Here is a 230,686-nt window from a genome sequence, read left to right as displayed (position 1 = left end):
CTTATTCCTAACTTGCGTAAACGTAGTTCAGCCAATTTATAGAGATTTGCCTGCCATTGCTTGTTTTCTAAAGGCTGAAAAGCTATTTCGGCCGTCGGATCTTTGTCTACAAAAGATTGAAAAACTTCTTCTCCGACTATAAAAGCTTGAGGGCCGATAGCAGGACCTAGCCAAACTAAAATATCGCTGGCCGGTAAGGCTAATGCATTAATAGTAGTTTCTATAATACCATTGCTTAAACCTTTCCAACCGGCATGGATGGCGGCGACATAATAACTACTGGAGCTGCAAACTAATAATGGCAAGCAATCTGCAGTTTGTACGGCACAGATCGTTTGTTCTGTTCTTGAATAAATAGCATCAGCTGCAAAACTATCGAGGGGGTGATCAGCTGAAATAGCAGTGTTTCCATGTATTTGTTCTAACCAGACAATAGGTTTTTTTAGATGTAATTTTTTCTTTAGTAATTGACGGTTTTTCGATACATCGTCTAAATTATCACCTACATGCGCGGCGATATTTAAACTATTGTAGGGAGCACGACTAAATCCACCTATTCGAGTTGTTGCGTAAGCTTTGATCCAGTGTGGAGCTGGCCAATCAGGAATGATTAAATCAAGCATTCAGTTTATCTTCTCGTAAACAGTTAATTAATTGATGCATATCTTCAGGTAAAGGGCTGTGCCATTCCATAGGTTGTAAGGTAACAGGATGGATAATGCCTAAACATTGTGCATGCAAGGCTTGGCGAGGAAACTGATGCAAGCAATTAATTAGTAACTCACTGGCCTTTTTGGGTAAATGAAAGCGGCCAGTATAGGTTTTATCGCCGACCAAAGGGTGATGGATATGAGCCATATGCACGCGAATTTGATGAGTGCGTCCGGTTTCTAGTTTTACTTTAATAAGTGTGTGATGATTAAAACGTTCAATGACTCGATAATGCGATATCGCTGGTTTTCCACTCAACAACTCAGTGACAGCCATTTTTTTTCTTAATCTCGGATGACGACCTATAGGTGCATTGATAGTTCCCCCAGCGATTAATAGGCCTTGAATAACAGCTATATATTCACGTTTCATAGTTCGTGCTTGTAGTTGTTTGACCAATTTATTATAGGCGTTTAAAATTTTAGGAATTATTAAGAGACCTGATGTGTCTTTGTCTAAACGATGTATGATTCCAGCCCGAGGAAGTTTTTTGAGTTCAGGTAAATAATGTAAAAGAGCATTTACGAGTGTTTTATGCGTATTTCCTACGGCGGGATGGACGACTAATCCTGCAGGCTTATTAACTACAAGTAAAGCTTCATCTTCATAAATAATATCAAGAGGAAGTTCTTCTGCCTCCCAACTAACTTCTTCACTTAAGCTAGCTAAAATAATAATTTTGGCCCCCGCTTTTATTTTATCCCGGGGTCGTTTGAGTTCATCATCAACCCAAACTTGTTGACAACGAATCCATTGTTGCAAACGCGTACGGGAATAAGCAGGAAATAACTGACTCAAAATTTGGTCGAGACGCTTTTCTGCTAAATGTTCTGGGACAATTGCTTGGCAATTTATTACTTGAGCTGTGTTTTTCATAGAATATCGCTATAATGCTGACGGGAGCGATGCCTTTTTATTACGACTTAATAGAGGATACTATCTATGTTCAATGTAGCAAGCAATCTTGAATCCAATGAACGTCTTTCACGTTTGGTGATTGGTATTGTATTATTGATTGGTGTGTTATTGGGTCTGGGCAAATTATTTGCTTTTTTAGTGGGTGTTATTCTCATTATCGAGGCCATCATAGGCTGGTGTGGAATTCCTATTTTGGCAGAGAAATTTAAGCTCAATGAGATTTTCCGTAAAAAAGATTAAATGGATTTGCTAGTCAAATTAATAATAATAAAATTTGACTTTTTGGATGCTGAATAAAAAAGTAGACAGTAATTTCGCTTATTCCTTCCTTCACTTTAAAAAAGGGAATAAAGCATAGCTTTATTGAAAAGTATTGTGAAAATATTTAAATTTGTATTTTTGGTGAATTTTGTATTGGCTATGCTGTCTGCGTGTGCTAGTCATTCCAATGATCCATTTATTGCTTTTAAAGGACAAACAGTTAACCAAATCTATCAAAATGCAAAAGAATATTTAGTTGATCGGAATTTTAGTCAAGCTATTAAAGCCTATGAGGCATTAGATGTACTCTATCCTTTTAATCGTTATGCAGAGAAAGCCCAATTAGAATTGATATATGCGTACTATAAGGATGGTGATGCGCCATCGGCGAAATCCGCAGCCGAGCGTTTTATTCATTTATATCCCCATAGTGAACATATTGATTATGCATACTATATGCAAGCAATGGCGGATATGGATCAAGATAGAGGTTGGTATTTACGTTATGTACCGATTGATTTGTCTTTGCGTGATCCAGGGACTATGCAATTAGGATATCAAGAATTCGCAGAATTGATTCGTCGTTATCCTGATAGCCAATACGTTCCCGATGCTCGCCAGCGCATGATTTATTTGCGTAATTTATTTGCAAGTTATGAATTACATATTGCTGATTATTATTTCCATAAAAAAGCCTATGTGGCTGCAGCAAATCGGGCTAATGAAATTATACAACGTTACCAAGGAGCGCCTGAAATCCAAAAAGCTTTGATTATTATGATTAAGTCTTATCGTATTTTGGGTTTAGAAGAGTTGGCGAATCAGAGTTTGGCTGTGTTTAGATTAAATTATCCTGATGCAGATTATGTAAATATTTGACTATACTCTTCGTACCTGGATGCTTGAATGTGTTGCCAACGCGCAATCTTTATGTATAAAAATACACCGCGGTTGCTTCGTTCTCCTGGCGCCTTGTCCAAAATCTATACTGTGAGTATTACAAGCGCATGTTATTAAAAACCAGAAGTAATCGGGTAACGGCGTTCTCGACCAAAAGCCCGCGGTGTGATCTTGGGGCCAGGAGCCAATTGGCGACGTTTATATTCATTCTTATTAACTAAATTAATAATTCTTTGCACCATTTCTTTAGCAAATCCCGCTTCAACAATATCATCTATACTTTTATCTTGTTCTACATACAGTTCTAAAATGCTATCAAGTTGAGCATAAGGCGGTAGGGTGTCTTCATCTTTTTGGTTTTCGGAAAGTTCAGCACTAGGTGGGCGTGACAATAACGCATCTGGAAAAATGCCATTATTATTGCGATAAGTTGCTAGTTGATAAACACGAGTTTTAGATATATCTTTAAGTATCGAAAATCCACCAGTCATATCTCCGTATAAAGTACCATAACCCACAGCTAACTCACTTTTATTAGTGCAATTTAATAAAAGATTTCCAGATTGATTAGATAAAGCCATCAATAATACTGCACGACAACGTGCTTGAATATTTTCAGTAGTAAGCCCTATAGGAGGATGTTTAATATCAAAATTTAATGTAGTTAAAAATGCTGAAAAGCTAGGCTCAATGGAGAGCGTTTTATTATGCACACCTAATTTGTTTACAAGAATTCTCACAATATCATGACTAAGTTTTGAGGTGTAACGTGAAGGTAAAAAGACAGCCTGAACACGATCCTTTCCTAAGGCGTCCACTGCAATAGCTAAAACTAATGCAGAATCGATGCCACCGGAAATACCGATTAAAACACCTGGAAAATGATTTTTATTCACATAATCACGCACAGCAAGCACCAGAGCTTTATAGATGGTTTCATTAATTAAAGGTTTAGATAAAAGAGTTTGCGCTATAAATTGAACCGATGAATTAATTTTGAGATCAACTAACCACAAGGTTTCTTTGAAAAAACCTGCTTCGGCGACGAGATGACCTTTAGCATCAAATGCTTGGGAACCACCATCAAATACTAAATCGTCTTGTCCGCCCACACCATGTACATAAAGTACGGGTAAGTCTGTTTCTTTTATGCGGTCGGTGGTTACCTTAAAACGTTGTTTGGCTTTTGTATAATCAAAAGGAGAAGCATTGATACATACTAATAATTGTGCACCTTTCTCTTTAAGTGCAGATGCAGGCTGACTGCACCAAAGATCTTCACAAATTAAAATACCTATATTGAGACCTTTTATTTTAAATAAACCATCTGAATTTCCAGGATTAAAATAACGTCGTTCATCAAAGACACCAAAATTGGGTAAATATTGTTTATGATAGGTACAAACAATTTTTTTATTTTCTATTAGGCTTGCGGCATTAAAAATCTCTTTAGAACTATAATCTGGATGACCTAATAAAATAGCGATATCATTAGATTTTTCTTGAATAATTTTTAAGGCATAATAGATTTTTTTTTTAAAATCTTCACGTAAAAGTAGATCTTCGGGAGGATAACCACTTAAAGCGAGTTCGGGAAAAATCAATAGATCGACTGAAGCTTGTTTGGCTCTTTGTATACTGTCTAAAATTATTTGTGTATTCCCTTCAATATCACCCACTAAAAAATTTAATTGAGCTATGGCGATGCGGAATGTTGTTGGCATAGTAACCTCGAGTTATCGAGCCCAACGCATTAATATAATAGCGATGAACATAAAAATGAGTATAGGAAGTAGTGCAGCTAAAAAGGGCGGCCATTGATAGACAATGGCAAATGGACCAAAAAAATCATTTAAAAGGTAAAAACCAAACCCTACTGCAACTCCTGCAATAGTCCTCAAACTAGTAGCTAACGTTCTTAAATGTTTAAAAGTAAAAGGAATAGCCAAACAAAGCATAACCCATATAGCAGCCGGTTGTAATATACGTTGCCAAAAAGCTAAAGAATAACGGCTGACGTTTAGAAGGTTTTTTCGACGATAACGAATATAATCATTAAGCTGTCTTAAAGACATTTCTTCTGGCTTAATAATAGAAATATTCAAAAGCTTAGGACTAAAAGAAAGGGGCCAAATTTCATGTGCTATATGTTTGGCTTGAGTTTTTTTTAAGGAAATTATACTGCTTGCAATATCGTAGGCATTCCAAGTATTTTCTTCATAATTAACCCGTTTGGCAAAGCTTGCTTCCAATAGATTATTATTATCATCAAATTGGTAACGACTTACTTTATTTAAATGAGCTGGATCCAAAATTGACTGAATATAAATATAATTATGCCCATCTCGAATCCAAACAGCTCCTTGTTGGGTCATTAACGTTTGGCCATTTGTGGTAAGAAAAGACTTATGATTTTCTGCTAGACGAGCAGCGCGCGGTGCTAATCCTTCCCCAATCAAAACAGCTAGAAAAACAACCAGCAAAGTAGCTTTAATTAAACTCCAAGCCATTTGATAAAGAGAGACACCATTGGAATGTAATATCATTAGTTCACTGTGTTTTGCTAAAACACTTAAACCAAGAATGCTACCTAACAAGATAGCTACTGGAAAAAAACTATAAAATTGGGATGGGAGGGTCAGCAATACGTAATAAAAAGCACTTGCTAAGGTATAATGACCATTTCCTACATCACGGGTTTCTGCAATTAGTTTAATTACGGAAAAAAGAATTAATAATATTCCAAGGACAGAAAGGGTAGTGCTGATAATGGTTCTGCCTAAGTAACGATCGATGATTTTCATGGTCTTAGCTTAACTAAATGCAGTAAGTTATATTTGACCCTATTCCATCCTAAAGCATAACACCAGGCAAATATTATGGTAAGAATGAGTAGGCCATGTATCCACCATAGACCCCAGCGGTAAGAGATATCTCCATTTTCTATCCAATTACGTCCTACCAATAATAAATTAAGATACATAATATAAATGATTATGGCAGGTAATATATGCAGATATTTTCCTTGTCTTGGATTAACTCTACTGAGTGGTATAGCTAGCAAAGCCAGAAGTAAAATTGAAATTGGTGCGGAAAGGCGCCATTGTAGTTCAGAAAAATAGCTAGGTTTATTAGCTTGGCTTGCATTCCATAAAGTAATACTCGACAAAGCATCTTGTTGTTTATTAGCTGTGCTAGTATCTAAATCAATACGGATTCCGTATTTTAGAAATTGTGTAATATAGTATTCTGTTTGGCCGGGAATTCCTTGGTAACGTTTTCCTTCCACTGCAACAAAAAAAGGCTCTTTGGTGATTGGATCAATCATTTGGTAACCACTATTAGCACTAAGTATAGTCCAGGGCGTTATCTCGGATGGTAATTTTTGTGGGTTTGTTTGTGCCATGAAAATGTTTTTTACTGTTTTATGATCAGCTGAGACACTTTCAACGTAAACAATACGATGACCTCCATTAGTTTGTTGAAAACTTCCAGGCTGTACGGTTTGTAATTCCACGGCTGTTCCAGTCTGGTTCAGCAGTTTATTCTGATAACTTAATAAAAAAGGGTTTAACCAAAGGTTTAAGCTAGCTACTATAACAGTTAGCAGGAAAATAAAGGGTAGACTCATGCGGGTTAATTGACCTAAACTGAATCCGCAGGCGTTAAGCACTGTCATCTCATAATCGGCATAAAGGCGACCGTAGGTGAATAATATGGCAAGGAATAAGCTAAAAGGGAGAAGTATGGCTAAAAAACGAGGAGATTCTAAAACTATCAATTCCCATAAGATACTCGCGGCAAATTTCCCGCCTGCTACTTGATTAAGATAATGAACAAATTCATTGCTCATTAAAATCAGGAATAAAAGACTAGTTATGAGAGAAAGACTAGTAAGTACCTCTCGAGTTAGATAACGAAAAAGAATCATTTTGTAGGTTAAAAATAGAATAATTCAAATTATTTCATAAAGAGAGTATTGAATCTAGCAAATAAGTATAAATTAGGTAAACTGGTTTATACTCATTGCACATTGGCGCTTGTTTGCACTTAGAAATGCTTTCATCTCGCCATGAAGATTTGAAAAGCTGCGATTCTCCCCTTGAATGGGCTGAGTCCAAACTTGGCTTGGGTCATTCTATGAGCGGATATCTCGCTCCTTATAAGTTAAGGATGTATGTCGTAAAGTGCAAGGGTTATTAATAAAATAATTTGAGGTGACTATGCAATATTCTATCAATTCTATTGATCTTATTAAACAGACGAGTGATTGCTTAATCGTCAGTATTTTTCAGGGTAAACGACTTTCTCAATCTGCTCAACTATTAAATAAACATAGTCAGGGATATATCCAAAAAATTTTAGATAAAGGTGATTTAATAGAAGAATGTGGTAAAAGCATTATGTTTTATAATGTTCCAGGAATATCTGCATCACGCGTTCTTTTAGTTTATTGCGGGGAAGAATCCACTTTATCCATAGCAGATTTTCGTAAAATTATTAGTTGTATGGCATGTGCCTTAAAAACTTTACAAGTTGATGAAGTAACAAGTTTTTTAACTGATATTTCAATGAAAGCGTGTGATCTTGATAAGCAGATACGCCAGAGTATTGAGCTTATTGAAGATTGTTTTTATTGCTTTGATGAATTAAAAACAGATAAAAAAAATAAAATATCTCCACCGAAAAGATTTATTTTTAATCTTCCCAATTCTAAAGAATCGGCGAAAGCCGCAGAGACAATAAAACAGGCTACAGCCATTACTCATGGAATAAAATTAACTAAAGATCTCGCTAATCTGCCCGCTAATTTATGTACACCTAGCATCATGGCGGAACAAGCCAAAAAATTAGCGAATGATACCGGCCTTAGGATTAACATATTAGATGAAGCTGCAATAAAAAAAGAAGGCATGGGTGGGTTATTAGCAGTAGCGCAGGGTTCTGAAGAACCAGTCAAGTTCATTACTTTAGAATATCAGGGAGCACTAGAACAACAACCTATTGTACTAGTCGGAAAGGGAGTAACTTTTGACTCAGGTGGAATTTGTTTAAAACCTGCCGCTGGAATGGAAGAAATGAAATATGATATGTCAGGTGCTGCTAGTGTGATGGGAATTTTAAAAGTTATTGCTGAACTTAAATTGCCTATTCATGTGGTAGGCATAATGCCATTAACTGAAAATTTACCAAGTGGTACCGCTGTTAAGCCCGGTGATGTGATAAAAACTCTATCGGGGCTGAATGTAGAGGTCATTAATACCGATGCAGAAGGGCGTTTAATTTTAGCAGATGCCTTAACCTATAGTGAACGTTTTAACCCGGATGTGGTTATTGATATGGCTACTTTGACGGGCGCTATTATTGTTGCATTAGGCGCAGTAGCTACGGGTATGATGAGTAATAGTATGGAACTTGCTCTGGAAATCGAGAAAGCGGGTCAACAAAGTCAAGATAGAGTATGGCCGTTACCTTTATGGGATGAATACCAGCAACAAATCGACAGCAATGTAGCCGATATTTCTAATGTGGGTGCGGGTGGCGGTAAGAGTATTACAGCTGCTTGTTTTTTATCTCGATTTACTAAAAAATTAAATTGGGCACATTTAGATATTGCTGGGACTGCTTGGAAAAGTGGACCAGAGAAAACGGCGACAGGCCGACCAGTATCTTTAATAGTGCAATTTTTACTGAATCGTTGTAAGAACAATTTGAAGTAGATTACTCTGTTATCATTATTCTACATTCTCAACCCTATCCAAAAATTACTATGGATAGGGTGAGATGCAGAATCAAATGCAAACGCTAAACGTTATATAACACATTGCTAAAGCCTATAAAAAGCAGGGCAATTTAAAATACTGCTATGCCTAAACCCACTTTTTACCTTATAAATTCTTTAGGAATATTATTGGAAGTTTTAGTTTTATTGTCCTTTGGTTTTTGTTTTGTGTCATTGCAACATTGAGGATGTGGAATAATAGGACTTGGAGTTTTGCCTGCGCAGGCAGACAATAAAGCAACACTAATCAGCATACCAATTATTTTTTTATTCATAGTTTTATTTCGCCTTTTAGGAAAGAATATTCGTCGCAGGAGTTTACTATTAAAGAAAAATAAAAGGAAGCCCTTTTGAATGTTTTATTGCATAACTATTAAATTATTAATATAATAATTTAATAGAAAATGAATAACTTAAATAAAAGTGAAAAATTAGTGCTATTAAGTCATCAACAGGGATTTAGCTTAATTGAAGTTATGGTTGCTACGGCAATATTAAGTTTTAGTCTATTGGGTTTTGCGCAGGCTCAATTGAGGGCTTTGCATGTCAGTGAACATGCTTACTTAATCAATTTAGCCGGTTTAAAGAATGTGGAACTTGCTGAGAATTTTACAATTTGTGAATCTCAGCCGGGTTGTTTGCAACAAGCATTAATCCTATGGAAAAAAGAGATACAAGAAAGTTTTCCGAAAGGAATGGGGCAGATCTCGCAACTTAATTTATCTAATTATCAAAGCAAAATTCAGTGGTTCTCTCCTTTTTCTAAATTTCAATCGTCTCTCACTTTATTATTTACTGCATGAAAAGCAGAGAGCAAGGATACAGCTTGATTGAACTAATGATAGCAATAAGTTTGTCTTTATTTCTTAGTGTAGGAATTATAAACATTTTTATTTATAGCAAAAATATTTATCAATTAACTCAGACTTTAAATATTATCCCCACCAAAGCACGCCTTGCCTTTCACTTGCTTAGTCATGATATTCGCATGGCAGGTTTTATAGGTTGTGTGCGTTTAGCCGATGTTATGACATTAAATAACCATTTATCAGCCAATACTAGCTTAGTTGTTTGGCATAAAGGATATACGACAGCAAAGTTAAGCTTATCTAAGCTTGCTAAGTATCAAAAGGACAGTGATGCAATTTTAATCCAATTTCTTGATCCCAATACTTTTTCGGTCAATGAAGCAAAGTCTAATCATATTGTTTTAACAAATAAAATGGTACTTCGGCCTAAAGATACTTTACTCATCAGTGATTGCCAACATGCTGAGATTATTTATTGGAATAATATCCATCTGACTTACAGCTATCAAAAAGGTAGTGAAATTGGCTTATTTAATAAAATTATTTATTACATTGGCGATACAGGACGTTTGAATGAAATGGGGCAGCCTATTTATGCTTTATATCGGCGTAATTTAAATCAATCTTTTTACAAGCCTACAGAATTAATTGAAGGGATAAAAAGAATGTCGATAAAATTGGGTATAAAAAATGATGATGGTACTTTGCATTACAAGAATGCTAATGAAGTAAAACATTGGGCAAATGTGCGTAGTGTAGAAATTAGACTATTATTGACAGACAACAATCAATTGCAACAAGAATGGAAGCAAGTAATAGGATTACGTGAGCGAATATAAAGAAAGTAATCAACAAGGATTTATATTAGTGACGGTATTATTTTTTCTTTTTATTATGTCTTTAATGACATTATCGATTTTGAATAGTTCTTATTTAGAATTACGTATGAGTCAAAATATGGTCATTACAGCACAGCAATTTCAGGCTGCGGAAGCTGGATTAAAATTAACGGAATATCGACTTACAAGTTTTTCGACATTTATTTCTGAGTTGCATGAGCATTTTAATTATGCTGATTTTCAAATTAGCTCCAAAATTATAAGGCATATAACACCGTATTGTATTAACCAAAGCTTAGCTTATATTTATGACGTTATTGTGCAAGCAAAACAAATGACCGTAGGAGTGCTTACGCTAAAAACTACTTATGTAGTTAAAGCAAAAGTAGCTTGTCAACATGGAGAGCTTACTTTAAAAAAAACTGGACGTAGTTCTTGGCGAGAATTAAGCAGTACATCTTGAAGTAATAAATTGAGTTTGCTACTTAGATTATGGGAGTAACTAATGTGGGTAATGATTAGTTTATGTTTTTTTATCTTGATTTTGATAATGTTGTTGTGCGTAACGCCATTGCGAAGAATTTTTCTAGTTAAACCATTTTTAGCATATTTAAGCAGAATACTCCCGCCTATTAGCGAAACAGAAAAAATTGTTCTAGAAGCAGGTGATTTGTGGTGGGAAAAAGATTTATTTCGCGGCCTGCCGGATTGGAAAGCTTTACATAGTATTTCTTTATCAAACCTAACTCATGAAGAGGAAGCTTTTATCAATGACCAAGTAGAAGTGCTTTGTAGCATGCTAGATGATTTTAACATTTTAACAGTAGAGCATGATTTACCAGCTACAGTTTGGGAGTTTTTAAAAAAACAAAAGTTTTTTGGTATGGTCATTCCAAAAAAATATGAAGGATTAGGTTTTTCTGCTTTAGCCCATTCTTCTATTGTATTGAAAATTGCGACACGTTCGGTTAGCGCAGCTGTCAATGCTTTAGTCCCGAATTCTCTCGGACCGGCAGAATTATTACTTCATTATGGAACAGAAGATCAAAAAAATTATTATTTGCCTCGACTTGCTAGAGGAGAAGAAATCCCTTGTTTTGCATTAACCTCTGTGGATGCAGGTAGTGATGCAGCGGCACTTGAAGATCATGGGATAGTGTGTAAAGAAATTTATCAAGATAAAGAAATGCTGGGAATACGACTCCATTTTAATAAACGTTATATTACTTTAGCACCTATCGCTACGGTTATAGGCGTTGCGTTTAAATTAGTGGATCCTGATAAGCTACTGGGAGAAAAAAAACAAATAGGCATTACACTTGCTTTGGTGCCTTCTTCATTGGATGGCATTGAAATAGGTAAAAGACATTCGCCTATGGGTTTAGCTTTTATGAATGGCCCAATAGTAGGTAAAAACGTTTTTATTCCTATCAGTTTTGTTATTGGTGGCGAGAAAATGTTAGGTCAAGGTTGGCGTATGTTGATGGAATGCTTATCGATAGGTAGAGGTATTTCATTACCGGCTGTCAGTGCTGCACAGGCCCAATTAGCTTATCGTATGACAGGGGCTTATAGCGTATTAAGAGAGCAGTTTCATTTATCAATTGCTCAGTTTGAAGGTGTTGCAGCGGCTTTAGCAAGAATCGCAGGATTAACTTATTTAATAGAAGCGACACGCCAGTTTACAGTGACTGCAGTGGATGCTTCGCTGAAACCTGCGTTAGCTTCTTCAATAGCAAAATACCATATGACAGAATTTGCTCGCACTATTATTAATGATGCGATGGACATTCACGGAGGACGTGGTATCCAAATGGGTCCACGTAATTATTTGGCACAAGGCTACATTGCCATACCGATATCAATAACAGTGGAAGGGGCAAATATTTTAACTCGTAATCTTATTTTATTTGGTCAAGGAGCAGTACGTTGTCATCCCTATTTAAGAGATGAAATGCAAGCTATTGAGAAAAAAGATATTTCTACTTTAGATAAACTATTAGTTCAACATTTTTTTTATTGTATAAAGAATTTATTAAAAACATTTCTATTTGCTTTCGGTTTAGGTCATTTTTTTGTAGAAACGCCCATAAGGCAATTCGGTTATTATTATCGACAAATTTCGCGCTTATCCGCAGCTTTAGCGCTAGTTACTGATTTTACTTTGTTAATTTTGGGGGGGAATTTAAAACGTAAAGAACGATTATCGGCACGCTTAGGTGATGTTTTAAGTTATCTTTATATAGCATCTAGCGTTATTCGGTATATCCAAGAATTTCCTTTGTCAAAGGAAGACGATACTTATGCGCGTTGGGGATTAGATTATTGCCTCTATCATATCCAATATGCATTTGAAAGGTTTTTTATTAATTTTCCTAAACCTTTTTTAGCTAAGTTACTAAAATTTATTGTTTTTCCTTTAGGCCGGCCTTATCAATTACCAACTGACAAACAAGATTGGCAGTTAGTATCGATAATGACAAAAACTAGTAAATTCCGAGATCGTATAACTCAGAATTGTTATTTAGGAAAAAAAATAAAAGATCCAACCGGGCGTATGGAAATTGCTTTTAAGGAATTTATGAGAATACAACCCATTCTTGAGAAATTAAAAAAACAAGGTTTAAAGCTAAACTTTGATAATGAACGACAGCTAGAGATAGCGTTAACAGACAAAATTCTTACCCAAGAAGAAATGGAACAATTTCTGTTGGTTAAAAAATATCAGCAAGATGCGATGCAAGTTGATGCTTTTTAATGGTCATTTTTTTGTTTAGTTGTAAAGGGTGCTAACTTGCACATTCACTGACAGAAGGTATATTAAAATGGCGTTAACTCTTGACTAGTCTCATGCAAGAAAATACTTACGGGAAAAATGTTTATGCAAGCTAGAGATCGATCAGATTTTGCACGATCAGTTTACATTGTGGATGGCATGCGCACTCCCTGGTTAAAAGTACGTGGAGGCCCAGGAAATTTTTCAGCTTCTGATTTAGCTGTACAAGCAGGACGTTATTTATTAGCACGTCAAGCATTTACTCCCGATCAACTGGATGAAGTGGTTACGGGTTGTGTTATGCCAAGTCCTGATGAGGCTAATATCAGTCGTGTCATTGCATTGCGGTTAGGTTGTGGTAAAGCAGTGCCAGCTTATACAGTACAGCGGAATTGTGCTTCAGGTATGCAAGCTTTAGATAGTGCGGCTTTAGATATTGCTTGTGGAAGATATAACTTAGTATTAGCAGGTGGGACAGAGGCGATGAGCCAAGCGCCCCTGCTACTGAGCAAAGAAATGACCGTTTGGTTTGCTGAATGGAGTTTAGCTAAGAATTTCTTTGCTCGTTTAAAGCTACTTACACAATTTAAACTGAAATATTTAAAACCGATTATTGCTCTACTACATGGTTTAACAGATCCGATTGTAGGCTTAGGAATGGGTCAAACTGCAGAAATAATTGCCCATCGTTTTGGAATTACACGTGAAGAAATGGATGAGTTTTCTTTACAAAGCCACCAGCGTTTAGCAATGGCACAAGATGCAGGAATTTTTAAGGAAGAAATAAATCCGATTTATGACAAACAAAATATTTATTATTCTTTTGATAATGGGTTGCGTCGTGATACGAGTTTAGAAAAACTAACTAGATTGCATCCTTTTTTTGATAAACCTTTTGGTTTGGTAACTGCAGGTAATAGTTCTCAAATTACGGATGGAGCTGCTTTTTTAATTTTAGCAAGTGAAGAAGCAGTACAAAAATATCAATTGCCGATTTTAACGCGCATAGTCGATGTGGCATGGGCAGGGGTTGATCCGAGTGAAATGGGTTTAGGTCCAGTACATGCGGTAGCAGCGCTTTTGAAAAAACAAGCACTCACTTTTGAAAATATCGATTTTTGGGAAATTAACGAAGCGTTTGCAGGTCAGGTTTTAGCTTGTTTAGCAGCTTGGCAAGATGTTGATTATTGTAAAAATCAACTGGGTTTAACTCAAGTTTTAGGAAAAATAGATCAAGCCAAACTCAATATAGATGGGGGAGCGGTTGCTATGGGTCATCCTGTCGGTGCGAGTGGTGCGCGTATAGTTTTGCATCTAGCCCATATTTTAAAAAGGAAACAAGCACGTTATGGTATAGCAACACTCTGCATTGGTGGTGGACAAGGTGGTGCGCTGTTACTCGAAAATATGGCTAGAACTAATACGGGAGTAGTCTGATGAAAAGCTATTTAAATTGGCGATTGCAACAAAAAGAACACGTTCTTTGGTTGTATTTTGATAAAGAAAATAGCTCTAGCAATAATCTAGATGAAAATGTATTAACTGAATTAAGCGCAATCATCCAGGAAATTTCTAATGATAAATCAGTACAAGGCCTAATAATTACTTCTAATAAAGTAAATGGTTTTATTGTAGGTGCTAATATTCAAGCCATCAGTAAATTAAAAACCAAGGAAGAGATCCTAACGTTTATTCAACTTGGACAAAAAGTATTTGATGAATTAGCAGCACTCAATATTTCCACAGTTGCTTTGATCAATGGCTTGTGTTTGGGGGGGGGCTTAGAACTTGCTTTAGCTTGTGATTATCGTATTGCTGTTGCTGACGATAAAACTCGTTTAGGTTTGCCAGAGGTACTGCTTGGAATTCATCCTGGTTGGGGAGGAACTATACGTTTGCCACGTTTATTGGGAGGACCTTCTGCGCTCGAATTAATTTTAACAGGAAAAACAATTTCACCTTATAAGGCACTTAAGTTAGGTTTAATTGATCAGCTTGTTCCGTTGCGACAAGCTGAACGAGCGGCTTTATTTTATGCTTCAGCAAAAATCAAAAAAAAGAATTCTTTTTTTGCAATAAATTGGAAAAAAATAACTAATTATCATTGGATGAGAAATATTATTAGCAAAATTGTGCAACGTCGTCTAAGTGTTAAAGTTAATCCTAAACATTATCCTGCGCCTTATGCTGCGCTTCATCTATGGAAACAATATGGTGTCAATAATCAAGCATTTTTACATGAAGCAATTTCTTTAAGTGAATTGGCTCTGACTCCTACAGCAAAGAATTTAATGAGAGTCTTTTTTTTAAAAGAACGTTTAAAGAAATTTGGAAAAAAAAATAACATATGTTTTAAACATGTTCATGTCATAGGAGCAGGAACTATGGGAGGGGATATTGCTGCTTGGTGTGCTTTACAGGGATTGTATGTCACTCTACAGGATCGTGAGGCGAAATATATTGCTCCGGCTATGACGAGAGCTTATGCATTATTCCAAAAACGATTAAAGACACCTCGGGCTATTCAAGCCGCTATGGATAGACTAGTACCTGATTTAGCAGGCTATGGTATACATAGGGCGGATATTATTATTGAAGCGATATTTGAAGATTTAATCGTCAAACAAGATTTATTTCGGCAGTTAGAGAATCAAATTAAATCTGAAACATTATTGGCTAGCAATACATCGAGTATTGTTTTAGAAGATATACAACAAGGATTACGACATCCAGAGCGTTTAATTAGTTTACATTTTTTTAATCCGGTAGCTAAAATGCCATTGGTAGAAGTGGTGCAATCGGCAATCACTGCGCCTGACGTCATAGAAAAGGGTTTAGCATTTGTTCGTCAAATTAATCGTTTGCCTTTACCTGTAAAAAGCTCACCCGGATTTTTAGTTAATCGTTTATTAATGCCCTATTTAATGCAATCAGTATTATTATTGCAGACTGGAATTCCAGCGCCAGTTATAGATAAAGCGGCTGTAGATTTCGGTATGCCGATGGGGCCTTTAGAGTTAGCCGATACGGTAGGTCTAGATATTTGCTTAGCAGTAGCTAAAATTCTCAGTGAATCTTTAGGTAGCATTATACCTGAAGGTTTAGAGAAAATGGTCGCTAACAAGGATCTAGGACGAAAAACGGAGAAAGGATTTTATCGTTATAAAAAAGGGAAGCCTATAAAAGAAAAAATTCCTGAAGATTATAAAGCGCCAACTAATTTAACAGATAGTTTAATTCAGCCGATGATAGATGAAGCTAAAAAATGTTTGGAAGAAAAAGTTGTTGCAGATAGTGATTTAATTGATGCTGGAATTATATTTGGGGCAGGATTTGCTCCTTTCCGCGGTGGTTTGATGCAATATGCAAAGGAGCAAGGTGACTTGTAAATTATTTTTATAAGCTAATTATTATTCTCCTTTTTGCAAACGTTCAATGCGTAATTCCAAGGGTGGGTGGCTTGAAAATAAAGCACGAAATCCACCACTTTTATGCGATATTTTTAACGCCGACAAAGAAGGAGCGCGCGTATCTTCAGGCTCCATTGCTTTTTGTAAGGCTTGTAACGCTTCAATCATTTTGTCCCGACCTGCTAACAGAGCACCGCCTTTATCTGCGCGGTATTCGCGATGTCTAGAAAAAGCAGCCACTAAAATACTGCCTAAAAATGTAAATAGAATATCAAATACCATCGATAGCATAAAAAACATCGGTCCAGGGCCACTTATCGATCCTTCATCATTATTACGCCCAGCCGCGCCTACAGAAATTACGTATGCTACGATGCGTGATAAAAAAAGAGCAAACGCATTAATTACGCCTAATATAAGCGTCATGGTAACCATATCTCCATTAGTGATATGAGTGATTTCATGTCCTAGTACCCCTTCAATTTCAGCGGAGTTCATTTTTTGCAGTAAACCACTAGAAACAGCTACTAAAGAATTATTTTTAGTGGGGCCTGTCGCAAAAGCATTCAGTTCAGGTGAATTGTAAATTCCTACTTCAGGTAAAACCTTCAAGCCAGCTTTTCGTGCTAAATTGTGGATAACATCAAGGATATTTTTTTCTTCGCCTATGGCAGCACTAGCATCAATGATTTTTAAACCGGTGCTTTTTTTGGCAATGTATTTTGACGTTAAAAGTGAAATAAAAGCCCCTGCTGTGCCCCACAACGCACAAAAAATAGCTAACGATAGATAATTAATCCCGTGAGAGCTGAGATAACTATGTAGGCCTAATAAATTGGTAACAATAGAAATAGTAGCAATAACTAAAATGTTAGTGCCTAAAAATAATAAAATACGACTAAACATAAAAATAATTCCTCATCTAGGATATCATTTTGCTCTTTTCATAAGTGTAGCTTTAATTCATTGAAAAAGAAAAACCCCGCAATAGCGGGGTTTTTTTATGATATAAAACTAAAGGGTTACATCATGCCACCCATTCCGCCCATACCACCCATTCCGCCCATGCCACCCATATCACTAGGAGCGCCAGCGCCTTCATCCTTCTTAGGGATTTCTGCAATCATGCATTCTGTAGTAATCATGAGACCAGCGATGGAAGCTGCATTTTGTAATGCAGTTTGGGTTACTTTAGTAGGATCTAAAATACCCATTTTGATCATGTCACCGTATTCACCTGTTGCTGCATTGTAGCCGTAGTTAACTTCTGTACTATGCAGTACTTTATCAATAACAACATCAGGGCGTCCGCCAGCATTAGTAACAATTTGACGTAAAGGTGAGCACATTGCATCGGCAACAATATGAATACCATGTGCTTGATCAGGGTTAATGCCTTTAAGTTTTTTTAAGGCGCTTAAAGCTCGGATTAGAGCGACACCGCCGCCGGGGACAATGCCTGCTTCAACTGCAGCACGAGTTGCATGCAATGCATCCTCTACACGTGCTTTCTTTTCTTTCATTTCCATTTCAGTAGCAGCACCAACTTTAATGACAGCAACACCACCAGATAGTTTAGCGGAGCGTTCCTGTAGTTTTTCTTTATCGTAGTCAGAAGTACTGATTTTAATTTGAGCATCAATCTCACCTATTCGAGATTGAATCTTGCTTTTTTCACCTTCGCCGCCGATGATGGTCGTGTTGTCTTTAGTGACAACCACACGTTTAGCCGAACCTAAGTCGTCTAGAGTAGCCTTTTCAAGGGTTAAGCCAATTTCTTCAGCGATAACATTAGCTTTGGTTAAAATAGCAATATCTTTCAGCATTTCTTTACGGCGGTCACCAAAACCAGGTGCTTTCACCGCACAAACTTTGACAATACCGCGAATGGTGTTTACGACTAAGGTTGCTAATGCTTCGCCTTCTACATCTTCTGCGATAATGAATAAAGAACGACCTGCTTTAGCCACACCTTCAAGTACAGGTAGCATTTCGCGAATATTAGAGATTTTCTTATCCACTAATAGAATATAAGGATTATCCAATTCGCAAGCCATGCTTTGTTGGTTGTTGATGAAATAAGGTGAGAGATAACCACGGTCAAATTGCATACCTTCTACTGTATCGAGTTCATTTTTCAAGCCGGAACCATCTTCTACGGTAATCACTCCTTTTTTACCCACCTTGCTCATTGCTTTAGCGATAATTTCACCAATAGCGTTATCATCATTCGCTGAAACAGTACCCACTTGCGTAATCCAATGATCCTCATCACAAGGTTTAGAAATAGCTTGTAGTGCTTCTATTGCAGTTGTTACTGCAGTATCAATACCTCGCTTGAGATCCATTGGGTTCATGCCAGCAGCAACGGCTTTCATTCCTTCACGTAAAATAGCCTGAGCCAACACGGTAGCAGTGGTCGTACCATCGCCTGCTTCGTCTGAAGTTTGAGAAGCCACTTCTTTGACCATTTGTGCGCCCATATTCTCAAATTTATCTTTGAGTTCAATTTCTTTCGCAACAGAAACACCATCTTTGGTGATGGTAGGGGCGCCGAAACTTTTGTCTAAAATAACATTCCGACCTTTGGGTCCTAAAGTTACTTTGACGGCCTCTGCTAGTATATCAACACCTCGTAGGATAGAAGTACGTGCATCTACACCAAATTGTAAAACTTTTGCAGCCATTGTATTAATTCCTCTGAATAAAAATAAGGGTTAAAATTGTGATTAATCTTTGATTATCGCCAGAACATCATCTTCACGCATGATGAGATATTCTCTACCATCAAGTTTGATTTCAGTTCCACTATATTTTCCGAAATATATTTTATCGGCTACTTTAATACTTAACGTTTGAATTTGACCTGATTTCAAGCGTTTACCATGCCCTACAGCGACTACCGTACCCCTAACAGGTTTCTCTTTTGCGGTATCTGGAATAACAATACCACCTACGGATCTTTCTTCTTCTTCATCTCGTTTGACGAGAATGCGATCGTTCATAGGAACTAAATTTTCAACTAAAGGTTTTTCTAATGCAACACTCATGCAGATTTCTCCTTAAGAATTACTGTCAATATGAGGATATTAATCAAATTAACCCCTCAGCAGGGGCTAATCATAATGATGTTTGATAAAGAGTACAATAAGTTAACTTTATCACACCAACACCACTCTATATGGGGAGCATACTAAGAAAATTCAAGTCGAATACGTTAAAAATTTACTAGGTTTTAACTTATTTTTTAGGCTTTACCTAATGGCATACAAAATAAGCGTCAGGCTGACCGATGTGTAGTCACTAGGGTGTTTGCTAGATGTACTATTGGAGCGGTAAATTTACCTATGAAGTTAAAGTGGAACTAAACGATTATCGTCCTTGATAATTGATCATTTCAAGCAGTTTTTTCCAGGACAGTATCAGAGTGGTTGTTATTAAAGTTGTTTCGTAAATACCATAATAAGCCTAGGCCAGGTAGAGAAGCTGCAAGCGATAATACAAAAAATACGGGCCAACTATAATAGGTAGCAATTAGACCTGCTAGTGGGCCTACAAAAACACGCCCAACACTAGAGAATGCTGTAAATAGAGCAAATTGGGTGGCTGTATAGCGATGATTGCATAAGCTCATGAATAAGGCGACGAAAGCGACACTCCCCATGGCATTACAAAAACTATCGATAGAAACCGCAAAAATCAGCCAATGGTAATTATGTCCGACAATAGCCAGATGCAGAAAAGTTAAAATGGCCACAGCTTGTAAAATACCAAAATATAACAAAGCGCGAAATAAACTAATACGTGCCATTAAAACCCCACCTGCAAGAAGTCCTAGCATGGTAGCGACGAAACCGATTCCTTTATTAACAAAAGCTACGGTGCTTAAAGAAAAGCCTAAGCCACGAATTAGAAAAGGAGTAGTTAACGAAACACTCAGTGCATCACCGAACTTATAGAGTAAAATAAATAATAAAATTAACCAAGCAGACTTTCGGCTTAAGAAATCTCTAAAAGGCTCAATGACTGCAGCGCGTAAAGTAGTGGGAGGGTGTTTTTCTTCATCATCATGAGGTTCTTCACCAAACCAGGCGCCAAAAAGACCAATAACTATTAAACATGCCATCAACAAATACGTACTACGCCAGCCAATATATTCAGCTAAAGCAAGTGCTGCTGCACCAGAAACTAGCATAGCAGCCCTATATCCCCAACTATACAATGTGGTTCCTAATCCTCGTTCGTTAGGTTTAAGAATATCTGTTCGATACGCATCGATAGCAATGTCCTGTGAAGCTGAAAGAAAAGCAACTAGAAAAGCAACGGATATTAATAATGAAGCACTGGTTTGAGGATTAGCCAAAGCCATGAGAGAAATCGCTACTATTAAAGCAAATTGGATAAGGATGATCCAACCGCGTCGCCGTCCTAATAGAGGAGGGATCCAACGATCAAGTAAAGGCGCCCAAAGAAATTTATAGATATAAGGTTGACCGATTAACCCTAAACTACCTATAGCCAGCAAACTGGCACCCGTTACTGTAAACCAAGCTTGTAGTGTGCTAGAGGTTAATGCGAGCGGTAAACCGGATGAAAATCCTAATAATAAAGTCGAAAATAGATTTCGTTTACTGAGTTTAGTCGTAGACATTTTTTTTCCTGAAGAGATGGAGGAAATATAACTTTCAATTATCTAAGGAGTTAAGAGTTAAACAATTAACGTGCCTAGTAATCGGGATCAGCAATGATGCGCGGACGACCACCAACACCATATTGTACTAATACATGCTGGCCGCGATTAAAAGTTGGCGTCGGTGCTTGTACAACAGAAATTAACGAGTTATTTCTGAGTTTAACTACATATTCAACGCCGGTTTGTGTTGAAAGACCTTTTTGAATTTGATTGCCTGCAAAACCGCCTAATAGAGCGCCACCAATTCCGCTGGCTAAACTACCTCTCCCTCCACCTATTTCGGAGCCAGCAATAGCACCTAAAGCACCTCCGGCTATACCTCCAACACCAAGCTCGCTATTTCCGGTTACTTTCACAACTCGGCTACTGGTTACCACACCTTTAACAACACGCTGAACTTGTCCAGCTCCACTTGTAGTATAAACGTCCGGCGATAAAGAAGACGCACAACCTGCTAAAAGTGATAGACCTAGGATAGAGAGTAAGCAATGGATGTGAAACTTCATAATGAACCCCGTAAATTTTAGTGTATTATTCTAAAGTATATTAAGTAGTAAGTTGAAGTAAGTATTGAATTAAGGGCGCATATGCTTATTGGAAGATAATATTAATAATATTATTAGATGTCAACTCGTACGTTATGTATTTAACGCTTTAAATTTAGCATATTTCTGTCAGTTGCTATGAGTATGTATTTGCGAATTACGATTACCAGTACTATGACAGCATTAATAATTCACGACTACGGATAGTTTTGCCTTCGAGTAGATAGTTTAGAGCAAGACGAAATAAACGCTTTGCATCTAATAAATGTATAGGTGTATCCCATGCTTCATGGTGCATCGCCAAAAGTGATGCGCCAGAAAAAACTGATTGTTTTGGTAGTGATTTATTTAAGCAAACAACTAAGCCTTGACTTGGTATAAATTGGTAAGATTGAGAAGGTAAAAGAGCTTGGTTGGTTTGACTATCTTTATCCAGATATAAAGCATAACCTAATTCAGCGAGTAGTTTTTTTTCAAACAAACGTAAAGCAATAGCTGGATTGTCAGGTAAGTTGCACAGCGCCGTTTGATAATCTTGGAACAAATGCGGATAAGGATCGTAACGATAAAGTAAACGGATTAATAGTTCATTGAGATAAAGACCACAAACTAAAAGTTTACCTGTTAAATGAGGAAGAGAAATAGGATGGGGTTCTGCATTGAGTAAATTCATGAGATCAGTTTTGCCGCGCCAAGAAAGTAGCAAGGGTACAAAAGCTTGTAGTGATCCTTTGAAGCGTGATTTTTTTCCACGTACTCCACGCGCGCCTTTGGCAATAAGATTTATTCTACCTTGCGAAGCTGTAAATGCGTCTATTAATAAACTAGTGTCTCGATAAGGACGGGTGTGCAAAATATACGCAGCTTGTAGTTGTTCGGTGCTTAGCATAGAACTAAAAGATAAAAATGAGAATAATATGCAATATTAACTTGTCTTGTATTTTTCTTATGCAAAAAATAAACTTTAATCTTTTGCGTAAGAAAACTTCCACTTTTTAAGGAAATCCAGTAATATTAGCCTATATAGGTGTTTTAACGGTGCGTTCATCAATATATAGGGTGAGCACTTACTAAGCAATGCCATAACGAATCTAAAAAATAATCTTAGCTGAAAATGATCGCTACAACATTCTTTAAATTGATAATAGGAGCAACCCTTGGCTGAAATTATTGTTATTACATCTGGAAAGGGTGGTGTCGGAAAAACGACAAGTAGTGCTGCGATGGCAGCAGGTCTTGCTTTTCGGGGGTTTAAAACAGTCGTTATTGATTTTGATATTGGTTTACGTAATCTCGATTTAATTATGGGTTGCGAAAGACGAGTTGTTTTTGATTTTGTGAATGTGATTCGCGGCGAAGCGAATATTAAACAAGCTTTAATTAAAGATAAAAGGCTAGAGAATCTTTATATTCTACCTGCTTCACAAACTCGAGATAAAGATGCTTTGACTAAGGAAGGCGTGGAAAAAATTTTAGACGAACTCAAAAAAGATTTTGATTATATTCTTTGTGATTCACCTGCCGGTATAGAACGCGGTGCAACCTTAGCCATGTATTTTGCTGATACAGCGATTGTTGTCAGCAACCCGGAAGTTTCTTCTGTTAGAGATTCCGATAGAATGTTAGGAATCCTAGATAGTAAATCGAGACGTGCTGAATTAGGTCTTGAACCAGTGAAGCAACATTTACTCCTGACACGTTATTCTTTAACACGAGTAGAAAAGGGCGATATGCTTAGCGTGGATGATGTGTTGGATATATTATCCATCCCCTTATTGAGCGTTATTCCAGAATCACAAGCGGTATTACGCGCATCCAATGCGGGTGTACCCGTTACGTTAAACGGAGAAAGCGATGCGCACCAGGCTTATGCGGATGCTGTTTCTCGCTTATTAGGCGAAGAAATACCTTTTAAATTTATTAAACTAGAAAAGAAAGGTTTGTTACGTCGTCTCTTTGGCCGTGAGGAGGTAGCAACATGAGCTTGTTAGATTATATTTTTAGAAATAAACCTAAAAACACTGCGACGCTTGCTAAAGAGCGTTTACAAATTATTGTATCTCATGAACGCAGAACCGAGAATAATTCCGACTTTTTACCGAGATTACAGCAGGAATTGATTGAAGTCATTGCTAAATATGTCGATATCGATCAAGACCAAGTGAAAGTTGAGCTCGAACGAACTGGGAATTGCTCGATATTAGAATTAAATATAACGCTACCTAATGCAGAAATAACTGTAGGTAATGGTGTTTAACCTTGGTTTATTCTTCGTTGGGGATTAAACGTTTTTCTCCAGGTTTTGATACTGCTACATAAATTAGACTGGCTTCCGAAACTTTAATTTGAGTAGATTCATTCACTCCTTCTTGGTAACGTTTTGCATAGACTTCTACCTGTATTGTTACTGAAGTTTTTCCTATTGCGATAATCTTGGTATAAAAGCTTGCAATATCATAAATAAACAAAGGTTTTAAGAACCTTAATTCTTTGACAGCAACGGTAACGACAGGGCCCTTAGCGCGTTGCGCAGCAGCAATAGCTCCAGCAATGTCGATTTGTGACATCAGCCAACCACCAAAAATATCGCCGGCTTTATTGGCATCGTTAGGCCTGGTTTTTACCCGTAAAGTAGGTTCTAACAAATTAGTCATCTTTGATACTCGATAGAATAAGGAGTTTAAGTATAGCAAAAAATCCTTATTTTAAGCTTTTACTGTATTATTTTCACGATATTTAAAATAGACTTTAGACTCTTTTAAAATTTTAATGTTAGGATAATATGTTTATTTCCATATTATTATAATTTTTAAAACCTATGGTTAACAATACAACTATCTATGAAGAAATAAGTAGTTCCGATGAAGAACCAATTTTAAATGAGCAATTTAGTGTATTATTGCTTCAATTAGAAAAAGATTTAGAAAAATTAAAAAATGATAGTGACGAAGATTTGAGTGATCATTTTAAGGAATTAGAAGGGTTAAAAAAAAATGCGACTTCACGTGTTATTAATATTAAGGACATAACAAGATTTTTGGAAACAGATATTTTTGCATTAATGGTTGAATTACCTGGGGCATTTAGCTTCAAGCCAATAACTATTTATGAATGCATGTTAAAAAGTGTTGAGTCATTTCCTAAAAGTGTTTATCAAGAACATTTGCAAGTATTACTAGATTTAAAAAATGATGAGATCAAAGATTTAATCCTATTGAGAGAGAAAAATAAATTAAAGGATGAAAGTAAACAATCAATTTCTATTGTTAGACCTTTTTTTTCTATATTGAGCGCAGCCAAAACTAAAAAGAGGATTTCTTCAGAAAGCAATAATGTTTCGGCTAAACGCTTTAAGCTATTGAGAGAGATACCGCCCTTAACATTACCAAGTAAAAGCGCATCTAATCAAGTTGACGGTGAGTGTCGTGATGATTTATTGCAGTCCGGAATGAAATTGCCTTAAGTATTCAACAATATCGTGCGCAGAAGAAATTTTTGCAGAAGCATTCCAGTTATTAATATCTTCATTATCGCCAATATATCCATACCGGGCGATAAGACTATACATACCGGCGGCATTAGCCGCATCTATATCGCATTTAGCATCACCAACATAAATACAATTTTCAGGAAGGCAGTTTATGCAGGTACACGCATATAATAAAGGTAGGGGATGAGGTTTACTATATTTAAGTGTATCGCCGGCGATAATACATTTAGCTTTATTGAGTAATGGAAATTTTTTTATTAACGGCTTAGTTAAACTAGTCGATTTATTAGTGACAATACCCCAAGGCCATTTTTTTTCTTGTAAGTAATTAATTAAAATTTCTACACCGGGGAATAAATGAGTAAATACACAAATATGTTGAGTGTAATAATCAAGAAATTGTTTGCGTAATTGAGGGAAAATAGGATCGTTTACCTCGATCTGGAGTCCAAGTTTCAATAAACCAGCTACGCCGGTAGATATCGCAGGTCGAATATTATCAATAGGCAAAGGTTTTTTTTGTTGTAAGGTTAAAACGTGATTGAGAGCGGCTGCTAAATCTCTAGCAGTATCTAATAGGGTTCCGTCGAGGTCAAAAAGTATTCCATTTATACTTTTCGCACTTGAATTTTTGTCTGTGTTGCCGTTCAACTGGCAATCCTCATGTATAACATAGGAACGAAGGTTGTTTCATTCTAGCGGCGCTTTCCCAAAAATCCAATTGCTGTGAGTATATTTTTGCAAGTTTTGAAATTGCAAATGGCATAACTAGGCACGCTTTTTAAAAGCAGCAAGATAATTGACTCGGATATCTTTTCCTAAGGCATAATGTTGGGTAAGAGGATTATAGTGGATGCCTTGAAACTTTTGCAGTATCAAATTAGCTTGTCGAGCTGCGCTAGCCAACTCTGAAGGGCGAATAAACTTTTTATAATCATGCGTTCCGCGCGGCAGAAGCTTTAAGAAATATTCCGCGCCGAGTATGGCTAGTAAGTAAGCATAGGGGTTACGGTTAATAGTAGAAAAAAAAATGCTAGCGCCTGGTTTAGCTAAGTCACTACAAGCTTGTATAAGCGAGCTGGGGTCAGGGACATGTTCCAATAACTCCATGCAGCACACCACATCAAAGGACTGACTATGATTTTTAGCGAATGATTCTGCATCGGTAAGGTGATATTTGATTGAAAATTGATTTTCTTCTGCATGCTTTTTTGCAACTTCTAGAAGGGAGTTACTTTTATCAATACCGGTAACTTGAGCAGCTTTTTTAGCCAATGTTTCGGTTAATATTCCCCCACCACAACCAATATCGATTACTTTTTGACCTGGAAGCGCTTGTTGTGCTGTTATAAAATCTAAGCGCAGAGGATTGATGATGTGTAAGGGTTTGCATAGACCCTCAGTATCCCACCATTGCTCAGCCATCTGCGTAAACTTGCTGATTTCTGCTGAATCGCTATTAGAAGCTGACATAAAATTAGATGGTTTTCATTGGTTTTTTGTTGGGAGCGTATTACAATGTGCTAGTTTACTTGACCCCTTATAAAGTGTCTATTGGTTATAAACTGGAGTAATGGATTTGAGGATTTTACCAACGGGTATGGGGAATTATTTTTACTCAATCTTTTAGTTCAACATGAACAACCTTACTAACCGTGTTTATAAATCGATCATAGATAACATTTTAAACTTTGCATTATCTTCGAAAAAAGTGCCCGAAGATCAAACTAAGTTGTTTACTGCATTTGCCCAGCAGTATTATGCTCACACCGATTTAGAAACATTAAAAACCCGCTCTGCTGAAAATCTTGGTGCAGCACTTGCTTCTCATTGGAATCTTATTTATCGGCGTTTACCTGGTCAAGCAAATATTCATGTATATAATCCTAGTCTTGAAAAAGATGGTTGGGAAAGCAAATATAGTATTGTTCAAATCGTTGCAGAAGATAAACCTTTCTTAGTAGATTCCACTCGCATGGAGATTATTCGGCAAGGGTTTAATATCGCTTTCAATATCCATTTTGGTAATATAAAATTACGTCGTGATAAGCAGGGGAAAGTAATCGAGGTTTTACCCTATGATGCTATTGCAGACAAACAAACTGAAGCTTTAATTTATTTGGAAATTGATAAAAATTCCAATATTGAAATTCTTAGTAAGTTGGCTAAAAAACTTGAAAAGGTATTAGAGCAGGTTATTCTAGTTGTAAACGACTGGCCAGAAATGCGGTCGAGAATGCAAAGTTGCTTGAAAGAACTGGAACAAAATTCTCCGCCTTATGATCCAGAAGATGTTGCAGAATCTAAGGATTTTTTGGCTTGGTTACTGAATGATCACTTTACGTTTTTAGGTTGCCGTGATTACGACTTGAGTAAAGATCATAAAACACTGCGCATGGTCAAAAAGTCAGGTTTAGGTGTGTTAAGAGATGAAACCAAAAGCAAAGAAGAAAAACCTTTAACAGAACTACCTCCGGAAGCACGTCGTTTAGCTTTCTCTCCACAAGTACTAGTTATTTCTAAGACTAATAGTAAATCTAGAGTACATCGATCCGTTTATGCTGATTATATTGGGGTTAAACGTTTTAATGAACAGGGGAAATTAATTGGAGAAAGGCGTTTTATTGGTCTTTATACTTCAACAGTGTACCATAGTGACCCGCGCAGTATTCCTTTGATACGGCGCAAGATACAATTAATTTTACAAAATTCAAATCTACCTTTAAAAGGTCATGCTGGAAAAGCTTTATTAGATATTCTCTCAAGTTTACCCCGCGACGACTTATTTCAAGCTTCAGTAAAGGAACTAACGCAACTTGCGTTAGGTATTTTACATATCCAAGAGCAAAGGACAGTCCGTCTATTCGTAAGGCAAGATAATTATCGGCGCTTTATTTCTTGTTTAGTTTATTTGCCCAAAGAACAATTAAATACCGATCTACAACGCCAGATGGAAAAGATCTTGGTACGAGAATTCTCAGGCATTGAAATTGGGTTTTCAACCTTGCTTGGAGATTCTAATCTTGCACGCATCCATTTTTTAATTAGGACCGATCCTAAAAAAGATTTAACCTACGATGTCAAAAAAATTGAGGCACAACTGGTTGAAGTAGCCCGTTCTTGGAAAGAAGAATTGCGTCAGGCTTTAATTGAATATTATGGCGAACAAGATGGCACGCGGCTGTTACAAAAATATATGTATGCTTTTCCTAGCGGATATCGAGATACATTTTCCGCAAACATAGCCGTACATGATATAGCACAATTAGAAAGAATTTCTTTAGAACATCCTTTAGAAATGAACCTTTATCCTTCGGCGAGTGAAAAGGGTGTCCCATTAAGGTTTAAATTATTTCAGGTGGGTAAACCCATCATTTTGTCTGATGCCTTGCCAGTTCTTGAAAATATGGGTTTACGCGTCATGGATGAGTGGCCGCAAGAAATTACCTTACCCGATGGCCATCGCATTTGGATTAATGATTTTGGCGTGATACCCGTGAATATTGATGACATAGATGTTTCTCAGGTTAAAGAAATTTTCCAAGAAGCTTTTAGTAAGATATGGTCTGGAGAAGTCGAAAATGATGGGTTTAATCGTTTAATATTAGCTGGGCAATTAACTTGGCGTGAAGTTTCTATATTAAGAGCTTATACCAAATATCTTCGTCAAATCGGAGTGCCATTTAGTCAAGCCTATGTAGAAACAGTGGTGGCGCGAAATGCAGAAATCGCTAAAATTTTAGTTAAATTATTTAAATATTATTTTGATCCTAGTCGGCAAGATGAATCCGGTAGTGTGACGGCTAGTCTGGAAAAAAGTTTACATACTGCCTTGGATGCAGTCGTGAGTCTAGACGAAGATCGCATTTTGCGAAATTTATTTGAAGTCATTCAGGCCACGTTGCGAACTAATTATTATCAAACCTGTCAACAGAACAAACCAAAACCGTGGTTGGCTCTTAAGTTGAACCCTAGTCAAATTACAGATTTACCATTGCCTAGACCAATGTATGAAATTTTTGTGTATTCTCCACGTGTTGAGGCGGTTCATTTAAGGGCTGCGAAGGTTGCTCGTGGTGGTATCCGTTGGTCAGATCGTAGAGAAGATTTTCGCACAGAAGTATTAGGTTTAATGAAAGCTCAGCAGGTGAAAAATGCGGTGATAGTTCCTGCCGGGGCTAAAGGTGGTTTCGTTTGCAAGCAATTACCTGAAAATGCTGATCGTGAAGCAGTGATGAATGAAGTGATCATCTGCTATCAAACTTTTATGCGCGGCTTATTGGATTTAACTGATAATTTGCAAAATAATGTGGTTATACATCCCAAAGATGTCGTGCGGTACGATGAAGAAGATCCTTATTTAGTTGTTGCCGCCGATAAAGGTACAGCAAGTTTTTCAGATATTGCGAATGCCATCGCGGCTGAATATAACTTTTGGCTAGGGGATGCGTTTGCTTCAGGTGGCAGTGTTGGTTATGACCATAAAAAAATGGGGATTACCGCTCGTGGAGCTTGGGAATCTGTTAGAAGGCATAGTAGAGCATTAGGGTTCAATCCGGATAAAAATGATTTTACCGTTGTTGGTATTGGTGACATGTCAGGCGATGTTTTTGGTAATGGGATGCTTCTGTCTCATCATATTAAGCTCGTTGCTGCATTTAATCATATGCATGTATTTATTGATCCTAATCCAGATCCAGAAAAAAGCTTTCAAGAAAGAAAACGTTTATTTAATTTACCACGCTCTACTTGGCAGGATTACAATGCCAATTTAATTTCAAAAGGCGGTGGTATTTTTTTACGGTCGCAAAAATCTATCGTATTATCTAGCGAGATTAAAAAGTTATTAGATATTAGTCAAGATTCCATTGCCCCCGATGGATTAATTCGAGCAGTATTAAAAGCCAATGTAGACTTATTATGGAATGGCGGTATTGGTACTTACGTTAAAGCATCGAATGAAAGAAATGCAGATGTCGGTGATAGAACTAACGATAATTTACGTATTGATGCTAAAGAATTACGTTGTCGCATTGTAGCTGAGGGAGGAAATCTTGGTTTAACTCAATTGGGTCGTGTTGAGTATGCTTTAAATGGCGGATTAATTTATACCGACTTCATTGATAACTCTGCCGGTGTTGATTGTTCGGATCATGAAGTTAATTGTAAGATTTTATTGAATGCAGTGGTCGCTTCGGGTGAGATGACTTTTGATCAACGAAATGCATTATTAGCAGAAATGACCGATGAAATTGCTAAACTTGTTCTTTATGATAATTATTGTCAAACACGTACTATTAGTTTAGCGGCTATGCATGCTCAGCAGGAATTAGAATTTCATCGCCGTTACATTCAAGAATTAGAACGGCACGGTAAATTAGACCGAGCATTAGAATTTCTCCCGGATGAAAAGGCCTTATTAGAAAGGAAAGCGTTGGGTAAAGGATTAACTAGTCCTGAGATTGCTGTATTACTTGCGTATACCAAAATGTGGGTAAAAGCTGAGTTACTGGAGAAGCATTCTTTGGAAGAAGACTATTTAAAACGCGTTTTGGAATCTGCTTTTCCAAAACCTTTGCGCGGGCGATTCTCCAAATTTATGCAGCAACATAGTTTGCGTCGTGAAATTATTGCAACCAAGATTAGTAATGCCATGGTTAATGATATGGGCATTACGTTTGTCTTCCGTTTAAAGACTGAAATTGGTGCAGATATTGCTTCAATTGCACGAGCTTATGCAATTGCGCACCATGTGTTTGGTTTTTCTGAGCTACTCGGAATTGCAGAAAACTTAAATGATGATGTAGCCCCAGTGACGCGTTACGCTATTATGCGCCAATTTAATCGGTTGATAAGGCGTGCAACCCGATGGTTTATCTATAACTATAAAGATCAATTAACCGATATTTTAGGAATGGTCGATCGCTTTAAACAATCAATAGTTACACTGAATAAAAACCTACCTAATTTACTTATTGGTGAGGAACGAGAACATTGGGAAAAAAATATTCAAGGACTTATCGAAGCAGGTATATCAGAAGAAATTGCGAAACGTATTGCAAATGTGGATCATGAATACGCTTTATTGGATATTATAGATGCAGCACAGAGAAATAATTTGGCTTTGCAAAATGTAGCTGAACTGTATTTCATGGTGGGTGAAAGATTTGGATTTACATGGTTGCGATCTCAGATTATGAAGATAGCGATTGAAACTTTATGGGACAATTTAGCTAGAGTGATTTTATTGGATGATCTAGATACTCAACAACGTCATTTGACCGTTATTATTTTACAATGTGTTATAGATAAACAAGGTAATAATGAAATCTGCTTGGAACAATGGGAAACAGACAATCAAGATTTTATTCAACGCTGGGAACAATTTTTAGCTGATTTACGTAGCACTGGCGAATTGAAGTTAATGATGTTTTCAGTTGTAATCCGAGAATTAGTCAGTATGGTTAATACCACTAACCTTTCTAAAGTAACAAGCTAGATAAAATCTAGTTTGTTACGCAAAGTATTTCTTCCTAATTTTAATTAAATTAAAAATAAATTTTTATAATTTCAATTGTTCTCTATTTTTAATTTTATTTAAAATACTTTTAATATGTTTAAAATGGTAATATAATTTACCTTGCGCGAATTCTTAAAACAAAAATGGAATAAAAAAATGTTAATTCTTTCTACATTTAATTCGGATTATCTTCAATCTCCTCTAGAAAGCTTTCTTAAAAAATTTAATTCGGAACGGGTAAATATACAATATACAGATACTAATTTGCCTATATGGTTAGATAAATTAATTTCAAGTGAGGAAAAAAATCAATCGGTTATTATTTTATTTAGATTAATTGACTTAAGTGATGACACAAAAAAAATAGATATAAAAAATATAAAAGAAAATACAAGTGAACTTATCAAACAAATTTTTGAATTAAAAAAAGTAAAAAAACACGCCTTCATAATTACCTTATGTCCAAGTCCTGTTTACTATGATAAGTATGGAAGTATAAAAGAAATTGAAAATCTCTTTTTAAAAGAGATGGATAAGAATAAAATTCATAGTTTATCTCAATCAGATATTAATCATCAATATGCACTGACTGATTTTGAAAATAAAATAGAATATAAAACACGTATTCCTTATAATTTTGATTTTTATATGTCATTAGCTTGTTTAATTGCAAGAAAACTACATTGTATCGATCAAATCGCTTATAAAGTTATAATTGTAGATTGTGATAATACGTTGTGGACAGGAATAGCAGGCGATATAGGTCCGGAAAATGTTAAATTTGAAAAGCATAATTTAGCGTTACAAGAATTTTTAGTTAAGCAAAGAAAAAAAGGGGTATTTATTTGTTTATCAAGTAAAAACGAAGAGGTAACTGTCAGTAATGTCTTTTCTATAAGAGAAAAAGACATGATATTAAAAAATTCTGATATAAAGATTAAAATAATTAATCGAGATGCTAAATCTAATAGTATAAAAAAAATTTTGGGCGAATTAAAATTTATAAATGCTAAAAATGCCATGTTTGTTGATGATTCTGAAAATGAGATTGATGAGGTCAGTCAAAATTTTCCAGAAATTTTCTGTGTTCAAATGCCGCAAAAAATGGAGGAATTTAAAAAAATATGGGCGTTCGATGAAAATGAATATGCATCCATTACACAGACAGACAAAGATAGATTAATCTTAATGGCACAAGAAGAAGGGTTGCAATCTTATTTATCGGAGTTTAATAACCCTATTGATAGGCTTAAGGCACGACGTAAACTGCACCCTGTAGCAATTAGTAAAATAGAAGCAGAGGATACAGAAGATAAGGATAAAATTGCTAGAATTGAACAAATCCCAAAAAGAACAAATCAATTTAATTTATTTCCTTTTTCTGAATATCCTGAAAAAGAATGGAATTTGGAAAATTTAATTCAAAAAGGTGAAATAGACTGCTTTATTGCTACGATAAAAAATCTATCCAGCTCTGGAACTAAAGAAAGCCATGATGCTGACACTGTTTCTGAGGATCTAACAGCATTAGCTGTTTGTAAAGTAAACGAAACCGACAAGCATTTATTAGTAAATGGTTTTTTTGTCAGTTGTAGAAATACGGGATTAGAAGTCGAATATGAACTTCTGAAGCAAATCGCTATATTCGCAGAATCGAAAAATTTAGATAAGATAAAAATTAAATTTAAAAGAACAGAATCAAATAAATTGGCAGAAACTTTTGTAGATATTTTATGTCAAGAAACCAATCAAAGTTCCCTTGTTAGACTCTTATTAAGAAATACTAAAAAGGTATTATTTTTACAATCATTTCTATTTACCTTATTTAAAAAATTTGGGACTTTACCCATTGATTTAGATAAAAAATTAAATCATGAAATTATTCTTAATTTTTCTACTCGTTCATTAACTCAATTAGATCCTTATTTACTGATGTGTAAAACGATCGAAAAAAACTCAGTAGCCAATAATTACTTTAACAAAAGAGTAATCAATAAAAAAGATTTAGAAAATGCTAAATTATATTTACCTGATTTGCAAAAAGAAACCTCTGATATTAAAGAATTAACAAAAAGGTTTATTACTGGTCGTCAAGAAACAAATGATTTAACTGAAATGGTGGTTGAGCAATTAAAATTTCAAATAATCGGTCAAAATAAAAGTAATGCAAAATTAGAAATCAAGTTAGATGATCCGTTGGTGTTCTTAGGACTAAGTTCGCTAAAATTAACTTATTTAAGTGGATTTTTATATAATGAGCTAGGTGTTAAAATAGATATTGATAGATTACTTAGTCCAAAAATGACGTTGTCTGCTTTGCTAGCATATATTAACCAACAAAAAGATGAGAAAATTGCTTGTGGAAAGAATTTTGAATTAACCCAATTTAAGCAACCTTGCCAGGAGTTGTCTTTGCAGGAAAAAAGAATTTTTGCTGCAGAACGAAGTGAAGGTGTAACTAATAGTTCTAAGTTTCATATGATAGCATGTTTTTTGGCTAATCATTTAGATATAAAATGTTTCGAAATCGCTTGTCAACAATTGAGTAAGCATTACGATGTTTTTAATTTCTCTTACAAGATTGTTGAAGGCCAAGTAATTAAATCTATTTTATCTACAGAAAATAAGCGAATTAATTTTTATTATGAAGAAATAAAAAGTAAATTTAAATTAATGGACATAATTCGTGAGAAAACAAGTAAACCTTTATCAATGCTTAACTCTAACGAGCTTTGCACAGTTCTTGTTTTTGAAGCCGAAAAAAAATTCTACATTACTTTTGTTATACATCATTGCATTTCTGATGCATTTTCATTAAACCTATATTTAAAAACTGTATCTAAATCTTATAATGCTGCGTTAAATTCAGATTATTTAGCCTTACCGAAACGTTTAACTTATCAGAATTTTGTAGCTTACCAACAAAAAACTAAAATTAATAATGAAAAATTTCAAAATGAGGCTAAAAAATTTTGGACTGAACATCTTTCAATATGTGAAAGGTCGGTAGGAATTCCTCCTGATAGGACCGTTAATTTAAATTTCAAATCAATCACTGAACTAAAGTCTGAGCGGTATCTATTTGAAATTTCTCGAGAAAATTCCCAAACATTAAAGTCGATAGCGAGCCAAAGTGGAGTGACACCTTATAGTGTGATAATAAGTTTGTTTAGTATTTTGGTGGCCCATTATGCACATAGTGAATACATACCAATTGTAACAGTAACTTCAGGAAGGGAAGCACTTTTTGTTGATACACCAGGTTTTTTTGTAAATTTACTTATCCATGCTTTTGATTTAAGTAAAAACAAAAGTTTCGATGAATTTTTCACTGAAAATCATAAAAATCTTATTAATGGAATGAAATATCAAGATTTTTCTTTCTCAGAAATTCAGAAACTTATGCCTTATAATGCCTCTAAAACAGTTGCAATTGTATTTCAGAGTGATGAAGAGCCTAAGCTTTTATTAGGAAATGAAACTGCAGAGTTGATCGAGCCAAGGCCTAGTATTTTAGATTTACGAGAAGAATGTCGATTTAGCCCGCTGACGGCTTATGTTCAGGAACTACAAAAAAAATATGTTATCACTTTAGAGGTTGCAAAAGAAAAATATTCGCTTGGTTTTCGTAAAAGTATTTCTGAAAATTTTAAATATTTAATCGAAAATTTTTGTAAAAACCCTAATCAAAAAATTCGAGACATATCGGTAGTTTGTGATGATGAACGGGAACAACTAATAAGAATGGGGCAAGGTCCTAAACTTGATTTTTCTAAAAAAATTAGTCTAGTGAGCAAGTTTCAACAAATGGTGGATCAATATCCTGAAAATATCGCTCTTAACTATGATCAGAAACGATTAAGTTATAAAGAAGTAGATCAGCAATCAACAATTCTCGCTCATGTTTTGATTGAGGCTGGCGTAACCCAAGGAAATTATGTTGGAATTTTTTTAGATGCCACTTATTTATTTTTTGTAGCTGAATTAGCGATATTAAAAATTGGTGGGGTGTTTATTCCGCTTTCTAAAGAAAATCCGAATGAGCGACTTAAATTGATTATTAATGACGCTAAAATTAAATTTTTTATTGTTGATGACAATTCCAAAGGGCTTTTTGATACAAATCTTGAAGATGTGCAGTTAATTTCAATTAATTCGCTTAAAAATCCCATTTTCAACTTAGATAAAAAGTTACCTACGTTAGAGAAAAATACGGATGAATTCTGTATTCTTTATACTTCAGGATCCACAGGTACTCCTAAAGGGGTGATTTTGCGGGAAAAAGGAATTTTTCGTGTAGTAGAGTCACCAAATTTTATAGAGGTTTTGCCTAATGAAAGGGTAGCTCAAACTGCAAATCAGGCGTTTGATGCTGCGCAACTAGAATGTTGGTTAGCATGGCATCATGGTGCGAGCTTAGTTCTTTTTGATAAAGAAACTATTTTAAATATAAATTCTTTTCGAAATAAATTAATTACTGAAAATATTACACATATGTGGCTTACGGCTGGTTTGTTTGACTCATATGCTAATAATCAATCTGGAATCTTTAAAAACTTAAGATATTTAATGGTGGGCGGTGATGTTGTACATAAAGATACAGTATTAAAAATTTTAAATCATCCAAAAGCACCTATAATTATAAATGGATATGGACCCACCGAAGCGAGCATATTTGCATTGACCCATACCTTTAACAAACTAAATATCAATAATTATAATACAACTCTCATTGGTTCACCTATTAATGAAACAACTGTGGAAGTATTAACACCATTTGGAACCCAAGCTCCTTTGGGAGGTATTGGCGAGTTATTTGTAAAAGGAGAGGGTGTAGCGAAGGGGTATTTAAATTCAGCGTTAGATAAAAATAGATTTACTGGAGAGTTAGGCAATAGATGCTATCGAACTGGCGATTTAGTCAAGTACACTACAAAAGATCTACAAATAATGTTTATGGGACGGGCAGATGATTTGCAAGTTAAGATAAGCGGTAATTTAGTGGCTCTCGAAGAGGTTAGAAATTGCTTGTCGCTACACTCAGCTGTTAAACAAGTTGAAGTATTGTTTACCAATATAGGAGGAGCTAATCAACTAGTTGCTTTTTATACTTTAAAATCTGTGAATAAAAAATTTATAAAATCAGCTAATGAAGAATTTCATGAGCACCTAATTAATCGCTTACCTGCGTATATGTTTCCATCATTTTATGTGCAATTGGATGAATTTTTAGTCAATGCCCATGGGAAACTAGACAAAACTCAGTTTCTAAAATTTGAAGCGGAATTTAACAAAAAGCAACTCGAGGAAATTCCTCCTCAAACACCTAATGGAAAAACTTTGTTAAAAATAATTAAAAAAAGGCTACCTTCTTTTCCAAATAATATAAAAGCAAATTTTATGAATTTTGGTTGCGATTCTATTTCAGCGATGGAAATAATTAATACAATTAATAATGAATTTAAACTAGATCCAAAAAAACTTTTGCACGCCAATGATTTATATCAAAATCCAAGTATTGAAGGATTGGAGGACGAATTATATAAGATACTAAATATTAGGAATAAAAAAGGGTTACTTCGCATTTTGAAAAATGGAGATAGTAATTTCCCTGCTATTATATTTATACATCCTGCTGGAGGAGGACTTAGTTGTTTTTATAAATTAGTAGAACAGTTAAAATTTGCCAACATTTGCTATGGCATTGAAGATCCGTTATTGGATAGAAATCAATTAAAGCTATTAACTATGAAAGAAATGGCGCGAAACTATCTTTCAATCATACTTAATGAAATTCAAGGCCCTTTTATTTTGGTAGGTTATTCATTCGGCGGTATGTTAGCTTTAGAAATGGCTGCTCAAAATGAGTCTACATCAGAAAATCCTCAAAATTTAAAATTTTGTGGTTTAATCGATACATGGGTAGTTTCTTGTATATCCGAGTTTGAACAAAATGATTTAAAAAAAGAAGTTTTAATTTATTGTAAAAAGCAAAGGCAGAAAGCTAATTTTTCTGAAAACTCGTTTAAGATAATGGATCAACTTGAAACATTATGTCAACATCATCAAGAAATTGGATTTAGATATAAACCAACTCAACTTACTTCCACACCGGTTTTTTTATTCAAAGCTACAGAATTGACTGATGAATTTAAAGAAATGCATAATCCAGATAAAAATAATTTTCTACTTAATTTTATAGATGCGAATCTATTTGAAAGTACAGAAATTAAAGCTACGCATTTCAATATTCTAGGAAACCGAGAAAACTCTTTAGGTGAAAAACTTTCAAGTAAAATTAATGCATATAGTCGTGAAAAATGCTTGCGTAACTCTACTAAAAAGTTAGGTGACTTAGTTGGCCAATCTTTTTTTTACACTCCTTTGAATGCAATTAATAATGATTCTACTTTCTTTCTAGCATTGAATCAAAATTAAAATAATGATAAAGGTAATTTTTAAGGAGTGTGTATGACGAATTTCAGAATTATCTTAAATGCATTACCTTTTCCGGTTTATTGGTTAGATAGTAAAAAAAAATCATTTAAAGGAGGTAATCAACACTTTTTTTCTTCATTAAATATTAATTCTTTAGCTGAGTTAATTGATAAACCGATATCCAATATTTTTGTGAGTGATTATTTAAGGATAGTTAATGATCTCTTTAATAAAAGCATTAAAAATAAAGATAAGAGTTTTTCTGCTATTTTTCATAAGGTGTCTAATGATCAGGAAGAGCCTATCTTAATTCAATGTATTTCAATCATGTTCAAAAAAGAAGAGATAACTGTCTTTAGTGAAATTAATCCATCGCTCAAGGACTTCAATCAATATTTATGGGAAGAAAATGAAAAATTAAATATATATTTAAGTAATATTGTTGAAAATGTTCCTGCAAGTATTTATTGGAAAGATACTAATAGTGTTATCTTAGGTGGGAGTAAATTACATACCGAATTAACAGGATTTTCTGATTCTAAAGCAGTTATCGGCAAAACGGATTTTGATTTTTCTTGGAAAGACCAAGCCGAAAGGATACAGGAAAATGATCGCTTTGTGATGCAAAATAATCAAATGGTTAGTTTTGAAGAAAGAGCAAAGTTATCGGACGATACTATGCATATTTTCTTGACCCAGAAATCGCCTTTAAGAGGAAAATCTGAAAAAATAATTGGTATCTTAGGAGTATCTATTGATATTACAGAACTTAAAAATACCCAAAGGAAATTAAAAAAATCGAAAATATTAGCGGATGCGGCTAATCAAGCTAAAACCGAGTTTCTTGCGAATATGAGTCATGATATTCGGACGCCTTTAACAGGCATCATCGGTTTATCTCAATTACTCGAACAACGTTTAAAAATATTGGAAAATAAAGATGATTTACGTTTGATGTATAACGCCAGTAATCAATTATTAAGTTTGCTTAACAACGTGCTTGATGTGGCTTCATTAGAAAAAGCTAACGAAGCACTGCTTAAAGTGAATAGTTTTTCTTTACAAGATTTAGCAGAGTCACTGCAAAATTTGTTATTACCTTCAGTAAAGACTAAAGGAATTACCTTGCAGATTAATTTAGACGTTTCTTCTGCTGAGAATATAGTCAGTGATCAAAATAAACTGGAACGTATTTTACTAAATTTAGCGACAAATGCGATTAAATTTACTGAACAAGGAACAGTTGTTGTAACTATTAAAGAATTAGTATTATTACCCCATCAATCAGATGGTGTATATATTGAATTTACGATTAGCGATACAGGGATAGGGATTCCTGCGGATAAATTGAAATCAGTATTTGATCCTTTTTTTCGAATAACACCTAGTTTTGAAAAAAATAATCAAACGCAAGGTTATGGTGTTGGTCTTTACATAGTGAAAAAATTTGTTAATTTATTAGGTGGCGAGATACAAGTAAAAAGCGAGATGGGCGTAGGTACTAGCTTTTCTTTTACTTTGTTTATGAATTTTGCAAAAAAAAATAAACTCTTAAAATTTAAAAATAAAAATTCTGAACCTTTTGTCTTTTTAGAACCTAATGAGTCTCCTGAAGTAAAAAAGCTGTTGTTGCAACAAACAACACAATTCCCAAAAAAGCTAATTAAAAAAAATATTTTATTGATTGAAGATGATCTTTTAACGATTAAATTTTCTCAAGAGTTACTCACTCAAGCTGGGTATAATCTGACAGTGGTATCAACTATGCAAGAAGCACTACTGTTTGCCAAAAATCATAGTTTTGATTTAATTATTACTGATTTAGGTTTGCCTGGCCTTAGTGGGAGTGAAATTGCCGTTTTGTACCGTTATTGGGAACGTATTAACCAAAAACCGGCGACTCCAATTATTACTTTAACAGCTCATGGAGAAAATAAATTTAAAGAAGAATGTTTAGCAGCTGGCATCAATGAAGTATGGTTAAAACCTTTAACGAAAGAAAAAATAAAAAAACTAGATAAATATTTTCAAGATAAAAAAATCAATGTGATTGAATTTAATCCTTTGCTAAAACAATCTAAATTTATTAAAAATGAATACATAGAGGAAAATAACTTAACCATAGAGAAAGCTAATTTGCGCGATATTATAAATTCATATCCTATTTATAATAAAAGTATTAGCCTTAAAAATTTGAGCGGAAACATGGATTTGTTTAATGAAATTATAGAAATGTTTAAAGAATCTATCCCTGGTCATATACAAGAGCTTGAAAAGACCTATCAGTTAAAAGACTGGGAAACTATTGAAAACATCGTGCATAAAATAAAAGGTGGAGCCTGTTATGCTGGAGCAATTAGATTAAATTACGTATGTAAAAATTTTTTACGTTGTTATTTAACTGGTCAATCCCTGCAATTGGATATACTTTATACCTTTTTAATATTTAGCTTAAAAGAAACCTATAAAGCACTAGAACCTTAGGATTCAAACGCACTTGAAAAAGAAAATTTAGTATTTTTCTTGCAAAACGCTAGAAGTTTATTGAAGCTATCTTTTCAAATTGATTCTGGCAAAACACAAGGTTTCTGTTGCGCGTTAATCGGGGGTATACTCACAGCATGTTTTTTTGGTAAGGTGCTGCAACGAGCAAGTCGAGTGAACCAAGAGAATTGCGCATTGAGGATCAACACAGACAAAAATTCAAGTGCGAAGAATATATGCCATCCTTTATCCATCTGCACCTACATACAGAATACTCTTTGAGCGATGGCCTGATTCACATTGATAAGCTTGTCTCAAGAGCGGATGAGCTTTCTATGCCAGCTATTGCCGTAACGGATCTATCAAATTTATTTGCAACAATTAAGTTCTATCAGGCAGCAATAAAAAAAGGGATCAAACCTATAATTGGAGCAGAATGTTGGGTAAAAAATGATCGATTATCCGATCCAGCATTTCAATTAATTTTACTTTGCCAAAATCAACTAGGTTATCAAAACTTAATTCAATTAATTTCGCGTTCCTATTTAGAGAATCAACAAAAAGGCAAACCAATTCTCCAAAAGAGTTGGTTTGCAAATTATTCTGAGGGCTTGATCGTATTATCAGGAGCAAGAGAAGGAGAAATTGCATCTTGTTTCATGAAGAATAATAAACCCTTAGCAGCTGAAATTTTGGACTCTTGGCTAACGCTATTCCCAAATCGTTTTTATTTGCAGTTACAACGATTAGGCCGACCCTTAGAGGAAGAATATATCGGGTCAGTCCTTGAACTAGCAAAAAAATATAGTGCTCCAGTCGTAGCAACCAATGAAGTTTGCTTTATTTCACCTGAAGATTTTGAAGCACATGAAGCTAGAGTTTGCATTAATAGCGGATATACCTTAAATGATCCTAAACGCCCTAAGATTCATACCGAGCAACAATATCTTCGTTCTATAGAAGAAATGCTTGTTTTATTTGCTGATATTCCATCTGCATTGACTAATTCGGTGGAAATTGCTAAGCGTTGTAACTTAGAAATTGAATTACAAGCATCTTTTTTGCCTAATTTTCCTATTCCAGCAGGAATGAGTGCAGAAAATTTCTTAATACAAGAAGCAAAACAAGGCTTAGTACAATGTTTAGAGAAGCGCTCTAAAGTTTTAGGTTTATCTCAGGTTAAGAATACAGAAACCAAGTTAGTTGGGATGGTTGAAAAGGAAGAGGTACAGAAGCCGTGCATTAACGCCAAGGAATTTGAAAAAATTTATTTTGAACGACTGCATTCAGAGCTCAAAGTGATCAATTCGATGGGTTTTGCAAGTTACTTTCTTATTGTTGCTGACTTTATTCGTTGGGCAAAGAAAAATCAAATTCCGGTGGGTCCTGGTAGAGGTTCAGGAGCGGGATCTTTAGTAGCTTATGCCTTGCAAATTACGGGTTTGGATCCTTTGCAATATGACTTGCTTTTTGAACGCTTTTTAAATCCAGAACGTATTTCTATGCCGGATTTCGATATTGATTTCTGCATGGAAGGACGTGATAGGGTTATTGATTATGTAACAGAACGTTATGGGCGTGATGCGGTTTCGCAAATTATAACGTATGGAAGTATGGCCGCTCGTGCAGTAGTTAGAGATGTAGGGCGTGTGCTAGGATACCCATATGGTATGGTGGATAAAATTGCCAAGCTAATTCCTTTTGAGTTAGGTATTACACTGGAAAAAGCGCTTGATCAAGAAGATGAACTAAAATATCGCTACGCAAATGAAGATGAAGTAAAAGTATTAATTGATTTAGCAAAAAAATTAGAAGGATTAATTCGTAATGTCGGTAAACATGCGGGTGGAGTAGTTATTGCACCTTCCAGACTGACAGATTTTACACCACTTTATTGTGAGCCAGGCGGAATACACTGCATTACCCAATTTGACAAAGATGATATAGAAAAAGTTGGCTTAGTTAAATTTGATTTTCTAGGCCTTCGAACCTTGACCATAATTGATTGGGCGGTTCAAGCAATTAATGCAAAAAAGTCACCAGAAGAATCCTTATTAGATATCACTGCCATTTCTATTGATGATGTAAGCACTTTCGCTTTATTAAAAACCTGTAATACGACTGCTGTATTTCAATTAGAGTCTCGAGGGATGCGGGATCTCGTTAAACGATTACGACCCGATAGTTTTGATGAAATCATTGCTTTAGTGGCTTTATTTCGTCCCGGGCCATTACAGTCAGGCATGGTCGATGATTTTATTAATCGTAAACATGGACGTGCACAAGTGCAGTATGATCATCCTTTTTTAGAGCCAATATTGAGTCCTACCTATGGAATTATTTTATATCAAGAACAAGTAATGCAAATTGCACAAGTACTTGCAGGTTATACTTTAGGGGCTGCTGACTTATTGCGTCGTGCTATGGGGAAAAAGAAAGCAGAGGAGATGGCGCAGCAAAGAACAGTTTTTATAAAAGGTGCAGAACAGAAAAACATTGAGTCTCGTTTAGCAAATCAAATCTTTGATTTAATGGAAAAATTTGCAGACTATGGATTCAATAAATCGCATTCAGCGGCCTATGCTTTAGTTTCTTATCAAACTGCATGGTTAAAAACGCACTATCCCGCAGAATTTATGGCCGCAGTATTATCATCCGATATGGATCATACCGAAAAAGTTGTGACCTTTCTTGCAGAATGTCGTTCAATGAAATTGAATATATTGCCACCCGATATCAATCATAGCAACTATAAATTTACGGTTGAAGATACGAGGGGTTCGATTCGGTACGGCTTAGGTGCTATTAAAGGTTTGGGAGCTGGGGCTATAGAAATGCTGATAGAACAGCGTCAACAACAAAAATTTAGTGATTTATTTGATTTATGCCATCGTGTGGATTTGCAAAAACTAAATCGTAGAAGTTTAGAAGCCTTAATTTTTTCGGGTAGCTTAGATAGTTTTGGTATAAATCGTGCCAGTCTTTTAGGTAATATGGAAGCTGCTTTACAAGCGGCGGATCAAAGATCACTGGCAAAAATTTCAGGTCAAAAAGATTTTTTTGGCCTAGATATGGTTTCTTATTCAAGCCAAATGGTGAACCAGGAAGATTGGCCAAAATTGCAACGTTTACAGGCTGAAAAAGAAGTCTTAGGTTTTTATTTAAGTGGTCATCCTTTAGAAAATTATACGAGCGAATTAGCTCACTTCATTTCGACGTCCCTAAGTGAATTAACTTGCCAAGCGGGTCAATCTATTACTATCGCTGGTTGGGTACTGACTATTCGTTCATTATGGACCAAACGCGGGGATCGTATGGCTGTACTTAATTTGGAGGATGCAAGCGGACGTTTAGAAGTAACCTTATTTAGTGATACCTATATCAAATATCGTGAAAAGCTGAATAAAGATAAATTATTAATCATAGAAGGAGAGATCCAACGAGACGAATTTACGGGGAATACGCGAGTATTAGCGAAAAAAATTTTAGATATCAGCGAAGCACGTGAAAGTCATGCCAAAAACTTATTGATTAAACTTTCTAAGTCTGTCATTGGGCCGGAACTACTTGATGACTTGCAAAAATTAATGAGCAATTTTTGTCCAGGTCTTTGTCTTACGCGTATTGCTTACACTCACCCTGAATTAAAAACACAAGTGTATTTAAATTTAGGTGATAAGTGGAGAGTGAAGCCTGAAGACGATTTATTGAAGGCTCTGCGTGAAAGATTTGGCGAAGAATCTATCAGTATTCAGTATTAATTTATATCGTTCGAACTTGCAGAGATATATTCTTCAAATTCATAGGAAACGGAATACTCTTAATATTATGAAGTAAGCTAGATCAGTAAAACTGGCAGAAACACACTATATAGATTATTATCCCCTTTGATTTCTTGTATTTCTGATGGCTAAGCGATGGTTAAAAATGGGAAAGTAGTTGAAAACCAACGATTCCAAAGGCAACGCGATAAACCTAGATTGGCCCGTTTAAGTTCCCAATTGCCTTCAAAAGGATGGTTTTTTAAGTTTTCATTGAGTTTATTACTCATATTAAGTTTAATTTTATTATGGCAAAAATTAGCCAATCCTAGTTGCTTTCCTGTTAAAAACATTAAAATCAGTGGTGATTTAACTTATGTTAAGCAAAGTCATTTGCAGCAAATTATTTTGCCATTTATTGCAAAAGGTTTTTTTCGTTTAGATAGCCAGGGGTTAAAAGAAAAAATTTTACATGTACCATGGATAGCTAATGTAAACATAAAACGATTTTGGCCGGATACATTGGCGGTAAGTTTTATTACTAAGAAACCTATCGCTTTTATTGGAAAGCATGGTTTATTAGATGAACAAGGTAATATTTTCATTCCAGATGGAGATTCTAGGGCATTAGATCTCCCCATTTTTGAAGGGCCTATAGGCCAACAAAAATATTTATTACAAACCTATATCACATTGAATCCAATGTTTGCACAATTAAACTTAAAAATTAAATTATTAAGACTAGTGGATCAACAATATTGGTATCTAAAGTTAGATAATGGGTTAACAGTTTATTTAAATCGAAGTCAACCTTCTATACAAGTAGAACGTTTGCTAGATGTTTATTCTGATGTTATTGCAAGTAAAGTATCTATGGTAGATTATGTGGATCTCCGATATGCCCATGGTATGGCAGTAAAATTTAAGAAACGGATTTCTTAGAAATTATTAATGATGTAAAGCAATAGATTTTTCCAAATGCAATGAGTTTTGAGTTTATGGGGAAAATTCGGTTCACAAAAAATAAAGTAATGAGCTATATCCTAACAATGAAGTTAAATGATGAAGTTTGAAAAGATCTAGAGAATTTAATTGAAGGTGAAATAATATGGCAAAGAAACCGATTAAGAATTTAATTGTAGGTTTAGATATTGGCACATCCAAGGTCAATGCCTTAGTGGGTGAAGTTAAGCCCAATGGTATCGAAATTATTGGTATGGGAATTTATCCTTCATTAGGATTAAAGCGAGGTGTTGTAGTTAATATTGATGCAACCGTTGATTCAATTCAGCAAGCTGTGGGTGAAGCAGAAGCCATGGCAGGCAGCCCAGTTCGAAGTGTATATACTGGTATTGCTGGAAATCATATTCGAAGTTTGAATTCTCATGGAATTGTTGCGATTCAAAATCAAGAAGTTACCCATGCAGATGTGGAACGGGTGATTGATGCTGCGAAAGCAGTTGCTATTCCAGCGGATCAAAAAATAATACATATTTTACCTCAAGAATTTATCATTGATAGCCAAGAAGGTATTCGTGAGCCAATAGGGATGTCTGGCGTGCGATTAGAAGCTAAAGTACATATGGTAACGGGCGCAGTTAGCGCGGCTCAAAACATCATTAAATGTATCCAACGCTGTGGTTTAGAAGTGACGGAAATAATTTTAGAACAACTTGCATCGAGTCAATCGGTATTAACAGAAGATGAGAAAGAGTTGGGTGTGTGTTTAATAGACATTGGTGGAGGAACCACCGATATCGCTATATTTACTGAAGGTGCTATACGTTTTACATCGGTTATTCCAATTGCAGGGGATCAAGTCACGAATGATATTGCCGTTGCGTTAAGAACACCCACACAAAGTGCAGAACAGATAAAAAGAAGACATGCTTGTGCTTTACCAGAACTAGCAAATCCAGATGAACTTGTCGAAGTTTCCGGAGTGGGAGATCGTCCCGGACGCACGCTGACTAAACGTGCTTTAGCAGAAGTGGTAGGACCACGCTATGAAGAGCTTTTCCATTTAGTGAAAGCCGAATTATATCGTAGTGGTTTTGAAGAATTTCTTGCAGCAGGGGTGGTGTTGACGGGTGGTGCTTCTAATGTCAGTGGGAGTGTCGAATTAGCAGAGAAAATTTTTAAGTTACCCGTAAGGCTGGGTCATCCTCAATATATTACTGGGAATAGCGAAGTAACCACGAATGGAATGTATGCAACCAGTACAGGCTTATTATTATATGGCTATCAACAACAATGCGAACAGAGAAAACCTAATGTTTTATTTGGTAGAAAAATAGCACGTATAAAAAATTGGTTATGCGAAAATTTTTAAATAATACTGAAATTCTTAGGAGTTAATTATGAGTGCCAAATTTGATTCGCACAATCCCCCTCTACAAAATGCTGTCATAAAAGTTGTTGGCGTTGGAGGAGGTGGTGGAAATACTCTTGAACATATGTTGGCACAAGATATTCCGGGAGTAGAATTTATCTGCGCTAATACCGATGCCCAAGCGCTAAAAAACTCTTCTGCTAATTGTTTATTACAATTAGGTCAACAAATTACTAAAGGTTTAGGTGCTGGAGCAAATCCTGAAATAGGTCGTCTTGCTGCCGAAGCAGATAGAGAAAGAGTTAGAGCGGCTTTAGAGGGAGCCGATATGGTGTTTATCACGGCAGGGATGGGAGGCGGTACAGGAACGGGTGCGGCACCCGTTATTGCAGAGATTGCTAAGCAGATGAAAATTTTGACCGTAGCAGTCGTAACTAAGCCTTTTGAGATTGAAGGGAAGAAGCGTTTGCGCTTAGCTGAGGAAGGAATTAAGCAACTTAGTCAGCATGTCGATTCGCTGATTACTATCCCTAATGAAAAGTTAATGAATGTTTTAGGCGATGAAGTTAGTTTTTTAGATGCATTCAAAGCGGTAGATGATGTATTATTTGGCGCTGTTAAAGGAATTGCTGCTTTGATAACACGTGCCGGTCTAATTAATGTGGATTTTGCGGATGTTAAAACCGTAATGTCAGAGATGGGTACGACCATGATGGGTACAGGAGTAGGATTGGGTTCAGATAGAGCGCTATCGGCTGCAAATGCCGCTATCGGCAGTCCTCTATTAAAAGATATCAATCTAAAAGGTGCACGTGGTGTATTAGTTAATATAACTGCGGGACCGGATTTATCAATGAAAGAATTTGGAATAGTCGGTGGAGTGATTAAAGAAATTGCTTCAGAAGACGCTAATGTTGTCATTGGTACAGTGATAGATTCAGGAATGAATGACGAGTTACGTGTAACAATAGTGATAACAGGTCTAGGACATCATCTTCCTACAGGCACGGTAATGCATGAGGGAGAGGATTCAAGCCTCATTAGAGCAGCTGACGGTAGTTTAGATTATCATCAGTTGGAGCGTCCTACGGTTTTACGCAAACAAGGCGTTGTTACACCAAGTAAGTCCACAGCAGATAATGCTGTTACCGATATTGAATATTTTGATATTCCGGCTTTTTTACGAAGACAAGAAGAGGTTTCTTAAGGGTGTCCAGAAAAAACAACTTAATTCAAACATCACGTGCGCTGAAACAACGTACTTTAAAAAACGTTATTAAAGCCGCTGGTATTACATTACATAGTGGTGAAACAGCAATATTAACCTTGCGACCGGCACCTATTAACACTGGAATTATTTTTCGTCGGATAGATTTTAATCCTATTGTTGAAGTTCAAGCTCGTGCTGAACATGTCGGTGAAACTACCTTACAAACTACTTTACTGAAAAATGGTGTCAGAGTTGCGACCATAGAGCATTTAATGTCGGCTATGGCAGGTTTGGGTATTGATAACGCGTATGTTGATATTACCGCTTCAGAAATTCCCATTATGGATGGAAGCGCAGGACCCTTTATTTTTTTGATTCAGTCGGCAGGTATTGAGGAACAGAGCGCTTCAAAACGCTTTATCCGAATCAAACAAGCTATTAAAGTGACTGAAGGAGATAAATGGGCTTCTTTTGAACCATTCGATGGATTTAAGGTTTCATTTGAAATTGACTTTAATCACCCACTTTTTCAAAATCGTAGTCAAAAAGCAAGTATTGATTTCTCCACAACTTCTTATATTAAAGAGGTTAGTCGCGCACGTACATTTGGCTTTATGGCAGACTATGAGAAATTACGTGAGGTACGGCTCGCTTTGGGTGGAAGCCTTGATAATGCAGTGGTTGTAGATGAGTATAGGGTACTGAATGAAGATGGTTTACGTTATGAGGATGAGTTTGTGCGTCATAAAATTCTTGATGCAGTGGGAGATCTCTATCTATTAGGCCATAGCCTCATCGGTGCATTTAGTGGTTATAAATCTGGTCATGCATTGAATAATCTTTTATTACGCCGTTTGTTGAGCAATGCAGATGCTTGGGAATATGTTGAATTTGAAGATGAAATAAAGGCACCACTCGTTTATCGACGTGCTTTACTAGATGCTTATTATATTAAGGACTAAAGGTTCTCTAAAGCCATAATTTATGGTATTCCCTATTAAGAGATAAATTTTAACTCACAACAATTGGATTTTTGGCAAGGCGCTGGGAAACGAGCCGGAGTGTATTAAACATACATGAGGATTGCGAGGAGTTGAGCAGTAACACAGCCAAGGGTTCAATTGCCAAGAGTATTATTTTAGCAGCTCGTCTAAGGCAGCATTAGCTAAACTGTCTACACGGTCATTTTCTGGATGGCCGCTATGTCCTTTTACCCATTCCCAGCGGATTTGATGACGTTCAGCTTGTATAGCTAATTCTTTCCATAAATCAGAATTTTTAACAGGTTTTTTATTGGCAGTAAGCCAAGCTCGTCGCTTCCATTGAGGCAGCCATTCAGTAATGCCTTTTTGAACATATTGCGAATCAGTGCTGAGTGATATTTGACAGGGTTTTTTTACTGCCATTAAAGCCTGAATGGCCGCCATTAACTCCATGCGATTATTAGTAGTAGTGTTTTCGGTACCGGAAATGGTTTTTTCTTTCCCCTGGTATCGCAGGAGAGCCGCCCAGGCTCCAGGCCCAGGGTTTCCCCGGCAAGCACCATCGGTAAAAATCTCTATTTTTGGGATTTTATGCATGGTGGGGCCCTCGAGCATTGGTAGCCAAGACCTTATTATTGAGTACTGGCGGAAATTGCCAAACTAAGCCTAGCCCATTGAGTCTTTTTATTCGTTTTTCAGCAATAATCAAATAAATTCCTCCCATATAGGGAATAAGCCAAGGTGATATTCGTTCTAACCAAGCTAATTTCTTAAATAACCACCTACCGAGGGGGGTGGATAAAGGGGGTCTAAATAGAAAGCTCTCAGTATGCTGAATTTCACCCCCTAAAAAGTGTATCCATTGACAAAGGGTTTGGATTGTGTGAAAACGACCATCCCAAGCAGGTTTCTTTTTAATTGAGCATAACCGATATAGGCCCCATAAACTGACAGGATTGATACCTAATATAATTAAATGGCCATTGGGGGCTAATACTCGCCAGGCTTCTGTAAGTATGGCTTGTGCGGTATTTTTGCTTACTTCTAGCGTATGGGGCATGAGGATTAGGTTAATACTATCATTGGCAAATGGTAAATGAGTGTATAAGCTTTCCAGATCATAGCCAACTTTTTGGCAGGTATTTAACTTACATTTATAGCACGAAGAAACCGTAACTTTATGGATAATAGGACTGGTAGATAAGCTTGAAAAAGAATAAGGGCTCAATTGTAATAAGTGGTGGCCAGCATAATGAGGGATTAGACTAGCTAAACGATGATCTTCAATGTCTAGGTAATGCTGTTTCAAAAGGGTTATCCAGCTAAAAACAGTTAGAAGTGATAGTCGATGAATCTTAACACCTTTTTTATTATCGCATAGGTAGGGTGTGACTAAAAAGAGCTTAAAATACATGGTTTTTATTTTCTTATATACATAAAATCAATGTAAAAATGTAGGTATTTGAGTAAGAAATACTTGCTTAAAATGTAGGTTAAAAGCTTACAAAAAAGACGTTTAATTTAGCTCTTGTAAGCCCTTTATCTTGACCTACCTAAGCGGTCCCCGTAAGATCTTTAATATGACTTATAAAATGCTTAAAATTTATACATTATTACTTACCGCACTACTCATACTAGCAGTGGGTGTCACCGCATGTGTGCAATTTCCTGCTTCTGAAGAAGGGGGTATGGGTCTCAGCGGTGCGGGTAACGATACGGATAGTAAAAACTATCAAAACCTTATTATGAAATCGACCGGTAGTAGTTTAGCTCCGCAAAATGCTAAAGCGCTGTATAGCGCTGTAGAGAAGGGTACACTTTGGGAGCCTATTCGAGCCCATTTACAATTATCAGCTCGTGAGGAAAACCAACCTCAGGTCCAAGAGCAGATCCGTTGGTTTGCTAAAAACCCGCTCTATTTAAAAGACGCGGTGAATCGAGCTGCGCCTTATATTTACTATGTCTATGCGCAGGTGAGAAAGCGTGATTTGCCTACAGAATTGGTTTTATTGCCTATTATTGAGAGTGGTTATAATCCGTCAGCAACTAACTCGTCTTCCGGCGCGGCTGGTTTATGGCAGTTAATGACCAGTACCGCTAAAGGGTATGGTGTTCATCAAGATAGAGGTTTTGATGGTCGTCGAGATATTAGTAGCTCGACCAATGCGGCCTTAAATTACCTTACCTATTTAAAAAGCTTCTTCGGGGGCGACTGGTTATTGGCCATAGCGGCTTATGACACGGGTGAAGGTAACGTGCAGAATGCGATTCGCCATAATACGCAGCAGGATAAGAACACCCATTTCTGGGCATTGCCATTGGCATCTGAGACACGTTCTTATATTCCGCGTTTATTGGCGTTAGCTGCGATTGTTAAAAATCCAGATAAGTATGGCGTGAGTTTGCCTCCTGTGAGTGCTAAGCCTTATTTAGAGTTAGTTGACGCAAATAGCATGAGTTTAACTCATGTCGCTAAATTAGCAGGTATGAGAGTTGCGGATTTAAAGGAATTGAATCCTGGGGTGAAAAGTACTTCGGCTGCGATTAAACGTGGTCAGCTTGCTTTACCTATTGATAGGGTAGCGTTGTATAAACAACAATTAGTTACTGCATCAAGCTCGAACTATAAGATAGGCAAGGCGCAACCTAATGATAATAAGCTTGCTTTAAAACAAGCTGGATCAAAAGGCAAGCATGGTCCTGTGCAGTTAGTGAGTCATCAAACTAAGACAAGTTCGCAGCAAATCTATTTGGTAAAAAGTGGAGATACGCTAACAGGTATTGCTAAGCACTACCATGTATTGGTTAAGAAGATACAAGCTTGGAATAAGCTTGATGGCGATTTTCTCAAGCCAGGTGAAAAATTAAAAATTATGCTTTCATAAGCATAAACTTTAAAACGAAGAGGTATCAATCCTTCTTCGTTTTTTTTTGGGCAAAGGATTAATCAAGTTTATTATTCAAAGTTTTTAAATAATGAGTAAATAAGTTTTTAGTATCTGGGTGTTTTATAGCATGGGCGATCGTTGCTTTTAAATAACCAAACTTACTTCCACAATCATAGCGTATACCTTCAAATTCCCAAGCATACATTACTTCGTCTTTAAGCTGTCGAGCGATTGCATCAGTTAGTTGAATTTCTCCATTTTTTCCAATAGGTGTCTGCGAAAGATAAGGGAAGATAGTCGAAGTAAGAATATAGCGACCAACCACAGCCAAATTGGAAGGGGCTTGTTTGTGACTAGGTTTTTCTACAATAGTGTTAATCTGGCTCAGTCTACCTTCTTTAGTTTTATAACCGATTATCCCGTACTGTTCACTTTCTTCAGGAGTAATAGCTTGAACAGCAATGATAGTATTCTGTTTTTCTTGATAGATATCTAACATTTGTTTCAAACAAGGGATAGTGGAATCAATCAAATCATCGGCGAGTAAAACAGCAAATGCCTCTCCATTAATAAGAGGTCGCGCACACAAAACAGCATGTCCCAAGCCTAATGTGTCTGGTTGGCGTAGATAAACACAACTAACCCCTTTCGGTAAGATATTTTTCACAATAGCTAACAGGTCTTTTTTTCCTGTTTCGGCTAGCTTGGCTTCTAATTCATAATTCGAATCAAAATGATCTTCAATAGCCCGTTTGCTACTACTTGTTATAAAAATAAGTTCAGTAATTCCTGCAGCAATCGCTTCTTCTACTGCATATTGAATTAAAGGTTTATCCACAATAGGCAACATTTCCTTAGGGCTTGCTTTTGTTGCGGGTAAAAAACGTGTACCAAGACCCGCAACCGGGAAAATTGCTTTGGTAATTTTTTTCATGTTATAAATGCTCCCCGCGACCAATGGCATAGTATTTAATTCCCAATTGCTTTAAACATTCTGGATCATAAAGATTTCTTCCGTCAAAAATAGCGGGTTCTTTTAAATGTTGTTTGATGAGCTGAAAATCAGGATTAAAGAAGATATTCCATTCAGTGACTATTACTAAAACATCTGCATTAATTAAGGCCTTTTCTGGGCTATCACAACAACTAAAATTAGTTTCACTCTTATACAAACGTGCGGCTTCGGACATCGCGACGGGATCAAATGCTTGAATTTTCATTCCTGCAGCTAAAGCCGACGCAATCAACACTTTGCTAGGTGCTTCGCGCATATCGTCTGTGTTTGGTTTGAAAGACAAACCCCAGAGGGCGATTATCTTTCCATGTAAATCTTTTTTAAAGTATTGAGAAATTTTGCTAAATAAAAGTTTTTTTTGTGCATCATTAACTTGATGTACAGCATTTAATAATCGAGGTTGATAATCAACCGTTTTTGCGGTGGCCTCTAAAGCTACTACATCCTTAGGAAAACAAGAACCACCATAACCACATCCTGGATTAATAAAATGATAACCGATACGAGGATCAGAGCCGATGCCAATGCGAACTTGCTCTATATCCGCATTTAAACGTTCTGCTAACTGGCTCATTTCATTTATAAAACTAATCTTGGTGGCTAAAAATGCATTGGCCGCATATTTGGTCAGTTCGGCAGAGCGAATATCCATAGCGATTAAACGATCGTTATTACGGTTAAAGGGCCTATAGAGGTGTCGTAAATGGGTTTCTGCCGAATTATTATCGGTACCAATAATAATTCGATCAGAACGCATAAAATCAGTCACTGCCGCGCCTTCACGTAAAAACTCAGGATTTGAAGCGACATCGAATGCAATGTTGACGTTACGATGATCTAATTGCTTTTGAATAATGGCCTTCACTTTATTAGCAGTGCCAACAGGCACGGTCGACTTATTGATAATCAGTCTGGGCTCCTGCAGAGTTTTACCGATATATTCTGCAACCTCTAAAACATAAGTTAAATCCGCTGAGCCATCTTCATCTTGAGGCGTGCCTACGGTAATAAATTGATAAAAACCATGCTCAATGCCTTGTTGAGGGTCTGTACTAAAATTTAGTCGTCCAGCGCTTAAATTTTTTTGTAATAAAGCAGGCAAATCGGGCTCATGAATAGGACATTCGCCTGATTGTAAGCGCTTTATTTTTTCTTGATCAATATCAATGCAAAGCACTTTATTTCCGTGCTCGGCTAAACATGCCGCTGTGACCAAACCTACATAACCTGCACCAAAGAGATTTATTCGCATAATTTTAATAAGGGATAGAAAATACTAGGGTATAGAGCTTACCTTAAAGAGACGAAATCACGTCTTTAACATCGAGTGGTATATACTCACTGCATTTGGATTTTTGCCAGGTGCCGTCCATGCAACAATCAGATATATACACTAAGCATAAGGATTGTGAGTTGAGCGGCAACACAGACAAAAATTCAAGTGTGGTGAGTATAGTATCGCAGAATAGTGATTGCTTCAATTTTGGCTTAGTATACGCTAGACTTTGATGTTTAGAGAGTAATTTTGATGCGCGCCTATTTAGATTTTTTACAGCATATTCTTAATAAGGGACAAGCTAAAACCGATAGGACAGGCACAGGCACACTCAGTACTTTTGCCTATCAAATGCGTTTTGATTTGAGTGCCGGTTTTCCTCTAGTTACGACAAAAAAAGTCCATTTAAAAAGTATTATTTATGAATTGCTATGGTTTTTACGTGGCGATACCAATATTTGTTACTTAAATGAACATCAAGTGACTATTTGGGATGAATGGGCTGATGCAGCGGGTAACTTAGGGCCTATTTACGGTAAACAATGGCGTTCTTGGCCGACAGTCGATCATCAAACGATTGATCAGATGAGCCAGCTTATTCAAGAAATAAAAACTAACCCGGATTCACGTCGCTTAATTGTTAGTGCTTGGAATGTGGGAGAATTGGCAAAAATGGCCTTGCCGCCTTGTCATTTATTATTTCAATTTTATGTAGCGAATTCACGGCTTTCTTGTCAACTTTATCAACGCAGTGCCGATGCATTTTTAGGCGTACCCTTTAATATAGCTTCTTATGCTTTATTAACCTATATGATTGCGCAACAATGTGATTTGCAAGTAGGTGAATTTATTTGGACCGGCGGCGATTGTCATATCTACAGCAATCATCTCGAACAAGTGCATTGTCAATTATCACGACAACCCCATGCGGCACCACAATTAAATATTTTGCGTAAACCGAAATCATTATTTGATTATTGCTTTGATGATTTCTCATTAAAAGATTATAGATATCATCCGGCGATTAAAGCTGCAGTAGCGGTTTAATTAATCGATGGTGTAATATATTTTTTATATCAAAAAAATAAATAGTTGATGATTTATTCTTATTCCTTAAGAAAACCTTAAGCATATATCGTTAGCCTGTAATTCCATTAAATAATTTTTAGGCTTAATTTTTTATGCAACTTGATGGTTACTGTTTGAAATGGAATAACATAGTGATTGTTTTTAGAAAAATTGACAAAAATATTCCTGGTAAGGAAAACCCTTTTCCTCAGTATTCTTCTTGGGAGGGGCTAAAGTTTTTTATGGATTTTCATCGTAATGTAATGCCGAATCAAATTATTGAATTTTTTGAGGATTATGATTCGAATGATAAAATTCCTTTTTACTTTTTTGCTAAACCTAAAAGATCTTTCGACATTTCTGGGGGAGATAAAATTCCTCTTAAGAACTTAAAAAAATTAGAAAAATTAACAGAACTTGAAATAAAACTTATAAACAATGAAATAATAAGTACAGAGGACATAATTTCTCTAGGCGTGTTATCTACCAAAGATTTAGGTCAAAATAACTGTTTTTCGAACTCAGATAGTGGCCAATTTTCGCAAGATTCTAGTACTTCTAATTCTTTAGGATCTATTTCATCAGCTCAATTTGCTGTATCCACTATTGACTCGAGTAATGCGAAAAGCAGATCAAAATTATTTACTAACGAATCAAACAATCATTTAGAAAGAAGAATTAAAAAAATTTATACAAATACATCTAAACATACAAAAGATGCTGTATTGTCAGAAAATGATCTGTTTTTAGATGATATTGCAAAAAATAGAATAAAACCAGCGATCAGTTTTCCAAAATGTGTTCGAGTTGCAAATATAACAGAAGCAGAAATGTTGGTTTTAAAAAGCAGTGGTCAAAAAAGTCCAATGATTTTAGGGAATAAAGTTAAGTAAAGAATAATTTAATCTAGAATATATTTAATTTAAAAACTTAAATATATTCTACTTTATCAATTTCTAAATTAACCAAACCTGCGGGAGTTTGTACATCCACAGCGTCGCCTTCCTCTTTGCCGATGAGTGCACGGGCAATGGGGGAGGCGACTGATATTTTCGAATGTTTGATATCAGCTTCATCTTCACCGACTATTTGATAGGTAACCTCTTCATCATTCTTGGTATTAAGTAAATGTATGGTAGAGCCAAAAATGACTTTGCCATGATTATGTATTTTGGTGACGTCAATCACTTGTGCACTGGCTAATTTATTTTCGATTTCAGTGATACGACCTTCGATAAAGCCTTGCATTTCTTTCGCGGCATGGTATTCGGCGTTTTCTTTGAGATCTCCATGCGCACGCGCTTCAGCAATAGCGGCAATGACTTGCGGCCGTTTCAAGGTTTTTAATTGTTGGAGTTCTTCCTTTAAATGTTCAGCACCGCTGATAGTCATAGGAACTTTTTTCATGATTTCTCTCTAGCTTGCTTATTAGATCTTTCTTCAGTATCCATACTGAATCATTGATATACTTTTCGCACTTGTATTTTTGACTGCGTTACCGTTCAATTCGCAATCCTCTGTATCTATAAATACACTCCGGTTCATCATTATCATGACGCTTTGTCAAAAATTTAACTGCTGTGAGCATGTGACCGATCATACCTTTTTTTATCCAATTTTTCGAGTTTCAGTTTTGCTTACTGAAAAATTTCCTGACACTTTCAAACCATAAACGGGCTTTAGGGTAGTGATTACCGTTTTGTAATTCTTTTTCAAGTGCAATGACTAATTCTTTTTGTGCTTTGTTCAGATTAACCGGGGTTTCTACAAAAACACGACAAAGAAGATCGCCTGTTGCGCCAGGGCGTCCAGGAACTCCCTTGCCCCGTAAACGTAATATTTTTCCGCTTTGGGTTTCAGGTGGTATATGTAAGTTTACCACACCGGTTAAAGTGGGAATTTGTATATCGCCACCTAATATCGCAAGCGTTAAGTTAATAGGAACATCGCAATACAAGTGATTACCTTCACGTTTAAATAAAGGATGTGGTTTTAGATGAATTTGTACATAGAGATCACCAGCAGCTGCGCCACGACTACCGGCTTCACCTTCACCGGCTAAACGAATGCGATTGCCTTCATCTATACCAGCTGGAATTTTCACGGATAAAGTCTTAGTTTCTTGAATTTGACCTTGACCACGACACTCTGGACAAGGATCACTAATAATACGACCTTCACCGTGACATTCAGGACAGGTTTGTTGAATGGTGAAAAAACCTTGCTGAATGCGAACTTGTCCTTGACCTTCACAGGTTTTGCAAATAATGGGTTTGGTACCTTTACGTGCACCCGTTCCTTGGCAGCTTTTACAGCTTACAAGACGTGGAATACGAATTTGAACGGTCGTACCGTGAATCGCGGATTCTAGATCCAATTCTAAGGTATAACGTAAGTCGGCGCCGCGTTGGGCACGCTGACTTTGTTGTGAACCGCCACGGTTACCAAAAATATTACCGAAGACATCACCGATGTCACCAAAAACATCATTAAAGTTAAATCCATGTGCTCCTTGTGCGCCACCCATGCCGGCAGCATCTACTCCAGCATGACCAAATTGATTATAAGCGGCACGCTTATTAGGGTCTGATAAAACTTCGTAGGCTTCACTGATTTCTTTGAATTTTTCTTCAGCATCTTTTGCTGATTTACCTTCAGCAGAATGATGTTTATCGGGATGATATTTCATCGCTAACTTACGATAGGCTTTTTTTAGCTCGTTCTCATCTGCGTTGCGTGACACACCCAGTGTTTCGTAATAATCAGTTTTTTTTGCCATAAATAGAGAACCAAAGATAGAAAATCCCCTGCGAGTAAATTACATAACAAGGGATTTTGAGTTTTTAATTGTTAATGGATATAGATGTTACGATCTAGTTACTAGCTGCAGTCTCCAGCCAGTAACTAGAAGGCAAATGCTTATTCTTTGTCCTTATCGTTATCTTTTTTGTCCTTGTCTTTATCTTTCACTTCTTCGAATACCGCATCAACAACGTCGTCTTTGTTGTCTTTAGCACTTTCCTGAGCAGTTTCCGTTTGACTTCCGGCATCGGTCGCTCCAGTCTCTGCTTGTGCATAAAGACGATCAGACATTTTGCCAGAGATCTCGGTAAGCTCTTTAAGCTTAGATTCGATGTTTTCTTTATCAGTGCCTTTCAGCGCTTCTTTTAATGTATTTATAGAGTTTTCTAATTGAGCTTTTTCGTCTGCACTGATTTTATCGCCGGCATCAGATAATGCTTTGCTCGTGGTATGGATTAGGCTGTCTGCGTCATTTCGAACTTTGATAAGTTCGTGGAATTTGCGGTCTTCATCCGCATGTACTTCCGCGTCTTTAATTTTTTGCTGAATTTCTTCTTCAGATAAACCACCTGCGGATTGGATAACAATCTTTTGTTCTTTGCCAGTCTTTTTATCCTGAGCAGACACATTAATAATACCATTCGCATCAATATCAAAGGTAACTTCGATCTGAGGCGTACCACGTGGAGCAGGTGGAATATCAGCGAGATCAAAACGACCTAACGTTTTATTCGCCGAAGCTATTTCCCGCTCTCCTTGCAGTACATGAATGGTGACTGCGGGTTGATTACTTTCTGCAGTTGAAAATATTTGACTTTTCTTCGTTGGAATAGTGGTGTTTCTTTCAATGAGCTTAGTCATTACTCCACCTAGAGTTTCTATTCCTAGTGAAAGTGGGGTTACATCTAATAATAAGACATCTTTGACATCGCCGGCTAATACACCACCTTGAATAGCAGCACCGATAGCGACTGCTTCATCCGGGTTAACGTCGTGACGAGCATCTTTTCCAAAATAAGCTTTAACGACTTCTTGTACTTTCGGCATACGCGTTTGTCCGCCGACCAAGATAACTTGTGATATTTTGTCGAGAGAAATCTTGGCATCTTTAACGGCTTTTTTGCAAGGTTCAATGGTGCGTGTAATCAAATCTTCTACCAGTGACTCAAGTTTGGCACGAGTTAATTTGATCTGTAGATGTTTAGGACCATTGCTGTCAGCCGTAATATAAGGGAGATTGATGTCGGTTTCTTGGGCTGAAGAAAGTTCAATTTTCGCTTTTTCAGCGGCTTCTTTTAAACGCTGTAACGCGAGCGGATCGTTATGCAAATCAATACCTTGATCCTTTTTAAATTCATCGGCTAAATAATTGATGATACGTAAGTCGAAATCTTCACCACCGAGAAAGGTATCACCATTGGTAGCCAACACTTCGAATTGATGTTCACCATCGATTTCAGCGATTTCAATAATAGAAATATCGAAAGTACCACCACCTAAGTCATAGACAGCTACTGTGGAATCGCCACGTTTTTTGTCGAGTCCATAAGCAAGCGCTGCAGCAGTGGGTTCGTTGATAATCCGTTTAACTTCAAGTCCTGCAATGCGTCCTGCATCTTTAGTTGCTTGACGTTGTGAATCGTTAAAATAGGCGGGTACAGTAATAACTGCTTCTTTTATTTCATATCCTAAATAAGCTTCAGCGTCTCTTTTTAATTTCATTAAAATTTGCGCAGAAACTTCCTGAGGCGATAATTTTTTACCGCTGACTTCTACCCAAGCATCTCCATTTTTAGCAGGAATGATTTTATAGGGTACCATCTTGATATCTTTTTGTACCGCATCATCTTCGTATTTTCGACCTATTAAACGTTTTACTGCATAAATGGTTTCTGCAGGCTTAGTGACAGACTGACGTTTTGCCACTTCACCTACTTTAATCTCATTATGATCAAAACTAACAATAGAGGGAGTCGTTCGCCGTCCTTCCTTGTTGTCGATTACTTTTGGTTTGCCGCCTTCCATGATGGCCATACACGAGTTTGTAGTACCCAAATCAATGCCGATTATAGTGTTTCTTGGTTGCGCACTTGCCATAAATTTCTCCGCGTTAAGTAGCTCATTCTTTACTGGTATCAATAGAGTTGAAAATGATTGGTTGATTGAAAATTAACAACTCCTACTAAAATTGGGTTAGGAAGTTTAATTTTCAAGATACAGGATCATGAAGTTTTCTCTTTAGCTTTCGCGACGACGACCAAAGCAGGCCGCATCAGTCTTTCATGAAGTAAATAACCTTTTTGAAGTACCCTGATAATTGTATTCGGAGCTAACTCATCACTTTCTTCAGCGAGCATTGCTTCATGAAAATGCGAATCGAAAGCTTGACCTGCAGGCTCTATTGATTTTACGCCGTTTTTTTCTAATAGGCTTTGTAGTTGTTTAAGCGTGAGTTGGATCCCTGATAAAGCAGCATCCTGTTCTTCAGCTTTAGCGTGTGCGAGAGCCGTTTCTAAACTATCTTTTACTGGCAGTAATTCTTTGATAAATTTTTCTAATGAAAATTTGTAGGCATTTTCAATGTCGCGTTTAGTGCGGCGTTGAATATTGTCCATTTCTGCCAGTTGGTAAATTTTTTGCTCCTCAAGCTTAATTAACTGGCTTTTAGAGTCATTAAGTTGATTTTCCGTCGCCATTAACTGAGCTTTTAGGGCTTCGTAAGAAGGGTGGGTTAATTGATTCTCCTGATTGGGTTTTTCTTTTTCTGCGGAAGTTGCTTTTTCCTCATTCGGAGACTTAGAAGTATCTTGCTTTGCTGCAATATTGAGCTTTTCCCAAGTGGATTTTTTAGATGTATCTTTTTCAGTCATTTCTGACAGGCTCCCATTTTTTTAAAGAAAGAGATAACTACTCTATATTAGAATAGAGGCACATGCATAAATAATGGAGACTCGAATGCTTGGATTCAAGAGTTTGGGCTCTTGTGGGATAAAAATTTTAATCCGGTCTAATATACTAGTATTCCAGTTGACTACCTGAGTAGTTTCGACCAGGATATCGCCAATCATTAAAAATGTATGAACAAAGTTATGAGCAAAATTTTTACAACCATCGGTTTGATCGGCAGACAAGGAATGAAGGATGTCAGTGATACACTCTTCGCTGTATTAGATTATTTGCAATCCCATCAATATAAAGTTTTGGTGGAAGAAGAAACTGCACGTAGTTTTAAAAATCGCCAATTTATTTCATGTAAACGTGATGAATTAGCACAAAAAGTTGATTTGCTGATTGTAGTAGGAGGAGATGGGAGTCTTATCAATGCAGCACATAGTGCCGTAAAACATAATACACCGGTGTTGGGCGTCAATCGCGGTCGTCTCGGCTTTCTTACCGATATTCATCCCCAAGATTTAGAAAAAAAGATAGGTGAAGTATTAAACGGCAATTACCAAGAGGAAAATCGTTTTTTATTAAATGCCACGATAGCCAAGCAATTAGATAAACAACAAGCGGGTATTGCTTTAAACGAAGTCGTGCTAATGCCTGGTAATGTGGCGCGGATGATCGAGTTTTCTATTATGATTGATGAGCAATTTGTTTGTGCTCAGCAAGCGGATGGTTTAATAGTGGCAACACCGACCGGATCAACAGCTTATGCCTTATCTGGTGGCGGACCGATTTTATACCCACAACTTGACGCTATTGTCCTTGTCCCCATGTTTCCACATACGCTAAGCGCAAGGCCGATTGTTGTCTCGTCAAATAGTCGTATTGTAATTCATGTTGATACGCACAGTACCGCTGCACCTTGGTTAAGTTGCGATGGTCAAGAGAGAATTTCAGTACCGATCGGTGCTAACATTAGCATTCAAAAGAATGCTAATGCACTAAAATTAATTCATCCTTTAGATTATAATTATTTTGAAACATTACGCACCAAGTTACATTGGCATAAACATAATCATACTAAATAAATAAAAATTTTTTAATAAATATCGATTAATCTAAATCAATCAGTGAAAATAAAGAAGGAATATCGACAGAAGTTTTTTGCATCGAAATTATTGGTAACTCACTTAAATAAGTTAATTTGAAATATTTTTTTGCCGCTAATGAAGTTAAGTGTACATTGTCAGGATAGCGAAGTAATAACGGAAACAAGACAGATTTATCTATAATAGCCCGCCTTACTGGAGGTTCAGGTTTTAACGCCCAAATATTTTGATAAGTCATGGGCACTAAAGTGTGTGTTGGTTTGTAATTATAATTTCCCACATATAGGAATACATGGCCGCCTATGTAAACGATAGTTAGGAATGGCCGCCCTTGTTTTTTTAGATAGGCTACTCTTTGTTCAACACTATTCGCAGACAAATCAATCGTTTTCCCCGCGGCTGCTTGATCTGATGAATGACTTGGCAACCAAACTCCAAAGGGGGTAAAAAGATTTTTTAACTCTATTGCACAGTTATTATAGAAATAAAGTCCACCCCAACCGTAGGGACGATCGATGAGTGTGCGCATAATAGACGCAAAATGATGTTGAGTAGCTTGGAAAGGCATAATAACCGCATCATGATTAGAGACGATCACTTTTTTTATAATGGCATGGCCATTACTATCCGTCATAGGAAATAATAATCTTAGCGCGTTCGGTAAAATAGCAGACGTTGGCAATACAGTACCTACATAAGCGGTTAATAAAAATCGGTTATTGGTTGCATCATTAAGCTAGTTTCTGTATGCGTTATTGCAGCAAATTTTTTTTTGGCTGCTGTTACCCAGGTATTAGTAAATGTATCATCGACTTTAGCAATCCCATTACTTTTAACCCAGCCGATTACGCCGGGACTGAGAATCAAATACCAAGCCTGATCTCGCGTACTGGCGATGATATATACAGGTGTCCCTGCCCAAAGAGAAGTTATTTGTAAATTATCGAATGGATAACCTTATACCAAATTATTTGGATAAATACAGTAATTAATTTATTCTCAATGCTTGAGTGCTTTCTCCATAAGTTCTGATTAAATAAAGTTATGTCGCTAAACCAATTTTTGGTATTCTATTGCAATTAAAAAATAATAATAGGATTAAATTTATGCCTTTAGCTCCACCTGAATATGACAGTCAAGTCAATGAGCTTACTGTTTTTCCTGATCTAAAAACAGCACAGAATTGGTTGATAAACCACCAACTTGATACCAGTGGGACATCCATTTTAGTCCCTTTTAAAGATGGAAATGATAAAGTACATTTTTTAAAACCAAGCAACCCTAATACCTTCTCAGACCCAAAAAAAACTTCTCATGATGAGGAAAACAAAAATATTCGGATTATGGGGGCGGCGAATAATAAACATATACATGGTTTTTTCAGAAATATTCAAGCAGCACTTACTGCTAAACGTGTTCCGCATCTGAATGAGTTAGAAGGCGATATTATTAATCTCGATGATCATGGTTTTATTATTATTTACGAAAAAGGAGAAAAAAAAGCCGGACATGATTTCTTTAATCTTTTTGAGGAGGAGAAGAAAGATTTAATTGAAGAGATTAGAAAAGCACAAACCAATGAGGCGCCACGCATTAATCAAGCGAAATTCTTAGAAAAGCTTTCTATATTGGCCATAGATTTGGAAATAAAAGGAGGGATGTGTTATTTCTTTTGTACAGATAAACGTGGTAATCAACATGTTTATCGAGATTGTTTTAAACAAGATGCAAATAGTATAAAACTTGAGAATTATTTAAAAGAAGAAACAAAATGGCATGAGTCTAGATGGGTTAAAGTAAAAGAACGCAAATGGCAGAACCATCATATTAAGCGATTTTTTATAGATTGTTTTAAATCATGGGATTTTGCTTTGTTCTCTGCTTTTGGAGCAGGGATGGTATTTTGGATTTTTCTCATTCCACTGCTAGGGTTGAATATTGCTGCAGCCATAGCAGGCGGAGTAGCACTTGTAACATTTTTAACGATTAATACTATCGACTTTTTTAAAGCAGACAAAAACAATGCCACTACCATAGAATGGAGTGATCCAGAATTTGAAGAAAACTCTGAAGCTACTTTTTTTTCGCGAATAAAACAAAAGGTTAATAGTCTTTTTAATAGAAAATCAAACGAAACAGAAGCTTTGTCTATTGAGAATAGCGAGAGGGAAGGATCTATGACTCCAATTGGAATATTTACTACTATAGTTTCTTCAACTAGTTTTATTCCTGCGCGCAATTCTGCTTCTATGAGCTCCTCTACAAGTGCACTGGTAAATTCGAGTTTAAGTTTATTTACATTCCGGAAAGAGAATGAGCTTATTAAAGATAATTGCTTGGAAAGCAGTTCGCCATCTTTAATAAACTAATGTTATTAATTAGTGTTATCTGATTTCTCGATGTAATAGTGCTAAAAACATTTTGTTAAGTTAGTATATCCCAAGAAAATAACAAGGAAGTTTATGTTGCTGAGTCGATTAGACAATCAAAAAGGCACGCGGAAAATATTAGTTGATTTGCTTTTTAAAAAAGGCTATTGCCTATGTATTCCAGATCCAAAATTGATTAAGTCACATTTCAAACAGGTTCACTCTAGCTGGATACAAAAATTTTTGTTAAGTAAAAATGCGCTTGAACTTTCCATAATCCCGATGTTCATGTTTATTTTTATAAAAAATAAAAGTTTAACTGCCGATCAAAGTAAACGTTTACTTGAATTAATACAGGTATTATTGTCACAAGCTGAATTCGATACCATCGAAGCGATATTCTTTGATAATAACTTCAAGCAAATGGGTTGGGTTTATTATATGTTAGGGGAGCTAATTAAATTTACATTAGATGATTTTGCCATCTCTGATAAAAATGGCAAAAGAATTATGGCAATGGCAGCAAGCATACAGCTGTTTTTGGATAAGGCCAGTATTCTTACCTTAAGCAAATTAACTTTAAATACCGAAAATACTGGATTTAATATTCTTCACAAATTGTTATATCTGATTGCTTACGAAAGCTTGCATTCCAACCAAATTATTTATTTGAGTACTATTTGTAAAAAAATACTTGATAAAACCACCAATTTTGGTTTAGAAACATTAATTTTCCAGACACAACGGAATGGATATAGTTTTATCTGGTGTGCCATTGGTACATGGTTACAGATAGTGTTTGAGCGTGAAAATTCAAATCAATTTAAAATCAAACATTATACCCATTTACTCAATACTATAGTAGAAAAAATAAATGATGAAAAATTATCCCCCATACTGTTTGAAAAAGAGAGAAAAGGGTACATTATAGTTTTACGTTTTATTTTTTTTAAAAGCTTTAGATTTAGTCTATTGCATCGAGATTTAAGAAAATCTTTCCGTTTTTTTAAGCAATGGTGTAATAAAATATTTTCTACACTTTCTTTTCATCAAATAGAATTAATATTAGAAACTTTACCATTAGTATTAAACAATGACTTGACTCTTTCTATTTCAGATAAGCGTCGATTACAACAACATTTTTTTAATTATTTGTTTGAGTTTTGCAAATTACAGGCTCAGGACATTGCTAGATTAAAAGATTTACAAGAACAACTTGAAGATCGATTTTTTCCTAGTAACAAAATAATAAAATTCTTTAAGCAGGTTAGAGTGCGGTGTCGTTTTTTTAATCATACTAATTTACGTGGTTCAATAAATAGTGCGGACGAAATTTCCCTTGAGGAAAGCAGTGAACTGCTGAGACCTGAATATGCTAGACTTAATGCCAACTATTCGACAATGAATAGGTAAGAGGAATCTAATTATGCGTAAGCAATATATCATTGGCAATTGGAAGATGCATGGAAGTAAAACTTCTGTTGCTGAATTATTAAATAAAATTGTGGATTATGAACAAAAAGAACAATCAAATGTAAATATAGTTGTATGCCCGTCTTACGTTTTTCTTAATCAAACCCAGATGTTATTAAACAAAACTAAGTTACAATGGGGCGGTCAAAATATGGCTGCTGAACCCGAAGGTCCCTACACAGGAGAGATATCGGCATCGATGTTATCTGAATTTGGTTGTCAATATGTATTGTTAGGTCATTCAGAACGGCGCCAATTATATGGGGAGACAGATACACAAATCGCAAAGAAATTTAGCTTAGCCATAAGAACGGGTCTTACTCCAATCGTTTGTGTAGGTGAGACCTTAGTTGAGCGTCAAGCAAATCAAACCTATGCTGTATTGCAAACGCAATTAGAAAAAATTGTGGATTACGGGAGTGATGTTTTAAAACAAGCTATTATCGCTTACGAGCCCGTTTGGGCGATTGGCACAGGGTTGTCTGCTCAACCTCAGCAAGCCCAGGAGGTACATCAATTTTTACGTGAACAACTTAATTTTTTGGGTTCGGATCTTGCGCAAGAATTACCTATCCTGTATGGTGGCAGCGTTAAAGCTAGCAATGCTGAAGCTTTGTTTAAAATGCCAGATATTGACGGTGGATTGATCGGCGGCGCTTCGTTAGATGCTATTGAGTTTTTGCGCATTTATGAAATACTTGCTTCAACAACAGGCCATAAAGTTTAATTTTTTGTATTTTTATATAATATGCTACAACAGTTTTTAGTTTTAATGCACGTTATTATTTCGATAGCATTGATTGCTTTGGTTCTAATACAACAAGGTAAAGGTGCCGAATTAGGTGCGACTTTTGGAAGCGCTGCTTCACAGACAGTCTTTGGCAGTCAAGGATCAGGTTCTTTTTTACTTAAATTAACCGGTTTACTCGCATTATTATTTTTTGTTACTAGCCTTAGTTTAGGATATTTAGCGGGACATACCACTAGACAGGATCCCATTCAAAATTTAGCCAACATGGCCCTGCAATCATCATCCATAGTTAATAAAACTAATAATACAGAGAAAAATTTATCTTTAAACAAAAATACGGGAAAAGCAAATATCGATCATCAACAATCCTATCCTTTACCGTCTGAATTTTCTTAATATGTTCGTATTATTGCCGAAATGGTGGAATTGGTAGACACGCCGTCTTGAGGGGGCGGTGGCGCAAGCTGTGCCGGTTCGAGTCCGGCTTTCGGCACCAACTGTTTTAAAAATTAAATACACTAATACCCATCGTAACTTTTTTCTGCTGTTTTATTTTTATTTAGAAACGTTTATTCTTTTTTTTCAGGCAATACAGATGAATGATGGGATGAAATCAGCCATTTGTGTCCATCCCATCGATACGTAAATGTATAACGGGCGTGAACTTTTTTTCCATCTTTCAATGTAAATGTGTATAAGCCTGTATCAATAGCTTTATTACATCCGATTTTTATTGTGCGTGAATCAATTTTACCGACTGGGTGTTTTGTTAAAAAATTTTTAAAATAGTCAATCCGTTCTGCACTATTCACTCTGGGTTTGTTGGATATGGTTGCCAATAATATGGCATTATCCGAATAATTAGCATTAACTTTAACTGGGTTTCTGGTTTTAAGAGAGTTGTTCCAGCGATCGAATAGTGCGGCAATCTCTTGGGGGTTAGTTTTAACACAAGCTATATGTCGGCTTGAGCTCAGAGCCATGATGGCAGAAGCTGCTAATAAGCTGCTTAATAAAACGACTGTAATAATACATTTCTTTTGCATTAGGAAAATCCTTAAGAAAAAAAGTTAAACTTAGTATTAATAGTAGGCTAGTTATTTGATCTCTGCAATTATACTCTTCTCATTTGAATTTTTGTCTGTGTTGGTGCTCTATCCCTCATTTATATTTTAATTCACTGCGCTTGCTCAATTTTCGCAGCTTACCAAAAACCCTATTGCTTTGAGTATACTTTAACTATCTCTAAGTAATTCATTAATTGCCACTTTAGCCCGGGTGCGATCATCAATTTGTTTGATAATAATGGCGCAATTAAGATGACAATGCCCCGTTTTAGAAGGCAGACTTCCAGCGAGCACAACTGAACCTTTAGGAACCCGACCGTAAATAATTTCTTCCGTTTTACGATTATAAATTGGCGTGTTACTTCCTATGAACACACCCATACCAATGACACTATTTTCTTCAATCACGACACCTTCTACGATTTCAGAACGCGCACCAATAAAACAATGATCTTCAATAATAGTTGGTTTGGCTTGTAATGGTTCTAATACTCCACCAATGCCTACGCCGCCTGATAAATGCACATGTTTACCAATCTGTGCACAGGAACCTACAGTTGCCCAAGTATCTATCATGCTACCTTCATCAATGTAAGCACCTATGTTAACGAATGAAGGCATGAGAATAGTATTTTTACCAATATAGGACCCATGACGGACACAGGCATTAGGTACGACGCGAAGACCTTGTTGTTGAAATTGCTGTTTATCAAAATGAGAGAATTTAAGCGGAATTTTATCGAAGTAATGTGTATAACCCGCATTAAATAATTCATTCTGATTGATACGAAAAGATAGTAAAATAGCTTCTTTTACCCAGGTATGGACTAACCATTGATCATGTTGTTTTTCAGCGACTCGTAGGTTACCTTTATCGAGTCGCTGAATAACTTCTAGAATTGCTGATTTACTTGCATCGTCAATCGTTTCAGCATTAATTTTATTTATATTTTGATATGCTTTTTCGATAATCGTTTTTAATGGCGTCATAGATGAGAGACCCTTTGAATTTAAATAAAATAATTATTCGCTTGCAGTAACTGTTTCGGTTTTATCTTCTGTTTCATTAATTTTATCAGCACTTGATTTGGAATAATAAATCAAAGTATAGACTACCGGCAAAATAAATAAGGTAAAAAGTGTACCGATAGACATTCCCCCTAAGATAACCCAACCCAATTGATTGCGTGCATGGGCGCCTGGACCATTCACCATTACCAATGGAACGGCCGCCAATAACATAGTTGTTGTGGTCATGAAAATAGGACGTAAACGTAATGCAGAGGCTTCGATGACAGCTTGTTGCACAGAAACATGTCGATGTTTTTGTAATTGTCTGGCAAATTCTACAATTAAAATGCCATGCTTAGTAATGAGTCCAATTAGAGTAATTAATCCGATTTGCGTATAAATATTTAAACTTCCACCTGCACAATGCAGTGCAAATAAAGCTCCAGTTAACGATAAGGGTACGGCAATTAGTATAATAAAAGGTGCACGAAAGCTTTCAAATTGAGCAGCCAGGATTAGAAAAATAAATAACAATGCAAACAAAAAAGCTTGCTGCATACTATTTCCCGCTTGAAAAAATTGACGTGTTTCTCCTGAAAAATCAATTTGGACATTTTGAGGAAGAATTTTATCCGCCATTTGTGTTAAATACGCGACAGCCTGACCGATGGTATAACCTGGAGCAAGATTAGCACTAAAAGTAACGGAACGTAATTGTTGAAAATGATTAAGGCTTAAGGCGGTAAATGAATTTTTTATATTGACGAAATTAGCTAAAGGAATCAGTTGGTTATTTTGTCCACGTACATTAATGAGTTTTAGTTGTTGATCGGTACTCATATAATTTCTATATAATTGTGGGATTACCTGATAACTACGACCATCCCAGTTTACAAGGCTTGCTTGTGGTGTACCAATAAGTATATTTAAACTATTTGCTATGTCACTCATAGCGATACCTAATGAATTGGCTTTGTCTCTATCAATATTGAGTTGGATTTGATCAGCATCCATTTTGAGATCGGATTGTAGACCCAAAATACGCGGATTATTCTTTGTAATGGCTAACTGTAATTTATTGCTTAATTGATTCAAGGTGTCATAGCTATCGGTACTCTTAAGAACAAACATCAAAGGAGCATGGCCGGTTGCGCCAGGCAAGGAGTGGGGACTAAATGAAAATGCTTCTAGACCCGTGATTCCCCAAAGACGCTTAAATAAAGTGTGAATAATATCGGCGCTAGATTTATTTCGCTCTTGCCAAGGTTTTAAGATTAAAAAAGTGAGCGCGTTATTAGCGATAGGATTTCCTATTAAGGTAATAAAAGTATCTATCTCGGGCATGGATTTATAGATAGATTGAATTTTAGCCATATACTTTTCCATATAAGCTAGATTAGTAGACGTAGGTCCAGTTGCAGCGGTTATGATGAACCCTTGATCTTCTTGCGGAGCTAACTCGCTAGGTAAGGTTTTAAATAATCCGAAACAAACAAAATAAATTATTACACCCATACCTAACATTATTTTTCGATGCGTTATTGCCAAAAGTAAATATTTTTTATAAGCAGCTATCATGACATTAAAAAAATGATCGACTTTTAGACTAAAACGAGAGGCTTGCAGCTCATGTTTCAAAAGTTTAGCGCACATCATCGGTGAAAGTATTAAAGCAATGAAGCCTGAGATAATCACTGCTGAGGCTAAAGTGAACGCAAATTCACGAAATAATAAACCGCTCATGTCGTTGATAAAGCCGATAGGTGCATAAACAGCGGCTAAGGTTAATGTCATAGCAACGATAGCAAACCCAATTTCCTTAGTGCCGATAATGGCTGCATTTTCCGGTGTTTTTCCTAAACTGATATGACGATGAATATTTTCTAATACAACGATTGCATCATCTACGACTAAGCCAATACCCAAAACCCAGGCTAAGAAAGTTAACACATTGAGTGAGTAACCTAGAATTAACATAACGGTGCAGACGCCCATTAATGATAAAGGAATAGTGACTAAAGGAATTAAACCCGCACGAAAATTAGCAAGAAATAAAAAAATGATGGCAAATACAAATAAACATGCTTCAAAAATAGTTTGTTTGACATCATGTAAAGATGCAGCAATAAATTTTGAAGAATTCCATACCAAATGAATTTTTATATCGGTTGGAGCTGCTTTTTCTAAATCAGGTAATAGTGCTAAGACTGCTTTGGAAACATCTAAAGGATTAGCTGTACTAAGGGGTATGATACCCATAATGACTGATTGTTTATTTCCATTAATAGTAGCGCTAGTTTCATCGGACTCAACACCAAGAACAGCTTGTCCCACATCGGACAAACGCACTAAATAATTATTTTGTTTCCGAATAACTAAATTATTTAATTCTGCTACGGTATGTATATCCGTGTTGGTATTGATATTAATGATTTGATTCGGTGTAATCAGTGATCCAGAGGCTGATTGAATATTATTTTGTTGCAGGGCCGTCATAATGTCGCTAGCAGTGATTTGATGAGCAGCCATTTTTATTGGATCAAGCCAGATTCGCAGCGCATAGTTATTATCACCAAATATTTGTGCTTGGCTAACTCCAGGAATAGTTTGTAATCGCGGTTGGATCACTCGAACCAGGTAGTCAGTAATTGCAGGAAGACTTAATGTATTACTAGTAAATGAAATGAAAAGTGTTGGATCGGCATCTGGATCTTTGGTATTAATAACCGGGTCTAATACTGCTTTAGGTAATTGCTTGCGTACTGAAGCAATCGCATTACTGACATTTGTCATAGCTTTAGTCAGATCATAACCAAGCTTAAATTGTAAGGTGATTTGACTAGTACTTTGTTTGCTAGAAGAATGCATAATATCTATCCCTTCGATACCGCCTAAAGCATTTTCTAAAGGGGTAGTAACAAAGCTTTCCATTAATTGTGCAGGTGCACCAGGATAAGTGGTTTGTATGTTTATGACAGAAGGGGATATGGAAGGATATAAACGTACGGGTAACGATAAAAAAGCTTTAACACCGACCAGCAAAATGAACAAACTTAAAACGATACTTAATATGGGTTTGCGGATGAACAGTTCAGTGAATTGCATGAGTTTATCTCTTAACCATTACGAGTGAATTGGCTGGTACTTTAAAACCACCGACACTAATAATTTGGTTTCCTGCATGAATACCTGAACTTAAACCTATTTCTCCATTTTGATGAAAGCGAATAATGACTGGAGTTTTAATCGCTCTTTGTTTAATGATGCGATAAACGTAATTGCCATTTTGATCATTATTGACTGCGGTTTCTGGAACGATAATTAAGGTTTCTGGAGGACCTAAATTGATGTTGATATCGACAAATGCACCAGGTAATAATTCCTTTTTTGGGTTGTTAAGGCTCGCTCGCACACTTATACTGCGCGTATCGTTATCGATGTGTGAATCTAAGGCGTAAATAGCCCCAACAAAGGTTTTATCTGGATAAGCATTCGAGTGAATAAATACCTTACTACCTAGAGTGATTTTATTGGCTGCGGTTCCAGGAATGTTAAAATCAACTCGTAATGGGTTGATAGCTTCTAAATTAACGATAGGTTTATTCGCATCGATGATATCCCCTAAGTCGACCATGCGTAGTCCTAGTTGGCCACTAAAAGGTGCACGTATGAGCGTTTGGTCGAGTGTGGCTGCAATTTGTGCTTGCTTGGCAAGATTAGCATGATAACTCGCTGCAACTTTATCTAGATCAGCTTTTGCATACACCTTTTTTTTAAAAAGAGTTAAACCACGTGCATAATCGGCTTTACTGAGTTGAGTTTCGGCCTGTGCTGCATCTAACTGAGCTTTTAAAATAGCGGGATTAAGCTGTACTAACGGATCTCCCATTTTGACGTTATTACCCGATCGGAAATAAATAGCAGTAATACGGCCAGTGGTTTCAGCTTTAATAACCACACCCTGGCTTGCCGATAAACTTCCAATAGCTTGAAATGTGTTTTGCCAGGATTGTGAGCGAGCTTCAGTCGCTTCAACTAAAGTGGGAGGGGTTAGAGTAGTGTTTTTTTTACTATCTAATACTAGACAAATTGTACTAGCAGCAATTAAGCCAAATAGAAATACATAAGCAATTAAGCGTTTTAACATATATTATTATCTTTTTTTTGACGCTTTTATTACGAAATACGTAGAATTAAAGACTATAGAGGCTTAACAACTTGAAATCAACTAAGCATTCAAGTTATGCAAAATGAAGAGACACATGGAGTTGGTATTTTTCCTAAAAACTAGATCAAATCCTGCTCTTCACTACGCTTAGTAAATACTTCATAGCCAGTTTCTGTGACAAGTAACGTATGCTCCCATTGTGCTGACAAGCTATGATCTTTGGTCACCACCGTCCATTGATCCGGCATGAGTTTAGTAAAACGTTTACCTGAATTGATCATAGGTTCAATAGTGAAAGTCATACCAGGGACTAATTGGACGCCTGTGCCGGCTTGACCATAGTGTAGTACTTGCAGATCTTCATGAAAGAGCCGACCAATACCATGACCACAATATTCACGTACTACGGAAAATCCTTCTGCTTCGGCAAACTGTTGTATACACGCACCAATATCACCCAGATAAGTACCCGGTTTGACTAGGCGTATCGCTTTGTATAAACATTCTTGCGTTATTTTGGATAAACGCTGCGCTAATATCGAAGGTTTACCCACATGAAACATTTTACTGGTATCACCGTGATAAGCGTCTTTAATAACTGTGATATCAATATTAATCAAATCACCGTCTTTTAATACTCGCTCGCTAGGAATGCCATGACAGACCTGATGATTGATAGACGTGCAAATTGATTTCGGAAAACCGCGATAATTTAAGGGCGCAGGAATCGCCTGTTGTTCATTGACGATATAATCGTGACAAATTTTATCGAGCTGATTGGTAGTGACACCCACTTTCACATGCGGCGTAATCATTTCTAAAACTTCTGCTGCGAGCCGACCAGCAATGCGCATTTTTTCAATTTCTGCAGGTGTTTTTATAATAATAGGGGACATAATTATTTAATTAAGATTTTCAAAAATTAATTTATTTGACCATGGCAATGTTTATATTTTTTTCCTGAACCACAAGGACAAGGATCATTGCGGCCAGTTTTATTCGAATTTCGTTGTGTACTAAGACGCGCAGCGGTGGTTTCGCTGGTTAATGATTCTTCCTCAGCACCCAGTAAATCTTGATGTTGAAAATCAAGTAATTGTGGCATTTGTTGACGTCGTTGTTCTTCTAAACGTTCCGCATCTTCAGGCGCTCTTATTTGCAGACAACTTAGTAAACTAATGACTTGATATTTTAACTGTTCTAAAAGTTCAGCAAATAACATAAAGGATTCACGCTTGTATTCTTGCTTGGGATTTTTTTGCGCATAACCACGCAAATGTATTCCTTGGCGTAAATGATCCATTGCAGCTAAATGATCTTTCCATAAAATATCGAGTGTTTGTAACATCAAAGTTTTTTCAACTTGTCGTAATGTCGCTGAACCAAATAATTTTTCTTTCTCAGCATAAGAGTTTTCAGCAGCGAATAATATTTTTTCGCGAAGATTTTCTTCCAGACAATTAGGATCTTCTAACCAAGTATCTAAGGGTAAATCTAGACAAAAATCTTGTTTCAATTGATTTTTTAGGCCAGGTATATCCCATTGCTCTTCTAAACTTTGTGGAGGGATATAATGCTCAATAGCACTATAGATAACATCAGCCCAGAGATTATTAATGACAGGAGAAATATCTTCTGTAGCTAATAATTCGTTACGTTGTTCATAAATTACTTTACGTTGTTCGTTTGCGACGTTATCAAATTCTAATAATTGCTTGCGTACATCAAAATTACGACCCTCAACTTTACGTTGCGCATTTTCAATAGCACGTGTTATCCAGCGATGTTCAATGGCTTCACCGGGCTGCATGCCAATCTTTTGCATAATCATGGCCACTCGATCTGAGGCAAAAATGCGCATTAAATTATCTTGTAATGATAAATAAAAACGTGAAGAACCAGGATCACCTTGTCGTCCTGAACGACCACGTAATTGATTATCGATACGGCGTGATTCATGACGTTCGCTACCGAGGATATGAAGACCACCTGCGGCGATCACTTCATCATGCTTTTTTTGCCAATTAAGTTTATGTTGCGCAATTTCTTCCGCGGAGCTCTCAATCGGCAGAGCGGTAAGCTCGGCTTTTAAATTACCGCCTAAGACAATGTCTGTTCCTCGTCCAGCCATGTTTGTGGCAATCGTTACTGTTCCAGGCCGGCCGGCTTCAGCAATAATTTGTGCTTCTTTTTCGTGAAATTTAGCATTCAGTACTTGATGGGGAATATTTTCTTTTTCTAATAGTTGCGACAAATATTCTGATGTTTCAATCGATGCGGTACCGACTAATACCGGTTGCTTACGTGCTTGACAGGCTTTAATATCGTCGATGATCGCATTAAACTTTTCATCTTTAGTCAGATAAATTTGATCGGCTAAATCTGAACGAGAAACGGGTAAGTGTGTGGGAATCACAACAACTTCTAAATTATAAATTTGTTGAAATTCATATGCTTCGGTATCGGCGGTGCCCGTCATTCCGGCCAGTTTATGATACAAACGGAAATAATTTTGAAACGTAATTGAAGCTAAGGTTTGATTTTCGTTTTGGATATTGGCTTTTTCTTTTGCTTCAACGGCTTGGTGTAAACCATCCGACCAGCGCCGACCTGACATTAAACGGCCAGTATGTTCATCAACAATAATAACTTGATTATTTTGCACAATATAATCAATGTCGCGTTGAAATAAATAATGGGCGCGTAAAGCTGCATAAACATGATGCATCAAACCAATATTAGTTAGATGGTATAAATTTTCGCCTGGATTTAATAAGCCTTGTTTAACTAATAACTCTTCTAATTTTTGATGTCCTTCTTCGGTTAAGTAGGCTTGTTTGGCTTTTTCATCGAGGTAAAAATCACCAGGACCATCCTCTTCTTTTCTTAAAGCGAGTTTAGGTATAATTTGATTGATCTTGATATAAAGTTCCGAGCTTTCTTCACTGGCACCGGAAATGATTAACGGAGTACGTGCTTCATCAATCAAGATGGAATCCACTTCATCGACAATAGCAAAATTTAAAATACGTTGGGATTTTTCTGCCAATGAAAAAGCCATATTATCGCGTAGATAATCAAAGCCAAATTCATTATTAGTACCATAGGTAATATCCGCAGCATACGCCGCTTGACGTTCAGCTAATGGAAGATCAGAAACAATCACGCCCGTAGTTAATCCTAAAAAGTCATAAACAGGTTTCATCCATTCTGCATCGCGTTTGGCAAGATAATCGTTGACAGTAACAATGTGTACACCTAGACCACTTAACGCATTTAGGTAAGCAGGTAAGGTAGCGACTAAGGTTTTACCTTCTCCGGTACGCATTTCAGCAATTTTACCATTATGTAAAACCATGCCACCAATTAATTGTACGTCGAAATGACGCAAACCTAACACACGAGTACTCGCTTCGCGCACTACTGCAAATGCTTCGATTAACAATTCATCTAAAGAGCAGCCATCTTGGAGGCGAGCTTTAAATTCTGATGTTTTTGCTTGTAATTGCGAATCAGATAAACTTTGCATGCTGGGTTCTAGCGTATTAATGTCAACAACGGTTTTTTCAAATTGTTTTAGCAGTCGTTGATTACGGCTAGGAATAAACTTACTTAACAGCTTAGAAATCATAAATATAAAAAAGTCTCAGTGTGCTTTACTCAACAAAAGCCCAGAAATGTGCTCACTGTACTAAAAAGTCAGTGATAGTGCTAGTCGTTGTTCAATAACGGATAAGATAGTGGCTGCATCTAAATCAACTCCTGCAAGCAATGTATTTGGGTCACCATGTTCAATAAATCGATCTGGAAGTCCTAAGATCAATACATCACAAGCAATCCCTTGTTGGTGTAAAAATTCACTCACCGCTGATCCTGCACCACCTACCTTAACATTTTCTTCTAAACTGACCAATAAGCCATGAGTTTTTGCTAGGTTTCGCAACAGTTTTTCATCTAAAGGTTTGACGAAACGCATATTGACCACAGTGGCATCCAATGACTCACCGACGCTGAGTGCGGGTTGTAGCATTGAGCCAAAAGCCAGTAATGCAATTGAGTGTCCTTTGCGACGGATTTCCGCTTTACCGATAGGTATACATGACATTTCTTTTTCAACTGAAACACCTACTCCTACGCCGCGTGGATAGCGTACCGCACAGGATGTTGTGAGTTGAAAACCTGTATAAAGCATTTGTCTTAATTCGTTTTCATTACTCGGTGTCATGATAGTCAGATTTGGAATACAACGCAGATAGGATAGATCAAAGCAACCATGGTGCGTAGCGCCATCCCCACCGACGATTCCGGACCTATCTAAAGCAAACAATACCGGGAGATTTTGTAATGCAACATCATGTATCAGTTGATCATAAGCACGTTGTAAAAAGGTAGAATAGATGGCGACGACCGGTTTTTGACCTGCGCAGGCTAGACCTGCGGCGAAAGTAACTGCATGTTGTTCCGCGATGCCGACGTCAAAGTAACGATCCGGATAACGTTCGGAAAATTCTATCAGGTCAGATCCTTCGCGCATCGCCGGTGTAATCGCGATTACACGTTCATCGATAGCGGCCATATCACAAATCCATTGCCCAAAAATATTTGCGTAGGTTTTAGGTTTGGGTTTGGCCACACTACAGGGTAAAACAGGTGCTAAAAAATGTGGATTGACGGCATGATAAGCAACCGGGTTTTGTTCAGCAGCGGCATAACCTTTGCCTTTGGTTGTAATAACATGAACAAGTTGTGGTCCCGTTAACTGACTTAAATTACTTAAAGTATTCATTAATAGAGGTAAGTCATGACCATCAATAGGACCAATATAATTAAAACCTAATTCTTCAAATAAAGTACCTGGAACTAACATCCCTTTAACATGCTCTTCAGTACGTTTAGCAAGTTTACGTACACTAGGAATAGATTCTAAAATTCTTTTACTGCCTTCTCTGACACTAGAATAAAGTTTACTGGATAATATGCGGGCAAAATAATTAGATAAAGCGCCGACATTATTGGAAATCGACATATCGTTATCATTGAGTACGACTAAAAGATCGGCATGAATATCGCCTGCGTGATTTAAAGCTTCAAAAGCCATACCCGCGGTCATCGCACCGTCGCCTATAACTGCAATCGTTTTTTGACCAGTGTTATTTTTTTTTGCTGCGACACTAAATCCTAATGCGGCACTAATGGAAGTACTCGAGTGACCAACGCCAAAGCAATCAAATGAGCTTTCTTCGCGGGAAGGAAAGGGCGCTAAACCGTGAGTTTTTCGAATGCTACCTAGTTGTTTACGCCGACCGGTAATGATTTTATGCGCATAAGCTTGATGGCCGACATCCCAAATAATATGATCATGCGGCGTATTAAATACATAATGCAAAGCAATGGTTAATTCTACGGTTCCTAAGTTAGCCGCAAAGTGACCTCCACATTGATCCAGCGTTTGAATAAGAAATGCTCTGAGCTCAGTTGCTAATTGCGGCAGTTGCGTAGGTGTGAGTTCACGCAACTGCATGGGAGAATTAATTCGTTCTAATAAAGAGCATGTGATATTTTTAAATTCCATGTAGTTTATAAGAGAAAATTATCCTGATGCTTGCTGAGGGTTATTAATACTTTGTATTTGAGTTTGCAATTGGGTGCGAATTTGTCCATTAAACTCTAAAACTAAAACGGACATAGTAGCGAGTAAACGCTCTAATGTCATCCGGATTTGATAACTTTCAGATAAATTTTCTGCTAATAACTCCACTTGTTGGCGTTGTAAAGTAGCGGGATTTTCATTAATCAAATCATTTTTATACCAATTTTTATCCAGAATTCGGCGTGTTGTCATAATATTTTCTAATTTTAGTAAACTGATGGGACCCGATGTTTGACCACTTAATGTTGCTAGTGAAGAACGCACAGCAGGATCTGCTTTGCTAGGATCGATGGGTTGCCTTTCTGCATAAAGTTGATAAAGATTACTGAGTGCCATCGTTTGCGTGGCTAAATAACTACGCAAAGATGCAAGATAGGTTTGAGTTTGTTTTTTTTGCAGTTCATATTTCAGGTTATTTTCTTTGTCTCCCGATAAATTTGCAATCAATTGATTGAAATTTATAGTGTTAATAGGCATTAAAGAACCACTTAAAGCGTTAATCACATTTTTAGCGGCTGCTGCTTCAGTATCATTATAGCTAATAGGCTGGAGTAAACTATTGATATCAATAGAGCTTAAAGGATTTTTTTCTAGATTAGGGTTGATTTTTGTATTGGGATCCCAAAGAAAAGCTAATATGTTATTGTTTTTATCGTTTAAATTAGCCGATTGGATAAGCTGCTGTTGCGTTAAGCTTACTAAAGGAGAGCTGCCAGATAATAAATAAGCCGCTTGGGCATTGTTAATAGCGATAGTTAAATCATCACCCACAGGTGCAGTGTTCATTAGATTTTTTGAAATGGCTGTACTACCATACCCCGCTACTAAGTTTTTTATACTGATTGTTGTAAAATCGGGTGTGGGGACTGGACCTATATTGGCATAACTGCTTAGAGCATACAAACTGCTTGTGACTAAAGAAATACTTAAAAAGACATTTTTTAAAGTTTTTATTTTTGATAAATGAGACATAGTAACATCCTCACGAAGTTTTAAAGTAAATTTTTTTATGAATGAGCATTAGATTGTAAATTGCTTGTGTTAGAGGTTGGCGGTGATGGTGCAAAAATATTGGGTGGGCTAGGAATAGCTTCATTGGTTGGTGATGTTGGTCCAGGAATAGGTGCATTCGAATAAGGATTTATTTTGGCGTTTTTTTCCCAAATATTAGGCGGTTGTTTTGCCCAAGGATTAGGTTGCAGCCAAGGATTTTTATTGGGTGGATTGCTTGTGTTTGCAGATTTATCTAAGGGGGTAAAGGCTTTATCGTGATTTGAACGAGGTCTCGACGTCGTTGCGGATGTTCCAGGTGCTGGTTGGTTTTGTTGAGAAGAGTTGTCAGGGGTAGTGGCTTGTAAGGCATCTAGAACTGCTTGCGAGGCATTGGTTTCAGATTGTTTAATTTCATCACGATAGGTTTGCAAGGAGTCACTTTTTGGTGGTTCAGAATAAGCATTCGCTAAACCTATGAAGGAACAGCTGACAAAAATTAAAACGCATCGAGATTGCCATGACCTTAACATAATTATTCACCTTCAAATGCTTTTAAAACTAAATCCAGGCGATCTTGGGAAAACACTCTAGCGAGCAGACGTAAACGTTCAAAGCTAATATTTCTACGCAAAAATAAGCCTGCTTCATCTTCAGGACCATTACTGACCTCTTCGGCATGCATGAGTAATTTAGCGGCAGAACCTGGATGTGAAGTGTCTATTGCTTGAAGTAGACGCAAGGTACGAGACATACCTAAATGATTACCTAAACGAATAAACAACGCTTGTTGAGCAAGTTTATCCAGATCAACTTTATCGATATCATCGAGCTCTTTACCCAGCTCTAAGAGGCTTGCTTCAAGCGTGGCATCACCATCTTTAGTCCAAGATTCAACGCTTTCCATGAAGCAAAGAACCCTATAGATCAAGGGGTCTTGGTATTGTTTCCAGTAGAGGTGTGAACCTTTGTGAGTTAAGTCAGGCATAAGTATGTATTGTTTTATTTGTAATACCCAATTTAATTGAGTATAAACTGCGGCAAAGGAACCTTGATTATCCAACTTAATGCAAGCTAAATCAAATCCGATCTCGATCGATAGGAACTTCGTTTAGAATTGTGCAAGAATTTAAGCGCTTAAATAGGATTTTTCGCTCGTCTTTGCGAGCGCTTAGCGCGCGACAATCTAAAGAACATATTCCAAGCGGGATCTTTTAACGAGAAATTTGCAAGTTGGATGCAGTCGGGATAACATAGAATATTAAACCGCGGGGTGATACGTGAGTTTTTTTGGTGCTATAAAAAAAATAATTAAGCCAGCTGTTGATGTTCCAAAGTGGATAGACTATCAACAATTGGTAAAAAACAATCGTTCTGTTTTCGGATTCATTAAAAAATTCTTTATTCCTGATCAGGCCAAGACACAGGAATCCTTTGAAGAAGCACTGATACGTCTTAAATTAACTTCAGCCGATTTAATGCAACGCAGCAAAGAATTTACGCGTTTGTTGTGGATATGGATTTTTCTTTTCTTCGTTAGCGTTAGCTATAGTGTTTATCTCCTCTTCTATACTCACTCCTTGCGAGGATTTTTTCCTTGCCTAGGCATTTGTATTATTATTTTGACGCAAATCTTTCGTTATCATTTTTGGTTATTTCAAATTAAACAGCGTCGTTTAGGTTGTAATTTTCGTGATTGGTTCAGTTATCAATTTTTTAATAGGAAGAAAAATAATGCGTAAGTTTCTATTAACCAGCTTCCTTTACTTATTTCCATCGTTGTTGTTAGCAGACACTTTAAGCTTAACACCTCCTAGCACTGATTTATCGATGTCGTATTTAGCGACTATTTTTGGTGTGGTGGATGGCGTGTTACATGGCACAGGAAGTCAAATTTTAGGAACGATGTTTGGGACGTTTAATTCCATCATATTAGTTATGGCTTCTACAGTATTAAGTTATGTTTTATTTACTTCCATTTTAAATACCTCGCATGAGGGTGAGTTTCTCGGTAAGAAATGGTCGTCGATTTGGATCCCACTCCGAACAGTCGGCGGTATAGGTTTGTTGCTACCGAAGGCTACTGGTTACTCTTTTATACAAATTCTTGTTATGTGGGTAGTGGTGCAAGGTGTTGGTGCTGCGGACGAGGTTTGGAATGTCACTTTAAATTATATTAATCGTAACGGAACGATAATTGAGCCTATTCAATCATTGGATCCAAAAAAAGGGGCTAATAATACTTTTCTAATTAACAAAGCAGGTAGTATTTTAAAATCAGAAGCATGTATGTTGGCAGTACATAATGCATTAGCTAATCAATATTACAACATTGATCCAAATGAAAAGGTAGTAGTGCCTGATTTTTTAAGCTCGCTAGCTATAACTGGTAAAGGGCCGGATGGAAAAAATACCGGTCGGCCCATCGATTATACAAAAGATATCGGCGGATATTATACTTTTCCAGGAAAGTTATCCGGTGCTTTTGGCAATTTACAAGGTATGTGTGGTATGGTTTCATGGAATTTTATTGGCAATAAGGCGGATAATGGACAGATCGATAACCCGGCCAATTTAAATGCTAATGATAGTGCAAGTGTTGCGATGAGACAAATGACCTTGGATTTAACTGCTCAAGCAAAGAGTATTGCTAATACAATATCCCCTCTTTCTACAACGCATACACCTGCTAACAGAATTCAATTAGATTCGACTAGTTTTGACCCCTTTAAAAATAATTTGGTTGATGCAGGAGAGGATTACTTTGGGATTGTAAAGCCTGCTTTACGCTCTTTAGCGGATGATGGAAGTAAAAAATATAAAGACTTTATTAATAATGCAAAAAAATCAGGTTGGATACTTGCCGGTAGCTATTACTATAATATGGCTCGTTTGAATCAAAGTATTAGAAAAAACACAGGAGAGCTTGCAATTTCCGATAGAATTTATCCTGAGTTTAATCCCGATTATGATTCAAATACCTTTTCTCAGATCAAAGACGATAATGTCATATATAATCTAAAAAATAACCTGCCGAGTGTAGACGGTGTTATTGATAGTTATATGGCAACAGAAATAACACGAGCTGCCAGCAATAATAATCCTGGTGATGAGGCGGATCCTTCTCTGCCAGAGCATCCCGCGAATGTAAATGCAATTGGTAAGGTAGTAAGTGCTATTTTGGATACGATATTTCCGCGAGTGCAGGATTTTGAAAAAAAATTAGCCGATGGAATTAATAATAAAGATATGGATCCCATTGTTGCTTTAGCGTCAGTGGGGAATGGCTTAGTATCTATGGTAGAGCAGGTCTGGATATCTCTGTTAGCCACAATGACTGGATTAGGTATTGTAGGTATTGCAGCGGGATTTGCTTCGGGTTTTTGGACAGTGGGGGGTGCAGTGAACGCCATGTTAGCGATTACTAATCTGTTGATGTTGGTAGTTCCCATGCTCACTGTTTGGATGGGGATTAATTTTGTTTTGGGTTCTATTCTTTCCTATTATGTGCCATTAATTCCGTTCTTCCTGTTCGCATTTGGTAGTATTACCTGGTTTGCAGTGGTGTTAGAGGCAATTTTAGCGGCACCATTGGTGGCATTGGGAATTACGCATCCAGAAGGGCATGACTTTTTGGGTAAAGCGGAACAATCGATCATGTTGCTTGCCAGTGTTTTCTTAAGACCTATGTTAATGGTATTTGGTTTTATTTTTGGGATTATTTTATCGTACGTTGCCCTTTCAGTATTTAATCACGGGTTTAGTATCGCAGTGCAATTTTTAAATGATTATAATGGCGATATTTTTGCTATTGTTTACCAAACCGCTATGATGGCTATCTATGCCGCGGCGGTGCTAGCCATTGTTAATCGTTGTTTTTCAATGATTTATGAAGTTCCGAATAAAGTACTGCGTTGGATAGGTGGTCCACAGGAAAGTGGTCACGAAGAATCAATGCTGCAAGGTATACGTGGCCAGCACGATCGAGATGTTGGACAGATTACCCAACAAATGCCTACAAGCCAGGGCTTAAGTGAAAGTTCAGCGGGTGGCATGCAACTAGGTCGTCGTTTAAGAGAAATGAAACAAACCAAAGCTGATGTATCTAATTCAGGTCCAGCTGCGGGTGGAGGAGGTGCTGCAGCGCCTTAATCTGTAAAGGTGAACTCAATGACTAACAATAATGAAATTGATAAAATTAATTTAAACATAGATGAGTTATTGAGTCAGGTTGCTGGACTTATCGATAACCCCATAAATTCTGAACAAGCTCATTTGTTTTTGTTATTGCTATGGGGCTATTTTGAAGTTTCCATAGTAGAAACTCATGAGGATAGCGATGGAGGAGAAAGCGGGACGTTGCTGACACTGCCCGACATTATTCAAGTTGAGAAAGGTTATCCAATTTTTGATTATGGAACCCTATTAAAAACTTCTCCCGGTAAACTCTATGGAAGTTATACAACCGGTCGACTCTTAACGACGGTAGGTGCTATGATCGATCTACTAGTTCAGCGCGGCGCTAAGCGGGTTAAAATAGATGGGCTTGCTGCTGCGAAACGTTTTGGCTGGATTGAATGCGAAAATAAAGCAATTAAAGTAATTAATTTTAAACCCGATCCCAAAGAAAAAGTCTTGCGATTTCGATTGTAGAGCATAATACACTATTTAATGGCTCCTTTGAGGACCATCAACCATTTTTTTCTGAAAAACCCCTAATTTTCCCTTTTTTTAGCTTCTCGAACCGTTCCAGCTATTTTTTTTATGTAAAAAATTTTTCTGTATTTAATAAAAGTTTAATATTTATTTTGTAAAATAAATGTGGGAAAATTTAACCAATAAAAATAAAAAGACTTTCCATTTAAGGAAGCGCTATTATGCCAGGTTCTATAAAAGCTACAACAAATGAATCAGAAGTTAAACCTAAAATAATTGAATCAGAGATTGGAATTATTCAAGAATTTCTTAAAAATAATAAAAAGTTTCTTACTGAGAATAATAAGTCTGAAGTTAATGATTTCTGGAAGAAAAACCCTCCCATTAAGGGTGTGTTTGAAGCTAGTTTTTTGGAAGATGCATCAAAGTCCATGGAAGATTTGAAAGATTTTACACAAACTGCAAAGTCTTCCATATCGAACTCGCAGGCAATAAGACTTACAAGTGACCAGCATGACAGTTTTACTAAGCAAGTGGGAGGATGCAATGAAATATTAGATCTTAATTCGGATACTAATAACATTGCTATAAAAAGAAATAAACAAACAGCTTTGAATACGCTCAAGAAAGATTTTAAAAATATTTGTATTAAAGCTCTTAAGAAGGAATCAAAAGAATCTCTCCCCTCTGATAGACTTCAGTTTTTAATTAATAATTATTACAGAACAATGCTTCATATTACTTCTGTATTAAGATTTTTAGTTATAAAAGAAATTGTAGATAAAGAATTTGCAGAATATTTTATAAATGAAGATCTTAAGGAGAAAATAAAAAATCTTTTAAGTAAAGAAATTAAAAAAAATCTAAATATAAAAGATAGACCCCCTACTTTAACTGATTTTGAAAAAATTGATGACTTCAATAGTTTTAAAACTAAGGTTGAAACTGCATTAAATCAACTAATAGGAGCAAATAAAACAGAATTAAATAAAGAAAAGGAACGAAAAGATCAAGAAATTAAGCAACTAAAAGCAAGATTTCTTGAATGTCAGAACCAGCTCTCAGAGATACATAAAAATTTTGAAGAAGCTAGAGCTAATACTAATTCAACTGGAAAGCAGGGACTCCTGCAGAGCCTGCAAAAGAAAATACAAAAAAATTTACAATCTATAGAAGAAATTTTTATTAAACTTGCAGAGCAAAATACTCAGTTAGGAATAGAAAAAGAACTTGAAGACTTAAAGCAGCAATATACTGATTTAAAGACCAAGATTGAAGCTGAACTCAGTGGAGTACTAACATTATCGGTATCCTCTGTTAAAGAGTTAATTGATGGATTGACACCAAATACCCTCCCAACCGTGGTTCTTGATCTAAAGAATGACTTTTCTATAAATGATGACGGATATGAGTTACTGCGTGAACTTCATACAAATGATCCTTTTATTCAAAAAATTACCATCAAGACAGAAAAATGTCAAAATGATAAAAATTTACAAGAATATTGTATTTGCGCAGAAAATTGTACTGTTAGAAACCGATTTCTAGATGCCAATTTGCCAGAGTCGAGTCAACAAAAATACGCTTCATCTGCAGCCCGCGCAGGACTTTGGGATGACACCGCTCTATATCTCTATCCATTGCTAAACAACAAATCCATAACTGTAAGGGATTATATTCAGGAAAAAGCAAGTTGGGCTGCTAGTAATTGGGATCCTAAATTTAACGAAACAAATAATATTTCACCTGAATTATGGCATTTGATGCAATTAGCACAAATGGGCGAAGCAGGTTTAACGGCTTTATTTAAACTATTACGCGAAAAAGCAGGTTCTGAATCCTTAGCTCTTGACGTCAGTTTTGATCTGGACGCTAGTCAGAATCGAGCTGATTTAACTGCGATTCTGTATAACGAATTAAAGCAATTCTGTAAGCAATCTGTAAAATTACCTTTGTTCCATTGTTTTGGAATTATTTTACCCGAGAAAAACTTAGATAATGAAAATATAAGCAATATTCTTAGTTTATTAAATGCGATAGATAATAACTCGCAATTAGATAAACAATTCACGTTGCACCATTTTAATGCAAAAATTCAACATCACGTAGACTTACTTAATAAGCTTAAAATTGATGTTACAGCGGATAATTCGATCACAACACAGATTAGTATTCCAGAGCTGGAAAAACCTTCTCAGGAAAAGACCAAAATTATAGCTATCTATAAGGAATTACAAAATGCAGTATTAGCTAATCGACATAGTGCTCGTTTGTCTGTTTTGCAAAAAAATACTGAGAATATAGAAAACTTAAAACTGACTCGTTTAGAAAAAAATCATTCGGGATTACCCGGAAATAGAAGCTGGCCGTTAACGGCTAATGTGGGTTTGCAGCAGCAGCAACAACAACAACAGCAACAGCAGCAGCAACAACAACAGCAGCAACAGCAACAGCAACAGCAACAGCAACCGTTACCGAAGCCACAATCTAAGCTTTTCACAGGCGATGAAACTCAGCTGATTACCCGCAAAGATATTCAGATTAGATGTCAAAGCAACGAATGGCAGCTTAGTTTAAATAAATTAAAAGAATCTTTAGAAAGAAGTGGAGAAAAAAATATTCCTGATTTGGAGACATTATTTAATCAATGGGTAGGTAGTTCGCTGGATGCTAAACAGATCATTGGGAAACTGACAGAAGCAGCTCTTAGAAAGATCATGGAGAATGCTAGGCATTTTAGCTTTTCATTTACTTTAAATAACCCACCCGCTGGTTTTACTGTTTTGCTGGGACAGGACAATAGTCTCATTTTAGATTTTTCTGCTGAAAAAGAACAAAAAGATTTAACTTACACTGCTTCCCAGGATCTAAAATCGCTTAATCCCTTTACACTGAAAATAACAGACCCTATGCCGGCGGTAGAGAATTGCGAAGGGGATTATCGACTATTTGACCAGATAAACAATAAGAAACTTCAGGAAGTCTGCTGGAAAAATTTAGAAGAAGAATCTAATGCTGATTTACGCGCCTCCCTAAATACTTGGCTGCGCACTTCTAATCTGAAAGAAAGTAATCAGATTTTATCTAATGAATTTATTGACTCATTTACCTCTATTTTAACCAATAAGAATTTCAAAGCTTTAGGTCAGTTATTCTATCATTATGGCTGTCCAAAACAACTTACACGCGATGCATCAGCCTTTTTTAAACTGGCACAAGCCATCTATGAGAAAGACCACCTATTTTTTACTCATTGGAAAGAATACTTTGTTAATCCAGCGGTTAATTTATCGGAATTGTTAGAAGAAGCCGAAGTCAATGCTATTGTTGATTGTGTAAATAATCTAAAAAACCCTGAACATAGTATTTTGTGGCGGAATCTTGTTGAAAAACATTTTATTTCAGTCGGTTATTCACGCTTTTCCTCACTCTGGAATGCATTTAGATCTTTTACAGACTACCTAGAGATAAATAAAAAAAGTGGTTTGGTTTTTAATTCAGATTCATTAAAACGTTTATTAGCAAAGCAAGATTCTTTGCATATACCTGTTTTGTTGGAGCGTGTGCTACTAGTTTTACAATCCTGTGAAAATATGGCTGAATCCTTGAAAAATCAGCAATGCGTATTAAATAACCTCGACCAATTGGATTGGACTCAATCAGGTGTTTATTATGCCGTGATTCATGAAGGCATTAATATTATCGGACAACCCGATGCCTCTATAAATGCCCATCTCAGTAAATTCCAATACTCTACGACTGGCGGCACTTATATTCCGGAGATGAAGGTATTAATATCAGAACAAGAAGCCTGGCAGACGCGAGCAATACGCTTTGTTCAACGTCTACCCAATGTGACGCAGCAACAACTCGATCTGTATATCAAATTTTTTGAAAACATCAATACAAGAGAAATTTCTATCAAGGCTAAAGATAATTTAGTCCGTTGTTTATTAGCCTGCACGACACAGGGTGTTAATAAAATAGAGGATAATACATTATTAACTTATTTTAATAGCTTAGCCAATCAACAATTAAATGATAATGATTTTTCTGCATTTTTAAGTCGATTAAATTCATTGATCGATTGGGATAACAAAGAATCAAGATCGCTTCATTTTGACTTCAAGCAATTGCTAACGCTCTATCAAGCTTTGCAAAAAAAGAATCTATCAGACAGCTTTACGCTTGATTTATTGAACAGCTCAAGTCATGTGCTAGATTTTTCTAAAAGTCAATTTGCTGCTAATAAAAACCAATTAACACTCGAAGACTATTATGAATTTCTTATAAAAAATGAGATTCCTTTAGATTCAGTGCTGTTAACAACACTAGGTTGGGTTGCTCATTCCTATGATAATAATTATCTAATCAAGGACTTGAATGATTCAGTTAAACAAGCAAACAATAAATCTGAAGTTAAATTATTATTTATACAACTGGATTCTATTGATTTCTCAGAATTTAAAAAGGGCTATAAACTGCCTGATATAAACCAAATTAATGGTATTATTCAAGACATTTCTAAAGCGCGTACAGAGGAGCAAGCCATCAGTTTGCGTCGTAAGTTCATCAAAAAAACCAGTGCGCATTGTTTTATTCGTTTACAAGATGCCGATTTAAGAAAGCTAACTTCAAATGAAATTAACGATTTCATACGAGTAATCAAAGGAAATTTATCAAACGCGCATCGCGACCAACATGTGTCCATTCTTCGTAAACTTTTGAACTGTTTAGCTGTACCCAATGAAGGAATGGATCTGACATTATTTAAGAAAAAAATCTTACAACTCACGGAAAAGGATTATTTTGACGAATTAACCCCTGTTGTTAATGTGTTGCTTAATACTCATTTTGAAAAAACCGCCATTAGCTTACCGCAATTACAAGCTGTTTTAGAGACATTATTACCAGCAAACAGTAATAATATTTTAGAGCAGTTTTTCCCTATTAATACACTGGAAAAACTTTTTGATAAAGAACGCCAAAATGATAAATCGACATTAGCTAATAACAATTTAGCCTTATTAAAAAGTGAAGAGAATAAGGAAGTTTTATCGGCTATTGGTAAATTGCACAATAGTTCCTTAAGTCCGAAGCAAAAATCATCGTGTGTAGATTTCGCGTTAAATGATGTTAAATATTTTAGCGATTGCATAGAATTTTTAATTCAACAAAAAGACTCAAAAAACTGGTTGAATTATTTAGCGCTTATTCAATCAGCTGTCGCTGAAAACAAAGATGAAAAAAATAAAAATAAACTTATTTCGGATCTTAAAAAATTAGCTCAGGATAAAACTGAATTATGGCAACAAAGTTTGACAATTTTATTGCAGTTAAGCTTAAAAAAATTTGGATCAACAGATTTTTTCAATAAATTTAATGGAAAATATAAAGATTCATCAATTGAGCAGCGGGTTATTTTGCTGCAAGCGATTGATCAAGCAGAAAATAGTGAAAAGTGGTTTGAGCAAGCTCAACAATTAACTTCTTTGTTGGAGAATCTTGAAGCTAAAGAATTGAAAACATTAGCTGATTATTATCAACAAACACCGAAACCAACGCTTCAGTTTTTACTTGATTATGCTAAAAGCCACAAAAATGCTTTAGGAAATATAGATAACTTATTACATTATTTTGAAACTATTTATGCAAAGGAAGACAAACGTAGCTACGGTGAAAGTGATGATGATAAAGACAACATTAAAAGAGTCATAGCGAGTTTTAAATTAAAAGGAGAGAGAGCACTCACTACTGAAGAAAAACAACATCTCAGCACGCTTTTTTGTTTTGCAAATACGCACAGTAAAGAACACAATCTGGCTGCAAAGAAAACCGATGAATTGGTAATCAAGTTACATAAATTCGGTAAGGAACTAATAACTGATTCAAAAAATGATTGGCTAAAGGCAAGAAAGTTAGTAGTCATTCGTGAGCTGCTATTACGTCAGACAGGAAAATGGCTGAATGATACACAGATGCTGGTATTGTTGTATGCACTGATCCATGATGATGAAAATTTAATTCTGCAAGTCCCCACCGGTCAAGGTAAAAGTCTTATTTCCTTAAGTTGGAATATTTATCTCGCTTTAAAAAAGATAACCATAGATAACTTAAGTTCTAAATCCGCTCTTTCTGAACGGGATCATCAGGAAGCTAAAGCAGCTTATCTTAAAGCATTAATAGATAGTAGTTATATCCATCAGTCTTCATCACAAACGGATTACAAGGAAATTCAAAGAGAAAAAGGTGGTGTCAATTATTCAACACTCGGTAATTTGACAGTTAATCGTCAACGTTGGTTAGTGAATGATGGCATTATTCATAACAAAAAAAATCGCTATGCAGTTTTGGATGAGGCAGACTATCATTTTTTTGATGAAAAAACCGTGTTTCGTTATGCAGATGCAGGGAAAGATCGATTTAATTATGATGTCTGGGTTTATGAAATAATTGCGACGTATTATTTAGAGAAAATCGTTCCTTTAAAACTTGATAAAATTAATACAAAAGATCACCTGGATCCTTTATTGCAAGCCATACTGGCAGAAAGCCATAAAGCACCCAAAGCATCGACCTTTGTTAATGACTATCATTTGCAACAACCCGACGAAAAAACTGTAGATAAGCTTGCGGAATTACTGTTGGATATGCATGCCGCAGCCAGTTTAAAAGAAAACGAGCATTATTGTATTGTTCCTTGTGAAATAGATATAAACGGACAGATTTATCACAAAAAATTTGCCATGGTTATTGATAAAAACCAATTGCAACCCGGTTCAACTTATGATGTCCAGTATGCTCTACATACACTTCTCAATGAAGAAAGTAAAAAAAGAAGTGAAGCGCCTGATTTTTTTGTTGAACCTATCGCTCCGTTAGTATTATCAGAAAATGCTGAACAATCTTTGCTGAACTATGAAAAATTAATAGGAATGACCGCCACTGCTGGAAATAAGCGTGAGCGTGAACAAATTAATAGCCAGTTTGGTATTAACAAGATTTTTAAAACCACCAGTCATCAGCCATCGAAATTAACACTATTACCCAACGTTTATGCTGAGGACGACAATGCGCTTATAACGGCCATTACTAAACAGATTTCAAATTCGTATAAAAATCAGCCGATATTAATTCTTTTGGATAATGATCAGGTGGTATCAGAAGTCTATCGAAAATTGCAAGCAAAAGAGTTAGGGAGACAATCAGGTTTAACATTAGTGGAGGATACCAATGCAAAACAAAAATCTGAGCAAGAGATAGTTAATGAAGCTGGACAGTCAGGTAAAGTGACACTTAGTTCACGACTGCAACGAGGTACGGATATTAGAACCGAGGTAGCTGATGGCTTAAAAGTTATCTTAGTTTATACCGACGCTGATCAATTATCGAATCGACGTGATGAAAAACAAGCGATTGGTCGCGCAGCACGGAATGGCCAAGCGGGTAGTGCGGTGAGTATTTATAACTATGGATCAGTGTCAGAAAAATATGACGAACTTAAAAAAGCTGAATCAGAATTGATTACTAATTGGGAGAGCTATGCTCGACAAAAGATTACGAATAGAGAACAGTCTTTGCAATGGAAAAATCAAGAGATTCCTTGGTTAAATGCTAAAGATAAAGCCATTATCGTCGAAGTAGTAACACAAGCTAGTAACATCCTAAAAAACAGGGAAAATCAATTTACTAGCGCCAAAGAAGCACTTCTGTCAAGATTATCTAATGAACTAAAACAGATTATTAAAATTAAAAGCAATACAACTGTTCAGCAACCCAGATCGTATTTATTTAAACAATTAGATGAAAAATGGCGTAATCGATTAGCAGATGATAATAACAACGCAGTAAAAAAAGATAATATTGATAGCTATAATCAGTATGTCAATTTAGCTAAAGATCTTTGGTTTGAATTTTGTAGAAAAGTTAATTATTCGAGTGGATTTGATTTTTCAAAGGAATATCTCACGCTTGCTCAATTAAATGAGATGCCGCCGGAAGTGAGTGATAAACGTGCAGCTCATCATCAGAATGAAGCCAATAGTGAACTAGTAAATGAATTTTTTTCGAAATTAACTGATTGGTCCCAATGGGTTTCTAATAAAATTATTAACAATTCTGCTTTACAAGATGTATTTATGGCTGATATGCCAAATGAGAAAGAACTGGAGCAATTTTATGCACTGATTGATGCCATCAGCCAATCAGAAGCAGATAATTTACAGCGCCACAAACAGGATATTATTAAATTGCTTTGTTCTGAAAAGGGTCGATTGTTTCCTCTCGCTAGTAGCTGTGTATTTTTGGAAACTTTGCTTGATAAAAATACTAGTGATCAATTTGAAATTAAATTTAATTTATTAAAACAATTACTGGAACATGTTGTATTAACTGATAAAGGGCTTTCTGAAGAAACATTAAAAAAGCGACAGATTGTTGCGGATATAACATTGAATTTGATGTCTTATACCAATGCGGGTCAATACAGTGAATTATTTACTATTTTACTAAATCAGATAGAAAAAAAATCACTAAATCTTGACCAATTGGAAGCGGTGAAACTTCTTTTTGCAAAACAAGATTTTTGTAAATTACTTAAATTCGATTGTAGTAATAAGATTGATGGCATGTTACAGAGGATCACGCAGGACTTACCGTTCTTAACAAGAAGAGTACTGACCTTTATTGATTTAGTTATTCAAAATGCAAACGATATTGGTAATACTCAATTATTTGAGCTATTCATGGTGGTATTTTTGCAAGCGCTGCAACCCAAAGAATTAGATCAGAAGGGAATAGTCGATGTGAACGTGTCTGCTCTTGGAGCACTACTTTTGCAACTATCTAAAGAAGGTTTGTCCTCATGCAAACAATTAATTGAGTTAGTTAATCAGTGTGATAATAGTTTGCTTACCATCAAACAAAGTTTAGATTTATTAGCTAAAACTCTAGAAAAATTTAAAGAATTTTCAAATGTAGCGACGAAGACTATACCAACCGTTGAGGAAAGTCTTAAAAACGCAAATTTAGATGATTTATTAGGAAAAGTCGTTACAGTTGCTGATGAATACGAAAACCTAATAATAGAGCAAGCTAATCGATCTACTCAAGGAATTGAATTTATTGAAGAACTATCACAGGAAGCAGAAGGTGAATTGCTGCAAAGTAAAAACAATTTAGATGGAAAAATAAAAGGGTTTAATAACAAATTAAAAGTATTTTTAGAAAAAGAAACTGAATTAAAGGTTGAATTGGCTGAATCTGCAACCGAGGTATCAGCATTAAAAACTGAAATAGAACAGCATGGAGAAAAAATTAAAACGCAAACAAAGCAATTGACTGCAAAAGAGAGAGAGATAAAGGAATTAAAGACGGAATTAGAGAGATTAACCACCGATGATCAGCTTATAGAACATGCTCAGAAAATAGTGTCATTGGAAAATGAGCTAAGGGATTTACAAAATAGTGTAGGAAGCTTAAAAAATAAAAAGGACAGCTTAGCAGGACAACTCAGCACTCAAGAGCAAAAATTTGAAGGGTTTAATTCAGAAAATCAAAAGTTAGCAGGTGAGAGAGTAAACTTAGAGAAAGATAAAACAGAATTAGTAGAAAAAACAAAAGAATTTATTGCAGCGGTTGATGAAAAAGCTGAACAGGAAGTAAAGCTTGGCCAGTTAGAAGGAAATCTTGTAAAGGCAATTAGAGGAAAACTTAATCAGGCTAACATGGGTATCCTAATAGAAAAAGTTGATCAACTTGTCAATGAATACGAAAGCCTGAAAGCAGAACAGTCCAAACGATCTGCGCAAAAGTTTTTACGCATAGAAGAACTTTCTCAGGAAGCAGAAGGTGAATTGCTGCAAAGTAAAAACGATTTAGATGAAAAAATAAAAGGGTTTAATAACAAATTAAAAGGATTTTTAGAAAAAGAAACTGAATTAAAACATAATTTGGCTGAATCTGAAGCTGAGGTAGCAGCATTAAAAACTGAAATAGAACAGCATGGAGAAAAACTCAAAACGCAAACAAAGCAATTGACTGTAAAAGAAGAACAGTTAAAAGAATCAAAGGCAAAGTTAAGTCAAGTAATCAGTGATGATGAGCTCAAACAACATGCTCAGGAAATAATTCAGTTGGAAAATGAGCTAATGAATTTACAGAAGATTGTAAATAATTTAAATACTGCAAAGGACAGCTTAGCAGGACAACTCAGCACTCAAGAGCAAAAACTTCTAGAGTTAAATTCAGAAAATCAAAAGTTAGCAGGTGAGAAAACAAACTTAGAAAAAGATAAAACGCAATTAGAAGGAAAAGTAAAAGAATTTTCTACAGCGGTGGATAACAAATCTAAACAGGAAGTAAAGATTAGCCAGTTAGAAGAAAATATTTTAAAGGCGATTACAGGAAAACTTAATCAAGCTAACATGGATATCTTAATAGGAAAAGTTGATCAACTTGTAAATGGATACGAAAGCTTAAAAGCAAAGCAGTCCAGACGATCTGCACAAAAGTTTTTACGCATAGAAGAACTTTTGCAGGAAGCAGAAGGTGAATTGCTGCAAAGTAAAAACAATTTAGATGGAAAAATAAAAGGGTTTAATAACAAATTAAAAGTATTTTTAGAAAAAGAAACTGAATTAAAGGTTGAATTGGCTGAATCTGCAACCGAGGTATCAGCATTAAAAACTGAAATAGAACAGCATGGAGAAAAAATTAAAACGCAAACAAAGCAATTGACTGCAAAAGAGAGAGAGATAAAGGAATTAAAGACGGAATTAGAGAGATTAACCACCGATGATCAGCTTATAGAACATGCTCAGAAAATAATGTCATTGGAAAATGCGCTAAAAAGTTTACAGGAAAGTGTAGATGATTTAAATACTGCAAAAGACAGCTTAGCAAGACAACTCAGCGAACAAGAACAAAAATTTGAAGGGTTTAATTCAGAAAATCAAAAGTTAGCAGATGAGAGAGTAAACTTAGAGAAAGATAAAACAGAGTTAGTAGAAAAAACAAAAGAATTTTCTGCAGCGGTGGATAACAAATCTAAACAGGAAGTAAAGATTGGCCAGGTAGAAAGAAATCTTGTGAAAGCAGTAAAAGGAAATATTGCTCAAGCAAACAAGGATTTGGATGATTTAATAGTAAGAGTTCAACAACTTGTTAGTGGATACGAAAGCCTAACAACAGAACAAGCTAGTCGATCTACTCAAAAAATTGATGCTATAAAAGAACTTTCTCAGAAATCAGAAGATGCGTTGTTAGAAAACGAAAATGCTTTAAATGAGGAAATAAGAAAGTTCAATACGAAATTAACAGAATATCAAAGAGCTGAGGCTAGTTTAGCAGCTAATTTGAATAAATCAGAAGCTGAGGTAAAGGAATTAAAAACACAAATAGAGACGAAGCAAGAACAGCTTGAAAAACATAAAACGAATTTATCTGCAAAAGAGGATGAGCTCGAGAAATTAAAGACAGAGTTAGAAACGTTAACGACAGAGGAAGCAATCAAAGGACTTACTGATATGATAGAATCATTACAAACTGAGTTGAACAAATTACATGGAAATGTAGACACTTTGAATACAGAAAAGAATAGCTTAGAAGAACAATTCAGTGCGCAAAAGCAAAAGCTAAAAGGATTTAATTTAGAAAATAACAATTTAATAGAAAAGAGAAAATACTTAAAGCAAGAGAGAGAAACATTAGCAGGAAAAGTAACTGAATTCACTGCAGCGGTGGATCAAAAATCTGAACAGAAAGCAAAGATTGAGGAATTAGAAACGCAGCATATAAAGACGCTTAACGAAAAGCTAACTCATGCGAACACTGATATAGATGATTTAGCAGTAAGAGTTGACCAACTTATCAAGGATTACAGTCGTCTAGGAACAGAACAATCCAATCGATCTGCTGAAAAAATTGAAGTTATACAAAAACTTTCTCAGGGAGCAAAAGGTAAACTGCTGGAAGAAAGAAACAAGCTAAATGAGGAAATCAAAGAATTCAATACGCAAATAGCAGAATTTTCAAAAAAAGAAACCGAATTAAAAGATAATTTGGCTGAATCTGCAAGCAAGGCTGAGATATTAAAAGCTGAAATAGAAAAGCAAGGAAAGAAACTGGAAACACAAGAAGCAGCGTTGACCGCAAAAGAACTGGAAATAAACGAATTAAAGACGGATTTAGAAAAGTTAACGACAGAGAAAGATCTTAATAAACATGCTCATACGATAGGATTATTGAAAACTGAGCTAAAAGGTTTACAGGAAAGTGTAGATGATTTGAACACTGAAAAAAATAATTTAGCAGGACAACTCAGCAGTCAAGAGCAAAAAATTCAAGATTTGAAATTACAAAATGGAAATTTAGAAAAAGAAAAGGCAGAATTAGAAGAAAAAACCAGAGAACTTTTGAATGCTACTTCTAACTTTAAAGATCAATTACAAAAATCGGAGAATGGATCTATGAGTGAACTAGAAAGAAAATTAATGGATAGCGATTTTAATTTTTCAAGTGAGGAATTACAAAAATTAATTTTATTACAATACACCGATACACAAGAAGAATTTTGTGTCGTATTGAAACAACTCAATTTCAGCCAAGCATATATAAAATATCAAGAAAATGATGCAGAAAATAACATTTATGAGATAAGTAAGATAATACGTTGTCAAACTGTTGGCATTGAAAATAGAGACTCCACTGATGACGAAAGTCTTGAAAGTAGTACCTCTTCAACCAGTTCAGTCCTTCAAAACGATAATTCAAACGAGAAAGCAACTAAATACTCCTTAATGGACTCTCAGGAATGGATAGAAGAAAGATTGCAGTTAAAAACAAAACACGATGTATCACTCGAATTAAATAATAAAGAAAAGGGTTTTATTGCGAATTGGTTTAAGGAAAAGAATATTCAATTATTTCCCAAACTTGATCATTATGTAATTAGTAGTTTATCTGAAGAAAAATTAAATGATGAAATAATCCAACGCCAAGCCTTAAAAGAACAGTTAATTTCGGTAGCATTAAATTGCTATAAGGAAATAGATAGTTGCTTGGAAACAGATTATCCAAATTTACTGGTTAGGCCAACATCTGAAGAAAATGACGATGATAGTGGTATTCACAATGGTAGTACTAGTAGCGAGGAGGAACAAAGTATCGCCCTTAATGATGATTCATTAGTGGATTATTATTTCAATACAATTAATGACAAACTAACTCGTAATAAATTAGATGATGAAAAAAAGGAAACGTTGCACCATATTATTACCGCCATTAATGCGGCAGCCATAGAGGCGATAAAAAGTCGTTGGATATTCTCTTATAATGATTATTTTACGCCACTAAAACAACTGATTGATGACGTTAATCAAAAAGCGATCCCAGTTGCTCGATTATCAAAGGATCAATTAAAGCAATTTATCCTATTAATTAAAAATAATTCTGAGAAAAATTTTATAAAAAATGTACAAGCCAGAAGTAAATATGAAAATAAGCTGCGGGTTTTCTATGGATTGATTGCAAAAATAAGCGTGTATCGCGAAGCGTTAACCCAGCAACAAAAACTATTTGAAACTATGCTAAAGTTGCAGCGAGAGGAGCCTCTAAGCAAGCTCGAATCAAGGTATGAACCTGGTGAAAGTTATTTACCTTTACAATGTCGCGAAATTTTTTCACCTAACGCTAGTTTTCAGAATTCCCCGGGTTTAGCGGCGACTGCTCAGGGTGGCGCTTTTTACAAACAGAATGAAATTGCCGATAATGGTAGAGTCTGTTATGAGCAGGATTTAGGAAACGAGAAAAAAATCTGGTCGATAGCGCGAGAAAAAAATACACTCGAATATCAAAATGAAAAAGTAAGCTGGTTTTCTGCGGTTTCCTTAGATGTTGCCAGAGCACAAATTTTAGATGTCATGAATCGATTTACTGACTCAGTTGTGACGGTCAGTATAAATAATTGTAATAAAAAAAGTGAGTATAATTACCGATTAGTGATTGAGGCTTATAATTTAACGCATCCGGATCGGCAAATTTTGTGTTCTTCAAATGAAAAGGTTAAACTAAAAGATAAGAAAATAGCTGAACAATCAGCCCTATTCAAGCTTGATCGTGAGGGTTGTAGTACGACAGTCAATAACATTAAAGAACTTACTAAACAAAAAGTTAGTTCTTTAGCTAGTCCTTTACTTAAATCTAGATAAATAGAGGCGAGGTGCTTATTATGAATGAAATAGAAAAAAATCAAATCCAAATAACCCATCAAGCTGCAGTTAAAGATATAAAAGAGGCTTTGCTTGGTAAAGCTAAGCAGCAATTGGATTTTAGCAATGATGCCTATATAAATGAAAATATTCAATTGCAAGCGAAAGAGGATGTATTAAAAGCTTATCGTGAGGTTCTTACAGGGATGGCTAACAAGCATTTAAGTAGGCCTCAAACAGGAGAGAACGTCGTCGATGCTCAGCAAAAATTACAAAATAAATTGACATTAATTAAAAGTAAACTAATTGAAGGCTTAAGAGACAATATTCAACCAGACCAAAAAGAAGAATTTGCTCAATCTTTTGATGTAAAAACTAAGCCATTGTGTGATTCATTAGCTGGTTTTTCTCCGAATGCCATTAATACTTATAAAGCGAAGCTTTCTTTGCAGCATGAACAATTAAAAAATAAAAAAACAGATGCGCATCTTACCGCTAAAGTTTTTGATCCTGAGTCATTTTCTCCTGATCCAATGAATCCTATAGATTATGATTATAAAATTAATATTGATAACTTACGCTTACAGATTAAACACAATCTAGCTAATTTAAAGCCAGGCGAGAAACTTCATATAGTCGTAGAAATTCCACCGGATCGCGCGGATATTTTAAAAAAAGTAGCTGAAACTGGTTTTCAGTACAGAATTTCTTTAGTTGCTTTATTACTTTTATTTTTTATCCAAATTAAAATGATTAACAAGGACGATGAAACTCGAACGATTTCCGCAATCCAGAAATTAATAGAAAAAGATCATATACCGCTTCAGTCAGAAGATATTACATTTTCAATTAAATCTCGAGGTAACGATGGGAAGTTGCAGACTGTGCTGGGGCCACGTCCTTTAGATTCTTCTGTTATGGCATGGAAGTTAAATAAACCTTGGCAAGCTTTAAATAACATTTTATATCCTACTATGGGAGGGAAAAAACAAACAGATGAATTGCAAAAAGAAAACAAATTTCAACGTAATTGCCGAGCAGAGCTTAGTTTAAATAATAATGCACAATCCCCTGGCATGGTCCGTTAAGAAAGATTATTTCTCTTTCATGATACATCCTAGTGTATATAGAGAGTAAAAAATAGAGCAAGGTATCTGTAATGCCCATGAAATTAACTCATATTTTATTTCATGGGTAACTTATAAAATTCGGCGATGATTTTCCAGGCTTGCTCTGCGGTTTCAACAAAACGGAAAAATTTCAAGTCTTTAGCATCGATCATGCCTTCACTCACTAGAAAATTGAAATCGATTAATTTCGACCAATATTTTTTTCCAAATAGTAATAAAGGAATGGGTTTGATTTTTTTGGTTTGTAACAGCGTTAAGGCTTCAAAGAGTTCATCTAGGGTTCCGTAACCGCCAGGGAAGCAGACTAATGCCCGAGCTCGGATCAAGAAATGCATTTTGCGGATTGCAAAATAATGGAATTGAAAACAGAGCTCCGGTGAAATATATGGATTTGGACTTTGTTCGTGCGGTAGCACAATATTTAAACCGATACTTTTTGCTTTGACATCCTGAGCGCCGCGGTTGGCGGCTTCCATGATGCCAGGCCCACCGCCAGTGACGATGACGAAATGTCGACGTCGATTTTTTTGACACTTTTCAGAGACTATTTGACTAAAACGTTGCGATTCTTCGTAATATTTGCCTTTTTCGAGTTGATTTTTTAGCAGTTTTTCCTCTTTTTTGGCAGAAGTGCTTTGTGGATTCTGTTTTAATTTTTGTTGCACTTGCTTAAGTTGTTGCTTGGTCACTTCCGGATCGATCACGCGAGCGCTGCCAAATACAACAATAGTGGATTCGATTTTTAGCTTTTGTTGCGAGAGCTCTGGTTTTAACAATTCTAATTGTAAACGTACTGAACGTAATGATTTATGCAGTAAAAAATCATGATCCAAAAAAGCCAGTTCGTAGGCTGGCCAGGCCACTTTTTGTCGGTTACGTTTTTTAACTTCGACTTTTGCGGATGAAAAAGGCTTGGAATCTGCAATATCCATTCGTTAACCTTGGTGGTTTAAATGTTAAGTATATCAGCGCTCAACGAGTGTGCCTAATATAAATAGATGCTTTTAATTTATGGTGAAATAGAGCAAATTGTTATAGATATTTTACGGGCTATTAATCTGTTTATAGAGTTGAATCAGCGCCTGCGTTGAAGAATCTAAACTTGCCTGCATCTGCTGACTAGGATTATTTAAATTTTGGAATATCTTTTTATTTAATTGTTTTCCATATTCCACGCCCCATTGATCAAACGGATTAATTTGCCAGATGACACTTTGCACAAAGACTTTATGTTCATAAAGTGCAATCAACTGTCCTAAACTAAAAGGAGTCAATTCATTCAGTGCCAGCACATTATTGGCATGATTTCCGCGTAAATTTTTATAGCTAATATCACTGTGGCAGCCTTCCATAAAGACCTTACTTTGACTTAAAGCACTAGCGATAACATGTTGATGATGCTGAATATTGAGTTTAGGATCACGCAACGTACAAATAAAATCAGCTGAAAAATTGACCGTACCTTGATGAAACAATTGATTAAACGCATGTTGAGCATTTAAACCAATGTCACCAAAAATAATCGGACAGGTGGGATAATCCACGGGTTCACTATCGATGCGTGTCGATTTACCATTACTTTCCATCTCTAATTGCTGTAAATAAGCTGGAAAATACTTTAAACCCGAATCGTAAGGTAAAACTGCATGGGCTGAAGATTGAAAAAAATTGACTTGCCAGATACCCAATAGACCTAACAACACCGGCATATTAGATAACCAAGCTTGTTGAAAAAAATGTTGATCCATAGCATGTGCGCCGCTTAGCAATTCACGGAAATTTAACATACCGATAGCTAAAACAATGGGTAGACCAACCGCAGACCATAATGAATAACGACCACCGACCCAATCCCAGAGCGGAAATATACACTCAGGATCGATACCGAATGCGATAGCTTTTTCAACTTCACTAGTGACGGCTAAAAAATGTGGTTTGCTCGATGCTGGGCTAAATTTTTCTTGAAATCGTTTTAGCAATGTAGAAGCATTCAACAGTGTTTCACAAGTGTTAAAGGATTTGCTGGTAATAATAAATAAACTGGTTTCTAAGTTAATTTTTTCTAACAAGCTTTGTAATGTTCGGTTGTCGATTTGTGAGATAAAATGAAAATGTAATGAGTTTTGTTGGAAAGACTTTAATGCATGGACAGCCATTAAAGGACCTAAATCTGATCCACCTATACCTAAATTGATAACGTCGGTTATTTTTTTACCGCTAAAGCTTAGCCATTGGTGTTGATGTATTTGTTCTGCAAAATGTTGCATTTTATCTAAACAAGCGTGAATTTTGACTAAGATATCTTCGCCATTCACGATTAATCCAGATTTTCTAGGGTCGCGTAATGCCGTGTGTAAGGCAGGGAGTTGTTGCGTGATATTTACACAGGCGCCTGAAAATAAATCATTGATCTGTTTTTTCAGATGAGTATGGTTTGCCAATTGTGTTAACAAAGTCAGTGTTTTTTCGTCTATCGGATTTTTTGAATAATCAAAATGTAAGTTTTTTTCGGTTAATGTAAATTTTTTAGCGCGCAGCGGATCACTTAGAAATAATTCTGCGAGTGGTGTTTTTTTAATCAGCAAAAAATGTTGGTTTAAATTTTTCCAGCTAGCCGACTGAGTAAGTCCGGGTTCAATTCCATTCATATTGTTCTTCCTCGTTTTTTGGGGCGTTTGGTTCCTCGAGGTGTTTGCGTGATGGTTTGAATTAATTGTTTCTTGGTTTCATCGTCCGCTTCTAAAAAGTGAGTCCACCAGCTCGCGATACTTGGATCTATTTCCTTGATTTCGGCACGTAATAATAAAAAATCATAAGCGGCGCGAAAGCGAGGATGATTTATTAAACGATACAGCATATAAGGACGTCGTTGTAATAATCGGTATTGTAAATCCCATATTTCACGAATCGCAGTACTATAACGGCGCGGGATGGTAATTAATTTCTGTTGTTTGCTCAATGCATCACTTACTGCATGTTGATAGGCAATAAATGTGGGGGTGTGTTGGGTAATGAGTTGTTCGGCTTTGCTTTGTACGCTAGGCCATAAAAACACGGCAAACAAAAATGCTGGGGAAACGGTTTTTCCTTGATGAATACGTTTATCAGTATTTTCACAGGCTAGTTCTAGAATTTTGTCGTTCGTGTCGTCTAGAGAGTCTTGTTTAGCTTGCGGAAATAATTCGTTGAGTAATTGATATTGCTGGAGTAGTTGATAGGTTTTTAAAGCTTGGCCATGATGAAAAAGTTTAAGTACTTCTTCAAATAAGCGAGCGGGTGGTACATGACGCAGTAGGGGTGCAAGTTCTTGTATGGGCTCTGCGGTAGCCGGATCCAATTCAAAATCTAATTTGCTAGCAAAGCGTATCGCCCGTAATATTCGAACGGGATCTTCTTGATAACGCAATCGGGGCTCGCCAATAATTCGTACTATTTTATTTTGTATATCGGCAAGTCCACCACAATAATCGACTAAAGAAAAATCAGCGATATTGTAGTAGAGCGCATTCATAGTAAAATCTCGTCGCCAAACATCTTCTTCGATTGTTCCGTAAACATTATCGCGTAATAGCATACCGTGTGTGGCAATCTTACGATGTTTAAAGGATTTTTTTTTGCTTTGTGCCCGAAAGGTGCTGACTTCAATGATTTCTCGGCCAAAGCGTATATGCGCAAGACGAAAGCGTCTGCCAATCAATAAACAATTACGGAAAAGTTTTTTGATATTTTCAGGACTGGCATTGGTGGCAATATCAAAGTCTTTTGGTTTTTGCTTGAGTAAAATATCACGTAAACACCCACCTACTAAATAAGCACTGTATTTGTGCTGATTCAGCCGATATAAAACCTTGAGCGCATTAGGATTAATATCTTTGCGTGAAATAGTATGTTCAGCCCTAGGGATAATTTGGGCTTGTGGGTGAGCTATTTTTTTGGGGAATAGTCGATGAAAAAACTGCTTAATAATGATGATCTGCCTCTTTATGTGTAATTCATTAAGTGTAGGTAAGCAAAGGGTTCTAATAGTCGATATTTACTCAAATCAGTAATATGGCAAAAACCGTAGCTGCTCTTAGCCTGTATGCTATCAAAATTCTTGCATAATAGTATAAAAAAATCATCGTCATGGCGAGCGAATGAAATGGCCGTGGCCATTCAATTATAGAATTTCTTAGATTGTCGTGCACTATGCGTTCGCAATGACAAAGAGGTGATGCTAAGTCGAGGCTTTATAAACTAACAAAATCAAGAGATCTTCTTTGCGCAGAAGGGTGTCTTTACTGGGATTAATTTTTCTGACACCTTTGCGTTCCATGCCTAATACTATGCCGTCAATATGATTTTTCTGCATAGCTTCTTCAATGCTAAGTCCTACAAAAGGATGGCTTTTATCAAGTAAAAAAGTTTTTAATTCAAGATGATTGTATAATTCTAGTTCTTCTTGGTAGGTGGTGACCTGCAATAATTGGCTAAAGCTATCAATTTGTTCATCGCTACCTAAAATAAACAACTTATCGTAAAGCCTAATTTTTTCATGATGTTGCGGAGTCAAAATAATTTTAGGGCCACGATAAAGTGCAACCACATGAATGCCAAATTGTTCCGCAAGGTTTAATTCTTGTAAGGTTTTATTGATAAAATAATAATTATTCTGGATATCAGTTCCTTTTAAATTAATGCCCCAGGCGGTTAATTCATCCTTGGAAGTTTCTTGAATGCTAGGTGTTTTAATATTGGCTAGAAATCTTTTTTCTAACCAGGGGTAAAATTTTTGCAACGGTTTATGTAATAAACTAAATAATGTTAACGAAATAATGATTAACAATAAAATAATAGACCAGGTATGGAAATAAGTAACGGCTAAGGTAATGATGACGGTTAAAGTAAAAATCCATCCTATGGCGATGATAGGTCGAATAGCGGCATGGCGTCGATGTGGGAAAGCACGATAAGCAAATATCATACCCCAGATAAAGGGTGAAGCTAATAATAAAGCAATCAGACAACTTAAGGTATTTACCCAATACGTTGAGTTGATCCATTCACTAATTTTTGGAAATATCCATTTTTCACTCAAACTGAAAATAATCGCCACCATAACACTATTAATAAGTAGTCGAGTAATATATTGGCTATACATCACACGCTTTTTCTTCAGTCTTAAATAGCGATGGATAAGTATTGTGTAATGGATTAATAGTTGTTTTGCACGTATAGGAAGATTTTTTTCCAATAGTTTACTTAGCGCAGCTGAGGACATAATGAGATAGGGTGTAGTAAAAGTAGTGACGGCCGATACGGCAATAATAATCGGGAAGAGTGCTGGTCGTGTAACCTGTAATGTCAGGCCCAATCCTGCAATAATAAATGAAAACTCGCCAATTTGCGCCATACTAAAACCTGCGCGCACCGAAGTGCTTAAACTCTGACCCGCGGCTAAAGCGCCGGTCCCCGTAGCAAAGATTTTGGCAAAGATAGTGATGATGGAAATGAGTAAAACTATCCAAATATTTTGTAGGATCATACTAGGGTCAATAAGCATACCTACCGAAATAAAAAACACCGCCGCAAAAATATCACGAATAGGGCGCATATATTGTTCAATAAACTGAATTAAATCCGTTTCAGCTAATATCGAGCCCATAATAAAGGCACCTAATGCCGTAGAATAGCCGAAGTATGCCGCAATACAGACCAATATTAAACACAGCGCCACCGAAACGATAGTTAAGGTCTCTTGATTCGCAACATCCACTAATTTTCTAATTAAAGTAGGAATTAAAAAATAACCGATTAAAAACCAACTACCGACAACGATAAAAAGTTTAATGGCAGAGTCTGCGAGTGTCGCAGAAATAACCGCATGTGTCCCGACTAAAATAGAGAGTCCAGCCAGTAATAAAATGGCCAATAAGTCTTCAACAATCAACACTCCAAACACGAGTTCGGCAAAGTGTTTGCTTTTCAAACCCAATTCTTCCATGGCTTTTATAATAATGGTTGTCGACGAGATGGAAAGCGCAGCACCTAAAAAAATACAATCATAAACAGACCAGCCTAATATTTTTCCTAGAGCGAAACCAATCAATAAAACAACTAACACTTCAAACAAACCCGTTACAATAGCGGGTGTTCCTACACGTTTAAGTTTATGAAAACTAAAATCTAACCCAAGAGAAAACATCAAAAAGATAACGCCCAGCTCGGAGAGTGTATGTAAACTGGGTACATCGGTAACGAGGTCATAGGGAGGAACATGCGGACCGACAATAATTCCGGATAATAGATAGCCTAATACCACAGGTTGTCTTATTTTTTGAAATAAAAGTGTGACTAAGCTGGCTACGCCGAGTATGACGGCTAAATCTTTAATGAGTGGAGCAAGGGGTTGCATAGATCTATTGTTAGCCCTCTTTTAGGATATATCAAGTTTTTGCTTGAACTTACAATAAACTTTAAACCCATCCAGCATTGCATAGGAAAGGTTAATTTTTAATACAAGTAATTTTTTTATCGGTCGAAGTGAGATTCGCATCCGGATGTAAAGCAGCAAACTAGCAGTTATTTATCTACAAAAAGAAATTTTCTTCGATCTTAATATTTCATTAAGCTTTATTCATTACTCTGCTATGCCAGTACATGATTGTTATAAACCTCATTAGCAAAATTTTCGAGATATTTTTAACTCATTACTTAGCTTCTAACCATCAAAATAATTAAATGATGGCAATATAACCATCATGAAAATTATTAAAACAATAATAAAATTAAGGTAATTGATATGGCACAGATAAAATCTACCGGTCTAAACCGCGAGACATTAGATATTACAACTGAATTTTTCAAGAATGTTAAAAATCTTGATAAAAATGATCCAAGTAATTATCAATTAGAACTTTTTCATCTCGTTGAAAAATTTTTTAAATACATGAACCGTCTTGGGGAATTAGAGTTTGCGTCGTTTCTTGCAAAACATCAATTTGATCATTACGATCCTGTTCAGCAAGAAAAATATACTGATGCTTTTAATTGTTTAGTCGCATTTATCGTGGAAAAATATAATGAATCGGATCTATTACGTTACTTTTTGCCAAAAGAGCATTCGATTGAAAATAAGCCGCAATTAACATCAGATTCATGGCGTATTGTTTATTGGGCAAAATTCTTAACTTATTGGTTGGGAAGTAAATTATTTAATAGACAGAAATTTATCATGCAAGGGGATAAGAAAATATCTCTAAAGGTTTCTATAGCAATAGTAAAGGGATTACATGATCAAAATTATTTTGACTTAAATCAAAATGCAGGTTTCAAAGAAAATTTAGATAGTATTGTTCAAACATTTGTAGCAAAGCGTAAGCAAATGTTTGTTAATACAATACAGAGTATCCAATCAAGTTCTAAGTTGATTACAGAAGATGAAACGCAGCAGGTTGCCCAAAAATCTGAAATATCAAGTAGCCAGTCAACAACATCATCGTTTGCTCCTCCTCCTCCTCCTGCTCCTCCTTTTGCTCCGATTCTACCGTCTTCTAAAACTAACCTGCAACGACAAGAATCAATTGTTGCTACTAGTGGTAGTGACAGAGACAATTTGCTGGCGGCAATTAGGGACGGTATAAAACTTAAAAAAGTCGAAGCAACTGCTCCTAAAGAAGTTACAAGCGATTCTAATAATCTTAATTTGCACGAGGCAATTAAAAATGCGCTCTTGAAAAAATTCAAAAATGTTCAAGATAATGATAGCGATAATGAAAATGAAAGCAATAAGGAAGGTAACCATTCTGAATGGGATGGGGGTGGAGACGTTGTGGATAGTGCAGGAGAAGCGGAAGCATATTTTGAACTTGAGAATAAAGACGAAGCAGATGCAATGATGAAAATTTTGCAACACACTATTCCTCAGAATTCATTAGATTTTGACTTCATTGCTGAAAAAATAGTAAATGCTTTCGATTTAATATCTGGCCTAAAATCACAGTCTGAGCAAGCAAGAAAACACACTGAGAAATGTTTAAGTACATTCTTTTCTGCCAATAATCAGAATGGTGAACAACAACATATTAATAGCCCTGCAATGAAATTGCGTTAAGCGTAGGCTTTTCTATTAAAATTATTTGTTGTTGGGAAGCTCATTACGGTCGCTCCTGATCAAAGGACATTGCTAATCACAATGTCCTTTTTTATGATAGAGGGTTTTTTTCATAGGTCACAGCGTTAATCTGGAATCGGTATATAATGTTTAGCCATGAACGGAGTTCTGAATATAGATTAAAAATTATTAGACCTTTTATTTAAAAAAAAACCAAGTTAATAACACTATTACAACTTCCTTATCCTTAATTGCTTACGCGTCCGGTATCGCAGCGAATGATGTAGGTTGCGCCGAAGGTCCGTTGCAACTGCAGAATAATCGCTTAGAGCAAAAACTATCCGAACATCATTTACCCAATCATTGGCAAGCTATATTAAAGCCTCGCAGTGGCGATAAAAGCCATAGCTTGCAACGTGTGGTAGAACTTAATACTGAATTAGCGGCTATAACTTACGATTTAATTCAACAACATCAACCTTTTGCTGTGTTGGGTGGAGATCATTCCTGTGCAATAGGCACTTGGAGTGGCGTCGCGGCGGCGCTAGCACAGCAACAAAATGGAGAATTGGGCTTAATTTGGATCGATGCGCACATGGATAGTCATACGTTTGAAACGACAGCGACTGGTAATATTCATGGTATGCCCTTAGCGACACTTTTAGGTTATGGTGATACTACGCTCACACAGATTGCTATACCTCGTCCTAAAATAAATCCGAAACGCCTGGTTTTAATTGGCACTCGTAGTTTTGAAACGGAAGAAGAAAAATTATTACAGCGTTTAGGTGTACGTATCTATACTATGCAAGCAATTGTACAGCGTTAGATACCGTATTTTCTGAAGCGATTGCCTATTAAAGAAACAATTCTGGATTTGGATTTAGATGCTATTGATCCTTTTGATGCACCCGGCGTTGCTGTGCCAGAAGCAAATGGTATTTCAGGAGAGGATTTATGCCAAGTACTGATCCAATTACGCCAAGCGTCACAACTTATTGGTTGAAGTGGTTGAATACAACCCTTATCATGATAAGAATCAAAAAACGGAAAGATTCATTCAAGAAATATTGCTAAGTATTTTTGGAGTTTAAACTAAATGAGTAAGCAAAGCGTTATCGTTGATCGACAATCCATCTTTTCTAACGACCAAATGCATAATAACCCTATCGAGCTTGAACAACATTATGGTGCGGCCAATTACGATCCTTTGCCCGTAGTGCTCAGTCGCGGCTTAGGTGCAGAGCTTTGGGATATTTCTGGTAAGCGCTACATCGATATGATGAGTGCTTATTCCGCAGTCAGTCATGGGCACAGTCATCCGCGCTTAGTAAAGGTGTTAACACAACAAGCGCAACGTTTATCGATTTGCTCGCGCGCTTTTTATAGTGATCGGTTGGGTGCTTTTTTAAAGCGTGTTTCTGATTTAACGCAGATGGATTGCGCTTTACCGATGAATACCGGTGTGGAAGCGGTAGAAACAGCAATTAAAGCCGCTAGAAAATGGGCTTACACTGTAAAGAAAGTGACAGAGAACCAAGCCGAAATCATTGTTTGTCGAGGCAACTTTCATGGTCGTACAACAACCGTGGTGGGTATGTCATCAAAGCCACAGTATCAGTTTGGTTTTGGTCCTTTTGCGCCAGGGTTCAAAACTATAGAATATGGTGATGCAGAAGCTTTAGCGGCGGCAATAACTCCTAATACAGCTGCTTTTTTGGTTGAGCCTATTCAAGGTGAACGTGGCATTGTTGTACCGCCTAAAGGCTATTTGCAAACCGTTGCACAAATTTGTCGAGAACGTAATGTTCTACTTATTCTTGATGAAATACAAACTGGTTTAGGTAGAACCGGTAAATTTTTAGCCTGCGAACATGAAAACGTTAAACCGGATGCTTTGATTTTAGGTAAAGCATTAGGCGGTGGTTTATTACCGGTATCATTATTTTTAAGTCGTCGGGATGTCATGAATGTTTTTGCAGCGGGTGATCACGGCAGTACTTTTGGCGGTAATGCTCTAGCCGCAACTGTTGCGTTAGAAGCTTTAAATACCCTGTTTGATGAAAATCTAATCCAGCGTTCAGAAGAGTTAGGTGATTATTTGCATCAACGTCTATTAGAAATTTCGTCCCCGTTAATCAAAGAAATTCGCGGAAAAGGTTTATTTATCGGTATAGAACTTGACTCACGTTACGCGAAAGGTCGTGCGATTGTTTTACAATTATTAGAGCATGGTTTATTAAGTTACGAAACGCACGATACCGTTATTCGTTTAGCACCACCTTTAGTCATCAGTAAAGAACAATTGGATGAAGCCTTAGCCATTCTGAAAAAAGTGTTGTTAGCCAAGACTGCTTAGGTAGGTACCGAGACCCGTTAAAAACATTTGTACAGCAATTGTGGTTAATATCATCCCCATTAAACGTTCTAATGCCGCAATGACTTTGACACCCAACAATTTTTGTAAGGGTACGGCAATTAAAAGTAAGAGTGTCGCTATCAATGATGCGGCCGCTAAGGCGGTAAACCACTTGCCCATTTGATGAGGTGCTTGGCTGGCGAATAAGATGACAGTGGTCATGGAAGAAGGTCCAGCGAGCAAAGGAATGGCCATAGGAACAATAAAAGGTTCTCCTTGCGTTTGTTCCGCTATTTTTTGTCCCATAGGAAACAACATTTTAATTGCTATAAGAAATAAAATAATTCCACCGGCGATGCCTAAAGCTTCTTCACTAATATGTAAGCTAGCTAAGATAGGTTTTCCACAAAATAAAAAAAGCGTCAAGATAACAAACGCAATTAAACTTTCACGCAAAATAATTTTGGTGCGACGCGTTGGATCAACTTGTTTAAGTAATGATAAAAAAACCGGAATATTTCCGAGCGGATCCATGACTAAAAAAAGTGTCACCGCAGCAGAATAGATATTCATTTGAAAATGCATAAAAAATTACCCACAGCAATTAGTTTTTTGGCAAGTGCCGCGTGCATGCAGCAATCTGGTGTATACAATATACATGAGGATTGCGAATTGAGCGGCAACACAGAGAAAAATTTAAGTGCGAAGAGTACTCAAAAAAACTTTTATGTATTGTAATGAGAATAGTGGTTGACATCCAGCCTTGACTTTCGCAAAATAGCCCCTCGATTTTGAGGAGGGGTTCCCGAGCGGCCAAAGGGAGCAGACTGTAAATCTGCCGGCTCAGCCTTCGAAGGTTCGAATCCTTCCCCCTCCACCAGTTATTTTTTTAGATATGCTTGCGGGTGTAGTTCAACGGTTAGAATTCCAGCCTTCCAAGCTGGCTATGTGGGTTCGATTCCCATCACCCGCTCCAAAAAAAGCGATGCAGGGCGTAAGTGGCAGCACGGCAATAATTTAAATGCAATGAGTAATGCATGCAGGCCCACATGGCTCAGTGGTAGAGCACTTCCTTGGTAAGGAAGAGGTCACCGGTTCGATCCCGGTTGTGGGCTCCAAAAGACAAAGAATACAAGTTAAAAGAATTAGGCCAGTAGCTCAATTGGCAGAGCGGCGGTCTCCAAAACCGCAGGTTGGGGGTTCGATTCCCTCCTGGCCTGCCAAAAATCTATTTGGCAAGGTAAAAATGAAGAACGCAAAGCTTGAAAACAAGGCCACTAAAAGAGACTCCATAATCTGGATAATGATGGGAGTTATTTTACTATTGGCTATTTATGCCAATAATTATTTTTCTCACCAGGCCATTGCTATTCGCTTGATAGGCTGGATAATAGACGCACTTGTGTTGGCATCATTATTTTTTTATACGGTACTAGGGCGGCGGTTTTGGGCATTTGCACAAGCTTCACGTGCTGAACTACGCAAAGTAGTCTGGCCAACACGAGAAGAAACGGTGCGTACTACTTTGATTGTGATGGCGATGGTTGTTGTGGCGGGCTTATTTTTATGGGGTATAGATACACTCTTATTATGGGCAGTTGCTTTTTTAACAGCGTAAATGAAGAGGATAGTTAACTTATGACAGATAAAAAAACAGAACTTCATTCCGATGTTTCAGAGCAATCGTCGAACGATCCTGTTTCACCTAATGAAAAACTATCTACAACAGAGGAAAAAACTGCGCATGGATCGATGCAATGGTATGTCGTACAAGCACGCTCAGGTTATGAACGCAAAGTTTTAGATGCTTTAAATGAACGGGTTAAACAACAAGGTTTAACGGAGAAATTTGGCCAAATTATTGTGCCGACTGAAGAAGTGATCGAAATTCATCAAGGTCGTAAGCGCAAAACGGCACGCAAATTTTATCCGGGATATGTTTTAGTCGAAATGGATATGGATGAAGATAGCTGGTATCTCGTTCAAAAGACACCAGGCGTGATTAAATTTATCGGTGGAACCAGTGATAAGCCAGTGCCTCTGAGCAGTAAAGAGGTGGATAAGATTTTACAGCGTATGCAAGAAGGCGTGGATAAGCCTCGGCCTAAAGTCTTGTTTGAGGTTGGTGAAGTGGTGCGTGTTGTGGACGGCCCTTTTGCTGACTTTAATGGTGAAGTTGAGGAAGTAAACTATGAAAAAAATCGCATGCGGGTTTCAGTCATTATTTTTGGTCGTTCCACACCGGTTGAATTAGAGTTTGGTCAAGTTAAAAAAGCTTGATGCATTGTAGGACCCTTAAAAGGGGATAAAAATCGTCAATGGGAAGCTTAGCGATAATGCTAGGCGTTAGACCCGGAGGTAAACATGGCAAAGAAAGTTCAAGCCTATGTGAAGTTACAGGTAAAAGCCGGCGAGGCTAATCCTGCACCACCTATTGGTCCTGCTTTGGGACAACAAGGGGTGAATATTATGGAATTTTGCAAAGCCTTTAATGCACGTACTCAAAGTGCAGAAAAAGGTATGCCGATGCCAGTCGTGATTACGGTGTACTCCGATCGTAGCTTTACATTTATTATCAAAACCCCCCCTGCTTCCTATTTAATTATGAAGGCAGCGGCGATCAATAAAGGCAGTAGCATCCCCAACAAAAATAAAGTCGGTAAAATTACTCGTAAACAGCTGGCTGAGATTGCAACGATTAAAATGCCTGACTTAACTGCAGGTGATTTAGAAGCAGCAATGCGCACAATAGCTGGCACAGCGCGTAATATGGGTGTCGAAGTTGAAGGAGGGCGCGAACGTGGTTAAACTCAGTAAACGTTTTCGTTTGATTAAAGAAAAACTGCTTCCTGGTAAGGTATATACGGTAGTAGAAGCTGTTAGCTTACTCAAGGAATTTCCGGTTAAGTTCAATCAAAGTGTTGATGTTAGTATCAATTTAGGCATAGACCCGCGTAAATCGGATCAAACCGTGCGTGGTGCCGTTGTATTGCCGCATGGAATTGGTAAAACACCTCGAGTCGCTGTGTTTGCTCAGGCAGCCAATGCCGAGGCAGCGAAAGCAGCAGGTGCGGATATCGTCGGTTTTGATGATTTGGCTGAGAGCATAAAAGCCGGTAACTTAGACTTTGATGTGCTTATTGCAACACCAGATGCGATGCGCTTAGTGGGTCAACTTGGCCAGATTTTAGGACCAAGAAACTTGATGCCGAATCCTAAGATTGGCACAGTAACGATGGATGTCAATACGGCAGTTGCCAATGCGAAATCGGGTCAAGTGCGTTATCGTGCTGATAAAGGCGGGATAATCCACTGTACGATAGGTAAGCTAAGTTTTGAGCCTCAGCAATTATTGCAAAATTTAGAAGTATTGGTAGGGGCAATTAAAAAGGCCAAGCCGGCTACGGCTAAAGGGGTTTATTTAAAGAAACTAAGTTTATCTAGTACGATGGGACCTGGGTTATTAATTAATTTGGCCTCGCTAGAAGCAAGCTAAAATGTTCGCCCATTTTTGTGTTATATGCTCATTGGATTTTGGCAAGTGCGGGATTATTTGGGAATTTGCCTGAATTGATCCGGTAACACAGAATAAAATCAAGTGCGAAGAGTATATGAAACGTAAAATGAGTGGCTTACATCTTGACTATTTAGTGGATTTAGGATAGAAGAGCTACCCCCACTGATATAAATAGTGGGAATGAATTCGCAGTTAAAGGGCTTTCCCTCTAACTGTCGGAGACCGTAGGTGCGCCGATGTTAAAAAGAAGGTATCAGTGTCTCTTATTAATATAGGTGCTTAATTTTACCTACGCAGACGGTGAACCTTTAGGGCCACCGAGCCTTTAATCATCATCTATTTACGGCTGATGGTTAAACAATACATGAGGAGAAAACCAACGTGACATTAAGACTTGAAGATAAACAGGCCATTGTTGCGGAAGTTGGAGAGGTTGCAAAAAATGCGTTATCAGCAGTTACTGCTGAATATCGTGGTTTAAGTGTGGGGGAAATGAGTCAATTACGTATACAAGCACGCAGCTCAGGAGTGTATTTACGCGTAGTGCGTAATACCTTGGCGCGACGTGCTTTAGAAGGCACAGGCTTTGCGTGTTTACAAGACACGTTGGTAGGGCCTTTACTTCTAGCATTTTCCCAACAAGAGCCAGGTGCAGCAGCGCGGCTTATTCGAACATTTACTAAGCAAAATGAAAAATTGGTTGTTAAGGCGGTCGCTTTAGATGGTCAATTACTAGCGGTGAATGAACTCGAGAAACTTGCGAACCTTCCAACCCGTGATGAAGCAATTGCTACATTGATGGCAGTTATGAAAGCACCAATTACTAAGTTAGTGCGTACATTGGCTGAACCACAAGCCAAATTACTACGTACCCTGATTGCTGTGCGTGAAAAGCAACAAGCAGCCGCATAATTGCGGTTAATTAATTAAAGTTTTTTTTATTTTTGGAGTGATAGTTATATGAGCACAGACGATAAACGCAAAGAAGTATTAGAGACCGTTTCTAAAATGAGCGTCCTGGAAGTTGTCGATCTTATTAAGAATATGGAAGATACATTTGGTGTTTCTGCAGCCGCTGCTACAGTTGCCGTATCAGCAGCACCAGGTGCAGCTCCTGCAGCTGCTGAAGAAAAGACCGAATTCAATGTTGAGTTGAAAGAAGTGGGCCCTAATAAGATCAATGTGATTAAAGTAGTGCGCGAAGAAACGGGTCTTGGCTTAAAAGAAGCTAAAGATTTAGTTGAATCAGCACCTAAAGCGGTCATTAAAGAAGGCATGTCTAAAGCGGATGCCGAAAAGCTTATGGCTAAGCTTACAGATGCTAAGGCTGTTGGCGAAATGAAATAAGTTTATAACACTAAAGGATGCTCAGATTTATGCTGGGCATTCTTTGTATTATGAAATTTGTTTCTAACATATATTTTAAATCTTTAAATGTGCCGCACATTTTATAAGATTTAGATTTAAGACGATGTTGGTCGTAGGACGTAGACTAAATAGGGACTAAGAGAGAGATTAAAGTTCTATAATTCACTGAAATTGTGTAAAAAATAGACTTTAAAGCGTTATTAACCAACATAAACATAAGCCCAGCTAGATATGGGCACGATTTTTCTTTATTTATTCTGTTCTCTAACTAGGTGAGCTTTAGATGGTAATTCGGACATCCCCAGCAACTGAGCAAGCAAATACTCCATATTCATTTACTGAAAAAAAGCGTATTCGTAAAAATTTTGGTAAACAAGCGACCATAATGGAAGCGCCCTATTTATTAGCGACGCAAATTGAGTCTTATCATCGATTTTTACAAGTAGATACCTCGCCAGATGCACTAGAAGATATAGGGCTTAATGCGGCATTTAAATCGATATTTCCTATTTCTTCTTATTCTGGTGGTGAAGCCACTTTAGAGTATATTAATTATCGAATAGGGCAACCGCCTTTTGATGTTAAAGAATGTCAAGCACGTGGTTTAACTTATGGTGCGCCTTTACGCGTGAAAATGCGTTTAATTATTTACGATAAAGAAGCAGCGCCAGGCTCCACGAAACTTAAATATATTAAAGAACAAGAAGTGTATATGGGTGAGCTGCCGTTGATGACAGATACAGGAAGTTTTGTGATCAATGGAACCGATCGTGTGGTCGTTTCACAATTACATCGTTCACCGGGTGTGTTTTTCGAGCATGATAAAGGTAAAACTCATTCTTCAGGTAAGTTGTTGTACGCGGCGAGAATTATTCCATACCGTGGTTCTTGGTTAGATTTTGAATTTGACCCTAAGGATAATTTATTTGTTCGTATTGATAGACGACGTAAATTAGCTGCTACCATACTATTACGCGCATTGGGATATACCTCAGAAGAGATATTAGAATTATTTTTTAGTAACAATGTTTTGCACCTAAAAGGTGAAACAGTTGTTTTAGATTTAGTTCCTGAGCGTTTACGTGGTGAAACCGCTAGCTTTGATATTAAAGATGCCAGTGGCAAGGTGATTGTTGAGCAAGGTCGACGTATTGCAGTAAGACAAATCCGTGAAATAGAAAAAGCCAAGATTAAACATCTCGAGTTACCAATTGATTATTTAATTGGTAAAACACTCGCTAAGCCTATTATTAATTCAGAAACCGGTGAGATTCTGTTTGAAGCAAACACAGAATTAACTGCAGACGTCGTTAATAAATTAATAGAAGCACAAGTAGAAAAAGTAGAAACTTTATATACCAACGATTTAGATTCCGGTGCGTATATTTCAACAACCTTACGCATTGATCCAAGTCACAGTCAGCAAGAAGCATTAGTTGAAATTTATCGTATGATGCGCCCAGGCGAGCCACCTACTAAAGAAGCGGCGGAAGCCTTATTCAAAAATTTGTTTTTTGTTTTGGATCGCTATGATTTGTCTGCCGTAGGACGAATGAAATTTAATCGACGCTTAGGTCGAGAAGAAATTACTGGATCAGGTACGTTGACTAAAGACGATATTGTCGCCGTTTTACGCGCATTGATCGAAATACGAAATGGTAAAGGCGACGTGGATGATATCGATCATTTAGGCAATCGTCGTGTACGTAGTGTTGGTGAAATGGCAGAGAATCAATTTCGTATTGGTTTAGTGCGTGTGGAACGAGCTGTCAGAGATCGATTAAGTGTTGCCGAATCTGAAAATTTAATGCCACAAGATCTCATTAATGCTAAACCTATCTCAGCGGCCATCAAAGAATTCTTTGGTTCTAGTCAGTTATCGCAGTTCATGGATCAAGTGAATCCCCTTTCCGAGATTACACATAAACGACGAGTCTCTGCCTTAGGGCCTGGCGGTCTAACACGTGAGCGGGCGGGTTTTGAAGTTCGAGACGTGCATCCAACGCATTATGGTCGTGTTTGTCCGATTGAAACACCCGAAGGACCGAATATTGGTTTGATCAATTCCTTGGCGGTATATGCTCGAACTAATCATTATGGATTTCTTGAAACACCTTACCGTAAAGTTGAAAATGGGAAAGTAACTAAAGAAATTCAATATTTATCTGCTATCGAAGAAGGTAAATATGTCATTGCTCAGGCGAATACCCGTCTTGACAGCCATGGTAAGTTGATCGATGACTTGATTCCTTGTCGACATCGTAATGAGTCGATGCTGACAACAGCGGATAAAGTCAATTATATGGATATTTCACCGGCACAAGTTGTTTCGGTGGCCGCTTCTTTGATTCCTTTCTTAGAACATGACGATGCCAACCGTGCATTGATGGGTTCGAACATGCAGCGTCAAGCGGTGCCAACCTTGCGTACTGAAAAACCTTTAGTTGGTACCGGTATGGAACGTAAAGTAGCAGTCGATTCAGGTGTAGTCGTGGTGGCTAAACGAGGCGGCTTTATTGACTCAGTCGATGCAGGTCGTATCGTCGTTCGTGTTAATGATAAGGAAGCGACGGCAGGTACCGCAGGTGTAGATATTTACAATCTGACTAAATATACACGTTCGAATCAAAATACCTGTATTAATCAAAGGCCTTTAGTAAATAAAGGGGATGAGATCCAAAAAGGCGATGTCATGGCGGATGGTCCTTCTACTGACTTAGGAGAGTTGGCTTTAGGGCGTAATCTTCTTGTAGCCTTTATGCCATGGAATGGTTATAACTTTGAAGATTCTATCTTAATTTCAGAACGTGTTGTTTCTGAAGATCGTTTTACCACAATACATATCGAAGAATTAACCTGCATTGCACGTGACACTAAATTAGGTACGGAAGAAGTTTCATCAGATATTCCTAATGTCGGAGAAAGTGCACTTTCTAAATTAGATGAGTCAGGTATTGTACATTTAGGTGCTTGGGTAGAAGCGGGTGATATATTGGTGGGCAAAGTGACACCTAAAGGTGAAACACAGTTAACACCCGAAGAAAAATTATTGCGCGCTATATTCGGCGAAAAAGCTTCAGATGTAAAAGACAGTTCGTTACGTGTTCCTTCTGGAATGCGTGGTACAGTAATTGATGTTCAAGTCTTTACGCGAGATGGTTTAGAAAAAGATAAACGCGCATTAAGTATCGAAGAAATGGCTTTAGATAAAATTAAAAAAGACTTATACGACGAATTTAGAATTTTAGAGAATGATTGCTACCAACGTCTAGAGACTTTATTAGTTGGCGCTACGGCAAGTAGTGGACCAAATAAATTAAAGTCAGGTAGTAAAGTGACAGTAGACTATTTACAAGGCCTAGCTAAGGATCAATGGTTTTCTGTTAGCTTACGTGATGAAGCGACTAATCAGCAATTGGAAGCCGTTGCAAAACAATTAGAAGAAGCACGTCTTGCATTAGATGAGAAATTTGAGAATAAACGCAAAAAACTAACCCAAGGCGATGATTTAGCACCAGGCATACTCAAGATTGTTAAAGTTCATTTAGCTATTAAGCGTTGTATTCAGCCGGGTGACAAGATGGCCGGGCGACACGGTAACAAAGGGGTTATTTCTACCATTATTCCTGTCGAAGATATGCCTTATATGGAAGATGGTACGCCGGTTGATATCGTTCTTAATCCTTTAGGTGTGCCATCACGTATGAACGTTGGGCAGGTACTCGAAACGCATCTAGGTTGGGCAGCAAAAGGTTTAGGTATCAAGATTGCGGGTATGATCGATGCGCAAAAAAATATTAAAGAAATTAAAAACTTCTTAGGATCTATTTACAACGATACTAAGGAAACGGCACAAAAAGTAGATTTAGACAAATTATCAGACGAGTCTGTTGTTGAGCTGGCGCATAATTTACGTAACGGTGTGCCCATGGCTACTCCGGTCTTTGATGGCGTGACGGAAGCAGAAATTAAGCGCATGCTAAGCTTGGCAGATTTGCCGGAATCAGGACAAACCACGCTATATGATGGCAGAACCGGCGAGCGTTTTGAGCGGCCTGTTACGGTGGGTTATATGTACATGCTGAAGTTGAATCATTTAGTTGACGATAAGATGCATGCTCGTTCTACCGGGTCGTATAGTTTAGTAACCCAACAACCATTGGGTGGTAAAGCTCAATTTGGTGGTCAACGATTTGGTGAAATGGAGGTTTGGGCGTTAGAAGCTTATGGAGCGGCTTATACTTTACAAGAAATGTTAACCGTCAAATCGGATGACGTTGCCGGTCGAACGAAGATGTACAAAAACATTGTTGATGGTGACCATCAAATGGAAGCGGGTATGCCAGAATCATTTAACGTATTAGTCAAGGAAATACGCTCCTTGGCAATTAATGCAGAATTAGAAACCAAAGATTAATCTGAAGTGGAGAGTATAACCTTGGCAACTAAACCAAAAGCAGACATTGTAAAGTCAGAACTAGAGCATACTATGACGACTGCATCAGAAATGGCTAAAGCTGCGCCATCACCTTCCGAACAAGCAAAACCAGAGTTAGCTCAAGAAAGTTTGGCGAGCATGGCGGAAGCGATCGAGTCAAAATCAAGCAACGAAAGAATTAAAGCGCTGGTTGATAAACCATTGATGTCAGATTTATTGGGAATACTGAAACAAGAAGATTATTTAGATGAGTTTGATAATATTCGTATCTCCTTAGCTTCGCCAGAAATGATTCGCACTTGGTCTTATGGTGAAGTCAAAAAACCTGAGACCATTAATTACCGTACTTTCAAACCTGAAAGAGATGGTTTGTTTTGCGCAAAAATCTTTGGCCCGATTAAAGATTATGAATGCTTATGTGGTAAATACAAACGGCTTAAACATCGCGGTGTGATTTGTGAGAAATGTGGTGTCGAAGTGGCATTGACGAAAGTACGACGTGAGCGTATGGGTCATGTCGAACTGGCAAGTCCAGTCGCCCATATTTGGTTTTTAAAGTCCCTACCTTCACGTATCGGTTTATTACTCGATATGACCTTACGCGATATAGAACGCGTTCTATATTTTGAAGCATTTGTGGTTATTGAGCCCGGTATGACGACTTTGGAACGTGGTCAGCTTTTAACCGATGAGCAATACTTAGAAGCTATTGAGGAACATGGTGACGAATTTGATGCGCGTATGGGTGCTGAAGCGATACAGCAATTACTGATTACGTTGAATCTGAAGGAAGAAATTAATACCTTACGTGAAGAGATTCCTAATACCAGTTCAGAAACCAAATTAAAAAAATTCTCTAAACGCTTAAAACTGCTGGAAGGATTTGATCAATCCGGCAATAAACCGGAATGGATGGTTTTAACGGTACTACCGGTACTACCGCCGGATTTACGTCCTTTAGTTCCTTTAGATGGCGGACGCTTTGCGACATCGGATCTGAATGATCTCTATCGTCGTGTGATCAATCGTAATAATCGTCTAAAACGTTTACTCGATCTGAATGCACCCGATATTATTGTGCGTAATGAAAAACGTATGTTGCAAGAATCGGTAGATGCCTTGTTGGATAATGGTCGTCGTGGTCGAGCTATTACCGGCAGTAATAAACGACCCTTGAAATCTTTGGCGGATATGATCAAAGGTAAACAAGGTCGGTTTAGGCAAAATTTATTAGGTAAACGTGTCGATTATTCAGGTCGTTCGGTCATCGTAGTCGGTCCTACCTTAAAGCTGCATCAATGTGGTTTACCGAAAAAAATGGCTTTAGAATTATTTAAGCCTTTCATTTTAAGTAAATTACAATTCCGCGGCTTAGCGTCTACGATTAAGGCCGCTAAGAAAATGGTAGAAAATGAATCGCCTGAAGTTTGGGATATTCTTGAAGATGTGATCCGCGAACATCCGGTTTTATTAAACCGAGCACCCACATTGCATCGTTTAGGTATTCAGGCATTCGAGCCTATTTTAGTCGAAGGCAAGGCTATCCAATTGCATCCTCTGGTTTGTACCGCATACAACGCCGACTTTGACGGTGACCAAATGGCAGTACACGTGCCATTGACCATCGAAGCGCAGTTAGAAGCGCGTACGTTGATGATGTCGACTAATAACATTTTATCTCCTGCGAATGGCGAGCCGATTATCCTTCCGACTCAGGATGTCGTTTTAGGACTTTATTATTTAACACGCGACAAAATCAATGCCAAAGGAGAAGGTTTAATTTGTTCCGATGTTAACGATGTCCGCCAGCTATATGATGCAGGCTATGCCGATTTGCACGCCAAGATTAAAGCTAGAATAACTGAAGTGTTATTCGATGCGAAAGGTGAACGTAAAGAATCAATCAAACTAATCGATACCACAGTTGGTAGAGCGTTATTACGCGAAACGTTACCAGACGGTTTACCCTTTTCTTTAATTAATAAAACGCTGAATAAAAAAGCAATATTAAGTCTTATTAATGAATGTTATCGACGTTTAGGTTTGAAGGCGACGGTTATTTTTGCTGATAAATTGATGTATACCGGTTTTGGTTATGCTACACGTGCGGGTATTTCGGTCGGGATTGAAGATTTGATCATTCCTGAAAGTAAAGCAGCTATTATTGCCGGTGCTGAAACCGAAGTAAAAGAAATTGAATCTCAATACGCTTCAGGTTTAGTGACACAAGGGGAACGTTATAACAAGGTTGTTGATATTTGGTCGCGTACTAATGACCAAGTTGCTAAAGCGATGATGGAAAAATTAGCGACAGAGAATGTAAAAGCCGCGGATGGTAAGATCGTATCACAAGAGTCATTTAATCCTGTGTACATGATGGCAGACTCAGGCGCTCGGGGTTCACCCGCGCAAATGCGTCAGTTAGCCGGTATGCGAGGTTTGATGACTAAACCGGACGGTACCATTATTGAGACACCGATTACGGCTAACTTCCGTGAAGGTTTAGATGTATTACAATACTTTATTTCTACGCACGGTGCGCGTAAAGGTTTGGCAGATACGGCGCTTAAGACGGCTAATTCCGGTTACCTGACACGACGTTTGGTTGACGTAGCGCAGGATATGGTTGTTACTGAAAATGACTGTGGAGCGACCTTAGGTATCGCTATTACTCCCCACGTTGAAGGTGGAGAAATTATGGTGCCATTACGAGAACGTGTTTTAGGTCGTGTGCTCGCAGAAGATGTCAGCTTGCCAGGCAGTGATGATATCGTGGTGAATAGGGGAACTTTATTAGATGAAGATTGGGTTAATATCTTAGAAGAGCGAGCTGTGGATCAAGTGAATGTGCGCTCGCCAATTACTTGTGAAGCTAAATATGGTATCTGTGCTGCTTGTTATGGTCGTGACCTAGCGCGCGGGCATTTAGTAGGTATCGGTGAATCAGTCGGTGTTATCGCTGCTCAATCGATAGGAGAACCGGGTACACAGCTAACCATGCGTACCTTCCATATCGGTGGAGCGGCTTCCCAGGTGGCTTTAGCTAATCATATCCAAGTAAAGTCTAAGGGTCGCATTAAATTGCATAATATAAAACTCGTTAAACACAATGATGGACATTATGTGACTGTCTCACGTTCCGGTGAGTTAACGCTGTTGGATCCGCAAGGTCGCGAAAGAGAGCGTTACAAACTACCTTATGGTGCTGCCATTAAAGTTTCTGATGGCACTGAAGTGGTACCAGGTCAATTAATCGCTCAATGGGATCCACATACACATCCAGTTGTCACTGAAGTTGCCGGTTATGTTAAATTTATTGACTTAATCGATGGTATCACCATGAATCGACAAACCGATGAACTCACCGGTTTAACCAGTATTGTCGTCATGGATTCCAAACAACGTGGCTCAGGAGGTAAGGAATTGCGTCCTATGGTACGACTGACCGATAAAGAAGGGAATGATCTGTTCTTACCGGGTACCCGTTTACCAGCGCATTATTTCTTGCCGATTAATGCTATTTTGAGCTTGGAAGATGGTGCTGCGGTGGGCGTAGGTGACATCGTTGCACGTATTCCACAAGAAACTTCAAAAACGCGCGATATTACCGGTGGTTTACCTCGTGTAGCGGATCTTTTTGAAGCGCGTAAGCCTAAAGAGCCTGCTATCTTGGCGGAAATTTCCGGTATCATTAGTTTTGGTAAAGAAACTAAAGGTAAAAGACGTTTAGTGATTACAGGTAATAACGGTGAAGCGTTTGAAGCGTTAATTCCTAAATGGCGTCATGTGACGGTTTTTGAAGGTGAACACGTAGAACGAGGTGAAATTGTTGCCGATGGACCTTTAAATCCACATGATATCTTACGTTTATTAGGGATTAATGCGCTAACTAATTATATCGTCAGTGAAGTACAAGAAGTTTATCGATTACAAGGTGTGAAGATCAATGATAAACACATTGAAGTTATCGTTCGTCAAATGCTACGTAAAGTAAACATTCTTGATTCTGGTGAAAGCCGCTATTTAAAAGGCGAGCAATTGGAAGAATCACGTCTCAAAGAAGAAAATAAGAAGTTGATTGCTGAAAATAAATTACCTGCACGCTTTGAAGCGGTATTGTTAGGTATTACTAAAGCTTCTTTAGCGACAGACTCTTTTATATCAGCTGCATCATTCCAAGAAACAACGCGCGTATTAACTGAAGCGGCGGTTACTGGAAAACGTGATGAGCTGAAAGGATTGAAGGAAAATGTGATTGTTGGTCGCTTAATTCCTGCAGGGACTGGCTTTGCTTATCATGCTGAAGCTCGTCGTCAGCGCGCTGCTAATGTATTGGCAAGACAACAACGTTTAAGTGCAACAGCAGCAGCACCACAGATGACAGCGAGTGATGTAGAGCAAGCCTTGAGTCAGGCCTTATCTGAGCCTAAGAAAGATGATAAGTCATAATTTCTACCGTTAAGCTTTTTTTTCATAAAAAATGCACTTTACGGTGCATTTTTTAATCTTTTGCAATACAAAACTTACTGGTTTTTTAGCAAATAGCTAAAATTAGCACCAAAAAACCTGAGGCTTCATTTTTTGTTAATAATTTTCTGATTTAATCATAATATTGGATAAAGCATATTCTGGAGTGAGTAATCTAAAAGAAGAAATGGTGTTTTAATGGCTACTGTAAAACCTAGACCCAGTTTAAATGAGAATTTTATTCTGCGAGGACAGTCGTATAAAGCAGGTATGCTGTTGTTGGTAAGTTATTTAACTGAACAAGAATGGAAGTTGGCGAATAAATTTTCACCCCGATTAGATTTAATCACTGAACAAATCGATAGATTTTATAAAGATTATGAGAATGACCTTAAAAATAAGGAAATTTCTTTTAAAGCTGCTTACGCGCAACTTGAAAGCTTAATTGCATCCTATATTTCAATATTGGATTTTCACACAAGGTTGAGCGTTCCTTTTCAGTCATTGCGTGACGCGGAGCGTTGTGCAGTATGGCTGAAGGGTCGTGAAACTTTCGATACGCCGGTCTCTTTTGTAAGTGAAGATAGTCAACTAGCTTCCCTTGAGATAGTTCAAAGTGAAACTCCATGTACCGACAACGATATTTTGTTGCAGGAATATAGGGATGAATCTAAAACTTTCTGGCTTGTGTCATTACCTAAGTGGCAGCAAGATTTTATTAAGAAAAACGCAAAGGAACTCTCTAAACGATCGATACCTTCCTCACTGCGCAACGTCGCAGGCCTAGCTAATTTGTCGATGCATCGATGCCAAATTAAAGGTGTTGAAGTTTTACGTAATTTTCGCCATGCAACTCCTGCGCCGATTGATTTAATGGCAGAACAGTCGAGTGAGGAGTTAGTCCGTTTAACCTGTTTAAATTTAGCATCTCAGCTCAGATTGAGCTTAGACGAACAACTCAAGGCTTCAGGCAGCCTAAATCAACAAGAGCTTGTTATTTTAACTCAATCTCTTTTATCGCCCGGATCGGCCGCTACGTTCAAAGCCAAAAATTTTACAGATATGAGTGATAATGACACCCTGCTGTATGAGATGAAAGAGCGGATAGTCGAGCTTTTTCAATGGGCTTTAAACAATCCTAACAAGCAGATTACAGCTAAAGATGCAAAAATTAAAGCACTTTTTTTTACCGAAGAAGAGCAGTTAGAAACGCTCTATTACAAAGATTTTTTAGCCAAATTTGATCTGATGGTTAATTCTGATGGCTGTATTAAATATAAACAACATAAAGCAGTTAAAATAACTTTATTGTCGACTAATCACCCAGTTAATATATTACGGCATTTTGGTGTCCATCCCGATCAAACTAAGCGCAATGACTATAATACAGCACTATTACTAAATGCAGTTGGGCGTTATTTAAGCCCTTTATTGTTTAAAAAAAATAGTACCCATCCACCAGAACAATTTCCGGCATTATTAAACTACATTGAGGAAAGCGAACGATCTGAGGAGAAAAATTCAACGTTACGTAAGTTAATAAGCCAGCTTGATCTTTATGGGGGAAATAAAAATTTTTCCGTAAAAAAAGGTAAAAAAGAATTAATTAAAACTGTAGAAGATCTCTTAAAAAAAGATTCATTGGATAAAAACCTTGGATTAAAACAGGAAAATAAATTTGATAAAAATACCGTTCGACTATTGGATGCTTTGCAAGCTTTATTGACAATTCCAACTACGCAAGGGGTATTAACGGCGGATACAAGGCATTATCAGATGCTAATAAGTTCAGCTGAAATGCTTATTTTGAATTATATCGGTGGGATAGCTTGGGTGGCCTGTAAAAGTGGCAAAGATCGTACTGGTGGGGCATTAATTGCGAATGATGCAGCGGCAGCCTTTTATGAGCTAAAGGCAACACATCCTCGTCATGATAATGCAAAACAAGATAGAGCATTATATTTAGAATTATTGAAAGAGCTCGTTGAATCGGGTCACCATCAACAGGTGGCTACAGAAAATGCACCTGGGGCTGAGGGTTTAGTTAAATTTTCCAATTTTGCTCCTAGCGATTTAGCATTGGATGTGAAAAAGATTCAATTAGAAACTCAATTTGCGCGCTTAAATAAACCTAAAAATATAAAAAATTCGCATAAGAAACCTTTTAACCAGCAAATTTTAAAGGATGAGTTACTGCTTTTAAAAGGTAAAACAATCAATGTTGCACTGGGTCAAAATGTCACACTAGAAGATTGGCGCAGAAATTGGGAAATTTATTTTATCAACGGAATAAGTGTTAAGGAGTTACGAAATGGAGAGAAATTTAAAGACGAAAGCGATCTTTCCGAATTTATGGAAGCTTATCTATTTACTGAAATAGCAGACCAGGAGTTAAAAAAGCATTATTTGGCGTTGGCGCGCTATTCTTTTCATCAGGGTGGTTTTCCACATGCTTTTTCTTCGGTAAGTATGGCGTTAATTAATGACTGTTATCGGCAGAATGAGCAGAACGCTATTATTGGACAACCGAACATGAGGGTAAACTTGTCCTGGGTAGAGGGAAAGGGTATCCAAATTGAAGAGATTAATGCGTATAAAGAAAAAAAGTATTTTGATAAGAATGACCCCGAAAAAGTAGATTGTCAAACCTATTCTTGTATTTTGCTGAATCTTAATCCAGTTAAAGATAAAGGCTATAAATTAGCAATCAATATTCAAAGTGCCTACGTTAACTGTGCAGAAACTCTACTTAAAAGCGTATTTTTTTCAAAAAAAACCAATTTATTGGAAGCTTTTATACTTTTTTTACAGTCAATTTTAGTAGCCATTAAGCGTTGTTTTGATAAACTAGTCAAACCTTACCCTGTTCTAGATGAAGGTTGGATATCTAAAACTAACGCGACGTTTTTTAAAAAATCAACCGATACTACCAAGAATGAGACGATCGATGGCCTGCAATGTGAGTCCAGCCTCCCTGTTATCTTTCCTGATAAATCAACAGTGTGAGGAGGAGAGGGCGTAATCATTTATTTGGCGAGGCAAGAGAAGTCTTCATAGCGAGCATACCTTGTATAAGCCAACGGTGTATAAGATGTGAAGATTACAGTAGTAAACGATACTCACTTTAATTAAAATTTATTTTTTTCTAAATTTGTAAAGAAAAGATACAGAATTAGCTTAGAAAATAAGCCGAGAAAGCGATGTCGACACTTGACATCTTAGAGCGGTCTCTTTACAATCTCGCCCCTCTTCGTTCGATGAAGAAAGTATTTTTTGAGCTTACTGTAACGCCTGAAAATTTAGTGTAAACGCGAACAAAAGTTTGGTTTACATTAAAAAAAAGAAGTATTCAGATTAAATTTAAGCCACATTTTTAAGTAAAGAGATTACATGGCCACAATTAACCAGTTAGTACGAAAACCGCGTGTACAAAGACGCACTAAATCAATGGTGCCTGCGTTGGGTGAATGTCCGCAAAAACGCGGTGTTTGCACCCGTGTCTATACAGTTACACCTAAAAAGCCGAACTCAGCTTTACGTAAAGTAGCGCGGGTGCGTTTAACCAATGGGATGGAAGTAACGACGTATATCGGCGGTGAAGGCCATAATCTCCAGGAGCACTCGGTTATTCTGATGCGTGGCGGACGGGTAAAAGACTTACCCGGTGTTCGATATCACGTGGTGCGTGGCGCTTTAGATACCTCAGGGGTGTCCGGCCGAAAACAAGGGCGTTCTAAATATGGTACTAAAAGGCCTAAAGATAAATAATTAATAGCTAGGAATTGAGTTATGCCAAGAAGACGTGTTGCTGCTAAGAGGGTTATCCTCCCTGATCCTAAATTTAAAAGTGAGTTATTGAGTAAATTCATTAATTCAGTAATGAAAAATGGGAAAAAAGCTGTTGCGGAAAAAATCGTTTATGGCGCTTTAGAGCGATTGGATGCCCGATTAAGAGATAAGTCTAAAAAAGCAGACAGAGATGAAGAGACGGGCGGAGAAGGAACGGGTAAACAAGGTTTTGATGCAGATGCATTACTCGATATTTTTGACCAGGCGTTAGATAATATCCGGCCGAATGTAGAGGTGAGAGCCCGACGTGTGGGCGGCTCAACCTATCAGATTCCGGTTGAAGTGCGTCCATCACGACGTACTGCCTTAGCGATGCGTTGGCTTAAAGTGGCAGCGAGTCAGCGTAGCGAAAAGACTATGGCACAACGCTTGTCGGCAGAAATTTTAGATGCTTATGACAACAAAGGCATCGCAGTGAAGAAACGAGAAGATACGCACCGTATGGCTAAAGCTAACCAAGCTTTTGCTCATTTCCGGTTCGGCTGATTTTAAAAAATTTAAAAGGTACTGAGAGTGGATCGACAAACACCCATAGAACGCTATCGAAATATCGGTATTATTGCCCATATCGATGCGGGGAAGACAACAACAACAGAGCGTATTTTATTTTATACTGGTGTATCACATAAGCTTGGTGAGGTGCACGAGGGCACCGCCATTATGGATTGGATGGCTCAGGAACAAGAGCGCGGTATTACAATCACCTCGGCTGCGACCACCTGTTTTTGGGATGGTATGGCGCATCAATTCCCCCAGCATCGTATCAATATCATTGATACGCCTGGCCACGTTGATTTTACTATTGAGGTTGAACGTTCGCTGCGCGTTCTGGATGGAGCTTGTGTCGTTTTTTGTGCCGTGAGTGGTGTTGAGCCGCAATCTGAAACGGTATGGCGTCAAGCAAATAAATATCAAGTACCGCGTCTAGCTTTTGTAAATAAGATGGATAGAGCGGGCGCTAATTTCTTGCGTGTCGTTGAACAAATAGCCAAGCGTTTAGGTGGACGTCCTATTCCTATCCATATTCCGATAGGCGCAGAAGAAAAATTTGAAGGCGTCGTTGATTTAGTGCAAATGAAGGCTATTTACTGGGATGAAAGTACGCAGGGTATGCGTTTTGAGTATCGAGATATTCCCGAGGCTCTAAAAGCTGAGTGTGAAGCATGGCATGAAAAGCTGATTGAGACGGTCGCTGAAGCCTCTGAAGAAATGACAGAACGGTATCTCAATGGTGAAAAGTTTACTATCGAGGAAGTCAAGAAAGCTATCCGTTTATTGACCTTAGATAACAAGATTGTTCCAGTGCTGTGTGGTTCTGCCTTTAAGAATAAAGGTGTGCAGGCTATGTTGGATGCTGTTATTGAGTATCTACCGGCCCCTAATGATGTTGCAGCGATTAAAGGTGTTCTCGATGATGCAAACCAAACCGTTGCTGAGAGGCCGCCTCTTGATGACGCCCCTTTTGCAGCGCTTGCGTTTAAAATAGCGACTGACCCTTTTGTCGGTTCGTTAGTGTATTTTCGGGTCTATTCAGGCGTAGTAAAAAGTGGCGATGGTGTTTATAACCCAGTTAAAAGCAAAAAAGAGCGTATCGGGCGTATCGTGCAAATGCATGCTAATACGCGTGAAGAAATTAAAGAAGTTAGGGCAGGCGATATTGCTGCAGCGGTCGGGCTGAAATACACCACGACGGGTGATACACTTTCAGATCCAAATAATATTATTACCTTAGAGCGTATGGAGTTTCCTGAGCCGGTTATCTCCGTTGCGGTAGAGCCTAAAACCAAGGCAGATCAAGAGAAAATGTCTATTGCTTTGAGTAAGCTTGCGCAAGAAGATCCTTCTTTTCGTGTCCGAGTAGACGAAGAATCAGGTCAAACCATTATCTCTGGTATGGGTGAGTTGCATTTAGAGATTATTGTAGACCGAATGAAACGAGAATTCAGTGTCGAAGCCAATGTAGGTAAACCACAAGTCGCTTATCGAGAAACAATACGCAAAGCAGTTGAACAAGAAGGAAAATTTGTTCGTCAAAGTGGTGGTCGTGGTCAGTATGGTCATGTATGGATTAAGCTGGAGCCATTAGAAGCGGGTAAAGGTTACGAGTTTGAAAATGCTATTGTTGGTGGGGCTATTCCTAGAGAGTATATCCCAGCTGTTGATAAAGGAATAAAAGAGCAATTAGAAAATGGTGTGATAGCCGGCTATCCGGTTGTTGATGTTAAAGTAACACTTTTTGATGGTACTTATCATGATGTCGATTCCAGTGAAATGGCTTTCAAAATTGCAGGTTCAATGGCTTTTAAAGAAGGGGCACGTAAAGCCTCACCCGTATTGCTAGAGCCGATTATGAAAGTTGAAGTGGTGACACCTGAAGAGTATATGGGTGATGTTATGGGTGATTTGAATCGTCGCCGTGGTATTTTGCAGGGTATGGAAGATTTACCTGCCGGCGGCGGAAAAATGATACGTGCTGAAGTTCCATTATCGGAAATGTTCGGTTATGCCACTGACTTACGTTCAGCGACTCAAGGACGTGCTACCTATACGATGGAGTTTGGTAAATATAACGAAGCTCCCGCTAACGTTGCGGATGGTATTATTCGAAAGAAAGATGATAGTAAATAATTAATAGTTATTGAGGTAAAAATTATGGCCACTGGAAAGTTTGTACGAAATAAGCCCCACTTAAACGTGGGAACTATAGGCCACGTTGATCATGGTAAAACAACATTGACGGCAGCGATTACCAAATGTATGGCAGAAAAGTTTGGTGGTGAAGCGATTGCGTTTGACAAAATTGATAAAGCCCCTGAAGAAAAAGCACGTGGGATCACTATTTCGACCTCGCACGTAGAGTATGAAAGTGACAAACGTCACTATGCCCACGTTGACTGTCCTGGTCACGCTGATTATGTTAAAAACATGATCACTGGTGCAGCACAAATGGATGGTGCAATCCTCGTGGTGAGCGCAGCAGACGGTCCTATGCCACAAACACGTGAGCACATCTTATTAGCACGACAAGTAGGCGTGCCTAATATTGTTGTATTTATGAATAAATGTGACATGGTAGATGACCCAGAATTATTAGAATTAGTAGAAATGGAAATTAGAGAATTACTTTCTAAATATGAATTTCCAGGCGATGATATTCCTATTATTCGTGGATCGGCAAAGAAAGCATTAGAAGGCGATTGTGAAGGTGGTGGTGTTTATGCATTGGTTAAAGCGATGGATGAATATTTCCCAGAGCCTGTTCGTGATACTGATAAGCCATTCTTAATGCCTATCGAAGATGTATTTACCATTTCAGGTCGTGGAACAGTTGTAACTGGTCGTGTAGAACGTGGAATTGTAAAAGTTGGTGATGCTGTGCAGGTGGTGGGCTTACGAGCTGTACAAGATACCGCAGTGACCGGCGTGGAAATGTTCCGTAAGTTATTAGATCAAGGTGAAGCGGGCGACAACATTGGTGCGTTAATCAGAGGCTTAAAACGTGAAGACGTAGAGCGCGGACAAGTTTTAGCTAAGCCAGGTACAGTAGAAGCTTGGGTAGAATTTGAAGCGGAAATTTATGTGCTGACTAAGGAAGAAGGTGGTCGTCACACAGCATTCATGAATAACTATAAGCCCCAATTTTATTTCAGAACGACTGATGTAACCGGCACGATTAAACTTCCTGAAGGTTCAGAAATGGTTATGCCAGGTGATAACGTGAAGATTTCGGTAACGCTAATGAATGAGTACGGTGTTGCTATGGAACAAGGTTTACGTTTTGCTATTCGTGAAGGTGGAAAAACTGTAGGGTCTGGTGTTGTTTCTAAACTTATTAAAAAAGGTAAAAAGGCCTAGTGGTCAGTAGGAAATTTTATGTCTTTAAAAAGCCCAGATTTGCGTATTGTCTTACTTGCGTTTGACCATCGATTAATCGATGCAACAACAAAAGAAATAGTGAATTCATTGAAAAGAACAGGAGCTATTATCTCCCCGCTTCCTTTGCCGACCCATATAAAGAAGTGTACACTTAACACTTCACCTCATGTCGACAAAGATGCCCGGGATCAGTATGAAATACGTACTCATAAACGTTTAATAGACGTTTATGCTTCGACTGATAAAACAGTAGATGCACTCAAATATCTTGAAGCCTTACCTTCTAATGTTGAGATTCAGGTAAAAATTATGAGTGATAAAAAAGAAAAAAGTGAAAAGAAAGATAAGTAATTTCCTTAAAAGTATTAATTCAGTGTAGGTGTTTTTTATGACAATGGGTTTAATAGGTCGAAAATGTGGTATGACACAGATATTTGCTGAGAACGGTTCAGCAATACCTGTTACGCTCATTCAAATACTGCCTAATCGTATCGTTCAAATTAAAACGAAAGAGCGCGATGGATATAAATCTGTTCAAGTAACCACAGACAAAAAATCTTCTTCACGTCTAAATAAAGCTGAAGCAGGTCATTTTTCTAAGGCCAATGTTGAACCTGGGAAAGGTCTTTGGGAATTTCAATTAACTGACGATGATAGTGAATTTTTAAAGGATTTATCACTAGGAAAAGAGATTACAGTAGAACAATTATTTAAATTAGGCACATGGGTTGATGTAACTGGAACTAATAAAGGTAAAGGATTTGCCGGTGTCATTAAGCGACACCATTTTGCTACGCAAGATGCAACGCATGGTAATTCACTTTCACATCGTGCACCCGGTTCTATAGGTCAGCGTCAATCACCAGGTCGGGTATTCAAAGGGAAGAAAATGTGTGGACAGTTAGGAAATCACCGTTGCACTATTCAATCTCTAGAAGTAGTTAAGGTCGAACCTGAACGGAATTTGCTGCATATAAAAGGAGCGGTACCTGGAGCACCTGGTGGCCGAGTGATTGTTAAACCTGCAGTAAGAAAAAAGAATAAACGAAACCGAGGTTGATCTCTTAGTAGAGATTGATTTGCACTATAAATTTTTGGAATGGCTTTATGCAAGTGGCTTTAGTAACAAAGAATGGCTCGAATCAAGAACTGCAGTTGTCAGAAACTGTTTTCGGATGTCGATTTAATGAGCCTTTAGTCCATCAAGTTGTCACTGCTTACTTAGCAGGTGGACGGCAAGGTACGCGTGCGCAGAAAAATCGTGCTGCTGTAAGTGGTGGTGGAAAAAAACCTTGGAAGCAAAAGGGTATGGGTCGTGCAAGAGCAGGTACTATTCGTAGTCCGCTTTGGCGTAGTGGTGGTGTTACTTTTGCGGCAAGTACGCAAGATTTTTCACAAAAAGTAAATAAAAAAATGTATCGTGCAGCGATGCGATCCATTTGTTCAGAGCTTTTACGACAAGGAAGATTTATTGTTTTAGAATCGTTTGAACTCGAAAATGCTAAGACCCGTGATCTAGTTGCAAAACTACATGATCTCAAGATCGACCAAAAAGTTCTTATTGTTCTTGAAGAAGTTAATGAAAATATTTATTTAGCGGCAAGAAATGTACATAAAGTAGAATTAACTGACGTGGAAGCTATTAATCCAGTTAACTTAATTCATTATGAAAAGATATTAATCACAGCGCCTGCTTTAAAACAAATTGAGGAACTCTTAGCATGATGAACAGTGCCCTAACCCAGCAGTTGCGCCGATTTAAGCTTATTCAACGGCCACATTTATCAGAAAAATCTACGATGCTGGCGGATAAGCATCGGCAGTTCGTGTTTAAAGTATTAAAGAATGCAAATAAGTCAGAAATTAAACAAGCGGTAGAATCATTGTTTAATGTTAAAGTAAATGCCGTTCAACTTTTGAATGTAAAAGCCAAAGGTCGACGCTTTAAACAAGTTGAAGGTCAGTTAAAGGGCTGGAAAAAAGCTTATGTAAGCTTGAAAGAAGGTTATGACATCGATTTTACCGGAACAAAATAGAGAGAATTAAGTATTATGCCTAGTAAAAAAGCAAATCCTACCTCGCCAGGCCGACGCTTTGTCGTTGAGATATCCAAAGTAGGTCTACATAAAGGTAAGCCGCATAGTAGTTTATTAGCTCCAAAACCTAAAAAGGGCGGGCGCAATAATCAAGGCAGAATTACTACACGTCATCAAGGCGGGGGTCATAAGCAGCAGTATCGCTTAATAGACTTTAAACGTGATAAAGAAGGAATCAGCGGACGTGCTGAAAGGATAGAATACGATCCAAATCGTACTGCGCACATTGCCTTGATTCTATATCCAGATGGTGAGCGTCGTTATATTTTGGCTCCGAACGATCTCAAAGTTGGTATGCAAGTCAATGCTGGGCCGGAGGCTTTGATTCGGCCCGGAAACTCATTGCCTTTGCGCAATATCCCTGTTGGGACTGTATTGCACGCTATTGAACTGAAACCTGGTAAAGGAGCTCAATTGGCACGTAGTGCTGGTGCGTATGTACAGCTCATTGCACGTGAGGGAGATTATGCTACTATACGGCTGCGATCGGGAGAGCTACGAAAAGTACCTGTCGAATGTAAAGCGAGCATAGGTGTTGTCAGTAATAATGATCATAATCTGCGTTCGTTAGGGAAGGCAGGAGCATCCCGTTGGCGTGGAATTCGTCCTACCGTTAGAGGTGTGGCGATGAATCCGGTTGATCACCCGCATGGTGGTGGTGAAGGTAAAACTTCAGGTGGTCGACATCCAGTGAGTCCTACGGGTCTTCCAACCAAAGGTTATAAAACGCGCCGCAATAAACGCGATGCAAAAATGATTGTGCAACGACGTAAGAAGAAATAATTTAATTTGACGAGGTGATCTAGTGCCACGCTCAGTAAAAAAAGGTCCATATATACAGGGACATTTAACGAAAAAAGTACAGGCAGCCCAAGCCGCAAGTGTTAAGCGACCTATTAAAACATGGTCACGTAGCTCTATGATTTTGCCTGAAATGATAGGTTTGACTATAGCGGTTCATAATGGTCGTGACTTTGTTCCTATTTATATTACCGAAAATATGATAGGTCACAAATTAGGAGAGTTTTCTATTACACGAACTTTTCGTAGCCATAGAGCAGCTGATAAGAAAGCCAAAGGCGCAGATGAAAAAAAATAGTTAATGGGGAATAGAAAGTGGAAGTTGCAGCACATTTAAAATACGCACGATTGTCACCGCAAAAATGTCGGTTAGTGGCGAATCAAGTACGCGGTCAAACCGTGGAAAAGGCAATGCAAATCTTGACAATGAGTGTCAAAAAAAATGCTAAGGCGATAAAAAAAGTTTTAGAATCTGCTGTAGCGAATGCAGAACATAATGCTGGAGCTGATATCGATATGCTGAAGGTATCGACAATTTTTGTAGATCAAGGTCCAACTTTAAAGCGTATGCATGCCCGAGCTAAAGGCCGAAGCAACCGCATACTGAAACCAACGTGTCACATTACAGTAAAAGTGTCAGATGAAAATGGGGAGAAAAACTAATTATGGGCCATAAGGTTAATCCTGTTGGAATACGTTTAGGTATTACCCGAACATCGACAGCTAGATGGTATGCAAAAAAGTCCCGTGATTATGCGGATAATCTTTACAGTGATTTATGTGCTCGTAAACTTATTGAAAAGGCGCTTTTACAAGCTGGGGTTTCTTCAATACAAATAGAACGCGCAGCCAGAAAATCAAAAATAACGATCTCCGTTGCTAAGCCAGGCATAGTAATCGGAAAAAAGGGTGAATACATCGATCGTTTAAGAGAGCAATTAGAAAAAATTATGCTGGTGCCCGTTCGACTTTCCGTAGTGGAAGTGAAGAAGCCGGAATTAGATGCAAAATTAGTTGCAGAAAATATTGCACAACAATTAGAAAGACGTGTTATGTTTCGTCGTGCTATGAAACGTGCAGTGCAAACGGCCTTACGATTAGGCGCACTTGGAATTAAGATTAATGTTTCGGGACGTTTAGGTGGTGCAGAAATTGCGCGTAGCGAACGCTATCAAGAAGGAAGCGTACCGTTACACACTTTTCGTGCGGACATCGATTACAGTTTAGCAGAAGCGCAAACAACCTATGGCAAATTAGGTGTAAAGGTTTGGATTTATAAGGGTGAAGTTTTTGATCGTTCAAAAATTTCGAATATTGAAACTACTGAAGCTAAAACACAATTTCTTGATGATCGAAATCAAAAGCATTATAGTCGCAGACGTCAACCTGCTAGCACGAAACATGCTGTGAATAAAGAAATTGTAGATGAAGCGACGCGTTAAAATAATATTGAAGAATAGATAGTTGGGAAAAGATTATGTTGCAACCCAAACGAACAAAATATCGTAAGCAGTTTAAAGGGCGTAATCGCGGAATTGCTACACGAGGCACAGAAGTTAGTTTTGGACAATTTGGCTTGAAAGCAACGGCTGCAGGCTTTATTACTTCGAGACAAATTGAAGCAGCGCGCCGCGCCTTAACGCGACACATTAAAAGAGGTGGGAAGGTTTGGATTAGGATATTTCCTGATAAGCCGATTACCAAAAAACCTTTAGAAGTGCGTCAGGGTAAAGGGAAGGGCAGCGTTGAATATTGGGTAGCCGTTATTCAACCCGGTCGCGTTTTATTTGAAATGGAAGGTATATCTGCTGATATGGCTAGAGTGGCTTTAAAATTGGCAGCAGCGAAATTGCCTATGACAACTAATTTTGTTACGCGGACGGTGCTTTAATGAATAAAAAAGAAAAGATTGAGTTAAGAAATTTATCCATTGAATCACTTAAGGAAGAAAGTTTTAAGTTAGGACAGGAAAAGTTTAAATTAGAAGCACAGCATGCGACACATCAATTGACTGCAACACATAGATTAAAAGCAGTTCGGCGGTTGTTAGCAACAATATTAACTATTTTACACGAAAACATAGGCCAGAAAAAAGTATGAGCCAAGCTATTAAAGTCAATCGAACCTTAACAGGTCGAGTTATCAGTAATAAGATGGATAAAACCATTAACGTTTCGATAGAACGTAAAGTGAAGCATCCTAAGTACGGAAAGTATTTAAAACGTAGCAGTAAAATTCTTGCTCATGACGCTGAAAATCAATGTCAAGAAGGTGATATCGTTATTATCCAGGAGGGACGCCCGATTTCTAAACGAAAGGCCTGGTCGCTTGTGCAAGTGGTAGTAAAGTCGATAAATCAGCAACCCGTTCCTGAAGAAACGACGGGATAGGGGAAGTTTTTTATGATACAAATGCAAACTAAACTGGCTGTGGCAGATAATAGCGGCGCTCGCAGTGTGATGTGTATTAAGGTGCTCGGTGGGTCAAAGCGACGTTACGCGGGAGTTGGAGATGTTATTAGAGTCAGCGTTAAAGATGCTGTACCTCGTGGTAAGGTGAAAAAAGGCGAAGTTTGGCATGCTGTCGTTGTGCGTACTAAAAAAAGAGTACGTAGAGGTGATGGGAGTGTGATACGTTTTGATAGCAATGCTGTTATTTTATTGACAGCACAATTACAACCATTAGGCACGCGGGTTTTTGGTCCTGTTCCTAGAGAATTACGTACCGAACGCTTTATGAAGATTATCTCTTTGGCCTCTGAAGTATTATAAGGTAGAGCACAATATGCGTAAAATTAGAAAGGGCGATACAGTCATCGCCATAACCGGTAAAGACAAGGGTAAACAAGGTAAAATATTGAGTGTTTGCACTACTAAGAACCGTGCGCGCGTAGAAGGTATTAACTTAGTAAAAAAACATGTGAAACCTAACCCGCAAAAAAATGTTGCTGGGGGAATTGTATCGCAAGAAGCCTTAATTAATTTAACGAATCTGGCTTTGTATAATCCAGTTTCGAAAAAAGGTGATAAGGTCGGGATAAAAAAACTGGAGGATGGAAAGATGGTACGTATCTTTAAATCCAACGGTGAGCTGGTTGATATCTAATAATTAGGTGAGATTTGATGGCAAGGTTAAAAGAATATTATTTAAATACAGTTATGGCGCAGCTTAAGCAAGAATTTGCATATGATAGCGTCATGGAAGTTCCACGTATTACTAAAATCACACTCAACATGGGTGTTGGTGAAGCCGCAGCAAATAAAAAGGTAATTGATGCAGCCGTGTCAGATATGACATTAATTGCTGCACAAAAACCAATAGTTACTAAGGCAAAGAAATCTAATGCGGGCTTTAAAATCAGAGAAGAATGGCCTATTGGCTGTAAAGTAACATTACGAAAAAATCGTATGTACGAGTTTTTAGATCGTTTAATTAGTGTAGCGATACCACGAATTCGAGATTTTCGTGGATTTAGCCCTCGATCTTTTGATGGTCGTGGGAATTATAGTTTAGGAATTCGTGAGCAAATTGTTTTTCCTGAAATTAAATACGATACAATTGATGCTTTACGTGGTATGGATATTACGATTACTACGACCGCTAAAACTGATAAGGAAGGACGAGCTTTATTAGTTGCATTTGAGTTTCCGTTTAAAGAGAATTAATATTTATGGCAAAGAAAAGTGTAATTATGCGCCAGAAAAAGCGCGAACTTATTGTTAAAAAATATGCGGTAAAACGTGCTGAATTGAAAGAAATTATTTACAGCATAAATGCATCTGATGAAGATAAGTGGTTGGCACAACAAAAAATTCAATTATTGCCACGTGATTCTTCTCCAGTGCGATTACGTAACCGTTGTCGTTTAACAGGACGACCACGTGGAGTTTATCGGCACTTTGGACTGTCTCGAAATATGCTGCGGCTTTATGCTATGAAAGGTGAGCTCCCAGGATTAGTTAAATCAAGCTGGTAAGGTAAAAAATATATGCAAGATCCTATCGCAGATATGCTCTGCCAAATAAAAAATGCCCAAGCGATTAAAAAGCCAACGGTATCGATGCCTTCGTCAAAAATTAAATTAGCTATTGCTAAGTTGTTAAAATATGAAGGATATATCTCTGATTTTCAATGTGAAGAAAAAGGATGTAGGTCCTGGCTGACAATATTTTTAAAATATTATTTAGACAAACCCGTTATTGCAGCATTAAAACGTGTGAGTCGTCCTGGATTACGCATTTATCGTTCAGCGACTGAGCTACCTAAAGTAGTCGCTGGCTTAGGAATAGCCATAATATCTACTCCTAAGGGATTAATGACTGATAGAGCGGCTCGAGCTTTGGGTCAAGGCGGCGAAGTTATTGCTATCGTTGAATAAACGTTAAGAAAGGTTGATATGTCAAGAGTTGCAAAAAATCCAATAAATTTCGGCGATGTGCAAGTTACGCTGGATGGTGAAACACTAGTTGTTAAAAGCAGTAAATCGGTTTTGAATTTGAAGCTGCCTAAACAAGTTAATATTGAAATTAAAGATAAATCTTTACAAGTGAGTCCTGTAGATGAAAGTACAATAGCTGATGCTTTAGCTGGGACTACACGTGCCAATATAGCTAATGCGGTTGAGGGCGTAGTAACGGGATTTAAGAAAGTTCTACAATTAGTAGGTGTGGGTTATAGAGCGAATGTGCAAGGTAAAAAAATTAACCTAACCTTAGGTTTTTCACATCCTAGAGATTATGAAATACCCGATGGAATTACTATTACCACACCAACCCCAACAGAAATAGTCATACACGGTTTTAGTAAGCAATTAGTTGGACAGGTTGCAGCGGAGATACGTCAGTATCGTCCACCGGAAGCTTATAAAGGTAAAGGTGTTCGTTATGCAAATGAACGCATTAAATTAAAAGAAACTAAGAAAAAATAGCGATTAGAGGTAGGCATGTTAGACAAGAAGTTAAAACGGAAACGTAGGGCAACTAAGACGCGTGCTAAAATACGTCAACTAGGTGTTGCACGCTTATGTGTGGCACGTACGTCTAAGCATATTTATGCACAAATTATTGTATCAGCCGATCGGGGCGATAAAGTATTAGTAAGTGCGTCTACACTCGATAAAGAAATCAAGACCTTAGGTACTACTGGAAATAATATTAAGTCAGCGACGATAGTTGGTGATTTTATAGCAAAGCGAGCATTAGCGGTTGGAATAAATCAAGTGGCTTTTGATCGTTCAGGTTTTAAGTATCATGGTTGTATCAAGGCATTGGCAGAGGCAGCCCGGGAAGCCGGATTGCCCTTTTAATTAAAAGGTTATTCATCGATGAGTTTTGATCAATCAACAAAAAGTGATGGCTTGCAAGAAAAATTAATTGCAGTTAATCGTCATGCTAAGGTCGTCAAAGGTGGACGTATTTTTAGCTTTGCTGCGGGGGTTGTCGTTGGCGATGGCAAAGGGCGTATTGGTTTTAGCAAACGTCCGGCGCGAGAAGTTTCTGTTGCCATGCAAAAAGCCTTGGAAAAAGCCCGACGCGATATGCTTTATATCGAATTGAATAATCATACCTTATATCATCCGTTGATAGGTCGTCACGGAGCAACTAAGGTAATAATACTTCCTGCAGTTGAAGGAACAGGTATTATTGCGGGCGGACCGATGCGCGCAATTTTTGAAGTGTTAGGCATTAAAAATGTCATAGCGAAGATCATTGGATCTTCAAATCGAATTAATGTCGTGCGTGCCACTTTAAAAGCATTGTCAAGTATGTCTACACCTGAAATGATTGCGGATAAACGTGGAAAATCGATTAAAGAAATTTACGAATAATTTAGGTAAGTAGATATGTCAGAAAAAAAATTGCGCTTGACTCTTATACGTAGTATCTCGGGTCGTTTACCTCATCATACTGCGACAGTTCTTTCATTGGGTTTAAAGCGGTTAAATCAGATCGTTGAGGTGAAAGATAATTTGCCTATGCGTGGAATGATCGATCAAGTTGCTTATTTACTCAAAGTAGAGGAAATCTAATTATGTATCTTAATACATTGAAGCCTGCTCCGGGCTCAAAGCCCACTGCAAAGCGTGTAGGCAGAGGAATAGGTTCTGGTTTAGGAAAAACCTGCGGACGAGGTCATAAAGGACAACGTGCGCGAGCTGGTGGCTTTCATAAACTAGGTTTTGAAGGTGGACAAACCCCTTTACAGCGTCGTTTACCTAAATTCGGATTTACATCTTTTAAATCATTGTCACTACAAGTGCTACGAATTGATGCCTTAAATACAATTAAGGCTGATGTTGTTGACATACAAGTACTTAAAAATTGCCGTTTGGTACCTGCTTTGACAAAAGAGGTTAAATTCATAGCAACAGGTAAACTTGAAAGGTCAGTAACAGTAAAAGGTATAAAGTTAAGTAGGGGAGCAGAGGCTTTAATTAAAGCAGCCGGTGGCAGTGTTGAGGCTTAAATAGATGGAAAAACTTAGCCGTCTAGCGACGACTGCTGCTTCGGCGAAGGGACGAACGCCTAATAGCGGATTTAGTGAACTGAAAAGGCGTTTGCTATTTGTTTTGCTGGCATTAATTATTTATCGCATCGGTGCCCATATTCCTGTCCCTGGTTTAGATCCACACCGCTTAGCCGATTTATTTAGCCACCAGAGCAATAGTATATTAGGTCTATTTAACATGTTTTCTGGGGGTGCTCTTTCTCGATTCACTGTTTTTGCTTTAGGTTTATTACCGTATATTTCAGTTTCTATCATTGTTCAGCTTTTAACGGCAGTAACGCCGGCTTTGGAAGAACTTAAAAAAGAGGGTGAAGCCGGGCGGCGTAAACTGAATCAATACACGCGTTACGGAACTGCACTGCTGGCGTTAATTCAAGCCGTGGGTATGGCAAAATGGTTAGTTGGTAATCAAGTTGTCCTGAATCCTGGTTTTTTCTTTTATTTTGTAGCTACCGTCACTTTGGTTACCGGTACGATGTTTTTGATGTGGTTAGGTGAGCAGATTACCGAGCATGGTATTGGCAATGGTATTTCGCTCATAATATTTTCAGGGATAGTATCAGGACTGCCAGTGGCTATGGCTAAATCCTTAGAGCAATTTAGACAGGGCCAGGTTCAGTTTCTAACTTTACTTTGTATTTTGGTGGTTATTGTGTTGGTAACTGCTTTTGTCGTATTCATGGAGCGCGGACAACGTCGAATTACGGTTAATTATCCGCAACGCCAACAAGGCCGGAAGATTTATAGTGCACAGACCAGTCATTTGCCTTTAAAGATTAATATGGCTGGAGTCATTCCCCCTATTTTTGCTTCTAGTATCATGTTGTTACCGGGAACTTTTGCAAATTGGTTTGCTAACGTTAAAGGCTTGAGTTGGTTGGGAAAGCTTAGTTTCTGGTTATCGCCCGGTCAACCGCTTTATATTTTGTTATTTGCTGCGGCAATCATATTTTTTTCTTTTTTTTATACCGCATTGGTTTTTAACCCTAGGGAAACTGCTGATAATTTGAAAAAATCTGGGGCATTTATCCCTGGTATTAGGCCTGGCGAACAAAGTGCGCGATACATTGACACAACCATGACTCGCCTTACTTTGATAGGCTGTATTTATTTGGTTTTGGTTGCCTTATTACCTGAATTTATGATATTTACTTGGCATGTGCCTTTTTATTTTGGGGGTACATCCCTATTAATTATTGTAGTGGTTATTATGGACTTTATGGTCCAGGTTCAGTCTTTATTGATGTCGCATCAATATGAATCTTTACTTAAAAAAGCCAATTTGAAGGGTTTGTCTGGTGGGCCAGGCACTGCCTAATAATTGGCTCAGAAAATTACGAGCATCATCTTTAGAGGTTATTATGAAAGTTAGAGCGTCGATTAAAAAAATTTGCCGAAACTGCAAGGTTATTAAGAGAAAAGGTAAATTAAGAGTCATTTGTTCAGCGGAAGCTCGTCATAAGCAACGTCAAGGATAGAATTACTAGATTTTTGGTTGAATGGGAAACACGACTGTATTTTCTTTAAAATTCAGTTAAATTGCGACCCACAGCTTGCTAAGATTACTAGCAATTGATGTATTTTTACGAGAGTGTTATTGATTTTTAGTCAGGAGTGAGATACCCTACTGCGCCTTCTGAAATATCTTAAATTTAAGGGTTTGGAGTGAAAAATGGCTAGAATAGCCGGTGTCAATATACCAATAAATAAACATGTCGTTATCGGTTTAACTGCTATCTATGGGGTTGGACGTTCACGGGCTAGCGAAATATGCCAAGACTTGGATATTTTGCCTGAGACTAAAGTTAAGGATCTTTTAGATGCCCAGTTAGATGCTATACGGCAGAAGATTCTTACTTATAAAGTAGAAGGTGACTTGCGACGAGAAGTTTCCATCAGTATCAAGCGTTTGATGGATCTTGGTTGTTATAGAGGGATACGTCATCGCCGTGGTTTACCAGTCCGTGGCCAACGTACCCGCACTAATGCACGTACGCGTAAGGGTCCTCGTAAAATGATTCGTAAAGATTAATATAATGGTCATGTTTCCAATAAAATGTACAAGCGTAGGTATTCACTAATATGGCAGATTACAATTCACATGCTTCTCAGCCCTTAACGATGGCCGATAAGGCTTTAGCAGGAGCTCACCGTAAACGCAAAGAGGTTATCCCCGATGCAATCGTTCATCTGAGCACATCGTATAATAATACGATTATTTGTATCCGCAAGGGTGGTGATACCTTAGGTATATTTTCTGCTGGAGCTTGTGATTTTAAAGGTACTAAAAAAGGTACACCCTTTGCTGCTCGAGTTGCTTTCGAAAAGGCGATAGAAAAAGCCTACGATAAATATAGAGCTAAGTACAAACATAACTTGGGACGAGTTGAAGTTAGAATAAAAGGACCTGGTCAAGGATCGGAACAAGCTATTATGGCATTGAAGAATAAAGATATAGAAGTGACACAAATACTAAATGTAACGGGTATTCCTTTTAATGGTTGTCGGGCCCCTAAGCGGCGTCGAGTTTAGAACATACTCAGAGTATATATTAATAATTAGGAGTAAATAATTTAATGGCTAGATACCGAGGTCCTACTTGTAAATTGGCACGCAGACTTGGGACTGATTTACAGTTAAAAAGTGGTATACGTGCACTTGATAGCAAATGTAAGTTAGCTACGCCTCCAGGTATGCATGGCGTTAAACGCGGTAGATTATCTGAATTTGGTGTATTGTTTCGCCAAAAGCAATTAATTCGACGCACTTATGGTGTATTAGAAAGGCAATTTCGCATTTATTATGCTAAGGCTGCAAAGCGAAAAGGCATTACCGGTGAAAACCTAATTAAATTGTTAGAATGCCGCTTAGATAATGTTATATTTCGTATGGGATTTTCTGCGACGCGCGCTGAAGCAAGGCAGTTAGTCTCGCATCGTTCCGTCAAAGTAAATGGAAATATTGTTAATATTCCTTCCTATCAAGTTAAGGCAGGCGATGTTGTTGAGATTAAGGAAAAAAGTAAGGCCCAAACTCGTATTCAAGCTGCGCTGGAACTCGCGAAACAAAAGCCTCAGCCTGGTTGGATAGATGTGGATTCCACTAAATTACAGGGAATTGTTAAGTTAATTCCTGAGCGTAGCGAATTGCCCTTAGAATTTAATGAGAATCTAGTCGTTGAGTATTACTCTAAGTAAGAAGGTAGCCCATGTCGACGAATGTTAAGAAGTTTTTAACCCCACAAACTATCGAAGTTCAAAGTATTGCGCCAAATAGAGCGTTAATTACTTTGCAACCTTTTGAAGCTGGTTTTGGTCATACCTTAGGAAATGCCCTACGTCGTATATTGCTATCGTCGATGCCAGGTTGCGCCGTTGTGGAAGCAAAAATCGAAGGTGTGCTTCACGAATATAGTAGTCTAGATGGTGTACAAGAAGATATTATCGATATTTTACTAAACTTAAAAGGCATAGCATTCCAGATGCATGGCAAAGAAGAGGTTACACTTGAGTTAGCTAAAAACACTGTTGGGCCTGTTCGTGCAGGAGATATTACTTTACCGCATGACGTTGAAGTTAAAAATCCTGATTTTGTTATTGCGCATTTAACTAAGCCAAAAGAATTTAAAATGACCTTTAAAGTAGTTAGAGGACGTGGTTATCAACCCGCTTCGTTACGTAAGGCAGATGATCAATTTGTGAGTGAAGTAGGAGCATTACAATTAGATGCACGCTTTAACCCTATTTTACGTGCAACCTATTCCGTCGAAAATGCTCGTGTCGAGCAACGTACTGACTTAGATAAGTTGGTTATTGATTTAGAAACTAACGGTACCATCGAGCCGGAAGAAGCGATACGTCGTGCGGCTACGATTATACAAGAACAATTGCATACTTTTGTTGAGTTACAACATGAAACAGAAGATGAAGTCGTTGAAGATATGGTTGATATTAACCCTATGCTATTACTTCCTGTTGATGAGCTAGAGTTAACGGTGCGTGCGGCTAATTGTTTGAAAGCTGAACATATTTATCGTATTGCTGATTTGGTTACCAAAGCTGAGTCAGAACTTTTATCAACACCGAATTTAGGTAAAGTATCTTTATGTGAAATCAAAACTGCGTTACAGAAACGTGGATTGATGTTAGGGATGGACGTTCCTATGCAGCAGCTGACCTCTCTAAAAAAATCTTTAGAAGGTGCAGAAGAAGCGGAAAAATTAGAAAAAACTGAAGATATTAATAAAGATTAATTTAAAGGGCTAAGTGCTATGCGTCATCTTAATTCCGGCCGTCGATTAGGCCGAACATCCAGTCACAGAACCGCGATGTTTCGAAATATGGTTGCCTCCTTGTTAACCAAGGAAATCATATGTACCACCTTAGCTAAAGCTAAGGAACTACGTCGAGTTGCTGAACCACTTATTACTTTAGCAAAGAGTGATGGTGTTGCGCAACGACGTTTGGCTTTTGATCGTTTACGTAATAAAGAAGCAGTGGCTACACTTTTTAATACCGTGGGTCCGCGCTTTAAAAAAAGACCAGGCGGTTATTTACGTATTTTGAAATGCGGCTATCGAGCCGGTGATTGTGCGCCCATGGCCATGGTTGAACTGGTTGAACGTACAGAGACTACATCTACTTAATTTTTATTATTTTTAAATAATGGCATACTTGTCTTTGAGAGCATGCCATTACACACTTAACCAATAGCCTTCTTCATCGATATATCTATTCTAATCATACTAAAATACCACGTTTGCATTCGTTGTATTTTTTATCGCTATGAAGCTTTTCCAATTTTTCTTATTATAAAAAAGACTGGTGCAACTGCTGGCTCAGGAGTGTGTTATTTCTTTTGCCTTATCCAAGGTTGCCTCTAACTCAGTGTTAAATTGGTTTAAAAGTTTATTTGAATAATTATGTTGAGCTATGGCATTTTCCAGCGTAATGATGCTGAATTTGAGCCGTATCCATCCACAATAAACACATGAACCCAATAACTTATGTAACAGTTCACTAAGTTTTTGTTGTTGTTTTTTTTGAAAAGCTAGATTGATTTCAGCTCGTATTTTAGGGGTTTCTTTTATAAACAGATCAAGTAATTCTTTTAAAATTTTGTTCGAATCTTTAGTGAATACTTTATCTATATTTTTATCGATGATTGGCAGATCGGATGATTTTTTTACCATTTTCAATGGTCCTCTGAGTTGCCCCAATTTTAGCAGTTTACTCAATCGGCTTAATCTAAGCGAGCAATCATTTTATAAATGGAGCTGTTGTAATCTGCTGATTGTTTCTATATTAGGCCTATGTTTAAATGAGGAATATTTTACTCAATTTTTAAAAAACCGTGGCTAAATTATCTTATTGTATATCCAATGAAGAGCTTAAAGCAGCATTAATAGAATTTAGACATTTACAAGATATATTACGCTGGGGCATGACTCAGTTTAATAAAGCTAATCTTTATTATGGTCATGGTACTGATAATGCCTGGGATGAAATACTTTATTTAGTGTTATCTACACTAAAACTGGGACCTCATTTAAATCCGTGCTTTTTAGCGGCTAGCTTAAGCTTAGCTGAGCGACGTTTACTTATAGAAAATATTCGCCAACGTGTGGAAGAGCGCATTCCTACCGCTTATTTGGTGCATGAAGCAAATTTTGCGGATTTATCTTTTTATGTTGATGCACGTGTGTTAATCCCGCGTTCACCGATAGCTGAATTAATTCAGCATGATTTTAGTCCTTGGATTGAAGATACCAACAGAATTAATACAGTGCTTGATATCGGAACAGGTAGTGGATGTATCGCAATTGCTTGTGCGTACGCCTTACCTGAAGCACATGTTGATGCGGTGGATAATTCTAAAGATGCATTAGCAGTGGCAGCGATAAATATAGCTGCGCATAAACTGCAAGGCCAAATTAATTTAATACACTCCGATCTTTTCCAAAACCTAAATCACCGACTTTACGATATTATCATTAGTAATCCACCGTATGTTAATGCTGAAGACTTTGCGAGTATGCCGATGGAATACCGGCATGAACCTGCTGCTGCCCTGGCAGCAGGAGAGAATGGTTTAGATTTTATTATTCAAATTCTTAGACAATCCAAGAAATATTTGAAAGAAAAGGGTATTTTGATTATAGAAGTAGGTAATAGTAAAAAAGCCTTAATCAAGCGTTATCCACAAATTCCTTTTTTTTGGTTAGAGTTTGAAAAGGGTGAAGCGGAAATATTTTTATTAACCCAAGAGCAGTTAATTTATTATGCACAAGAAATTTAATTTAGCCATAGTTGGTGCTACTGGTTTTGTTGGTCAATCGGTATTAACTATTTTACAGCAACGAAAATTTCCTATACAGCATCTTTATTTACTCGCCAGTGAACGTTCTTCTGGCGAGACGATGGAATTTAATAAACAGGCCTTAATTGTATCTGATTTAGATGGATTTGATTTTAAGCAAGCGGACATTGCAATATTTACCGCAGGTTCAGCAGTTTCCGCTGAGTATGTTCCTAAGGCTACGCAGAAAGGTTGTTTAGTTATTGATAATACTCCTCAATTTCGTTATGACGACGATGTTCCTTTAGTTATCCCAGAAGTTAATCCGCAGGCCTTAGCCGGATATAAAAAACGTTGCATTATTGCTAATCCAAATTGCTCTACGATACAAATGTTAGTTGCATTGAAGCCTATTTATGATGCTGTGGGTATAACACGTATTAATGTTGTTACTTTTCAGTCGGTTTCTGGAGCGGGGAAAGCTGCTTTTCATGAGTTGATTCAGCAAGCAGGCCAATTATTAAATGGGTTACCTATTAAGCAACCGAAAGCTTTTACGCAGCAAATTGCGTTTAATGTTATTCCACATATTGATGAGTTTGAGAAAAATGGATATACCCGTGAAGAAATGAAAATGGTCTGGGAAACACAAAAGATTTTTGCCGATCAAGAAATTCAAGTAAATCCTACTGCCGTGCGAGTACCCGTGTTTCATGGACACTCTGAAGCAGTCCATATAGAAACTAAAAAGAAAATCAGTGCAAATCAGGCCAAACAGCTATTAAAAAAAGCTCCGGGTGTGTGGCTTATCGATAAGCTGGCCAATAATGGTTATCCGACGCCTATTTCACACCTTGATAGTGATAAAGTCATGGTAGGACGACTTCGAGAGGATATTTCTTATCCTTTGGGTTTGGACATGTGGATAGTAGCGGATAATATTCGTAAGGGCGCTGCCTTAAATGCAATACAAATTGCTGAAATAATGATCCAAGATTATTTATAAGCTAGATTTTAGGTTGCGCATTTATCTCCGTTAGCATTCAAAAAAATGCTTAAAATCCCATTTAATAAAGGTTCTTATAGAAATGACGAGAAAGCTATCGGAATTTAAAAAAATTTTTAGTTACCCAGAGCAAGTGGCTGTTTTTTTTCTAGGATTAGGAACCTTTTTTCTTGCTTTATCCCCTTTGCTTAGTCGCAATTCTCTTATATTAGCGGTTATATTTAGTTTATTAGCAGGAAATTGGGGTGATGCATGCTATGCAGTTAGACGTTTAAAATTTATTCAATGGAGTATGGCTTTAATTGTTTTAATGGTCATTAGTTTAAGCTACAGCATAGCGAGTTTGAAGCATGGTTTGACGGCTTTATTTCATTATACAAAATTACTCTATATTCCTTTTCTATTGCCTTTATTTACCTCATTAAAGGTACATAGAGGGATTATTTATTGTTTAATTAGCTCAGCAATCGTGGCTGCCCTATTATTTTTGTTGGCACATTGGAATATTTTATCTGTTTCATTGTTTCGATATTCGTCTATTTTGTTTGGTCAACAACCCGTAGGTTATTTTGTTAATCCGATTCCTGCTTCTGTTATATTGGCTTTTGCTTTTTATTTTTCGCTGGACTTCTTTTTAAAAGAAAAACGTAAATTTTATTTTTTACTGATAGCCATTTTTATTTTTTTATCTTTATTTGCAGTTAATTCAGAACGTACAGGTTGTTTTATTGCTGTCATTTTATTGGGTTTTTTGCTGTTTCGATATACAACAACAAAAAAAAATTATATTTGGTCATTGGTTATTTCGTTACTGGTGCTTTTTTTGAGTTATCAAATTTTCCCTACGTTTCAATATCGTGTAAAAGATCTTGTTGCTAATTTCAGCACTAAGCCTGCTTCACAAGATACGAGTATAGGGCTTAGGATACAATTTGCATTAAATTCATTCACAATTATCAAGGCACATCCTCTGCTAGGTGTTGGTGCAGGTGGCTTTCCACAAGCTTATAAAAAAACGGGAGGTAAGGTAGTAATCACTAAGAGCTTATTAAATGATCCACACAATTCTTATTTACTAGTAGCAGTACAGTTGGGAATTATTGGCTTAGCTACTTATCTATTAATTTTATTGAGTGCTTGGATTGAAGTTAAAAAATTATGGCGAGATCCGGAAGCACAATGGTTTGCTAAGGCCACATTGCTGGCACTGGCATTTAATGGATTCACTGATATTACTATTACCAGCACTGCTTTTGGAAATTTGTATGTAATTTTATTGAGTTGCTTTTTCTCAACTATTTTATGGGATAAAAGATGAAAATTGCTATAAAGCATACACATTTTCGCTTTAAAGGCGGTATGGAGACCTATTTAAAAGATATTATTTTGGGGTTTTCCAAAGCCGGTGATGAATTAACGCTTTGCGTTTGTAAAATAAATCGAGATATTTTAAAATCATTGCCATCCTTAACCGTTCTTGAGTTTCCTTACAAGTTTTTACCTCGTTCATTGAAGAAGTTTGCTTTTTACTTGGGGTGTGATAACGAAAATTTAATTTGTAATCATAATTTGGTAATTAGCTTAGTAAAAACTACTCGGCAAGATATACTTATTTGTGGAGGCGTGCACAAGGCTTATCTTGTAACTAAAAAAAGTTACCGGTTGTTGAATAATTACTTAGAGATTTATTTCGAGAAAAGGGCATTTGAGAGAACGCCCTTAATTATTGCTCATTCTCAGCGAATAAAAGATGAAATAATTCAGCATTATCCAGGTGTCGCAACTAAGATTAAAGTGCTCTATCCCCCCGTTAGTAACAGTTATTTCAATTATAAAACGACATTACAGAAGCATGAATTACGAAAAAAATTAGGTTTCTCTGATAAAGCAACGATTGTTTTGTTCGTTTCCACTAATCATGCTCGTAAAGGGTTCTATCCTCTTGTTGATGCCTTTAAAGGTTTGAGAGATGATTTTCTTTGTCTTATTCTTGGTGAAAAACCGACAATTGTTTTACCTGATAATATGCGTTGGTTAGGGTTTGTTGAGCATATACGAGATTATTATTGTGTAGCAGATGTAACGGTTTTACCTTCTGCTTACGAAGCATTTGGAATTACTGTTATTGAATCATTAGAATCTGGGACGCCCGTTATTGTATCGTCGGAAGTAGGTGCTTCTGAGTTACTCGAAGCAAATGATGGAATTGTAATAACGCCAGTGACTCCAGAAACTATCATTGATGCATTAGAAAAGATTAAATCAAAGAACTATAAACCCGAAAGAGATTTTGTGCTGCGTAAAGGCTTAACCATAGATTGCCATATTCAAGCGCTTAAGCAATTTGCTAGAACCTCCGTTCTAGGATAGCGATATCTGGCTCATCCTCGTTAAATGTCGTCGATCTTAATTCATTTTTTAGATAGGATACGTATGAGTTATGGGTGCTACACATTGAAATGTGTTAAATTGTAGCTCTATTTGGAGTAGAATATAAGTGAGTTGAACGGCAGCAAAGACAAAAATTCAAGTGCGAAGATTGTAGCTCCGAAATTCAAATGCACTTCGATTAGTCTATTTAATCTAATGCTATTTAAAATTCAAGTTTGTAGTAAAGTCTAATGGATATACTTGAAGAGTAAATTGAAATAAAAAATTTAACGGGTATTATCTCTTGTATGAGTAAAGGTAGTCGCGATAAGGGGATAGCAAAAGCAGAGTTTTTGGTTTCTGAGAACCAAGAAGATGCAGTGATTAATAATGTTTTTTCGCCATTGGCCTATGAAAATTCCGGGTTAAAAAAACAAGAAGATAGTAATGATGAGAATGGCGGTGATAGTGGTGCAGGGACTATCGCGCTCAGTGTTGAGCAACTCAATGCGTATTTACAGGCAGCCTTTAATAAGGAACGTCGGCAACGCACAGATGGACAGAGAAAATTTGGTAGTTGTCCTTTTTCTGAAGACCCCAACAATTTACTCGGTAAGAAAAATTCACGATCCTGTGGTTTTAGTGAATCCCCGCAAATACATCCTTTATTAGCTCATAGCCAGCAATTTAGTGGCGATGACCCTAAGATTTGTGCGATCCCGAGCGATAATTCTGAAGCTAGAGAGCGATTTCCCGAAAAACGTCTAGAAAACCAATTACGCTTACAAAAAAATCTTGGATTGGGTGCAAGCAAAAGTGTAACGCTTGCTAGATAATGGTAAAGTCTACTTTTGCTCACGAAATTTTGTTTGGTACACTCAAGGGAGTAGAGCAATTTATATTAGCGGGTGCGGATATAGAAGAAACCGATGAGTATGGGTTTTCACCGTTAATAGAAGCAACGATTGCCAATAAGAATGATGTGGTTGCCTTATTATTAGAATACGGTGCTGCTATCGATAATGCCGATACTACGGGCCGCACGGCATTACATTGGGCAGTCGATAATCACAATTTAGCTTTATGTGAATTATTACTGGCCAATAAAGCAGATGCGAATGCTTATACCACAGCAGGACAAGCTGTTTTAGTTTACCCTTTATTGCGACAACAAATTGAATTAAAAAAATTACTCTATCGATATGGCGCAAAATTAAGTTTCGCTCAAGACTTTATTCAAGCAAAGTTACTTGGACACCGTTATGAATTAATAGGACAGGTAGATCTTGTTAATGCCGCAGGGCGTTTTATTGAGATAAACTACGAAGGATTTTTTTTAGAGTTTACACTCGATGTCATCCTTAACTCTTTGCGGCGCTATCAGAATAATTTTTCTTCACGCCATTTGCGATCTTACTTCGAAAATTTACAAAAATTGATTGCAGCATTTGCTAACGCGCAGGCCTTACTAAAATATCAACGTTATACGCTGAATATTAAAGACCATACACACAGCATAGATGCCTTGTTAGATCAAGAATTATTATTATTACCCGTTGCTTATGAAGGGCATGCCATTGCATTGATTAAATATAAAAATTGGCTGATTCGTTGTGATCGAGGTGAAAATAGCCGTCGTGAGGGCAGCATTGTTATCTACGAGTGTCAGCGTCCTTATGCTTGGGATAAGGAGTTTTGTAAACGATTAATTTATTCACGTCAATCCCGGGAATTTCTAACTCAGGGAATACATCGCTACTTAGGTTTAGTTAGCATCGCGAATCTACCTATCCAAGGACAAATTATCGGTAATTGCTCTTGGGCAAATATTGAAGCAAGTATTTTAGCAATGTTATTTGTGTTATCGGCGGTTAATTCTAAAGGTCAATTAGTTTCCCGTTCTGAAAAATACCTGCAGCAAGCATCACTTTTTTTCCAAGATTGGCAAACGTGGGATAAAGATCGTGCCTTGGAGGAATGTATTCAAGGATTTTATTATAGTAATAAAGCTCGTGGAGCCACTAAAGCGACTATTTTAGCGGCCATTTTTTTCCAAAAGTCGACGCATAATCTTAATGATTTAAAACAAGCAGAAGCAATATTAAAAATTTTAACCCTAGCTGAGTATAATTATTTGCTAAAAAGTTATTTGAAAGTATATTGGCAATTAAATAAAACCGCACAGGGGAAAGACTTTTTAAACTTGCTTGATGCTTGTGGCGTCAGTCGGGAGTTAGCATAATAGGTTTTAATTAAAGGAATAATAATCATGAATAGAGAAATGTTACCAATACAATCAAGTTTCTTCACACCAAAAAATACCAAACAAATCGTAATCAAAAAATGGCTTAAAGATGTCAACCAATATAATATAAAGTCTATTTATGATTTAACCTGGGAGAATTTTTATAAAGAATTACATAAGTTAGGCATTAAAGAGTTTTCAAAACAATATGGATATTCTCATAAGAGGAATTTACAGTTAGCTATTGCAAAATCGGAGTTGGGTCAAAAAATAATAAGCTTGTATGATTTTGAAAAAAAAACAAAACTAAAGTTACTTTTGCTTTTAGGAAATAGTTTTTTTGATAAAGTGAAGCGCCAGGCAAATTTTAATCCCAAGAATCATAAATTATCGACTATTCATTATTATATTTACCATTACAGTTTACATTTTACTGCAATAAGTTTGGGTTTTTCTAGTAAACAAGCTTTCCTTAATTTTTTTGCACAAACTCTCTATGTGTCTGAATGTATCGAAAATACGGCTCAAAATCTACGAATGAGTATTCAGAGTCTGTATGCAGTGGATCCATTTACATTGCGCAAAGAATTAACTGTCCTTTACGATATACCCTTACCTAAGAATAAAAATTTTATAAAATATAATTATACGTTAGAGGAACTAAAGTTAGCGCTAGAAAATGAGGATATCGTATTTGTGGTAGCTAGCTTAGGCGGTGGAAATGCCTACACTGTCAATAAGAAGCTGCAAACATTGAGACCTTTGATTAATATTAATTTACAAGCTTTAAAACTACAATCATGGGAATCTCTGAAGGTAAATACGCCGATTTTTATTTGGAAGATGAAATTATATCAACTTTTCTCGGACCTACTACGCTTATTAGAGTTAAATTCTACCCCTTTATATGGCAACAAGGTTTTATATACCTCTTGCATCAGCTTTCGTTGGCAATTTTATACCTTACACCCTATACAAAAACCTTTAGAAGAGAGAGAGATTCCAGTGAACCCTCATAATCCTCCTCTTTCTTGTTTTGCCACTGAGATAGCAATGTCTGAAGATTTGTCAGTATGTACATTTAAACGCTAAGTAACTTCCTTAAATTCCTGAGCAGTAGACATGCTGGAGTTGATTTTTCAATGCGTGAAAAGAGTGCTAACCTGGGATTTAAAGCTTATTTTTCAGCTAAACCAACGATTAAATCTGGAAGTTATAAAGATACAATTAGAATATTTTATCCCATTGTAATTACTGCATTAAATGGAGTATACTCTGTGCCGCTATCGCGGGGTGGAGCAGTCTGGTAGCTCGTCGGGCTCATAACCCGAAGGCCGTAGGTTCAAATCCTACCCCCGCTACCAATTTTATTGTGTGAGAGGCCCCATTTAAGGGGCTTTTTATTTTGACTAGACTGACGCTAAATATCAGCTTTTGGCGCAGCGCTTTGTTGCCGACTTTGTTTGCGGTGCTCATTTACCTGAGTAAACTCCGCTCCTTGAAAAGTCGGCGTAGCGCGTTGCATCCAAAATCTTTTTTTAGCATCAGCTAGTTGAAATGGGTAATTTTATAATTCAAGCCCTTTGTAGACGATGAAAAACAATTCAGCGATAGAAACAAAGATCTTACCGACGGTTGAAGCCCTAGGTTATGAGTTATGGGCTTGTATCTATCTGACACAAGGTCAACAAAGTGTATTGCGTATCACTATTGATAGTGAAAAGGGTATTACGCTTGCTGACTGTGAGCGTGTCAGCCGCCAGGTTAGTGCATTATTGGATGTAGAAAACCCTTTGTCAGGTCGTTATAACTTAGAAGTTTCTTCTCCGGGCTTAGATAGACCCCTTATTAAAGAGAAGCATTTTCAGCGTTATGTTGGTCATAATGTGCGTGTTTTTACACATACGCCCATCGATAATCAACGCAAATTTAAAGGTCTTTTACAATCAGTTGGAGTAGTTGGGATAGTGTTGAACGAGGATGGGAAAGAAGTAGTGTTAACGTGGGACAATATTTTGCGTGCGAATGTATTGCCTGAAATGAATAAATAACCGGAGGCAGGCTATGAAAAAAGAAATTTTATTAGTGGCAGAGACGGTATCTAACGAAAAAGATGTTGATAAAGAGTTAATTTTTAAAGCGATAGAAGCCGCTTTAGCGATGGCGACTAAGAAAAAAGCCGGTGAAGATATTGATGTCCGCGTGGCTATCGATCGCCGCACGGGCGACTATGATACTTTTCGTTACTGGACAGTCGTTGCGGATGGAATGGGTGCTAATAATAATCTTGAAGATGAGTATGTTCCTTTTGATCCCTTAAAACAAATACCTTTAAGTGAAGCTAAAAAGCGGGATCCAAATAGCCAAATTGGCGATGTGATAGAAGAGCATATGCCTTCGGTTGAGTTTGGTCGTATTGCAGCGCAAACGGCTAAGCAAGTCATTATCCAGAAAGTCAGAGAAGCTGAACGCGCTAAGATAGCAGAGGCTTATACCAATCGTATTGGCGAGTTGTTGTCAGGCATAGTCAAACGTATTACACGAGAAGGTTTGATCGTGGATTTAGGCGCAAGCGTAGAAGCTTTTGTCCCACGTGAAGAAATGATTCCTCGCGAAGAAGTACGATCCGAAGATCGTTTGCGCGGCTATTTATATGCCGTGAATCCACAAGTGCGTGGGCCGCAGTTACTGATGAGTCGTACACGGCCAGAAATGTTAATTGAACTCTTTAAGATAGAAGTACCTGAAATTGCTGAAGAGTTGATTGAAATTAAAAGTGCAGCGCGTGATCCGGGTTCGCGCGCAAAAATTGCGGTTAAAACTAATGATGGTCGCATTGATCCTATAGGTGCTTGCGTTGGAATGCGTGGGGCGCGAGTACAAGCCGTTTCCAGTGAATTAGCGGGTGAGCGAATTGATATTGTGCTTTGGGATGATAATCCTGTTCAATTAGCCATCAATGCGATGGCACCTGCTGAAGTCGCTTCTATCGTGGTGGATGAAGACACTAAAGTCATGGATGTGGCTGTACAAGAGGAACAATTATCGCAAGCTATTGGTCGAAATGGTCAAAATGTACGTTTAGCCAGTGAACTAACGGGATGGATCATTAATGTTATCACTGTAGAAGAAGCGGCAAAAAAAGTGGTTAAAGAATCGGAAGGTTTACAAAATCTTTTTATGGAACAGCTTGCTATAGATGAAGAGCTAGCCGAGATGTTAGCGCGAGAGGGTTTCACCAGTTTAGAAGAAATTGCTTATGTATCAGCGCAAGAACTATTAGATATTGAAGATTTTGACTCGGAATTAGTAGAAACGCTACAGAATCGTGCTAAAGAAGTGTTAGCAACACAAGCCGCGGCTAAGCAAAAGTCGACGATCTCTGAGCATGGCAAATTTTTAGAGCCACATCAAGATTTACTTTCCTTAGAAGGTATTACCGAAGAGATAGCCATCACATTAGCTAAAAAAGGTGTTTCTTCTCGCGAGGCTTTAGCTGAGTTGGCAGTCGATGATTTGTTAGATATTATCGAATTAGACCGTGAAGTAGCCGGTAAGCTAATTATGGTTGCACGTGCTCCTTGGTTTGCCGGAGAGAAAAAATAGAACTATTATTTTTACTTAAAAAAATCCAGTAAAATAACAGGATGTGCAATAAGTATATAAAGTTCGATAGATAAGTAAATGAAGCAGCAATAATGTATGTTCAGAAAATGTAAGTAAGTTTTCGAAGCTGTCAAATATTGGCAGGAGAAGCATGTATGACAGAAAGTATTAAAGATAAAACTGTAAATAAGGTTTCCATTGAGCTTGGAAAAGAAACATCTGCGGATAACAGTCCTAAAAAAGTGATTACCTTGACGCGAACTCGTAAAAGCACGAGTTTACTTAAAGTAAAAGATACCTCAGGTAAAGCCAAGACTATTAAAGTTCAAGTTCGCAAAAAAAGAACTTATGTGAAAAGTAATGAAGGCTTAATAGATGAAGAGACTAATCGTGCTAACGAAGCAAAAGAAACGCAAAAAGCAGCAGAATTAGCGCATCAAGCAGAGAAAATCGCTGCAGAGAAAAAATTGCACACACTTGACATACAAGCTGAACCCATTTCGAAAAGTAATACTCCTGCGAGTGAAGAGCCCGTATTACCTAATGAAACTGTGGAAAAAGAGCAAGTGCCTGTAGCTGAGAAAAAATTCATAGCACCCGCAACGAATCCAGAAAAAAAATCTAAACCAACTAACGAAAAAGTGATTATTGCTTTACCCACTAATGCAGAAAGGTTGGAGCGTGAGAAAAAGCATAAAAATCGCAATTTAAAAGAAAAAGAGCTGGCGAAATACCGACATAAAGCGATTTATCAACTTGAAGATGAATCCGATGAACAATTCCGTTACCGTAAAAAAATCGGTAAGCACAAACGACCCGATCAATTTTTACAACAACAATTTGAAAAACCAACCGTAGCTGCCATACATGAGGTTGGAATTCCTGAAACGATTACGGTAGGGGACTTAGCGCAGAAAATGTCTGTTAAGGCTGCTGAAGTTATTAAAACATTAATGAAGTTGGGCGTCATTGCAACTATTAATCAAGCTATCGATCAAGATACAGCCATACTTGTGGTTGAAGAAATGGGTCATATTGCTAAGCCTGTTAGCGCTAATGCATTAGAAGAAGGTTTAGTGAATACCACACAACAACAAATGGGTGAATTGCTAACGCGCCCACCTGTGGTGACTATCATGGGTCACGTTGACCATGGAAAAACTTCTCTTTTAGATTATATTCGACGGACCAAAGTGACACAGGGAGAAGCGGGTGGTATTACTCAACATATTGGTGCTTATCACGTAGAAATACCAAAGGGAGTCATTACTTTTTTGGATACGCCTGGACATTCCGCTTTTACAGCGATGCGGGCGCGCGGTACACGAGTGACAGATATCGTTGTTTTGGTTGTTGCTGCTGACGATGGTGTGATGCCACAAACAATAGAAGCTATCCAACATGCTAAAGCGGCGAATGTGCCTATTGTTGTTGCAGTGAATAAAATTGATAAACCTGAAGCTGATCTCGACAGAATAAAGAATGAATTAGCCAAACAAGGTCTCAATCCTGAAGAGTGGGGCGGCGATACTATGCTTATCCCAGTCTCAGCAAAAACAGGTGCTGGTATTGATGACTTATTAGATTCTCTTTTAGTGCAAGCAGAAGTATTAGAGTTGAAAGCGCCACAAGAAGGTCCAGGACAAGGAATAGTTATAGAATCACGTTTAGATAGAGGGAAAGGACCTGTAGTCACTATATTAGTACAGCGAGGAAAACTACATAAAGGCGATCTTTTATTAGCAGGCACTGCTTATGGCCGTGTCAGAGCATTGCTCGATGAGCAAGGTAAATTAGTTGAAGCGGCCGGACCTTCTATGCCCGTTGAAGTGCTAGGTCTATCTAGTGCCCCAGTGGCCGGTGATGAAGCAGTGGTTGTTGCTGATGAACGTAAAGCGCGCGAGATTGCTTTATTCCGTGAAGGAAAATTACGCGAAGCTAAGTTAGCACAACAACGAATGATTAAAACCGATGATATTTTTGGCCAGTTGGATGAAAACCAAGTTAAGACTTTGAATATTATTTTGAAAACGGATATGCAAGGATCCGCTGAGGCCTTACAAGAAGCCTTAAATAAACTTTCTACTTCTGAAGTTAAAATAAAACTTGTGTATGTGGGCGTAGGCGCGATTACCGAATCCGATGCTAATCTTGCTTTAGCTTCAAGAGCATTGATTTTAGGATTTAATGTTAGAGCGGACGCCACTGCAAAAAGAACGGTAGAAAAAGAAGGCTTAATAATGAATTATTATAGCGTTATTTATGAGCTCATAGACCAAGTTAAAAATATTATGAACGGCTTGTTGGCTCCAGAAATAAAAGAAAATATTTTAGGCTTAGCAGAAGTTCGCGAAGTGTTTCGTTCCGCTAAGCTCGGTGTTATTGCCGGTTGTATGGTGACAGAAGGATTAGTACGACGTAATGCGCCTATTCGCTTGTTGCGTGATAATGTTGTGATTCATGAAGGTGAATTGCATTCTTTACGCCGTTTTAAAGATGATGCGGCTGAAGTTCGTCATGGTATGGAATGCGGTATTGGTATTAAAAATTTTACCGATGTGCGAGTAGGCGATATGATCGAAGTGTATGAACGTATTTCTATTTCTAGAACTATCTAATGCCAAAAGAATTTAGTCGCACAGCGCGTATTGCCGATCTCATACAGAAAGAACTAAGTAATAATATCCTTAATAAAGAAATAGCGGATAGCCGTTTGAAATTTATTACGATTACTTCAGTAAAAGTGTCACGTGATCTCTCTTATGCGGATATATTTTTTACACAATTAGATGTGGAAAACTCCAATGATAAACAGCAAAGTAAGGAATTAGCGGTTAAATTATTAAGAAAGGCAGCTGCTCGTTTACGTTATGCTTTAGCACGTCGTTTACAGCTCTACAAAGTGCCTAGCCTGCGTTTTTTTTATGATGATTTCATGGAAGAAAGTGATCGTATTCATAGCTTAATCGACAAGGTCATTGAGAAAGACAAGGCTAAACGTTCTGAATAAATCATTCATAAAACAAGTACTAAGAGTATAGAAATAATTATTTATAAAAGAATAAGTTATGCACCCCTTAATCTCCAAAAAACGTTCCATTAATGGTATTTTATTGCTTGATAAACCTAAAAAGATGACATCAAATCAAGCATTACAAACAGTAAAACAGTTATTTTCGGCAAGTAAAGTGGGACATACAGGAAGCTTAGACCCTTTAGCTACGGGTTTGTTGCCATTATGTTTCGGAGAAGCTACAAAATTTTCTCAGTTTTTACTCAATGCAGATAAAACGTACATTGTAAGTGCTTGCTTAGGAATAAAAACCAACACTGGGGATGCTGAGGGAGAAGTAATAGAGTCACGTCCCGTCACTAACTATTCGGTTGATCAACTAGAAACAGTTTTATCAGCTTTTCGCGGAACAATCTCACAGATTCCACCCATGTTTTCTGCACTAAAACATAAAGGTCGTCCTTTATATAAATTAGCCAGACAAGGTATCGTAGTAGAGCGTAGTCCTCGAACTGTTACCATACATAGCTTACGGTTACTGGATCGCAACAAGCATGCAGATATATCTAACATACATAAGGATTGCGATCCGTGCGATACACAGACCATGTCAAATGCAAAGAGCATACTTAATTTAGAGATTAATTGTAGTAAAGGGACCTATATACGTACTTTAATAGAAGATATAGGTGAAGCGTTAAGATGTGGTGCTTATGTATCTGATTTACGTCGTTTAAGAGTGGCTGATTATCATGCAGAACAAATGGTGAGTTTGGAAGAATTACAAACCTTAAGTCAAGCCGAGTGTGATCAAAAATTATTGAGTTTAGATAGTATGTTAAACGAATGGCCGGTTTTAAAAATTTCACAAGCGGCTGCTTACTATCTTTATCGTGGACAAGCAGTATTACTCCCAAATCTCCCCAAACAAGGATTGCTGCGTTTACTATTACAAGAAAGTGGCCGATTTATTGGTGTGGGCGAAATTTTAGAAGATGGTCGCGTAGCACCACGGCGTTTAGTGGATTTAAATAAGTTAAGTATTTAGCTGACAACTATTTGCGAGTTTTTCTATCATGGATTTATTATTCCCATTAAGTATTAAATATCTTTTTAATCGCACTAAGTAAGCTGTTTTTTTTTAGATTTTATCCTTTACTAAGTTACAGGCATAAATTGATCATATTTTGACCAATCAATAGTAATATTATGGTATTTATCGAGGTCTTTGCTAGGCTTAAAGAGAGAGACATTATATGTTTTAATTAGGAGCTCATATGAATAAAGGTAAATTTCCTCACGATCAGAAACACCAAAAACCACAATGGCCAGGTCATGCAGGTCATGGCCCACAAAAACCTGAGCACAATCCTGGTCATAACCCTGGACATGAGCCACAAGGCAATCCAAACAAACCACAATGGCCAGGTCATAAAGACAAACGCTAACAGTCAAATTAATGCTTTTGGATAAGCTTGCTAAGTTTTTTTAGCAGTTGATTGGGGCAGGAGCGCAACTGAGATGGATGATCCCACGATCATCCATCTTTTTTTATTTATACCCTTTGCATTTTTTGTTTGTGTTGCCACGCAACTCGCAATCCCTCTTACACGGTATTTGCCAAAAATCCTATTGCTGCGAGTATACCTTTAGGCTTTTACTCGGGAAAGATATTCACCGGTGCGCGTATCGACTTTGATTAATTCACCAATCTGGATAAATAGTGGGACTCGGACAATAGCGCCTGTTTCTAAAGTAGCGGGTTTTCCACCTCCGCCAGATGTGTCGCCGCGCACACCCGGATCCGTTTCAATTATTTTTAAAATAACAAAATTAGCCGGCGTTATGCACAAAGGAGAGCCATTAAATAAAGTCAGCGTGCATGAGTCTTGTTCCTTTAGCCATATTTTAGCTTCTGTCACTGCCGATGCATCCGCTGCGTATTGTTCGTAAGTTTCTCCATCCATAAAATGCCAAACATGTCCATCGTTATAAAGATATTGAACTTCAATATCAAATACATCAGCAGCCTGTAAGGTATCCCCAGATTTTAAAGTACGTTCAATGACGCGACCATTTTTTAAATTACGTAATTTAATCCGATTAAAAGCCTGTCCTTTTCCTGGTTTAACGTAATCATTTTCTAATACCGTATAAGGATCACTATCTAACATGACCTTCATACCGTTTCTTAATTCATTTGTTGTGTAATAAGGCATAAATCAATTCGAAGCTTAAAGTTTAAATAGATGTTCGCGATAATACCGTAATTCATTAATAGAGTCTCGTACATCCTCTAGTGCTAAATGTTTAGACTTTTTCTTATAGCCGTCCAATATGCTTGGACTCCAACGATAGGCTAGCTCTTTTAATGTACTTACATCTAAGTTCCGGTAATGAAAATATTTTTCTAATATCGGCATACAACGGGCTAAGAAACGACGATCTTGGCAAATACTATTACCACACATTGGTGATTTATTAGGGGGGACATACGTCATGATAAATTCTAAGGTTTGCTTTTCTGCTTCTTCTTCGGTTGTTTTGCTGACTCTTACTCTTTCCAGTAAACCTGAGCCCTTATGTTGGCGCTTATTCCAATCGTCCATTCCGGTTAATAGTTGTTCAGATTGGAATATAGCAAACACAGGACCTTCTTCTATAATCTCTAATTGAGAATCTGTGATAATGGTTGCAATCTCAATAATTTTATCTTGATTAGTATCAAGTCCTGTCATCTCGAGATCGATCCAAATTAAATTATCCGCTTTGGGCGTCATGTTAGGACCTTTTAATAATTATTACTATACTCTTGGCACTTGAATTTTTGTGTGTTGCCGCTCAACTCGCAATCCTTTCGCGGCCTTGTCAAAAATTCAAATGCCAAGAGTATATAAATTGGCTGTCGGAATTTTCAATCAAGAAAATTATTTATCGTTTATATTATACCGCGGCATCTATTCAAGATGCGAATTTTTTAAAAAAGAATCTATATAGGAAAATTTATGTTATCGCTATTTATTTTTATCTTAATTGCCTATTTACTGGGTTCTTTGTCCAGTGCGATTATCGTGAGTAAATGTGCAGGGCTACCTGATCCACGTACGCAAGGTTCAGGGAACCCAGGAGCTAGCAATATCCTTAGAATTGGCGGAAAAAAATTAGCCGCTATCGTATTATTGGGGGATATGCTCAAAGGTTGGATTCCAGTTATGCTAGCTAAAATGTTTGGTGTGCCGCTAGCGTCTTTGGCATGGGTCGCTTTTTTTGCTTTTATAGGTCATTTATATCCGATTTTTTTTGGTTTTCGTGGGGGGAAAGGCGTAGCAACCGCATTGGGTGGATTATTTGCTTTAGCGTGGCCTCTAGGCTTGATAGGTTTATTAAGCTGGGTGGTGGTGTTGTTTGTATTTCGTTATATTTCTGTTGCATCCATGCTGGCGGCTATCGTGACGTTTTTTTATGTTTTTTATTCTTATTCATTGACGGTTTATTTGCCGATACTTTTAATGACGATAATACTCATAGCACGGCATTTTTCAAATATTCAACGTTTATTTCAAGGTACAGAACCCCAATTAACAAAAACTCAATTTAAGAAGAAAAAATAATTTTTATTTTTTAAGAAAAACTGTTTCCGAATTTTTTTACAAAACCTTTTTTTATGTTATGTTGTTGAATGATAGAGATTTTACAATAATAAGATTTTAATTAAATGGAGATTAGTTATGCCGATTAAATTTAAAAATACTCCTGTTAGAGATTTATTTGCTCCCTCACAAAAACTTCTAAAGGATGTATTATCTCCTTCTAAAGTAGACATAGAGCATAGTGAAAAAAAATTAACTATTTCTGATAGGATCGTTGAACTCTTTTATATTATAGATGATGAAATTTTATCAAAAAGAGATAAAAGATTAATAAAAGACATTCATGGAGAAAAAAAACTCCTCAAATTAAATTTACTTAAATTGTTTAACTGTAATGAAGAACTTATAGACAATACCAAAAAAGAAATTAAAAAAGTTGAAACTGAATCAGGATTAGGGAAGGAGGAAATAAATCAACCTTCAAGCTCATTACAGGCCACTGAGCAAAATTTTCAACCCCCGATAAATAGTGAAGATGCAACAACGAGTTCTTTTAATGATTATTTGCAAGCAATTAAAGCGAGTATTCAAATTTTTAAAGAAAAAAATATTGATTTAAGTTTTCTTGCTTTCGAAATTAATATGATATTAGCGTATTTATTGAAAAATAGTTTGACATCTGAAGAAAAAGATCAACTCAATGAATTAACTTTATCAAATAGGATGCCAGGACGAGAATTAGATTTAGAAAATATTCCTGATTATATCTACTTTTATGAGCAAGATCCGATAAAAACTTGTATTGCTTTATTAAAAGATTATTCTAAAGGTAAGGGTTGTTTAGGGATCATTTATCGATTTTTTTCAGGGGCTTGGAAAAGAAATTATAAAGATCCTGTTAATAAGTTTTTATCGATTTATAAAAAAAATGAGTTACCCGATAATACAACTATATGTGGTATTTATATGAAATTAAAAGATCAGGGTTTATTATTTAATTTTGACGCTGAAAGTAAAAGTAGTTTAAGAAAAATATTGTTATTTTGTGCCAAGCTTAATAATGAAGAAGAGGCTTTGCTTCATTTAATAGTTAATTGTTCCTTCACCTCTTTTCCTCCTCTAGATCAGGATAGACAGTTTGCTTGTTGCTTCAGCATTTGAAATTTTACTCTTTAATCCAACTGATCTAAAGGATAACGCGCAATGGTTTTTATGCCTAAATTATCGCTTTGACCTAAATTTAAGCGACGATAACCTAAATAAGCAATCATTGCCCCATTATCTGTGCAGAAACTGGGTCGTGGGTAATAAAGTGTGAAATTATGCGTAGCTGCCATGTTGGCAAGTTCTTTTCTGAGCCAGGTATTCGCAGCTACGCCACCTGCAACCACTAAACGACGCAGGCCTGTTTGCTTTAAAGCGCGCATAGCCTTTATAACTAAAGTATCCGCTACGGCAGCTTGAAATTCATGAGCAATATTTGCTTTAGTTTGTTCAGCTTGATCGCTCTTTTTTAATGTTGTACTCACAAATGTTTTCAAACCACTAAAACTAAAGTTGCAACCCGGTCTATTTACCATCGGACGTGGAAAAGCATATTGTTTAGCTTGGCCTTGTTCAGCTAATGCAGCGATGGCAGGACCACCGGGGTAATTTAAACCTAATAATTTGGCTGTTTTATCAAAAGCTTCGCCTACCGCATCATCTAGACTTACACCTAGAATCTTGTAATCGCCGATACCGTTTACTTGTGCTAGCAGTGTATGGCCGCCGGACACTAAAAGGGCAATAAATGGGAAATCCGGGACGTGTTCTTCTAGCATAGGTGCAAGCAAATGCGCTTCCATATGATGTACCCCTAAGGTGGGAATTCCGAGTGCCCAGCCTAAACTACGTCCAAAAGCTGCACCGACCAATAGAGCCCCGGCTAAGCCAGGGCCTGCACAATAGGCAATGCCATTGATAGCTGAGAGCGTGAGGTTGGCAACTGTCAAAGTCTCTTGTAATAAGGGTAATATTTTAAGAATATGGTCGCGTGAGGCGAGTTCTGGAACGACGCCGCCGTACAGATTATGTAGCTCAATTTGACTATATAACGAATGGGCAATGAGACCTTTTTGACCATGATAGAGAGCGATACCGGTTTCATCGCAGGAAGTCTCAATCCCTAATACACAATGTATGTTTTTTGGATGGATATCGGTTTGTTTTGAATAGAAACTTTGCATTTTTATGGATTGCTGGTTAGAATTAGCACCTATTTTAACTTTAATTGAGGAAGTGTACTACATGCCCGGCGTAATACTTAAAACCAGCGAAACACTCGAGTCGGCTATTCGCCGTTATAAGCGTGCCTGTGAAAAATCAGGTATTTTCGCTGAAGTGCGTCGTCGTGAATACTACGAGAAACCCACTGAAGCACGCAAGCGTCGTTTCGCAGCAGCAGTTAAGCGGTGTCGCAAGCGGCTGATGCGTGATAACCCTTGCTTTATCGCTAAAACAAAGCGTAAGCATTAATATCAGCATGACTACCTCTCTCAAACAGCAAATTCAGGAAGATATGAAGATTGCTCTTCGAGCACACGATAAGCAACGATTGGGTGTGGTACGGCTCATTTTGGCGGCGATTAAGCAGGTTGAAGTGGATGAACGCATTGAAGTAGATAATACGCGTATTACACAGATACTGAATAAAATGATTAAGCAACGTCGCGATTCTATTGCTCAGTATGATCAGGCTAAACGTGATGATTTAGCCGATCAAGAACGTTTAGAAGTCAAGATTATTCAAACCTATCTACCCGAACCTTTAAGTGAAACAGACATTGATCGTATTGTATCTGAAGCCATCACAAAAGTAGGTGCTACTTCAGTAAAGGAGATGGGAAAGGTCATGGCAGAACTGAAAGACAAATTACAAGGTCGTGCGGACATGACACAAATTAGCGCAAAAATTAAAGCCCGGTTGACTTAAAAATTCGTTTATTTCTTCTTGAGCTGTAATACAGACAAAGATTCAAGTGCGAAGAGTACATAAATATGTCACTAGCACCCATCCCACAGGAATTTATTAATGAGCTCCTAGCGCGCATAGATATAGTGCAGCTTATTGATGCACGCGTTCCGTTACGAAAAAAAGGTAAAAATTATATTGCCTGCTGTCCCTTTCACGCCGAAAAAACACCTTCCTTTACTGTTACGCCAGAAAAACAATTTTACTATTGTTTTGGTTGCTCTGTAGGTGGGAATGCTTTTAGTTTTTTAATGGAATATGAAAAACTAAGTTTTGTTGAAGCAGTGAACTCTTTAGCGGAACAAATAGGTATGGAAATCCCGCAACATTCAAAACATCAAGAAATTTATTATAAAGCTTCTTCTAATCTTTATGGTTTGTTAGAAGAGGTAGCGCAATTTTATGCCAAAGAATTACGACATAATACACTCGCTATTAACTATCTAAAACAACGTGGACTATCGGGCGAAATAGCTAAGAAATTTAACTTAGGTTATGCACCAGCGGCTTGGGATACATTGCTTAAAACTTTTAACGATACCGAGAATTTATTTGCAGCGGGTTTATTAGTTAAAAAATCCGAAGGCCAAGGTTATTATGATCGCTTCCGGGATCGAATTTTGTTTCCGATACGTGATAGAAGAGGACGCGTCATTGGCTTTGGCGGTCGTGTCTTGACGCAACAGGAACCCAAATATTTGAATTCACCTGAAACGACACTTTTTCATAAAGGTAAAGAACTGTATGGTCTTTATGAAACATTTCAGGCAAATCGTCAGTTAGAACGTATCATAGTGGTTGAAGGTTATATGGATGTTTTAGCGTTGTTTCAAGCGGATTTCCCTTTTGCTGTCGCAACCTTGGGCACTGCAACCAGCCAGGATCAAATAAGTCGACTGATGAGTCATACACAGGAAATAATTTTTTGTTTTGATGGCGACATTGCCGGAAAAAAAGCCGCATGGCGTGTACTTGAGCAAAGCTTAGATTTATTAACAGATGGTTATATACTACGTTTTTTATTATTACCTAATGGCGAAGATCCAGACTCTTTGCTACATAAGAAAGGTCGTACTGAATTTATTACGAGGTTGCAACAAGCGCAGTCTTTAGGTGAATTTTTATTTGGTTATTTGTTAACGCAAATTGATATTAATCAATTAGAAGGTAAAGCACGCCTGGCGAAGCTAGCCGTCCCGCTGATTGAGAAGGTAGCGGTGGGTATTATGCAACATAAATTATTTGAACAATTGGCCACTTTAGTTAATATGGATGTGGTGACATTAAAAAAAGTTACTGCGAATGATAAAAGCAATATAATAAAAAAAATGCCAAAAAAAATAAAGTTTAATACAGCCAATCGTTCTTCGCCGATGCGTTTGGCGATTGCCTTATTAGTGCAATTCCCGCAAATCGTTAAATCACTTTCCGATAAGCAATGTCATATATTAAGCAGATTAGAATTACCTGGAAGTGATTTTTTAGTTCAATTATTTTTACTGCTCAAGCAAAATCCAGAATTAACCAGTGCTATGTTACTAGAATATTGGCGAGAAGATGAAGCTCGTTATAAAATTTTCAAACAATTGATAAATTATCCCCTAGCTATTCCCGAATCCGGGATGCAAGCTGAATTTCATGATTTACTCAAGCATTTAAAAAAAGCAGCCGCAGAAGGACAAATCGATAAGCTATTACAACAAGGAAAGCAATCCGGTTTGAACGAAGAGGAAAAAAAACATTTGTATCATTTAATGTTAAATAACATTAACGATAAATAGCGGCTGCATTTTAATTAGTATTCTCAATTTTCATATTTTTTGATAAAGAAAGCACACTATATAATGGACTTTTTATAAAACCCGTGTATTTTATGATGGGTTCCAAGTGTAGCCTAAAAGTCGAGGTTAACAGTTTAAAAATTATACTTATGCCATTTGTGAAGAGTAGTTTACACAAGGAAGTGATACAAACCTGACAACATCCTTTAATGTGGAGTTAATATGCATATTGGCGTTCCTAAAGAAATTAAGAACAATGAATATCGAGTGGCTATAGTGCCATCTATTGTTCGCGAACTGACTGATCGTGGTCATCGAGTTTTCATTGAAACAAATGCAGGGAATGGTGTTGATATTTCAGATAGTGATTATCAAGAATCAGGGGCTACTATCCTCAATAGCGCGCAAGAAGTTTTCGAGCAAGGCAATTTGATCCTTAAAGTTAAAGAACCGCAACCACAAGAATGTGCTTATTTAAGTGAAGAAAAAACTTTATTTACTTTTTTACATTTAGCTGCTGATAAAAAGCAAACAGAATTATTGTTAGCTTCGAATTGTACGGCTATTGCCTATGAAACAGTCACTGATGCGTGGGGTGGTTTGCCTTTGTTAGCGCCTATGAGTGAAGTAGCAGGACGCATGTCGATACAAGCCGGCGCACATTGTTTAGAGAAGGCGCAAGGAGGACGTGGAATTTTATTATCGGGTGTTCCTGGTGTTTCATCCTCGAGTGTTGTTGTTTTAGGCGGCGGAGTCGTGGGTAGTAATGCCATTCGCATGGCATTAGGCTTAGAAGCCCAAGTGACTGTATTGGATAAATCAGCCGCAAAACTAAAAGAATTAGATCTACAATTTGGTGGGCAACTGAATACTATTTTTTCTACACAAGATTCAATAGAGAAATATGTAGCATTAGCAGATTTATTAATAGGTGCGGTGTTAGTACCCGGTGCAGAAGCGCCGAAAATTGTAACACGAGATTTATTAAATAAAATGCGCCCAGGTTCGGTAGTTGTGGATGTATCCATCGATCAAGGCGGATGTTTCGCGACAAGCCGCCCGACAACACATACGGAACCTACTTATGTTGTCGATGATATTGTTCATTATTGTGTGAGTAATATGCCGGGTGCAGTGCCACGTACTTCTACGTTTGCTTTGACGCATGCCACACTTCCTTATATTTTGGCCCTAGCGAACAAAGGTATTTACCAAGCGTTGGCTGAAGATATCAATTTACGGAATGGCTTGAATATTTCACGTGGTCGTATCACACATCAAGCGGTGGCACGTGTATTTGATAAGCCTTATGTTTCAGCACGGGAGGTTTTGAGTGTCTAATTGTTTTATTCATGAATCCTTGAGATCGGTTCCTATTACGCCTATTTTGCCAGAGTTGTGGCCAGCTTGGTTAGCGGAACAGACAAAAACTACACAACAATGGTTACAATCCATAAATTTTATTGTAAAACCAGGAAATTATAGTTTACTTCCTGGAACAGCAGGACAACTGCAACAGGTTCTTTTGGTATGTAATGATGTATCGGATTTCTGGACGTTCGGTTTGCTACCCACTGTACTACCCGAAGGACATTACCATGTTGAAGGTATAGATAAATGTAAATTATTGGAACAAATTGCTTTAGCGTGGGGCTTAGGTGCTTATGAATTTACCCGATATAAAAAATCCACTCGACCTTTAGTACAATTGCTTATTGCAAAAAAGAATCATACTCAATTAATGATAAAACTTGAGGCGATTTATAGAGTTCGTAATCTAATCAATACGCCAGCGGATGATATGGGTCCCGCAGAACTCGTAGAAAATGTATTTCAGATCGGCAAAAAATACCATGCCTCAGTGACACAGATAGTCGGAGAAGATTTATTAGCGGCTAACTATCCCGCTATTTATACCGTTGGTAAAGCGAGTTGTCATGAACCTCGTTTAGTTGATTTAAAATGGGGTGATAGTAAACATCCAAAAGTTACTTTAGTGGGTAAGGGCGTATGCTTTGATTCAGGTGGTTATAATTTAAAGTCTAGTAGCAATATGTTGGCTATGAAGAAGGATATGGGTGGGGCAGCAAATGCTATCGGTCTAGCCGAAATGATTATGGCATATCAGTTACCAGTGCGTTTACGTTTATTAATTCCTGCCGTGGAAAATTTGATTGCCGGAAACGCCTATAAACCAGGCGATATTATTCAGACTCGACTTGGTTTAACTGTAGAAGTTGCAAATACCGATGCCGAAGGTAGACTTATTTTAGCGGATGCTTTGTGTGAAGCGGATAGTGAAAGTCCAGAATTGTTGATCGATTTTGCTACCTTAACCGGTGCGGCAAGAGGTGCAGTCGGAACAGAAATAAGTGCCTTTTTTACCGACCAAGAACAATTGGCGCATGACATTATCCAGCATAGTCACCAACAACAGGATCCAGTATGGCGTTTACCTTTATATAAACCGTATCAAAAATTACTCGATGGAAAATTTTCTGATTTAAACAATTGTGGATCTTCGCCTCTTGGGGGTGCCATTACAGCTGCGTTGTTTTTGCGTAGTTTTATTAGTGAAAAGACGACGTGGTTACATTTTGATTTTAATGCATACAATGTTAATACCCGACCAGGTCGACCCGAAGGCGGAGAAGCCATGGCGATATTAGCGGTGTTTAGTTATTTATTAGATCGATATGCTATTTAATTAGATGTTTTACCAACATGGAGGTGATATGCCAGATATTTATTTTGAAAAAAATCCAGAAACTAATCGATTAAATGTAAGCATAAAAACTGAAAGATTGATGATGGAGTCCACTCTCTCCACCCATCTGTGTGATTATAAAAAACTGTTTATGAATCCAGAAAATATGCTTAAGGTAATGGATGGAAATCCTTGGGGTGAAGATAAAATTTGCGAACAACATAAGCAATGGGTTGCTAGGTGGGATACTGATAACCCTTTTAGTTCATTATTCATTTTTAAAAATGATACGGATGAGATGGTGGGACATGTGTTATTAGGTGACGGCGATCAACCCGGCTTTGCTGAGTTAGCGTATGTTTTTGATAAGAAATTCTGGGGACAAGGTTATGGTAAGGAAGTTATTCCTATTATAGTACAAGAATACGTACCCGAATTAGTTGATCGTGATTATAAGTTGATAGGAGAAAAATTTAAACGCATTGAAGCAACAGCTCGTCCAGATAATCCAGCGTCTATTAGTTTATTAAAAGCGGCGGGATTAAAAAAATTTTCTGAAAAGCCTAAATGGGGGCATCCTCGTCATTTTTTCTTTGTAAATACCATAGATTTAAAAGAAAAACCTACTGAATTTTTAAACGATAGTTCGAGTTTAGAAAATTGTCGTTTATGATCGATGTGAAAATCCACTATTTACGAATGTATTTTATTTTTATATTAATTATAAAAAATTTATTAGAGATTTTAAGAAAACTCTGGTTACTTTGATTTATCTAATCATCCTGCTGTTTATTTTTTTTAAATTGTTGTCATTATTATTCGCAAATAATAGCTAGTAAATTGACTTTTTATTAAAAATAAATTAATTTTATTTTATGTATAAAGTAATAATTTTAAAATTAAAAGGAAGTAAAAAGAATAATGAAATTAAAATCTCAGGATCGTCTTCATTCTGTTTCTAGCATAGAAAAAAAAATACGGGCTTTTTTAGAAAAAAATTCGATCAACATTCAACAATATTTTTTATTATCTCGTCATAAACGATCGAATGAGCAAAACTTAGAGGAGGCCACTGAGAAAGGTAAATATAATTATTGGTTAAGTCAAGAAGATATTGCCGATATTGCGCGCTTAGAATACGCTAATTTTCATAAGCCCAATAATGTTGAAGTTTCAGATTTTGAAATTGTTGGGTCTTTAGACCAATTAATTACGCAAATCGCTTCATTTCTAGTCAATGCAAAAAAAGTTAGTAGCGCACGACATACGATGGTCATTAATGTGGGTGCTATGCATTGGGTGACGTTGGTTTTTTCTTATCAGGATAGAGTGACTACGGCCTATTATGTAAACTCACTAGGATCTTCTCTGCAACCAGAATATCATCCGCTTTTTCAAGCATTCGAAGTAGAATTAATTGATTTCAGCCAATATTGTTCTCAACAGCAAACCGATGCTTATAATTGCGGTTTATGGGTTTTAGAAAACGCAGCCGATATCAATCAAATGTTAGATGAAAGGCTATCAGGGGATTGGTTGATTCAACAATTACAACGTCCTAGAAATACTGCATATTTCGCCGAAAGGCGACAATCACTTTCAGGATTGTTACGCACCGATGTTGAACGTTATCGTAGGAGAAGTGAGCAAGAACAATCCATAAGTGTAAAAAATCCTACTCAGTCGATTTCTGTGCGAAGACCTTTAGAATCTTCACCTATACAAGAGCCTTTGACAAAAAAAATAAAATTATTAAGCAAAGAAGAACAAGTCGCTATGTCTCTTGAACTATTCGTGCATAAATTTATGCTTAATTTTATCAAACGATTGAGTCTTTATCATATTACCGCTAAAGATCATAGAATTACTGAAGAAGCGTTTAAAGCAGAGTTAAAAACCGGCGCAACAGGCGCCTTAGTTGGGATAAGTACTGCTCAAAGTATCGTGGGTTCAATTCCTTCAATCGTTGCCTCGGTGCGGACCTTGAGTAGTCAGTTTTATCTTTCTAAAAGTAAGGCACAAAAAATTACCCGAATTTTTTCTACATTGACCGATGGTAGTTTAAATCAGTTGTTGTCTGAAGCAGGTGTGCAAATTTTTAAAAGTTACGAAAGCCAATTTATGCAAGTGACTGACAAAGCAGGCGATAAGATGGCAATAGAGAAATTAGCTGAAGATGCCGGCGCTCGAGCCCTAAATTACATTGCAGATAGCGGCGCGCCTGATCAACTGATTTCAATTGATTTAATAACACAAGGCGTAGTTTTAGGTAAATCAGACAAATTTTTTGATCCCAGTTTTAAAAATGTACGAATCCGTATTTCCGGTAATAGAGTCCAGGATAGATATGGTAAGAAAATAAATACGGCCAATCTATTCGAAAAAACTGGATTATTTCTCCCTGACACACAAAAGTCTCCTAAATTTTACCGATTAAGAAAAACTTTGGATAGTTCAAGTTATGGTTATCGACATCCTTTTAACTGGGAGATGGAAAATGGCGAGCTTATGCTTGAGTATCAAAATAAATACCTAGAAGAAACAATAGTAGAGCCCAAAACAGAAAATCAATTTCAATATTTCTCTCGAAGATATGACTATTTAGATTATCCTGAAACGTTGAGCATTAAGCAAACTGCGCAGAATATTTTACAAAAGATTAATGCTGTACCGGCTGAAATTAAATATGCGGAGTCCGTTAGCCCTAAAAAAAAGTCTATTATTTTTAACTTGAGAAATCCAGTAGAAAATTTTAGTGGCAGAAAAGAAGCGCTGATCCAACTACATAACTTACTCTCCGGTAAAAATATTGGTGTGGTAAGCCATTTATTAGCGAGTTTATCCTTAGATACAGCGACTAAATCCACACCCTTAAGACACTCTTTAGCATCGCTGAGTGGATTAGGTGGGATTGGCAAAACACAGGTAGCTTTGCGTTACGCTCAAGAGTATGCCGCTTTGTATGATAACAATGTGATTTGGATAAATGCCGAAACTAAGAATGATATCCTGCTATGTTTGCTTAAATTATCCGTCCAGTTGGATATTAATATTAAAGATAATTATGGGAACCAAAAAGATGTAGGTGAATTAATACATGAAATTTACACTTATTTTTCGGCAGAAAAAAGCTTATTTATATTTGACAATGTGGAAAATTATCAAGAATTTTCTGATTTTATTCCTAAAGTATTAAAGGGTAATACACCGACCTTATTAATAACATCACGTTATAGTAATTGGAAAAATATAGCTACGGTCCTATCAATTGATATCTTTACCGAACAAGAAGCAAAAGAATTTATAAAAAAAGAATTATCGATCAACAACGATCAACAAGATGGCAAGATAAAAGAACTAATTATTTTGTTACAAGGCCTACCTTTAGCTTTTCAACAAGCAGTTGCCTATATTGACGTGCAAAGAAATGTCAATAGTGACTATAGTATTAGTGATTATATAAACCAATATAAACTGATGTCTCATGAAGTTCTTAATTTTGATTTTTTTAACTTTAACAATGATCCTTACACCAAAACAGTGTTTGTTACTTGGAAAATTACGCTGGATAAAATCAAGCAAAATTCCTTAATAGGTGAAGAAGCGCTACAAATATTAAATATCATGGCCTACTTGCACCCTGACAGTATTGCTAATGCTTTATTTTTACCTTTAGAAAACTCTGAAAAATTGGCAAGTGCCATTCATTTATTACGCTCCTACTCGATGATTAACCAGCAAAATCAACCGGATATTTCAACTATCCATCGTTTAGTGCAACAGGTTGTTCGTATCAATCTTGAAAGAGATGTTAAGGCTTTTCAACGAGTTGCGGAACAAACTATCAAAATAACTGAAAATTTTTTTCAGAATAAAGATACAGAATTACACTATATCCATTTTTTATTGCATATGAGTCAGTACGATGAATTAGCTTTAGCGTTAAATCTAGGATTTACCCGAAGAAGAGTGCTGGATATATTAATTTATTCGAATTATGACGTTAATTTGAACAATATATATGATAATGCTCGATTGATTATGAATAAAGAAGCCTATTTTGAATTCATGGGCGAAAGTTTACATTATATTCTTAAACGTGGTTTATTATTTTATCTTTCCGAGACACTCAATTATCTCGAAAAAAACTTAGTTGAAGAAGTTATTACCCGACAGGATCTTAGCTCGATTATCGAATATCGTTATAAAATTGCCGTTAAATATAAGGGTCGATGGTTAATGCCGGGTTCCATCGAAAGAGCGAGACAACTGGGTGCATTACGCTTATTTTTTGAATTTGAACATAAATTATTTTCTCCAGATACAACAAGTTGTTCGCGACAAAGAAAAAAAAGAGCATTGGTGCTTTGTCCAAACAGAAAATTTTTTTCAACTCCTAAGCAGATTACTTCGCAAGAACTGATTCAGCGCTTACAACGTGTCGGGCGACTCGCAGAATTTGCCTCGACGAGTATGTTGTCTAAGGATATCTTATCGGACCTGCTGCAAGGTAAATTAAGCCGTGTGGCTATAAATTTTGGCTTAATCACCGGTAGCTTTTTATTAGGCGAAGTTTCTAATGTATTACTAACGCAAGGGGAAATATTAACAGCAACAGAAAAACAATTATTAGAAAAAAACTTGGCCTTGGATGGTAAGTTCGCTTTTAATATTTTATTTCATGCAGATGTTGTTCCATTGGGAAAAAGATTGTTTTTAGGAAATGCTATCAAAGTCGCCGCTCCCTTTATTGGACGTGGTATATCCATTTTTAGTAATTCCTATTTTTTATATAATGAAATACAGGCGTATCACCAGGGCGATTCAAAAGTGCTACCCGATTTAATTGCCAATGGTATGCTGCTAGGTTTGGATGGCTTGCAATCGGGTGTTAAAGCAGCGGAATATTTAGAACTCATTGAAGGTTTTTCTGATATTACTGGGCCTTTAGGTGAAGCCGCAAGTTTAGCTATCTGGATAGAGAGTGATTTGGCACGAGCAAAAAAACAAGAGCAATGGATTGATAAATATGTACATTTGGATACAGAAGAAAAATGGTGGGAACGCTTACGTGTATTTGCACATTTTGCGCCTTCCGCTTATCTTGAAACTGAGGCTTATAATAACCAGCTGGTTAAACTAGCTATTGCCTTTTTGAAAAATAACACGGATATTCAAACCTATATTTTTCCTGCGGCCTGTTCTGCTACGCAAGTCTATGCAAATAATGCTGTTTTTTTAAGAAATCAAATATCCATAAAATTAAGTAAAACGAATCCAGATCCACCTGATGAGGGAGAATTGTTTTGCTTTTCAGGTTTAAAGGAATCTGAGGCTTATATAGAAGCGGCTGAATGGTCTTATTTGGCTTATCCTGCTTTGCAATTCATTCATTTTGTAAAGGTTTATTATTGTAAAAATGCAATTGGTGTGAAATATATAAAAAACCGCACAGGAAACATTCAGTTAATTGCTTTAAGCGATGGCGATGATCAAGTGCTTGCTGCGCCAGATAAACCGAGTTTTATTCATGTGAGTAACGGAAATAAAAACTATGAAGGGGGTGATGAGGGTAGTTTTTATATTTTAGAAGGTGAAGCAATTACTGGAATGATTCAAGGTGGAAAAGGACTTAATATTGCCAAATTCCAAGAGATTTTTCTTAACGAACAATACTACATTCCATTAATGGATTATAACGGCCTAAGCTGCAGAAAAACCAAAAATTTTACGCACAACCTATGTGAAAAAGGTTTGAAGATACGACATATTCAAAAAATATTGGGTATAAAAAATCAAAAGGATATTTTTTTTATTACAGACAACAATATAAAGTACGTGGATGGTTTGGCAGGAAGAAATCATATCTTCCGCGACGAAATTTTCATAACCAATAAAACCGCGAATAATCTAGAGATAGAGTTAAGGCCCAATACGGTTATTCATTGTTTCGAAACATTTAATGAAGCAGTTACCATTCTGCATACATTACAAGCAAATCAAACCGGCGAAGTTTGGATGCATTTCGATTTTAATGGACCCATTCATCATCGAATTTATGTAGATTTTTCTTTAGAAGCACTTCATGACATCGTTACTTATCCGTATGCATTTACTTTTCATTTTTTACAAGAACAACAATCTTTTAATATAAGCTTGTGCTTTCCCTTACAGTCTATATTTAATCAATCACAATCAGAGATGCTAAATCACGTCTATTTTAGCTTGACAAATAATTTACAAATTAAATTTAATCCTCCCTATCTTTATATTCAAGAAAATAGTCATCGAAGCTTAGCGCAAAACATCCACTATTATTCTACAATTGCACAACGATTAAAAAAGACACTAAAAATTTATCTTGCGCAAAATGAGATGCTACACATTGATTATGGGAAACAAAAATTTCTTGCAAATGATGTATTAAAACGTAGCCATTTAATCGCGCAAGGCGATCAAGCGTTTTTCAGAATTGTCTCAGGTTCACAGTTGAATTTCCCGTTGCCAGAAGTAGTCATATACGATAGTAATGGGGGAGATGATTTTACCAAAACTTTAGATTTGACTGAGATTTGGCAACAGGCTAAACAGGCCTGTCCCGAAAACAATATTGTGCCGCGAATATTTCAACATGCACAAGACTTAATAATAAGTGTAGAAGTTAATTACTATCCCTTAGAAAAGACATGCGTTCGATTAGAAAGTACTTGGTCTGTTGCCAAAATAAAATTAAGCGCTGCCGGTGTTAATAATTGGTATCAACAGCTAGAAGTTATTTTACATAAAACATCTTTGGCCATTATAGCAAACGAAGAGGGAGATTGGCATTTTGAACGCTACCCATTAATTTTTAATCAAGATAAAGACATTATTGTTTTGATAGAAGAAAATTTAGTGCATGAGCGCGATGTTATTGTATTAAAACCAATCGGTTCCAAGCACTACCGTTTTTTCTGTCATAATAAAACTGACTTGATTTTTATGAATGATTGGGACAGCGTTACTCGATTATTTGATCCCACTCTAATTATCTATAGTCGTTTTTACCAAGATGAACAGATGAGATCGAAAGCCTTGTCCTCTAAACTAAGTTTTTTAGATCAGCAAATCATCTTGGAAACGCAAAAAGAACAAATTGATCAAGCGTATAAACATTGTGTTAATTTTTCTAATATTTCCTTGCATCAACTGCAGGAATATAAATATGCTAGCAGTAAAGAAAATAATGGTGGCATACAACGCTCAGACAGTTCTGTGCGGGTAAAGCGACAAATTGATACACAAAAAAAATTAGCAAAATTTATTTCTACGCCGTTATTTCGTGGTAAGGATCTATTTGCTAGTAATAAGTCGATTCATCCAGCAAATAGGCTTGATAAAATAAAAAAAACAACGACCAAGAAGTCTAATGTTAGTGTAAAAGTTGGCAAGAAACCGAATATTTCTTATCTGCATAGATATACGAAGCGCAAGGTTTATCAGTTAAAAAAACCAAATAAGCTACACTATATTCCTACCCATCCTATGAGCTTATTTAATCTTCCCGAACAGACTATCGGCTTTAATCCGGCCAAATCGATAGATTATTCTAGGCCATTGCATCAGCAAGATATTCAGCACCCAGTTAATTTTAATGATTCATTGACTAATCTGCCTAACCTGCTTTTATTCGGTGTTCTTCTGAATAAAAAAAGATTTCTCTCCAATTCAGTGAAAAATCAGCGACCATTCACGAATGATAGTCTCGATAAAATTCATGAAATAGAAGGAAGGGTCATGAAAGCATTGCAGAACCCGCCATTTTTTTAAGTCTAGAATGGTGACTTGCTAACAAAGCTTGGCTAGCCAAGCCCAAGCTAATATTTCTTGATTAGCAAGACGAGCATAATGTAGAATTGACTTGTTAGATGGCGCGGGGTGTCGGAAACGGCTGAGATTATGACCCGTTGAACTTGAACTGATTCATATCAGCGTAAGGATCGCCTTCAAAAAATGCATTCCCTATTTCTTATAGGGGTGTTTACCTTTTGCCATCTCCATTTTTTATTGATCAAATGAGAGGTTATGGCAATGTCAGCATTAAAATCCCGAGTTAGCTTGTTACTTAATTGGTACACCAATCCTTACCATGCGCCGATTATTGTCGCGCAGCAATTAGGGTTTTATGCGCAAGAAGATATTAAATTAGCGATACTCGAGCCCAACGATCCTAGCGATGTAACAGAATTAGTCGGTTTAGGTAGCGTTGATTTTGGCGTGAAAGCGATGATCCATACGGTCGCCGCTAGAGCGAAAGGCTATCCAGTCACGTCGATTGGTACACTGCTTGATGAACCACCCACCGGTTTAATTGCCTTAAAATCAAGTGGAATTCGAAACTTTCATGACATCGTTAACAAACGTGTAGGTTATATCGGCGAGTTTGGTAAGAAGATTATTGATAATCTAGCAGGGTTTGCAGGTATCGATCAAAAAAGCTATGAAACCGTACGTATAGGCATGAACGTTACTGATGCGATCTGTCGGAACATTATTGATACCGGTATTGGATTTATTAATTTTCAAAAAATTGAATTAGAACAATTACGCGGTGAAACCGTATTTTTGCGTATCGATCAACTTGCGGGTTTAGGTTGCTGCTGTTTTTGTTCGGTACAATTCATCGTTCCTGAGCAAACCTTACAAAAAACTGAATTAGTTCAATCTTTTCTTAAAGCCACACAACGTGGCGCGGCATTGACTACGGAACAACCTGAAGAAGCCTATGAATGTTTATGTCAAGCAAAACCACAATTACGTACGCCGCTTTATCATAAGATTTTTATGCATAGCTTGCCGTTTTTTTCCCGTACTTTATTAAACGTAGAACGAGATTGGGATAAAGTTGGCCGTTATACTAAACATTTAGATATTGTCGACGAACATTTTGCTGTAAGGGACTGTTATACCAATCAATTTTTACCCAAAGTTCCCTACTCGGAAATATCGGCCGTTGCGGATTGCCTGACCAGCGAATGATGATGCAAGCGGGTATTGTAGGAATGGGCATCATGGGTCGGTTGCTGGCATTGGCATTACACAATAGCGGCTGGCAAGTTACGCTTTTTGATGAGCATCAAGGGGATGGTAACTGCAGTTCGGCTGCGGCAGGCTTATTAGCGCCATTTTCTGAATGTGAAAAAGCCGATTCTGTAATTTTCCAGTTAGGACAAGAATCGGTTAAATCTTATTGGCCTACTATTCTTAAACAATTATCAGAACCTGTTTATTTCCAACAAGCTGGCTGTATCGTCGTTCATCATCCTCAAGACAAGCCTGAATGGCAGTATTTTTCTCGACGTATAAGTAATAAATTAGCAACAGATAATTATTTTCAGCTGTTATCTAAAGAAACCTTAACTCAACTTGAGCCGGAACTCAGTAAGTTTGAGACCGCCTATTATTTTCCTGATGAAGCACAAATAGATTGTCAGTCCGTTATGAACAGTCTAAAAGAATATTTGCAGGCACAAGCCATCTCATTTAGTTTCAACACATACGTTACATCTTTGCTATCTAGACAAATAATTACACAGAAAAAAACCTATAAATTTGATTACGTATTCGATTGTCGAGGGATGGGTGCGCGTACAATTTTTACCGATTTACGTGCAGTGCGTGGCGAATTAATCTACTTATATGCACCTAATGTGCAATTGCAGCGTCCGATTCGGTTTTTACATCCGCGTTATAGTTTATATATTATTCCAAGACCCGGAAATATTTATATTATTGGATCGAGCGAAATTGAAGTTGAAGATTATAGTGCCATCTCAGTTCGTACCAGTTTGGAATTAATGACAGCGGCTTATTATTTACATCCGGGTTTTGCTGAAGCACGGATTATTGAAACGAGAACGCATTGTCGGCCGACTTTAGCGTCGCATTTACCCTGTATAAAACACGAAGAAGGGCTAATAGCTGTGAATGGATTGTACCGTCATGGTTACTTGATCGCACCCACATTAGTGGAAGAAATTTTGTGTGGAATTAATCAACAGGATTTTCAATATCCAGAACTTTGGAAAGCTTATGATAAATGTTTTTCTTAATAATAAAAGCCATCGCATTGAAACTGAATCAAGTTTGTATGATTTTTTAATGCATAATAAGCAACTTAAAGATGATATGGCTGTGACCGTCAATAATACCTTAGTGGCACGTAGGGATTTTAACAATACTTTCTTAAAAACAAATGATTGTGTCGATATTTTGATACCCATGCAAGGAGGATAAGCATGTGGAATCTAGCGGGAAAAATTGTAGAAAGTAGATTACTCTTAGGGACTGCACACTATCCTTCATTGGCGATGATGACAGCGGCTATTCAAACTTCAGGCGCACAGATCATTACCTTATCTATTCAACGTCAAACAGCATTTAACTTGGGTGGAGAAGATTTTTGGCGAGCTATAAAAAAACTAAATTATTGCCTGTTACCGAATACAGCAGGATGTAGAAACGCTAATATGGCCATTAAAACAGCTCAGATAAGTCGAGAATTATTTAATACCTCCTGGATAAAATTAGAAGTTATCGGCGATGAATATAATTTACAAGCGGATCCTATCGAATTAATTAAAGCGGCAAAAATTTTAGTTGAGCAAGGTTTTGAGGTTTTTCCTTATTGCACGGATGATTTAGTTATCTGTCAAAAGCTCGTGGATGTGGGTTGTAACATTTTAATGCCTTGGGCAGCGCCTATCGGATCGGGCAAAGGCTTGTTAAATCCTTATGCCTTGGCCACCTTACGCAATCGACTACCCGATATTACATTGATTGTTGATGCCGGGATTGGTAAGCCTTCGGATGCTGTGCAAGTGATGGAATTAGGATTTGATGGTGTGCTACTGAATACCGCAGTGGCACTTGCACAGCAACCCATTGCCATGGCACAGGCATTTCGTCATGCCATTATCGCGGGACATGAGGCGTATACGGCAGGAATAATGCCGGAAAGAAATATCGCTCATCCCAGTACATCATTAATTGATACGCCATTTTGGCAGCAAGAGAATAAAGTATGAAACAAGCAAAGTTATTAATTATTAATTATTCAGACACGCCAGGGGATAGCGATACAGTTGATTTAGAAACACTGAAAAATCTTAATGTTCCAGCCGTAACCGTGATTAAGACAATAACAAAATATAACGATCCTAACATTACAGATTTTATCAACTTACTTCCTTTTGTCGATCTCCTTATCTGTAATTTGCTGGAAGTGGAGAAAATATTAGATATAACGCTGAATACTTATCAAGACATACAACAAGCTGCGCAGCGCTTGTTACAATGGGGAGCTAAAAGCGTATTAATCAAAGCAAGCGGTTTAAAAAAAGATTTCTTTTGTCAAGATTATTGGAGTAATCACAAAGAATCGTTTTGGATGGCTACGCCACGATTGCCAAAACAAACTATGGTGACGAAAGCTATTTTTTCTACTGCTATTGCCGCCTGTTTAGTGCGTAACTATTCGCTCAAGGATGCGATGGTTATTGCAAAAATGTATGTACAACGTGGATTACGTAATGCTTATACAGAAAATCAAACGCTAAAGTTTTTTCATAATGGATGGCCAGAAGAACAAATCGATCTTCCTTATATTTACCCAAAACCTTTATTGAAATTAACCCCTACTTTTAAGCCGTGTATCACAGGTTTATATCCTATCGTTGATAGCAGTCAATGGGTAGAAAGATTATTAAGGCAAGGTGTAAAGTGTATTCAATTACGTATTAAAGAAGCGAGCGAATTCTTTTTAGAACAAGAAATTAAGCGTAGCGTACTTCTCACAAAACATTATCAAGCAAAGCTATTTGTTAATGATTATTGGCAACTGGCTATTCGTTTGCAGGCAACAGGGGTGCATTTGGGTCAAGAAGATTTACATAACGCGGATATCGATGAGATTTATCATTCGGGTTTATATCTAGGCGTGAGTACCCATTGTTATTATGAAGTCGCACGCGCGCATGCCAATAATCCATCTTACATTGCTTGTGGGCCGATATATTTTACCAACAGTAAAGAAATGTTATTTCCACCGCAAGGCATTGAGCAATTAAAATGTTGGCGAAGAACACTTTCTTATCCATTGGTTGCGATTGGTGGGATTAACCTTGAACGTTTACCGGATATTGTAAAGTCCAAAGTGGCAGGGATTTCAGTTATCTCAGCAATTACACAAGCGCGTGATCCTTGTGTGGCAATTGAAAAATTTTTACACCAAATAAACCAGCCAAGATAATGTCTACTTTTCTTTCAGCAGATGAAATAATGCGTTATGCCCAACAAATTAAATTACCTGAAATTGGGCTGGATGGACAAAAGAAACTTAAAGAGGCACGCGTATTATGTGTAGGTCTCGGCGGATTGGGTTCACCTTTACTACTTTATTTGGCAGCAGCCGGTGTGGGAAAACTAGGAATAGTTGACCATGATAGGGTGGACTTAACTAATTTACACAGACAAATACTTTATCGCTCACAGGATTTGGGTCAAGCAAAAGCAAGTTCTGCTAGAGAGCAACTTTTAGCGCTTAATCCATCTATTGAAGTGAATTCCTATATAGAAAAACTAACTTACTACAATGCGGATCAGTTCATTAGTCAATACGATATAATTGCTGATGGTTCAGATAATTTTGCTACGCGTTATTTAATTCATGATACGTGTTTTAAGTTAAACAAACCTTATGTGTATGCGAGTGCAGGACAATTTCAAGGTTATTGTTCAGTATTTCATGCTAACCAAGAAAATCCTTGTTTGCGTTGCCTGTTTCCATCTGCCACTTCTCATACTAACGAGAATTGCGCAACGGATGGAGTAATAGGTATGTTACCCGGCTTGCTGGGAATTCTTCAAGCGTTAGAAATAATCAAATGGATAGTAAACATGGGTGCTGGCTTAGTAAAACATTTACTGATGGTCGATCTATTAACAATGTCATTTAAAAAGATTCATTTGCGCAAGAATCCTGATTGTCCATTATGTGTTTATGGCGAGCTTGTGCATGAGCCGATTCCTGCAATTGTCTGTGCTGAGGAATCAATAAACAATTATGCCATCTCTATCCAACAATTGATTCATTTATTACAAAAAAGTAATACCTGCTTGGTTGACGTACGTTCTGCAGAAGAACATAAGGAAAAAAATATCGGTGGTCAATTAATACCATTAGAAGAATTACCCCGTCGCTTAAACGAATTAAAGCGTACTCATACCATCATTTTATATTGCCTTTCTGGGAAGAGAAGTCTGTCAGGGATAAAAATATTGTTAGCAGCAGGATTTGTTTCGGTAAAATATCTAAAAAAAGGAGCAGCCGAATTTTTTTAATGATATCTACCTAAAACTAATTTTTATTGGATTTTCTTAATGTTTATCCCATAACCAATTTAAGAGCTTAGCAAGCATTATGCTCTGCAGCAAATAAAGTATTTTCTAGTAACATCGCCACTGTCATAGGGCCTACGCCGCCCGGGACGGGTGTAATATAAGCGGCGATTTCTTTAGCCGTGGAAAATTCGATATCGCCATGGAGTTTTCCATTAGGTGCACGCGTAATACCAATATCAATTACAATAGCTTTGGGTTTGATCCAAGCACTTTGAATAACGCCTGCTTTGCCGATGGCGCTGACTAATAGATCCGCCTGTTGAATGTGTTGTTGTAGATGGCGAGTGGCACTATGACAGAGCGTGATGGTACAGCCCGCATTTAAAAGCTCGAAGGCCATAGGCTTGCCTACGATATTCGACGTGCCAACAATGACGGCATTTAATCCTTTTAAAGAAATTTTTTCATAGTCTAATAAACGCATTACTCCATAAGGTGTGCAAGGGCGCAAAAAAGGACGACCCTGAGCTAATAGACCTAAATTCCTCGGATGAAAACCATCAACATCTTTTTTTGGATCGATACTTTCTATAATATGTGCGGTATTAATCAATGGCGGAAGGGGTAGTTGGATCAATACACCGTGTACCTTGGGGTCGACATTCAATTTTCGAATCAATGTGAGTAATTTATTCTCAGTAATAGACTTGGGTAAATCAAAGGCAAGGGAATTTATGCCAACATCTCGACAAGCATCGCGTTTATTACGTACATAGATTTGCGAAGCGACATCTTCACCGACTAAAATCACAGCCAAGCCAGGAGTAATTAGGTCTTTTTTGCGCCGTTCTTCCAGTCGACGTTTAAGTTCTAAACGTATTTGTTGAGCAATCGCTTTGCCATCGATGATATTTACCGTCATAATTACTTTTACTTTACCGTTTTAAAAAAGAGCAATCTAGGCATTATATGTTAGATCCCAAGTATTTACGTAACGATATTCAAATTGAAGAAATCTCTAAGCAACTTGCTAATCGAGGCTATCAACTCGATACACGCCTAGTATCGCGTTTAGAAGCTCGCCGCAAAGAACTACAATCTGAAACTGAAACTTTGCAAAACACCAGTAATCGCAGTGCAAAAACGATAGGCTTAGCCAAGTCGAAAGGGGAATCAATTACTGCCTTATTAGAAGAAGTTGCAGGCTTAAAAAAACAACGCGAAACGTGTGAGAGTCAACTCAAAGATATACTCGCTGAGTTGTCGGCTATTTATTTGACTATTCCAAACTTGCCTCACGCAAGCGTACCGCTAGGACAAGATGAGTCGCAAAATAAGACATTACGTCATTGGGGAAAAGTACCTAACTTTGATTTTGATGTAAAAGATCATGTCGCATTAGGCGAAGCAAACGGCTTAATGGATTTTGCTAGCGCAACGAAAATTGCTGGATCGCGTTTTGTCGTTTTGTATGGTCGTTTGGCAAGATTGCAACGCGCGCTGATACAATTTATGTTAGATGTGCATACCAAAGAACATGCCTATCAAGAAGTTTATGTACCGTATATTGCCAATACTGAAAGCTTGATCGGTACGGGTCAATTACCTGGTTTTGCTGAAGATTTATTTAGCTTAAAAGGTGAGCACAATTTTTATTTAATACCAACAGCAGAAGTATCGGTTACCAATATTGCCCGAGATACTATTTACACTGCGACGGATTTACCTAAAAAATATGTGGCTTATACGCCTTGTTTTCGTAGCGAAGCCGGTTCTTATGGTAAAGATACGCGCGGTATGATCCGTCAGCATCAATTTGAAAAAGTTGAACTGATCCGCTTTGTCGAACCTAAAAATTCGTATCAAGCCTTAGAAGAACTAACACAGGATGCAGAGTCTATACTGCAAAAATTAGAATTACCTTACCGTGTCGTTGCTTTGTGTACGGGTGATTTGGGTTTTAGTTCAGCAAAAACCTACGATCTCGAAGTGTGGTTGCCTAGCCAAAATACTTATCGTGAAATTTCGTCGTGCAGTAATTTTGAATCTTTTCAAGCGCGACGTTTAGCTGCTCGGTGGCGCAATCCAGAAAACGCTAAAATTGAATTGATACATACGATTAATGGTTCTGGTTTGGCTGTGGGTCGGACCTTAGTGGCTTTGATGGAAAATTATCAAACTAAACAAGGCAAAATACGCATACCAGAAGCGTTAAAAAATTATATTCAAGAAGATTTCATTTAAATTGAATGTCTATGCAAGAAGACAGTAAACAGCCATCCGGTATTACCTTAAGAGTCATTGTCTTAGGAATTTTTTTATCGATAGTGTTGGCCGCATCGAGTACTTATCTCGCCTTAAAAGTTGGAATTTTACCTTCAGCATCCATACCTGCTGCTATATTGGCAATGGCCATACTGCGTTTATTCCGTGACGGAACTATTTTTGAAGCGAATCTGATTCAGACCGCGGCATCTGCCGGTGAAGCGGTGGCCGGAGGCATCGTATTTACTATTCCAGCTTTAGTCATCATCGGTTATTGGCATTATTTTCCTTATTTTGCAAATTGTGCGATTGCTTTATTAGGAGGTTTATTAGGTATTTTGTTTTCGATTCCACTACGTAAAATTTTAATCAATACGCCGCAACTCTATTTTCCAGAAGCGCGTGCGATATCTGAAGTGTTAAAGTTAAGTCAAAAACAAACATTTCATATTAATAAAATGCTCATAGGTACTGGTTTGGGCGCAGGTTTGGAGTTCGCGCAGACAGGTTTAAAAGTTATTGCGGTATCCACTGAAAAATGGCTGGTATTCGGGAAATCTAACATCATCGGTTTTGGTTTAGGGTTTGCACCGGCTTTAATTGGTGTAGGTTATTTAATTGGTTGCAATGTGGGTCTTAGTTTGTTGTTAGGGGCGGTTATTGCTTGGTGTATTAGCTTACCTCTATTAAGTTATTTTGCACCGGTAGGTAAAACTTTGATTGTGGCAAAAAGTTTAACGGTTTACGCCATCGACATTCATTATATTGGTTTAGGTGCAATGTTAGCCGCTGGCTTATGGACTTTATTACATTTATTACGTCCTTTTTATATCAGCTTGCGTATTTCACTACAAGGATTGTTTCAACCGTTAAAAAAGATTTCACCCAGCGAGCAAGACATACCTTTAAATTATTTACTCGCCGGTTTAGGTATAGTTATTCTGAGTATCTATTTTTTATTCGATTATTTATTGCCAATTCATAGCTTAATGTTTGCATTTCCACAATTATTTATGATTGGCGCAGTAGTGTATGTGTTACTTATAGGATTTGTGTTTGCTGCACTATGTGGTTATTTTTCCGGTTTGGTAGGCGTAACAGCGAGTCCCGGTTCTGCCATAGTCATTTCAGGTTTATTATTCATGGCATTAATTTTACGCGGCTTGTTGTTTTTTAAAAGCCACGGATTGTTAAGTTCACAATTATTGAATGCTGCGGCTATAACGATCATTATCGGCGCAGTGGTTGCTGGTACAGCCTGTATTGCAAATGATAATATTCAAGATTTGAAAGTAGGCCATTTAATTGGAGCTATTCCTAGTCAGCAACAGATTATGCTAATACTTGGTGTTGTCATTGCTGCTTTAGTTATTCCTTATGTGATGCAATTACTTTTTAGTGTGTATGGGCTAACAACAGTATTACCGCACGCCGGTATGGATCCGCAGCAAACTTTATCTGCTCCACCTGCCGCCATGATGGCAGGATTAACGCAAGGAGTATTTAATCATGATCTGCCTTGGAATAGCTTAGCAGTCGGTGGAATTATCATGCTGGTATTAATCGCTATAAATAAACTTGGTAAAATTAATATTTCCTTGTTAGGTGTAGGGATGGGGATTTATTTACCTTTAAGCTCTTCCACTCCCTTATTTATCGGAAGTTTGCTTGCTTATGGCGTTAAATTGTATTTGCAAAAAAAAGGCCAAGCATCGCCAATAGATTTTCAACAACACGATGCTGTTTTGCTCAGTTGTGGTTTAGTCGCAGGCGCAGCATTGATGGATGTGTTACTTGCCATACCTTTATCAATTACTGGTGATTCTCGTTTATTTGCAATCTTGCCCATGAATTGGCAAGCGTTCGCTACGATGCTTGGTTTTTTAAGTTTATTGGGTTTAGCAGCGAGTTTCTATTGGGCCGTTCGTCTAAAAAAATAGCTCTCGGCTAATCAACCCTATAAAAGACTAATTATCTATTATTGCCTAGGCATTATTTAAGCTAAGAAACCAAATCTAATTGATAATGATTATCATTACTATTGAAGTTCCCTATAATGATTGATACACTTCTAGCCAGAATAATAAAAATGGCTGGAAAGTATGTCTTTATCGAAAATTTTGCATGGGCGCCGTATTTTAAAAAAACCATTATTTTGGTTGAGTATCATTGGCCCGGGTTTAGTCGTCATGTTAGCCGATACCGATGCGGGTAGTTTAATTACTGCCGCGCAGAGTGGTGCAGTTTGGGGGTATCGATTATTGGCATTACAGTTTATTTTAATGCCTATCCTGTATATTGCTCAGGAATTAACTGTACGTTTAGGTATTGCCACGGGTATGGGTCATGGCGAGTTAATTAAGCATTATTTTGGCAAAACTTGGGCTTGGTTGTCGGTTTCAACCTTAGTGGTATCTTGCATTGGTGCCATACTTAGCGAGTTTAGTGGTTTGGCAGGGGTTGGGGTGCTATTTAATATCCCAGCCTGGGAAACCTTGTCCCTAGTGGTGGTTTTCTTGACCATTGTCGCATGGACAGGCTCTTATCGTTCGGTTGAGCGGATTGCCATTTTATTAGGATTATTTGAATTAATTTTTTTATGGGTTGCTTGGGATGCAAGACCCGTAGCACATGAAATACTTGCTGGTTTTACCACCATTCCTTGGCAGAATAAATCTTACTTATATTTGCTGGCCGGAAATATTGGAGCAGTGATTATGCCCTGGATGATTTTTTATCAGCAATCGGCGGTATTGGATAAGGGTCTAAATGTGAGTCACTTGCGGATTGCTCGTTGGGATACCGCGTTAGGGGCAATCATTACACAATTAATTATGGCGGCGTTATTGATAGCGACCGCCGCTACTATAGGCAAAATAAATCCACATGCACCGCTTAATACGGTGCAACAAATTAGTGAGGCTATTACACCCAGTCTAGGGTTTACAACGGGTCGGATTTTATTTGCTCTCGGTATGACCGGTGCCGCACTGATTGCTAGCATTGTGGTTTCTTTAACAGCAGCTTGGGGTTTAGGTGAAGTGATGGGTTATCGGCGTTCCTTAGAACATCATCCTAAAGAAGCACCCTGGTTTTATGGAGTTTATACATTAATTTTAGTGTTAGGCGGAATATTAGTGGCTTCTGGGAGTATAAATTTAGTGAATCTGAGTGTCGGTGTCGAAGTAATGAACGCTTTATTATTGCCGATAGTATTGGGATTTTTATATCTTTTAGCATTACGCACATTACCGAAAGACTTTCGTTTGAAACCTGTTTATGCAGTATTGGTTGGAATTATTTTATTAGTGACCTCTTTGTTTGGTTTATTCGGAGGAATTTCAGGGATTCTTTAGGCGACTAATTAAACAAAGTTTATTTGAAGATTAAATTGATAGAATTATTTGCTGCAATGGCTAGAGTCATCGAAAAAAAATGTGTATTAGGATTGCTATTCACTAGCAAATTGTCTACAATCTCGGCTTCCGTTTTCATGGGGCCGTTAGCTCAGTTGGTAGAGCAGTAGACTTTTAATCTATTGGTCGATGGTTCGATTCCATCACGGCCCACCAGTAAAATCATACACTTAGCTACTAACTTACTTAACAGTTAAAAGTCGAATGTACCAATTTTTTACCAGCAATTCTTTCTGCAGCTCTTCTAAGCTGATCACTATTTAAATGTGCATAACGCAATACCATTTTAAAAGAAGCCCAGCCACCTAGTTGTTGTAGCTCTTGTAAAAAAGTTTCATTTTGCACACATGCCAAGATGCCCAGGTATGACGTAATTCATGCCAGCGAAAATTTTCAAATCCTGCTCGAGCTAATGCTTTTTTCCATGCTTTAGTATTACATTGCTGCGGATTGTGTCGATATCATAAAGGAACATTCGAATCGGCTAAAAGTACGCAAGTATTTTTCAGGAGCTCGGTGAACTTTATCGGGCTGCTATTCCATTATTCCATCCAGATAAATACCATACCTCTGTAGCCGCAGAAAACCAAACGCTTAAAAAGTTTTGTCATCAACTGAGCTGCCAATATCAAAACTTTATAGAGCATTGTCAAAAAAAACTAGAAGATCGTAAACAGGATATTTTTAAAATTGAAATTCAAAGAAAAGCCAATGAGAAACGATTTCCTACTAAACAGCTTTCATGAGCTGGGATGTGGCAACAACTTGAAAATATTGAGAAAGGAATAAAAGCATTGATAAAAAATGGAAAAAACCGCTGCGAAATTAAAAAACCCATGAAGCCAGGATTCAAGCTTTATTTAGAAAAAGACAGAAGCAAGGATTTTATCAATCCCATAGAATTTTCAAATTAAATAGGAGTAAGTTACCTGTGTTAAAAGAAGAACTAGAAGAAGAAAATTCTTCAGTTATATTTAATAAACAATGGAGAACGTAACTAGCTATTACGTGTAGTGTTTATAACTTGCGTTATTTGTTATTCTCCATAAATAGTTTAATAATTTGAACATCTTTTTCGGTAAATGGTTTATTAAGAATATAGTCAAAACCAACCGCTACACATTTTTCTTTAACTTCTTCTATTGCATGAGCAGTTAGCGCAAAAAGGGGAAGCCGAGGTTTTTTATGCTCTATCTCCCATTGACGATAAGCTTTCACGATTTCTGTTCCTGCTAAACTGGGAAGACCAATATCTAATAACGCCCAATTAAATTCTTGAGTTTGTAGGGTATTTAAAGCAGCTTTACCATCCATTACAGTGATAACGTCATAACCTAAGTTAACAAGTAAATTTTTTACCACGTGCAAGACTAAAGTATTATCTTCAGCCACAAGCACTGCATGCTTATCTAATTCAGAATGCGATTTAAAAGAATCTGCTTGTGGTTGCGAAGTTGAACAAGCTGTTTGCTCAAGGTTTTCCTCAGCTAAAGGAAAGGTAAATTCCAAAGCAAAATAGCTTCCTTTTCCCTCTTCACTGGAAACCTTTATTTTTCCACCTAATAGTTCAAGAGTTTTTTTAACGAGATATAAACCAATTCCATATCCGGTATATTCAGCCTGATAAGATGGATGAGCACGGTAAAATCGATCAAATATCTTATCAAGCTTATCTTCGGCTATGCCTATACCTGTATCAGTAACAAGTATTTCTACTTTAGCTTTGTTCTTTTTTACTGATAATAGTTTGATTTCTAAGCTAACTTTTCCTTTTTTAGTAAATTTTATCGCATTAGCAAGAAGATTAAGTACGAGTCTTTTTAGTTTAATTCGATCAGTAATGATAAAGGGTAAATGGGCATCCAGCTTAACTTGAAAATCTAATTCCTTAGTGGCCACAGCAGGTAGCATCAAGGCTTGTAGTTCTTCTGAAAATTGCTGAAAATGAATAGTATCTTTTGCTATGCTTTCAATTTGATATTCAGCCGCAATTACTTCTAAAACTGAGTTAAGCAACTCTAAAAGCTGTTCTCCTGCACCTTCTATCCATTGCCCATGCTGTCTATCCACAGCATTAGTTCCCTCTTTAGATTGGATATAGGAAAGACCAATGATGCCTGATAATGGCGTTCTTAAATCATGTGCCATGTTCATCAAAAATTCTTGTTTGGCGATTTCGGATTGCTTTCTGGCCGTGATATCAATAGAAATTCCTATTAATCCATCTGCACACCCTAATTCATTTTTAATAGGCGTTTTAATTGAAAGATAAATTGCCTTTCTATTTTCAGAATCAAAACCAATTTCTTCAGTTTGATACTCTTTTCCTTCATTAAGAATAGCTTTATCGAGAGTGACTACTGCCTTGGCTAGATCAGGTGCAAACAACTCATAATCAGTTTTTCCTATAATGTCATTTTCATTTTTAAAACCCAAAACATTTGCGAGTTTTTTATTACACCAAAGATAATGACCGTGTTTGTTTTTCCAATATACATGGCAGTCTAATATATTAAGAATAGTTTCTAGAACCTTAGATTTATGATTAAATTTACTTGTCATAATGATTCCTTTTTATTAAAGACTAAGTTTTCTATATTTAACAGCAAGTTCTGTATCTTTTTGCAGATTTAAACTGCTTTTTCTAGGTTGAAAAATTAAAGAATGATTGCGTTTTGATTTTGAGAATTCTGCAAATATAGAAAAGAAATTTGTATAATTTTTTTTGATAAACAACATGGATGCAGGTATTTTTTTTGGATAATATACACAAGAATAATCTGGGGAAACTAAATCTTTATTCCATACAATTAAAGCAGCACATTCCTCCTTAATACATTCTCTGCAATATTCTTTTTCAGTATCAGTAAAGTATCTTTTCTCTCGATTAAAATATCTACGCTCAAACTCCAAAACATCATTTTCTAAAAGATTTTTAAAATTTATATTTTCATTATATAAAGCATCAATCTGTTGTTTAGCTTGTTTATGATCCTCATGATTTAACCATTCATTCCAAGTACTAAATAAAACTGTTACATTCTTAAACCGAGCTTTGATTAAATGTGCATAACTTTCCTTCCAGTTCAATCCATTTTTTTTTGATTGGTAAAGCATTTTTTCTGGAGAGGTATTATTTTTGATAGCTAAATGATATTTCTGAGCTAAATCAACAATTACAATTTTAATTAAAGTTAGATGTGAGAAGTTTTTGGTGATAAGTTTCATGGAGTCAAGAAGTTTATCCAATTCATGATAATCTTGCCCCACACTTATGGGCATCCATAAAACTTTAGTTTTTTCAATGTATTGGTTTTTATTTTTGTAGTTTATTTTATCTGATTTATCGTAAACTAATCTTGAATTTCTTGTCATATTATTATTATTTCTATAAAAGAATTTACTATAAAGAATTAAAAGTTTTTAAGCTAGGGTTTTAATTTGTAATAAAGGTTTAAAATTTAAGACCTCCATTATAATTTTTTTATTTTAAAAAATAAATTATCTTGCTAATAAAAAAAATATTTTTTATTATAGATTTTATAAAGTTTTCAAAAACAAGAAAAAAAAGGAAAAAGGGATGATACCTCTTCAACGAATTTTTCATCGAGATGGAAATCAAGATCGAATCAGTTATCAGTCAATAGAAGCGGAGGAGTTAGTCAGAGATGATACCGCTGAACCTTCAGTTTTAAATCCAATCCAAGAAACACGCTCCGCTACACAAAATTATCTATTACGCCATTGGCACTATAGCAATTTTGCAGCGCGTTTTGCTTTATGGGGAATAAAACATAAAGAAATGTCGTCGGTAATCAAACCGCCCGTACGCTTATTTTGGTTAAGCGGCGAGGGTATTCCATTAGAAACCTGGCCTAAGATTCAACTTGCGCATTTTATTAAAGACTTTTTTAATCATGCCAGTTTCTTCATCTGTGGTTTAGAGCCTGCCATATTAGCGGGATTATTACTTCATGATCTCAGTAGTTATACTTTTTTCCCTGACGAACGTTGCGGCACTTCTTTTTCATCTATTTTAGGTGGAACAGCAAGCAATCAAATAACCTGGACTAATCATTTTGGTAGTGATGTTTTGCATGAAGCAGCCTATTGGACGTGGACAGGCACGTTATTATTACCGCCAGTCGTAAGTCTTATAACCGCTCTTTTCAAAGATAAGCGACGTGAGCGCTGGCGTGATATTAATCACCAAGTGAGCTTACCGAATTTTTCGGTACTCGATATAGCCCCCAGCATTTATAACGATATGCTTTTTGCACTCTCTCCTTGGAGTTCATTGCGAGAAGCTTTAGCCCATTCGGAATTTATAATTTTATGGGAGGGTATAGAGCACAACAATTCAAATACGCCCATAGTTTCTTTTGCTTTAAAAAAAGCGTTAGTGGATAAACTAATACATTTAGCGCATCCATCACGAGGATTTCCTTTACGTTTTCAAGCACTGCGTATGCTTGCGCAAATTGCAGAAAGTTTTCATACCGATAATTTACAACGTTTTATTGACGATCCATTGCAAAAAAATAATTTATTGCAGCTTAGGGAAACTATTTTAACTGCATTAAAGTCAGCGCCTGTGACTGAACAAGCATTAACTTTTACTCCTGTTGAGGGAATTCAAGCGCCTATTGATTCTTTAATGCTTGAAGAAGAAGCCTCGATTTCTCTCATTGAACGAACTCAGGCGCCGAGCAGATTAAATCGTTATTTCAGCTGGACTTTAGGTGAAACGGAACGTCCGTTAACGCCGTTATTTTTTATTCCATCGCTACTGTCTTCACTTTACACGCTGTATGCCGTCGGTCGCTATCTGCAATTAATAATTTTTAAAGCAACTGATTTAGCGAATCATTACCATGCCCAAACAAATTGTGAAATCGAGAGAAGAAGTTTTACTTTCTTACAACAAACTGATCGTTATGAATGTGTTGCTTGTGATTGGTCATTTGTAAATTATCAAAATATGTTCACTACACAAGCTTGTTTAGACAAGTTATTGCAACAAAACATGACGCCGGTAGCATTACTTCACCATCTTAACCAACTTCCTAGCACAGGTGGAATTAAACAAATTGATTTATCGCAACAAGCTTGGACCACTTGGTCAGTAACTGATTGGAAGCAACTTCTGAATAAGTTGCAATCGATGCTGACTTCGCGCTTGGAATTATTAAATGTTTCCAATCCTGTAGGAAATGATGCGAATACAGCACCTACACGTCAACATATTCAAGCATTAAGCCGATTCTTAACCAGCGTCAATGTCACTCGTTTTGATATCAGTAACCAATGGTTAAATGATGAGTTGTTTAACTTGTTATTAAATTCTTTAGTAGAGATAAATCTGAGCGAACTTAACTTAGCCAATACCAATATGATTGATGCGAGTGCGACAAGATTGGCTAAGTTAATTTCCAGCGGCATGCAAAAATTAAATAATTTGCAATTAGCAGATAATCAAATAACTGATTTAGGTTTGCAAAAGCTTGCAGTGGGAGCCCAGCAAAGTTTTGTGCATACACTTGATTTATCCGGTCAAAAATTTTCTGCAAATGCACTTCAAGTTTTTAGTGATACATTCAAAGGAAATTCTTATTTAAAAATATTGAAAATAAGTAATGCTGAATTAAAAAGTGAGCATGTCACTGCACTGCAAGGTTGTCTAAAAAATTTAGAGTCTTTAGATGTCTCAAATAATCAGTTAAACAATAAAGGCGTCCAATTCTTAATAACACAAGTTCGGGGTAGTCACTTAACTACTTTGAATATCGCCGGAAATCAATTGACAGATCAAGATGCCCTGAAGATAGCACAACATTTACCATTCACTTCCTTGCAACATCTTGATATTTCAGGCAGCGAATTAACTCAACATGGATTTTCAGTAATTGCAAAAACACTTCCTCATACTCAATTGCTGAGTTTTGTTTGTAAAGATGCTGAACTCAATGATCACTCCGTTGCCGAATTAACATCTGTTTTTTCTAACCATACTTTATTACGCTCACTAAATTTAAACAATAATAAAATCAGCGATGTCTCCTTAATGAATTGGCTGGATGTACTTTCGAATACTAATCTGCATGAATTACATCTTAACCAAAATCAGATCAGTAATCAGCCTCGTTTAGCGGAAGCTTTAAGTAAAACTAAGCTAACGTTGCTTGATTTAAGCAATAATCTTCTGGATGGAAACTTTTTTAACGCACTCGCATTGGTATTACAGCAATCGCACTTACAACAGTTAATACTCAACGACAATATTGTCGAAGCTGCATCATTGAATAACTTTGCAAAAGAGCTGGTAAAGGTGTCATGTCATGCCAATGATTTAAATACGACTCAGTTATCAAGACAAGAAAAACGTGTTTTTTATCCAATGCAGTCCAATAACAAGCTAACTCAACTTAATGTTATTCATGATAATTTGGACGTGCCTACCCTAAGAAGTTTTTGTCGGGTTGCTTCATCGTTGCCAGACATACAGTTTATAAAGCCTGAGCAGTTGCAACAACTCGATTGGCAAACCTGTGATAGGTTACCAACGAATGTTTCGCAATCTAACCCATCCCCATCCTTGAAGGGTACGCTGTTACTGGGTAGCCCATTTTTAATAAGTTTGCTGTGTGCAGGAGGCATTTTATGTCTTATTGCTTTGTTATATGGAGGTTATCGTGCAAGTCAATCAACGTATCGATTTTTCCGTCCAGCGCCGCCGAGATTACCCTTAATTGAGGCCGAATCCGCTGAAATAAACAATGATAACGGTCGACCATCATCGCGTCCTTAAAGGCATGCCAGAAGGTTTTTCGTTGATAAAAAAATTTAAAAGTAAGGAAGTATTCCTATGAATTTAGCCTATCCATTTAATCTTATTTCAGGACTCGGTCTTGGAGTTTCTTATTCTTCCTTTACTCAGATGGGTGCTGCCTTACCTAGCCGAGATTTTGGTCCCTTAAAAATCCAGAGTTTTGTTAATGCTAACACCGGCAATCTCATTCTTTTTGATCATAAACTCGTATTACGGGAAAGAAATTTTCCCGTTGAACTGTCTTATGTTTATAACAGTCACGCGCAAACAGTTTCTGGGATTTGGCGTTTAGCACATAAATATTTCAAAACGCTCCCTGCAGGCACTCAGACTTCACCTGCAATCCTAATTGAAGAGGATGGTCACGAAACATCTTATCAGTTTGATAGTAAAACTAATCGATGGGTATCTCCGTACTGGTCAGATAGTCGAGCTTATCTTTCTCACGATACGACAGCGAAAAAGTGGGTATGGTTTGATCCGAAAACCCAGATCACAGAAATTTATAATGAAAGTGGTTATTTAATTCAGCGGCTTGGTAGTAAAAATGAAGCAACGACTTATCGTTATGATCAAACTACTCCTTGGCAACTGACCACTATAGTTGCACCTGAAGGTCGTTATGAAATTCGTCGTCATCAACTCGCTGATGGTAGTCATCAAGAATCCATTTATTCAGTCAAAATGGGAGAGACTACGCTATTAAAATTTTCAAGCTTTGATATTGACAGTCGTTTAACTAAAACCACTATTGCATTAGATATGCACGATCGGTCGAAATGGCCAAGTACAGAGTATAAATATCTTGCTCCTCCCAAAAGTAAAGCGACGTTATCGGATAAGGACGTTTATTCCTTAGCCTATCTTGATAAGATCGAGCAGAGCGATGGTAGTGGTTTGTCTTTTGTTTATGGTACCACGCCGGATGGCGTGCCTAAGCCAATTACTTCTTTTAGTTATCAAAATTCTAGCGATGTCGGTAGTTTATCGGCAAACTTTCTGTATGCACAGGGTAATACCCTTATTCAAAATAATGTCAAGGCTTCCACAAAATTATATTTTAATGCGCAAGGATCGATCACACAGATCGATCGAGAACAAGGCTATCCTTGGGTTCCGGGAAATCTCACTGTCGATAGTAGCTATTACACCTTTAATGAAAACGGCCAACTATCCAGTACGACTTCAGCTGCACAAGCCAAACAAAGCTTCCAATACAATGAAGATGGCCGATTAATTAAACAGCAAAACGCCAATGGTCAAGTAAAGGAATATTTTTACGATCAAACCAGCCCTAGACATAATTTAATCACACAAGCTAGTTATAACAATAATAAGGCCCAAGTTACCCGACATGTTTACGATCAAGCTTATGGTGACAGTGGTAAAGGTTTGTATTTACGCTTTGTAATCAGCCCAGAAGGTCGAGTCACTGAATACCGTGTCGGAGATGCGAGCTTTATTCAATTCACCGTGGTTTACTTAGATGGACTTTTTCCGGTTGATAATTATACGAAAAGTACTGCGCCTAGTTTAGCAGAAATGGCGACATGGGTGACACAACAAAATCCACAGTGTGTAAGCTTAACCCAGCAAATTAATGATCACTCAGGTTTACCTTCGCATACTTATCGCTATGCGACGATCGATGCTAAAGGACAAGGGATTGACGATGATCGCATGAGCCAACTCGATACGTTCTATAATATGTTTGGAGATTTAAATTATTCTAGCGAAACTCGCGAAAAAGATCAGCCTACACTGAATACCACCACAGAATTTGATAACTTACGTCGGTTGATATCATTAGAAAATGCAGCTGAAGAAAAAACATCCTATCTTTATGCTGATCGGCATGTTGAAATTACTCGACCGAATAGTCGTAAAGAGATCACTGAATTAGATATACGAGGATGGATAGCTAAAGAACAACAAACCGTTCAAGAAAATAATCAATCGGTCACACGGGAAACGACCTACAGCAGGAACATCGCAGGCTGTGTAACAGAAAAATGCACGACAGCGGATGGCCAATTCAGTTATCGATTTTATGATAAGCAAAATCGCTTAGGATTTATTGTACATCCCAGCGGTAGTCTAACTGAATTTCGTTACAACCAACAAAGTCGTTATAAGGCTAGGGTTCGTTATGCAAAAGCCATAGACAAACTGCAACTTGCTTCCAGTCCTGCGCAAGGAACCGAACCTTCCGCTAATGATTTATTGACATTAATGACTAAGATGTCAATAAGCGATCCGACCCATGACAGAATCAGTTACGAATTTTATGACGCTTCTGAACGGCTGTGTTATCAAGTCGACGAGGAAGCGTATTTAACTCAAAGTATTTATAACGATCGCAACCAACTTATTGTAACTATCCACTATGAAGCACGATTATCAGCCGAGCAATTAACCGCTTTATTCAAAGGAAAAAAAATTGCTCTCTCCGTTGATCCTAAACGGGATCGAACACAGCATATCTTTTACGACGCCGATAAGAATAAGGTCGGTATACAAGATGCGGCGGGTTATGTGACTGAATATAAACATAACGGTGCAAATTGGGTGACTGAAATCATTCGTTATGCACAAGCACAAATCATCAGCATCAATACGCAGAGCTTTGATAAGATCCGTCCTGATGCGAATGCCGATGATGCCCATGAATACCGTTTTTATGATCCTCGTGGTTGGTTAATTTTAAGCGTTGATGCCGAAGGTTATATAACGACTAAAGATTATTTGCTGAATGGTGTAGTTAATAGCGAAAAGCGTTATACAAATCCAGTCAATCCGAACTGGTATAACAATACGCAGCTTATTCCAACATTACCTGCTGAGTCTGTTAACGATCAAACGATTACTTACAAATACGATAAACTAAATCGTGAAATTGAAAGTCGCCGATCCGATGGAAAAGTAACATTTACACGTTACGATAATATGGGCGAAATGAGTGCACAAGGCGTGCGTGATGCGACAATGACTGAAATAACTGGAGATACCTATCGCGCCAATGAGTCCCGTTTTGATGGATGGGGTCAAACTGTTGCTGTAGCATCGGCACAGAATAGTGAATTGCTGGCGCGTATCGATGCCGATAGCACTTTAAAACCTGAAGAAAAACAACAACAAAAAGAAAAAATATGGAATGAGAATACCCGACGTTATGTCTATGATGCCAGTGGCTTAAAACTATCGACGGCAGTTCGTTCTAGTCCTGAAGCAAATGATCAACTAAGCTATTTTTATTACAACACTGAACGACAGTTAGTGCTAACGATACAAGTCGTTGCTGATAAACAAGTTCAGATTCGTGAATATACGCGCGATTATTTTAATAATATTGTTAAGACGCGCGATTACAGCCAAGTTAAAGCGATATTAGCGGATAAATATAAGCTACCACTGACTGGTGGTTTCATATCAGATGCATTACGTTGCGCTTTAAACGCACTGCAAGATGAGTCGCAGGATGTGATTACGCAAAAGTTCTACAATAAATGCGATCAATTATTAAAAGTTATCGATGCGGAAGGTTTCGAAACACAACATCTTCCCAATGCTTTTTCTGAAGTTAGCCAAACAAGTTTACCCGTCGCAACTAAACAACCCACATTGATTATTCAACATCAATATGATGCACGTGGCTTAGAAATAAGCACGTTGCGTCAAGCCGAAACCTTAAATAGCAAAGTAAAACGTGATTATAACAATCTTTATGGCAAGCTGACTCATCTCAGAGATGAAATAAAAGGTGATTATCGGCGTGGTTATGATCGTAAAGGACGTTTGATCTGGACACAAAGTCCATTTCAACAACAACGTAGTGAAAGTACGTATGATGCTTGGGATCGACCCATTAAAATTACTAATGCTTTAGGGCAAGCCACACTGCATCTTTATAACGCAAGTAAACGTATCGAAACGACAGTTGATCCTTTAGGAAACAAACGATGTATTTTTCGCAATATTTTTGCAGAAAAGATCAAAGAAGTTGATGCCAAACAACAAACACAAACTTGGCAACATACTGCCGATGGACAGATTAGTTTTTATAATGACGCTTTAGGTCGAGGCTATGTTGCTGCTTATAATCTGTTAGGTGATTTAATTCAAAAACAGATTATTAAGGGTAGCAAAACCCAGTATAGCTATGATGCAATCGGACATGTCATCACAAAAATACAAGAGGCTGAAGGTACAAAACGCCAAACACAGTATCAATATAATCTTTTGGGACAATGTGTTAAGACCATTGATGCAAAAGGCATAGTCCAAGAAAATAAATACGATCGACGCGGACTTATTATTGAAGAATGCTTAGATGCACAAGCATCGGGTTTAAGCCTGACGACCACGCGACAGTATAACGGACAAAAACAGCTGCTTAATGAAACCCAAGGTGATAAGACAACTGCAGATCAATATATTCGTCAACTCGATTACGATGGTTTGAATCGACATTGCAAAACGACTATCGATCCATTAACGGACGCACGTAAAGACGCCTTAAACATACAAACTCAATACCATAAAAATGCTCAAAATAGTGTGCTGGCGGAAATTGATGCGAATGGCCAGGTCACTCGTTTTATTATCGATACTGCAGGACGACGTTGTTTTAAAATCAACGCGTTAGGTGGTGTGGCCGAATGGAAATATAACGCAGCCGAACAAATCGTTTTAGAAAGGCAATACCAACAAGCGATCAATGGAAATGAAGTTATAACGCCTAATGATGAAACCACGCCCGAACAATTGCGCGCGATGTTAAAGCCAGATGCAGAAGATAGTTTAACGTATCAATTTTATGATGCAAATGGTAAGCAACGCTTTGCGCTCAGCATTATTGGCCAACGGGGCTATGTTAAAGAAAAACGTTATGATGCATTACAACATGAAATACAAACGATACAGTATGCAGCCGGTATAGCGATTCAAGGCATTGAAAAACTCACCACCGAACAATTGGCGGCCCAAGTTATTAAAATTGCCAATCCTACTCAAGATCGTTGTCACTATTTTTTACGGGATGAAGTGGGTCAATTACGATTTTCCGTCGATCCGCAAAATTATGTATGTGAACAACGTTTTGATGAGCAAGGGCGCTTAATTACTCAAATCAGCTATGCGAATGCTGTTGAAGATGCTTTACAATTGAGTCAATTACCCATAGCACAAGTACTCTCACAGATTAAACAAGATGAGAGTCAGGATCGATATCAGTTTTTCTTTTTTGATGGCTTAGGCCAACCGCTTTATACAGTAAATGCAGAAGGACAGGTGCAAGGTTTTCAACATGATGCAAAAGGTAATTTGATTGAAGAAGTTCATTTTAATCAGCGCGTCCATGTTCCTGAAGATTATGCGCTGTTACTTAAACAATTGCAGACATTAGCACCGGATGCCACGCAGGATCGTATCAGCAAAAAAGTTTACGATGCAGCAAATCGATTGATACAACACACTGATGCTCTAGGTCATGTTGAAACCTATCAATACGATGCGGTAGGAAATCAAATTCTTTATATCGATCGTCAGCAATCGAATTGGAAAACAGTATTTGATCGCGCTAAGCGGCCTGTTGTTGAAATAACACCTCCTGTTTATATTACTGAGGTAACTCCCGATGCATTTGGCGCATTGACTTGTGCCAGCCAGACTCTTGCGCTAGAAAAACATAAAACTTATGACAAAGTGGGTAACATTGTTCGCATCATTACTGCGGCTAACACCCAGGAGCCACGGATATTTGAAGCGGAATATAACGGATTGAATCAATGGCAATCAACGCGTTTACCAGATATTGCTGTTGATAATGCAAGCTCATTAAAACCTGATGATTGGCGTTATCGCCCTGAAACCCAACAAACCTTAACCACTGTACGTACAATCAATGCTAAAGGGCTAAAAGTCGCTGAACAAGATGCAGCGGGCCATTGGCAATTTTGGGTGTACGATCAACAACAACGCCTGGTTTATCATGTTAATCCACTCGGCGTTACAACAAAAAAACAACGCGATGCATTTGGAAAGATCCATCGAAAAATAATTAATGCGACGCTTTGTACACTGGATCTGAGTGTATATAGCAAAACAGGAATTCCCAAATCGGTATTGGATGAATATTATCGAACGCGACATAGCGATGCTGATCGCATTATTGATTACCAACGCGATCAATGCGGCCGCGTTACTTTACAACGTCAAGGTCCGGTACATTGTTATGTAAGCATGCCAGAAGGAAAAATTACTGACGAGTATGCCGAATTAGGTAAATCGTATAATGCATGGGGTCAAGTCATTGCGCAAACAGAAAAAATTGATCCTGCGCACAGTAAAGAAAATTTTTATTGGTTTGATCGCAATGGACAAGGTCTAGCCGAAGCAGATAGCGTTGGTTTTGATAATCAAACGCCTCAGTATCGCTGTCAACGTTTTGAGAATGATAGTTTCGGTCAAATGATCAAGCGTGTTGCTTATGCGAAATCATTAGATACTTCGTTAAACGCTCATTTATCTTTTACTGAACTTAAAAATGCATTAGATAAAATAGCTTCTACACAAGATCGCAGTGAGCAATCTTATTATGATAAAGCGAATCGTTTAGTAAAAAAAGTTCGTTTGCAAATCGTGCGTCAAAACTTAACATTAAGCAATGGATTACCCTCGTTTATTGATGCATCTCCTCAAGATCTTAGCGTGACCTATGAATATAATGCGAACGGTCAGTTGCTGGCAAAAACACTAGAAGATGGCAGTATTGAATGGAATTATTACGATCAACGCGGTTGTAAGCTCGCACAAACTGAAGTGCCGCGTGACAACCATGGTCTTAGCAACACTATCGTGCCATTAAGCTATTATGGAAATAATGCGCATGGGCAAACGGTATTGACGACGCGTTTCCAACAAGGAGCGAAGCCCGTTCAAGCAGGTACTATTCCTGAACCTGTAGCTGTCGATCCCGCTGATCAACAAGAAAAAAGATTGTATGATGCACGCGGTAAATTGCAGTGGAAACAATCGAATCAACAACTACCTCAAGGGTTTAGTTATACGGCGAACGGCAAACCGGCACGTCAGTGGTGGACTCTAACTAACTGGCAACAAAAACCACCAAAAGAGGGAACTCAATACGAAGCAAAAATCCATTTAGACGAAAAATATTTTCAATACGATGCACAAAATAGAGCAATTAGTGTTGAAGTACGCCGCGATACACAAACCATAGAAACTAACTGCCTAACCTATGATGCATTTGATCAAGCAATCATGGAAGGCGAAAAACCTGAAAAAATGCATATTTATCGACGCTTTGATGTATTAGGTCGGATATGGTGCAGCAATGTTGAAGCAGGTGCTGCAACTTTATTCCTGCATGATCTCACCGGTAAATCTGTGTTGCGACTGCAATCGCCGACTAAAGATTTAGGTTTTATCACTTATCGCGAATTACCTACTGTACTCGGTTGGAGTGTTACTGATGTTGAACGCACAGAAAATCAGCGTGATACAGCCGGTCGTGTTATTACACGTACCTTACCAGCCAATTATCAAGTGGACACCTCGCAACCAGAAATTATTCCGTTAAGTATATTAGCCAGTAATCGTTATCCTAAGTTCGGTAAGATGCAAAGTTTAAGTTGGCCGATTCCACAAGAGAAGAATGCAGTCGCTGAATTTTCGTTATGGCCTAAAGATTTTCCAGCACTAAAACAAAGCTTACCGATTGTTACACAAGACGGGCGTTGCGGTGTCGATGTGTCGACGTTTGCTACCGATGTATATGACTACCAAGTAACTTATACGTTTACCGATCCGATGCAACCTAACGAAAAAAAGGTAATCTATATTAGCTCAGGTACTGTGCAATTTGATACGGGTCTTTGTAGCAACAGTCATTACCTAGTGGCCATTCCAGAAGAAAAACAACCCAGCTTGGTTCGTTTAACCGGTAATACGCGCGATATTTCAGCGGTTGAATTATGGGAAGAATCTGAAAAACGTGAAACACTGGAATTACAAGTCGATCCAGTATCCCACACCTATTATGTGGATCTCAGTCATCATTCCTCCGGTGTTTATCAATTAAAGCCACTGACACAGGATAAAAAACCTCATGACTTAAGCTTAGCTTTTACCATCTACACGCATAAAACTGCACACAAACCTTTGTCTCGCGAGATTGCGACGAGTTTGAAATTTAGTTTCTTAGACAATCATGTCGAACTTGATTGGCAAGTCCCCAGCTTTTTACAATCCCAAGTCGTTAAATTGGAATGTCACTATCTTGATAGAGAATCAAAACAACAAATACAAACAGTAGAAATTGATCCCGATAAAAAACGTACGACGTATTCTGATAAAAATGGCAATAAAATTCAGAGCAATGTTGATTTTTCGGTTCCTATTCAGACTATTGAGAAACTTTCCTTAGCCGTGAAATGGCCAGCACTGAGTAAGCCGCCTGTGTCAACGCGTTTGCAACAGCATTGGCTGATGTTGGAGGCACAGAATTCTGATAGTAGTGATGAAGAAGAATGGGAAATGGTTCCTCAGCATGCGACTGCTTTTTTAGATCAGGAACCCGAAGATTGGATACCACTTTACAACGATGAAACGCCCAGCGCATCAACATTTAATCCCGAACTTATTACGGAACTGAATTTTACCGATAAAACTCAGCTGGTGGTTAGTCCGCTGCCTGATCTTGCACCCAACAAAGAAATACCAGTCCTAGAATATTTGAATGTGAGTTTGGATAGAATGCGATGTTGGACACAATTTTCCAGCATCAATTTGATCTCACAAGGATTTGTAGTGGATGTGACTGGTTTTAGCGCTGGTGTATATCCTTTTCATTTTGGTGCCTATAGCGGAGATTTAGTGATTGCGTATGCGGGCCTAGTATTTCCCACCACTCAAAATATCGATCCGGATCGACAACATCTGGTACAGCCTGCGCGTCAATATAGCTATGACTTATGGAATAATAAATTAACTGAAACCGATAGCTTAGGTCATATCACACAATACATTTATAACGATACGAACCAAATTGTTCAAAAAATAGAACCTTTAGTGGATGTAGTCGATGAACAAGGCAACACTAAAGCACTCTGTCCTATTACAACTTTTGCTTATAATATTCGTGGACAACAAATAGCAAGGCGCGATGCCAATGGCAATACGCAAGGATATATCCTCGATGCCGCAGGTCATAAAATTATTGAAATATTAGCAGAAGGCACACAATGCAAAACACAATTGTTTGATGCGTTTAACAACATGATTGAATCGCGAGATGCTGCGAGTCAAGCCACAAAATATTTTTATGATCAAGAGAACAATCTTTTAGCATTTCAAAAACCTTCCGGTAGTCGTCGTGGTTATACGTATAACGAACTAAAACAGCGAACGAGTGATACGGATCCAGCCAATAATACACGACGTTATAACTTCGACGCTTTAGGTAATATTATTGAACGCTATGAGCCACTCGGTCAATGCACGCGCATGTTTTATGGACGTAACCATCAATTGATCAAACTAGAAAATCCGGATAACAGTTGTTTAACTTGGCAACGTGATACGTTTGGCAAACCACTACAACATACCGATCTAAGTGGTGCACTTTATCGTTATGGCTATGACTCCAAAGCACAATTAGTCGATGTCATGTCAGAGGGGGGGTCCCACGGTGAATATGTAAAATTGATACCGGTCTGGCTGGGTTATAAACAAGAGAGATCCCCGGTGCCTGGGCAACATTTACATCATCAGTATGTTTCTGGCCAAATCACTGAAATTAATGATTTTGCTACCGGTAAAAAAATCTCTTATGGTTATGACTCAGAAGGTCGACGGATTGCAGTCCGTGTTGTTAGCGGTGAAGCAGAAATTCTTCGTGAAACCAGCAGTCAAATCGATGCATTGGGTCGAGAGATCTTAACACGGGACCAACAAGCTATCTTTACTACTGCTTATGATGCGGTGAGTAATCGACGCTTTATTAAGGGTGCAATAAAAACCAATGATGGTAGCCAACTTAATCAGGAAGTCTGGTGGAAGTATGATACTGAAGATAGGGTGATTGTGTCTGAAGGAGTTCTTGAAAATGGGCAGATCAAAATAATCCCTAATAAAGGCGCTGAATTTTCTTACCAAAATGATCGTAAGGTGACAGAAAGTACGATAAGCACAAGCAGAATAACTGAGAAATTTTTCTATGACAGCGATGGGCGACAAGTGGGTTCTCGCTATGACGTTCCCTACAATTCAAGTATTGAAAGACAATACGATAGTGCAGGTAGGCAAAGACTTTATAAAATCGTGTCTGATTGGGTATTTGGGCTTGTATACATTATTGATAAAGAACGAGCTTATAATGAAAACACCTGGTTAGTTGCAAATATTCAAACTACAACTGTTCCAGGTCATTTTCAAGTTGTAAACCGTACAGATTATCAACAAATAACGGCGATGGGTTTACCTCAGCAACAAACGATAAATTATGGCGATGAGGAAGGGAATGTTGATCATCTTAATTGTAATTATGTAGGTTGGGATCAATGGCGAATTGCAAGTATTCAGGGTTATCGAACTAACATCCATGGGACTAGTGCTTATTCCTCAGTTAAAAACTACTTTGGTCCCAATGGCGAGCCGAACGCGATATGCGGCGCTGAAGATCCAGATGGGCGAGATAAATATTTTATCGCGACGCCAGAAGGTTTGATACTGCATCGAATGCACTTAAACCCTATTTTTAGTGGAGATATTTTTATTTCTAATCTGGAAACTTATTATTTTTATCGCGTAAATGGTCAATACTTAGCCAGTTATAAAAACCAACGTAATAAGTCCTTTGATTTATTATTGAATTGGATCAGGCCACAAGGCAGTGCTGGAATGGAAATTGGTATGAGTTCGGCAAGCGCTAACGATTTTTCGAGTTTGCCACAAACCTACACTTGTGCGGATAAAGATACTTACGAATCAATTGCGAATAATGTGTATGGTGATGCTAGTTTAGGGAGCTATATTGATGCTGCGAATGGCGGCGGAACATTGATACCAGGTCAAACCATCGTTATCCCACAACTTATCTCGGTACATAACAAAGCCGGCATGGCACGTCCGTATTATCAATTATTACAAATCATCCAAGGCTCTCTCACTCCACATCTGGATACGCCACAACCACCACCAGACGATGATGATTTTTTAGGTTTGTTGATTTGTGCCATTGCGGTGGTGGTTGTTTGTGTGTATCCACCTGCAGTTGCGGCTGTGGCGAGTGTAGCAGGAACTTTAGGTGTATCAGTACCCGTAATGACTGGAGTGGCAGCCGGATTGGCGGATGCCGCTGCTCAAGAATTATGTGTGGGTATCGGATTAAAAGATCATTTTTCTTTAGCAGAAAGTGTAACCGCAGGGATTACCGCGGGTTTCGCTTCAGGTTTTGGAGGAGCAGCGCTCGGTGAAAAAGCTGTCATGACGATGGTGCGCATGGGTATGGTGAATGTGTCAGAACAATTAACTGAAATGGCGATAGGTATACGCCAGCAATTTGATATAGCCGGTGTAGCCTTGGCGATGGGCTCAGCAGGATTAAGCGCTAAAATAAATATAGATAATCCTTTAGAACGACGTTTGGTATCGGATATTGCTGTAGCGGGTATGAGTAGTGTGGTGCGAGGACATTTTGATGTTGAAAACTTAGCGACACAACTCATTACTGACGCAGCTGCAGTAGGAATGCAACAAAGGCAAACAAAACCAGATTCAGATGAATATCATCAAAGCAAAAAAGCAAGTCAAGGTGCAGGACACATTACGCAAACCACAGTAGAACAACAATGGGATTCACACTTAATCAACGATGCCGAATTCACAGCGAATACGCCATTACCGTCAGTTACTTTTGATGTCAACGATTCTTATGTAGCGCAACAACTCGGACAACGAGTCGGCGAAGAAGTCAGTCGATTCCAACATGTCGATCCACCCAGAAATCCAACTGGATTTTGGCAGCGTATAGAGCAACGGTATGAAAATGTTTTCGAACATCGCGCATTAATAGCCGAAGGTCGCGCAGCCGCTAATAGTGAAGTAATGCGTGAAAGCTTCGGACAGGCTGCTGCTAATCAACAACACTATTTAGATTTAGGTTATACCGAGAGTGTAATTCAGACTCGAGCAGCCGAATGGACAGCAGCAACCGAACTACCGTTGCCATCCGTAGCTAAGGGAATGATGCAAGCTTCAAGCTTGATGAATAGATGGGGATTGTTTGGTCATAATGAGATAGGGAAATCAGGTTCATTTTTATTTAGAACGGGGCCTACAAGCTCAACACTTAATGAGGATGTAGCTCCAATGACAAATGAACTAATAAATTCAATGCGAAGCAAAGGAAGATCAATTGATATTGCATTTAAAGGTAGTGATGATTATAGGTATTTAAAGTCAATGGGAGCAGAAGGAAGTACAAATACAATGACACCTAATCATATATTAATTAGAGAAGATGCAAGAAAATCTACGTTATTAGAAGAATTTTTACATGGAACCCAAAATAAACTGGGTATCGTTGATCGCTTAACTCCGCAAGGTGCTGAGGTTCATGTTAAAGATTTTATGATTAGGCATGCTAAATTATTGGGATTAGACAATCCAGCAGATTTAAAATTGTTACATCAACTTAGGATAGAAGAAATAGAACGTTTGAATATGGTATATCGATAAGGAGACCAATTATGATGGTTTTATGTGAAATGTTTGTAAGTGAATTTTTCAAGCTTTCTGTAGGGCATATAGTACTGGTAGGCACAATAATACCGGATATAGATAAATTTATTCCAAATAGTAAGGCAGATTTGTATATAGGGGGTCAAAAAATCAAAACGATTAATATTATAGGCGAGGATCGTTTTTCTGGCGGAGATGCTGAAAAAAGAAAAGGGAGAAGATCAGTTAGAACAGATGATGGCATTATTAATGAATTAAAAGCCAACGGTAATAAAGAAATTAAATTAGTTATTTATATTTAGTGCTGCGGAAGATTTTCTGAGGAAATAGAATCCATTAGAATTTGAAACAACGCCAGATATGATATGGAGACCCTAATGGCCTTTTATATAGAAATCCGCAAACTAAATGAAGACACTAATTTTGTAACCTATTTATATGAGTTCCGTTATCAACTGGAGCTGTTAGAAATGCGGCAGGTAAATTGCGAGGAAGCTTTAAGCTTGTCAATGGAGAGATAAAATTATTAAAGCAATCTGGAGATATAGAAATTTTAAAGATCGCCGAAGGTGATAAGGGGCTGTATTCGCAGCGAGCAATTTTAGCTATTCATAAGCATTGGAAAAAGGTGAATTTCCAGATAAAACCTGTTGGGCTTCTTGAAGTTTTTTCTGTTCGATAATGATTCATGAGCGATTTGATGTGGAAAACTTAGCGACCCAATTAATTACAGATGCAGCTGTAGTAGGGATGCAACAATTGCAAACAAAACCCGTTTCAGACGAATATCAGCAAAGCAAACAAGCGAGTCGTGGTGCAGGGCACATTACGCAAACCACCATCGAACAACAATGGGAATCACAGTTAATTAACGATGCAGAATTTACAGCGAATAGACAATTACCGTCTGTTACTTTTGATGTAAACAATTCGTATGTATCACAACAACTTGGACAACGCGTTGGTGAAGAAGTCAGTCGCTTTCAACATGTGGATCCGCCCAGAAATCCCAATGGATTTTGGCGAGGAGTTGATGATGTACTGAAGATGCGTGAAGGAACTTTAGAAGCCATTAATTTAGTTTATACGGGACATTACGAAGCACCACGAGATGCTGGGAAACGGCAGGATTTGTTTTAGGAGTACCTTTAGCGATGGGCGCTATGGCTGAGGTGGGTTTAGAAAGATTAGGTGTGGAAGCGCTAGAGACTATCTACCAAGAAAGTCAGCAGCTTGGTAAGGGGTTAATACAAGCTTCAAAATTAATGAATAGGTGGGGAGTTTTTGGGCATAATGGCGTAGAGGAATCAACTTTAACTCATCTATCTCCAACCGAATTAGAAATAACTCAACCGAGGACTATGGGTAGAAAAGCCTTTGCTAGATTAGTAGAAAACATTAAAGAAAATGGTATAAATGAAACTGTAAAATATATTAAATATAATGGTAAGAATTATGTCGTTGATGGTAACCATAGGTTGGTTGCTGCTAGAACTTTAGGTCTTAAAGAAATTCCAGTTGAAAAAGTTGAGTTGCCCTACTTGGGATATAGAACAACTGATGATTTGGGTTTTTATAGTCCAGGATTTTCAAATAGTTAGGAGTAAGTTATGAGTGAAAAAATTTTGGAATTAGCTTATTTAAGAAATCAGCTAGCCTCCTATAGATTTAATGCAAATGATGCTCAGCTACTTCGTAAGATAGAAGAAAAAATAACTAAAGAAAATAGTATTTTTAAAGAAGTAGCTATTAATGCGATTAAAAATTGTAAATTAGACATTGAAAATAAAAATTTTGAAGGTGCTACCCAAGAGCTTCAGTTGATCCATAATTTTTGCTTTGAATCTCCCGAAGTATGGAATTCAGACTATTTTTATACTGTAGAACTATTATCCTATCTAGAGAAGGTTAATAATGCAAAAAGAATAAAAAAAACAATTTGTTTATTAGGAGATTTAGCTAGTAAAAGTTAATTAGATTAGGAAGTAAAATAATTGAGACAAAAGAAGTAGTGATTATTTTTTGAGCTTACTCTAGGCATTAAGTAAACCAACATCGAACAACAATGGGAACACAGTTAGTCAATGATGCAGAAAACTTAGCGATACAGATGATTTCTGATACAGCGGGTTATGTGGCGCATCAACAAACAAAACCCGTTTCAGATGACTATCAAGAAAGCCAAAGAGCGAGTCGTGGTGCAGGGCACATTACGCAAACCACCATCGAACAACAATGGGAATCACAGTTAATTAACGATGCAAAATTGACTGCAAATACTCAATTACCGTCAGTAACATTTGATGTTAATAGTTCAGGCTTAGCACAACGCGTTGGCGAAGAAGTCAGTCGATTCCAACATGTGGATCCACCCAGAAATCCCAATGGATTTTGGGAGCGCTTTGAGCAACGACATAAAAATGTTCTCGAACGTCAAGCTTTAATAGCCGAAGGTCGAGCAGCCGCTAATAGTGAAGTAATGCGTGAAAGCTTCGGACAGGCTGCTGCTAATCAACAAAACTATTTGGATTTAGGTTATAGCGAAAGTGTAGCTCAAACGCGCGCTGCAGAATGGACAGCTGCAACCGAACTACCGTTGCCATCTGTAGCTAAAGGAATCATGCAAGCTTCACGTTTAGCGAATAGGTGGGGATTTTTTTGGCATAATGAGGTAGAAGGTACAGTTTATGGTGGAAGAGGTGCTGTTAGTGGCAGAGTATTTAACGAAGCAGAAGCTGGTGGCCCACTGCGAAATCTTGTAGATACTCAATCAAAAATCAAATTCACTCACCAAGGCGTGGATGTCGTTGAGGCGCATACTTCAAGATTTGGACCGGATGCAGCAAATCAATTCATGATCACAAGGCTTCGTGCAATTGCAAATGGAGAAATTCCCGCAACTAAAATTGACAGAAACTTTTACTCTCATGAATTGAGAGAGTTCGTGAGATATAGACGATTAGGTTGGAAGAATGGTTTGCCTATCGATCAGAGCGCTCAATTATCATTGTGGAATAACACACATACGGCAACTTTAGAGGAATATGCGCTATCATCCAATTTAAATGAATTGTACATGCCGGAAGCGATTAAAATTATGGAAGAGCAAGAAGAGCTCTTATTCCAGCACTCACTGAAGCTAAATAATTAGGAGACTACGCTTATGAATAAGCGATCGTATAAAGACTTAATCTTAGTCTTAATTTTTAAATCTAATGGAGAATGGTCCTGGTACCAAATAGAACGTGCTTTAGATTTACGCGGCATTGGCGGGAGAGTAAATTCTGTTGAAGCAATAAATACTCTTATGCAAGAAGGATTAGTAAAACAATTAAAAACTCTTAATAAGAACTTATCAAAATATTCCGTTACGGAACAGGGTAAAATAAAAGTACAGCAGTTAATTGATAAATTTGGTGCAGAGTCATTTACAACAACACAGCAAAACCCAGATGATTATGAGTTGTAGATGCCTTAAAACTTGGTTATTTGGTCACCATTAGCCGGTGTAGCCTTAGCCATGGGATCAGCTGGATTAAGCAGTAAAATAAAAATAGCTGATCCTTTAGAACGACGTTTGGTATCGGATATTGCGGTAGCGGGTATGAGTAGTGTGGTACGCGGACGTTTCGATGTGGAAAACTTAGCGACGCAATTAATTACAGATGCAGCTGTAGTAGGAATGCAACAACTGCAAACAAAAACCGTTTCAGACGAATATCAGCAAAGCAAACAAGCGAGTCGTGGTGCAGGGCACATTACGCAAACCACGATAGAACAACAATGGGAATCGCAGTTAATCAATGATGCAGAATTTACCGCGAATACACCGTTACCGTCGGTAACGTTTGATGTTAATAATTCTTATGTATCACAACGACTCGGCCAACGCGTTGGCGAAGAGGTGAGTCACTTTTATCATCCAACACCGCCGCCACCAAGAAATGTAAATGGATTTTGGCGAGGAGTTGATGATGTATTGAAGATGCGCGAAGGAACTATCAAAGCTTTTTCTTCTGTAGTTAGCAATGATGATCAAATACCCACTGATCGTTGGGAAGCTATTGGTTATGCTGTGGGTGTACCTTTAGCGATGGGCGCCATGGCTGAGGTGGGTCTAGAAAGATTAGGTGCAGAAGCACTAGAGACTATCTACCAAGAAAGTCAGCAGCTTGGTAAGGGATTAATGCAAGCCTCACGCTTAGTGAATAGGTGGGGATTTTTTGGGCATAATGCATTAGATTCAACAGAGTTGAGCTTACCGAGTTTATCTAAGCATCCATTAGAAGGATGGACGGCGGACCAGGTTGTTGACTATGCTAATCAACTTGGGCTGAAAACAAACCAAGATCAACTAATACTTTGGTCTGGTTTAGGCCAAGGCGATGCTGGTATTCGTTTATCTCAAGAATATGCTGCTATAAATGGTGGTATTACACTAGAAATGACTCGAGGAGGGAAATGGCTTGATGAATTAGATTTATTTGGAGCAAATTCACCATTTTCACGAATAGAAGCCAGGCAAATTTGGGCAAATGTTTCTACTCGCATGATACAACAAGCTTCCGGACAAGTAAGATCTTTAGTTGGCACGATTAATCCTTCAAGTATCTATAGGGCTGAACAGACTGAAATTTTAATGAATGAGAAAATCTTGGGTTTAGATGAATTGAATTTAAAACCAAGATTTATCTTTGGCAATTATTGGAGGTAAAAGCTATGTTCAAATATTTAAATAAACAAGGAGTTGAAAGCAATAAAGGTTTTATTGTTCAAGGGACTGGACGTTTTACGGCAGAATATAAAGAGGGGTCAAAAAAAATTACGATTGAATTGGATAATGGTGTTTTGCCAAATGGAAAATTTTGTGAAATTATTAAATCAGATGCATTTTTAAATTGGGATGATGGAGAATCGATTACTCATGATAAACAAAAAGAGATTTTACAAAATTTTAAAGATGCTATGGAATTTCAAGGAATAGGGGTTGAGGTTTGGAAACCATGAGTGTTTATATGAATTTTATTAAACAGATATCGAACAATAATGGGAATCGCAGTTAATTAACGATGCAGAATTTACTGCGAATAGACAATTACCGTCTGTCACCTTTGATGTAAACAATTCGTATGTATCACAACAACTTGGTCAACGCGTTGGCGAAGAGGTGAGTCACTTTTATCATCCAACACCGCCACCACCCAGAAATCCCAGTGGATTTTGGCGAGGAGTTGATGAAAGCTTAGCTTTTACCATCTACACGCATAAAACTGCACACAAACCTTTGTCTCGCGAGATTGCGACGAGTTTGAAATTTAGTTTCTTAGACAATCATGTCGAACTTGATTGGCAAGTCCCCAGCTTTTTACAATCCCAAGTCGTTAAATTGGAATGTCACTATCTTGATAGAGAATCAAAACAACAAATACAAACAGTAGAAATTGATCCCGATAAAAAACGTACGACGTATTCTGATAAAAATGGCAATAAAATTCAGAGCAATGTTGATTTTTCGGTTCCTATTCAGACTATTGAGAAACTTTCCTTAGCCGTGAAATGGCCAGCACTGAGTAAGCCGCCTGTGTCAACGCGTTTGCAACAGCATTGGCTGATGTTGGAGGCACAGAATTCTGATAGTAGTGATGAAGAAGAATGGGAAATGGTTCCTCAGCATGCGACTGCTTTTTTAGATCAGGAACCCGAAGATTGGATACCACTTTACAACGATGAAACGCCCAGCGCATCAACATTTAATCCCGAACTTATTACGGAACTGAATTTTACCGATAAAACTCAGCTGGTGGTTAGTCCGCTGCCTGATCTTGCACCCAACAAAGAAATACCAGTCCTAGAATATTTGAATGTGAGTTTGGATAGAATGCGATGTTGGACACAATTTTCCAGCATCAATTTGATCTCACAAGGATTTGTAGTGGATGTGACTGGTTTTAGCGCTGGTGTATATCCTTTTCATTTTGGTGCCTATAGCGGAGATTTAGTGATTGCGTATGCGGGCCTAGTATTTCCCACCACTCAAAATATCGATCCGGATCGACAACATCTGGTACAGCCTGCGCGTCAATATAGCTATGACTTATGGAATAATAAATTAACTGAAACCGATAGCTTAGGTCATATCACACAATACATTTATAACGATACGAACCAAATTGTTCAAAAAATAGAACCTTTAGTGGATGTAGTCGATGAACAAGGCAACACTAAAGCACTCTGTCCTATTACAACTTTTGCTTATAATATTCGTGGACAACAAATAGCAAGGCGCGATGCCAATGGCAATACGCAAGGATATATCCTCGATGCCGCAGGTCATAAAATTATTGAAATATTAGCAGAAGGCACACAATGCAAAACACAATTGTTTGATGCGTTTAACAACATGATTGAATCGCGAGATGCTGCGAGTCAAGCCACAAAATATTTTTATGATCAAGAGAACAATCTTTTAGCATTTCAAAAACCTTCCGGTAGTCGTCGTGGTTATACGTATAACGAACTAAAACAGCGAACGAGTGATACGGATCCAGCCAATAATACACGACGTTATAACTTCGACGCTTTAGGTAATATTATTGAACGCTATGAGCCACTCGGTCAATGCACGCGCATGTTTTATGGACGTAACCATCAATTGATCAAACTAGAAAATCCGGATAACAGTTGTTTAACTTGGCAACGTGATACGTTTGGCAAACCACTACAACATACCGATCTAAGTGGTGCACTTTATCGTTATGGCTATGACTCCAAAGCACAATTAGTCGATGTCATGTCAGAGGGGGGGTCCCACGGTGAATATGTAAAATTGATACCGGTCTGGCTGGGTTATAAACAAGAGAGATCCCCGGTGCCTGGGCAACATTTACATCATCAGTATGTTTCTGGCCAAATCACTGAAATTAATGATTTTGCTACCGGTAAAAAAATCTCTTATGGTTATGACTCAGAAGGTCGACGGATTGCAGTCCGTGTTGTTAGCGGTGAAGCAGAAATTCTTCGTGAAACCAGCAGTCAAATCGATGCATTGGGTCGAGAGATCTTAACACGGGACCAACAAGCTATCTTTACTACTGCTTATGATGCGGTGAGTAATCGACGCTTTATTAAGGGTGCAATAAAAACCAATGATGGTAGCCAACTTAATCAGGAAGTCTGGTGGAAGTATGATACTGAAGATAGGGTGATTGTGTCTGAAGGAGTTCTTGAAAATGGGCAGATCAAAATAATCCCTAATAAAGGCGCTGAATTTTCTTACCAAAATGATCGTAAGGTGACAGAAAGTACGATAAGCACAAGCAGAATAACTGAGAAATTTTTCTATGACAGCGATGGGCGACAAGTGGGTTCTCGCTATGACGTTCCCTACAATTCAAGTATTGAAAGACAATACGATAGTGCAGGTAGGCAAAGACTTTATAAAATCGTGTCTGATTGGGTATTTGGGCTTGTATACATTATTGATAAAGAACGAGCTTATAATGAAAACACCTGGTTAGTTGCAAATATTCAAACTACAACTGTTCCAGGTCATTTTCAAGTTGTAAACCGTACAGATTATCAACAAATAACGGCGATGGGTTTACCTCAGCAACAAACGATAAATTATGGCGATGAGGAAGGGAATGTTGATCATCTTAATTGTAATTATGTAGGTTGGGATCAATGGCGAATTGCAAGTATTCAGGGTTATCGAACTAACATCCATGGGACTAGTGCTTATTCCTCAGTTAAAAACTACTTTGGTCCCAATGGCGAGCCGAACGCGATATGCGGCGCTGAAGATCCAGATGGGCGAGATAAATATTTTATCGCGACGCCAGAAGGTTTGATACTGCATCGAATGCACTTAAACCCTATTTTTAGTGGAGATATTTTTATTTCTAATCTGGAAACTTATTATTTTTATCGCGTAAATGGTCAATACTTAGCCAGTTATAAAAACCAACGTAATAAGTCCTTTGATTTATTATTGAATTGGATCAGGCCACAAGGCAGTGCTGGAATGGAAATTGGTATGAGTTCGGCAAGCGCTAACGATTTTTCGAGTTTGCCACAAACCTACACTTGTGCGGATAAAGATACTTACGAATCAATTGCGAATAATGTGTATGGTGATGCTAGTTTAGGGAGCTATATTGATGCTGCGAATGGCGGCGGAACATTGATACCAGGTCAAACCATCGTTATCCCACAACTTATCTCGGTACATAACAAAGCCGGCATGGCACGTCCGTATTATCAATTATTACAAATCATCCAAGGCTCTCTCACTCCACATCTGGATACGCCACAACCACCACCAGACGATGATGATTTTTTAGGTTTGTTGATTTGTGCCATTGCGGTGGTGGTTGTTTGTGTGTATCCACCTGCAGTTGCGGCTGTGGCGAGTGTAGCAGGAACTTTAGGTGTATCAGTACCCGTAATGACTGGAGTGGCAGCCGGATTGGCGGATGCCGCTGCTCAAGAATTATGTGTGGGTATCGGATTAAAAGATCATTTTTCTTTAGCAGAAAGTGTAACCGCAGGGATTACCGCGGGTTTCGCTTCAGGTTTTGGAGGAGCAGCGCTCGGTGAAAAAGCTGTCATGACGATGGTGCGCATGGGTATGGTGAATGTGTCAGAACAATTAACTGAAATGGCGATAGGTATACGCCAGCAATTTGATATAGCCGGTGTAGCCTTGGCGATGGGCTCAGCAGGATTAAGCGCTAAAATAAATATAGATAATCCTTTAGAACGACGTTTGGTATCGGATATTGCTGTAGCGGGTATGAGTAGTGTGGTGCGAGGACATTTTGATGTTGAAAACTTAGCGACACAACTCATTACTGACGCAGCTGCAGTAGGAATGCAACAAAGGCAAACAAAACCAGATTCAGATGAATATCATCAAAGCAAAAAAGCAAGTCAAGGTGCAGGACACATTACGCAAACCACAGTAGAACAACAATGGGATTCACACTTAATCAACGATGCCGAATTCACAGCGAATACGCCATTACCGTCAGTTACTTTTGATGTCAACGATTCTTATGTAGCGCAACAACTCGGACAACGAGTCGGCGAAGAAGTCAGTCGATTCCAACATGTCGATCCACCCAGAAATCCAACTGGATTTTGGCAGCGTATAGAGCAACGGTATGAAAATGTTTTCGAACATCGCGCATTAATAGCCGAAGGTCGCGCAGCCGCTAATAGTGAAGTGATGCGAGAAAGTGTAGGGCACGGAGCGGCAAACGAACAAAACTATTTGGATTTAGGATATAGCGAGAGTGTTGTTGAAACACGAGTAGCAAATTGGATGGCACCTCTAGTTGTGTCTGCATCACCTGCCGTAACTAGGTTACCGATAGTTGCTGCTAATGCATATAGCTTGATGAATAGATGGGGATTTTTTCGTCGGAATGGGGCGGAGAATTTAGAAGCCCTGTCAAATTTCGAAGCAAACAATCAAGTTACTAGGTTGAAGTTAAGCTCAGAATTAGCTTTAAAAGAAGCAGGAATTCTTGATTTAGAAGGAAGATTAACAACTAAAGCATTACAGAATTCATTTCCTGCGATGAAACGAGGTGCAGTTTTAGAAAATCCAACTGTTGTTAAGGAGCTTACTAAAGATGGAAGTCAAATAACAGATTGGAGAAAATTGTCTACTCAATCAATTGAACTGCCTAGTGGTCAAAGAGTTCAAGTTCATTTTTATCAAAATAGATTTACTGGTGAAATCAATTATACCCACCCTGACTTTAAGGTTAAAAATCAGGTTGATGTATTTAATGGTGTTGATTCTCCGCAATCGATTTTGGATCAATATGGTTTTAAATTTTAAGGAGAATGTAATGATTGTGAAATGTAATAAGGTTATCAGCCCCGTCACAAAAGAAGATCTCGGCGATAAAAGTCCTTGGCTTGTGAAAGGGAACGAGTATGTAATACTCGCATTAGACTGGAGCAATAAAGATGGAATCGAAGCATATATTCAGACTGAACATTATAAAGAACCCCATTTTATTTCTTTAAATGGCTTTGAATTTATTTCTCAAACAATACCTTCTTCTTGGATTACTAAGATTCAAGAGCTTGGTGACGAAAAAATTGTAACTATGTTACCTGCTAGTTGGAGTTGTGATAATTTTTTTGAAGATATGGAAAATCAGGATCTTAAGGCGATAGAGTTGTTCAATAAGGAAGTTGAACAAATGTATCGTGAAGAAGGTATGCTTTAATTTTCTTAAGCTAATTGATGAGTTTGGTTCAGAATCATTTGCAATAACACAGCAAAACCCAGATGATTATGAGCTGTAGATTACCTAAAAGCTCGGGTATTTAAGTCAAACTGCGAAATTAGATGTAAGTACTGGCCTTCCTTCATTAGGAGGTAAAATAATGCGCGCCGAAAAAAATATTTGAATTATCGAACGAACTCTTAAAAACAATCAAGGTATATCTTCATGCAGAAACATCCTTTATTGATTGGCAAACCAAGAATATATCCAGCAGAACTTGCTAAACAGCTTGTAGATTTTTTTAAGAAAAAAAAAGATGTGAGAACTGCATATTTAGCACAGGTATATGATCCAATTTCTGGAGAACCTCCTCACCTTACTATAGGAATTGTTATGGATGTTCAAATAGATTCTATCGCGTATGAATTGAAAAAAATAGTTCAGACAACTTGCCAAGAAAATGAATTTATCGATTTTATGCATGTTGATACACCAGAAAAAGCAGAGTTATTTTCTTCAGTAGAGCCATTTTATGTTTCTTAATGACTTTGATAGATAACACATAACATTACCTCTATTAGTTTTGATTGTTAGGGTGTGTCTTCATTATACAAACTGAGCATTTTGACGAACCTATGAGCGATGTAAAAATTATTTTCAAAAAAATGGCAATGATAGCGAAAAAAAAGTGGGAGAATACATATGGTAGTGAAGAGCTAGAGCCTGAGTTACTAGATATTTTGAACTTTGTGAAAGCTAATTTAAATAAACGAAATATATTGTCTCAATGTTTTATAGATATAGTTAATGATTATAGAAATGGGCCACTTGAAATTGTTATATTTTCAATGTGAGAACTTCAGTGGGATGAGGTGAAAGTTGCCGCATTGAGTAGGAAGCAAATTAGTACTGACCCGCGGGTTTTGTCAGCCCTGAACGATGTTTCTGTTGTTTATGAGGATGAATGGGAGGATGCAGATTTTTACAAATATTATTCGAAGGAGATGAAAGGGTAGCTAATAAGCCACCACCAGACGATGATGATTTTTTTGGTTTGTTGATTTGTGCTATTGCGGTGGTGGTTGTTTGTGTGTATCCACCAGCAGTTGCGGCTGTGGCGAGTGTAGCAGGAACTTTAGGTGTATCAGTACCCGTAATGACTGGCGTGGCAGCCGGATTAACGGATGCCGCTGCACAAGAATTGTGTGTGGGTATTGGATTAAAAGATCATTTTTCTTTAGTAGAAAGTATAACCGCGGGTATTACTGCAGGATTTGCTTCCGGGTTTGGAGGCGCCGCGCTCGGTGAAGAAACAGTTATGACGATGGTGCGTATGGGTATGGTGAATGTGTCAGAACAATTAACCGAAATGGCGATAGGCATACGTCAGCAATTTGATATAGCCGGTGTAGCATTAGCGATGGGATCAGCAGGATTAAGCGCTAAAATAAATATAGATAATCCTTTAGAACGACGTCTCGTAGCCGATTTAGGTGTAGCGGCTATGAGTAGTGTGGTGCGAGGTCGATTCGATGTTGAAAACTTAGCGACACAGTTGATTTCAGATGCAGTTGTAGTAGGGATGCAACAACGACAAGCAAAGCCAGTTTCCGATGACTATCAAGAAAGCCAAAAGGCAAGTCAAGGTGTGGGACACATCACACAAACCACCATAGAACAACAATGGGAATCGCAGTTAATTAACGATGCAGAATTTACTGCGCATGCACAGTTACCTTCAGTAACATTTGATGTAAACGATTCAAATGTATCACAACAACTTGGCCAACGTGTTGGCGAAGAGGTGAGTCGCTTTCAACATGTGGATCCACCAAGAAATCCAAGTGGATTTTGGCAGCGTGCTTGGAACTCAGTAGAAGATGTTTTTGAACATCGTGCACTCATAGCCGAAGGTCGAGCTGCAGCTAACAGTGAAGTGATGCGAGAAAATGTAGGACATGCAGCTGCAAACGAACAAAACTATTTGAATTTAGGTTATAGCGAGAGTAATGCTGAGTATGGAGCAGCGTGGATAGCAGCAGCCGAACTACCGTTGCCCTCAGTAGCTAAAGGAATCATGCAAGCATCAAGCTTGATGAATAGATGGGGATTGTTTGGTCATAATGGGACAGAGAGCTCACGTCTTTTGTCTAGTGTTGAACGGGTTTTCTCAAATGTAGTTAATAAAGATTTTGTCAGTGAAGAGACAAGGGCTGCAGGTTGGAAACAACCGTATCCTGATAACGTAAGTCTTCGTAAAATTACTACAGCCCAAGAAATAAAATTATATCGAGTTCACGTAGATCCAGATCGTGTGACTGGAAGGTTTTTGGCGCGCGAAAAAGAGATTGCGCCATTTCTGAGAGATCCAGAAGCTTTACGACTTCATCTAGGATTGCCTGATGTTCCAATTTATATTACTGAAGTGAATGTACCATCTAATACAGAATTTTATGTTGGACAGATTGGGCCACAGCCTTCGTTTGGGTTGATAGATAAATCAGGTTTCCAATATCAACTTATTAGTGATATTCCAAACTCTAGCTTTATTAATACACGTTTAATAAATCAACCAACGTTTGGACTAAACCCATAAAATCGATGAGAGGAAATATATGAAATTAAGCGAAAAACAAATTGCAAAAATATATAAGCAAGTAGAATTAGGTAATAAGCAAATTGTAATGCTCGATGTTATGGGGGATAAAAGCATTTCTATTTCAGAAAAACTTGCAAATATTTACAGTATTGATCAAGAAAAAAATATTATTTGGCAAGTTTCAGAAATAAAAACAAAACCACCATACGATAATGATGGGTTTGTATATTTAAGCAAAAATGACCAAGGAAAAATTATCGCAGACCGTTTCTCAGGTTTTACATATGAAATTGACCCTGAAACAGGTGAAGCAACGCGTACAGGGTTTCATAAATAGTTTTGTGTTTTTTATTGTGGCAGTTAATACTGCCACAATATATTTAATTTAAAACTCAAGACATAAATTGTAGAGGAAATATTTTTTAGTCATTTATCATAGGATTTTCAATATAAAAATAAGGAGATACAACATGACTGCACTCAAAGCTATTATATTTTATCCGATGCTGTTCGTAAGCGGGCTGTTTATCAATGTGAGCAATTTCATTGGAGTTATACTGATGTTATTTTTTTTTGTGACACTCATATTTGATGTTCTGCCATGGACTGCAAGATTGTCGGCGCTTGGTTTGGCTTTTGTCTTATTTTTATTGCGTCACTTTTATGACGTTATTTTATTAAAACTAAATCCCAGTAGTAATATAGACTTATCGCTTTATCAGTGAAATATTATTAAGCAGATAACTAAATTTTCCGACAATATATTTATTTAATACATTTTTTAAAACATACTTTAATTTATATTAAATTAATAGTAGTATCTGCGCGTTTATTATTTTAAATAACAATAAAAAAGGAACTTTAAACCATGAAGAAAAAGTTAATCTGTTTATTGTCTACTGTTGTATTACTTTCTGCTTGCGCGGGAAGAACTCCAAATCCCATTCCTTTGCATCAACCCGGTGATGAAAGCCTTACCTGTAATGCTTTGAAACTGGAATTAATGAATAACCAATCTAAAATTACAAATCTCATTCCACAGCAAAACAAAATGGGGAAAAATATCGCTCTAGGTGTTGCCGGTGCGTTTATTATAGCGCCTTGGTTCTTTATGGATTTCTCTGATGCAGAACGTATCGAAATTCAATCCTATCAACTACGTGATAATTGGTTACGTACACTATATACCAAGAAAAAATGTGGTGATTTACCTCCCTCCATTAAATTTCAAGATCAATAAAATTAATAATCGTTAGAAGATTTTATTTTCCAATAACTTGGGATGCTAATCCATCCCAAGTCTTCAATAATAATTAATATGGGATTAGTAATGTTTAAGAATAAAAATATTTTTAAAATATTTAACAGCTTAGTAGTAATGTATGTGTGTTTCTTCTTGAGTGGTTGTATCTCAACTATGCGACTGAAACCTGAAGATGCAAAATTAATTAAAGGGATAGACGTCAATAAAAAAATAATAAAACCAAGAACTATATTTTATCAAAATCAAAATGACGTTCTTTTAGTAGCAATTTCTCCTTTAGCGTATGTTATTGATAAAGATGTGAATGGTTTTCCAGAGCGAAACCAAATACAAGATGTAGCTGAGGAAGCAGGGATTAATATTTCAAGCATCTTGAGAGATGAAGCAATAAGCCAAATTAAACAAAATGCAAAATTTAGAATTGTAAAAACAAAAGATGCAGATGCCGTTTTAAATCTTGAGATTAGAAGCTATGGATTAAGCCCTTGTGGTTTTTCGAGTAAATTAGGGCCTGATTTAATGGTTATAGGTAGCTTGACTAATTCTAAGAATAAGTTAATTTGGAAAAATATTGCAAGTGTTGGCCCATACGGACAAATGCCGAAATTTTCTAAACAGGAACTATTGCATGATCCACATAACATCTATTTAGAATGGGATGAAGCAGCAAAAGAGGCTGCAAGAAAATTAGTTAAGTCATTAACTTCATAACTTTAGATGAATATTAAAATTAAAGAAATAAAAAAAGCATTAGAATTTTTAGCGCTGGTAACAAAAATTAGTTTTTCTATTGGATTTTGTAGCGTCACTTTGTATTTTTTTGACATAGGTTATTTTCCCATAGAAAGTAATTACATTATTATATTTCATCTTACTGGAATTTTCAACAATAAGGCATCAATAATTAGTTTTAATGAGTCAATGTGTCTTTTTCTAACCAAATTATCCCATATTTCTCCATTATCATTGGGCCCAAAGATCTCAGCCCCATTTTTTTGTAACAAATGTATTATTTTTTCTCTGTTATTACCCACCGCTAAAAGCAATGGCAGTACTTTATATTTGTCAGCGATATTAACGCCTGCCTTATTTTCTATAAGTAAACTTGCTATATCGATATAGTTTTTTTGACAGGCTAAATGTAATGGAGTTCGCCCATTACAATCAGTTGCATTAATGTTGGCTCCCTTTTCTATAACTAGCTTTGCTATTTCAAAATGTCCTTTTTTACAAGCTTGATGTAATGGCGTATATCCATAACCACAGTTATCCATTCTATTAATATCTGCATTATGATTTATTAATACTTCTACAACTTTAAGATGTCCTTTTTTAGATGCTAAATTCAGTGGAGGATGATTATTTCCTTCTTGAGCTCCATCAACATCAGCTCCTTTTTTAATGGCAGAAATAACTAAATTTAGATCCCCATTTCCAGCAGCCAAACAAAGTTCTAATGACATATAAGCCTCATTTATGTCCAATTTTAAATGTAGTTTATATCATGAAACTTAATAAAATATTAAATAAAAGCCTACTCGATAATGTATCTTGCTCCTGTTTTCTGAGATAATTATAATGATTTTATTGGCTTAAGAGTATTCAGAAAAACTCCTTTACATTCTTAAGTTGAGGGTTATCAGCCACTACCTTGGGCAACCTGATGATGAAATTCTTTTTATTTATTAGGTTGTTTCATGTCCGAAATTAATTTAGAAGTCGGTATGTCAGCTGTTTGATACACGAGTGGCATTGCAGTACCAAAACCGTTTCAAGCTCCAAGATACGATTGAAGAACGTCATGGTTTGCGCGGAACCCATTTAAATATCCCAATGCTAGATTTGGTTGAAATGAATCAAACCAATTTTTCTTCCACTGATATTTTTGTGATCCCAGTTAACGAAAGCCATATACAAGTCCCCACCAACGACTATCGTTTAAAAAACGTCATAGCAGGAACCAGTAAAATCAAACACTTAGCGTGTACACCCCATGAGGGAAATTCTACTGGTGCTAGGATTGAAACTTATTTATCTTAATACTTCTTGCATCGATAAACGCTTCTAAGTCTGATCTTTTATATTTATTTAACTAAACTTCCAATTTTTACAAACGGTAAGTTGTAGGTTTAGTGCAAGTCCAAATTGCTAACATAGCCGAAATACTCAAAACTAGCTAAGGAAGAATATGAAAAAAATCCCACTTATAAAAATAGAAAAAAACTTATAAACCTACCCTACAAAGTTGCTTAAACGAGGTTTAAGCAACTAAGCATATCTATATTATTTTATTCACTAAGTCCAGGAGGTGAAGAAATATTTTCCTCAGAATTGTCGGTTTTATTAGAAACTGTTTTCTTTATTGCTTCCGGATTCAGTAATTTGAAAAACTGATGAAACGACAAAGAAAGTAAAGAATTATTTGTCACCAAAGGAATTTTGTTTAAAAGAACTTGCGTCGAATTTTTACAACCTATCTTCTCACTTTCTAGCAAATAATCAATTTTTGAATTAATTATTTGCATCTGTTCATCCCAATAAGCTGAGAAATCTTTGTGTTGTTTTATATAGTGAGGGTTTTCTTTTTTTCCAAGATTTTCCAATAATACAGCGCTTATAAGTAGCTTTACTATTTCATTACGCTTAAAGAACCAAGCTATATAGAGAGGTGATCCTTGGTCGGTTGCATTAACATTAGCTCCACTTTTAATAAGAAGCTTTGCTACGGCAGTCCGGCCCCTTGAGCAAGCTTTATGCAGTGGTGTTAATCCTTTGTAATCAGCTACATTAACATTAGCTCCTTTCTCAATAAGTAACTTTGAGATTTCAATACCGCTATAAAAACAAGCATTATGGAGTGGGGTTAATCCTTCATTGTCGGTTGCATTAGGATCAGCTCCATGCTCAATAAGTAGTTCTGCTATCGCAACAGATTTATAAGCCAGATGCAGAGACGTCCGTCCTTTACTATCGGTTGCATAAACGACAGCGCCTTCTTTTAAGCACTTAGAAACTTCCTTTATGTCATCTTCTTTAATTGCGTCAAATAACCGATCGTTTGTTTTAGTCATAACATACCTCATAGGAGGATAAATTTAATATCAAATAATAAACACTAGTTAATATTATCAAAATAATATTAAAGAATTATTAAATTAAATCAATTTTATTGATAATAAATCCCTACTAGATAATGTATCTTGAAACATTTTCTAAGGAAATTATGCCGTATTTACAGCGAGTTTTTTCGGTTCCATTTTTTTTCCTTATTCAACTAAAAAAATAAGTTAAGAACATCAATTTTGTTAATGTCAGCTCCATTTTCTAGCAATAGTTTGGCTGCGTTAATCTGCCCATTGGCAGCTGCTCCATGCAATGGTGATTCGTTATAAATATCAGCAGTATTAACATCAGCTCCATGTTTTATTAGTAATTCGACTCGATCAGAAAAACCATCGATAGACGCTCTAAACGATGGTGTTTCACCGTATTCAGCGTCGGCCACATCAACCATTGCATTGCTTTCTATCAGCAACTTGACGATTTCAAAATGACCCCGCTCTGAGGCCCAATAAAGTGCACTCTTATCTTCATTATCAGTTGCATTAACATTGGCTCCTTGTTCAATTAAGCTTTTAACATCTACTCAATTATCTTCTTTACCGGCATCATAAATTTCTAATAAAATATATTCTCCTTTTTTAATAGTTTCTGATCCACATGCTTATTTACCTCTTGCATGAGCAGTTAGCACAAAAAGTGGAAGTCGGGGTTTTGATAACGATCTGCAATGAGTTGAATCATTGACATTTTAATTTGAATTTTATGAAAAAAATTTATAAATTAGAACATAAAAAATTTTATAACTAAAACAAAGTAATCATGATGTTAAAAAATCGAGAAATTATTTGTACGGAAGATTTAACAAAGGAAGAAATATTATCTATTATTGAGTTGGCCATTAGGATGAAAAAAATCCAAAAATGAAAAATGGATAAATTGTTTATCATATAAAAATTTTATTATGTTTTTTTTAGCCCCTCTGTAAGAACTCATTTATCATTTTCTTCTGCCGCAACCGAGTTGGGAGGTCATGCTCAATATCTGCAACCGCTATGGGGCGTTTTAAAACTCGATTTATAGATGGAGAAACAATTGAAGATGTTGCAGAAGTTAGGTCTAAACTTTGATGTGGGATCGGTATGCGAATCAGGGAGAATGAAGTTTCATTTTATGGAGAAGGAAATAACATCATTCATGAATACGCAAAAGGTGTGAAAACTATCTCAAATTGTAAAAATTATTTTTTATTTAGGAAAATAGCGTATTGACTGATGTTTTCTATGTTCTCAATTTGAGTAAATTCTTGAGCAAGTCGGATCAGTCAAAACACTAAATTTTTATTTTTTTATTTTTGCACCATCGATCGTGAAAGTTGATTCTAATTTTTACTGATTCTACACCTCTATTTAATGTAAGATTGAAATGTCGATTGAGTAGGTTTTTCTGTTTTAATACATTCTAGTGAAAAAAATGCACTTATCTTGTTTAAACAGTTCCCTTTAGGTTTTTGACTTTCTATTAGTCCTTTATTCAGCTTTTCTGATAGATCTTTTTCATAAAGGAAATTGAGATAATCAAATAAATTTCCATTAAAATTTTTTTGGTCATAAACTTTTTCAATTGGGGGAACTAACGTCACTACGTGGTTTTCTGTTAATTGATGATATTTTTTAGGCATTTTTTAATCTCTAAGTGAATAACTAATAGAAGAGTTTAGTCGTTAATTCTTAAGGTAAAATTAATAGGAAAAACAATAAATCTATTAACATCAAAAACATATGAAAGAAGATATCGATAGGGAATAAGGAAATAAAGAATTGATTATCTTCGTTTGAAATTTGGTTTACTGATATTTCTGTTTTTAAAAAAAATGATTTTGGGCAGATGTCTACGGGGAGTTAGAATGGATCACTAAGTTTAAAAAATGCCTCTCGACTTCGATATAGTTAATAGTTTCTTTTTATTCCTGTTGATTATTTTTTTGTGACTACTTATTTATATCGATGCTTTCAAGAGGCTAATAAACTATTCATTAAAATTTTTAGTTAAAAAACATCTATCTGTATACACAAGATTAATTATCTTTTTAAAAATCTATACGGACAATTATTTACATCGTTAGTTTCAGATTTACATTCTAAGCGATTATTATTTTTATTACGCTGCCAATTTGATGATGAAGGGGTCGCATTATCTCCAGAAAACATATAAAACGCTGCGCCAGATTCTGCTTTATAATGACAAGCAATTTCACCCACCGTTTGATTTTTTGATTTTAATTGGGTTGGATCTTCCCAAATTTCAGTACCTGTAAAATTGATTGGTTTAGAGGCTATAGCTATCCCTGAGGTATTAAGCGATTCGCCCTCCATATAAAAGCATCCATCCTGATTGCAGCCGCGTTTAAAATCCTCAGCCCTCATACAGGTATCTGCAGCTGTTTTACCTAAAAATATTTGACTTAAAAAAAAAGCGAGTTTGGTATAAAAAGTGGGATCTGTAGAATAAGAAAAAATTTTCATAATGATATTAATCTCCTTGTTAAAATATCCTTCAAATTAATTTTATTCCTAAATAAAATAAAAAACTAGTATTTTAATTTTTTAATAAAATACAAAAAAACTATAATTAATTTTAAAAAAGGTTTAAACTGATATATATAGAATTATTTTTATATCTTTTTAAGCATATAAAATAGGAAGTTTTTTATGGAAAATAAAAAAAATTGGATACAAACGGTTCAAGAGAAATTAGCTTGGTTATTAGGACGACCGTATCCTACTATTCCTCACCTTCGTGGCAATATTATCAATGGCAGGTTATCTCTTATTCGAGAAGAAGATGGAATTTTAAATACTCTCTATTTAGCTAAGCCATTAATAGAGGCTCATTCGAGCAAAATGTGTTCTTTTTGGTTAGGAAGAAAAAAAGTTCTAATTATCGCCAATCCTGACGATATTTATAATATTAAAGTTCGATATAAAGAACTTATAAAAAATAAAATAGAATCTTTTGATTGTTTACATGATGAAAATCAATCCATTTTGAGTGAAGCCGATGAAAACTGGAAAAAAAAGAGGAACACTTACAAACAACATTTGACAATTCATAAAATTCAATCGTCAATTTTTGAAATAATAAAAAGTTATATCGATTATATATTTATAACTCATGCCAATCATATAAATATAAAAGAACTTTTTGATGATTTTTCTATCAAAATAAATCAACGTTTATTATTTGGTTTAGCCATTTCTCCACCTAATCAAATTTCCGAATTAAGTCAATATAAAGACAAATTAGCAAGCACCATATTAATGGCTACTAGTTTGTTCGGCATACAAGAGTCGGATAGCATAACCATAGCAAAGTTGAAAGAACATTTTCTAGAAATACTCAAGATTTTTCCTGAATTTCTCGACCAAAATCGATCTAGCTTGATTAATGCTATGGGAAAAATAAATGTCAAATCGAATGAAGAAGTAAGATCAGAAGATATTCTAGCTGATTTTAATTTACTTATTCTTGCAGGGTCAGAAACAAACTCATTTGCATTACAAGCTACTATTTATTTATTATCAATTCATCCTGAAGTTGAGAAAAAATTACTTCAAGAGCTGAGAAAAGAACCACTTTTAAGTCTTGAAACTATTAATCAAGTTAAATATCTTGATAGAGTAATTAAAGAAGTTTTTAGATTATACCCTCCAGCGCCTTTTATTTTACCACGCGAAATAAACCAGACGTTAGTTTTAACAAAAGAAGTTACTTTGGAAAAAGGAGATATTTTTTTCTTATCTCCTTTTTTAACGCATCGATTGCCACAAATTTGGGACTCTCCGGACGATTTTAATCCTGATCGATTTATAGAGAACAAGGTCGTTAAAAAGGGAGCTTATATTCCTTTTGGACTAGGTGAAAGAGTATGTCCAGGAGAAAGATTGTCTATGACGATCATTAAATTTTTTATCGCATGCATTTATTCCCATTATCAGGTTAAGTTAATGAAGGAACCTGCCGGTTTATCTATACATAATAGTAGCGCCTTTTTTTTTAAATCTCCGCCGATTGTACGATTTATTCCTCGTGAGGAGAGTTCTGTTTTTTTAGAAGAGAAACTGCCGAGTGTTTTTTCTAAAAAACTATGAGGGATTAATTCATATTTTATTTAAATAATAAATTGTGTGTTTTATGATGTAATTTGCAGGGAATGCTTATTTTGGGCTTGGAGGCCCCAAATTTTTTAAAGAGGAATGTAAATATGTCTAAATTAGCAAAATTCAAAGATTCTATTGAACATTCACAAAAAAATTCTATTTGCCTATTGACAGTAATTAGCATTGATCAAGAGTATCAGCAAGGTGAAAGCTTTAAGGCTTTCTGTCGTTTGGTTAACCAAGAATATGAATTAAATAAACGTATTCATAAGTTAATTGTTGTAGAAACAGGGTACTTAAAAAGGCATTATATAAGATTAGATCC

Annotated in this window: 182 protein-coding genes, 7 tRNA genes, 3 pseudogenes and 1 riboswitch (2 of these 193 only partly in view); of the genes and pseudogenes, 139 read left to right on the top strand and 53 right to left on the bottom strand. The window is 37.2% G+C overall.

The genetic code is table 11. The features are described from left to right. Positions 1 to 623 carry the 5' portion of a peptidoglycan editing factor PgeF gene (gene pgeF / locus AACL18_RS06255; protein ID WP_339050024.1) on the bottom strand. The gene continues 115 nt to the left of window position 1, outside the view, so only the first 623 of its 738 coding nucleotides appear in the window; its start codon is at positions 621 to 623; the stop codon falls past the left edge of the window. Continuing rightward, the gene (rluD, locus tag AACL18_RS06250; RefSeq protein ID WP_339050022.1) at positions 616 to 1,587 is read right to left on the bottom strand and encodes a 23S rRNA pseudouridine(1911/1915/1917) synthase RluD; all 972 of its coding nucleotides are present in this window, start codon (positions 1,585 to 1,587) and stop codon (positions 616 to 618) included. Before rluD ends, pgeF begins: the two co-directional genes overlap by 8 nt. Positions 1,588 to 1,653: 66 nt before the next feature. Between rluD and AACL18_RS06245 the strand changes: the two genes are divergently transcribed. Continuing rightward, positions 1,654 to 1,869 (top strand): YgaP-like transmembrane domain, encoded by a 216-nt coding sequence (locus AACL18_RS06245; protein ID WP_339050021.1) that lies wholly within the window; start codon positions 1,654 to 1,656, stop codon positions 1,867 to 1,869. 135 nt (positions 1,870 to 2,004) lie between these two features. Further along, positions 2,005 to 2,769: an outer membrane protein assembly factor BamD gene (locus AACL18_RS06240; protein WP_339050020.1), complete on the top strand. Its 765-nt coding sequence runs from the start codon at positions 2,005 to 2,007 to the stop codon at positions 2,767 to 2,769. A 134-nt stretch (positions 2,770 to 2,903) separates the two neighbouring features. Here the strand turns inward: AACL18_RS06240 and AACL18_RS06235 are convergent, their stop codons facing one another. From AACL18_RS06235 to lptF, 3 genes are read right to left on the bottom strand one after another with little or no spacing between them, the layout of a single operon-like run. Then, on the bottom strand, positions 2,904 to 4,514 hold the full coding sequence (locus AACL18_RS06235; RefSeq protein ID WP_339050019.1) for an NAD+ synthase: 1,611 nt from the start codon (positions 4,512 to 4,514) through the stop codon (positions 2,904 to 2,906). A 12-nt stretch (positions 4,515 to 4,526) separates the two neighbouring features. Beyond that, a complete protein-coding gene (gene lptG, locus AACL18_RS06230; protein WP_339050017.1) occupies positions 4,527 to 5,594 on the bottom strand; it encodes an LPS export ABC transporter permease LptG in 1,068 nt (355 codons plus the stop codon). Then, entirely contained in the window at positions 5,591 to 6,721 is a 1,131-nt protein-coding gene (gene lptF / locus AACL18_RS06225; RefSeq protein ID WP_339050015.1) for an LPS export ABC transporter permease LptF, read from the bottom strand. Before lptF ends, lptG begins: the two co-directional genes overlap by 4 nt. A 292-nt stretch (positions 6,722 to 7,013) precedes the next feature. On the opposite strand from lptF, the gene AACL18_RS06220 reads away from it, so the two are divergent. Next, a complete protein-coding gene (locus tag AACL18_RS06220; RefSeq protein WP_339050014.1) occupies positions 7,014 to 8,510 on the top strand; it encodes a leucyl aminopeptidase in 1,497 nt (498 codons plus the stop codon). 163 nt (positions 8,511 to 8,673) lie between these two features. Here the strand turns inward: AACL18_RS06220 and AACL18_RS06215 are convergent, their stop codons facing one another. Then, the gene (locus AACL18_RS06215; RefSeq protein WP_339050012.1) at positions 8,674 to 8,847 is read right to left on the bottom strand and encodes a hypothetical protein; all 174 of its coding nucleotides are present in this window, start codon (positions 8,845 to 8,847) and stop codon (positions 8,674 to 8,676) included. A gap of 129 nt (positions 8,848 to 8,976) precedes the next feature. On the opposite strand from AACL18_RS06215, the gene AACL18_RS06210 reads away from it, so the two are divergent. The 6 genes from AACL18_RS06210 (at position 8,977) to AACL18_RS06185 (ending at position 16,385) form a co-directional block, all read left to right on the top strand. Beyond that, complete coding sequence (locus AACL18_RS06210; protein WP_339050010.1) at positions 8,977 to 9,375, top strand: type IV pilus modification PilV family protein; 399 nt, start codon at positions 8,977 to 8,979, stop codon at positions 9,373 to 9,375. 23 nt (positions 9,376 to 9,398) lie between these two features. After that, a complete protein-coding gene (locus AACL18_RS06205; RefSeq protein ID WP_339050009.1) occupies positions 9,399 to 10,220 on the top strand; it encodes a PilW family protein in 822 nt (273 codons plus the stop codon). Next, on the top strand, positions 10,207 to 10,683 hold the full coding sequence (locus tag AACL18_RS06200) for a pilus assembly PilX family protein (RefSeq protein ID WP_339050007.1): 477 nt from the start codon (positions 10,207 to 10,209) through the stop codon (positions 10,681 to 10,683). Before AACL18_RS06205 ends, AACL18_RS06200 begins: the two co-directional genes overlap by 14 nt. Positions 10,684 to 10,770: 87 nt before the next feature. Beyond that, a complete protein-coding gene (locus AACL18_RS06195) occupies positions 10,771 to 12,978 on the top strand; it encodes an acyl-CoA dehydrogenase (protein WP_339050005.1) in 2,208 nt (735 codons plus the stop codon). Between the two features lie 123 nt (positions 12,979 to 13,101). Further along, positions 13,102 to 14,433 carry an acetyl-CoA C-acetyltransferase gene (locus tag AACL18_RS06190; protein WP_339050003.1) on the top strand — a complete coding sequence of 444 codons (1,332 nt, stop codon included), beginning with the start codon at positions 13,102 to 13,104 and terminating at the stop codon, positions 14,431 to 14,433. Continuing rightward, on the top strand, positions 14,433 to 16,385 hold the full coding sequence (locus AACL18_RS06185; RefSeq protein ID WP_339050002.1) for a 3-hydroxyacyl-CoA dehydrogenase NAD-binding domain-containing protein: 1,953 nt from the start codon (positions 14,433 to 14,435) through the stop codon (positions 16,383 to 16,385). The genes AACL18_RS06190 and AACL18_RS06185 overlap by 1 nt, the downstream gene beginning before the upstream one ends. 21 nt (positions 16,386 to 16,406) lie before the next feature. Here AACL18_RS06185 and htpX read toward each other — a convergent pair whose 3' ends face one another. From htpX to recO, 6 genes are all read right to left on the bottom strand, one after another. After that, positions 16,407 to 17,312, bottom strand: coding sequence for a protease HtpX (htpX, locus tag AACL18_RS06180; protein WP_339050001.1), 906 nt, complete (start codon positions 17,310 to 17,312; stop codon positions 16,407 to 16,409). A gap of 116 nt (positions 17,313 to 17,428) precedes the next feature. After that, positions 17,429 to 19,093, bottom strand: coding sequence for a chaperonin GroEL (gene groL, locus AACL18_RS06175; protein ID WP_339050000.1), 1,665 nt, complete (start codon positions 19,091 to 19,093; stop codon positions 17,429 to 17,431). Between the two features lie 42 nt (positions 19,094 to 19,135). Further along, entirely contained in the window at positions 19,136 to 19,456 is a 321-nt protein-coding gene (groES, locus tag AACL18_RS06170; protein ID WP_339049999.1) for a co-chaperone GroES, read from the bottom strand. Between the two features lie 347 nt (positions 19,457 to 19,803). After that, positions 19,804 to 21,057, bottom strand: coding sequence for an AmpG family muropeptide MFS transporter (locus tag AACL18_RS06165; protein ID WP_339049997.1), 1,254 nt, complete (start codon positions 21,055 to 21,057; stop codon positions 19,804 to 19,806). A gap of 74 nt (positions 21,058 to 21,131) precedes the next feature. After that, on the bottom strand, positions 21,132 to 21,605 hold the full coding sequence (locus AACL18_RS06160) for a glycine zipper 2TM domain-containing protein (RefSeq protein ID WP_339049995.1): 474 nt from the start codon (positions 21,603 to 21,605) through the stop codon (positions 21,132 to 21,134). A gap of 211 nt (positions 21,606 to 21,816) precedes the next feature. Next, on the bottom strand, positions 21,817 to 22,533 hold the full coding sequence (gene recO, locus AACL18_RS06155; RefSeq protein ID WP_339049994.1) for a DNA repair protein RecO: 717 nt from the start codon (positions 22,531 to 22,533) through the stop codon (positions 21,817 to 21,819). 268 nt (positions 22,534 to 22,801) lie between these two features. On the opposite strand from recO, the gene minD reads away from it, so the two are divergent. Together minD and minE are read left to right on the top strand one after the other, a co-directional pair. Continuing rightward, a complete protein-coding gene (gene minD, locus AACL18_RS06150; protein ID WP_339049993.1) occupies positions 22,802 to 23,626 on the top strand; it encodes a septum site-determining protein MinD in 825 nt (274 codons plus the stop codon). Next, on the top strand, positions 23,623 to 23,901 hold the full coding sequence (minE, locus tag AACL18_RS06145; protein WP_339049992.1) for a cell division topological specificity factor MinE: 279 nt from the start codon (positions 23,623 to 23,625) through the stop codon (positions 23,899 to 23,901). Before minD ends, minE begins: the two co-directional genes overlap by 4 nt. 7 nt (positions 23,902 to 23,908) lie before the next feature. Here the strand turns inward: minE and AACL18_RS06140 are convergent, their stop codons facing one another. Beyond that, positions 23,909 to 24,298, bottom strand: a complete 390-nt coding sequence (locus AACL18_RS06140) for an acyl-CoA thioesterase (protein ID WP_339049989.1) — start codon at positions 24,296 to 24,298, stop codon at positions 23,909 to 23,911. Positions 24,299 to 24,462: 164 nt separating this feature from the next. On the opposite strand from AACL18_RS06140, the gene AACL18_RS06135 reads away from it, so the two are divergent. Further along, a complete protein-coding gene (locus tag AACL18_RS06135; RefSeq protein ID WP_339049988.1) occupies positions 24,463 to 25,107 on the top strand; it encodes a hypothetical protein in 645 nt (214 codons plus the stop codon). Here the strand turns inward: AACL18_RS06135 and AACL18_RS06130 are convergent. Further along, on the bottom strand, positions 25,078 to 25,785 hold the full coding sequence (locus AACL18_RS06130; protein ID WP_339049987.1) for an HAD-IA family hydrolase: 708 nt from the start codon (positions 25,783 to 25,785) through the stop codon (positions 25,078 to 25,080). The genes AACL18_RS06135 and AACL18_RS06130 overlap by 30 nt on opposite strands. A gap of 117 nt (positions 25,786 to 25,902) precedes the next feature. After that, the gene (gene ubiG / locus AACL18_RS06125; protein WP_339049986.1) at positions 25,903 to 26,607 is read right to left on the bottom strand and encodes a bifunctional 2-polyprenyl-6-hydroxyphenol methylase/3-demethylubiquinol 3-O-methyltransferase UbiG; all 705 of its coding nucleotides are present in this window, start codon (positions 26,605 to 26,607) and stop codon (positions 25,903 to 25,905) included. A gap of 163 nt (positions 26,608 to 26,770) precedes the next feature. On the opposite strand from ubiG, the gene AACL18_RS06120 reads away from it, so the two are divergent. From AACL18_RS06120 to lpxC, 8 genes are all read left to right on the top strand, one after another. Then, the gene (locus AACL18_RS06120) at positions 26,771 to 31,633 is read left to right on the top strand and encodes an NAD-glutamate dehydrogenase (RefSeq protein ID WP_339049984.1); all 4,863 of its coding nucleotides are present in this window, start codon (positions 26,771 to 26,773) and stop codon (positions 31,631 to 31,633) included. Positions 31,634 to 31,810: 177 nt separating this feature from the next. After that, positions 31,811 to 38,092 carry an HAD-IIIC family phosphatase gene (locus AACL18_RS06115; RefSeq protein ID WP_339049983.1) on the top strand — a complete coding sequence of 2,094 codons (6,282 nt, stop codon included), beginning with the start codon at positions 31,811 to 31,813 and terminating at the stop codon, positions 38,090 to 38,092. 33 nt (positions 38,093 to 38,125) lie between these two features. Next, entirely contained in the window at positions 38,126 to 40,576 is a 2,451-nt protein-coding gene (locus AACL18_RS06110; protein WP_339049982.1) for a PAS domain-containing hybrid sensor histidine kinase/response regulator, read from the top strand. Between the two features lie 236 nt (positions 40,577 to 40,812). Continuing rightward, complete coding sequence (gene dnaE, locus AACL18_RS06105) at positions 40,813 to 44,337, top strand: DNA polymerase III subunit alpha (protein WP_339049981.1); 3,525 nt, start codon at positions 40,813 to 40,815, stop codon at positions 44,335 to 44,337. Positions 44,338 to 44,493: 156 nt separating this feature from the next. Next, positions 44,494 to 45,279 carry a cell division protein FtsQ/DivIB gene (locus tag AACL18_RS06100; RefSeq protein ID WP_339049980.1) on the top strand — a complete coding sequence of 262 codons (786 nt, stop codon included), beginning with the start codon at positions 44,494 to 44,496 and terminating at the stop codon, positions 45,277 to 45,279. A gap of 166 nt (positions 45,280 to 45,445) precedes the next feature. Next, positions 45,446 to 46,669: a cell division protein FtsA gene (gene ftsA, locus AACL18_RS06095; RefSeq protein ID WP_339049979.1), complete on the top strand. Its 1,224-nt coding sequence runs from the start codon at positions 45,446 to 45,448 to the stop codon at positions 46,667 to 46,669. Positions 46,670 to 46,697: 28 nt separating this feature from the next. After that, the gene (gene ftsZ / locus AACL18_RS06090) at positions 46,698 to 47,876 is read left to right on the top strand and encodes a cell division protein FtsZ (protein WP_339049977.1); all 1,179 of its coding nucleotides are present in this window, start codon (positions 46,698 to 46,700) and stop codon (positions 47,874 to 47,876) included. Positions 47,877 to 47,917: 41 nt separating this feature from the next. Further along, positions 47,918 to 48,841 carry a UDP-3-O-acyl-N-acetylglucosamine deacetylase gene (lpxC, locus tag AACL18_RS06085; RefSeq protein ID WP_339051634.1) on the top strand — a complete coding sequence of 308 codons (924 nt, stop codon included), beginning with the start codon at positions 47,918 to 47,920 and terminating at the stop codon, positions 48,839 to 48,841. 171 nt (positions 48,842 to 49,012) lie between these two features. On the opposite strand, the gene rnhA is transcribed toward lpxC, so the two are convergent. Together rnhA and AACL18_RS06075 are read right to left on the bottom strand one after the other, a co-directional pair. Continuing rightward, entirely contained in the window at positions 49,013 to 49,459 is a 447-nt protein-coding gene (gene rnhA, locus AACL18_RS06080) for a ribonuclease HI (RefSeq protein WP_339049976.1), read from the bottom strand. Then, positions 49,452 to 50,171 carry a class I SAM-dependent methyltransferase gene (locus tag AACL18_RS06075; RefSeq protein WP_339049975.1) on the bottom strand — a complete coding sequence of 240 codons (720 nt, stop codon included), beginning with the start codon at positions 50,169 to 50,171 and terminating at the stop codon, positions 49,452 to 49,454. The genes rnhA and AACL18_RS06075 overlap by 8 nt, the downstream gene beginning before the upstream one ends. Positions 50,172 to 50,442: 271 nt before the next feature. On the opposite strand from AACL18_RS06075, the gene AACL18_RS06070 reads away from it, so the two are divergent. After that, positions 50,443 to 51,747 (top strand): transglycosylase SLT domain-containing protein, encoded by a 1,305-nt coding sequence (locus AACL18_RS06070; RefSeq protein WP_339049973.1) that lies wholly within the window; start codon positions 50,443 to 50,445, stop codon positions 51,745 to 51,747. Positions 51,748 to 51,805: 58 nt separating this feature from the next. On the opposite strand, the gene galU is transcribed toward AACL18_RS06070, so the two are convergent. Both galU and AACL18_RS06060 read right to left on the bottom strand, forming a co-directional pair. Then, positions 51,806 to 52,684, bottom strand: a complete 879-nt coding sequence (gene galU, locus AACL18_RS06065) for a UTP--glucose-1-phosphate uridylyltransferase GalU (RefSeq protein WP_339049972.1) — start codon at positions 52,682 to 52,684, stop codon at positions 51,806 to 51,808. 1 nt (position 52,685) lies between these two features. Continuing rightward, a complete protein-coding gene (locus AACL18_RS06060) occupies positions 52,686 to 54,017 on the bottom strand; it encodes a UDP-glucose/GDP-mannose dehydrogenase family protein (protein ID WP_339049970.1) in 1,332 nt (443 codons plus the stop codon). Between the two features lie 276 nt (positions 54,018 to 54,293). Here AACL18_RS06060 and AACL18_RS06055 point away from each other — a divergent pair, with 276 nt between their 5' ends. Next, a complete protein-coding gene (locus AACL18_RS06055) occupies positions 54,294 to 55,088 on the top strand; it encodes a thymidylate synthase (RefSeq protein ID WP_339049969.1) in 795 nt (264 codons plus the stop codon). A 134-nt stretch (positions 55,089 to 55,222) separates the two neighbouring features. After that, on the top strand, positions 55,223 to 56,002 hold the full coding sequence (locus AACL18_RS06050) for a hypothetical protein (RefSeq protein ID WP_339049968.1): 780 nt from the start codon (positions 55,223 to 55,225) through the stop codon (positions 56,000 to 56,002). Between the two features lie 37 nt (positions 56,003 to 56,039). On the opposite strand, the gene greA is transcribed toward AACL18_RS06050, so the two are convergent. The 4 genes from greA to grpE all read right to left on the bottom strand — a co-directional run bounded on the left by greA (position 56,040) and on the right by grpE (position 60,781). Further along, positions 56,040 to 56,516: a transcription elongation factor GreA gene (gene greA, locus AACL18_RS06045; protein ID WP_339049967.1), complete on the bottom strand. Its 477-nt coding sequence runs from the start codon at positions 56,514 to 56,516 to the stop codon at positions 56,040 to 56,042. Positions 56,517 to 56,736: 220 nt separating this feature from the next. Continuing rightward, positions 56,737 to 57,888 (bottom strand): molecular chaperone DnaJ, encoded by a 1,152-nt coding sequence (gene dnaJ / locus AACL18_RS06040; RefSeq protein ID WP_339049966.1) that lies wholly within the window; start codon positions 57,886 to 57,888, stop codon positions 56,737 to 56,739. A 140-nt stretch (positions 57,889 to 58,028) separates the two neighbouring features. After that, on the bottom strand, positions 58,029 to 60,008 hold the full coding sequence (gene dnaK / locus AACL18_RS06035) for a molecular chaperone DnaK (protein WP_339049964.1): 1,980 nt from the start codon (positions 60,006 to 60,008) through the stop codon (positions 58,029 to 58,031). A 125-nt stretch (positions 60,009 to 60,133) separates the two neighbouring features. Beyond that, positions 60,134 to 60,781: a nucleotide exchange factor GrpE gene (gene grpE, locus AACL18_RS06030; RefSeq protein WP_339049963.1), complete on the bottom strand. Its 648-nt coding sequence runs from the start codon at positions 60,779 to 60,781 to the stop codon at positions 60,134 to 60,136. Positions 60,782 to 60,988: 207 nt separating this feature from the next. Between grpE and AACL18_RS06025 the strand changes: the two genes are divergently transcribed. Further along, the gene (locus AACL18_RS06025) at positions 60,989 to 61,888 is read left to right on the top strand and encodes an NAD(+) kinase (RefSeq protein WP_339049961.1); all 900 of its coding nucleotides are present in this window, start codon (positions 60,989 to 60,991) and stop codon (positions 61,886 to 61,888) included. Between the two features lie 25 nt (positions 61,889 to 61,913). Here the strand turns inward: AACL18_RS06025 and AACL18_RS06020 are convergent, their stop codons facing one another. Further along, positions 61,914 to 62,591: a hypothetical protein gene (locus tag AACL18_RS06020; RefSeq protein WP_339049959.1), complete on the bottom strand. Its 678-nt coding sequence runs from the start codon at positions 62,589 to 62,591 to the stop codon at positions 61,914 to 61,916. Positions 62,592 to 62,611: 20 nt separating this feature from the next. Then, complete coding sequence (locus AACL18_RS06015) at positions 62,612 to 62,776, bottom strand: hypothetical protein (RefSeq protein ID WP_339049958.1); 165 nt, start codon at positions 62,774 to 62,776, stop codon at positions 62,612 to 62,614. A 239-nt stretch (positions 62,777 to 63,015) separates the two neighbouring features. On the opposite strand from AACL18_RS06015, the gene AACL18_RS06010 reads away from it, so the two are divergent. From AACL18_RS06010 to AACL18_RS05990, 5 genes are all read left to right on the top strand, one after another. Beyond that, a complete protein-coding gene (locus tag AACL18_RS06010) occupies positions 63,016 to 64,278 on the top strand; it encodes a hypothetical protein (RefSeq protein WP_339049957.1) in 1,263 nt (420 codons plus the stop codon). A 93-nt stretch (positions 64,279 to 64,371) separates the two neighbouring features. After that, positions 64,372 to 65,691, top strand: coding sequence for a hypothetical protein (locus AACL18_RS06005; RefSeq protein ID WP_339049956.1), 1,320 nt, complete (start codon positions 64,372 to 64,374; stop codon positions 65,689 to 65,691). Positions 65,692 to 65,704: 13 nt separating this feature from the next. Then, positions 65,705 to 66,478, top strand: coding sequence for a triose-phosphate isomerase (gene tpiA, locus AACL18_RS06000; protein ID WP_339049955.1), 774 nt, complete (start codon positions 65,705 to 65,707; stop codon positions 66,476 to 66,478). 21 nt (positions 66,479 to 66,499) lie between these two features. Then, positions 66,500 to 66,898: a preprotein translocase subunit SecG gene (gene secG / locus AACL18_RS05995; protein ID WP_339049953.1), complete on the top strand. Its 399-nt coding sequence runs from the start codon at positions 66,500 to 66,502 to the stop codon at positions 66,896 to 66,898. Positions 66,899 to 66,913: 15 nt separating this feature from the next. Continuing rightward, a tRNA-Leu gene (locus tag AACL18_RS05990) sits at positions 66,914 to 66,998 on the top strand. A 73-nt stretch (positions 66,999 to 67,071) separates the two neighbouring features. On the opposite strand, the gene AACL18_RS05985 is transcribed toward AACL18_RS05990, so the two are convergent. The 10 genes from AACL18_RS05985 to icmW form a co-directional block, all read right to left on the bottom strand. Beyond that, the gene (locus AACL18_RS05985) at positions 67,072 to 67,548 is read right to left on the bottom strand and encodes a DUF4440 domain-containing protein (RefSeq protein ID WP_339049952.1); all 477 of its coding nucleotides are present in this window, start codon (positions 67,546 to 67,548) and stop codon (positions 67,072 to 67,074) included. 189 nt (positions 67,549 to 67,737) lie between these two features. Next, positions 67,738 to 68,559 (bottom strand): 2,3,4,5-tetrahydropyridine-2,6-dicarboxylate N-succinyltransferase, encoded by an 822-nt coding sequence (dapD, locus tag AACL18_RS05980; protein ID WP_339049951.1) that lies wholly within the window; start codon positions 68,557 to 68,559, stop codon positions 67,738 to 67,740. A gap of 33 nt (positions 68,560 to 68,592) precedes the next feature. Further along, positions 68,593 to 71,685 (bottom strand): efflux RND transporter permease subunit, encoded by a 3,093-nt coding sequence (locus AACL18_RS05975; protein ID WP_339049949.1) that lies wholly within the window; start codon positions 71,683 to 71,685, stop codon positions 68,593 to 68,595. A gap of 4 nt (positions 71,686 to 71,689) precedes the next feature. After that, the gene (locus AACL18_RS05970) at positions 71,690 to 72,727 is read right to left on the bottom strand and encodes an efflux RND transporter periplasmic adaptor subunit (RefSeq protein ID WP_339049948.1); all 1,038 of its coding nucleotides are present in this window, start codon (positions 72,725 to 72,727) and stop codon (positions 71,690 to 71,692) included. 140 nt (positions 72,728 to 72,867) lie between these two features. Then, positions 72,868 to 73,644 (bottom strand): type I methionyl aminopeptidase, encoded by a 777-nt coding sequence (map, locus tag AACL18_RS05965; RefSeq protein WP_339049946.1) that lies wholly within the window; start codon positions 73,642 to 73,644, stop codon positions 72,868 to 72,870. A gap of 26 nt (positions 73,645 to 73,670) precedes the next feature. Further along, entirely contained in the window at positions 73,671 to 76,379 is a 2,709-nt protein-coding gene (gene secA / locus AACL18_RS05960) for a preprotein translocase subunit SecA (RefSeq protein ID WP_339049945.1), read from the bottom strand. A 60-nt stretch (positions 76,380 to 76,439) separates the two neighbouring features. After that, the gene (gene dxs, locus AACL18_RS05955; protein ID WP_339049943.1) at positions 76,440 to 78,320 is read right to left on the bottom strand and encodes a 1-deoxy-D-xylulose-5-phosphate synthase; all 1,881 of its coding nucleotides are present in this window, start codon (positions 78,318 to 78,320) and stop codon (positions 76,440 to 76,442) included. Positions 78,321 to 78,338: 18 nt separating this feature from the next. Continuing rightward, the gene (locus tag AACL18_RS05950) at positions 78,339 to 79,370 is read right to left on the bottom strand and encodes a hypothetical protein (protein WP_339049942.1); all 1,032 of its coding nucleotides are present in this window, start codon (positions 79,368 to 79,370) and stop codon (positions 78,339 to 78,341) included. Positions 79,371 to 79,405: 35 nt separating this feature from the next. Continuing rightward, positions 79,406 to 79,921, bottom strand: a complete 516-nt coding sequence (locus tag AACL18_RS05945) for a hypothetical protein (RefSeq protein ID WP_339049939.1) — start codon at positions 79,919 to 79,921, stop codon at positions 79,406 to 79,408. A gap of 2 nt (positions 79,922 to 79,923) precedes the next feature. After that, positions 79,924 to 80,376, bottom strand: coding sequence for a type IVB secretion system protein IcmW (gene icmW, locus AACL18_RS05940; protein ID WP_339051632.1), 453 nt, complete (start codon positions 80,374 to 80,376; stop codon positions 79,924 to 79,926). Between the two features lie 292 nt (positions 80,377 to 80,668). On the opposite strand from icmW, the gene icmV reads away from it, so the two are divergent. The 5 genes from icmV (at position 80,669) to AACL18_RS05915 (ending at position 99,339) form a co-directional block, all read left to right on the top strand. Continuing rightward, complete coding sequence (icmV, locus tag AACL18_RS05935) at positions 80,669 to 81,130, top strand: type IVB secretion system protein IcmV (protein ID WP_339049938.1); 462 nt, start codon at positions 80,669 to 80,671, stop codon at positions 81,128 to 81,130. Beyond that, entirely contained in the window at positions 81,123 to 83,540 is a 2,418-nt protein-coding gene (gene dotA / locus AACL18_RS05930; protein ID WP_339049937.1) for a type IVB secretion system protein DotA, read from the top strand. Before icmV ends, dotA begins: the two co-directional genes overlap by 8 nt. Positions 83,541 to 83,558: 18 nt before the next feature. After that, on the top strand, positions 83,559 to 84,041 hold the full coding sequence (locus AACL18_RS05925) for a hypothetical protein (protein ID WP_339049936.1): 483 nt from the start codon (positions 83,559 to 83,561) through the stop codon (positions 84,039 to 84,041). Positions 84,042 to 84,265: 224 nt separating this feature from the next. Then, on the top strand, positions 84,266 to 98,251 hold the full coding sequence (locus tag AACL18_RS05920) for a hypothetical protein (protein ID WP_339049934.1): 13,986 nt from the start codon (positions 84,266 to 84,268) through the stop codon (positions 98,249 to 98,251). Positions 98,252 to 98,271: 20 nt separating this feature from the next. Beyond that, the gene (locus tag AACL18_RS05915) at positions 98,272 to 99,339 is read left to right on the top strand and encodes a hypothetical protein (RefSeq protein WP_339049933.1); all 1,068 of its coding nucleotides are present in this window, start codon (positions 98,272 to 98,274) and stop codon (positions 99,337 to 99,339) included. Between the two features lie 95 nt (positions 99,340 to 99,434). Here AACL18_RS05915 and AACL18_RS05910 read toward each other — a convergent pair whose 3' ends face one another. The 4 genes from AACL18_RS05910 to AACL18_RS05895 all read right to left on the bottom strand — a co-directional run bounded on the left by AACL18_RS05910 (position 99,435) and on the right by AACL18_RS05895 (position 105,775). Next, the gene (locus tag AACL18_RS05910) at positions 99,435 to 100,313 is read right to left on the bottom strand and encodes an LOG family protein (RefSeq protein WP_339049931.1); all 879 of its coding nucleotides are present in this window, start codon (positions 100,311 to 100,313) and stop codon (positions 99,435 to 99,437) included. A gap of 111 nt (positions 100,314 to 100,424) precedes the next feature. Continuing rightward, complete coding sequence (gene pgi, locus AACL18_RS05905; RefSeq protein ID WP_339049929.1) at positions 100,425 to 102,029, bottom strand: glucose-6-phosphate isomerase; 1,605 nt, start codon at positions 102,027 to 102,029, stop codon at positions 100,425 to 100,427. After that, positions 102,026 to 103,249: a polynucleotide adenylyltransferase PcnB gene (pcnB, locus tag AACL18_RS05900; RefSeq protein ID WP_339051630.1), complete on the bottom strand. Its 1,224-nt coding sequence runs from the start codon at positions 103,247 to 103,249 to the stop codon at positions 102,026 to 102,028. Before pcnB ends, pgi begins: the two co-directional genes overlap by 4 nt. 348 nt (positions 103,250 to 103,597) lie before the next feature. Continuing rightward, complete coding sequence (locus tag AACL18_RS05895; RefSeq protein WP_339049927.1) at positions 103,598 to 105,775, bottom strand: cation:proton antiporter; 2,178 nt, start codon at positions 105,773 to 105,775, stop codon at positions 103,598 to 103,600. Positions 105,776 to 106,162: 387 nt separating this feature from the next. Here AACL18_RS05895 and AACL18_RS05890 point away from each other — a divergent pair, with 387 nt between their 5' ends. The 3 genes and pseudogenes from AACL18_RS05890 (at position 106,163) to rocD (ending at position 109,832) form a co-directional block, all read left to right on the top strand. After that, a complete protein-coding gene (locus AACL18_RS05890) occupies positions 106,163 to 107,473 on the top strand; it encodes a WH2 domain-containing protein (protein ID WP_339049926.1) in 1,311 nt (436 codons plus the stop codon). Between the two features lie 304 nt (positions 107,474 to 107,777). Next, a pseudogene (locus AACL18_RS05885) lies at positions 107,778 to 108,479 on the top strand (arginase family protein). A gap of 93 nt (positions 108,480 to 108,572) precedes the next feature. Beyond that, a complete protein-coding gene (rocD, locus tag AACL18_RS05880; RefSeq protein ID WP_339049925.1) occupies positions 108,573 to 109,832 on the top strand; it encodes an ornithine--oxo-acid transaminase in 1,260 nt (419 codons plus the stop codon). Here rocD and AACL18_RS05875 read toward each other — a convergent pair. Continuing rightward, positions 109,815 to 110,417 (bottom strand): MarC family protein, encoded by a 603-nt coding sequence (locus AACL18_RS05875; RefSeq protein WP_422395879.1) that lies wholly within the window; start codon positions 110,415 to 110,417, stop codon positions 109,815 to 109,817. The two genes, rocD and AACL18_RS05875, sit on opposite strands and share 18 nt — an antisense overlap. A gap of 210 nt (positions 110,418 to 110,627) precedes the next feature. Here AACL18_RS05875 and AACL18_RS05870 point away from each other — a divergent pair. The 45 genes from AACL18_RS05870 to rplQ all read left to right on the top strand — a co-directional run bounded on the left by AACL18_RS05870 (position 110,628) and on the right by rplQ (position 145,396). Then, positions 110,628 to 110,712, top strand: a tRNA-Tyr gene (locus tag AACL18_RS05870). 21 nt (positions 110,713 to 110,733) lie between these two features. Continuing rightward, positions 110,734 to 110,808, top strand: a tRNA-Gly gene (locus tag AACL18_RS05865). Between the two features lie 67 nt (positions 110,809 to 110,875). Further along, positions 110,876 to 110,950: transfer RNA gene (locus AACL18_RS05860), tRNA-Thr, on the top strand. 29 nt (positions 110,951 to 110,979) lie between these two features. Next, a tRNA-Trp gene (locus AACL18_RS05855) sits at positions 110,980 to 111,055 on the top strand. A gap of 23 nt (positions 111,056 to 111,078) precedes the next feature. Beyond that, positions 111,079 to 111,450: a preprotein translocase subunit SecE gene (gene secE, locus AACL18_RS05850; RefSeq protein ID WP_339049924.1), complete on the top strand. Its 372-nt coding sequence runs from the start codon at positions 111,079 to 111,081 to the stop codon at positions 111,448 to 111,450. A 134-nt stretch (positions 111,451 to 111,584) separates the two neighbouring features. Then, positions 111,585 to 112,112, top strand: coding sequence for a transcription termination/antitermination protein NusG (gene nusG, locus AACL18_RS05845; protein ID WP_339051626.1), 528 nt, complete (start codon positions 111,585 to 111,587; stop codon positions 112,110 to 112,112). Between the two features lie 84 nt (positions 112,113 to 112,196). After that, positions 112,197 to 112,640 carry a 50S ribosomal protein L11 gene (rplK, locus tag AACL18_RS05840; protein ID WP_339049922.1) on the top strand — a complete coding sequence of 148 codons (444 nt, stop codon included), beginning with the start codon at positions 112,197 to 112,199 and terminating at the stop codon, positions 112,638 to 112,640. Continuing rightward, positions 112,633 to 113,328 carry a 50S ribosomal protein L1 gene (gene rplA, locus AACL18_RS05835; protein ID WP_339049919.1) on the top strand — a complete coding sequence of 232 codons (696 nt, stop codon included), beginning with the start codon at positions 112,633 to 112,635 and terminating at the stop codon, positions 113,326 to 113,328. Before rplK ends, rplA begins: the two co-directional genes overlap by 8 nt. 402 nt (positions 113,329 to 113,730) lie before the next feature. Continuing rightward, positions 113,731 to 114,261 (top strand): 50S ribosomal protein L10, encoded by a 531-nt coding sequence (gene rplJ / locus AACL18_RS05830; RefSeq protein ID WP_339049917.1) that lies wholly within the window; start codon positions 113,731 to 113,733, stop codon positions 114,259 to 114,261. 48 nt (positions 114,262 to 114,309) lie between these two features. Continuing rightward, a complete protein-coding gene (gene rplL, locus AACL18_RS05825; RefSeq protein ID WP_339049914.1) occupies positions 114,310 to 114,696 on the top strand; it encodes a 50S ribosomal protein L7/L12 in 387 nt (128 codons plus the stop codon). 304 nt (positions 114,697 to 115,000) lie between these two features. Then, complete coding sequence (rpoB, locus tag AACL18_RS05820; protein ID WP_339049912.1) at positions 115,001 to 119,134, top strand: DNA-directed RNA polymerase subunit beta; 4,134 nt, start codon at positions 115,001 to 115,003, stop codon at positions 119,132 to 119,134. A 225-nt stretch (positions 119,135 to 119,359) separates the two neighbouring features. Beyond that, a complete protein-coding gene (gene rpoC, locus AACL18_RS05815) occupies positions 119,360 to 123,604 on the top strand; it encodes a DNA-directed RNA polymerase subunit beta' (RefSeq protein WP_339051624.1) in 4,245 nt (1,414 codons plus the stop codon). Positions 123,605 to 123,820: 216 nt separating this feature from the next. Continuing rightward, positions 123,821 to 126,628 (top strand): hypothetical protein, encoded by a 2,808-nt coding sequence (locus AACL18_RS05810; protein ID WP_339049910.1) that lies wholly within the window; start codon positions 123,821 to 123,823, stop codon positions 126,626 to 126,628. A 384-nt stretch (positions 126,629 to 127,012) separates the two neighbouring features. Next, positions 127,013 to 127,390: a 30S ribosomal protein S12 gene (rpsL, locus tag AACL18_RS05805; RefSeq protein WP_339049908.1), complete on the top strand. Its 378-nt coding sequence runs from the start codon at positions 127,013 to 127,015 to the stop codon at positions 127,388 to 127,390. A gap of 21 nt (positions 127,391 to 127,411) precedes the next feature. Next, positions 127,412 to 127,957: a 30S ribosomal protein S7 gene (gene rpsG / locus AACL18_RS05800; RefSeq protein WP_339049905.1), complete on the top strand. Its 546-nt coding sequence runs from the start codon at positions 127,412 to 127,414 to the stop codon at positions 127,955 to 127,957. A gap of 27 nt (positions 127,958 to 127,984) precedes the next feature. Then, complete coding sequence (fusA, locus tag AACL18_RS05795; RefSeq protein ID WP_339049904.1) at positions 127,985 to 130,099, top strand: elongation factor G; 2,115 nt, start codon at positions 127,985 to 127,987, stop codon at positions 130,097 to 130,099. Positions 130,100 to 130,123: 24 nt separating this feature from the next. Beyond that, positions 130,124 to 131,326 carry an elongation factor Tu gene (gene tuf, locus AACL18_RS05790; protein WP_339049903.1) on the top strand — a complete coding sequence of 401 codons (1,203 nt, stop codon included), beginning with the start codon at positions 130,124 to 130,126 and terminating at the stop codon, positions 131,324 to 131,326. An 18-nt stretch (positions 131,327 to 131,344) separates the two neighbouring features. Then, the gene (rpsJ, locus tag AACL18_RS05785) at positions 131,345 to 131,698 is read left to right on the top strand and encodes a 30S ribosomal protein S10 (RefSeq protein ID WP_339049902.1); all 354 of its coding nucleotides are present in this window, start codon (positions 131,345 to 131,347) and stop codon (positions 131,696 to 131,698) included. A 37-nt stretch (positions 131,699 to 131,735) separates the two neighbouring features. Next, on the top strand, positions 131,736 to 132,407 hold the full coding sequence (gene rplC / locus AACL18_RS05780) for a 50S ribosomal protein L3 (RefSeq protein ID WP_339049900.1): 672 nt from the start codon (positions 131,736 to 131,738) through the stop codon (positions 132,405 to 132,407). A gap of 53 nt (positions 132,408 to 132,460) precedes the next feature. Beyond that, positions 132,461 to 133,072 (top strand): 50S ribosomal protein L4, encoded by a 612-nt coding sequence (gene rplD / locus AACL18_RS05775; RefSeq protein WP_339051623.1) that lies wholly within the window; start codon positions 132,461 to 132,463, stop codon positions 133,070 to 133,072. After that, positions 133,069 to 133,383 carry a 50S ribosomal protein L23 gene (gene rplW, locus AACL18_RS05770; RefSeq protein WP_422395878.1) on the top strand — a complete coding sequence of 105 codons (315 nt, stop codon included), beginning with the start codon at positions 133,069 to 133,071 and terminating at the stop codon, positions 133,381 to 133,383. The genes rplD and rplW overlap by 4 nt, the downstream gene beginning before the upstream one ends. Before the next feature lie 15 nt (positions 133,384 to 133,398). Continuing rightward, positions 133,399 to 134,226, top strand: a complete 828-nt coding sequence (gene rplB, locus AACL18_RS05765; RefSeq protein ID WP_339049899.1) for a 50S ribosomal protein L2 — start codon at positions 133,399 to 133,401, stop codon at positions 134,224 to 134,226. A gap of 22 nt (positions 134,227 to 134,248) precedes the next feature. Then, a complete protein-coding gene (gene rpsS / locus AACL18_RS05760; protein ID WP_339049897.1) occupies positions 134,249 to 134,542 on the top strand; it encodes a 30S ribosomal protein S19 in 294 nt (97 codons plus the stop codon). A 17-nt stretch (positions 134,543 to 134,559) separates the two neighbouring features. Further along, positions 134,560 to 134,907, top strand: coding sequence for a 50S ribosomal protein L22 (rplV, locus tag AACL18_RS05755; protein WP_339049895.1), 348 nt, complete (start codon positions 134,560 to 134,562; stop codon positions 134,905 to 134,907). Between the two features lie 2 nt (positions 134,908 to 134,909). Further along, positions 134,910 to 135,686 carry a 30S ribosomal protein S3 gene (rpsC, locus tag AACL18_RS05750; RefSeq protein ID WP_339049894.1) on the top strand — a complete coding sequence of 259 codons (777 nt, stop codon included), beginning with the start codon at positions 134,910 to 134,912 and terminating at the stop codon, positions 135,684 to 135,686. Positions 135,687 to 135,721: 35 nt separating this feature from the next. Continuing rightward, entirely contained in the window at positions 135,722 to 136,135 is a 414-nt protein-coding gene (gene rplP / locus AACL18_RS05745; protein WP_339049892.1) for a 50S ribosomal protein L16, read from the top strand. Further along, positions 136,135 to 136,344: a 50S ribosomal protein L29 gene (rpmC, locus tag AACL18_RS05740; protein ID WP_339049891.1), complete on the top strand. Its 210-nt coding sequence runs from the start codon at positions 136,135 to 136,137 to the stop codon at positions 136,342 to 136,344. Before rplP ends, rpmC begins: the two co-directional genes overlap by 1 nt. Further along, on the top strand, positions 136,341 to 136,634 hold the full coding sequence (gene rpsQ / locus AACL18_RS05735) for a 30S ribosomal protein S17 (RefSeq protein ID WP_339049889.1): 294 nt from the start codon (positions 136,341 to 136,343) through the stop codon (positions 136,632 to 136,634). The genes rpmC and rpsQ overlap by 4 nt, the downstream gene beginning before the upstream one ends. Positions 136,635 to 136,646: 12 nt before the next feature. Then, complete coding sequence (gene rplN / locus AACL18_RS05730; RefSeq protein WP_339049888.1) at positions 136,647 to 137,015, top strand: 50S ribosomal protein L14; 369 nt, start codon at positions 136,647 to 136,649, stop codon at positions 137,013 to 137,015. A gap of 13 nt (positions 137,016 to 137,028) precedes the next feature. Further along, positions 137,029 to 137,349, top strand: coding sequence for a 50S ribosomal protein L24 (gene rplX / locus AACL18_RS05725; RefSeq protein WP_339049887.1), 321 nt, complete (start codon positions 137,029 to 137,031; stop codon positions 137,347 to 137,349). A gap of 17 nt (positions 137,350 to 137,366) precedes the next feature. Continuing rightward, complete coding sequence (gene rplE, locus AACL18_RS05720; protein WP_339049886.1) at positions 137,367 to 137,909, top strand: 50S ribosomal protein L5; 543 nt, start codon at positions 137,367 to 137,369, stop codon at positions 137,907 to 137,909. Between the two features lie 5 nt (positions 137,910 to 137,914). Then, entirely contained in the window at positions 137,915 to 138,220 is a 306-nt protein-coding gene (rpsN, locus tag AACL18_RS05715) for a 30S ribosomal protein S14 (RefSeq protein WP_339049885.1), read from the top strand. A gap of 12 nt (positions 138,221 to 138,232) precedes the next feature. Continuing rightward, complete coding sequence (gene rpsH / locus AACL18_RS05710) at positions 138,233 to 138,622, top strand: 30S ribosomal protein S8 (protein ID WP_339049883.1); 390 nt, start codon at positions 138,233 to 138,235, stop codon at positions 138,620 to 138,622. Positions 138,623 to 138,640: 18 nt separating this feature from the next. Further along, positions 138,641 to 139,171: a 50S ribosomal protein L6 gene (rplF, locus tag AACL18_RS05705; protein ID WP_339049882.1), complete on the top strand. Its 531-nt coding sequence runs from the start codon at positions 138,641 to 138,643 to the stop codon at positions 139,169 to 139,171. Between the two features lie 15 nt (positions 139,172 to 139,186). Continuing rightward, positions 139,187 to 139,549, top strand: a complete 363-nt coding sequence (rplR, locus tag AACL18_RS05700) for a 50S ribosomal protein L18 (RefSeq protein WP_339049880.1) — start codon at positions 139,187 to 139,189, stop codon at positions 139,547 to 139,549. A gap of 18 nt (positions 139,550 to 139,567) precedes the next feature. Then, positions 139,568 to 140,071 (top strand): 30S ribosomal protein S5, encoded by a 504-nt coding sequence (rpsE, locus tag AACL18_RS05695; protein WP_339049878.1) that lies wholly within the window; start codon positions 139,568 to 139,570, stop codon positions 140,069 to 140,071. 15 nt (positions 140,072 to 140,086) lie between these two features. Then, on the top strand, positions 140,087 to 140,272 hold the full coding sequence (gene rpmD / locus AACL18_RS05690) for a 50S ribosomal protein L30 (RefSeq protein WP_339049877.1): 186 nt from the start codon (positions 140,087 to 140,089) through the stop codon (positions 140,270 to 140,272). Positions 140,273 to 140,274: 2 nt separating this feature from the next. Continuing rightward, positions 140,275 to 140,709 carry a 50S ribosomal protein L15 gene (rplO, locus tag AACL18_RS05685; protein ID WP_339049876.1) on the top strand — a complete coding sequence of 145 codons (435 nt, stop codon included), beginning with the start codon at positions 140,275 to 140,277 and terminating at the stop codon, positions 140,707 to 140,709. 4 nt (positions 140,710 to 140,713) lie between these two features. After that, on the top strand, positions 140,714 to 142,069 hold the full coding sequence (gene secY, locus AACL18_RS05680; RefSeq protein ID WP_339049874.1) for a preprotein translocase subunit SecY: 1,356 nt from the start codon (positions 140,714 to 140,716) through the stop codon (positions 142,067 to 142,069). 43 nt (positions 142,070 to 142,112) lie between these two features. Then, positions 142,113 to 142,229, top strand: a complete 117-nt coding sequence (gene rpmJ / locus AACL18_RS05675; protein WP_339049872.1) for a 50S ribosomal protein L36 — start codon at positions 142,113 to 142,115, stop codon at positions 142,227 to 142,229. 194 nt (positions 142,230 to 142,423) lie between these two features. Continuing rightward, positions 142,424 to 142,783 (top strand): 30S ribosomal protein S13, encoded by a 360-nt coding sequence (gene rpsM / locus AACL18_RS05670; protein WP_339049870.1) that lies wholly within the window; start codon positions 142,424 to 142,426, stop codon positions 142,781 to 142,783. 50 nt (positions 142,784 to 142,833) lie between these two features. Continuing rightward, complete coding sequence (gene rpsK / locus AACL18_RS05665) at positions 142,834 to 143,283, top strand: 30S ribosomal protein S11 (RefSeq protein ID WP_339049868.1); 450 nt, start codon at positions 142,834 to 142,836, stop codon at positions 143,281 to 143,283. Between the two features lie 44 nt (positions 143,284 to 143,327). Beyond that, positions 143,328 to 143,948: a 30S ribosomal protein S4 gene (gene rpsD, locus AACL18_RS05660; protein WP_339049866.1), complete on the top strand. Its 621-nt coding sequence runs from the start codon at positions 143,328 to 143,330 to the stop codon at positions 143,946 to 143,948. Positions 143,949 to 143,959: 11 nt separating this feature from the next. Beyond that, the gene (locus AACL18_RS05655) at positions 143,960 to 145,003 is read left to right on the top strand and encodes a DNA-directed RNA polymerase subunit alpha (RefSeq protein ID WP_339049863.1); all 1,044 of its coding nucleotides are present in this window, start codon (positions 143,960 to 143,962) and stop codon (positions 145,001 to 145,003) included. 18 nt (positions 145,004 to 145,021) lie between these two features. Continuing rightward, a complete protein-coding gene (gene rplQ, locus AACL18_RS05650; protein WP_339049862.1) occupies positions 145,022 to 145,396 on the top strand; it encodes a 50S ribosomal protein L17 in 375 nt (124 codons plus the stop codon). Between the two features lie 192 nt (positions 145,397 to 145,588). Here rplQ and AACL18_RS05645 read toward each other — a convergent pair whose 3' ends face one another. Then, on the bottom strand, positions 145,589 to 145,942 hold the full coding sequence (locus AACL18_RS05645) for an Hpt domain-containing protein (RefSeq protein ID WP_339049861.1): 354 nt from the start codon (positions 145,940 to 145,942) through the stop codon (positions 145,589 to 145,591). Between the two features lie 161 nt (positions 145,943 to 146,103). Here AACL18_RS05645 and prmB point away from each other — a divergent pair, with 161 nt between their 5' ends. The 14 genes from prmB (at position 146,104) to AACL18_RS05575 (ending at position 160,736) form a co-directional block, all read left to right on the top strand. Then, positions 146,104 to 147,048, top strand: coding sequence for a 50S ribosomal protein L3 N(5)-glutamine methyltransferase (gene prmB, locus AACL18_RS05640; protein WP_339049860.1), 945 nt, complete (start codon positions 146,104 to 146,106; stop codon positions 147,046 to 147,048). Further along, complete coding sequence (locus tag AACL18_RS05635) at positions 147,032 to 148,054, top strand: aspartate-semialdehyde dehydrogenase (RefSeq protein WP_339049858.1); 1,023 nt, start codon at positions 147,032 to 147,034, stop codon at positions 148,052 to 148,054. The genes prmB and AACL18_RS05635 overlap by 17 nt, the downstream gene beginning before the upstream one ends. Before the next feature lie 82 nt (positions 148,055 to 148,136). After that, positions 148,137 to 149,372: an O-antigen ligase family protein gene (locus AACL18_RS05630; RefSeq protein ID WP_339049856.1), complete on the top strand. Its 1,236-nt coding sequence runs from the start codon at positions 148,137 to 148,139 to the stop codon at positions 149,370 to 149,372. Next, positions 149,369 to 150,424, top strand: coding sequence for a glycosyltransferase family 4 protein (locus AACL18_RS05625; RefSeq protein WP_339049854.1), 1,056 nt, complete (start codon positions 149,369 to 149,371; stop codon positions 150,422 to 150,424). The genes AACL18_RS05630 and AACL18_RS05625 overlap by 4 nt, the downstream gene beginning before the upstream one ends. Before the next feature lie 308 nt (positions 150,425 to 150,732). Beyond that, positions 150,733 to 151,260: a hypothetical protein gene (locus AACL18_RS05620; RefSeq protein WP_339049853.1), complete on the top strand. Its 528-nt coding sequence runs from the start codon at positions 150,733 to 150,735 to the stop codon at positions 151,258 to 151,260. Beyond that, positions 151,260 to 152,666, top strand: coding sequence for a Dot/Icm T4SS effector AnkH/LegA3 (ankH, locus tag AACL18_RS05615; RefSeq protein WP_339049852.1), 1,407 nt, complete (start codon positions 151,260 to 151,262; stop codon positions 152,664 to 152,666). Before AACL18_RS05620 ends, ankH begins: the two co-directional genes overlap by 1 nt. Before the next feature lie 27 nt (positions 152,667 to 152,693). After that, positions 152,694 to 153,761, top strand: a complete 1,068-nt coding sequence (locus AACL18_RS05610; RefSeq protein ID WP_339049851.1) for a hypothetical protein — start codon at positions 152,694 to 152,696, stop codon at positions 153,759 to 153,761. Positions 153,762 to 153,956: 195 nt separating this feature from the next. Then, positions 153,957 to 154,033 (top strand) — tRNA-Met (locus AACL18_RS05605). 228 nt (positions 154,034 to 154,261) lie between these two features. After that, positions 154,262 to 154,720 carry a ribosome maturation factor RimP gene (gene rimP / locus AACL18_RS05600; protein ID WP_339049850.1) on the top strand — a complete coding sequence of 153 codons (459 nt, stop codon included), beginning with the start codon at positions 154,262 to 154,264 and terminating at the stop codon, positions 154,718 to 154,720. A 13-nt stretch (positions 154,721 to 154,733) separates the two neighbouring features. Further along, on the top strand, positions 154,734 to 156,275 hold the full coding sequence (gene nusA / locus AACL18_RS05595) for a transcription termination factor NusA (protein WP_339049849.1): 1,542 nt from the start codon (positions 154,734 to 154,736) through the stop codon (positions 156,273 to 156,275). A gap of 155 nt (positions 156,276 to 156,430) precedes the next feature. Then, a complete protein-coding gene (infB, locus tag AACL18_RS05590; protein ID WP_339049847.1) occupies positions 156,431 to 158,893 on the top strand; it encodes a translation initiation factor IF-2 in 2,463 nt (820 codons plus the stop codon). After that, positions 158,893 to 159,285: a 30S ribosome-binding factor RbfA gene (gene rbfA / locus AACL18_RS05585; protein ID WP_339049844.1), complete on the top strand. Its 393-nt coding sequence runs from the start codon at positions 158,893 to 158,895 to the stop codon at positions 159,283 to 159,285. The genes infB and rbfA overlap by 1 nt, the downstream gene beginning before the upstream one ends. Before the next feature lie 58 nt (positions 159,286 to 159,343). Then, a complete protein-coding gene (gene truB / locus AACL18_RS05580; protein WP_339049843.1) occupies positions 159,344 to 160,336 on the top strand; it encodes a tRNA pseudouridine(55) synthase TruB in 993 nt (330 codons plus the stop codon). Between the two features lie 229 nt (positions 160,337 to 160,565). After that, on the top strand, positions 160,566 to 160,736 hold the full coding sequence (locus AACL18_RS05575; protein WP_339049841.1) for a hypothetical protein: 171 nt from the start codon (positions 160,566 to 160,568) through the stop codon (positions 160,734 to 160,736). Between the two features lie 201 nt (positions 160,737 to 160,937). Here AACL18_RS05575 and efp read toward each other — a convergent pair whose 3' ends face one another. Continuing rightward, positions 160,938 to 161,507: an elongation factor P gene (efp, locus tag AACL18_RS05570; protein ID WP_339049839.1), complete on the bottom strand. Its 570-nt coding sequence runs from the start codon at positions 161,505 to 161,507 to the stop codon at positions 160,938 to 160,940. A 15-nt stretch (positions 161,508 to 161,522) separates the two neighbouring features. Beyond that, positions 161,523 to 162,068, bottom strand: coding sequence for an oligoribonuclease (gene orn, locus AACL18_RS05565; RefSeq protein WP_339049837.1), 546 nt, complete (start codon positions 162,066 to 162,068; stop codon positions 161,523 to 161,525). A 225-nt stretch (positions 162,069 to 162,293) separates the two neighbouring features. Here orn and plsY point away from each other — a divergent pair, with 225 nt between their 5' ends. Together plsY and AACL18_RS05555 are read left to right on the top strand one after the other, a co-directional pair. After that, on the top strand, positions 162,294 to 162,899 hold the full coding sequence (gene plsY / locus AACL18_RS05560; protein ID WP_339049835.1) for a glycerol-3-phosphate 1-O-acyltransferase PlsY: 606 nt from the start codon (positions 162,294 to 162,296) through the stop codon (positions 162,897 to 162,899). 117 nt (positions 162,900 to 163,016) lie between these two features. After that, positions 163,017 to 164,039 (top strand): hypothetical protein, encoded by a 1,023-nt coding sequence (locus tag AACL18_RS05555; RefSeq protein WP_339049833.1) that lies wholly within the window; start codon positions 163,017 to 163,019, stop codon positions 164,037 to 164,039. Positions 164,040 to 164,050: 11 nt separating this feature from the next. Here AACL18_RS05555 and tsaD read toward each other — a convergent pair whose 3' ends face one another. Further along, a complete protein-coding gene (gene tsaD / locus AACL18_RS05550; RefSeq protein ID WP_339049832.1) occupies positions 164,051 to 165,106 on the bottom strand; it encodes a tRNA (adenosine(37)-N6)-threonylcarbamoyltransferase complex transferase subunit TsaD in 1,056 nt (351 codons plus the stop codon). Positions 165,107 to 165,167: 61 nt separating this feature from the next. Here tsaD and rpsU point away from each other — a divergent pair, with 61 nt between their 5' ends. From rpsU to moeB, 13 genes are all read left to right on the top strand, one after another. Continuing rightward, on the top strand, positions 165,168 to 165,395 hold the full coding sequence (gene rpsU, locus AACL18_RS05545) for a 30S ribosomal protein S21 (protein WP_006035291.1): 228 nt from the start codon (positions 165,168 to 165,170) through the stop codon (positions 165,393 to 165,395). 7 nt (positions 165,396 to 165,402) lie between these two features. Continuing rightward, complete coding sequence (locus tag AACL18_RS05540) at positions 165,403 to 165,852, top strand: GatB/YqeY domain-containing protein (RefSeq protein WP_339049829.1); 450 nt, start codon at positions 165,403 to 165,405, stop codon at positions 165,850 to 165,852. 65 nt (positions 165,853 to 165,917) lie between these two features. Beyond that, positions 165,918 to 167,672 (top strand): DNA primase, encoded by a 1,755-nt coding sequence (gene dnaG / locus AACL18_RS05535; RefSeq protein WP_339049826.1) that lies wholly within the window; start codon positions 165,918 to 165,920, stop codon positions 167,670 to 167,672. 222 nt (positions 167,673 to 167,894) lie between these two features. Continuing rightward, complete coding sequence (gene ald / locus AACL18_RS05530; protein WP_339049824.1) at positions 167,895 to 169,013, top strand: alanine dehydrogenase; 1,119 nt, start codon at positions 167,895 to 167,897, stop codon at positions 169,011 to 169,013. Further along, positions 169,006 to 170,379, top strand: coding sequence for a leucyl aminopeptidase family protein (locus AACL18_RS05525; RefSeq protein ID WP_339049822.1), 1,374 nt, complete (start codon positions 169,006 to 169,008; stop codon positions 170,377 to 170,379). Before ald ends, AACL18_RS05525 begins: the two co-directional genes overlap by 8 nt. Positions 170,380 to 170,407: 28 nt before the next feature. Further along, positions 170,408 to 171,052 (top strand): GNAT family N-acetyltransferase, encoded by a 645-nt coding sequence (locus AACL18_RS05520; protein WP_339049820.1) that lies wholly within the window; start codon positions 170,408 to 170,410, stop codon positions 171,050 to 171,052. 248 nt (positions 171,053 to 171,300) lie between these two features. Beyond that, positions 171,301 to 178,188 carry an NB-ARC domain-containing protein gene (locus AACL18_RS05515; RefSeq protein ID WP_339049819.1) on the top strand — a complete coding sequence of 2,296 codons (6,888 nt, stop codon included), beginning with the start codon at positions 171,301 to 171,303 and terminating at the stop codon, positions 178,186 to 178,188. Between the two features lie 94 nt (positions 178,189 to 178,282). After that, positions 178,283 to 178,376, top strand: a riboswitch (TPP riboswitch). A gap of 73 nt (positions 178,377 to 178,449) precedes the next feature. Beyond that, a complete protein-coding gene (locus AACL18_RS05510) occupies positions 178,450 to 179,397 on the top strand; it encodes an ABC transporter substrate-binding protein (protein WP_339049817.1) in 948 nt (315 codons plus the stop codon). Positions 179,398 to 179,399: 2 nt separating this feature from the next. Next, positions 179,400 to 180,470, top strand: coding sequence for an FAD-dependent oxidoreductase (locus tag AACL18_RS05505; protein ID WP_339051618.1), 1,071 nt, complete (start codon positions 179,400 to 179,402; stop codon positions 180,468 to 180,470). After that, positions 180,451 to 180,654, top strand: coding sequence for a sulfur carrier protein ThiS (gene thiS / locus AACL18_RS05500; protein WP_339049816.1), 204 nt, complete (start codon positions 180,451 to 180,453; stop codon positions 180,652 to 180,654). Before AACL18_RS05505 ends, thiS begins: the two co-directional genes overlap by 20 nt. Positions 180,655 to 180,656: 2 nt before the next feature. Continuing rightward, complete coding sequence (locus AACL18_RS05495; protein ID WP_339049815.1) at positions 180,657 to 181,445, top strand: thiazole synthase; 789 nt, start codon at positions 180,657 to 180,659, stop codon at positions 181,443 to 181,445. After that, a complete protein-coding gene (thiE, locus tag AACL18_RS05490; protein ID WP_339049814.1) occupies positions 181,442 to 182,668 on the top strand; it encodes a thiamine phosphate synthase in 1,227 nt (408 codons plus the stop codon). Before AACL18_RS05495 ends, thiE begins: the two co-directional genes overlap by 4 nt. Then, positions 182,668 to 183,759 (top strand): molybdopterin-synthase adenylyltransferase MoeB, encoded by a 1,092-nt coding sequence (gene moeB / locus AACL18_RS05485; RefSeq protein WP_422395877.1) that lies wholly within the window; start codon positions 182,668 to 182,670, stop codon positions 183,757 to 183,759. Before thiE ends, moeB begins: the two co-directional genes overlap by 1 nt. A gap of 67 nt (positions 183,760 to 183,826) precedes the next feature. Here the strand turns inward: moeB and folD are convergent, their stop codons facing one another. Next, on the bottom strand, positions 183,827 to 184,681 hold the full coding sequence (gene folD / locus AACL18_RS05480) for a bifunctional methylenetetrahydrofolate dehydrogenase/methenyltetrahydrofolate cyclohydrolase FolD (RefSeq protein WP_339049813.1): 855 nt from the start codon (positions 184,679 to 184,681) through the stop codon (positions 183,827 to 183,829). 47 nt (positions 184,682 to 184,728) lie between these two features. Between folD and serS the strand changes: the two genes are divergently transcribed. The 4 genes from serS to AACL18_RS05460 all read left to right on the top strand — a co-directional run bounded on the left by serS (position 184,729) and on the right by AACL18_RS05460 (position 189,596). After that, positions 184,729 to 186,003, top strand: coding sequence for a serine--tRNA ligase (gene serS / locus AACL18_RS05475; RefSeq protein ID WP_339049812.1), 1,275 nt, complete (start codon positions 184,729 to 184,731; stop codon positions 186,001 to 186,003). An 11-nt stretch (positions 186,004 to 186,014) separates the two neighbouring features. After that, positions 186,015 to 187,964 carry an OPT family oligopeptide transporter gene (locus tag AACL18_RS05470; protein ID WP_339049811.1) on the top strand — a complete coding sequence of 650 codons (1,950 nt, stop codon included), beginning with the start codon at positions 186,015 to 186,017 and terminating at the stop codon, positions 187,962 to 187,964. Between the two features lie 162 nt (positions 187,965 to 188,126). Next, positions 188,127 to 189,380, top strand: a complete 1,254-nt coding sequence (locus AACL18_RS05465) for an NRAMP family divalent metal transporter (RefSeq protein ID WP_339049810.1) — start codon at positions 188,127 to 188,129, stop codon at positions 189,378 to 189,380. A gap of 140 nt (positions 189,381 to 189,520) precedes the next feature. Next, a tRNA-Lys gene (locus AACL18_RS05460) sits at positions 189,521 to 189,596 on the top strand. A 30-nt stretch (positions 189,597 to 189,626) separates the two neighbouring features. Here AACL18_RS05460 and AACL18_RS05455 read toward each other — a convergent pair. Further along, positions 189,627 to 189,883: pseudogene (locus tag AACL18_RS05455) on the bottom strand (tyrosine-type recombinase/integrase); the annotation flags it as partial. Positions 189,884 to 190,192: 309 nt separating this feature from the next. Here AACL18_RS05455 and AACL18_RS05450 point away from each other — a divergent pair. Beyond that, positions 190,193 to 190,354, top strand: a complete 162-nt coding sequence (locus AACL18_RS05450; RefSeq protein WP_339049809.1) for a hypothetical protein — start codon at positions 190,193 to 190,195, stop codon at positions 190,352 to 190,354. Positions 190,355 to 190,469: 115 nt separating this feature from the next. Here AACL18_RS05450 and AACL18_RS05445 read toward each other — a convergent pair whose 3' ends face one another. Together AACL18_RS05445 and AACL18_RS05440 are read right to left on the bottom strand one after the other, a co-directional pair. Then, positions 190,470 to 192,002 carry an ATP-binding protein gene (locus AACL18_RS05445; RefSeq protein WP_339049808.1) on the bottom strand — a complete coding sequence of 511 codons (1,533 nt, stop codon included), beginning with the start codon at positions 192,000 to 192,002 and terminating at the stop codon, positions 190,470 to 190,472. 15 nt (positions 192,003 to 192,017) lie between these two features. Further along, positions 192,018 to 192,815, bottom strand: coding sequence for a hypothetical protein (locus AACL18_RS05440; protein WP_339049807.1), 798 nt, complete (start codon positions 192,813 to 192,815; stop codon positions 192,018 to 192,020). Between the two features lie 205 nt (positions 192,816 to 193,020). Between AACL18_RS05440 and AACL18_RS05435 the strand changes: the two genes are divergently transcribed. The 19 genes from AACL18_RS05435 (at position 193,021) to AACL18_RS05345 (ending at position 223,852) form a co-directional block, all read left to right on the top strand. Then, on the top strand, positions 193,021 to 196,248 hold the full coding sequence (locus AACL18_RS05435) for a hypothetical protein (RefSeq protein ID WP_339049806.1): 3,228 nt from the start codon (positions 193,021 to 193,023) through the stop codon (positions 196,246 to 196,248). Between the two features lie 57 nt (positions 196,249 to 196,305). Next, positions 196,306 to 209,028 carry a hypothetical protein gene (locus tag AACL18_RS05430; RefSeq protein WP_339049805.1) on the top strand — a complete coding sequence of 4,241 codons (12,723 nt, stop codon included), beginning with the start codon at positions 196,306 to 196,308 and terminating at the stop codon, positions 209,026 to 209,028. An 11-nt stretch (positions 209,029 to 209,039) separates the two neighbouring features. Next, positions 209,040 to 209,333: a hypothetical protein gene (locus AACL18_RS05425; protein WP_339049804.1), complete on the top strand. Its 294-nt coding sequence runs from the start codon at positions 209,040 to 209,042 to the stop codon at positions 209,331 to 209,333. 400 nt (positions 209,334 to 209,733) lie between these two features. Continuing rightward, a complete protein-coding gene (locus tag AACL18_RS05420; protein ID WP_339049803.1) occupies positions 209,734 to 210,171 on the top strand; it encodes a hypothetical protein in 438 nt (145 codons plus the stop codon). Between the two features lie 14 nt (positions 210,172 to 210,185). Continuing rightward, entirely contained in the window at positions 210,186 to 210,632 is a 447-nt protein-coding gene (locus tag AACL18_RS05415) for a ParB/Srx family N-terminal domain-containing protein (RefSeq protein WP_339049802.1), read from the top strand. Between the two features lie 9 nt (positions 210,633 to 210,641). Then, positions 210,642 to 211,004, top strand: coding sequence for a hypothetical protein (locus AACL18_RS05410; protein WP_339049801.1), 363 nt, complete (start codon positions 210,642 to 210,644; stop codon positions 211,002 to 211,004). Positions 211,005 to 211,096: 92 nt separating this feature from the next. Beyond that, positions 211,097 to 212,182 carry a hypothetical protein gene (locus AACL18_RS05405; RefSeq protein WP_339049800.1) on the top strand — a complete coding sequence of 362 codons (1,086 nt, stop codon included), beginning with the start codon at positions 211,097 to 211,099 and terminating at the stop codon, positions 212,180 to 212,182. A 12-nt stretch (positions 212,183 to 212,194) separates the two neighbouring features. Next, entirely contained in the window at positions 212,195 to 212,500 is a 306-nt protein-coding gene (locus tag AACL18_RS05400) for a hypothetical protein (protein WP_339049799.1), read from the top strand. Positions 212,501 to 212,512: 12 nt separating this feature from the next. After that, complete coding sequence (locus tag AACL18_RS05395) at positions 212,513 to 213,745, top strand: hypothetical protein (protein ID WP_339049798.1); 1,233 nt, start codon at positions 212,513 to 212,515, stop codon at positions 213,743 to 213,745. Positions 213,746 to 213,750: 5 nt separating this feature from the next. Next, on the top strand, positions 213,751 to 214,038 hold the full coding sequence (locus AACL18_RS05390; protein WP_339049797.1) for a hypothetical protein: 288 nt from the start codon (positions 213,751 to 213,753) through the stop codon (positions 214,036 to 214,038). A 160-nt stretch (positions 214,039 to 214,198) separates the two neighbouring features. Further along, positions 214,199 to 218,881, top strand: a complete 4,683-nt coding sequence (locus AACL18_RS05385) for a hypothetical protein (protein WP_339049796.1) — start codon at positions 214,199 to 214,201, stop codon at positions 218,879 to 218,881. Positions 218,882 to 218,891: 10 nt separating this feature from the next. Further along, on the top strand, positions 218,892 to 219,278 hold the full coding sequence (locus AACL18_RS05380) for a hypothetical protein (protein WP_339049795.1): 387 nt from the start codon (positions 218,892 to 218,894) through the stop codon (positions 219,276 to 219,278). Positions 219,279 to 219,503: 225 nt separating this feature from the next. After that, positions 219,504 to 219,821 (top strand): enhanced serine sensitivity protein SseB C-terminal domain-containing protein, encoded by a 318-nt coding sequence (locus AACL18_RS05375; protein ID WP_339049794.1) that lies wholly within the window; start codon positions 219,504 to 219,506, stop codon positions 219,819 to 219,821. A gap of 92 nt (positions 219,822 to 219,913) precedes the next feature. Beyond that, positions 219,914 to 220,132: a hypothetical protein gene (locus AACL18_RS05370; protein ID WP_339049793.1), complete on the top strand. Its 219-nt coding sequence runs from the start codon at positions 219,914 to 219,916 to the stop codon at positions 220,130 to 220,132. Positions 220,133 to 220,242: 110 nt separating this feature from the next. Next, on the top strand, positions 220,243 to 221,874 hold the full coding sequence (locus AACL18_RS05365) for a hypothetical protein (protein WP_339049792.1): 1,632 nt from the start codon (positions 220,243 to 220,245) through the stop codon (positions 221,872 to 221,874). A 19-nt stretch (positions 221,875 to 221,893) separates the two neighbouring features. Next, positions 221,894 to 222,214: a hypothetical protein gene (locus AACL18_RS05360; RefSeq protein ID WP_339049791.1), complete on the top strand. Its 321-nt coding sequence runs from the start codon at positions 221,894 to 221,896 to the stop codon at positions 222,212 to 222,214. 133 nt (positions 222,215 to 222,347) lie between these two features. Then, positions 222,348 to 222,602 carry a hypothetical protein gene (locus tag AACL18_RS05355; protein WP_339049790.1) on the top strand — a complete coding sequence of 85 codons (255 nt, stop codon included), beginning with the start codon at positions 222,348 to 222,350 and terminating at the stop codon, positions 222,600 to 222,602. A gap of 143 nt (positions 222,603 to 222,745) precedes the next feature. Then, positions 222,746 to 223,117 carry a hypothetical protein gene (locus AACL18_RS05350; protein ID WP_339049788.1) on the top strand — a complete coding sequence of 124 codons (372 nt, stop codon included), beginning with the start codon at positions 222,746 to 222,748 and terminating at the stop codon, positions 223,115 to 223,117. Between the two features lie 90 nt (positions 223,118 to 223,207). Next, positions 223,208 to 223,852 carry a hypothetical protein gene (locus tag AACL18_RS05345; protein WP_339049786.1) on the top strand — a complete coding sequence of 215 codons (645 nt, stop codon included), beginning with the start codon at positions 223,208 to 223,210 and terminating at the stop codon, positions 223,850 to 223,852. Positions 223,853 to 224,007: 155 nt separating this feature from the next. On the opposite strand, the gene AACL18_RS05340 is transcribed toward AACL18_RS05345, so the two are convergent. Further along, entirely contained in the window at positions 224,008 to 224,604 is a 597-nt protein-coding gene (locus tag AACL18_RS05340) for an ankyrin repeat domain-containing protein (RefSeq protein WP_339049784.1), read from the bottom strand. A 289-nt stretch (positions 224,605 to 224,893) separates the two neighbouring features. Between AACL18_RS05340 and AACL18_RS05335 the strand changes: the two genes are divergently transcribed. Further along, positions 224,894 to 225,181 (top strand): hypothetical protein, encoded by a 288-nt coding sequence (locus tag AACL18_RS05335; RefSeq protein WP_339049783.1) that lies wholly within the window; start codon positions 224,894 to 224,896, stop codon positions 225,179 to 225,181. Positions 225,182 to 225,429: 248 nt separating this feature from the next. Here the strand turns inward: AACL18_RS05335 and AACL18_RS05330 are convergent, their stop codons facing one another. Beyond that, entirely contained in the window at positions 225,430 to 226,212 is a 783-nt protein-coding gene (locus tag AACL18_RS05330; protein ID WP_339049781.1) for an ankyrin repeat domain-containing protein, read from the bottom strand. A 203-nt stretch (positions 226,213 to 226,415) separates the two neighbouring features. After that, positions 226,416 to 226,769 (bottom strand): ankyrin repeat domain-containing protein, encoded by a 354-nt coding sequence (locus AACL18_RS05325; RefSeq protein WP_339051614.1) that lies wholly within the window; start codon positions 226,767 to 226,769, stop codon positions 226,416 to 226,418. 434 nt (positions 226,770 to 227,203) lie between these two features. Here AACL18_RS05325 and AACL18_RS08125 point away from each other — a divergent pair. Next, positions 227,204 to 227,284: pseudogene (locus AACL18_RS08125) on the top strand (hypothetical protein); the annotation flags it as partial. Positions 227,285 to 227,606: 322 nt separating this feature from the next. Here the strand turns inward: AACL18_RS08125 and AACL18_RS05320 are convergent. Beyond that, complete coding sequence (locus AACL18_RS05320) at positions 227,607 to 227,882, bottom strand: hypothetical protein (protein WP_339049780.1); 276 nt, start codon at positions 227,880 to 227,882, stop codon at positions 227,607 to 227,609. Positions 227,883 to 228,282: 400 nt separating this feature from the next. Then, the gene (locus AACL18_RS05315; protein ID WP_339049778.1) at positions 228,283 to 228,726 is read right to left on the bottom strand and encodes a hypothetical protein; all 444 of its coding nucleotides are present in this window, start codon (positions 228,724 to 228,726) and stop codon (positions 228,283 to 228,285) included. Between the two features lie 186 nt (positions 228,727 to 228,912). Between AACL18_RS05315 and AACL18_RS05310 the strand changes: the two genes are divergently transcribed. Next, positions 228,913 to 230,352, top strand: a complete 1,440-nt coding sequence (locus tag AACL18_RS05310) for a cytochrome P450 (protein WP_339049776.1) — start codon at positions 228,913 to 228,915, stop codon at positions 230,350 to 230,352. Positions 230,353 to 230,465: 113 nt separating this feature from the next. Further along, positions 230,466 to 230,686 carry the start of a hypothetical protein gene (locus tag AACL18_RS05305; RefSeq protein ID WP_339049775.1) on the top strand. 667 nt of this gene lie beyond the right edge of the window, so 221 of the gene's 888 nt are visible here — the first part of the coding sequence; the start codon lies at positions 230,466 to 230,468; its stop codon lies beyond the right edge, outside the window.

Origin of the sequence: Rickettsiella endosymbiont of Xylota segnis (genome assembly GCF_964019545.1) — a bacterium.
Lineage (GTDB): Bacteria > Pseudomonadota > Gammaproteobacteria > Diplorickettsiales > Diplorickettsiaceae > Aquirickettsiella.
This window is presented reverse-complemented; position numbering and strand designations above follow the sequence as displayed.

Excerpts from the sequence above, each read along its gene's own strand:
- minE (WP_339049992.1), top strand. The coding sequence starts at position 23,623 with ATGAGCTTGTTAGATTATATTTTTAGAAATAAACCTAAAAACACTGCG.
- rpsH (WP_339049883.1), top strand. The coding sequence starts at position 138,233 with ATGCAAGATCCTATCGCAGATATGCTCTGCCAAATAAAAAATGCCCAA.
- htpX (WP_339050001.1), bottom strand. The coding sequence starts at position 17,312 with ATGTTTAGTCGTATTTTATTATTTTTAGGCACTAACATTTTAGTTATT.
- AACL18_RS06215 (WP_339050012.1), bottom strand. The coding sequence starts at position 8,847 with ATGAATAAAAAAATAATTGGTATGCTGATTAGTGTTGCTTTATTGTCT.
- AACL18_RS05645 (WP_339049861.1), bottom strand. The coding sequence starts at position 145,942 with ATGGTAAAAAAATCATCCGATCTGCCAATCATCGATAAAAATATAGAT.
- AACL18_RS06110 (WP_339049982.1), top strand. The coding sequence starts at position 38,126 with ATGACGAATTTCAGAATTATCTTAAATGCATTACCTTTTCCGGTTTAT.
- AACL18_RS05520 (WP_339049820.1), top strand. The coding sequence starts at position 170,408 with ATGCCAGATATTTATTTTGAAAAAAATCCAGAAACTAATCGATTAAAT.
- dxs (WP_339049943.1), bottom strand. The coding sequence starts at position 78,320 with ATGGAATTTAAAAATATCACATGCTCTTTATTAGAACGAATTAATTCT.
- AACL18_RS06115 (WP_339049983.1), top strand. The coding sequence starts at position 31,811 with ATGTTAATTCTTTCTACATTTAATTCGGATTATCTTCAATCTCCTCTA.
- AACL18_RS06050 (WP_339049968.1), top strand. The coding sequence starts at position 55,223 with ATGCAACTTGATGGTTACTGTTTGAAATGGAATAACATAGTGATTGTT.
- AACL18_RS05375 (WP_339049794.1), top strand. The coding sequence starts at position 219,504 with ATGCAGAAACATCCTTTATTGATTGGCAAACCAAGAATATATCCAGCA.
- AACL18_RS05415 (WP_339049802.1), top strand. The coding sequence starts at position 210,186 with ATGGGCGCTATGGCTGAGGTGGGTTTAGAAAGATTAGGTGTGGAAGCG.
- AACL18_RS05450 (WP_339049809.1), top strand. The coding sequence starts at position 190,193 with ATGTGGCAACAACTTGAAAATATTGAGAAAGGAATAAAAGCATTGATA.
- AACL18_RS05950 (WP_339049942.1), bottom strand. The coding sequence starts at position 79,370 with ATGTCTCATTTATCAAAAATAAAAACTTTAAAAAATGTCTTTTTAAGT.
- AACL18_RS05625 (WP_339049854.1), top strand. The coding sequence starts at position 149,369 with ATGAAAATTGCTATAAAGCATACACATTTTCGCTTTAAAGGCGGTATG.
- AACL18_RS05890 (WP_339049926.1), top strand. The coding sequence starts at position 106,163 with ATGGCACAGATAAAATCTACCGGTCTAAACCGCGAGACATTAGATATT.
- AACL18_RS05515 (WP_339049819.1), top strand. The coding sequence starts at position 171,301 with ATGAAATTAAAATCTCAGGATCGTCTTCATTCTGTTTCTAGCATAGAA.
- galU (WP_339049972.1), bottom strand. The coding sequence starts at position 52,684 with ATGAAAAAAATTACCAAAGCAATTTTCCCGGTTGCGGGTCTTGGTACA.
- nusA (WP_339049849.1), top strand. The coding sequence starts at position 154,734 with ATGAAAAAAGAAATTTTATTAGTGGCAGAGACGGTATCTAACGAAAAA.
- AACL18_RS06165 (WP_339049997.1), bottom strand. The coding sequence starts at position 21,057 with ATGTCTACGACTAAACTCAGTAAACGAAATCTATTTTCGACTTTATTA.
- rluD (WP_339050022.1), bottom strand. The coding sequence starts at position 1,587 with ATGAAAAACACAGCTCAAGTAATAAATTGCCAAGCAATTGTCCCAGAA.
- AACL18_RS06060 (WP_339049970.1), bottom strand. The coding sequence starts at position 54,017 with ATGCGAATAAATCTCTTTGGTGCAGGTTATGTAGGTTTGGTCACAGCG.
- AACL18_RS05340 (WP_339049784.1), bottom strand. The coding sequence starts at position 224,604 with ATGTCATTAGAACTTTGTTTGGCTGCTGGAAATGGGGATCTAAATTTA.
- AACL18_RS05470 (WP_339049811.1), top strand. The coding sequence starts at position 186,015 with ATGCAAGAAGACAGTAAACAGCCATCCGGTATTACCTTAAGAGTCATT.
- lptF (WP_339050015.1), bottom strand. The coding sequence starts at position 6,721 with ATGATTCTTTTTCGTTATCTAACTCGAGAGGTACTTACTAGTCTTTCT.
- dotA (WP_339049937.1), top strand. The coding sequence starts at position 81,123 with ATGCGTAAGTTTCTATTAACCAGCTTCCTTTACTTATTTCCATCGTTG.
- thiE (WP_339049814.1), top strand. The coding sequence starts at position 181,442 with ATGAAACAAGCAAAGTTATTAATTATTAATTATTCAGACACGCCAGGG.
- AACL18_RS05315 (WP_339049778.1), bottom strand. The coding sequence starts at position 228,726 with ATGAAAATTTTTTCTTATTCTACAGATCCCACTTTTTATACCAAACTC.
- rpmD (WP_339049877.1), top strand. The coding sequence starts at position 140,087 with ATGTCAGAAAAAAAATTGCGCTTGACTCTTATACGTAGTATCTCGGGT.
- secA (WP_339049945.1), bottom strand. The coding sequence starts at position 76,379 with ATGATTTCTAAGCTGTTAAGTAAGTTTATTCCTAGCCGTAATCAACGA.
- greA (WP_339049967.1), bottom strand. The coding sequence starts at position 56,516 with ATGAAAAAAGTTCCTATGACTATCAGCGGTGCTGAACATTTAAAGGAA.
- rimP (WP_339049850.1), top strand. The coding sequence starts at position 154,262 with ATGAAAAACAATTCAGCGATAGAAACAAAGATCTTACCGACGGTTGAA.
- AACL18_RS05410 (WP_339049801.1), top strand. The coding sequence starts at position 210,642 with ATGAGTGAAAAAATTTTGGAATTAGCTTATTTAAGAAATCAGCTAGCC.
- rpsQ (WP_339049889.1), top strand. The coding sequence starts at position 136,341 with ATGAGCCAAGCTATTAAAGTCAATCGAACCTTAACAGGTCGAGTTATC.
- AACL18_RS05365 (WP_339049792.1), top strand. The coding sequence starts at position 220,243 with ATGGGAGGATGCAGATTTTTACAAATATTATTCGAAGGAGATGAAAGG.
- AACL18_RS05610 (WP_339049851.1), top strand. The coding sequence starts at position 152,694 with ATGAATAGAGAAATGTTACCAATACAATCAAGTTTCTTCACACCAAAA.
- AACL18_RS05440 (WP_339049807.1), bottom strand. The coding sequence starts at position 192,815 with ATGACAAGAAATTCAAGATTAGTTTACGATAAATCAGATAAAATAAAC.
- AACL18_RS05630 (WP_339049856.1), top strand. The coding sequence starts at position 148,137 with ATGACGAGAAAGCTATCGGAATTTAAAAAAATTTTTAGTTACCCAGAG.
- tsaD (WP_339049832.1), bottom strand. The coding sequence starts at position 165,106 with ATGCAAAGTTTCTATTCAAAACAAACCGATATCCATCCAAAAAACATA.
- AACL18_RS05355 (WP_339049790.1), top strand. The coding sequence starts at position 222,348 with ATGACTGCACTCAAAGCTATTATATTTTATCCGATGCTGTTCGTAAGC.
- AACL18_RS05390 (WP_339049797.1), top strand. The coding sequence starts at position 213,751 with ATGTTCAAATATTTAAATAAACAAGGAGTTGAAAGCAATAAAGGTTTT.
- AACL18_RS06135 (WP_339049988.1), top strand. The coding sequence starts at position 24,463 with ATGGTTAACAATACAACTATCTATGAAGAAATAAGTAGTTCCGATGAA.
- AACL18_RS05310 (WP_339049776.1), top strand. The coding sequence starts at position 228,913 with ATGGAAAATAAAAAAAATTGGATACAAACGGTTCAAGAGAAATTAGCT.
- secG (WP_339049953.1), top strand. The coding sequence starts at position 66,500 with ATGCTACAACAGTTTTTAGTTTTAATGCACGTTATTATTTCGATAGCA.
- AACL18_RS05810 (WP_339049910.1), top strand. The coding sequence starts at position 123,821 with ATGGCTACTGTAAAACCTAGACCCAGTTTAAATGAGAATTTTATTCTG.
- groL (WP_339050000.1), bottom strand. The coding sequence starts at position 19,093 with ATGGCTGCAAAAGTTTTACAATTTGGTGTAGATGCACGTACTTCTATC.
- rpoC (WP_339051624.1), top strand. The coding sequence starts at position 119,360 with ATGTCAGATTTATTGGGAATACTGAAACAAGAAGATTATTTAGATGAG.
- AACL18_RS05380 (WP_339049795.1), top strand. The coding sequence starts at position 218,892 with ATGATTGTGAAATGTAATAAGGTTATCAGCCCCGTCACAAAAGAAGAT.
- AACL18_RS06010 (WP_339049957.1), top strand. The coding sequence starts at position 63,016 with ATGCCTTTAGCTCCACCTGAATATGACAGTCAAGTCAATGAGCTTACT.
- AACL18_RS06195 (WP_339050005.1), top strand. The coding sequence starts at position 10,771 with ATGTTGTTGTGCGTAACGCCATTGCGAAGAATTTTTCTAGTTAAACCA.
- AACL18_RS05430 (WP_339049805.1), top strand. The coding sequence starts at position 196,306 with ATGAATTTAGCCTATCCATTTAATCTTATTTCAGGACTCGGTCTTGGA.
- AACL18_RS05345 (WP_339049786.1), top strand. The coding sequence starts at position 223,208 with ATGTTTAAGAATAAAAATATTTTTAAAATATTTAACAGCTTAGTAGTA.
- AACL18_RS06235 (WP_339050019.1), bottom strand. The coding sequence starts at position 4,514 with ATGCCAACAACATTCCGCATCGCCATAGCTCAATTAAATTTTTTAGTG.
- dnaG (WP_339049826.1), top strand. The coding sequence starts at position 165,918 with ATGTCACTAGCACCCATCCCACAGGAATTTATTAATGAGCTCCTAGCG.
- AACL18_RS05975 (WP_339049949.1), bottom strand. The coding sequence starts at position 71,685 with ATGCAATTCACTGAACTGTTCATCCGCAAACCCATATTAAGTATCGTT.
- AACL18_RS05360 (WP_339049791.1), top strand. The coding sequence starts at position 221,894 with ATGAAATTAAGCGAAAAACAAATTGCAAAAATATATAAGCAAGTAGAA.
- AACL18_RS05510 (WP_339049817.1), top strand. The coding sequence starts at position 178,450 with ATGTCAGCATTAAAATCCCGAGTTAGCTTGTTACTTAATTGGTACACC.
- AACL18_RS05915 (WP_339049933.1), top strand. The coding sequence starts at position 98,272 with ATGAATGAAATAGAAAAAAATCAAATCCAAATAACCCATCAAGCTGCA.
- AACL18_RS05425 (WP_339049804.1), top strand. The coding sequence starts at position 209,040 with ATGATGGTTTTATGTGAAATGTTTGTAAGTGAATTTTTCAAGCTTTCT.
- AACL18_RS05465 (WP_339049810.1), top strand. The coding sequence starts at position 188,127 with ATGTCTTTATCGAAAATTTTGCATGGGCGCCGTATTTTAAAAAAACCA.
- rplP (WP_339049892.1), top strand. The coding sequence starts at position 135,722 with ATGTTGCAACCCAAACGAACAAAATATCGTAAGCAGTTTAAAGGGCGT.
- ankH (WP_339049852.1), top strand. The coding sequence starts at position 151,260 with ATGGTAAAGTCTACTTTTGCTCACGAAATTTTGTTTGGTACACTCAAG.
- AACL18_RS06185 (WP_339050002.1), top strand. The coding sequence starts at position 14,433 with ATGAAAAGCTATTTAAATTGGCGATTGCAACAAAAAGAACACGTTCTT.
- nusG (WP_339051626.1), top strand. The coding sequence starts at position 111,585 with ATGCAATGGTATGTCGTACAAGCACGCTCAGGTTATGAACGCAAAGTT.
- dnaE (WP_339049981.1), top strand. The coding sequence starts at position 40,813 with ATGCCATCCTTTATCCATCTGCACCTACATACAGAATACTCTTTGAGC.
- dnaK (WP_339049964.1), bottom strand. The coding sequence starts at position 60,008 with ATGGCAAGTGCGCAACCAAGAAACACTATAATCGGCATTGATTTGGGT.
- AACL18_RS06190 (WP_339050003.1), top strand. The coding sequence starts at position 13,102 with ATGCAAGCTAGAGATCGATCAGATTTTGCACGATCAGTTTACATTGTG.
- AACL18_RS05445 (WP_339049808.1), bottom strand. The coding sequence starts at position 192,002 with ATGACAAGTAAATTTAATCATAAATCTAAGGTTCTAGAAACTATTCTT.
- moeB (WP_422395877.1), top strand. The coding sequence starts at position 182,668 with ATGTCTACTTTTCTTTCAGCAGATGAAATAATGCGTTATGCCCAACAA.
- ftsZ (WP_339049977.1), top strand. The coding sequence starts at position 46,698 with ATGAGTGCCAAATTTGATTCGCACAATCCCCCTCTACAAAATGCTGTC.
- dnaJ (WP_339049966.1), bottom strand. The coding sequence starts at position 57,888 with ATGGCAAAAAAAACTGATTATTACGAAACACTGGGTGTGTCACGCAAC.
- AACL18_RS05655 (WP_339049863.1), top strand. The coding sequence starts at position 143,960 with ATGTCGACGAATGTTAAGAAGTTTTTAACCCCACAAACTATCGAAGTT.
- thiS (WP_339049816.1), top strand. The coding sequence starts at position 180,451 with ATGATAAATGTTTTTCTTAATAATAAAAGCCATCGCATTGAAACTGAA.
- groES (WP_339049999.1), bottom strand. The coding sequence starts at position 19,456 with ATGAGTGTTGCATTAGAAAAACCTTTAGTTGAAAATTTAGTTCCTATG.
- AACL18_RS06210 (WP_339050010.1), top strand. The coding sequence starts at position 8,977 with ATGAATAACTTAAATAAAAGTGAAAAATTAGTGCTATTAAGTCATCAA.
- pgi (WP_339049929.1), bottom strand. The coding sequence starts at position 102,029 with ATGAATGGAATTGAACCCGGACTTACTCAGTCGGCTAGCTGGAAAAAT.
- AACL18_RS06005 (WP_339049956.1), top strand. The coding sequence starts at position 64,372 with ATGTTGCTGAGTCGATTAGACAATCAAAAAGGCACGCGGAAAATATTA.
- AACL18_RS06025 (WP_339049961.1), top strand. The coding sequence starts at position 60,989 with ATGAACAAAGTTATGAGCAAAATTTTTACAACCATCGGTTTGATCGGC.
- orn (WP_339049837.1), bottom strand. The coding sequence starts at position 162,068 with ATGACGCCCAAAGCGGATAATTTAATTTGGATCGATCTCGAGATGACA.
- rpsJ (WP_339049902.1), top strand. The coding sequence starts at position 131,345 with ATGTCTTTAAAAAGCCCAGATTTGCGTATTGTCTTACTTGCGTTTGAC.
- rpoB (WP_339049912.1), top strand. The coding sequence starts at position 115,001 with ATGGTAATTCGGACATCCCCAGCAACTGAGCAAGCAAATACTCCATAT.
- AACL18_RS05925 (WP_339049936.1), top strand. The coding sequence starts at position 83,559 with ATGACTAACAATAATGAAATTGATAAAATTAATTTAAACATAGATGAG.
- rplB (WP_339049899.1), top strand. The coding sequence starts at position 133,399 with ATGCCTAGTAAAAAAGCAAATCCTACCTCGCCAGGCCGACGCTTTGTC.
- rplE (WP_339049886.1), top strand. The coding sequence starts at position 137,367 with ATGGCAAGGTTAAAAGAATATTATTTAAATACAGTTATGGCGCAGCTT.
- AACL18_RS05370 (WP_339049793.1), top strand. The coding sequence starts at position 219,914 with ATGAGCGATGTAAAAATTATTTTCAAAAAAATGGCAATGATAGCGAAA.
- AACL18_RS06055 (WP_339049969.1), top strand. The coding sequence starts at position 54,294 with ATGCGCGCCTATTTAGATTTTTTACAGCATATTCTTAATAAGGGACAA.
- tuf (WP_339049903.1), top strand. The coding sequence starts at position 130,124 with ATGGCCACTGGAAAGTTTGTACGAAATAAGCCCCACTTAAACGTGGGA.
- AACL18_RS05910 (WP_339049931.1), bottom strand. The coding sequence starts at position 100,313 with ATGGATATTGCAGATTCCAAGCCTTTTTCATCCGCAAAAGTCGAAGTT.
- rpsU (WP_006035291.1), top strand. The coding sequence starts at position 165,168 with ATGCCCGGCGTAATACTTAAAACCAGCGAAACACTCGAGTCGGCTATT.
- rocD (WP_339049925.1), top strand. The coding sequence starts at position 108,573 with ATGAGTAAGCAAAGCGTTATCGTTGATCGACAATCCATCTTTTCTAAC.
- rnhA (WP_339049976.1), bottom strand. The coding sequence starts at position 49,459 with ATGCATAAAATCCCAAAAATAGAGATTTTTACCGATGGTGCTTGCCGG.
- secE (WP_339049924.1), top strand. The coding sequence starts at position 111,079 with ATGAAGAACGCAAAGCTTGAAAACAAGGCCACTAAAAGAGACTCCATA.
- AACL18_RS05495 (WP_339049815.1), top strand. The coding sequence starts at position 180,657 with ATGTGGAATCTAGCGGGAAAAATTGTAGAAAGTAGATTACTCTTAGGG.
- AACL18_RS06160 (WP_339049995.1), bottom strand. The coding sequence starts at position 21,605 with ATGAAGTTTCACATCCATTGCTTACTCTCTATCCTAGGTCTATCACTT.
- tpiA (WP_339049955.1), top strand. The coding sequence starts at position 65,705 with ATGCGTAAGCAATATATCATTGGCAATTGGAAGATGCATGGAAGTAAA.
- grpE (WP_339049963.1), bottom strand. The coding sequence starts at position 60,781 with ATGACTGAAAAAGATACATCTAAAAAATCCACTTGGGAAAAGCTCAAT.
- rplR (WP_339049880.1), top strand. The coding sequence starts at position 139,187 with ATGTTAGACAAGAAGTTAAAACGGAAACGTAGGGCAACTAAGACGCGT.
- AACL18_RS06220 (WP_339050014.1), top strand. The coding sequence starts at position 7,014 with ATGCAATATTCTATCAATTCTATTGATCTTATTAAACAGACGAGTGAT.
- AACL18_RS05970 (WP_339049948.1), bottom strand. The coding sequence starts at position 72,727 with ATGTTAAAACGCTTAATTGCTTATGTATTTCTATTTGGCTTAATTGCT.
- rpsE (WP_339049878.1), top strand. The coding sequence starts at position 139,568 with ATGAGTTTTGATCAATCAACAAAAAGTGATGGCTTGCAAGAAAAATTA.
- efp (WP_339049839.1), bottom strand. The coding sequence starts at position 161,507 with ATGCCTTATTACACAACAAATGAATTAAGAAACGGTATGAAGGTCATG.
- rplK (WP_339049922.1), top strand. The coding sequence starts at position 112,197 with ATGGCAAAGAAAGTTCAAGCCTATGTGAAGTTACAGGTAAAAGCCGGC.
- AACL18_RS05435 (WP_339049806.1), top strand. The coding sequence starts at position 193,021 with ATGATACCTCTTCAACGAATTTTTCATCGAGATGGAAATCAAGATCGA.
- AACL18_RS06120 (WP_339049984.1), top strand. The coding sequence starts at position 26,771 with ATGAACAACCTTACTAACCGTGTTTATAAATCGATCATAGATAACATT.
- AACL18_RS05350 (WP_339049788.1), top strand. The coding sequence starts at position 222,746 with ATGAAGAAAAAGTTAATCTGTTTATTGTCTACTGTTGTATTACTTTCT.
- rpsM (WP_339049870.1), top strand. The coding sequence starts at position 142,424 with ATGGCTAGAATAGCCGGTGTCAATATACCAATAAATAAACATGTCGTT.
- rplN (WP_339049888.1), top strand. The coding sequence starts at position 136,647 with ATGATACAAATGCAAACTAAACTGGCTGTGGCAGATAATAGCGGCGCT.
- AACL18_RS05400 (WP_339049799.1), top strand. The coding sequence starts at position 212,195 with ATGAATAAGCGATCGTATAAAGACTTAATCTTAGTCTTAATTTTTAAA.
- rpsL (WP_339049908.1), top strand. The coding sequence starts at position 127,013 with ATGGCCACAATTAACCAGTTAGTACGAAAACCGCGTGTACAAAGACGC.
- ftsA (WP_339049979.1), top strand. The coding sequence starts at position 45,446 with ATGGCAAAGAAACCGATTAAGAATTTAATTGTAGGTTTAGATATTGGC.
- AACL18_RS05540 (WP_339049829.1), top strand. The coding sequence starts at position 165,403 with ATGACTACCTCTCTCAAACAGCAAATTCAGGAAGATATGAAGATTGCT.
- AACL18_RS05985 (WP_339049952.1), bottom strand. The coding sequence starts at position 67,548 with ATGCAAAAGAAATGTATTATTACAGTCGTTTTATTAAGCAGCTTATTA.
- AACL18_RS06100 (WP_339049980.1), top strand. The coding sequence starts at position 44,494 with ATGGTTAAAAATGGGAAAGTAGTTGAAAACCAACGATTCCAAAGGCAA.
- rplL (WP_339049914.1), top strand. The coding sequence starts at position 114,310 with ATGAGCACAGACGATAAACGCAAAGAAGTATTAGAGACCGTTTCTAAA.
- plsY (WP_339049835.1), top strand. The coding sequence starts at position 162,294 with ATGTTATCGCTATTTATTTTTATCTTAATTGCCTATTTACTGGGTTCT.
- AACL18_RS05505 (WP_339051618.1), top strand. The coding sequence starts at position 179,400 with ATGCAAGCGGGTATTGTAGGAATGGGCATCATGGGTCGGTTGCTGGCA.
- AACL18_RS06140 (WP_339049989.1), bottom strand. The coding sequence starts at position 24,298 with ATGACTAATTTGTTAGAACCTACTTTACGGGTAAAAACCAGGCCTAAC.
- rplQ (WP_339049862.1), top strand. The coding sequence starts at position 145,022 with ATGCGTCATCTTAATTCCGGCCGTCGATTAGGCCGAACATCCAGTCAC.
- rpsD (WP_339049866.1), top strand. The coding sequence starts at position 143,328 with ATGGCTAGATACCGAGGTCCTACTTGTAAATTGGCACGCAGACTTGGG.
- ubiG (WP_339049986.1), bottom strand. The coding sequence starts at position 26,607 with ATGTCAGCTTCTAATAGCGATTCAGCAGAAATCAGCAAGTTTACGCAG.
- AACL18_RS06245 (WP_339050021.1), top strand. The coding sequence starts at position 1,654 with ATGTTCAATGTAGCAAGCAATCTTGAATCCAATGAACGTCTTTCACGT.
- rpmC (WP_339049891.1), top strand. The coding sequence starts at position 136,135 with ATGAATAAAAAAGAAAAGATTGAGTTAAGAAATTTATCCATTGAATCA.
- rplO (WP_339049876.1), top strand. The coding sequence starts at position 140,275 with ATGTATCTTAATACATTGAAGCCTGCTCCGGGCTCAAAGCCCACTGCA.
- recO (WP_339049994.1), bottom strand. The coding sequence starts at position 22,533 with ATGCTAAGCACCGAACAACTACAAGCTGCGTATATTTTGCACACCCGT.
- AACL18_RS05945 (WP_339049939.1), bottom strand. The coding sequence starts at position 79,921 with ATGTTAAGGTCATGGCAATCTCGATGCGTTTTAATTTTTGTCAGCTGT.
- rbfA (WP_339049844.1), top strand. The coding sequence starts at position 158,893 with ATGCCAAAAGAATTTAGTCGCACAGCGCGTATTGCCGATCTCATACAG.
- AACL18_RS05920 (WP_339049934.1), top strand. The coding sequence starts at position 84,266 with ATGCCAGGTTCTATAAAAGCTACAACAAATGAATCAGAAGTTAAACCT.
- AACL18_RS06070 (WP_339049973.1), top strand. The coding sequence starts at position 50,443 with ATGACTTATAAAATGCTTAAAATTTATACATTATTACTTACCGCACTA.
- AACL18_RS05320 (WP_339049780.1), bottom strand. The coding sequence starts at position 227,882 with ATGCCTAAAAAATATCATCAATTAACAGAAAACCACGTAGTGACGTTA.
- rplF (WP_339049882.1), top strand. The coding sequence starts at position 138,641 with ATGTCAAGAGTTGCAAAAAATCCAATAAATTTCGGCGATGTGCAAGTT.
- rpmJ (WP_339049872.1), top strand. The coding sequence starts at position 142,113 with ATGAAAGTTAGAGCGTCGATTAAAAAAATTTGCCGAAACTGCAAGGTT.
- map (WP_339049946.1), bottom strand. The coding sequence starts at position 73,644 with ATGTCCCCTATTATTATAAAAACACCTGCAGAAATTGAAAAAATGCGC.
- AACL18_RS05405 (WP_339049800.1), top strand. The coding sequence starts at position 211,097 with ATGGGAACACAGTTAGTCAATGATGCAGAAAACTTAGCGATACAGATG.
- dapD (WP_339049951.1), bottom strand. The coding sequence starts at position 68,559 with ATGACGCCATTAAAAACGATTATCGAAAAAGCATATCAAAATATAAAT.
- rplW (WP_422395878.1), top strand. The coding sequence starts at position 133,069 with ATGATGAACAGTGCCCTAACCCAGCAGTTGCGCCGATTTAAGCTTATT.
- serS (WP_339049812.1), top strand. The coding sequence starts at position 184,729 with ATGTTAGATCCCAAGTATTTACGTAACGATATTCAAATTGAAGAAATC.
- ald (WP_339049824.1), top strand. The coding sequence starts at position 167,895 with ATGCATATTGGCGTTCCTAAAGAAATTAAGAACAATGAATATCGAGTG.
- AACL18_RS05895 (WP_339049927.1), bottom strand. The coding sequence starts at position 105,775 with ATGCAACCCCTTGCTCCACTCATTAAAGATTTAGCCGTCATACTCGGC.
- rplX (WP_339049887.1), top strand. The coding sequence starts at position 137,029 with ATGCGTAAAATTAGAAAGGGCGATACAGTCATCGCCATAACCGGTAAA.
- AACL18_RS05330 (WP_339049781.1), bottom strand. The coding sequence starts at position 226,212 with ATGACTAAAACAAACGATCGGTTATTTGACGCAATTAAAGAAGATGAC.
- AACL18_RS05875 (WP_422395879.1), bottom strand. The coding sequence starts at position 110,417 with ATGCATTTTCAAATGAATATCTATTCTGCTGCGGTGACACTTTTTTTA.
- AACL18_RS05555 (WP_339049833.1), top strand. The coding sequence starts at position 163,017 with ATGCCGATTAAATTTAAAAATACTCCTGTTAGAGATTTATTTGCTCCC.
- rpsK (WP_339049868.1), top strand. The coding sequence starts at position 142,834 with ATGGCAGATTACAATTCACATGCTTCTCAGCCCTTAACGATGGCCGAT.
- rpsG (WP_339049905.1), top strand. The coding sequence starts at position 127,412 with ATGCCAAGAAGACGTGTTGCTGCTAAGAGGGTTATCCTCCCTGATCCT.
- rpsC (WP_339049894.1), top strand. The coding sequence starts at position 134,910 with ATGGGCCATAAGGTTAATCCTGTTGGAATACGTTTAGGTATTACCCGA.
- lptG (WP_339050017.1), bottom strand. The coding sequence starts at position 5,594 with ATGAAAATCATCGATCGTTACTTAGGCAGAACCATTATCAGCACTACC.
- AACL18_RS05575 (WP_339049841.1), top strand. The coding sequence starts at position 160,566 with ATGAATAAAGGTAAATTTCCTCACGATCAGAAACACCAAAAACCACAA.
- rplC (WP_339049900.1), top strand. The coding sequence starts at position 131,736 with ATGACAATGGGTTTAATAGGTCGAAAATGTGGTATGACACAGATATTT.
- AACL18_RS05620 (WP_339049853.1), top strand. The coding sequence starts at position 150,733 with ATGAGTAAAGGTAGTCGCGATAAGGGGATAGCAAAAGCAGAGTTTTTG.
- secY (WP_339049874.1), top strand. The coding sequence starts at position 140,714 with ATGGAAAAACTTAGCCGTCTAGCGACGACTGCTGCTTCGGCGAAGGGA.
- AACL18_RS05635 (WP_339049858.1), top strand. The coding sequence starts at position 147,032 with ATGCACAAGAAATTTAATTTAGCCATAGTTGGTGCTACTGGTTTTGTT.
- rpsN (WP_339049885.1), top strand. The coding sequence starts at position 137,915 with ATGGCAAAGAAAAGTGTAATTATGCGCCAGAAAAAGCGCGAACTTATT.
- infB (WP_339049847.1), top strand. The coding sequence starts at position 156,431 with ATGACAGAAAGTATTAAAGATAAAACTGTAAATAAGGTTTCCATTGAG.
- folD (WP_339049813.1), bottom strand. The coding sequence starts at position 184,681 with ATGACGGTAAATATCATCGATGGCAAAGCGATTGCTCAACAAATACGT.
- icmW (WP_339051632.1), bottom strand. The coding sequence starts at position 80,376 with ATGCCTGACTTAACTCACAAAGGTTCACACCTCTACTGGAAACAATAC.
- truB (WP_339049843.1), top strand. The coding sequence starts at position 159,344 with ATGCACCCCTTAATCTCCAAAAAACGTTCCATTAATGGTATTTTATTG.